Genomic DNA, 229280 nt, shown 5'->3' with positions numbered 1-229280 from the left:
AGGCACGTTATCGTGCGCTCCTAGTTGTGAACGGACATCATTGGGATCTACGTTGGCTAGAGCCACCCTTCCCTATTTTGCCCAAATACATTCTCGGACAACTGCTCGACCAGCTCACACCTCCAAGCTGGGTACCTTTCCCATGGCAGATACAACTGCTACGCTTCGCCATACATCTGCAAGTTGGCAAACTAACCGAGTATGGATTGCTCCAACCAGATCATAAAGCGTTACACATGCATCCAACTGTAAGCTCGGATTTCACAGCCTCATGATGGTTTCAAGAAACCATCATGAGGTAAGCAATTTCACGGGAGAATTCTCTAAGAAGCCCTGTAAAATGGCTTAATGTGTAAACCACAAGGAAATGCAGTAGCATTTCCTGCATGCTTTCGCGCTGAGAGGCTTACTACGGCGTTTTTTTCTTTAGTAGGTCGCGTAGAGCGGCAAAGCGATTTTGTGACCTTTGTAGCACCTCTGAAGACTCAAAGAGGCTGAGGCAGGTACGCATGTTCTGGCTACGTTCATACCACTCTTGCTGGGAATAGAGAAATGTCTGGCGTACTTTGTTAGAGACAGTGACATCAAGCAAGAGAACATAGCGTGTTTTCTCAACATCCACTGGCAGAATAAACTTCTTACAGAGAATCATACGTGGATCATTACAAAGTTGCTTATAGAGTTCTGTGACATCCTGCAAAGACATATGAGCCTGATCAGGTTGTAGTTGAATGTATAGTGGTGGTGCTTTTAGCACCTGAAGCGCTGAAGACTTAATCTCCCTTGCCTGATAGTTACCCTGACTATGACCTTCTTTTAAAGATGAGGCTGGCTGTTTGAGTGCCTCAATCAACTGACCGTATGACAGGGATGCATACAGATCTACGAGCTGGTGCACATCAGCTGGAATAGCAACGTGATACTCTTTGCTACGTGCCAGGAAGAAAGCTGGCGGATTGTGTAGCGAACCATCACGGAACTTACAACTTAAAGTCTTCATCAAGGCTGCTATGATGGCTTCCGGTTGTGAATACTGCTTGAGGTGAACAACATAAATTCCCCACTTGGAGCGATCCTCGCCCAGAATAGTTCCCAGAAACGCTGCTAAGGTTTGTAGACTTTTAACGTTAACGTTATTTAAGTTATTAGTAATTATTTTATTAACGTTAACGTTATTTAAGTCGTTTAAGTCTACCTGATTTTCGGTAATGGAGGCGACTTTTTGCGAAAAGTCGCCCCTTGTCGGATGAAAGTCGACTCTAATAGGCGACTCATGCTGCGAAAAGTCGCTCTTCTCATCAAGAGGGTTGACTTTTTGTGTGCTATGCAGAGAGGAAAAGTCACCTCTCTCAGCTAAAAAGTCGCCCTCTTTTTCCTGAATATGTGAAAAGTCTATACCCAAAGGGAGACTTTTTGACATGACTTCCTCTTGCTCCTCCAAGGAGTCTACCTCTAGTAAAGAAAAGTCTGTTTTCTCAGATATAGGTATGGAGAAAGAGTCTACCCTTTGTTGCTTAAAGTCTACTACATTTTGAGTGGATGAAGGAAAAGAGTCTACTCTCTGTTGCTTGGAGTCGATCATTAGATTCTCTGTTGTAGAGGGACGACTTTTTTTCTGTGGCAATGCAGGTTTCGCTGAGAGCGGAATCTTATAAGAAGGGTCTACCTTTTCTGACTTAGAGGGTCGATTTTTTAGTGTGCTTGCATTGCTCTTAAGTGACAATCGCTCGGAGGGCTGGTCCTCTGCTTGCCTGGACGACAGAATTGAATGTGTTGGGGGGGAAGACTTTTTTGTGCTGTGTCTACCGTTTCGAATTGTTTACTTGGCAGCACACGTTGAACGACGTGTGCAATTTGTACAAGGAGATTCTGTTGCTTTTTAGAGTCTACCCCTTCATGTTGGAAAAGTTGACGAATTTCTTGCAGCATGGGCTGTAGCTCGCCGGGAACTCCCATCTTATCGAAGAAGGTTTGTGGCGAGCTAAAATACAATAGAAAACGCGTCTTCACTTGCTGGGCACTCTGACGCACTTTAGGGCGATACTCAGCAATAAGATTGTCTAGCGCTGCAAGTGATTCTGGTGGAACATAGCTATCCAGTGGGAAGTAGAACTCTACCTGGCGTTGTCTTCTTCCCTTTACGAAGAAGCCAAGCGCACAAAAGAGTGCCACATATTTATGTGTTGTATCGTAGCTCCAGCCAATGAGCTTACTCAACACACGAATATTTTTGACGGTAATGACGGCGAAGCTCTCTTCCTGCGCGAAGGAAGGTAAAGTGAGCTGTTTAATTGTTGCATAGCGCAGAACTAATCCAAGGAACTCTATACCGTTCATTGGAGATGGAAATAGTTTCTCTATTGCCTCTAATGTCGCGGGGTGAATACATTCCCTTGCGACACCTACATCCTTATTTGCATCTTCTATTGTTGGCATTTCCCGGCTATATCGTTTTCGTCCATTCGACGCTATATACATACATCCCCTCACCTGGCAATTTTTTGCAGCGAATTTTCCGAGGGATGAGCCTGATATGCGCTTTCATCGACCTTGCCCTGGTCTCCCTAGGAGTCCCGTTCACTTGACAAAAGGCAGGCTGTGGCATATTCTAAGCATGTAACTGATACTTTCGTATTGGTTATATGTTTAGGGTGTTGGCCAGTTTTCCAGTGGTTGGCAAAAGGATCTGGATAACTGGCACTTTTTTGCCTCGGAAAATTCCTCCAGTTGTACAACATTAAGATCCTCCATCCACTTCGTTTCATAACAAAGTATCCTCCCCTTCTCCGCTTTTGTGTGACAACTGTATTCTTAGTATCAATGGTTCTAGAGCAGAATTCAATACACCTTTTTATTGCTGCACCTATATTTTTTGGGGTGAATTGGCTTCTAGAGCCAATTCACCCCTCTGTATTACGCACAATAACGTAGCGGTTCGCGCATGATAACGTAGCCCCCTCTCTCCAGACCTTTAGCCATTTTGGTTAAAAGCTCCTTCGAGGAACTCAAATAGCGGTTTGCGCCTAATAGCGTAGCCCCAAAACGCTAAAAATATCCCGCTGAATAACGTAGCGGGTAGAAAAACTAACAGTGCATGTGCTTATTTGATAGAAGAAAAGATGCGTACATACGAGAGCGCGCCTAATAACGTAGCCTATTCACGAAATCTTTTTGCAATAATAAGGCCTTTACAAGATAAGTAAGAGTAAATTTTGTATAAACTGGTGCCTCATCTCTATAGCGAAGCAATGTAAAATCTCTATTTGCTCTGGTAAACTGCTGATTTGAGCAATAAGTGAAGGTTTTAACGAGTAAAATTGAGCCTTATGGGTATGAGTGGTCTGTGTATCTTGCCAGTTATTGGCTGATTTTGCAGCTCTTCAGGCAAGCGAGCCCGGTATTTTGCCTGTTGATTTTTGCCATCAGGATAGGAGTGGAATTAGCTACGCGCGTGATAACGTAGCGGTATGCGCAAATGTGGATGACGAAGTTTTTAAAATTAAAGATGTGGCTATGAGGATGATGAACTACTTTTGTGTCAGATTATTGTGTTAGTAAGGAAACTTCTTTACTCAAAAGTTTGGGAGTATAGTCGCACTCCCTAGCAATAAATCGAATTGTGCAGAGAGTGCGACATCTAGAGGGTCAATTTGCCTCAGGCAAATAGTGGTTTTGGAGTGCCGAGGTCGCGGCTATCCTGATACGATATTGTAGCCATGTTGGTAACCACTTGCGTTTAGGCAGAGGAGGATTATCCGATACATAAATCCATTCTGATACTAATAAATCAGCTTGTAAGCGATCCATGGCTTTTTCGAAGCGTTTACGCGTTCGATCTGGATCACGTTGATTTACTGGAAGGCTTAATTCCTCTATAATTTTTCCCACCTCACGTTCAATGATGACCCCTCCCTTGGTTGAATTGATACGCATGTGGAAAGTGAAGTAGCGTGCCAGGCGTTTCTCCCACGTTTCGTGATAAGGATCGTAGCTGAGCACCTGTTGTAAAAGCCAGGCAACCTGTCGGTTTGCCCCTTGCAGAAATGGTTCCACCCAGCTACCCACTTGGTAGCGCCAGGCAATCGCTATACTATTTTGTGGTTGTTCCATGGGAGGTTTGCCGTTGATTTGCTGTAATTCATGTTGACGAATAATGTCAGTTACATTAATTAAGCGGCTTTCACGGGTATAAAGATATGTTTTTGGCTCTTTCTTTGAACGCGATTTACGCCCTGAATGCTCACGATCATCCTCAATCCACTGTTCGACACGTATCCAGGTATTGCTCATACGACTCATGCAAGCTGCCACATCTGCAAGATCCTCCTGACGATGACCTGCACGTCGGAGCTTCCCGTTTTCACGCTTCATGATGGGCGAAATTCCCCGATAATCGAGGATAAGTTTTCCCGTAATCCACACACCATCTTTTTCATCATGAGGTGCCGCAATCGCCTGGGCTAGCATCGCGATTAGCACATCCCCATCGATGTCAGAGAGCTGACGTACCTGAGACCACAGTGACTGAATAGTCGCATTATCGAGTTGAGTACTGGGATCGCTAGGACGGAACTCAACATGTGTAGTTCCATTTTCTTTGTTGTAGACAAATGTTGGGACACTTTTAATAGTATCCCAATCTTCTGCTCCAGCCTGGGCGTTACTATAAGCTGCGAGAACAGCCTGTACTGGCTGAGGCGCAGGAATGATCGTGCCCTTGCCAACCACATATGGGGTCTCCGGCAATGTTCGAATGAGAGATGTAGTTGAAGTGCGAGGTGAGAGGCCTTGATAGCTTTTCCAGTAAAGCTCTGCAAGTTTTTGTGCCAACTGGTGTAATTTCAAATAGCGTTCCTGGCGGACGGCCACCTGATAAGATTTGAGCAGGCGTGTCTTAAAACGTTTGTGGCTACGACTGGTACGAGCATCTACCTCAAGCTGTGTGATTTCTCGAAGCATTTGTTGCTGAATAGCTAGCCCCTCCTCGCCAAGAAACTGGAGGCGATATGGATGCCAGCCACCAGCGCTTGGATCGGCGACCAGGGCAACCTCTCCAAATTGGACTGAAGCAAGGGTGTCGCCTACCAGTAGTGGCATTGAAGGAGTGTCTGCGATATCTGCTGCAGAAGGCGAAATAGAGGAGGAGGCAGTTGCGCCTCGTAGATGCTCAGGCAGATAAAAGGCCAGAACAACCGGGGTAGTACTGGCGTAGACCATATCTTCTTGTTGAACCCAGGCTTCAACAGTATCGTCTGCATCTTTTTTGAGATAGCGGATTTCGGCTAACTGGCCAAGGAGAGTTAAAAAGAGGGTGTGTTGTTGTTCTGGATCAACGGGAACCCATTTATCGGCGCGTAACTGTTCAGCATCCTCTTCGACCGGAACGATAGGAGGATGCCAGTACCAGATTTCCTGATGTGTATCGGGATCGGTGCCCCATATCGTCCACATACCTGTTATCACATTAAAGCTCCTTCGCTAGTAGGGAGAAATCTTCTTATATTTGCTTCTTTACCTATCCTATGAGAGATCTGGTTGCCACTCCCCTCAGTGCTCAATAAATAGGATCAAGTTCCTTTTTATTCTACACATGGAAACAGTTATACTTACTCTTAAGGTTACCGGATTATTTTCTTTTTCTCGATAATCCTTTAGCTTTTAAATTGGAGTACTGTCTAGGCATCGTTAGGGAGAGCTATCAGCAACCGAGATTATATCGTTATGATATGTAATAGAAACAAGCGTAACTTATTTTGATAAAGTTAAGCTGACTCAAGCTACTGGTCGTATAGGTTGCGCAAAACAGAAAAAAGATGTTATTGTTTTGTCTCTCTATATCATATAATACCATTTTTCCTGAGGAAAATCTTCTCTTTAAGATTGTTTACTATATACGCGAAAAGTACTGACCGACTGACTGACTGAACCACTATTTCTTGTTCCAAATTATTAAGATCTTGTAATTTGGCTATGTAGTGAGGAAAATCCTCCTAAAAAGTTGTTACACAATGGTTTCGCGAAACCATTGTGTAACAACTTTTTAGGATTGGCTTTAAAAAAGTGGTTTAAGCATTGCAAGTCAAAATGGCTAATGGTATGATGGGACTGACAAAATTGGAGGTGGTGGAGATGACGAGGAAGAAGAGAAAAAAGGTCGGTAAGGCTTTTGGTTTTGAGATTGGCTTACGCAGTGGGAAGGATGCACGTATGAATGATCAGAGGCAGACGGAAGCAATTGTTTTAGCTGCTGTAAACGAAAAGGGAGGAGTTACTAAGACTACCTCAACGGCAAATCTAGCTGTAATGCTTTCCCGACTTGGTTTTCGTGTTCTGGCAATAGATAGTGATCCTCAGGGACATTTAACGTTTACTTTTGGCTATGAGCGTAACACACTAGAACATACTTTATATGATGTACTTCTAGGTAAGGTTGCGTTAAAAGATATTATTCTCCCTACGTGTATTGATTCGGAGTCACTTGCATTTTTTGATCCCGGAACAAATCAAGCGCGTGGAGAGGTTGTGCATGGACCAGATTTGATTCCTATCAATATGCGTGCAAGTGCCGCTGATGGAGAACTACGAGGCAAGCTCACCTGGCCAGTACTTCTGCGACGAGCTTTAGCTCCTGTAGCCAGTCAATATGACTACATCTTGATTGACACTAATCCTTCGCTTGGGGTTTTGACGGTTAATGCATTGTGTGCGTCACAGGTCCTTTTCATACCCCTGATTCCAGAGGTGTTATCTGTCCAGGGATTGGGAGATTTGCTCCAGGTGGTTCACCAGGTAAAGGACGATTCGCTTAATCCTAACCTGGTTATTGCAGGTGTCGTTTTCACAAAGGTGCAAAAATACAAAGGTCACCAGGAAATCATAGATACCCTACGAGGGGACCTTTCAAAGGAATTAGGTATTTCTTGTTTTGATTCATACTTGCGCCAGAGCGCTGTTTTTACTAACGCGGCGAACAGGCGCTCTGTTGTTGTAATCAGTGATCCATATAGTGAACATGCTAAGGATTATTGGCGTCTGCTGGAAGAACTCCTCCGGTCTGTAGGTGGACCAGCTCGCGAACCCGTTGAGCGGGTCGTACAGGCCATTCATGCAGACACATTGTAATTACACTGTTCAATCGAGCTTTCTCTGCTATTGAAACCGTTAAACGCTAGGAGGAACGTGTGCCAGGGAGATCTAAAAAATCAGCCTTAGATGTAGGTTACCTCAGGACAGCAACCGCCAATGGCCTTGCTTCAAGCATTTTTACTTCCAAGGTTCAGGAAGAAGAGCAGCGCTTGCTTCACGAAAAGCAGCCCCAACAAATCGATATCGATTTGTTGTTTGATAATCCTTTTCAGCCGCGCGTAGCCATGGAGGAAGAGAGCCTGCAGCAGCTTTCAGAGACTATTGCTAGCCACGGCTTCCAGGGCGTGTTGGTTGCGCGCCCTCACCCTCAACGTCCTGGCACTTATCAATTAACTGCTGGCCATCGACGGCGCGAAGCTGCTAAGCGAGCGGGCCTCAAGAAACTGCCGGTTATTGTTCATTCATGGTCTGATCAAGATATGGCTACTCTGGCCGCGACAGAGAATATTCAGCGCGAAGATCTCTCACCTTTGGAAGAGGGCAAGCTTTTCTTGATTATGATTGATCAAATGGGACTGACTCAGGTAGAGGTTGCAAGCGCGATTAAGAAAGATCGTGGTTATGTACGCAACCGTCTGCGCCTGGCAAAAGCACCGGCAGATATCCAGGCTTTTGTCGAGATGAAGACAGATAGTATGCGTGCTGTCATCTACCTGCTTGATATTGAAGATGTCACAGAGCGTGCTCAGATTATTGCGCAGCTGCTTAATAGAAAGCTTACGACTGAAGACCTTCCCGGATATATTGAAGAACTCAAGCGTCGAAAACGTGAAGGTCTGCTGGCTGAGGATGAGAGTGCTACAAGTGCTAATGTAAATGCTGTACTGGCAAGTGAAATAAGTGTCTCTGCTGAACAGAGTTCAGTATCGGCTTCTGCCAGAGAGCGCCTCAGTGAAAGTGATCAAGGTGAACCTTCTAAGGTTACCAACATGTCTCAAGAGCGTGTGCGTAAGACAAAGCTTAAGACGATTCTGCGCTACTTGAGCGACTACCAGAGGTTAGTGTCCGCCAGAAGTGATGATGAAGAAATCTTTGAAGAAGAGCACGATCTCTTGTTACAAATTCAGGATATGGTGCAGCAAATAGTCAGCTCTGTGAAGTAACTTTGCTTGAAGCAACTTAAAAAGGAGCAGACATACGCATTTCGCGTATGTCTGCTCCTTTTTAAGTTGCTTCAAGCAAGCATTTATGATGCTGAGTAGTGGGGAGGAGAGAAGACGTTGGCGACCCCATATCATGGGTGAAACTAATGCCGCCAGAATGCTCAGTGAAGTCATCTGGAAAATATATAGCATCCTCATAGCTATAACGTATCGCATAGAAATCAAGCACATTCTTTACTGTCCATGGGCTAAAGCGTATTTCTTAAAAAGTTGATCAATCGTCAGATCAAAGATGTTTAAGATGTGATATTCACCCTCATTGACTACCCATATTGGTTGTCCCTGGTAATCCAGCAGTTGCATACTACCATAGTAGCTGTAAATCGCATGGGCTAGTATTACAACGAGACTTTACCAGCGCAGTCCCTGTAACTGGGCAAGAAGGCGCTTGCGATGGGAGCAATAGGCGGCGTAGTTGTGGCGTTGTTGATAAGCAATCAACGCCAGGACTGCAGGCAGATCCAGCACGGGCTGGGGCAAGGCAACCTGCAAGAGCAAGCGCACCTGAGCAAGGCTGAGTGGCAGAGAAGGATGCGCATCCAGGTCAGGCACCTCAGCCGCTGTGGGCAAGGGACGCGTGGTCGTCGGGTGCAGGATCCCCCTCTCTCTGGTTCAGGCGCTGTCGCCAGCCAACCAGGAAATGATGAGCCAGAATGACCAGTGTCATGTGATAGTGCCACCCGCGCCAGAACCGCAGTTCATAGTGGTCCATGCCCAGTTCTCCCTTACATTCGGCAAAACAGGTCTCGATCGGCCAGCGCATCCCGCTCACCCGCACAAAGGTTGAGAGAGGCATTTCACGGGGAGCGTTACTCAGGTAAAATTTCCATTCCGGCTCTGAGTCCTCACCGCTGACTTTGCGCCGGATCACGGCCCAGACCTCTGGGCCAGGCAAACGATTGAGGGGCAACACCGCGCGTAGCACGAGAAAATCAGCGACCAGCGGGCCCTTGTATCCCTCCAGCAGACGAAAGCGCTGCTAGGCGGAAGAAGGCCACTGCTTGGCAAGATCCTCTAGCGGCACTTTGGCCGGACTCGCGGGGTGCAGTCGCTCTCGCTGTGGGACTGGTCTTTTGCGCGAGCGCGTCTGCGGGGGAACCCAGCTGCTCGGAAGCGAACGCGGGGTCTGCCCATCCGTTTCCAGCAGTGGCCAGACCTTGGTATCTCGCGGGGCCTCGGCCAAATACCACAACCCCGTCGCGTCCAGCCGTTGCAGGAAGGCTGGGGAGTCGCCATATCCCTCGTCGCAGACCACCCAGCGGGCTCTCAGCCGCTTAGAGGCCGTGATTCTCTCGACCAGCTCGGCTGCCAACTTATGCTTGGTCTGAAAGCGGATCTCGTCGGGAATCTGGCAGTCCTGCCACAGCACCTGGTGGTTCTCAGTAAACCAGGGCTCAGGCAGGTAGAGACGCCGGTCAAGGAGCGTCGCGCCCTTGCGGCTCGCATAGCCCAGAAAGACGCCCGCCTGGCAGTTATCCTTTTTTCCGGTGTTTCCGCACCACTGGGGCGCCACGCCTGCAGAATGCCGCCCGTGCTTGGGAAAGTCGGAGCCATCAATGATGAGGACACCATCCTCTTCGCCGAGCGTCTCATTCACCAGGCACTGATGTTCGGCCAACAGGGCGTCATCGCCCCACTTCCCCTCTCCAATGAATTGCTGGAGAGCGCGCACCTGCCATTCCGCATGCGGTCCCACTCCCAACAGGCGCAGGGCCATCGCTTCGATGTTTTTGCGGGGCACATCTGCCGTGAGCAGTCCGCGCAAATAGATCGCCGCCCACTCGCGCTGTTCGCGCCGGTAGAACAATGACGCAAAGTGCTGGTGGTAGTGAACCAGTTCTTCGGCCAGGGAAGCCCCCTCTTCCGAGGTCAAGTCCTGCACAGCCAGTTGGCCCAGAGGAGTCAGCTGGTCGGCGGTGACATCGAACACAAGAGACATCGAGCTTCACCTCCAGAAACAGACTTCCTTTCAGTATACCCCAATAAGTCTCGTTGTAATACTAGTGCTAGTTTCCGGTGCAAAACAGGCTGTTGAGACGACTCAGGATCAGGAATGTGAAGTGGAATTGGTGGTAAAATACATAAATGAGGTGAAAAACAAGTTCTAAAGGAGGGAAAGGGTATGCTCATTACACATGCTCCCTTCGATGAGGAGCTCGCTCAGGCACCTGAGGAGGTCACGAGGAGCGACGTTCTGTTCAAACGATTGGATGCGTTGCTCGACGATGAGGACCTGCTGGAACACGTCCGAGCGGACCTGGCACGACGCTATCGGTTGACCAGCCAGCACGGACGTCACTCCACGCCTGTGGAAGTGATCCTGAGGTTGTTTGTCCTCAAACAGCTCTTCAATTAGGGCTTTGAGCAAACGGAAAAGCAGGTTCGCAAGAGCCCACTGTTGCAGTGGTTTTGTCGGATTCCAGACTCGCGAGCCCCAGACGATACCACCCTTCTTCGTTGGGTACAACTCATCCAGCCTGAAACAAGGCAGGAGATCACTGAACGTGTGGTCGGAGTCTTCACGCCATCCAAGCGAGGCCGCAAGACGCAGACGAAGACTCCCAAGGAAGGATAAGTACAGGAGGTAGGCACGATGCTGATTGAGAGGTATGCCGAAGAAGATGTGTTTGCTCGGGTTCCTCAGGTGGCAGCTCAGACCGATCCCGTGCTCAGACAGCTGGATAGACTCCTCGACGACGATAGGCTCTTCAGCCAAGTAAAAGCGGATCTGGCGCGGCGGCACCCCCAAACGCTCGGGTGTGGTCGTCACTCGACGCCGGTGGAAGTCATCGTGCGCCTGCTCATCGTCAAACACCTCTATCAATGGAGCTTCCAGGAAACCGAGGACCGGGTCAATGATAGCTTGGTGCTACGCTGGTTCTCTCGCGTCTACTTTGAGCATGTTCCCGATGATACCACCTTGATTCGTTGGGCACACTTCATCCGTCCTGACACCATGCATGCGCTCAACGATCGAGTGGTTGAGCTTGCCGCTCAAGCAAAGGTGATCAAAGGGGGGAAACTGCGTCTGGATGGCACCTGTGTGCAGACCACCATCCATCATCCAACTGATAGCGGCCTCCGGGTCGATAGCGCCCGGGTGCTTTCCCGCTTCGTCGCGCGAGCTAAACCCCTGGTGGAAGGCACACTCGCTAAAACGGCAGAGGTCTGCCGCTCGCGAGTACGAAGAGTGCGTCAGGTGGCCCAAAAGCTCCATCAACTCGTGCGAAGAGCAGAGGCGGGGGAACAGCAGCAGGAATGGCAAGCTGACCAACTGAGAACCCTCTATCAGCAGTTGATCACCACAACGGAGCAGATGGTGCGGCAAGCCAAGCAGGTGAGAACGCACTTGATCCACCAAGCTGAGAAGCAGGCAGAGCGCCTGCTGGCTGAGGTTCAGCCTCTTCTCCCTCTGGTCGAACGTGTCATCATCCAGGCACGCACCAGGGTCTTGGAAGGCAAGCAGGTGGCGGCTAGCGACAAAGTGCTCAGCCTGTTCGAACCTCACACGCGTCTCATTCCGCGCCACAAAGGCGCTGCACCTGTAGAGTTTGGCCGACAGGTCGTGCTCGACGAGGTGGAGGGAGGAATCGTGACCCGGTTCCAGATCCTGGAGTCACCGCATGAGCATGGACAAGGGCTCCAGGCGTTGGATCATCATCATCGTCTCTTTGATCATCCCCCAAGGATGCTCACTGGAGATCATGGGGTTCATTCCGCGAACACCGAGATACAAGCTCTCACGGCAGGAGTCGAGGTGGTGGCTATCCCAGCAGTAGGGAAGGTTTCACCTCTGCGGCAAGCGGTAGAACGGACGCGACGATGGAAGCGGGCCTATCGATGGCGTACAGGAATCGAGGGCAGAATTGCCAGCTTGAGACGCGATTATGGATTGCGTAAATGTGCCTATCACGGGCAGGAGGGGATGGAGCAGTGGCTGGGCCTGGGCGTCATTGCCAGTAACCTGCGCCATATCGCCCAAGCGCAAGTCACCAAAGCTGCGAAGAAGCAGGCGGCTTCAAGGAGAGCATGATCTATCAATGAGACACAAAAGTAACCTATCACTTCAAAGACCGATAGGTTGCTACTAAGCAGCTTTTTAAGCCAATTTGTGTGTTTTGCACCGGAAACTAGTACTAGGGCGTGTTTGCAAACTCATAACCAAAGGGGAACGTGCAGATTGTGCCAAACAATGAACCGCATCCTTTATCATCAGCACGAACCACAGGATCCATGGGCGTTGCGGTCAAAATGCATCGTGTTTTCGCCGATTATGCCCCAAATGAAGAAACTCACGTTGCTCTGGTAGACGCTCTGGCTGAATGAACCCATGATGCGTCATCACCTGCGCAACTTTTTCTGTATCGTGAAGGATGGTCTCGTAGATCTTTTTATATTAGTCTTTGCGCTCGATTGCCTGGCTCGCGGCCTTGCTTTCAAAGAGTTCAATCAGACCCATATATTCCAGGTAGTTCATCTCAATATGCAGATAACATGAACCAACGCAGTTTTCGGGATACGGGATTGCATCTCATTTCTTCTCCTTCATACTCAATGCCAATCCGTTTCTGTCCCAAGTATATTCAGAAGAGACACAGCAATGCAAGCAAAAGCGCAGAGCCAGTCTGTTCGACGATTCGTGTCAAGTTGTTCGAAGATTGGTGTTTACCACCAAGTAATAAAGATTCCAGCCAGGTTGTCAATTTTGCCGCAATGGTTTCACGAAACCATTGCGGCAAAATTGACAACCTGGCTGGCTTATCTCCGGCGAAAATGTATGTTTTAAGCGTGTTTATCCTGCCTGGCGCTTCATAATGTAGTTGTATTTGAAGTAACCTATGGGAGATAATATAAATGTCATCTCCCAGTTATCAGGCTGGCCTATACAGTCGGTGTAACACAAGAGATGTTGCTTTTTCCATCTACTTATACGTGAGAAAAAAGTCGAGATGCTATTTCTTCTAGCAGAAAAAAACATCTCTTGATTATGTCTTAGTTAAGAAGGAGAATCTATAAATGTGTTATGACGATAATGCGCGTCCACCTATTCCTGATGGCGAACGTGGGACTGCTCAGGGTGATGATGTAGTTTTAAACTCTGCGGATGGCACCCGTTTTATGGCCTACTTTGCGCGTCCCGAGAAGCCAGGCAAGGGCCAGGTTATCATCTATCCTGATGTGCGAGGCCTACATCAGTTTTACAAAGAGCTGGCGCTACGTTTCGCGGAGGTTGGCATTTCGGCTATCGCTATCGACTATTTTGGTCGTACTGCTGGCATATCTTCACGCGACGAGTCGTTCGAGTTTATGCCTCATGTGCAGCAGGTAAAATTGGATACCTTTTTCCAGGATGTGCAGGCTGGATTAAACTATCTGCGCGAGAATGCTGATGCGCAGGGCGCAACCTTCCCAGTTGGCTTTTGCATGGGTGGCGCGCTCTCGCTGCAGTCTGCCACTCGTTCAGAATTCGGTTTTAAGGGCGTTATCGCCTTTTACGCAGGCCTTAAAAGAGCCTTTGGCGGTGGTGCTACTGCTTTGGAGCAGGCCGATAAAATTGTGTATCCAGTGCTAGGTCTCTTTGGTGGGGCTGATCAGGGGATTCCCGTTAGCGATGTGCGCGAGCTGGAGGCGAAGCTACAACAGAAGGGTATCGAGGAAAAGATTCTGGTGTACGAGGGCGCTCCCCATAGCTTCTTTGATCGCCGTGCCAGCGATTACGCCGAGGCTTCATCAGATGCCTGGAGACAGATGTTAAGTTTTATCGCCAGCTATAGCTAAATTGCGTTATAACTAACCTGCAAAGAAGGAGCGTCTAACTCATCTTATTTGAGTTAGACGCTCCTTCTTTGCTTGAGCGTTACGAATAATTAGGCTGCAAGTGAGATACGCACCACAACTGCGGTTATATTATCAGGTCCGCCTTGCTCATTTGCTCGCGCGATCAGACGTTGTGCGCTCTCCTCCGGGCTATATTGTTGCGCAATACTGCGCATTTCATCTTCGCCGATAAGAGCGTGAAGTCCATCGGTGCAAAGAACCAGAATATCACTATCCTGAGCCGGCTCAGATGTTGTATAAACCTCTACATCGGCTTGAGTACCCAGGCAACGGGTAATAACGTTGCGCTTGTCGTGATTTTTTGCCTCTTCGGGCGTTAATTTCCCCAGGAGTACCTGTTCCGCGACCCAGGAATGATCTTGCGCAAGTTGAAGCAAGCGATTACTACGAACAATGTAAGCTAGGCTGTCGCCAACGTTAGCAATGTAGATGAAGTTGTCTTTGAGGACTGCCGCCACGCAGGTCGTTCCCATTCCGTTCTTCCGAGCTTCTTGATCTTCATTACCCAACTGTTCATCATTGTGGCGACATATCTCACGATTGGCGACTTCAATTGCATGACACAACGCTACCTGTGGATCCTCACTGGTATCCTGATAATATGTCTCATGTATATACTTCACTGCGAGATTGCTGGCAACCTCTCCCTTCATATGTCCACCCATACCATCGGCGACAACGAAAAGTGCTCCTTTATGAGCCATAATATTCGGATCTTCTGGCACAATAGAGATCATCGTATCTTCATTTACTGCACGTTTGCGTCCAATGTCAGTAAGTGAGCCAACATTGAGGCTGATGGATGCGGACGCTAGCGCGTGGCGTTGTTCCAGACCAAGCAGGCGTTTGCAACGCACTATTAGAGAATGCATATGTTCTGATCCAGCACTCGCTATAGTGTCGTAAAAAATGGAACTCCAGAAGCGCGCTAGACTACCCCTGTAGTGTAGCTCATCCCTATAACAGTCGAGAAAGACCTGGCACATATGCCGACCATACTCTTGTCTGAACTGGCGTGGGTAGAGGTAGAGGAGCGCACTGTAGAGGCTCTCTCCAACGCGAGAAGGGTGTCTGGCTGGCGTTATGCTCATAAGATTCCTCCTGCTATACCTGGATTAGGAAGTAGCTGTTTGATGTGTGCCACACGAACAAGCTGCTCAAGCCGATATGCCTCAGCCTGGGCAGCACGACGCCCCATATCCGTTAGCCGATAATAACGTCGACGCTCATCATCCATATCTGGATCGGGCCGCTCTCCCGACTCTGCAATCAGCTCGTCTGCGAGCATGCGCTTGATCGAGCCATAAAGGGTACCAGGACCCATACGCATTTGCCCATTGGTTCGCGTCGCGACCTCTTGCATGATACTATAGCCGTGGCGTTCTTTGTCCGCCAGGGCCAGCAGAATATGAAAGACGGCTGGCGTGAGAGGTAACATTTCCTCTGGACTTTTTTGCGAGTGTTTCATGAAACCATCCATCTGCTTCTATCTGACCGCTTATAAACCCACTACTAATATGCTTACTTTTACTATATCATCCTTTGATGTATCTGTAATGGATATATAACATGATTTTATTGGCATTGTCAAGGGGTTATTTACTTCTCTGCTTAAAATAATTTTTTAAGCAGCAGAGAAACATCAGTGGGTCACATGTGATTTTACTAGTGCGTTTTCTCAATTACATAACAAAATAACGTGAGTGTTTGAATACTCACGTTATTAGCTCGAAAAGGTCTGGCAATATGTATTACATCAGGAGATCGATGGTTCAAACAGGTTTGATGAGATTAGTCTCAAATTCCTCTTCAATTTGAAAGCCGAGTTTCTGGTAGATATGCTGGGCTGCATCATTGCCAACGGTTACAAAGAGCACGAGTTCTTTCTCACCTTGAGCTAATAGCGTGTTGATATTTGGTAAATGCCCCGAAAAGTGAGCAGCTTTTGACCTCAAGGGTGAGCACTTGCCCCGAAGAGTGAGCAGCTCAACCATTGACTAACAGTAAATCCCCTCCCGAGGCGGTTTGTTCATCTTGAGAGTTGTAAATTCAGACAGTCAACGCGGAGGACATCTCGTGCAAACCCCGCATCATCCTGCATGAGAAACGGAGAAATCGGGAGAAGAAAATGTCGGCAGCCCATAGATTGGGTCCGCTTTACTCATTCCTTTCTGGGTGATGGGCCACAATCTGTATAGGATTTCCTTCTGGGTCAGCAACCCAAGCAACTCGAAGCGACTGAAGAAAATCGTGAGGTGCGCTAAGGCTGACGACTCCCTTCTCCGTCAGTGCCACATAGGCCTCATCTGTGTCGTCAGTCCAGACAACCAGTTCTGCACTGGGTGGGCCAGGATTCAATAACAGCCCATGATCGGCCAATGCCGCATCAATCGACGCAACTCCCAACGTAAATTGACCAAGGCGCATCTCAACATGGACGGGAATGCCATCCTTTGGTGTGCGGAACATCTCTGTGAAACCCAAGAGCTTAGTATAGAAGTGCACTGCTCTCACGACATCTCGGACGTAGAAGGTGAGCGCTGGATTATGGAAACTGAGACTTTTCTCACTGGAAGCCATATGAACGTGATCCTCCTCATTGCTGTCATTGAGTGCCACAAAAAACTCACATGAACGTGTCCTATCGCTGACATAATACCAAGCACGTTTATTTTAGGTCAAATATTCTATTTCCTTCTTCACAGAGGATTGACAGAGGGCTGCCAAAAGGGCAGAAATTTCTCGACTATTAGACCATTGAATTTACAACCGTCGAAGAGTGTGGATTGCTTCTGGAGTCATGTTTCCAGACAGTAATGGCTGAGCTGCTCACTTTTCAGGGCAAATGCTCACCCTTGAGGTCAAAAGCTGCTCACTTTTTGGCTCTGTCTCACATTTGGTGAATGATGAGGTTATATTATCGTTCCCTTCCATTGTTTGTGCTCAGGTTTTCGACGTTTAACGGCCTATTGAAGATCTTATCACCAAAAGCGAGACAGATCCCACGAGATACGCAACGAGCTACAAGCAAGCTAGCAGCATAACACAAAAAGAGGTCTCTACTTGAGAGAGAAGCTGTTGTTTCGTCTCAAGATGGGAGGTCTCTGTTGTCCATGATAGCGAACCCGTGTATTGAAATCCAGACCTCTGAAGAGCCTCGGCCAGCAGTACCACCCTGGTTTGGGGAAGTGACTATCATTGTGCAGTATCTCGTCACCAAGAGACTGCTCGACGCTTTTGCCCAGAAGGTGCGTCTGATCCGCGGTCGCTTTGGTCGCTATGAGCCCATCGATTTTCTGGCACTCTTGTTAGGCTATGCCATCAGTGGGGAGCGCACTTTAGAAGCTTTTTTTGGGCGGCTAGCTCCCTTTGGATCAGCATTCATGGCCCTCTTTGGACGCCGGTATTGTCCGCATCGGGCCAGCTTGAGTCGCTTTCTAGCTGCTGTGGACCGTCCTTGTCTCGAAGCCTTCCGTACCCTTTTCCAGCAGAGTTTCACTGATGGGTGGACCGGAGATTCCATCGGGGGGATCTTCGACCGACAAGGTCATCGTTTCATCGTCTTTGATGTGGATGCTACGCGTCAGGCAGCCCGGCAGCGTGCCCTGCCAACGGCTCCAGAACTGCCTTCTCCCCGTCGTCGCCTTGATGGAGTATGTGCCCCTGGCTACATGGGACGCAAACGCGGAGAGATTGTTCGGACGCGTACGACAGCGTTGCAAATGCACACGCGCCAATGGGTCGGGACGTACTCTGGCAAGGGCAATGGGAACTATCGGGGCGAACTGGCAAGCGCTCTTCAGGCGGTCATGACCTACCTGGAACAGTTCACTCTCCCTCCTGAGCTAGCCTTGATCCGCTTGGATGGGCAATATGGCGATGCCGCAGTCATCGCTCAAATCATGCGCACAGGTGCCCATCTGGTCACCCGAGGCAAAGGCTATCAGCTTTTGGAGCGCCCACAGATCCTGCAAGTGCTCGTTCATCCGCCAACTGCCAGCGTCACCAGGAAAAACACTGGCGAGGTTGTCGAGGTGTTTGAGGGAGGCTGGCTCGCCTTAGGAGAAGGGCTGCCTTCCGCTCGGATCATTGTAACTCGATATCTGGCTCCTTCTCCAGATTGCACCGTGAAAGTTGGCAAACGCGTGGGAGAATGGATCTATGAGCTCTTCATCACCACGCTTGCTGTCGAGAGCTTCCTGGTCCAGGATGTGGTGGAGTTGTATCACGGACGGGGTGCTTTTGAAACGATCTTCGCCGAGGAAGATCTGGAAGGTGATCCGGATCGGTGATGTTCGTATACCGAGTGCGGACAGGAACTCTGGCAGATCGCGTGCCAATGGATGTGGAATATCCGGCTGTCGCTCGGACATACCATGCAAGGAAAGGAACTGCGCGAGATGGAGTGGTCTCCGGCTAAGGAATGTCCCCCACAGGTTTCTTCGACCGATCAGCTCCCAGACGCCTACGGTCCCTGGCAATGGGCCAGAGACAGTGGTCGGGGCCAGATCCCAGCCAGTGCTTTCACACTGTACAATGAGGTCTCGCTCCGCTGCCCGACTGGGGCGACCCTCTGGTTGAGTGAAGTGCGTCAAGAAAATGCGTACACCCAACGGGCAGTGTATGTGGCTCAGTTGGATGATTGTCGGCTCTGTCCCCTGCGCGAGCAGTGTTTGGCGCGAGGAGCGAAAGGAAACCGGGCGCGTCGCGTCAGTGCTGTGCGTCACCTGCTCCCAGCACCTTCCTTGGTGGAACCTCAGACAGGCATCCTGGCTGCCACCCGTTGGGTTGATATTGCAGGTCGCGCACTTCGACGAACCTGGACGGCTCACTGGCGCGATCAATACGTTGAAATCCTCCCACTTGTTGAGTCCCCACAGCACATTCCTCCACCACCTCGCTCACCTCGTGCGGTCCGCTCGCATGATCGGTGGAGTTGGTCGGATCGGCTCGCGCGCAATGCCTGGTTCGGTCCACCGCACGTGCGCATTACCGTGGCTGGGGTTCCTGCTTTCCTGACCACACACCACTGAGGAGGAACAAGCTTCAGCAGAACAACTGACCGCGCTCTCCTTTCCCTCTGAATACCTCAGCAGGGCGAAGAAGCTCTGTGCCTTTTTCTGTTCTTCACCACGCGTTCTTTTCTCTCTCTATTGCTTGGCTGCTTACAACTCGTTTCGTATCTCGTGGGCACGGCGAAGAGAGATGGCGCTGCCTGAGCAGGCTTTCTTGCGAGACGTATTTATACTGATACTATCAACGACGTAAGAAAGGAGCTGATCGTGATGAGATTGAATGAGAAAGTACGGCAAGCATTGGCAGCGGGTCATCCCGCCCATCTCGTGACCCTGAACGAGGATGGCAGTCCTCAAGTCTCTGTCGTCTGGGTGGGCCTTGATGGTGATGAAATTGTCTGTGGGCACAAGAATCTCCACCAAAAATTGAAGAATATTCAGCGCGATGCCCGAGTCGCACTCTCAATGGAGACAGGTGGAAAAACGAATGGACTGGATAATTATCTGGTGATCAATGGTCGTGCCAGAATTACCGAGGGCGGTGCCCCCGAATTGCTGAACCGACTGGCCCAGATTTATATCGCTCCAGGCACGACGTACGCGCCTTCGGGAACGCCACAGGGCTATATTACCCGCATTACGGCTGAACGTATTCATGGCACTGGACCTTGGGGTGAGGAGTAGAAGCCCCGGCAAACTCGCCAGAGATTTTTGTTTCCAACGTTCAATGCCGGCAACCCAGATGGGGAGCGGCATTCCCTGGAAAGTTTGTCCCAATGTGCATGATTGGAGGCAAGTGTACAGGTTTCGAACTGCCCACGGGTTGTACATAGCTCTGCCTTATGAAACCACGAGAGCGAGGAAGGATGCTCTCAAGCCAGTTTATTGATGGGATAAAACTCGTTGCGCAACCCGTGGGCAGATCCACTTTTTGGGGCATTTACCAATACTCTTTTTGAGCAGAAAGGTTGCCATTCCTTTCCCTTTGGCATCGGGTTGAGTCATGAGAAAAGATAGCATTGGCTGTTTCTTTCCTGTTTGGTCATTTGTCCAATCAGTCAGCACTGACGCAGCCAGTATACGTTCCTGCTCCTCAATGAGAAAAGAGCATGTTGTCAATACAGGGCCATATTTCCCTGCAAATGTCCCCTCTATTTCTTTCTGGGTTTCGTCCGATGTCTCGCCTTCATCATCGATAGTGTTGCGATAGGCTTCATACAATAACTTCCCAAGAAGTGGAGCATCGTGCTGGGAAATAGGACGAGCGCTCAAGGTTGAAGCTTCTTGTTGCTCTGTGAGTGCCAGGCGCATCATCCAACGTTTCAGCCTTTGCGACATACTTTATTTGCTTCTCCGTTTCTCGATAGATACATGAAATTATCAATGGCTCTTAAGTCTATCCTGGAGTAGGGCACCATTTCCAATGAGATGGAAAATAGGCAGGAGTTGCGATGCGCGTCAAATGGGTGAAAGGATGATAATCTAGGCGAGGTGTGGCGGACCCTGTTGGATGCGCGTGCGTATCTCTTCAATGTTGGACGCTGACCAGCGCGATTCTAGCCACCAGGTCGCGCCAGCCTCGGCCCAGGGACGCACAATAGCTGCCGCCTGCTCTGCGTCATCTCCAGGTGTCTCTCCTTCCCAGATAATATCAAAAGGGGTTGTCTGCTTTCGCTGACCGGCGATATGCTCACGCATAGCACGTATATCTTCTGGCGTTACTGGACCATCTTGCTCCATTTTCGTTGGGAGCAGGCCATCATAACGCATGGCACGATTTATTGATTTTGCGCGCGGCCATGCCCCCACAACCCAGATGGGAATGCGCGGCTGCTGAACTGGCCCTGGACGAAAAGCCATCTCTTCGAGGTGATAGTGTTTACCCTGGTAGCTGAAAGGCTGAGCGCTCCACAAGCCAGTGATAATATCCAGGCTTTCATCGAGCAGTTCTGCGCGTCCCTTGCGATCCGTTACTTCCCCAACCTTGCCGAATCCTTTGTCGTCGATTGCTCCCAGTCCGACTGGTAAAACAAGACGTCCCTGTGAGAGGTGATCAAGGGTAACCGTTTCGCGGGCGACTTTCCAGGGACGGCGACGCGAGAGGGGAGTAATAATGGCTCCAGGCGCACACGCTTTGTACGCATGGCCATTGCTGCCATCACAATCCAGGGATCATACATCTCTGCCATTGACTCGATACAGATACCGTCCCAGTAAAACATTCCGTTCCAACCAGCCTCTTCTCCTAAATGGGCCAGTTCCGCGATGGTCTGTACATCTCCAATGGGAATGACGAAGCCGTAACGCATAATGCTACTCCTTTGCTGGTCTTCTTCTTATTAATCTGCAAAGAGTATATCGGGCTATTAATGTCATCCTCTGTCATATTCACAAAAGATACTGGCCTTCTGATCCATTTTATCTTTTTCCTATAAACGTACTTTGGGCTATATGTTTGGGATACGGTGGCTCTAAGTACAAGCTATCGCAAATTCACTCCGGGTTTGACGAGATGAAGAAAGAGAGGTAAATGGAACCAGTGATCGCCAAGTACGCAAATGGCGAGCGCGCTGGGTGCAGACACATTCGCTGGCCGACGCGCCTCGATCGGGGGTGCATCGGCGTTTTTCCCCTGCAGTTCGTGCACACGCAACCGCCATTGCTTGCAGTTTGCCGCAGACGCAAAGGGTTTCGCTGGCTCGGTGGAGTCGAGGCGAACTGGCACGCTTCCTTGTAGCGGCGCCTGAGTTGCCGAGAGCCTCGTCCAGCACGATTGGCCGCTGGTTCAAGAACGAACGCATGATCGCTTGTATGGAGTATGGAAGACAGCGAGTGAAGAGAGAGCCGAGCGCAAGCCGTGTGATAAAATGAGGCGCGATACCAAAACGGAGAAGGACGCTTCATGATTGACATCACACGCCTACCAACCATTTTGCATTTCCTCGAAACCATTGACCAGTTTAAGACGATTTATCGATTGAGCTATATTGGTGAACAGAGCAGGCATGAAAACGATGCTGAGCATACCTGGCATATGGCGATGTTCGCCTTGCTTTTGCACCAAGAATTAAGCATTGAGATCGATATTGAGCATACGCTCAAGCTGATTTTGACGCACGATTTGGTGGAAATCTACGCTGGTGATACGCCCGCCTATGATGCTGTTGGACACCTGGACAAGGAGAAGCGCGAGGAGCAGGCAGCCCAACCTTTATTTGCACAATTGCCAGAAGACATGCATATACAAATATATGGCTGGTGGAGAGAGTTCGAGGAGGGGAGAACACCTGAAGCCAGGTATGCACACGCCGTCGATAAATTACAAGCGTTCGCTCAGAATGTGTTTGCCCAGGGACGTACTTGGCATGAGAATGGCGTCACAGCAGAGAAGAGCCGCGCCTACAATCGCTCCGCACGCGAATTTGATCCAGCCTTGACCCAAGCATTCGAACTACTCTACCAGCGAGCAGCAGATAAGCAACTCTGGCCTGAACAAAGACAGTCTTAACTGCTTCTTGCTTCCGATGAAAAGCGCCTGTATTGTGAAGACGTCAACTCAGAACGCATTTGTGATAGTTTGTACTAAGGGCCGTAGCTTTGAGCTCTTATAGGCCCAATATAATGTCTAGATTTTAAGCGTGCTTTGCAGGAGAAGAAGCTAATCCCAGTCAGGCGAGAGAACAATCTTACCGGAGAGCGATTGTGTTTCATATATCCTGTGCGCGGCGGCTGCCTGTGAGAGCGGGAGTTTGAGCGCGGTTCTGCCCTTAAGTACGCCCCTGCCTAGCCAATAGTCAATCTGCGAGGCACAGGTGTGCAGCTCATCAATTGTGGCGTCTGTCACGGTAAAACCATAGAGCGTACAGTTTTTCATATAGAACGGACCCACCATGAGGGTGGTCTGGTGCAGAGGGCCAGACATAAAGATGATGCGCCCACGCTGCGCAATAGCGTTGAGCGCGCATTCTATATCCGGCTGGGGCGTGGCATCCCAGTATACATTGACGCCTTGAGGCGCGAAACGTTTGAGCGCCAGGTTCACATTTTGCGTCTTGTAGTTGATAACCAGGTCAGCCCCCAACTCTTCGCACCAGCGTGCCTTCTGTTCATTGCCTGATGTGACAATTATCTGCGCCCCCATGGCACGGGCCAGTTGAATAATCGCGGTTCCTACCGAGCCATCTCCGCCATTGACGAAGATACACTCTTTATCACGTATCTGAGCTTTGTTAAAGAGGCCAATGATGGCGGTAAGTCCTGAGTGTAGCACTGTAACGGACTCATGGAGGTCAACATTAGGTGGTAGGTGATAGAGCAGGCATTCATGGATACTGACGTACTCGGCAAAGGTTCCCTGGCGACCATCATAGCCCTGGTTATTGGCCCAGACGCGCTCGCCAGGATGAAAGAGCGAGACCTCTTCTCCCACTTCCACCACGATGCCTGTCACGTCACGCCCGATAATAAAGGGCTGTGGGAGTGGTGTCTGAAAAACTCCTCCTCGAATATAAATATCGACTGTGTTGACCGTTACGGCGGCGACTTTGACAAGAATATCGCGCGGCCCTGGTGTCGGGATAGGGAGATCACCATAAATGATCTTATCAGCACCTCCAGGTCGATCAATATATGCCGCCTTCATTGTCTTCTGGCTTGCCATGCGCTATTCCTTCCCATTCACTCTATTAGTTGCTGTACAGATACCCACTCTCTTTTTTTATTGTACCTGGATCGATTTTACTTTATTTCTTGTTGCATCGAACCTGCCTCATCTATATGCTCTTCGGTTGATATGATTTGTGGCCCTTCTATCTCTGTCTGTGAAGAGGCTTCTATCTTGATGATGTCCAATACCTGTGAATCTCCTGGCTGTATCTGTGTGTATGCCCCTCGCTTACGGAAGTCTTCCATTTGTTCACTGGTGACGCCTCGCACGTCGATGAACTGCGTTTTCACAAGGATTGCTTCGCTGAGGTTTGCATTCTCCAGATTAGCACCTTTGAGATTAGCGCCTGTGAGGTCTACGCCTAGAAGGGTGGCCCCTGACAGATTGGTCTCTATCAGGTTGGCCCAGCGTAATCTTGCATAGTCAAGGCGCGCCTTGTTGAGCTGTGCGCGCCATAGGTTCGCTCCCGTTAAATCGGCTTCAAGGAGGCTTGCGCGGTAGAGGTTGGCCTCGACGAGATTGACCCAGCGGAGGTTGGCTTCATCCAGGCGGGCCCGGCTCAGGTCAGCGCGCCAGAGATTGGTATCTTCCAGATTAGCCTTGCCCAGGTTTGCCGACCTCATCCAGGCTTTCTCCAGATTGGCTTCAGACAAATCGGCACGCTTAAGGCTGGCCTCGATGAGGTTTACCAGGATCAGCATGACCTGCTTTAAATGTGCCGAAGAGAGATCAGTACCACTGAGGTCGAGACTACGCATATCGCGATTCAAAATTCTGCTTGCGAGATTTACATCTCCCAGAAAACGCAAGACGCTCGCTCTCCGCGCTGGATCAAGCATGCGTAACACTGTGACTGTACGTGCATGAGCAATGGCCATGGCCTGGGAATTCGTTTCTAATTGTTTATCTAGCAATAGCTCTGACATGCGATCAAAATAGGTCTGTAGCGCTGCTTCACGCTGATTGTCCAATGCCAGTTCGTGCTCCTGAGCCTCTTTCTGGCGCGCTTCCTCGCGCTCACTCTGATTGTGTACGTGAGTGTATATTGTCCCGGCCAGCGCGACCACGAAAGGAACAATTAAGATACTAAGCCAGTCCCAGAGCTTCTTATCCGCTACGCCAATCCAATCCCAGCGATAGATATATCCCATGATTATGCAGAGGGTGGTTGCTAGCAATACCAGAATAAACACAGCTCCATACCACGCGCTCTGGTGACTAAACATTGCTTTTATCCGGTTACTAAGTTCTTCAATCCATAAACGCATTATTGGAGTAAGCCTCCGTATTTGTTATTTTGCAATTCTTATCTTTGCTCTCTACTAGAAAAGACGCTATTTGCATAAAGCTCCTAAAAATGGATATAATTGCCGAGATAATAGTCATGTTAAGCACTCTTGAGGGAAGTGGCATGACCGATTTCTCTTCTCGATTCTGGAGGACGAATGGCGACAGACATAGGGGGAGAAAATGAGCTATAAGGCTAATTCCAATCTATAAGTTAAGACATTTGCCTCAGAGCGCGGGAAAATGTCTTAACCCTTTCGTTGCTAGAAGTGGCGAATTAAGGGGATGAGAAGAAATCTTATTTTTGCTCCAGTTCTGCTTGTCAGCGTAACTCATCAGGTACTAGTATCTGGCCGAGAACAGGACTGACAAACTCTGTGGACAGGCATTCCATGTAAACTATGTCCCAGAACTTGCCGTTCATGAACTTGGCTTGATGGCGACGTCCGATTTCTTGGAAGCCAGCCTTTTTATAAGCTCCCTGTCCAGCGCGGTTATATTCCCAGGTTTCAAGCATAATATTGTGTAGACCCAGACCTGTGAAAGCGTAATCAAGCATCAATCGAACAGCCTCAGTACCATAGCCGCGCCCACGATACGTGGCTTCACCAATCTCGATGCCGAAAATCGGCAGTGCGGTCGCGATAATTGATGTTACATAAGTCTGTTCTACCGATAGGTTGCAATGTGTCATGGTCATAAATGGTGAAGTAGACGACTTTACGCTGGCGTTCCGCCGCGACGTCAGCCTCATAACTGGCCTGAATCTCTTCAAATGTGGAGGGGCGCGGAATGTGCAGCGTGCGCAACACCTCGAAATCGTTGATCCAGCGCTGGTAAAGCGGGATGAGCTCACGACGGATGGGTCCGAGTGCAACTTTTTCTCCGATAATGCTGAGAATTGGTTTCTCCTGCATGTGAGTCTGGTATTCTTTCGTATTTTCCATGCTATTGTTCTTAAAGACCTCACTTTCATAGCTGTATGCAGAGGTGATTAAATAGAGGTGCAACGCTACATTAATAGCATATATAAGCAAACAAGGGCAAATACAAGCGCACTGTACATGAGGGGAACGGGTCAAATACAAGCGCAAAGAATAAAAAGTATCAAGGTACTGTTTATAGTGCTATTATATTTCTTATAGTACTGGTAAGAGGATTTTCTTCCTATCGCTTTGTGATGTTATAACTGAAAGGATGGGTAAGAAGAACGTTCATACAAGGGGTACAGTATCGTGCTGTTGAGTAAGCTCCCACACTGGAAGTGTTTTAATGCAGGTCCTGAATACCAAGGGAGCAGCTAGGCGACTTGGATGCTCTAAAACCTGGCTACATAAATTGGCGGAGACAGCAGGCCCAGACTCACCAACGGCAGCACCAGCCTGGGCTCCTGTCTCCAGTGTTGGGCTTCTCTGTGATACGATAACAGACAATCTATAAATCTTGAAAGAGGAAGATATATGTCATCTATTGAGTTTGGCTTATTACTCCCCGCTCTACCTGGCAGAGGCATGACACGTGAAATCTACCTCAAACGGATTCGCGAGAGTCTGGATATTGTAACTGGGCATTTTCACTCGATCTGGTATGTCGATCATTTGCAATTCCAGGATGCCCCGGTTCTAGAGGGCTGGACGGCCCTGACCTACATGGCAGCGTGTTATCCCTCTTTTCACTTTGGGAATGTTGTGCTTGCTCAGTCGTTTCGCAATCCAGCCTTGCTGGCGAAAATGGCGGCAACTGCTCAGTATATGAGTGAAGGACGCTTCATCCTTGGTATCGGTACTGGTTGGCATCAGGAAGAGTACGATGCCTATGGTTTTCCTTATCCAACACCTGGCGTAAGAGTAGAGCAGTTGGAAGAGACGCTGACTATTCTTAAAGCGCTCTGGACCCAACCCCGAGCCACTGTGGAGGGGAAACATTATCGCGTTATCAATGCTGCGTGTGAGCCAAAGCCTGATCCATTGCCACGTATTATGGTTGGTGGAGAGCAGCCACGTATGCTCCGATTGATTGCGCGGCACGCCGACGAATGGAATATTTCACATGAAGATATCGCACACTATCGTGACCTGGTGAAAGAAAGCGAAAAGGCCTGCGCTGCTGTTGGCCGCGATCCAGCTACATTACGCAGAAGCTGGTTTGGCGGCTGTTTGTGTGTGCCTGAAGGAACCGATATGAGCAGCGTGGATATGTCGCATATCCCTTCCCCCAATTCTTTGATTGGCACACCCAAACAGATTATAGAGAAGCTCAAGCCATTTATTGATCTGGGTGTGGTATCTTTCCAGTTCAAAAATGAGGGATTTCCTGATACCAGGTCATTGCGTTTACTGGTTGAAGAAGTTTTGCCACGAATTAATGCTTAAGCTGGCCTGGACCAGTTTAATCCTGGGATTTACACCAGGGCAAAAGCTGGGCCGGGCATGATACTCTTTTTTTAACAAACCGCCTAGATGTATATGGCTTGATGGGAAGAGATGCGTTATACTGCTCTAGCGGGATAGAAATGTGGATAGAGAGTATAGAGTATCCACACTAGCCGATTGTATATATGTTAGCTGTGGGGAAGTATGCCGGTTGCATAGAAGAGGGAGATTGTCTATGGAGCTTACATTTTTAGGGGGTGCCTCGGAGGTTGGTGCGTCCTGCACGCTTCTTCAGGTAGCAGGCCGTACTCTGCTGGTTGATGGAGGGATGCGCCCCGCGGCTCGCGAAGGACAATCTCGCCTTCCTGATCTCTCCCTGTTAAATAAGCAGCCGCCTGAAGCGCTTATTATTACACATGCTCACATCGATCACACTGGTGCTCTGCCTCTCATTGCCTCGCTCTTGCCGCATATCCCGATCTATGCTACTGAAAGTACACGCGTCTTGACCGAGGTATTGCTTCGCGACTCTGTGCGTATTATGGAGCAGGAACATCTGCGCCCCGATGGCGAGACCCCACTCTATAATGCCGAGCAGGTTGATGCCTTTCTGGGGCGTATTCAGGTAATGGGTTTTCGCCAACCTTTCGCGCCTCTTGCAGATTCTCCTGGTATCACAGTACAGTTTATTCCTGCTGGCCATATTCTGGGCGCAGCCATGCTTTTCTTTGAGACGCCCGAGGGCACCCTCTTTCATACCGGTGATATCTCGTTGACCGATCAGCGCACCATCAAGGGCCTGGATATCAATGCCCTGCCCAAGGCCGATGTGATGATTACCGAGGGGACCTATGGCAATCGTTCTCACTCCAGCCGCAAGGAGGAGGAGCAGAAGTTGGCGGCAACTGTGCAGGCCGTGCTGGCGCGAGGAGGCCGCATTCTCTGTCCCGCCTTCGCCGTGGGGCGCGCGCAAGAGATTATTTTGATTCTGAAGGCCTATCGTGCCAGTGGTAAGATATCACCTGTTCCCATTTATCTGGATGGTATGGTGCGCTCGGTCTGTGACGTGTACCAGCAGCAGTCTCATGACCTGCAACCAACTCTCCAGCGCCACCTGATCAATGGCCGGCGCCCGCTCTTTGCGGATCCTCAATTGCATGTCTTTTCCGTGCGTTCATTTGAGCGCCGAGACCTCGTACAGCATACTAAACCCAAGATGGTTATCAGTAGTTCGGGTATGCTTTCTGGCGGTGCCTCTCCTCTGTATGCGCTGGACATCGCCGCACGTGAGCAAGATTGCCTGCTCTTTACCGGTTACCAGGATGAGGAGAGTCCTGGCTACGCGTTGCTCAACGCGAAGCAGGGCGACCGCATCCGTATTGGTGAGGAGTTTGTGACGCTTAATTGCCAGGTTGCGCGCTACAATCTCTCCGGTCACGCGGATGCCAACCAGATTCAGGCTGTCGTCAGTAAAGTACAGCCTGCGCGTCTCATACTAGTCCACGGCGACAGTGAGGCGCTCAAGGCTCTTTCACAGCGTTTCAAGCATCTCTCCGTCGCTATTCCTCACGTTGGTACTACCCTCTCCATCACACCCACTGCAAAGGTGCTGGCATCTTCTGCCACCTCGCAAAGAGCCATATATGCAGACGCCTTGTCACCAGGTACCACGCCTCTTCTCGCGGGAAGCGATCCTGGCCAGGACATGTCTTCTCCAACGCTACAGGCGCTCTGGGAGAAGGCTCATACTCATGGACCACTCCGCCCCTGGACCTCCGTGGAGCTGGGTCAGCACTATTACGGCCCAGACTATCGCCCAGCGCTCCGCCCTCTCATTGAGCAGGTGTTACGTGATGCCACCACACATTTCAAACTGGGCCGCCTGGGCGCGCAGACAACCTATCAGCCCCGCGCGTCTGAAGCCATACAGCGTCTCACGCCTCTTGTCGATCTTGTTCCGGGTGAAGTTGTACTTGTCCAGGGACAGAACTCCAGCCCACAAATCGCACTTGTGTTAAGCGCGCCCCAGGATGGCACTCTCTCGCTCGTTGCAGACCAGTGGAAGCAAGCCCAGAGACCCCTCAACGTTATCCAATTGCTACCAGGCGTAAGCCGCCCAGAATGGCTCATCTTAGCGCCGGGCGAGATAAAGCAGCAGCTTCAGGCCTGGCGTAAGCAGCTCGACAATTGCTGGATCGACCTGTTCACCCTCTGGGAGCGGGCCCAGGGCCAGCCCTTTACCTATGCTCAGCTCTGTACACAGGTCGCAGATGAAGACGAGCGGCTAGCCTGGGGCCTGGAGCTATTGGCGCATGGCCGCGAACTATTCAACCGCGAAGGAGAGAGCTGGCTTCCTCTGGAGCGCGAACAAGTAGCGAAGAATCCCGGCTTTTCTCAGCATCTCGCGCTCATTCGCGCCGGAGAGGGCGCTGCAGTCATGGTCAACGATCAGCCAGCTAGCTTGACTGGCAAAAGCTCATGGCGCCTCTTCGAGATCCAGTGGCAGGCCGGACCCACAGCGGGCCAACACCATAAAGTACGTTCAGCAAATATCCGATTCAAATAATAATAGCATAAATAGAGTAGATGCGTACGTAAAGTAGCGCTTTCTCTAAAGCACCTTTACCATCGTATAGTAATTCGTGCCCGGAGGATAATCTTCTACCACGCCGACGACTTTGTAGCCATGACGCTCATAGAAGGTGCGGCCCTGGAACTCGAAGGTAGTTAATAAGACTTTGCTCGCCCCATGTTCTTTTCCTATATTCTCAACTTGCGCCAGGATTGAACTGCCGAGGCCCTGGCCGCGAAGCGTATCCGGCAGCCAGAAACCTCTAAGTTCCAGCCAGTTCCAGTAGATTTCGGCTGTAGTGCCGCCTTGCCATTGGCCATCTTTATCTACAACCAAGATATGCACTGGTTTTACTGCTCCTTCAGACCTGGCCTGTTTATGCGCCGGCGATTGCTGGTTATTAAATTCTCTGATCTGCTCATGTAGGTAGGCTGCAAATGCTGGATTTGGCTCAGACAAGACCTTAATCTGATGGTCCATTGGGTACTTCCCTTCGAAATTGATGCACATCTCTTTGAAAGAGAGGAGAGCTGAGTTGTATTATATTTGCAGCGTCAAGCATTAAGGTGAAGTGGAAATTGTGTACGGTGGAAGGGATTGGAATGTGGGAAGACACACCAGGATGCAGCCAAATGAGCTACTGCTGCGTGAACGCCAGCGCAGAGGATGGACGCGTGAATATGTGGCGGGCCAGATCGGCATCGCTGATGCCAAGACAATTGGGCGCTGGGAGCGCGGAGTCGCCTTCCCCAGCGCCTTTTTCTTACAAAAGTTATGTGAGCTATATGCCAGGCTCCCCCAGGAGCTAGGACTTTTTCGTGACGACCCGCCTTTATATCCGTATCCCGCCTGTACGCATAGTTGCATGCATGCGTTCCCACAGATAATCTATGATCCGGGGCTCCCTCTACCGCAGAAGAATGTGCTTGAGCGCCAGGCCCTATTACGCTCTCTAAAAACCTGTCTCTGTGACCAGGAGCTGCCCGCCTGCGCGGCACTATATGGCCTTCCAGGCATAGGCAAGACCTCGCTGGCAGTAACCCTGGCTCGTGACCAGGAGATAACGGCTCACTTTTGTGATGGAACGCTGTGGGCATCTTTAGGACGTTCACCCGATCTCGTGGCCTTGCTACGCCATTGGGGGCGTGTCCTGGGAATTAATGAGGTTTTTCTGGAACGCGCGGAAAACCCGGAGACCCTGGCCATGCTGCTACGCGCCACCATTGGCCCGCGACGCCTTCTCCTTCTCCTTGATGATGCCTGGACGTTAGAAGATGCGCAAACGTTACAGGTTGGTGGCCCCCATTGCGCCTACCTGCTCACAACGCGTATACCCGCACTGGCTTATCACTTCGCCAATACTGCTTCCCTCCAGGTACCAGAGCTATCCCTGGAGGAGAGCCTGGACCTGTTGGCAAGCTTTATTCCCGATATCCGCGAGGAGCGCTATCAACCGTTGCGCTCGCTTGCCTCTGCGACAGGTGGTTTACCCCTGGCGCTATGCCTGATTGGTAGATACCTGCAAGCCCAGGCTAATGGTCGCCAGCCTCGCCGCCTCCAGCATGCTCTGGAATACCTGAGTCATGCCTCTGCGCGCCTGCAATTGCGTATGCCTTCGACCTTTGGTGAACCAGGCGCGACTTGGTCTTTGCGCGAATGTATTGAGCGGACGACGTCGCACCTGGATGTTTGTGCATTGCGCACCCTGGCTATGCTTGCCACCCTACCCATGAAGCCATTGAGCTTCTCTGAGGGGGCGGCCCTGGCAGCCTGTGCTGGCGTCGGCGATGGGGCGACGCTCGATCTACTAGTAGATACTGGACTGCTTGAGGTAAATGACCAGGGGCGCTACCTGCTCCATCCAGTGATCGCGGATTATACTAGAACCTATCACAAATCTTACGGTGGGTGATGTGGTGTGCTGTGGCCTGCGGCTGCCACAGCACACCACATCACCCACCCAAAAAACATCAGGCAGATTTGTCGTCCTTCTTGCGCTGCTCTGCCCGGTGCAGGGTGGTGGCGCTATTGATGAGTGCGATATGCGTAAGGGCCTGGGGGTAGTTCCCGAGTGAGAGTTTATTCACAGGGGATACTTCTTCGGAGAAGAGTCCCAGGGTACCAGCGCACGCCAGGACGCGTTCGAAGAGTTGGCGGGCTTCTTCGACACGCCCCTGGAGCGCGAGATTCTCAATCAGCCAGAAGGTACACATGGTGAAGGTTCCTTCGTCTCCGTTCAGACCGTCTTCGTTGCGATAGCGATAGGCAAAGCCCTGCTGGTCAGTAAGGAGTTCAAGTGTACGCTCGACGGTGCTGACCATGCGTGGATCATCGGGGGCGATAAAGCCTACCAGGGGCATGATCAGGTTTGAGGCATCGAGGGCGGTATCGCTGTAGCGCTGGGTGAAGCTCTGGAGGACCGGATTATAGCCATGCACCATGATATCTTCATGGATGTTCTGGCGTAGCTTCTTCCAGCGCTCCAGGTCTGCCGCCAGGTGGTATCGCTGAGCCATGCGTATGCCCCGGTCGAGCGCGACCCAGCACATTACCTTGGAGTGAACGAAGTGCGTGGGTTCGCCGCGTATCTCCCAGATGCCATTATCTGTGTCTTGCCAGTGCTGGCAGACATACTCGACCAGGATGCTCAAGAGCTGCCAGAGAGGACCATTGGGCTGCTCGCCATAACGCTCATAGTTGCTTGTGCTCCAGTAGAGACAGATGCAGTCCAGAACCTCGCCAAAGACATCGAGCTGTTTTTGCTTGACCGCCGCATTCCCAACACGTACTGGTTGTGAGCCGCGATAACCACTGAGGTGTGTGAGGAGCTTTTCTGGTAGTTCGCGCTCACCACGAATGCCGTACATGATCTGGAGGTCCTCACCGTCTGTATAGGAGAGATGGAGCAGCCAGCGTGTGAAGGCGCGTGTCTCTTCGGTAAAGCCAAGCATGTTGAGGGCATAGAGAGTGAAAGAGGAGTCGCGTAGCCAGGTGTAGCGGTAATCCCAGTTGCGTACACCGCCTATCTCTTCTGGCAGGGAGGTCGTGGGCGAGGCTACAAGCGCGCCTGTAGGTGCATAGCAGAGCATCTTTAGCGTGAGGGCACTGCGCCTCACCCATTCGGCATAGGGGCCGTCATACTCGCACGCTGCGATCCATTTGCGCCAGCACGAGAGGGTGTGTGATAGCTCCCAATCGAAGTTGCGCTGGAGAAGGTCCCAGGACACGAGGCGGTGTACCGCGCGCTGGCTACGCCCTACACCAAGCGCGAAGGTCAGCCGCTCGCCTTCATAGAGAGTGAAGTGCGCGATAATGGTCGCATGCCGTGCTTGTGGTCCATGCTCCATATGAATACTAAACGCATGTATGTCATGTATCCCGAGGATGGCCAGGCCGACATGTTGCTCGTGGCTGGTGCAGATGACACCGCTTTTCTCCTCAATGAGTTGGACGGTCGCTGGCGATATAGCATAGTTAGGCGTCGCTTTGAAGCGCATTGTGAGCTCCATATGCCCATCCTGGCAGCTAATAATACGTACCAGGGAGTGACAGGAGCCGTTTTCGTGCAACCAGGTATTGTTATTGAGGGTCCGATATGACCAGGCGCTCAGGTCCTCAACAGGCATAAAATCCGTAAGCGTGACGCGTCCCTGCTCGCCAGTAAAGGTTGTCTGCAAGACATTACTGTTAGGCAGGTAACGCTGTTTTCCTCCTAGCTTCCTGTCCGTAGGCGCAATCTGGAAGTACCCTCCCTGCTCGGCATCGAGCAGGCGACAGAAGACAGCGGGACTATCGAAATCTGGGAAGCAGCCCCAATCAATTGAGCCATCGGGGGCGACCAATGCCGCTGAGTGGCAGTCGCCGATGACGCCATAGGAATTGATCGGGTGATACTGGTGGTCTGATTGTGTCATATAACCCACATCCCCTCTATGCAATGGCCCTCGTATGCACAGCCATGATGGCAATGACGCTGCAACTTCGCAGCGCATCTTCATGAGATAAAAAAAGTATGGAATATTGTCAGACAAGACGAAAGGGCTTTTAGGGGGCTAATTGTAGGCTAATGCATTAAAAGTTCAGAGTGCGCTGTTGATCCTGGCGGTTGATTGGCGTACCTTGAGATGAGGGCTGACCAGGATCTTCAGGGGTTCTGTGGGGATATCTGTTCCCTGGATGTAGCGCAGCAACAATTCGGTAGCGGCACGAGCCATCTCCCGTTTGGGAATACTGATGGTTGTAAGAGCAGGGTGGGAGTGTGCGGCTTGACTGATATCATCTACTCCTACCACCGAGAGATCATGTGGTATCGATAAGTTCCGGTTTGCGATAGCTTCCATCGCGCCCAGGGCCATCCAGTCGTTGCCAGCAAAGATTGCAGTAGGTGGTTGAGGCAGCGCTAACAATGCTAAAGCAGCTTGATAGCCGCTCTCAAACGATGAATCGCCCTGGCGGATATATTCGGGCAAGACAGGGATGCCCGCTTCTGTAAGTGTGATCTCGAAGCCCTTGCGCCTTGTCAATTGTACGGGTTCTTCCACAATAGCCGCGATGCGACGATGACCGCATTCTAGAAGGTGTCGTGTTGCTAGTTCGCCTGCCAGACGAAAATCAATATCTACTATGGGCAAGGTCTGGGTAGATGCATCTTGATTCCATACACTCAGCACCACCTCCTTGCCACTATCCCTGAGGGAGAGGACATCGGCGATATCGGCGGCCATCCCCATCACGATGAAGCCGTCTACCCAACGGCTGGCCATGCGTTCCAGGTGGCGTTTGCCCTCTTCTGGAGAATTATGGGTCATACTCAAGAGCAATTGATAATCGTGCAGGTCCGCGACGTGCTCGATTTCTTCCACGACTTCGGCAAAAAAGGGATTTGAGAGGGTGGGTACGACCAATGCTAATGTCAATGTTTTACCCTGGGCTAATCCTCGCGCCACTAAATTTGGCCGATAGCCTAATTCTTTGATGGCTTGTAGAACACGTGCGCGTGTCTTATCGCTGACGGGCACGCGCTGCGTAAGCACATTAGATACGGTCGCCGTCGTTACTTTCGCCCGGCGGGCTACATCAGCAATTGTCGTCATTCCTTGTCGCATCCTCTCCCGTTTAAACGGTTAAATCCAATCATTGGATACCGAGCAGCTAGTATAGCACTTAAATTATACAGTGCGCTTTTGGCGACGTCAATTTGCGCTAGATCTGTATATTCGCGCAATGGTATTGCACATTCGCGCAAAGATTCTTGACAAAGCTGAATTTCATCATTATACTAACTTTAAAGCGATTAAATTTAATCGGCTGCATACTTCAGGTAAATCCACAGTTTCGTGGCAGGAAGCTACGATGAATCCCCACCATAAGGAGGTGAGGGCATTTCAGCTTAGCGCTGGAGCCCGTCAATTGTTCCAGGCATCTCTATCATCCCGGGTTTGCATGGGAAGCATGGAACAGATAGTATCCTATAACGCCATAATTTCATTTTGCCAGGCTCCTAATGCGCTGACGAAGGCGCTGTACTAAGATCTTATTCCGAAACCCAACCCCCATTCGGGGCATAGCGGCCGCGCTCAGGTTTTCGGAGAAGAAGTAAGTCGTACTGGTGGGGGCACCTTTGGCGCCTTGAAATCCCAACAAGCGGTTGAAGAAGCAACATATTACTATCGTAGCGCACTAGGATGTGAGTGAATCGATATCAGTAGGTAGGGGGATTCACTCTGCTCGGCGGACAGTGTTGTCATCTGTTACGAAAGGTTGGTTCCTAATGCGGTTTTCCAGATCTCCACTCAAATGGTTGTTCATGACGAACATCGCCCTCATCGCGGTTCTGGGCATGGCACTTTCTGCCTGTGGTGGCAGCGGCGGCAACTCGGCAAGTTCTTCCTCTAGCTGTGTTCCTGGCAGCAACACAAAGTTAGTCAAACCCTCGAGCACTGTTCATAAGGTCGCCTGGTCGCAGAATGCACTAGACGGCGCTTGGCGCTTTGCTGAAGAAGCTAGCATTGCGGATGCGGCCAAGGCTCATGGCTACCAGTTGTTGAAAACAAATGCGAACAACTCTGATGTTCAGCAGGTCCAGGATATTCAGAACCTGATTAATGATCATCCTGATGTGCTATTGGTTGACCCACACACCGAAGATGCGGAAGCGGCTCAAGTTGCTGCGGCCCGTAAAGCCTGCATTCCCGTAATTGTTGTGGATCGTGATGTCAATGAGCAACTGGCGTCTCCAGGTCGTGACTTTGCCACATTCGTAGGTGGCGACTTTAAGAAAGAGGGAGCGCTGGCGGCTGATGCATTGATCGAGGCTCTGGGTGGTCCGAGCGCGAAGGCGACCATCGTCGAACTGGATGGCACAACTGGCTCCTCCCCCGCTATTTTGCGTGGTGGTGGTTTTAATGGTGAACTGTCTACGAAGGCGCCTGGCATCAGAATCGTTGCTGAGCAGACTGCTGATTTTAACCGCGCGACAGGTCAGCAAGTCATGGCGACCTTGATCCAACAGTACCCCGATATCAAGGGTGTGTTCGCACATAACGACGAAATGGCCATCGGCGCGATCACTGCACTCAAGGCGGCAGGCAAACATCCCGGACAAGATATCAAGGTGGTTTCTATCGATGGAACGAAAGATGCTGTCAATCTCGTCGTTTCGGGTGAAGAGTATGCGGTCGTGGAATGCAACCCACGACTTGGTCCCCTGGTCTTCGACACCCTCGATAAGTTTGTCAAGGGCGATGATCTGCCCGCGTGGGTCGTGCAGCCGGATAGAGTCTTCAAGAAGGCAGATGGCACAGCGGCAGCTTACCTACCCAACGCGTTCTAAGCTTCTCTAAGCGCATTCGCGTTGATACTGGCGCTATCCACTATCACGGCAGCGCCAGTATCAACGATTTAAGAGGTAGGTCATGGAAGAAAATAATGTGCTTCTGCACATGGAGCACATCACCAAGCGTTTTACCGGCTCGGTTGCCCTCTCAGATGCCTCGATACGAGTGGCGCGTGGTGATGTGCACGCGCTGATCGGAGAGAATGGTGCGGGTAAATCCACGCTTATCAAGGTTCTCACGGGTGTATATCGCAGCGATGGAGGGACGATCCTCTTTGATGGGCAGCCTGTGGCTTTCCAATCACCACAACAGGCACAGCACCATGGCATCAGCACCATTTATCAAGAGGTCAATCTTGTTCCATATCGCAGCGTCACCGAGAATATTTTTTTGGGACGCGAACTCTTTCGCTGGGGATTGCTTGACTGGCGAAAAATGAACACCGAGGCCAGCACATTACTGAAGCGGTTGCATCTCTCGATCGATGCGACAAAGTCCCTCAATACCTATAACATTGCGACTCAGCAGATGGTGGCGATTGCGCGTGCCATCTCCTTCAAGAGCAAACTGGTGATCATGGATGAGCCCACATCCTCGCTCAATGATGATGAAGTTGCCACTCTGTTTGCTGTGATTCGGCAATTGAAAGCGGAGGGAGTTTCCATCATCTTCGTCAGCCATCGACTGGACGAATTATACGCGATTTGTGACAGCATCACTGTTTTGCGAGACGGTGTCACTGTGGATGCGCGGCCCATCGCAAGCATCAGCAAGCTTGAGTTAGTGTCCAAGATGCTCGGCAAAGATTTAGGTAGCGTGCAACAGAGTGGGCAGACCAGCTTTGATGCCAGCCGTCACCACGCCCAGCAGGAAGTGCTGCTGGATGCAGTCGGACTGCGCCAGGGTCGTAAGCTCCAAAATGCAAGTGTCAAGGTGCATGCGGGGGAGATTGTTGGCCTGGCGGGATTGCTCGGTTCCGGGCGGAGCGAAGTTGCTCGTACTGTGTTTGGAGCTGATCCCATCGAAGCCGGAAAGATCACCATCGACGGGAAAGAAGTTCATTTCCGCGCGCCTATAGACGCCATTCGTGCAGGCATCGGACTGTGTTCGGAAGACCGTAAGATTGATGGGATTATTCCAGATCTCTCCGTGCGCGAAAATCTCACGCTGGCGGCACTTCCTACGTTGACGCGATCTGGCATCGTTGATCGCAAGAAGCAAGAACAGATTGTTGATCGTTTCATTCAACGTTTAGGTGTCAAAACAGCGGGGCCAGAGCAAAAGATTCGCGAGCTATCGGGCGGCAATCAGCAGAAGGTCTTGCTGGCGCGCTGGCTCTGTTTAAACCCTCGTTTGCTTTTGCTTGACGAGCCGACACGTGGCATCGATGTGGGTGCCAAAAGTGAGATACAGAAGTTGGTCGAGGAATTGGCGGAGTCAGGTATGGGTGTCTTGCTTATCTCCTCTGAACTTGAAGAGATCATTGAAGGAAGCGATCACGTGGCGGTATTGCGTGATGGAGTAACCGTGGCCGAACTTTCTCGTGCGGATATCAGCCAGAATGTGATCATGGCCGCTATGGCGCATGGAGAGGAGCAATCTGGCACAGGAGAAGGCGCATGATTCGATTAGAGCAGCGTTTGACGATGCTAAAAGAGTTGAGGAGCCTACGTAATATTGGGCAGGATTATGGAGCATTAATTGCGCTGGTGGCGCTCATCATCTTCAATATTATCTTTACCAGGCAATTCAACTCGTGGATTTCGATCACCGATCTGCTGGTCCACGTGACGCCGACGTTGATTCTTGGGGTTGGCATGACCCTGGTGATTGCAACTGGAGGCATCGATATTTCGGTGGGCTCGATCATGGGGCTGACGGGGATACTCACGTATCTGATTTTCAGCGGGAAATTGTTTGGCATCCAGAACATTGTGCTGGGTACTGCCGTTGCGATGCCGATTGCGCTGGTGGTTGCCACATTGATCGGTGCATTCAACGGGCTACTTGTGACGCGTTTCAAGGTACAGCCTATTGTTGCCACGCTGATCACCCTGATTACGATACGTGGAGTTGCTGAGGTCACGGTCAATGGATTCCAGTTTGCGTTTTTAAGTGCGCCCATTGTGAGCTGGCTGAGTGGCAATCTGTTCGGCTTCCTTCCCAGGCAAGTGATCCTGATGGCCGTCATTGTTGCTATTTTTGCCTGGCTTATGCGTGCCACAGCCTTTAGCCGGTATCTGCTTGCGGCTGGTGGGAATCAATCGGCGGCGCGCCTGGCGGGTGTCCCTGTGAACCGGATTTTGATCATCGTCTACGCAATTAGTGGCCTGCTGGCCGGAATCGCCGGATTGGCGTATATCGCCTTTGATTCTGCGGCCAATCCAGTTACTGATGGTCTGGGTAAGGAACTTGATGCGATTGCGGCGGTTGCCGTGGGCGGCACTCGACTGACTGGCGGGCATGCAACCATCATGGGAACAGTGGTTGGAGCCATCTTCATTCAGCTTATTCGTCAGACACTGGTGGCGCTGAATGTGCCAAATGATATTGCCAGTATCATCATTGGTATGCTTATCGTGCTGGCAGTCTTCCTCCAGCGTCAGCGCAAAGCATAATAAGGGAGCAATTGTGTGCCACAGCGAGTGAGCACAGCTTATGAGTATGGAGGACTCACTTATGCCGAAGGTTTCATCACAGCCAGGCATCGCGGCACTGGCAGAGCCAAGCGAAGCAACCACGCGCGTTGGGATTAAAGAACGTTTGCCCAGAGTTGGTGATTTTGTGAGACAGCAAGGAGCGCTGATGGCGCTCATTATTGTCGTGACCTTTAGTTTCCTTCGCTATGACAATTTCAATACAATCACTATCTACAGCGTATTGAATTTCAATGCACAATTTGGACTTATCGCACTGGGAATGACGTTTGTGATCATGACTGGCGGCATTGATCTCTCTGTCGGCGGTATCGCGGCACTTGCCAGTGTGGTTGCAGCGCTTACCAGCTCGCATGGTTTCTTTTATGCACTGTTTGCGGCGGTTATTGCGGGTACGCTGGTGGGTATTGTGAATGGTATTGTCGTGGCGTGGATGCGCGTGCCACCGTTTATCGCCACACTTGCCACCTTGTATATCGTGCGTGGTGTGGCTTTGAGGCTTATCAATGATGCAGCCAGCGTCAACCTGGATCAGAAAAGCGATTTCATAACGGTTGCGGGAACAACGGTGGGGGACGGCTTTCTTAATCCACCGGTGCCGTTTCCTATCCCACTTCTGCTGGTGACCTTTCTCATCGGCATCCTGGTGCTGCGGTATACGCGCTTTGGCCGCTATGTGCTGGCCATTGGGGGCAATCCCGAAGCAGCGCAACTGATGGGGTTGCCGGTCAAGCGGACGCTTTTCTGGGTGTATACACTCAGTGGCGCGTTGGCCGGACTCGTCGGCGTATTGTTAGCCATCAATCTGAATGGTGGTTCAGCAACCGAAGGGAATGGTTGGGAACTGATTGCTATCGCGGCGGTGGTAGTTGGTGGCACATTGTTGACCGGCGGTGTTGGCTCAGTTTTCGGTACGCTGGTGGGTGTGCTTTTATTAGGCACAATTGTGGAGATCCTTCAGTTAGAGAATAATTACACACTGGATCATGGTGGAGGACTCTACCTCAATTCATTCTGGCAGAATGTCATTCGTGGTATATTTTTGCTTATTGTCGTCCTCTTGCAAAGCCGCCTTCAGCAGAAACGCGCCAGACAAAGTACCTAGACTTTCACCAAACCCGTGGCAGGATGCCCCCGTCTTGTAAGCGGGGGAGGAATGCCACGTTCCTTAGAAATTGAGAAAAAATTCCCTGATACCCCTTGACCTGGAGTTCACTTCAGGTTGTATAGTTCTTGCATGGAAACAGAATTCTCGATCCAACAGGTTGCGGAAAGAACAGGACTCTCCATCGATACCCTGCGCTATTATGAGCGTATTGGACTGCTTGAGCCGGTGAGACGTGCATCAAGCGGCCATCGTCGCTACATGCAAAAGGACATCGACTGGATTGGCCTGGTTATCAACTTACGCGAAACAGGGATGCCTCTCGCGCAGATTCACCACTTTGCCGAACTTCGCCGCCAGGGAGAAACCACGGCAACTGAGCGCCTGCGTATCCTTGAACAACACCAGTACGCTCTCTCGCAGCAAATGCAGAGGCTGGAGCAGCACATGACAGCATTGCAACACAAGATCGCTCATAAAAAAGCGTTCCTGGCTCAACGTGACGCTCTGCCTCATTCCACTTCTGCTTCTGAGCCGAGTGAATAGGAAATGACGACATCCCTTCAGGAACAAGAGAACAAATAGCATGAATGAGGGAAGAGGGATTTTCATGTTTCAAGCTACCGAAACGCATGTGATTACGACGGGATATGTTAACATCTCAGTAAATGAGGAATCTGGCTCATCCACGATGAGAGCCTATATGGCACGTCCCCAAGCTCCAGGCAGCTATTCTGGGGTGATCGTTGGCTTTGAACTTTTTGGAGTGACCAGTTATATCCGAAATGTTGTAGATCGGATTGCCCAACTCGGTTATGTAGTGCTGGCACCTGATTTTTATCACCGTTCTTTACCCGGCATAGAGCTGGAAGCGACTGTCGAGGGCCGCACTCGCGGCTTTGAATTGTTGCATCGGTTCACCCGCCAGCAAGCGATCAATGATGTGCGCGCCTCAATGATCTACCTACGCAATGAGGGGAAAAGCTCGAAGATCGGCATGGTGGGGTTAAGCGTTGGCGGACATATTGCCTACCTTGCTGCCACCCAATTCGACCTCAAGGCAACGGTGGCCTTTTATCCAGGCTGGCTCACCGCTCAGGATATTCCACTAAGCAGACCAACCTCCACGCTGTCTCTAACACCTGGAATAGCTGAACATGATGGATACCTGTTATTGCTTGTTGGTGAACAAGATAGCCTCATCCCGGCTTCGCAACGTGAAGCCATTGCCAGAGAATTGCGGGCGGCCAATGTCAGACATGAACTAGTAACCTACCCCGATACACCACACCGCTTCTTCTACGAAGAAGGAGATAGTTATCGCCAGGGTGCGGCAGGTGATGCCTGGCACCGCATTTGCGAAGTGCTCGCCACTGAACTGGCTTGAGCCGAGAGCTGAGTAAGATTTCCCTACGCTGGGGAATCTTACTCAGCCAACATTTCATCCTCCCTTGCGGATCGCGAGCGGGTTATGTACAACATTCTCTGCTGACAAGGAACGCGGCTCGTTCTCGCAACATACTGGAAAAGGTCAAAAGGCTCCCTTTCGTAAAAATGTGCAACATCTAGGTACTCACCCATCAAACAAATACCGACCAGCCTATGGACTTACTTCTCAGGTGTCTGTGGTGGCAAATCCTCGATTGGGAACAGGATCGGGCTGAGAAGGTGCTGCCTGCGGCCCGGCGCGGGTTCGTTTTTCAACTGTGGTACGATTGCCTTGCGCATCTCACTGATCAGTTCGTCACGCTCGTTTGGGTTGAGCCAAAGCGAATGTTGCCGGAATCCTACAGCGTCGGCTGTCGGGTCAGCGTGGTCTCGGTCGAGGTAGGCGTTGAACTCGCCAAGCAGGGCGGTCATCGCCGTGGCGAATGCGCGGCGATAATCTTCCAGTGAAGCCGACGCGGCCGCGTCGGCACTGATCACCGTACTCGGTCCTCGTAGCCGGTAGCGGCGTTCGACGGTGCCACCCACCTTCTGTTCACCTTCCACCTCGAGGATGCCTCCATCGACAAGGAGGCTGATCTGCCGGTACATGGTGGCCTTTGAGACATCGGGCATCCGAGCGCGCAGTTGAAAAGTCGTGAGGGCTCGCCCACCAGACATGGCGTGCACGATGCGAAGCCTCACTGGATGTAAGAGTAGTTCGATTGTATTCATGATACCATTGTCTCACATATGAGACTATTCTCAAAATTGAGAATATATGGTATCATTCTCAATATTGAGACTGCGATATGAAGCTGACATTGAAGAAATATCTAATTATGAGCTAACGTTCGCAAAAATGAGAGAGGAGACTACTAAGTTGACTACAATCGATGCAGCAGTGATCGCCATTACAGTCGTCGAGATGGCTCGGGATGGACGCTTCGCAGATATTGAGGAGTTGTTCGCGCCGCCGCTACGGGCGGTAGTATCTGCAGAGACGGTGCGTGTTGCCTGGTTAGCCGAGATAGGCAAAAGTGGCCCGGTTTCCACCATCGGGGAGCCCCTGCTCGATCAAATGGGAGAAGGGCTGGTCCGCGTGAGTGTCCCAGTCACGTGTGAGCATGGTGCGCTCACAATGGTTATGTCGGTCGACAACAAGGGTCTCCTGAACGGTTTACGACTTGCGCCCTCAGCCACGTCATGGACTCAGCCGACCTACGCGGACCCGGATAGCTTCGACGAGCGTGATGTCACGGTCGGCTCAGGCCCGCTTGCTGTATCAGGCACGCTGAGCCTGCCCCATGGACGCGGCCCACGACCAGGCGTTGTGCTGCTCAGCGGAGGAGGGCCATTCGACCGCGACGAAACCAGCGGGTCGAACAAGCCTCTCAAAGACCTCGCGTGGGGGCTGGCCAGTCGTGGTGTGGCGGTATTACGCTTCGACAAGGTGACCTACACCCATAGCCGCCAGGTGGCGAACACGCGCGATTTCACGATGACTGACGAGTATGTGCCGCATGCGGTTGCCGCCGTCCACCTGCTTCAGCAACAACCGACCGTGGACCCCACACGGGTCTTCGTCCTCGGTCACAGCATGGGCGGTAAGGTTGCCCCGCGTGTTGCCACCACCGAGGCGTCCGTTGCCGGTTTGATCATCCTGGCTGGTGATGCGCAACCAATGCAACACGCAGCCATCCGCGTGACTCGCTATCTCGCCCAACTTTATCCCGGCCCAGATATGGAAGCTATGGTCGAGACGGTTACACGACAGGCCGCGATGGTTGATAGCCCTCACCTGTCCCCGTCGACGCCGACCAGGGAATTACCCTTCGATCTGTCGGCCTCGTACTGGTTAGACCTGCGCAGCTACGATCCGATCATGACTGCGGCAACGCTGGACAAACCAATGCTCATTCTCCAGGGTGGCCGTGATTATCAAGTGACGGTCGAGGATGATCTCTCGCGATGGAAGGCAGGCCTCGATCATCGGCCTGATGTCACCATCCGGGTCTACGACGCTGACAATCATCTCTTCTTCTCTGGCACAGGCCCGTCCACGCCTGCGGAATACGAACCGGCGCAACACGTCGACCCAGCCGTCGTTGCCGACATCGCCGAGTGGTTGATGCCCACACACTGACCCAGGTGTGATTCACATTTTTGCGCTTCTATCACATAGACGCGACGTCAACGTCGCGTCTATGTGGCATCCTGGGGCGACCAGGCAGACGATGACGCATCAATGCCCCAAGCAACACGCTCTTTCTGCCTTTTTTACGTGATGAGAAGGGAACATTGACGCACGAAAGAAGCGTCTCGACTCCAGATGATGAATCTGCCCGACGTCAACGTGGGGCCTATGGGTTCGCGTGCAAAAAAATGAATCGCACACCACTGACCCCAATAGTTGATGGAACTGCCTCAATATGGTATATTTGCTTCTGATATTTCTAAAAGAGAGAGTAGAAACACATGTCATTCCTTAACCCGCAGCACAACAACGTCAACAAGGTGAAGAAGCACACCCTCTAATGTGAGTACCCTTGTGGACTGATAGATTATGAATCGACGAACGAAACCGGATCCGTCCCTGGATCACGGCAGGTTTACTTTGTTCCCCTTGCTCCCGTTTTCGTCGAATGTTACCGCTTAAACATGGCTTTCGCCTATCACCAGCCACGGGTGGTTCTCGCCCGTGGTCTTTGTTTCCATCATCCTCACGAATAAAGGCTCCCCCTGACGCATCACGCGCATTGTGATGCTCATGGATCACGGTTGAGTGCTACCCAGAGCAGTTGTTGCTGTGAAAGGAGCGCTCTATGCGCTATCAAACCTCGAATCTTTTGTCTTTGATGGAACAGGTATCCAGCCTCTTGCAGAGAGGAGACTCAGATGCCTAGAAGAACCGTCTTCAGACGTTTAGCACATATATCGCTGGACCAGGAGATGAGAGAACGGTATCTGATGACGTTTTCCTCTCGCTGGCTCTATCATCACATCCAGCACTTTCCCATGTTAACCTCTCAGACGCTGTTTGCCAATCAGCAGCCTCTGGAGCTAGAGATTGGCTGTGGATCTGGGGAATTCCTTTGCTCGCTTGCTCAGGCCAATCAGGCTTGCAATTTTCTTGGCATCGACATCTCGGAAACGGCTTTACTGCAGGCTACCCACCTGGCTTCAACGCTTGCTCTGGAGAATATGAAGTTTGTTGCAGCCAATGCACATCTTCTCTTCCCTCTTTTTGCACCCGACTCTTTACAGGCTGTGTACCTGCATTTTCCCGATCCCAACCGCAGGCGAAAATTTCGCAAGCGGCAACTCTTCACGCCAATGTTGTTAGATGTCATTTCACAAGCGTTATCCTCTGGTGGTCGATTCAGCGTGATGACGGATCACCGCGAGTACTTCCTAGAAATGCTCGAACTGATAGAGCGGGATGCTCGTTTTGAGAAAACACACGCCGAGCGTTACCTGTCTGGTTTCGATGCCCCGGTCCTTTCGCGCTACCAACGGCTTTGGGAGCGTCATGGGCTGGCAACGCTTCGCTTTGAAGTACGCAAGCGTTTGTAGGAACCGATGGTATCGTTTCAGATAGTTCAACGAATTCTTTGTAGGCATCCGATTGATCGACACAGGATGCCTACAAGGCTTTTATATACTCTTGGTCTGTCTCGTTGCTGGTGGTCTGCGCCTTCCATTCATACTCAGCGGCTCAAATCAGTTTTGTGAGTTGCGTCATAGCTTCATTGAGGTGCATTCGTCTTTCAATCGAGCGTTTGCCCACATTGCGTTCAAAGACGAGCAATCTGCGTTCACCGACTTTGATCGTGCTCTTGAGCTCGACCCTGCCCTTGCTACTGTCGTGGACAATTACATCCACATCAAATTCGAGCATGGAGACTTTGATCGCTTTGTGCAACTTCACCCTTCTCAGGCCCTTGCTTATCTCTCTCGGGGCTTGGCTTATTTCAGAAAAAGGGATTATCCTCGCGCTCTCGCCGATTTTGATCGTGCCATACAACTTGATCCTTCTGATGCAAAGCTCTATGTCATACGTGGCTTCGCTTACGTGCGCTTATAAGATTCGGAGCGTGCCATTGATGACTTTGATCACGCACTGGCCCTCAATCCCTCCATTGTCAACTCCTATGGCCGCTACATATATCCCAAATTAGAAGAAGATCAGCCAGACGCCGCTGGCCTCGATCGTGCTTTTGAACAGAATATTTCTGTCCTTACCTGGCCGTTCTATTTTCCTCAGTCTGAAGAATAAAGTATCTCGAGGGAGGGCGAGGATCACGCTTCTGCTATTCCATGTCTATGCTATACTAATAGACATCGTTTAAGCTCTCTTACCTACGCTTCCACGTACGTGTTGAAGGCTGCGGAAGAGGTTTAAAGACCTTGCAGAAGTGCAGAAGTCTCCATCTGGGAGGCTTCACCTTCATCTTGAGGGAGTGAGTTCTCTTGCGCGAAATCCCCCTGGATGCACCCGAGACCGACAAAGAGGGGCAGTTTCCTCCGTCGGCCTCTCCGAGCAACTCGGTGACCTCGCAAAGCGAGATCCTGACTGACCTCGGAGCGCCTGCTCCGCCGTGGCCGGCTTCCTAATGCAAGACCCCGCCTGAGGCGGGCTGAGGAGCGAGTGCGGTGTGGCCCCACGAGGGCCGCACCTGCACCCCCTCCGCGTCATACATTCTCTCATCAAAAGTGCACTCCACATCTATTAGCAGAAATGCATCTTTTGTATCACACCAAGGAGGCGATGGCAACCGTAGCGGAAGAAATCAGGACCTTTTCTCTGCTTGCTCCCCCTTAGCGGAACTTTGAGAGGTTTTTATGTCGGGATCTCTATAAATGTGTCTTGTGCCGCCAGGTGTTGCAATACTTCGAGAAAGAAGCCTGGCTCCCGCTCTTTAACGCGTTGGCTCAGGCTCTCCACGGTGTCTCCTGACAGGACGGGCACCTTACATTGAGCAATGGTCTCGCCGTGGTCATAGTGCTCGTCTATAAGGTGGACCGTAATACCAGTCTCGCGCTCGCCTGCCGCCAGCACGGCTTGATGAACATGATCTCCATACATTCCCTGACCTCCATATTTGGGCAGAAGGGCGGGATGAATATTGAAGATCCGCTGGTGGTAAGTCGCAAGCGTCTGTGGTCCCAGCTTTTTCATATATCCACTGAGGACCACAGACTGGACCCCGTGCGCCTGGAGGGCACGCTTGATAGCCTCATCTAGCAGTTCGGGAGTAGATTCCGTTTGGAGGCTGAGGTGATAAGCTGGCACGCCAGCCGTCCGGGCAAAGGCCAGTGCCGCAGACTTGCTATTATTGCTTATAACAACGCAAGCCTCGGCGTCCAGTTGGCCAGCCCGTATAGCCCGGTAAATGGCTTGAAAACTGCTGCCACCATGTGATGCGAGAAAGCCTAATTTTAGCCTCATGCCTTGATCCCGACCACTTTGTGTACCTCAATCCAGGCATCGTAGGTGGCCTGGCCGCCAGGAATGCCTGCGACCGCGTCGTTGGCCGCCAGGGGGATAACTGGCGCGCCGCTAGTGAGGCGGTTCACACCCGTCCAGCCATCTCGCATCCAGACTACGCCCGGCAGGACATCCTCGGTTATGTGCGCTCTGGCCTCGAAGCTGCCACGCTCATTATTCATAACAATCAGGCTACCAGTCTCGATCTCACGCGCCTGCGCGTCCTGGGGATGTATCCATAGCTCTGGTCCTGGATTGACCCTGGCCAGGGTTGGCAGGGCCTGTCCCTCATCGAAGAAGGCGTGGAAGGCGGTCAGCGTGCGGCCCTGGCAGAAGCGCAGGGGATAGGCCTCTCTCTGGGGCGCTGTATAAGTTGGTAGTGGCGGAAGGCCCGCTTCCTGTGCGCGCTCGCTCCAGAACTCGACTTTCTTCGATGGCGTATGGTACTGGTGATCCAGGTAGGCGATATGCTCAAGCCCACTTTTCTGCCAGTAACCGCCGCTCGCTCGTAGATCGTCTACTGTGAGCTTCTTGCCAGATGGTGTTTGCTGCTTAGCCAGGAGAGCATTGATATACTCCTCTTCGTTGGCCCAGGGAAAGAAGTTTTCTAGCTCTAGCCTGTCTGCGAGCTGGCGCAAGACAGTGATCAGGGAGCGGCACTCGCCCTCTGGCTCCAGGGCGCGTTCCATCAGGTACATATGTGTCGCCGTTTGCTTGAGACCTATATCCTCCAGCCAGGCCGTGCCGGGAAGAATCAGATCGGCATAGCGCCGGGCCGTCTCGTTCATAAAGAGGTCAAACGAGACGATACACTTGATCTTTTCTAATCCACGTGCTAACGCGTTATTGTCTGCGAAGGTGGAGAGCATATTGCTGCCAAGTACGAGCAGAACGTCGATCTTGCCATCCTGGAACGCCTCGCTAATCGTTGGCATGTGACTGGGAATGGGTGCGGGGTTTGGTCTGGCAACGATATCCTGCATGACATTCGCATTGCCATCGCTACGAGGGGAGGCGCCGTGGCGAGGTCCCAGACCGCCGCCCGCGAGACCCAGCTGACCCGTAAGGGCGGGGAGGCAGGCAATGGCCCGGCTGGCCTCCCAGCCATGCTGGTGCTTATACATGGAACTGCCACCCAGCACTATCATCGCTGGCGTCGTCGTGGCGTAACGCCGGGCTAACTGGCGAATGCGCTCTGGCTCAATTCCGGTCATCTCCGCCGCCCATTCTGGTGTGTATTGCTGGACGTGCGCGGCGAATTCTGGGAAGCCAAGGGTATGCTGATCAATAAAGGCCTGGTTGCTCAGGCCCTCTTGTAGGATAACATGGGCCATGGCAAGCGCCAGCGCGGCATCACTGCCCGGTTGTAACAGAATTACTTCGTCGGCGTGGCGCGAGATCTCTGTGCGTCGTGTATCGATGTGGACGACATACGCGCCGCGCTTGCGTGCCTCGATCAGGTGCGGTGCCGTGCCTGGCTGGCTGGAGAGGGTTGAGCCCCAGAAGAGAATAGTGCGCGAGTTCGCCGCCATATCCTCTTTCGTATGGGTTTCCAGCGTGCCGGTCAGCCCCAGTCCGTAGCCGCCCATGTTCCAGCAGACGATTCCCGTGTTCCAGTTCTGGTAACCAGCAAGGATTCCCAGGCGGCTGATCAGCGATGAGGCTATCCCGGTTGTGCCCACGCCATGACCGCGCCAGAGACCAACGCGCTCAGGTTGCGTCTGTTGTATGTTCTCAACAATTAGGTTGTATGCCTCGTCCCACGAGCACTCTTCCCACCTGTTCTCGCCTCGTGCTCCTACATGCCGCAGAGGGTGTAGCAAGCGTCTGGGATTGTCAAAAATCTCGCCCGCCGCTCTGCCACGAATGCAGAGGAAGCCCCGGCTATCCGGGTTATGGACATCGCCCTTGAGCGACACGAGTTTATTCTCTTCAACCTCGACGGTCATACCGCACTGGGTAGGTAGACAGTTCATTGGGCACATAGTTGTGACCTGGCGCCTGGCTGGCATTGGTTTCCCTCCATCTCTCTATAGCTTCTTATTACTCTTCCATACTATCAGATGCGTTGATGAATTGCCAGGTTCACTGCATGTGGGAGACCGTGCCGCTTGCCCCCATTCGGGGGCAAGCGCCCGCGCTGAAACCTCGCCAGGACCTTCGTGTGTCCATCCAGAAAACGACCCTGTGGGACAAAATCGGTCTGAAATGCGACAAGCGCATCATGTGACGAACAGTCTACTACCACTGTTGAACTAAGCAGGGTGGACAGGGGCGAGTATCTCGATGTGCTCCTGGCAATGCTCCGGAATATCTTTCGTGCGGTCGTACACATAATTGCCTGGCTGGTAGAACGTATCGTCGAATTTTCTGAGTTGTTCGAGATTACGCTGGTATGCCTGACGCAATATGTTACAGACGGTTTCTAGTGATTGGTTTCCAATCATCGTGACAATCATGGCGTTGATCGCATCGTTCATGATAGTTTGCCGGGTTTCTTCCTCGTTATCCAGGGGGGCCATGCCAGCGACAATATGCGGTAGCCACTCCGTTGACATGATCTCCCAACCTGCCAGGTGCGCGACGGTCTCGCGTGGTCCCCACGTGCCTTCTTTGGGTACGATACCACGCCGTGCCGCATCAGTAGCGGTCTCTATGACTTGCTCGTAGGCATTTGCGAACTTTTGTAGAAGTTGCTCTTTTGACAGGATTTCCTCTGACATGTTTTCCTCCTTCTTTTAGAACAGATTGCCTGCCGCCAGTTGTGCGTGGATAGGGTGGGATGAGCGAGTTGGGCCAGTAGTTTATTACGGCGAGTAACACTTCTTTACTAAACCAAGTATACCTTCTTAACCGGATAGTGTCCGACCTCATTGGCCTGATTCTGGCGGCAATGGGTATTCTAGTTCAAAGAGCCTGGCTGGCTTCCAAATGGGGATGATTTTAGCATTTTCTATGCTTTTTTCGTCATACATATTGAGAGATCGTTAATGTATTAAGAACCACATGGAGACTAAGAGGATAAGTATGCATTCTTCAAACGATGATCTGGACATCTATGTCAAGGACGTGGCGTTGCTGCCTTTAACGCTTCGCAGGCTCCCACTTCAGAGCTTCAAGATAGTCATGAAACCTGGAGTGCAGACCATACGTGAGGCGATAGATCAGGCGAACTGGTCGACGATCTGGGTACAATTGACCGTGCTTGTGCTGACCGCAAGCGTGGTGGAATATCTCTTCTACCTGGTAAGCGCCCTTCTCCAGCACTTGAGCGTGTTTGAATCGTTCTGGTCTTTTCAAAAACAGACTTCGGTTGCCTTGAATGTGCTGATGATGCCCCTCTTCGCGCTTGTAAGCATCGTGGTGCTCCACTGGATGGCACGTCTGCTTAGGGGACAGGGGGCTTTCCTCGTGATGCTCTACACAAACCTGCTCTTTCAGGTGCCGCTTCTGCTTCTCACGATCATTATTAGCTCCATCCTATTAAAAGGAGAAACATGGCTCATTATTGCTCGTAATACGGTGTTGTTCGCCATTCAACTTTACATTGCCGTGCTCCAAGTCTTCACCTTACGTGCTGTGCATGGACTGAGCCCGAGGCGGGCTGTGACCGGTGTGCTCCTGCTGATAGTCCTCTTCCTCCCGCTGGCGCTCTTGTTCGGCGTTATCATTCTCTAGTGATTCGAGTCAAGGGCATTGGAAAGCGGGAAAGGAGGTGAAAAGTGTATTTACTCATGGGTTGTGCAATGAGATGGCACTAAAATAGTTTCAGGTGCCTGTACTTTGCAAGGGGGCTTATCTTCTAGGATGAGTAAAAACGGCGAAAAGAATGGTTTTGAGGGAAAAAACTCCTAGCAACTTGTGCAATGAAGGTTGCGTTATTTAGAGTAGAGTATGCAAGCTCATCCAATGACTTGCAGCGATTACTGTGACACCAAGATCGTTGCATGGAAATGCAAGAAAAGAGCGGATTATATGGAGATTCGATCCCCTTCACTACTATATCGTGCCAAACGCCCGGGCTTGTTGCTCAAATTGGGGGTGCTGGCGAGCCTTTTCCTCTTATTGACTGGATTCTTCGTCTTTTATTTTACTCAACCCTCTGTAACGCAAAAAAACTCATTGCAAACATTGGTACATGCGAGTATTTCTCCGGTTCCAGCGGTGCAACCTTTTTCGTCTGTGGCTTTCGCCACGGCGAGTCCTCTGCTGGCGGGTTCGGGACAGGTCGTCGAAATTCCTGATACGCATATCCCTCTGATTGCGCATGGGAACGAGAAACTGCGCGAAGTGGCTCTGACCTTTGATGATGGTCCCTTCCCCAACTTCACGGCGAAGGTGCTGGATGTCCTCGAAAAGTATCATATCAAAGCCACCTTCTTCAGTGTTGGACGCCAGGTCACAGCCTTTCCCGATCTCACCCTGCGCGCCTATAAAGCGGGTTATGAGATCGAGAATCATACCTGGAATCACCCCGTCCTGACTGGTTTGAGTATGGAGAGCCAGTACTGGCAGTTGCAGAATACCAATGACGCCATTCAACGGGTGACACATCAGCGCCCTTTTGTGATGCGTCCTCCCTATGGCGAATACAACCAGACCTCTATTCAGGTAGCTACCAGCCTGAAACTAGTTACCGTAACCTGGAATGTCGACTCGCTTGATTGGTCGCGACCGGGCGTGAAGACGATTCTGCATAATGTGCTCGACCATGTGCAGAATGGATCCATTATTCTTATGCATGATGGTGGTGGTGACCGTTCCCAAACGCTTGAGGCTCTACCGACAATTATTCAAACCCTCCGTGATCGCGGCTACCATTTTGTTACCATCGGCCAGATGCTCGCGCGCCTCCCACATGAGCAAAAAAAGAAGTAACACAACAGTGAAGAGGATATAGGGGCAGGATGGCTTCGCCATCCTGCCCCTATATCCTCTTCACTGTTGTGTTACTGTCAGGTGTAATCAGGCGTGTGAAGGAGGGTACATATATGTAAATGCTAATGTTTAAAAAGGGAGAGATGGAGATGCTGAACAGGCAGAGTCCGTTACGCTTTTCGCTCTGGGTAGATGGGCGAACGACGCGGGGGCAACCAGTGACGACGACAACCTATCGGGAGCTGATAGAAGAAATTACCCTGGCTGAGCACCTGGGTTTCGCTGGTGTGTGGGATACTGAACATCATGGCTTCGATGATGGCTACCTGCCCGCGCCCTTCACCTTCCTGGCATACCTCGCGGCCCGCGTGCAGAAGATGAGCCTGGGTACTAATATCGTGCTGTTACCTCTCTGGCCCATCCGCCTGCTAGCTGAGGAGGCGGCGGTGCTGGATGTCTTATCTGAGGGGCGTTTTACGTTGGGCCTCGGCCTGGGTTATGTTCAGCATGAGTTTGCGACCTTTGGCGTTGATCGGCGGAAGCGCCGCAACCGTATGGAAGATGGCGTGCATTACCTGCGAGCCGCCTTCAAAGGTGAACCAGTACTCGATGGTTATCAGGGTCAGCCACTACCAGTAACCCCACAACCGGCCCAGGGCGAGCATTTTCCTATATACATGGGAGGAGCATCTGAACCAGCCCTGGAACGCGTTGCACGCCTGGCAGATGGCTTCCTTGCCGCAGTCAACTATAATCCCCTTGACGAGTTGAAGAGCCAGTGTGAGCTATTGCAAAAGCACCTAGAGCAGCATGGTCGCGATATACACAATTTTCCTATCGTGGCCAGTATGCATATGTGGGTGAGCGATGATCCCGAGCGCGATTGGGAGACCCTGCTCGCGCCCGCTTTAGCCTATCAGGCGGATGTCTATGCCCGTTATGGCACCGATGCCGAGCAACCCCGTCCACCCGCTACAGACCCTAAGAAGTTGTCGCGCCAGGGCCTTCTGGTCGACACCCCTGAGAATGTAGTCAAACGCATTCGCGAGATGCAGACACATACGCCCCTCACCGAACTCTGCTTCTGGTCGCATCCGCCGGGGGTACCTCATGACGCGATCATGGCGCACCTGGAACGCGTGGCACAACGCGTCCTACCCGCCTTCAAGTCTGCCTGAGAAGGTGTGCCTCATTCACGCGAGAAGGCTTTCTAGACCAACCCTTACCAGCCTGGAAAGCCTTCTCGTGCAAACGGCGCACAAAGCGATTTATGCATACGATAGCATGACCCTATGCCATAACCACCCTCCAACCACGGCTAGCAGGCTGAGTAGCGCGCCGGTGAGCAGGGCATCGGTAGGGCCATAGAGTGCGGAGAGCCAGCCCATCAGCAGATAACCCAGCGGGAGGCTGCCATCGAATATGAGCACCTGTACGCTCATGACGCGGCCACGCAGGTGGTCCGGGACCACTGTTTGTAGGGTGGTGATGGCCTGGGCGGCAAATGTACTCTCCGCGAAGCCTACACTGGCGATAAGTGCTATGGACAGAGGATAGAGTCGTGAGAGCGCAAAAGCTAGCTCCAGGATCGCGAAGATCAGCGTGCCAAGTAGCATGCGGCGCATGGTTGGTTTCTGGTTGCTCCAGGCAAGCCAGAGCGTCGCGAGTAGCGCCCCAATGCTGGAGGCGGCGGAGAGAGTGCCAAAGCCCGTTGCCCCCATATGCAGAATATCTGTAGCGAAGAGAGGTAGCACAACGTTAAAGTTTGAGCCGAAGAGCAATACCAGTCCCACCACCAGGAGTAGCAGCAATACTACAGGCGTCTCCCTGATATAGGTGAAACCTTCGCGCAGGCTCTGCCACATTGACTGTCGCGCGCCTGCTTCAGCAACCTGGCGCGCCTGGGCGTACAGCTTATCGTTGTCGATGAATGCTAGACCTATAAGCACCGCGAGGAAGCTAAGGGCATTGATGAGAAAGAGCACGCCGACAGCGCTTCCAGCAAGAATAATCCCAGCTAACCCGGGACCCACGATGCGAGCCAGCGTGGAGAGAGATGAGTTTAAGGCCACAGCGTTGGGCAGGTCCTCGCGCCCAACCAACTCAACGGCAAAGGCGCTGCTGGCAGGCCTATACAGGCAGTTCATGCATCCCAACAGTAGCGCCAGTAGATACAGATGCCAGACCTGGATGACTCCGCTGATTGTGAGCACCCAGAGGAGCAGCGCCTGGAGCATGGCCACAGCCTGGGTCATAAAGAGAACGTGCCGCTTGGGCCAGCGATCGGCTACGAACCCACCAAAGAGCGAGAAGAGTAGGATAGGCACAGCCTGTAAGGCTCCCACCAGTCCAAGTTGCCAGGCGCTATGAGTAATCTCCAGTACCAGCCAGGCCAGGCCGATGGTCTGCATTGAGCTACCCAGCAGCGAGATCACCTGTCCCGACCAATACAGGCGATAATTGCGATGCCTCAGCGAGGCAAAGGCGCGCCACAAGCCCTTTGGTCCTGCCTCTACTGGCGGCACTGTATTTTCAGTCATCATTGGCCCTGTCTCCCTTATGTATGTTTCTATGGGTAAATAAAATGAGATGCTGAGTATACAGGGCGCAGAACCCAAAAACATCGGCCAAAAGCCCGTTGCCGCTGACTTGACAACTATGCTACAATTAAAATGAGAAAAAATATCTTTTGCTTGAGATGTTGCTTTTGCTTTTCCATTATTTGTGAAATAGGTAGTATAAAGGGGTGTGGTGGTGATTGGCTAGCCAATCACCACCACACCCCTTTATAGTGCCTGCTTAGAGGGCGATGGTGAATTGGCGAAGCTCATAGCCTTTGATCATAGCGTGCCAGCTGACATTGGGGGCATGCACAATGTGTAGGGTATCGAAGGAGAACAGGCGCTGGAGCAGTACATCTGTCTCCTGGATGGCGATATAGGAGCCGGGGCAGCGGTGTCCGCCATCGCCGAAGCTCATCATGGCGGGCGAGAGACGCTCTCCACGCAGCTCGCGTACAGGGCAGATCGCGAGGGGATGATCGCCGACCATGGCTTCATCGGTATTGGCGTTATAGATGTGCAGGTCGATCAGGGCGTCCTGAGGAATGGTATAGCTGGTGCCTTCATGTTCAAGAGTGATCTCGGCAGTGGCGCGGCGATAGAGATGGCCAACAACTGGCTCTACGCGTAGAATCTCCTCCAGAATGGCATGGCGCTCTTTTTCCGAGGCTTCCATATAACGCTGGCGCAGCGCGGGCTGCTCCAGAAGATGCCAGGTCGCGACCGAGATGAATTCGCGAGTGGTAGCCATACCAGCCGCGGCATAGGTGACGCATTCGGTCAGGATCTCAACCTGGCTATAGTTTTGTGCGACCAGGTGTGAGATGACATCTTCCTGCGCCTTGCGTTTGCGTGCTTTAATGGCTGGTTGAACATCCAGGTAGTAGAAGGCCGCCATGCGCGTCTGGTTGCGCAAGAAGCTCAGTAGGACACGTGGTGTCCAGTTAAAGGTGAGCGGTTCGCTGCCAAAGAAAGCCTCCAGGCGTTTAGCCATCCCTGGCAGGCGACTATTGGTCAGGCCAACCACCTCAGCTGCCACGCGGACCGCCAGCTTCATGCTGAGCTGGCTGAGGTCCGCGCTCCGCTTCTGTTGTAGCTCGGCAATGATCTCGTCTACCAGCTTCTCCATGACCTGGTAATACTTATCGCTGACGACCTTAGGCGCGAAGAAGCGCGCTGTCTGCCTGCGCTGCTGATGGTGTGCCTGCCCCTCCAGATAGAGAATAGGCGTATTCGTCATATTGGGGATGCGTGTAATCAGCTCAGCATTGAAGCCTGCCTGGCGTGTATCACCGCTGCGCAGAATAGAACGCATACCCTCGAAATTACGAATATGCCATGTGCCCTCGGCATCGCGCTCTATAGCGGGTGCCCCATAGTCAGGCTCTTTGGCGGTCTTCTGCTGGTTCAGCAAATGATGCGGAAATGGACATACTGCTGTCGTGTCAGTATTTTGTGGTGCCTGCATCTCTGTGCCTATCTCCTTCTCTTCTTTCCTTCTATACATGTGAAAAAAACTACCTTGTCTCAGCCATATTTATGATATACTGTGAATCATAATATATACGATAACTCATAAAGCGGTAAAAGGTCAAGGAAATGAGAGAAGCGTCATTCTTCACGCCTGCGGCGCTCAGGTGTAAGGAGTGTGCATGACTACCCAGGATAGGCGTGTGAAGCGCACGCAACAATTATTAGTGAAGGCTCTGATCGCGCTAACGTTGGAGCGCGAATACGATAAAATTACTATTCGCGACATTACCGAACGCGCGGAGGTTGGTTACGCGACTTTCTTTCGCCATTATCCAGATAAAGACGCGCTCTTGCGTGATGTGCTGGATGCCGTGCTAAACGAATTGATGACCAGGCTTCCCGATCTCTCCGCGCACAGCGATGCCGCTATTGTGGGCACACTTCTCTTTCATTATGTGGAGGAGCACGAGGAGGTTATACGCGTGCTTTTACGCCAGAGTTCTTCCTCTCTAGTGCAAGAGGCGATTGCGCAGAGCGTGCAGAATATATTGCGGCAGAGAACGGCTCGTCCCGAAAGCCCCGTTCCTCTTGAAATTGCTGCCTACCATATCGTCACCTCGTCCATTTCTCTGATTCAATGGTGGCTTCAGCAGGGTCGTCCCTACTCTCCCGAACGCATGGGCATTATCTACCGCGAGCTTATCATCCAGCCAACCAGCAATGTCGCCTTCGCTTTAGACAATATAGAGGGATAAAAAATGTGGTACAACCGTTGGTTGTACCACATTTTTTATCCCTCTATATTGTCTAAGCTTTGCGCTTGAACTGGCGATAGCGCTCGATGAGGCGGTTGGTTGAGCTGTCGTGCTTGAGTTCAGGCTCTTTCTCCGCTTCAAGTTCGGGAATGATACGCTTGGCCAGGACCTTGCCCAGCTCGACGCCCCACTGGTCGAAGGAGTCGATGTTCCAGACTGTGCCCTGGACGAAGACCTTGTGCTCGTAGAGGGCGATAATCTTGCCCAGCGCCTCGGGGGTCAGGTGCTCCAGGAACAGCGTGTTCGATGGGCGGTTGCCCTCACAGACGCGGTGAGGCGTCTGGTAGTCGGGGCTGCCCTCGGCCTTGAGCTCTTCGGCGGTCTTGCCAAAGGCCAGAGCCTCGGCCTGCGCGATCATATTGGCGATCAGCAGGTCGTGGTGTGGTGGCAGTGGGTTGAGCGTCTGGTAGAAGCCGAGGAAGTCGCAGGGAATGAGCTTTGTCCCCTGGTGGATGAGCTGGTAGAAGGCATGCTGCCCGTTCGTACCCGGCTGACCCCAGATGATGGGACCCGTCTGGTAGTTTACTGGCTGACCCTCCTGGGTGACATGCTTGCCATTGCTCTCCATATCGAGCTGCTGTAGATATGCGCTCAACTTCTCCAGGTACTGGTCGTAGGGGAGGACCGCGACGGTCTGCGCGCCAAAGAAATTGTTGTACCAGATACCGATCAGGCCCAGCAGGGCTGGCAAGTTCTTCTCAAAGGGCGCGGTACGGAAGTGCTCGTCCATCTCGTGGAAGCCCGCGAGCATCTTACGGAAGTTCTCGGGTCCGATGGCGATCATGAGCGAGAGACCAATGGCTGAGTCATAGGAGTAGCGACCGCCGACCCAGTCCCAGAAGCCAAACATATTCGCCGTATCGATACCGAACTTCTTGACCTCCTCAGCATTGGTGGAGACGGCCACAAAGTGCTTGGCGACGGCGGCATCGTCCTTGAGAGTGCGCAGAGCCCAATCGCGAGCGGTGCGCGCATTGGTCATGGTCTCAATGGTCGTGAAGGTCTTTGAGGAGACGATGAAGAGCGTCTCCTCGGGATTGAGGGCCCGGGTAGCCTCGGCGAAGTGTGTACCATCGACATTAGAGACGAAGCGCACGGTCAGGTCGCGGTCGCTGTAGTGGCGCAGGGCCTGGTAGGCCATATCGGGACCGAGGTCCGAGCCGCCGATACCGATGTTGACGATATTGCGGATGCGCTTGCCCGTGTAGCCCTTCCATTCGCCGCTACGGACCTTGTTGGAGAAATCGGTCATCTTATCGAGGACTTCGTGGACCTCAGGGATCACGTTATGACCATCCACGTTAATGACCTGGTCTTTGGGGGCGCGCAGAGCCACGTGCAGCACGGCGCGCTGCTCGGTGACATTGATTTTCTCGCCGCTGAACATCGCGTTGATGCGCTCGCGCAGGCCAACCTCGTCCGCCAGTTTCAGCAAGAGGTCCAGCGTCTCCGATGTGATGCGGTTCTTTGAGTAATCGAGGTAAATGCCAGCAGCCTCGGTGCTCAAGCGCTCGCCGCGCTTAGGATCTTCGGCAAAGAGGTTGCGTAGATGTACATCTTTAATCTTCTGGTAGTGCTCCTCAAGCGCCTTCCAGCTTGAAAGCTGGGTGAGGGGCGTACGGCTTGTACCAGTAGTAGCCATGTTTTTAAAATCTCCTCCAGATCGCTTTGTGTGCTCAGTAGAGCAGCACGTATAGTACATGCTTATTATTGCACATTCTTAGTATACAGGTTGCTGCCCGACGAATTGGCGTATCCCTTCATATAGATGATTCGTTCTACTTTGCGTGACGTCTCGCGCCAGCGGCTCTATTCTTGAACTTATCAAGGAATAAAACGTATTCATTTTAAATCATTGTTCTCTGTCTCACTTTCTAAGGAGCATGACATGAGGGTACGGCATCTGTTCTGGCCCCTGGCACTGTTGGCTGGGGGAGTCATGGTGGTGCGGGGGCGGGCCACATATAAGGGGTGGTGGGAGAAGGAGCGCGCGCGTCTATTGACAGAGAGCCATGTAGTGCAGACGAAACTGGGTTCCATTGAATACCAGCACTTTGGCAAGGGCAATGTCGTACTCATCGCGCATGGTACGCCTGGCGGGTATGACCAGGCCCTGGCTTGCGCACGCGTCATGGCGAACATGGACCATGACTCCAATGCAAACTATACATATATCGCGCCCTCCAGGCCCGGCTATTTGCGCACCCCTATCGAGAGTGGACGCACGCCGGAGGAGCAGGCTGATCTCTTCGCCGCACTTCTCGATGAACTGGGTGAGGAGAAGGCTGCCATTATTGGCATCTCTGGCGGTGGGCCCAGCGCCATCCAGTTTGCCTTGCGCCATCCTCAGCGTTGCCAGGGCCTGATTATGTTGAGTGGGGTCGCGCAACACTATGATGAAGACGAGTTAAAGCAAGAGATGAGTCCCTTTGGGCGCTGGTATCGCGGCCTGTATGAGCGCCTGGTCATCTATGATCCCATGTACTATAGTTTGCTCAGATTGCTGCGCCTCATCCCCAATGGGGGCACACTGCGCCATCTGCTAAGCTCCTGCCTCTTCTTTGATATTCGTGCAATTGGATACACTAATGATATGCGGCAATTCGCGCGTATCACCACCTATCCTCTCGCCGAGATCCAGGCGCCAACCCTGGTCGTCCATGGTACAAGCGACGACGAGGTACCCTTTGAGCATGCACACGCGGTCGCAAGCCAGGTTCCCGGCGCACGTCTGCTTGCTTTACCGGGTGGCAAGCACCTGGCCTTCTACACACGTGCGCGCCAGGTCATGCCCAGAATTCAGGACTTTCTGAAAGATGCCAGCGTGATGCGAGGCTCTGCCAGCGTATAACTAAAAATAAGAGATGCGGTATGAGAGTCTCGGCTCTCATACCGCATCTCTTATTTTTAGTTATGCCTCAGTTTTTTGCGCCTGGTCAGACTGGAAAGAGAAATGGTTTGGATTGGGAGGTAAATGACCATGACGCGCTGGCTCTATTTGCTCTTACTGGCGGTTCCCGCTGTCTTTATCGCCGAGACGCAGCATGCCTCGGCTTTGCTGCTCTTTATATTGGCTGCGCTGGGACTGGTCCCGCTGGCTGGCTTGATTGGCCTGGCCACGGAGGTCCTGGCTGAACGCCTGGGGCATGGCATTGGTGGCCTGCTCAACGCGACCTTTGGCAATGCCGCAGAGATCATTATTGGCCTGGCGGCGTTGAGGGCTGGTTTGCCTGAGGTCGTGCGCGCCTCGTTGGCTGGTTCCATTATTGGTAACGCCCTGCTCGTGTTGGGGACCGCTATGCTCTTGGGAGGATGGCGCTATCGCCGCCAACTCTTTAGTGCGCGTGTGGCGGGCGAATACGCCTCGATGCTGGCCCTGGCCGTGATCGGCATGGGCATTCCCTCCCTACTAGCTACAGTTGGCGAGAGCACTCAACCTGGAAGTGCGGTTGTGCGCGGCAGCCAGCTACATCTCTTGAGCATCGGGGTCGCGCTTGTCCTGCTGGTGTGTTATGTGGCCTATATCGCCTACTCCGTCTTTGGCGTGCGTGCCATGCGCGAAGAGCCCGTCGCGGGAACAGAGACCGCTAAAGGGAAGGCCGGGATGGCTGTAGCGGCGCATGAACTGGCCTATGCCCAGGTGCCTATCGGCAAGGATGATCTAGTGGTACCACAAAGGACGCAGGGGCGTGGCTTCTTCGGCAGTATAAATACTCTCTGGTATCACTCGCTCTGGCTGCCCCTGCTGGTACTGGCGGGCGTGACGGCTGTGACGGCCTTTGTAAGCGAGATCCTGGTTGGCACCATTGAGCCACTGACGCACCAGGTGGGGTTGAACCCTTTCTTCGTCGGCCTGATCATTATCCCTATCGTAGGCAATGCCGCTGAGCACTTCTCCGCCATCACCTCTGCTATGCACGATCATATGGAGATCTCCCTGGCGATTACGGCTGGCTCCTCGATCCAGATCGCGCTGCTGGCGGCTCCCATCCTGGTTCTCGCGGGTACGCTGATGGGGTCGCCTCTCGATCTGAACTTTTCCATGCTGGAAGTCTCGCTCTTTGCCCTTGTGGCCTTCCTCTACGCCCTGATCAGCCTCGATGGCGAATCCACCTGGCTTGAGGGCCTGCTCCTCTGTGCCTTCTACCTCATCCTCGCCGTCGGCACCTTCTTCACTCCCAGCTAATAGATGCCGAAGTTACTTTGCCAGCGGAATCATTAACAGGCGCCTATGGGACCTGGGGCCGCGCTGCTGAATACCCTAGAGGAGATTGAGCCTGGTGGCCTGGGCGAGGGCCTGGGTGCGGCTGCCCACACCTAGCTTGCCGTAGATGTTGCGGGTATGGACTTTGACGGTGCCTACCGAGAGTACCAGGCGGCGGGCAATCTCGTTGTTGGAAAAGCCCTCGGCAATCAAGCCCAGGACCTCTACTTCACGCCCGCTCAGCGGTTCGAGGAGCGCCTGTTTGACGGTCTCGCGGGGGGCATCATCTTCTTCGCCCAGGATCGACTGGATCATCGTTTCCAGGCCGTGGCTACGACCGCGTTCACAGGCGGCTCGATACGCCTCCTCGCCCAGTCGTTGTTTCAGGTTGACACGCAGGCGTTTGAGTAGAGGCCAGCGATGGAGCCAGCCATTCGCCCAGGCGGGCTGATGAAAAGCCAGGCCCAGCAGTTCAACCGCTTTTTCTGGCATGCCCTCATTAGCGAGCGCGACGGCTTCGAGCGCCAGGCAGATGGTTGCGGGACCGGGATCGTCATGGCGCCCCCAGAATAAAGAGGCATAGCGTTGCCTGGCGGATGCATATTGGCCCCGCTCGCAGTCCACTATCGTTTGCCCCCAGCATATATCCAGATCGCCGTGACTGTTGAAGAATAGCTCCTGCGATGTCGTCTGACTTGCAGGAACTAGCACCGAGGTTTCTGTATATGTTTCATTCATTACACAGTACAGAAAGGCCAGGATGTCCGCTGCCGAGATTGAACCATCCTGGCTGTTGGTTTTCTCGGCCAGGTCACGCATATCCTCTGCGAGAGTTAAGGCTTCCTCCAGGTCGCCCTTCAAGAGGCTTGTCAGGGCTAGCTTGAACATCGCTTGCAGGATGCCTTTGACGCTGCCGATCTCACGCATCAACGCAAGAGCCTCACGCGCATAATGCTCATAGGCGATGTAATCTAGTTTTGCAAGCGCGACCTCGGTCAGGTTGAGGGAAATCCAGGCTATGCCATTGGAATCCCCGATCTCGCGCCTCAGCTTGAGGCTTTGCTTGAGGAGTTCCTGGCTCGAAATTTGCTCTTTATTAAAGATCTCTAGCGTATTACATGCTAACCAGGCCAGTGCCTCTGCCCGGTAAAAAGTATCGCCAAGTGCCTCAAATACAGTGGCAGATTCCCGAAAGAGCGCCACAGCTCTGGGATAGGCATAGTTTTCTTCATTCTCTACTTCATAAACGATATGAATACCTGAGACCAGTAAGCAGAAGCCAATTTCCGCCTGGTCCTGTCGCGCACGTGCCGTTGCCAGGCAGTTGTCGATCTGGGCGCGTAAACCTTCATCTATGCGCAGGTGACTCAGCAAGATCAGGCGTGCCAGTCGCGCCTGGATGCGGTAGCGCATGGCTAGCTGCTCTTGAGAGGGGGAGGATGGGAACTGCTCGACTGCTGTCCGTAGCAGTGCCATAATTTCGTGATATCGCCCGCGCATATCGGCGAACAAATGAAGGCTTTCGACGGCTCGGGAAAGGGTCACAAACTGCCTCTGCTGTATGGCCAGATGCCAGGCGTGACGCATATTCTCAAAGTCTGCTGCGATGGTGTCTAGCGCGGCGATTTGCTGTTGGGCTTTAATGTCGCGCTCAAGCCTGTGAAGTTGTCCGAGATAATAATCGATGTGCGCTTGCTGTATAGCCTCTGTCTGGCCTGCGGCCTCCAGTTGTTCCGCGCCGTACTGTCGCAGCAATTCATGGATATTATAGCGTCCCGCTGCATTCAAACGAATCATCGATTGATCAATCAGACCGGCCAGCGTATCGAGGGAGGCTCCGGCCACAATCTGTGCTGCCTCGCGTGTGAAGCCGCCGCGAAAGATGGATATCCTCTGGAAGACATCACGCTCGTGTTCCGTCATGAGTTGCCAGGAATGATCAAAGACAATGCGGATACTCCTGTGTCGCTCCGGCAGATTGCGCGAACGGGTCGCGAGCAAATTTAGGTTGTGTTGGATTTCCTGGGCGATATCGGCAGGTTGGAGCGTCTTCAGCCAACCGGCCGCTAGCTCGATAGCCAGCGGCATCCCTTCGACGAGGCGGCAGATGTCCACCACGCTCTTGCGGTCTTCAGCCAGGTCGAAGTCACCGCGTATGCGCCGCGCCCGGTCTAGAAACAACTGTATCGCGCTATACTCCCTAAGCGGCTCGCCCTCTGCTTGCCCGGGATAGGTCAGGCCTCCAATCTGTCGGACCCATTCTTCCTGCAAGTTAAGTGTCTCGCGAGAGGTAACGAGAATTTGCAGGTTGGTCGTGGCTGCCAGGATGTCGGAAATGAGGTCCACGCCGTCCAGGAGCCGCTCAACATCATCCAGCACCAGGAGGAGACGCTGCGCCTGCTTCTCGCGCAAATAGGCAAAAAACTGTTCGCGCGGGCTGCGCTGGTCCTGCTGAAAACGAAACGGCATAGCTTCGGCGATAGCCGTGAGCAGTTCATCGGCCTGGTTCAGTGCAGCGAGCGGCACAAAATAGACGCCATCGGAGAACAAAGCGCGTTTATGGGCGGCAACTTCCATTGCCAGGCGCGTCTTACCGATTCCACCCGGGCCAACGAGTGTCAATAAACGGCAGGATGGATTGTCCAACAGCGCGCTAATCTCGGCGATTTCCTGCTCGCGTCCGAGAAAAAGGGTGGGGGGAATTGCGAACGTGTACATGCTTGTTCTCCTGGTCTGGTCACAGATTGTCTTCCCCCTATTCTACTCTGCTTTCTTACTAAGCTCAAGCGATAAAACTTGACAGGAGAGGCTTCTTTTCCCTATACTAATTGATAGGGAACCGGTTCCACATCTGAAGATGAAGGGAAAGTATGGCAACGATTCGGGATATCGCGAAGGAGACTGGCCTGGGAGTCGGAACCATCTCGCGCGTTTTGAACAATACAGGATATGTAAGTCAGGAGACGCGTGATAAAGTCTTGGACGCGATTAAGAAGCTGCAATACGCTCCGAATGGGGTGGCGCGTGCCTTAGCCAAAAAGCGTACCATGATCATTGGTGTCGTCGTGCATGACCTGACAAACCCGTTTGTGCCTGGTATCGCGAGTGGTATCTCAGATGAAGCGCGCCGGCAGGGGTATACCATGATGTTGTTGGATACCCTGTGGCAGATGGAGCATGAACTCAACACGGTTGAGATGCTGCGCCAGCAACTGGTTGATGGCGTGATCCTGCTCTCTCCAGCGAATGCCAATGTATTGAAGCGTAAACTCTCTGAGGTGGGTCTGCCCCTGGTAGTGATTGACCATGGCGAGGCAATAGGTACTTCTGACATCACAGTCGATCACTATGGGGGAGCGATGGAGGCGCTGCAATGGGCCTTTGAGTGTGGGCATAGGCGTATTGGCTTTTTGGCGGGACCACCAGGGCTACGCTTCTCAGATTTACGTTTGCGCGCCTATCTGGATGCGATGAACTGGCAGCATATCGAGATTGATACCATTGATAGGCATCCACAATTGCCGATTGCCCAGGCCGACTTCCGCTTTGATAAGGGTATTAGTGCAACTGAAGCGCTCCTACAGCGCCATCCCGAGTTAACCTGCATCTTCGCGGCGAATGACCTCTCGGCTTTAGGTGCTTTGCACTACCTGGCCGAGCACAAAATCGCTGTCCCGGAGGAGGTCGCGGTTATCGGCTTTGATGATATTCCCACAGCCTCGCTCGTTCATCCACCTCTCACCACGATTCATCAGCCTATCTATGAGATGGGTTCTGCCAGTGCCCGCCTCCTGCTCGAACGCATTCAGGGAGTGAAGCCGCTTGAGCAGCCAGAACCACAGATCTTTGAACTGACACTTATAAAACGCAAATCCTGTTAATAACGAAAGGTTGTGACATGACACAGAGCGTTGTACCGGCAAGGGTGCGGGTCCCAAATTTTGTTGGACAGGGCAAGATTGATTTCATCGAAAAAGGTGTGCCGACACCAGGGGAGGGAGAGCTCCTGATTCAGGTTAAGGCCAATGCTATCTGCGGTACGGACCGTGAGCAGTTTTACGCCGGGTCCACTGTGACGCCAGGTCATGAAGCAAGCGGTGTTGTCATCGCGGCGGGACCAGGCACGCATACTCCTCTTGGGACCCCAGGCGTTATTTTCCTGATGGATTACTGTGGCTCCTGCCGCTCCTGCCACAAGAGCTTTACTAACCAGTGTTTAAATAAACGCGGCGATATGGGTTTTAACAGAGATGGCGGCTACGGCTCCTATGAACTTATTCATGAAAACATCTTCTTCCCCATAGACCCTGACCTTTCCTTTGCCGATGCTACCTTACTACTCGACATCATGGGGACCGGTGGTCATGCCATTAAGCGTGCGCGACTTGTCCATCCTGATATAGAGTCGTTAGTGGTCACCGGCGCTGGTCCTATCGGCCTGGCGGTGCTGACGATGGCGAAAGTCTTGCTGGGAGAGGATTTCCCCGTCTTGATCTCGGACGTGAGCGAATATCGCCTGGCCCTGGCGGAGCAGTTAGGTGGGAAGCCGATTCAGCTTAAAGAGACAACGCTTGCGGAAGGGGTCCGCAAGCATGGTATCTTAAGCGTTGACCTGGCCGTCGATAGCAGCGGCAAACAGGCTGCGCGCCAGGATGCCCTGGGAGTATTGGCACAGCGAGGTGTCCTGGTCTGTGTCGGTCATGGTGAGGACCTGCAACTTCATGTCTCCTCCGATCTTATTGCCACCGAGCGAGCTGTCATGGGTAGCGAATATTTTGCCTACCAGGAGCTTACGCACAACCTTGTGTTACTCCAGCAACATCGCTCCTACCTACGCCAGATTATTACGCATACCTTTCCTGTCAGCGAGATTCAGCAGGCCTTTGAACTCTTCTTTAGTGGGAAAACCGGAAAGGTTGTTATCGCGCAATGAGCAGAGAGAAACGGATAAAAGTCGCCCTGGCAGGCGCGGGTTCCTGGGGACTTCAACATGCGCGTGTCTTCTCCGAGAGGTCCGATGTCGATTTCTGCGCCATCTTTGGACGCTCCGAGGAGAAAACCCGTGCCCGCGCCGAAGCCTATGGCGTGCGTGCCTATAATGACCTGGATAAGTTGCTGGAGCAAGAGCAGCCTGACCTGGTAAGCGTCTGCCTCCCCAATCAGGAGCATTTCGCCACGACCCTGCGCATCATCCAGGCTGGCTTTCCACTGCTAGTAGAAAAACCGCTCGTCTTCGACCTGGGCGAAGCGGACATCTTGCTGAACGAAGCCGCTAAACACTCGCTCTTCTTCGCGATCAACTTTAACCATCGCTATGCACGCCCGGTGCAGATGGCTTACCAGGCCATTGCTGATGGGCGCCTGGGCGATATTTCATTCGCTACCTGGCGCTTTGGGGGCGAGGGACGCAGCGATCATCCACATGCCAACCTTATAGAGACCCAGTGCCACGGTTTTGACATGCTGGAATTTCTGTGTGGCCCGATAGCCTCGGTAGCGGCCCAGATGACCGACAAAACGGGTAGTGGGTATCGCACGCTTGTGCTGGCTCTGCGCTTCGCCAGTGGCGCCGTCGGCAGCCTCGTAGGATCATATGACACATCGTATGCCTATCCCGGCACGCACTTCGTCGAAGTTAATGGCGACAAAGGGCGTATCTTGATCGAGGATACAGTGCGCCGCTATACCTTCCAGGCCGCTGGTAACGAGACAGGGGAAATCTGGCAGGCGGGCTATTTTAACGATAGGGACCGCGAGTTTCACCGTACCTTCGACAAACATCTGGATGCCGTGCTGCAAGCCTTTAAACAGGGCCAGAGACCCCCTGTCCCGGCCGAAGTAGGCCGCCGCGCATTGGAACTGGCCCATGCGGCCATTCGCTCCTTCGAAACCGGCCAGCGCGTCTCAACTGCATAACCTTTTTGTGCTCTTTTCCCTCGGAAAACGCTCTCTCCGTTACCAGATGCACACGGGCCGCACGTCCGTTTAGGTCGGACGTGTTGCTTCGCCCAACCTCTTCACGATGTTGGGGTCACGGTGGTCGAAGAAGCTGCTGGTTTTGGTGTCCAGCGTCCTCATCGCCGCCATATCTTCCGGGCTCAGATCGAAATCGAAGATGGTGAAGTTTTCCACGATTCGTTCCTTACGGACTGATTTGGGAATTACCACGACCCCTCTTTGGGTCAGCCAGCGCAGAATGACTTGCGCCACGGTTTTCTGATACTTGCCTGCGATGGAACGCAGCAACTCGTTCTCGAAAATGTTGTGTTTGCCTTCGGCAAACGGTCCCCAGGATTCTATCTGAACATGGTTTTCCTGCAAGAAGGTCTGGGTTTCGATTTGCTGATTGAACGGATGGGTTTCAACCTGATTGACGGCAGGAACGACGTGGTGATGTACCATCAGGTCCATCAACCGGTCGGGTAAGAAGTTGCTGACCCCGATGGCGCGTATCCGGCCTTCCTGGTACAACTTCTCCATCGCGCGCCACGCGCCATACACATCCCCAAAGGGCTGGTGAATCAGGTAGAGATCCAGATACTCCAGTTGTAACCGCTGCAACGATCGCTCGAATGCTGGCCTGGTGCGTTCGTCCCCGGCATCCTGAATCCAGAGCTTGGTGGTGACGAACAGCTCTTCCCTTGGCACACCGCTCCGCTTGATGGCTTTGCCGACGGCCTCTTCATTGCCATAGGATGCCGCCGTATCAATCAGGCGATAGCCGGTGCGGATGGCGTCGTAAACGCTGCGTTCGCATTCTTCGGCGTCCTGCATCTGGAAGACGCCAAACCCCAAGAGGGGCATCTTTACCCCGTTATTGAGGGTGACTGATGGAATAGCTGACATTGGTAGTTCTCCTTTTTGCTTCTCCTCAAAGCTCCTGGCTGGTGGGCCGGAACAAGATTTCATTGATGTCCACGTCGTCGGGTTGGCTCATGGCAAAGGCGACGGCCCGCGCAAAGGAGTCAGCCGGAATGGCCATTTCTTCATAGAGTTTCTGAACGTTTTCAGCAATATCCGGCTCAGTGATGCTGTTGGGCAGTTCCGTGGTCACCGCGCCCGGCGAGATCACCGTCGTGCGGATGTGATAGGGTTTGACTTCCTGGCGCAGCCCTTCAGAGATCACCAGCACGGCTGTCTTGGTTGCCGCATAGACCGCGCTTCCAGGACGAACCTTATGACCAGCCACCGAGGAGACATTGATAATGTGGCCAGCTTTTTGCTGTTTCATATACGGCAGCGCTGCCGCAATGCCGTAGAGCACCCCCTTGATGTTCACGTCGATGGTTCGGTTCCAGTCGTCGACCTTGAGGCGCTCAAGGGGCGAATGTGGCATGAGTCCGGCGTTGTTGATCATGACATCAACGCGCCCATACGTCTGTACGGCTGCATCGACCAGGCGTTTCATCTGATCGGCGTCGGTGACATCGGTCTGGAGGGCTAGTGCCTTGCCCCCATCACCGTTCAGTTCGTTGGCCAGTGCCTGGATGCGCTCGGTGCGCCGCGCTCCCAGCACGACGGTAGCACCCCCGGCGGAGAGATGCCGGGCCGTCGCCTCGCCCAGGCCACTGCTCGCGCCAGTGATAACAACGACTTTTCCGATGATATTCTGGTTCTCGTTCATCATTTTCCTTCTCATCTGTTTCTCATGACCACTCGGTGGCCTTTAGTAGCGGTCTCCCAGGACCGTGATAGTGGACATGGCGTGGTCAATCTTCCGCAGATCGCCTTCGGTAAGCTCGACCTGGACCGCGCCGATGTTCTCTGGAGCACCTGGATGGGTGAAAATGGCTGTCAAGAACAGCCTTAAACGTATCGCTCTTGTCCATTCCCCCTGGCTCCTTGCACCGTGATCTGCGAGGCAGCACTCTCGATTTCACCGAGATCGTCGGACGTCAGTTCGATGGCAACGGCTGCAAGGTTCTCCTCCAGGCGAGAGAGCTTCGTGGTCCCTGGGATCGGCACGATCCACGGTTTCTGAGCCAGCAGCCAGGCCAGCGCGATCTGAGCAGGCGTTACCTGCTTCTGCGCCGCGATTCTGACTAGCAGATCGACCAGGGCCTGATTCGCTTTCATGGCTTGTGGGGTAAAGCGCGGGAAAATAGACCGAATGTCGGACCTCTCGAACGTCCTGGCAGGATCAATGGTTGCAGTGAGGAAGCCCTGCCCGAGTGGACTCCAGGGAACGAAGCCGATGCCAAGTTCTTCGCATGTTGGCAGTACCTCCGCTTCCGAGTCGCGCGCCCACAAGGAGTATTCGTTTTGGACAGCCGTAACTGACTGGACCGCGTGCGCTCGACGAATCGTCTGGGCTCCTGCCTCGGAAAGGCCGAAGTGCTTCACCTTCCCTGCCTCGATCAGTTCCTTCACCGTTGCGGCGACATCTTCAATGGGCACCTCTGGATCAACTCGATGCTGATAGAGCAGATCGATGGTCTCGACCCGGAGCCGCTTGAGTGACCCCTCGACACTCTGCTTGATCTGTTCTGGCTTACTTGAAAGGCCCAACTGTTCTCCGTTGGGACCAAAATGAAAGCCAAATTTCGTGGCGATCACTACCTGCTCATGAATGGGGGCAAGCGCTTCGCCCACGAGTTCTTCGTTTGTGAAGGGTCCATAGACCTGGGCCGTGTCGAAAAAGGTCATGCCTCGGTCCACGGCGGCCCGCATGAGAGCAATCATCTCCTGCCTGTCTCTGGGGGGACCATAGTTGATACTCATGCCCATACAACCGAGCCCGAGAGCCGAAACCTCCAGAGCACTGTTCCCAAGTGTGCGCTTCTGCATTCTTTTCCCTTTCATCTGGTTGTTGTCTTTTCTCATTGCTTCTGTCCACGTCTTCTGAACCCTTTACCCGGCGTGGTAGTGTTCGTCGCTGACCTTCTCCATCCAATCGGTGGTCTTTCCATCAAGCCGTTCGGCAATGGCGATATGGATCATAGCCGTGGTTAGTGCGGCACCGTGCCAATGTTTTTCACCTGGCTCAAACCAGATCACGTCCCCTGGGCGAATCTCCTGGATCGGCTCCCCCCAGCGTTGGACCCGACCGAGGCCAGCCGTAACGATCAGCGTCTGGCCGAGCGGATGACTGTGCCAAGCAGTCCGAGCGCCAGGCTCGAACGTGACACAGGCACCACCCACACGGGCTGGAGCGGGCGCCTCAAACGGGGAATCGATGCGGACCGTGCCAGTAAAATAGTCGGCTGGTCCTTTGCCAGAAGGGTGTGAGCCATTTCGTTTGATATCCATTGTTTCATTCCTCCACCATGCCTGCATATGCATACGGAGCGAGGCATGTTCGTTGTCCGGAAATAGTATAGACCCCCGGAAAGACAGGGTAATAGAAGAATCGTCGCAAATGATTGGCGAATTCTGCGCATCCTCTGCCCTCAACGTGGCCCGTGAGCAGAGGGGCCAATGAAGGCAATCATACCCGGGCTTTCCTGTGAGAGCCGCTCTCTCTCCTTGCCAGCTTATTGCTCGCCAAAAACGCGTTTGGCTACGGCAATGGCAGACATGGCCTTCGGCCAACCAGCATAGAACGCCAGATGGGTGATTACCTCTTTGAGTTCCGTCTCCGTCAGGCCATTGTCTTTTGCTCTCATGAGATGGCCAGAGAGTTGTTCGGTGTTTCCGCCTGCAATCAAAGCGGCAACCGTAATCAAGCTCCGTTCGCGTTTCGAGAGCTCCGTTCGCTCCCAGACGTCGCCAAAAAGCACGTCATCCGTGAGCGAAACCATTTTCGGCAAAAAGTTGCCAATGAGCTTCTGGACAGGCGTTTGTTCTTGAGATTCAGACATCTTTTTTCTCCTCATTCATTCATGCTGGTCCTACCTTCGCGGGACCATGACCTTCATGGCCGTGTGCTGATCCATGGCTGCGTTGTCCGAGGGAACGCCATGAGAGACCGTACACCATGCAGGTTCGCCACCTGCTCTGTTCTTGAACAAAAGTCCAGCATACCTGCAAAAGCAGAGCGCCATGTGCTCTGTCTGGGAATAGTATAGACGCACCAAAGCCCTGGGTGATAGAATGATTGTCGCAAATGATTGTCTGATTCTGCAAATCTTGCGGATGTGAGAGCGCGCAACAAGAGAAGAGGTCCCGATGAATACTATGATCCACAAGCCTGTAGAGCGCGAAGCCCAACGAATCCAGGCCAATCACGAGGAGCTGCTTGAGCGCGTTTCGCGGGTCATCCGCGAAGATGGGGCAATCCAGCCATTCTCAGGGCTGCATCTGGCCCGTGCCTCCAAGCCTTCGGGCCGTTGCATGGGGTTTCCACGCCATCCGTGTGCGTGATTGCTCAGGGTAGCAAAGAGGTTCTGCTCGGCGAGACCCGCTATCGCTATGATCCCTGGCATTACCTGCTGACCACCATCGCACTTCCCAGTATCAGCCAGGTTCTGGAAGCCTCAAAAGCCCAGCCCTACCTGAGCTTGCGCCTGGAACTCCCTCCTACCGTTGTGAGTTCGGTTCTGCTGGAGGCGAGGTATACCTCTTCGAGAAAGCAGGCGGATGCGAGAGCCATTGATGTCAGTTTGTTGGATGGAAATGTGTTGGACGCTGCCGTGCGGCTCGTCCGACTCCTGGATGCCCCTGCCGAAGCACCGGTCTTGCTGCCGTTGATTACACGGGAAATCGTCTATCGCCTTCTCATGGGTGAGCAGGGTGGTCGGCTCCGCCACCTGACGATGATGGGAGGATACACCTCCGACATTGCGAGAGCAGTCGCACGTATTCGCCAGGACTTCGACCAGCCACTGCACATCGAGGACCTCGCGCGGGAACTGGGGATGAGCGTCTCAGGGTTGCACCACCACTTTAAAGCCGTGACCGCAATGAGTCCCTTGCAATTCCAGAAACGGTTACGGCTCCAGGAAGCTCGTCGCCTGATGCTGGGCGAAGACCTCGATGCTCAACGAGCGGCCTATCGTGTCGGCTACCAGGACGCCTCCCACTTCAATCGCGAGTACAGAAGCCTCTTTGGAGTTTCTCCCATGCGCGACGTGCAACGGCTGCGAGGAGAAACGCTTGCTTTCTCTAGACAATGAGAGGCGGGCACGGTCGATACAGAGCATGATTTCCTTCGCGCAACGACCGCTCCCCCTGTTGTACTGACAGTGTTGGCCTGGTTCTCTTCATGATGTCCCCTTACAGAGCATAGAATACGCGCTTTTAGCGAGCATCATCGGAGAACAGACCAGTTGAGTGGTCCGTTGACAAAGCAAAAAGAGATGGCCGGTATACGGGTTTGCACGTATACAGACCATCCCTCAAGCGGAGGAGGAAGAGATCCATCGACATCATTGGCGATTTAAACGCTCTCCGCTTCTCACAGAAAAGATAAGTGTTTGCCAGGTGAGTCGAGAAATATGCCTCTGATGTCTCTGATGTCTCTAAAAAGTCAGCCAGAAAAGCAAGCAACCCATCTTGTCTCTACAGTATAAGAGCTCTTCCAACAAGAAGACACAGGCGAAAGATAAGAAATTTCCGACACGTATTTGTACACAATGCCCAATAGACATACACACTGATTAATCAAGAAGAATGAAAGAAACAGGACCCGACATCCGTCGGGTCCTGTTTCTTTCATTCTTCTTGATTATTTATAATGCTCTTCGTCCTGTCACGGCGTGCAAGATCGCGACAAGGATACAGGCACCAATCAGAGCAACGAGCAGGCTCCCCCAGAAACCAAAGGTTGCATCGGGCGCCAGCAGGCCAACAATGAAGCCACCGAGCAAAGCGCCTACTAGACCCAGGACGAGGTCACCGATAAGGCCATAGCCTTTGCCTGGCATAACCACGCCAGCCAGCCAACCGGCCACCAGGCCAATAACGATCCACGCAATAATACCGCCAGGGTTGAGTGCTGCAGCAAGAATCAAGTGCATACTTTTCACCTCTCGATATGGAAAATCTTAACAATATCTGATAGATGTATGTAAATGTTCATCTACCAATTAGTACACGATCCAGAAATAAAATCAGATGAGGACAAAAGGGAGAGATGAAGGCCCTAATTAATATACTTAAAAGAGTGCGCTTAACTATGATCCATTGAGAATAAAAAGCCTTGACTGAGCATGCTGAGGTTGGAAACGCATCTCTTTTTGGTTTTCAAACTCAACACTTCCTCTATACAGCCTATGATAGACTAGATAGAGGAAGATAAGACTCCGAAAGCATTGAACGACGGCATGTCCATTGCAACGGCGTATGGTTTTCTCTAGAAAAAGAAGGGAAGTCTTTTCATGGCAAACAAAGAACAGAAGAAAGTGCAGAAAGCTGCACCCAAATCAAATAAGCAAAAAAAAGAAGCCCAGCGCGAGAAGAAAGCTGCTAGCCGTACTCAAGCCTAGATGCTTCAAGCAAGAAGGTTCGCAAGCGGGAGTCAACCCCGCTTGCGAACCTTCTTTACAGGAATACCATTGGGTGAGCGCTGAAACCTTTCCTCAGCACTCACATCTTGCGACCCACCATCTGCTCCGGAAGATGAAGCGAATGTTTTGCCAGACCTTCAAGCAATTGCGCAAGACCGTTCACAATGCGCTCTTCACTCCAATCGAGTGTGTGGCGTTGATAGAGATAGAGATCTACCTGGATAACCGCCAGCAAAGACTCAGCAAGATAGTCACTATCCAAGTCAGCACTGCATGCGCCTACCTCAACAGCATTCTGCAAGTAGTATTTAACCCGTTCTTTATTCCATTGGTGCCCAGCACACTGATAAAAACTCCGACGTCCCTGAGTCTGATACGCTCTATACAAGGCTTGAAGATGTGCTGTGTGCTCTTCGATAAAGTACGCAAAACGCATGAGGAAGAGATAAACAAGCTGTAATGGTTGCGAATCCGCCTGCTCATATCCAAAGTTAGCAATCGCCTCTTCCTGAAAGCGCTCGAAATGGGGAGAAAGCAACGCTTCTAAAAGCTCCCCTTTATGGGCAAAATGGCGATAAAGCGTTCCCTGGCCAACGCCAGCCGCTTTGGCGATTTCCGTCATCGTGACAGCCTCAATATCTCGTTCGGAAAAGAGCGCCTCCGCTGTTTGTAGGATCTGCTGCCGGTTCTCCAGGGCATCACGGCGTTCTTCACGCCTCTGCTTCTGCTCCGTTACCTTCTCTCGTCGATGATTCACTCAAATCCTCCTTTGACCTCTTGACAAAACGGATTGCCGTCCGTATAATGCCCTCATAACGGATTGCCGTCCGTTTGTAGTATACCATAGGAGGGCGTTGCGAGCTAGTTGTTCGTATCTTCTGGTTCGTTGGCGACCTGATTGAGGGAAAAGGAGAGGTAGACTCTCCTGCGCTCCCATAAGAAAAAATCGGCGGACACAAATCTAAGGTCGTCTAACGACAGGCGCCTCAGTGAATATCTGAGAAGTTGTCATGTCGTAAAGAGAGGTTGTCATCATTATGAATATATACCGGCATTCTTCTTACTCTTTTTCTGCTCTCTTTGAAAATTGAGAAGAATGCTCATTTCACAAAACATTCTCAGAGGGAATAGAAAACAGCACCACACTCATGCATGTATGTAACTATTCGCTCTTCTTTATCGAAAGGATAACATTATGCGTTCACTTCAGGGAAAAGTTGCGTTAGTGACAGGTGGTAACAGCGGAATTGGCCTGGCAACTGCGAGAGAGTTTTACGCGCAAGGAGCAAAAGTTGTGCTTTCAGGGCGCAACCGCGAAACATTGGAAGCAGCCGCGAGAGAGTTGGGAGAGAACGTGCTGGCGGTTCCCTCAGATGTTTCGAAGCTCAGTGATATCGATCAGTTGATCGCTCAGGCACATGCGACATTTGGCGGATTGGATATCCTCTTTGTCAACGCGGGCATTGTCAGAAAGGGAGCGCTTGAGGAAGTGACAGAAGAAGACTTTGACACGGTGATCAACACCAATTTCAAAGGAGCCTATTTCACTATTCAGAAAGCTCTACCGATTCTCAACGAGAATGCATCGATAATCATCAATGGTTCCATCAACGCCCACATGGCGATACCTGGCAGTTCAGTCTATTCGGCAAGCAAAGCCGCGATCCACTCCCTCGCGCGATCCCTCTCTGCTGAGTTGATTGAGCGTGGCATTCGTGTCAACACCATTACCATTGGCCCTACCGAGACGCCAATCCTGGATGGACTACCACCAGAGGCATATGCGGCTTTTACGCAACAGATTGCGCGACGATCTCCAGTCAAGCGGTTGGGACATCCTGAAGAAATCGCGAAGGTGGCCCTGTTTCTTGCGTCCTCCGACTCCTCCTTCGTGGTAGGATCAGAGATCTATGCTGATGGCGGTATGCTCTTCAATACGCTCTAGTCCGCCTTCTACAGTTGATTAGAGAAAGAACGAGCTACAAAATGGTGAATTCACGTAGGGTCCATGCTTGCATGGATTTTCTCGGGTGAGCAGAGTCCATGCAAGCATGGACCCTACAAACTACGTGAATTCACCACTTTTGCTCTCTACCTACGCAAGTTGCAAGCGCAACACGGTCAACGAATGCGCCGGAAAGGTATAGCTCAGCGTTCGCACGGACCCAGGAGCCTCCAGTACACGCTCCTGCGCGGCAACCACCGCCTGTTCCGTGAAGGAGTTCAGGCTATCGACCTCAGGCCCGTTCACTTCATATGCTGTGAACTCAGTGATGGTGGCCTCTTCGGCCAGTTTGATTGTTGTCTCGTGTGCCCGCTCGCTATCGCGATTGACCACAGCCAGGGTGAGTACTTTGCCAGCCTCGTCACGTGTCGCGGTCACATCCAGTAGTTGAAAAGGTCCTAGATTGGCAAAGTGCTGTCCCCAGGGCGCTTGCTCCTGCTCAGTGGTCAAGGCCATCTGCTCACTATCGACATGCACATCCAGCGCAATCTCCTGCATTTGTTCAGCATACAGGCGTAGAGGATGATAAATTGTTTGCAAGAAGAGGCCTTCAGGGCTGGTAAAAATAGGCGCAATCACGTTCACAAGCTGGGCCAGGTTCGCCATCTTGACCACATCGCTATGCCGAATGAAGGTATTGAGATAGACACTAACAGCCAGAGCATCGGAGAGCGTATATTGCTCCTCCAGCCGACTCTCGGGTGTATGCTGGCGATACCAGACATTCCATTCATCGTATGCGATATAAATAGGATGCTTAATCTTCTGCGTGAAGCGCGCAGCTTCGATGAGGGCCTGGCTGCTCTTAATCGCCAAATCGGCGAGCGCAGGCGCAAATACATTGCTATAGTGGTTGGCGCTGCCGGTATACAGATGAATGCTATAGTAATCTATCCAGGGAGCCAATCCCTCGATCACAACGCGATCCCACGCGTGCCATCCCTGTTGGCCGCAACCCACCAGTTGAATACTCGGGTCGGTCCATTTCATGACCTTGGCAAACTCAATGGCCTTTTTGACATAATCCTCTGGACTGAGATGACCTATTTGCCAGTCGCCATACATCTCGTTCCCCAGGCCCCAGTATTTAACGTTGTATGGCTCCTCATGTCCATTCTGCCGCCGCAGGTTCGCCCAATAGGTATCACCGGTACCGTTACAGTACTCGACCCAGGCCCGCGCCTCATCCATTGTCCCCGAGCCCATATTGACGCACAGATAGGGTTCAACTCCCAGTACCCGACAGTACTCCATAAATTCATCGGTACCGAAGCGATTAGACTCCACCGAATGCCAGGCTAGCTCCAACTGGCGCGGCCGCTTCTCAACGGGACCAATACCATCAGTCCAGTGGTATCCGCTCACAAAGTTGCCACCAGGCCAGCGTAAGACGGGAGTCTGGAGACCACGTACCGCCGCCATGACATCTTTGCGGAACCCCTGCTCATCACTCAATAGAGAGCCTTCCTCATAGATGCCCCCATATATACAGCGTCCTAAATGCTCAACGAAACCTCCAAAGATCTTACGATCGACAGTACCAAGGCTGCGAGCCATATCAACATGTATCTTTGCCAAGAACTAGCTCCTTCTAGCACTATACGGTCACGGCTGCTTTGCAATCGTCTTTGCAACGTTGCAAATAACGTACTCTATCCCTTTACCTTTTGTCAATAGCTGCGCCATCGCAAGACGTGTTTCTGTTGACAATTGCACAGTTAAGGTGCTACTATTTGCGGCAGGGTTCTTCAATCTTATTACGAAACCCAACGTCACTCTCGTGACTAACGCTCCCCCATTCGGGGCAAGCGGTGGCACCCCCATTCGGGGGCACAGCGGCCGCGCGCTCAGGGTTTTCGGAGAAGAAATTCGCTGAAATTAAAGAATGGGATGCTCTTTGGCTGCCACATTAAAGGATGTTGCCCTCAAAGCTGGGGTTTCAATCCGCACCGTCTCAAATGTCGTCAATGATTACCCCTACGTCACTGCTGAAGTGCGTGAGCGCGTCAAGGCAGCCATCGAAGAGCTGCAATATCAGCCAAACCTCTCTGCCCGCTACTTACGTAAAGGCCATTCACAGCTTCTGGCCTTTGCTATTCCTGACATCAGCAATGTCTATTTCTCCGAGATCGCCAATGCGATTATCAGCGCAGCCGCGACACGCTCTTATACTGTGCTTATCGATCATACACAGGGGAAACGCGACAACGAGCGAGCCGTGCTCAAGGGCTTAACTCCTCATTTGATTGATGGGGTTATCCTGAGTCCCCTGGCCCTGGAGCCAGAAGATCTCCAGCCACGCGTAGGCTCGATCCCCGTGGTGCTGCTGGGTGATCGCATCTATGATGTGCCTTATGATCACGTTACCTACGATAATGTCTCTGCTGCTCGTACGGCAACCCAGCATCTCATTGCCACAGGTAGGCGACGCATTGCGGCTCTTGGGATGCAGGAGACAAACGCACACGAGACCGAAACCTCTCGCCTACGCCTGCGTGGCTATACTGAAGCACTCACACAGGCAGGCTTGCCCATCGATCCTCACCTGATTATTCGTGGCCTGCCTGTGTATAGCCGCAGCACTGGCGCGCGCGCCATGCGTTATTTGCTGTCGCTGGATGATCCCCCCGACGCAATTTTCTGCTTTAATGATCACCTGGCATTAGGCGTTTTGCGCGTGGTCTATGAGGCAGGCTATCGCGTGCCTGAAGATATCGCCGTTGTCGGCTTTGATGATATCGAAGATAGTCGCTATGCCGTCCCTGCGCTCACGACTATCGCGCCTGATAAAGAAAGGATTGGTGACCTGGCGGTTGCCTTCCTACTTGGTCGTATCCATGGCACACGCAATGGGCCACCTGAGCGCGTTGAAGTGCCTTGCCACCTGGTCATCCGCGAGAGTACCATGAAAGGCTAAACCTTTAGGTACTTCCTCCAAATTTTGGCTTGCCATCCATCATTTTCCCTCATCACTGCAAATGTGCGCGCAAACTATTGACAAGCATAAATTTTATATGTTATGTTTGCAACGTTGCAAATAAATTAACGAAGGTGTTGATCCTGATGCATCTCTTCCTAGTTTTCATTCATTAGCTTGATATATAGCCAGATAGCGCAGAAGGTAAAACTAGAAAGGACACACTGCTGTGAAATCATCCTTTCCTCGCCATCCTTTCTATGGATATGCACCTGCCTTTCCCCATCGCCAGCCTGGCGCGCACACACATTCTAGCTCTCTTGCATGGGTTATATATATTGCTCGACTAACGTTAACGCCTATCCTCCTGGTGCTCTAGCGCCGTGTAAGCATTTTGCACGGCATATGGAAGCCAGGGCTTTTTTTATATTCCATCAGTATCGTTTTATCATCGTCTGATGTAGGATCACATGTACGTCGTTGTGCAAGACCTCAGGAGGGAAATAGTTATGTTCTCAGAGCAGGATGGGCGGTTGCCGAGTGCGACAATGCCTACACCCGCGCAAGGCATGACTCGTCGCCACTTTTTGGAGCGCGCGGTCGCGTTAGGTATCGGAGGGAGTACCGCGCTTGCGGCGCTTAATGCCTGCGCGACTCCAGGCAGCGCAGGCGCCAGTCTCACCTTTTGGAACCTGTTCGGCGGTGGTGATGGTGTGCGTATGGAGCAGATGGAAGATAACTTCCGCAAGTCTCGTCCAGATGTCCAGTTGGAGGCGGTCACACTCTCATGGGGGGCGCCATACTATACCAAACTGGCGATGGCCGCGGCGGGGGGGCGTCCTCCCGATGTGGGTGTCTCGCATATGACGCGGGTACCACTCTATGCCGCAAATAATCTGCTCGATCCTTTTGATCTGGACGAGTTAGCGAAGGTAGGCATTACCGAAGATCGTTTCCTCCCCGATATCTGGAAGCGGGCGCAGTATAACGGCAAGCTGTACGCGATTCCACTGGATACCCATCCCTTTGTGATGTATTACAACGTGGATATTTGTGCAAAAGCTGGCTTGCTGAATGCTGATGGTACGCTCAAACCGTTGGAGGGGGCGGAGGCCGTCATGGATGCCTTTAAGCGTACCAGGCAAATCACCAATTATTTAGGCCTGGCGGTTGATACGCAGGATGTTACTCCCTGGCGTGTCTTCTATTCGCTCTATTCACAGCTCGGAGGCGAGGTACTATCAGCGGATGGACGTCAATTAACGATAGACAATGCTAAGGCCATCCAGGCGCTCCAATTCATGTCCGATCTCACGCAAAAAGAGAAGGTGGCATCCTCCACGCTAGATTATGCTGGCGCGGTTGCGGCCTTTGGTAGCGGGAAGGCCGCCTTTCACTGGAATGGCGAGTGGGAGGTCTCCACGTTCTTACCCCAGAAAGATCTGAAGTTTAACATGGTACCTCTCCCTAAAGTCTTTGATCTGAATCGCGCCCAGGCTGACTCACATGCGTTCATCCTTCCACACCAGATACAGGTTGATCCAGCGCAGCGCAAGGCTGCGCTAGAGTTTATCGCCTTTATGCTGAAAGACAGCCTGACTTGGGCTCAGGGAGGCCATATCCCCGCCTATCTGCCCATCACCGATAGCACAGAGTATAAACAGCTCCAACCACAGTCGAACTATGCCGACGCAGCCGCTCACGCGGTCGTTGATCCCATTGCCTGGTTCAGCGGCTCCGCCTCTGAATTGGAGACTCAGGCCGGGTCGGCCTTCCAATCTCTTCTGGCTGGACAATTCACACCACAACAAGCTCTGGACCAGTTTACGGGCGCAATCAATAAGCTACTGAAAATTACGCCGCCATTTTAATCGTGCGTGCATAGCTATCTCATGCGGCAGGAATCCCGCTGACACTGTAGTCAATGAGAGGAGAAACGATGTCGGACGTATCAATACAAAGAGACGTGAGCGTAGGAACGCCGAGCCAGCAGCAGATTGAGAGCAAAAAGGCTCAGCGCCGCCGTATCGACCTGGTGGGCTTTGGCTTTGTGCTTCCATTTCTACTCATCTATGTCGTTTTCTTAGTCTGGCCGGTCATTCTCGGCTTTCGGATGAGCTTCTTTAACTGGACCATCGGCGGCAAGGGGGTCTCCAATTTTCTGGGCCTGGCAAACTACCAGGAACTCATAGGTGATCCGGCCTTCTGGTCCTCGCTGTGGACAACCATTGTTTTTACCGTCATCAGCACACCGATCCTGGTGATTATCGCCTTGCTCCTGGCGTTACTGGTGAATCGCGCTATTCCGGCCCAATCGTTGTTCCGTACCATCTTCTTCGCGCCCTTCATTCTGCCGGTTTCGGTGGTCACACTGATCTGGGGCTGGCTCTACCAACCCGGCTTCGGCCTGATCAATGGAACCCTGACCTCCCTTGGACTAAAAGAGGTCCCATGGCTGACAGATACCCACGTGGCGATGATCGCTGTCGTCATTCTCACCACCTGGTGGACCGTCGGCTTTAACTTTGTGCTCTATCTCGCAGGCATGCAACAGATTCCCCAGGAGCTCCTGGAAGCCGCTAATATCGACGGAGCAGGCTCCTGGTCACGTATTCGCTGGATCACTATTCCGCTCCTCAATAGGTCGACCGTCTTGATCATTATCTTGCAGGTGATCGCCTCGTTACAGCTCTTTACGCAGACCTATCTGCTGACGGGCGGTGGTCCCAACTTTGCCACCCGCTCGATCATTCAATACATTTATGAAAACGGCTTCACCTCGTTTCGCATGGGCCTCGCCTCCGCGATGTCCTATGTCTTCTTTATTCTGGTATTACTGGTCTCGTTGGGGCAGTTTGCTCTGCTCAACCGTCAAAGGAGGGATGCCTGATGGCCATACAGAGTGTACAACCAGCGGTTAGCAAGGAAAATAGCACGACGAGGCAGCCCTATGATTATCGCCGCGCTAATAAGCTTGCCTACTGGGCATCTTTTGGACTCCTCGTTCTCTTAGCGCTTCTCTGGATTCTACCTCTTCTCTGGGCCATTGATACCTCCCTGAAACCAGAGACCGAAACGACAACGATTCCAATTACCTGGCTCTCTTCACATTTCACACTGGATGCCTTTACCAGTACGCTGGCAAACAGCCAGATGTGGCGCTGGTATTTCAATAGCACCTTGACCTCTGGCTTGATCAGTCTGCTGACGATCTTCCTGGCGAGCCTGGCGGCCTTTGCCTTCTCGCGCATCCCCTTCCGTGGGAATCGCATCGTGTTCTGGGTGATCCTGGCGGGTATTATGGTCCCGGGTCAGATCTTGATTGTGCCGCTATTTACCGAAATGCAGTCATTCGGACTGGTCGATACCTATTGGGGAATTATCCTGCCCCAGATCGCTTCGCCCGTGGCGGTCTTCATCCTTAAACAATACTTCGATGGCATTCCTGCTGAGTTCGAGGAGGCGGCTCTTCTCGATGGCGCCAGCCGCCTGAGCATCTACTGGCGCATATGGATGCCGCTTGCCAGGCCCGCCCTCGCCGCAGTTGCCATCTTTACCTTTGTGATCTCGTGGAACAACTTCCTCTGGCCGTTCATCATTATCTCCAACAACAATATGATGACTCTACCGGTAGGGTTGGCGACCGTTCAGACCTCATTTGGTATTCGCTACGCGCAGATTATGGCTACTGCTCTTCTGGGCGGTATCCCGGTCTTGATCGTTTTCCTCTGTTTTCAGAAACAGATTGTACAGGGCATTGCCGGTACCACTGGCTTGAAGGGTTAACATATCCTTCCCCACTAGAGGCCGCCTGTTCGCAAGCGGCCTCTTCTTCGTTGAGAAGCTTATCGGTGATGTGTAGGGTCCATGCTGGCATGGACTCTCGTGCCCGCAACGTCGCTTCGCTCGCAGTCCATGCCAGCATGGACCCTACAGGCTCTTTCGCTCACGAATTTGGTGAATTCAGCACTAAGCGAGGCTAGTAAAAAGGCGGTACAGGAGAATTTCTTCCTGTATCGCCTTTTTACTAGAAGTAAATCCATTTAGCAATTGACAAGGGTGAGATACTCATGAAAAACCCAGGAGCTTGCCATGAAACATCCCATCCCTGTCACGTTGACTGAGACAGATCGTGCCTCGCTGCAAACGTTCATCCATGCAGGCAAAGCCAATGCCAGAACGTTTACCCGAGCCCACGCCTTGCTCAAAGCGGCCGATGGCTGGACCGATCAGCAGATTTGCGAGACCTTCCAGATCAGCCGCAATACCTCCATTCGAGTTCGGCAATTGTATCTGCAAGGCGGACTCGAAGCGGTCTTGCAGGACAAGCGGCAGCAGCGCCGTCGTCAGGCTCTCACAGGAAGCCAAGCGGCTCATCTGATTGCCATTGCATGCAGTCCCACTCCTGATGGGCATGACCATTGGACGTTGCGATTGTTGGCTGGCAAGGTTGTCGAGCTGGGATTTGCCGAATCCATCTCGCCAGAAACCATTCGCCAGCTCCTGAAAAAAACGAACTTAAACCTTGGCAACACGAGCACTGGTGCATCCCAACAGTAGGAGCCGAGTTTGTCGCGACGATGGAAGATGTCCTCGACCTCTATGAGGAAGAGGACGATCCACACTCTCCCACTGTCTGCTTCGATGAGAAGTTGGTGGCTCCAGAGGCCGATGTGCGACCTTCTGTGCCAGCCAAACCAGGGCAAGTGGAACGCATCGATTATGAATACGAACGCTTGGGCACAGCCAACCTGTTTTTCTTTGTGGAGCCGCTTGCAGGCTGGCGTCACGTTGAGATGACCCAACAGAGGACCAGACGGGATTATGCTCATTGCATCCGCTGGCTCGTTGATGAGGCCTATCCGCACGCTGAGTACATTCGTCTGGTGCAGGATAATCTCAACACACATACCGCTGCGGCTCTCTATGAGACGTTTGAGCCCGCTGAGGCCAGACGCCTCTTGCAACGGATCGAATTCCATTACACGCCCAAACATGCTAGCTGGCTTAACATGGCTGAAATTGAGATTGGGATTTTTACCCGTGGCTGTCTTTCGCGTCGGGTGCAAAGTCTGTCTGAGCTACGTCAACGCATTGCGACTTTGGAGTCCGAGCGAAATGCTCAGCGTTGTACCATTTCCTGGCGCTTTACCTGCAACGATGCTCGTGACAAGCTTCATGATCTCTATCCTGTTATCAATAACAAACTGGACTGACTACTAGCTTCACTACTGTTGCCTATTCGTCCAAAAGCTCTTGACTTTTTGTGGGAAGCATAGCTATGATGAGCTTGGAACGTTTTGTGTCTAGAGGATGCGTGCAGGCATTCCTTTGCCAATGGAAACAAATAGCGCGTGCCTCGGGCGCGCCAGTATGAAGAGGAGAAAAAAAGTCCGTATGGACGGTGACCCTGGTAAACCTCCGCAAGCTATGGAGGTTATCATCTGTTCCATGGCAGACGCCTATCTGACCTGATAGCCACGATCTATCACCCTCCCGATATTTCCCCGCTATCACCTCACTATCGCGCTTGCCGTGGCCAATAATCCGGTAAGAAGCGAGAAGCGTGAGGTGGTACAGTCCTCAACGAATGTACCTCTACCTCTCCACAAGTAAGCGAGCGCTACTTATGTACACGCCTACGCGTTGCTCTATGCTTATGTACTATAGGTCCTTATGCGTTGCTCCGACGCATAGGTGTTTATATGTTGCCCAAACGCGTAGGCGCGTACGCAAGTAGCGCAGGAGGTGAAGACAATGGATATCCAGAAAGATTTGGTGGTGGCGGTTCCCCAGCCAAAGAAAGCAGGTAGAAAGACACTGAGGCGAGGGCGGGTGCGCAGGCCTTTCCGCTGGTTGCGCTACCTGGGCATGCTGGGGCCGGGGCTGGTCGCCGCGAGCGCGGGCAATGACGCGGGCGGCATCTATACTTATAGCAGCATGGGTGCTCAATTCGGCTATTCTATGATCTGGGTCATGGTGGTCCTGACCCTGGGCATGGCTGTTGTGCAGGAGATGTGCACGCGCATGGGGGCGGTCACCGGCAAGGGCCTCTCGGACCTCATTCGCGAGAACTTTCCCCTGCGTCTGACGGCGTTGATCATGCTGGCCTTTCTGCTTGCCAATAGTGGCGTGATCGTCTCTGAATTTATTGGCATCGCCGCTGCGCTCAATCTCTTTCATATTCCAGCCTGGATAAGCGCACCCTGCGCGGGCCTGCTCCTGTGGCTGCTGGTCGTGAAGGGGTCATATGCCCGGGTAGAGAAAGTCTTTCTAGCCCTGACCCTGGTCTTCCTGGCCTACTTCGTGGCCGCGTTTATGGCGCATCCCAATTTGGGACAGGTGCTCCACGGGACGCTGGTTCCCATGGTGCAGTTGAATAGCAGCTATCTCTTGATGCTGGTGACCGCGGTGGGAACCACGATCAGCCCCTATATGCAAATCTACGTCCAGAGCGCGGTAGTGGAGCGCGAAGTCAGTATGCGTGAGTATAACCATGAGCGCGTCGATGTTTATAGTTCTGCCATCTTCTCCAATGTCGTCGCCTCCGTGATCATTATCGCCACTGCCGCGACCCTCTTTGTCAATAGCAAGGGTAAGGGCATCATTCTTATGGATGCCGCCCAGGCCGCCACCGCGCTGGCACCCTTTCTGGGCAACTTCGCGACCAATATCTTCGCCCTGGGTCTGCTGGGCGCCTCCTTCCTCGCGGCAGGCGTGATTCCGCTCTCCACCTGCTACTCTATTACGGAGGCGCTGGGCCTGGAAAATGGGGTCAGCAAGCGCTGGCGCGAGGCGCCCGTGTTCTGGGGACTCTTTACGGCTTTGATTCTCATCAGCGTCGTAATCGCGATGCTTCCCAATCTGCCCGTGGTGCAGATCCTGCTCAACCTCTACCTGCTCAACGGCATGCTGCTGCCGATCATCCTCTTCTCGATCTTGCGCCTGGTTAACGATAAGCGCCTGATGGGGAGGCACACTAATGGCTGGTTCTTCAATATCCTGGCCTATGGCCTGACGATTACCGTTAGCCTACTGAGCATTGCCTATCTCATTGTCCAGGTGCTGAGCCTCTTTGGCATCACCCTGTTTTAAAAGTCATAAACCTGGGTAAGGTTGTGCTGGTCTCAGGTCAGCACAACCTTACCCAGGTTTAGTATTTATGCTTGACCCTTTAACAAATGGTTACGGAAATAAAGACGCGCCTTGATGGTGAATGCCGTCATCATATTCAGCCTTTTTCCTCTTGACTTCAAGTTCACTTGAACCAATATACTCCTTTGGAACCGAGAGAAACGTCATCGGCCAGTTTTTGAGCATCACCTCGTGGTTCGAGGAGAGAGCTTGAAAGATCTCGTCGAACGATGGCAAAGCACGACCGCAATTGTCATCGTTCGATGCATGAGAGGAGAATGATATGGCAGAACCGAACTTTAACGATTGGAATCGGCAGATCATCGAGGAATTTCGCACGCATGGGGGCAAGGTCGGAGGACCGTTTGAGGGTGTGACCTTGCTTTTGCTGACCACCACAGGCGCGAAAAGCGGGCAAAAACGCATCAACCCACTTACGTACCTTCTTGATGGCGAGCGCTTGTTTATCTTCGCCGCCAAAGGTGGCTCGCCGACGAACCCTGACTGGTACCACAACCTGGTCGCCCATCCACAGGTGACCGTCGAGCTTGGCACAGAGCGATTCGAGGCCACGGCAGTGCTTATTGAAGGTGGGGAGCGCGACCAGCTCTATGCCAAGGAGACGCAAGTCCATCCAGGCGCTGCCGAGTACGAGAAGAAGACGACCAGGAAGACCCCTGTCGTGGAGCTTGTTCGCCGCAATAGCTCATAGTAATGCAGTCTGTTCCTGCTCGTTCCAGGTGAAATTCTTGAGCAATCTCTTCTGAGGTGTGTTGAGAACAGCATTTCCCTCTTGACTTTCCAGTTAAGGGGAAAGTGTATGATTGTAACGAAGAGATCGGCACAGACATGGAGGGAGAAGCAGTGTTCAAGATTAGCGAGTTTTCCAGGCTCAGTCAGGTTTCGATGAAAACCCTGCGTTACTATGATCAGATTGGTCTGTTGAAACCAGCCTCTATTGATCCTTTTAACGGCTATCGCTACTACACGACCGAACAGTTATTCCGGCTCAATCGTATCCTTGCCTACAAGGATCTGGGGTTAACATTAGAGCAGATTGCGCAGGCACTTGATGTACAGATTCCACTCGCGGAGGTTCGTGGAATGCTCCGGCTCAAACAGGCTGAAATTCATGCCTTGATCGAGCAAGAATCCACACGCCTTGCTCGTATTGAGGCGCGCCTGCATCTGATTGAGCGCGAGGGAGAGACCCAGTCTGGACACGATGTGGCGCTCAAAAGCATCAAAGCACTGCGAGTAGCTTCATTACCAACGTGTGCTAACCTGTCCTCTTCCCACTTGCCTTTCTTCTTTGAGGAATTGAATCGTTCCTTGTCGCGTTCTGGTCTCTCCGAACCAGCGACGCTTCCCCATATGGTGTTGTGGCAGGATACCGGAGCATGTCGGGATGATCAGGACGACACCTTTGATGTGGAGGTCGCCTGTCCTCTTCCAGAGCAAGTATCGGTGGATGCGCATCTAACTATTCGCACGTTACCAGCTCTTCCACTGGTCGCAAGTCTCATGCATGAATGTCAGCCGCATGGGACGTGTACAGCGCTTCTTGATCTTGGAAGATGGATGGAGCAAAACGGCTATACCATCTCACTTTCGCAGCCGTGCCGTGAGGTGTATTTTGCCAAAGGCGAGAATCAGTTTTATGTTACCGAAGCACAGATCCCTGTTGAGAAAGGATAAATGCCAAATATGGTCTGGACACTCGATACTACTCACTCAGAAGTCACATTTTCGGTCAGGCACATGATGTTCAGCAAAGTTAGCGGAAGCTTCAATGTATTTCGAGCGACACTCGAAATCGATGAAATCCATCCAGAGAAGTCCTGGATAGAGGCCGAGGCTGAAACTGCCAGCATCGACACACGTGACGAGAAGCGTGATGCACACCTACGTTCACCTGATTTCTTTGATACTGAGCAGTATCCACTCCTCACATTCAAGAGCAAACAAGTTGAGTCCAGGGGCGATCGCCGTTACTCTATCCTGGGAGACCTCACGCTGCATGGGGTGACGAAAGAAGTGACGTTTGACGTCGAGTATGGCGGACAGATTCCCAAAGAACACAATCCCTTTGGGGACCGGCGTGCAGGCCTCACAGCCGTCACGACCATCAACCGTAAGGATTTTGGTCTCACTTGGAATTTAGCGTTGGAGACTGGCGGGATTATGGTTGGCGAAGATGTCAGGATCGAGATCAACTTGGAAGCAGTCGCAGAGGACTAAGCAGCTTCCGTCTTCTCACCTGGCGGCGATATGCCGATTGATATCAAATCCGTTTAGGTAGTATCCAAAGAAGGCCACCAATGGAAGGAGGTTCGACCCTGTATTGCTTCAGGATGAGCTTATAACCAACAACAGCGCTCGGCCTGGAGCTGTTCCTGCTCGTCAAGCGAAGTCAAGCCCCGGTTGGCGAGCAGTTTATTTGAGAGGGGCCACAAGCGTTCGGCTGGGTCCAGTTCTGGCGAATGAGATGGCAAGAATAGCAGGTTAGGACGGGAGCCGGGCGACAAATCGATCAAGCTGCTCCATATCGTAGAGCACAGGTCCATGACCGAAGCAGACGAGAGCTGGGCGTAATTGCGCCAGCTTACGAATGGAGCGGCGGTTCTCTTCACGATCCAGCGTAAAGACGGCTGGTGGCTCATACAGGCCAATTTTGCCCGTGATAGGATGGTTATTGCGCAACACGTCTCCTACAATCGCTACCCGGTCGGACTCGCGAAAGTACATCACATGACCAGGGGTATGTCCGGGCGTATGGATAACGCGAAATCCAGCTATTTCGTCACCATCATGTAAGCTCCGTTGGACGGAATACGCTGGCCCGGCGAACCCCAGTTGCATTATTTTTATGGCGGCAGTCCTTGGGAGCATAGGGGTACGTCCCTCCATGCTCGCGATGTCCGCTTCAGGACAGGCAAGGGGGATGTCTCTGGTTGCGCAGATCTGCTTGACGGCTCCCTGATGATCGGGATGGCAATGGGTCAGTGCCACCTGTGAAAGGGGAATGTTTGCCAGTTGTTTGAGTAGACTGGAAGCATCCCAGCGTGTGGCTGCGTCAATGAGCACATCCTCAACGAGATAGACATTGAAGAGGTTGGCTGGAAAACGATTGCTCAACTGCCAGACATGATGAGCGGTCATCTTCATCCCCAGCTCTGTTGTAGAAGCGATGATGGAATCCTTCCGTCGTAGTGAATGGTCGGATAGGTTCATGGTGCTTTTGCATCTCCTTCGAAAAGAAGCCGAAGCTCTTCCACCGCCTGCTCTAAGGGGTGTGTGCTACGCTCGGCTTGACAGAGTAAGAGCGCCCCTTCAATTACAGAGAGCACAAAGAGCGCTCTCGCAGAAGCCCGCGCTGGTTCGCAGCCCGAGGCAATCAGCAAGTGTTCGAGACGTACCTGCCAGTCATGGTAGACAGCACGGCAAGCATGCTGCATAGAATCGCTGGTGGCCGCCATCTCTAATGTGATGGTAGCTAGTGGACAGCCTTTTTGAAAATTAGATGTCTGGAGGCGTTCGCGAAAGAAGGAGGTGAGAAGAGAGAGCGCCATGCCCAAATCCGTGCCTTCCACAATGATGGCATCGAGCTCGTGAGTGAGTGCTTGCCCGGCTGCCGAAACCGCTTCTGCCGCCAACTCTTCTTTTCCCCCAGGAAAGTGATGATAGAGCGAGCCTTTCGGCGTACCGCTCTGATGGAGGATTTGATTCAAGCCTGTCGCATGATAGCCCTGTGCGTCCATCAATTCAACAGTAGTAGCAATGATGCGTGCCCGTGTTCCTTCTGTCTCCAAGAGATCCTCCTGTACCAACTGGTCTAGCTGCTCCTTCTATTGTACCGACCGGTCTAGCAGATGTCAAGCCCCGGATGGTGAAGCGAGCCAGCCCTGTTTTTCTTTATCCATCAATTTTTCTCTCGACTACTTGATCGGTGTCTAGTAGTTTGTCAATCTTCATTGAAAAGGTTTCAAGCCGCCTACGGCGGGAGGGGATTGAGACGCAGAGGGGCTGACGCCCCTCTGCACTCCCCACCTTTCCAATCAATGTTGACAGAGTACTAGGCATGGTGGGAAAGCGACGAGAAGACGTCCAGGTACCCACGAAGCAAGGAAACAAGATCTCCCTGCGCTTCTTGCTCCAGCCATTCCTCAAGAGCCACACGCAGCGCTGCCATGTAGATGGCTACCAGGAAGCGGATCTCCTGGCGGTTTGTAGCCGCTTCCTGGCGGGAGCACAGCGCGTCACAGAGGGCTGGCTCTGCTTTCATCAGGGCATAGATATAGATGGACGCGAGCGAGGGGATCTGCATAACCACGTGATAGAGGGTCAGAAAACTGACCCGCTGCTGCTGATGGAGGAGGGCCAGGTACTCAAAGGTCGCTTGCAGGGCTGCGTGGGGTGATTCCGTTGGCGCAGTGTGCTGTAGAAAGCGGAGACCTTCGCTCTGGATCGCATGCATGGGCTCCAAGAGCACGTCCTCTTTGGAGGCAAAATAGCGAAAAAAGGTGCGCGGTGACATCATCACCACATCAGCAATGTCCTGGATGGAGGTGCGCTCGTAGCCCTTTTGCTGAAAGAGTCGGAGCGCTGCCTCCTCAATGGTGGCTTGAGCCAGACGTTTCTTGCGTTCTCGCAAACTTATTGGCTGCGATTCGTTGTGTGGTGAAGATACCATGACATTCACTCCCTTTTTTCTCCTATTGACTTTTGTCATTGAGTGACATTATAATTCAAAAAGACACATGTGACAACTGAAGACAGTATACTTGCTGTGTCGATGCCTTGAGATGACGATTTTTGAGGGATGTGCCTCAGCGGTTTTCTCACCCCTGAAGCCATGTTCAGATAAGGAGCAAGAAGGTATGCGTTTTGAGCAACAGGTCGCCCTGGTGACCGGTGCCGCCTCTGGCATTGGTCGAGCGCTTGTCCAGCGCCTGGTGACTGAGGGAGCAGCCGTGGTCGCGGTTGACATTGTGGAAGCACCACTGCAAGCCCTGGTCACGGAACTGCGGGACCAGGGAGCAACGATTACCGGGTCTACCGCCAATGTGGCGTCAGAGAGTGACGTGGAAGCCATGCTGAACACCGCCACGTCCACCTTTGGGCGGCTCGATATCCTCTGCAATAATGCCGGGATTATGGACCTCATGACCCCTGCTGCCGAGGTCTCCCTGGACCTATGGGAGCGGGTTCTGGCCGTCAACCTGAATGGTCCCTTTCTGGCCTGCCGGAGAGCGATCCCTCTATTTCTCGAACAGGGTGGAGGCAGTATCGTCAATACCGCCTCGGAAGCAGGCTTACGTGGCGGAGCTGCTGGCACCTCCTACACCGTTGCCAAGCACGGAGTGGTGGGACTGACCAGGAGTATTGCCTTCCACTATGGAGAACGCGGTATTCGCTGCAATGCGGTCTGTCCTGGTGCCGTGGCGACCGCCATCGGTATCGGAAATGGTGTCCCAAGTGAAGCCGGTCTTGGTAGAGTGATGCCGTTTCTCAAGGCCAGCTCTCCCTCGCGGGTTTCTACCCCTGAAGAGCTCGCCGCCGCTATTGCCTTTCTGGCATCCAAAGATGCCAGTTTTATCAATGGCGCAATTCTCCCCGTTGATGGCGGCTGGTTCGCCGCCTGACCTCCCCATTTCTTGATCGCAGCCCGTTTGCTGTTCTTTCCACTGAAGGAAATCTTTCTGTGAAAGAAGCGCAATAGCAAAGGAAACAGGAAATGAGGAATCTCAACAGGATCGTGATTATCGGTGCGGGCGCCGCCGGGCTCACCACCGCAGAAACGTTACGGCGGCTCGGATTTCAGGGAACGATCATGATGGTGCATGCGGAGCACACTCTTCCGTATGATCGCCCCCCTTTATCCAAACAGGTGCTTGCTGGCACCTGGGCACCTGAGAAGGTGCATTTACGTTCACCAGTCGCGCTGGAGAAACTGGCGCTTGATTGGTTTCATGGCGTTGAGGCAACCCATCTGGATGTCGCAGAGCACTGCGTCGCCCTCTCTGATGGTCAGCGCCTGGAGTTTGATGCAGCGGTCATCGCAATGGGTCTGACGCCACGTTTCCTCTCCTCAGGGCATGATCTGCAAGGAGTCTTTGTCCTGAGGACCCTGGAGCAGACGCTCGCCTTGCGCCAGGCGCTCGTAGCAGGGACACGCCTCGTTGTTGTTGGTGGCGGCTTTCTGGGATTAGAAGCTGCGGCGACGGCACACCAGTTGGGCCTGGAGGTCGATGTGGTCGAGCCATTGCCTGTCTGCCTGGAGGGACCTCTCGGGAGAGCGATTGGTGAGCGGGTGATGCACTTACAAACAGCCCATGGGGTGCGTTTGCATAATGGTATTGGGGTGCGTCGCCTGATCGGCGACCAGGAGCAAGGGCATGGAGGCGCAGTCAGAGAGGTTGTGTTGGAGGATGGTTCGACGCTGCCAGCGGACGTAGTGCTGGTCGCGGTCGGGGCACAGCCCAATGTGAGCTGGCTTGAAGGAAGCGGCCTGACGCTGCAGAACGGCATTGTGTGCGACGCCTTCTGTCAAGCTGCTCCAGACATTTATGCCGCTGGAGATGTGGCCAACTGGTATCATCCGTACCTGCAGCGGCAGGTGCGCCTGGAACATCGGATGAATGCCACCGAACAGGGCCAGGCCGTCGCGAGAAACATTCTTGGCGAGCGGCAGCCTTTCGCGCCCGTGCCTTTCTTCTGGAGTGACCAATTTGACGTGAAGATCCAGATGTATGGAATCGCCTCCCGTGGCGCAGAACTGCGGATCGTTGAAGGGGCGCTGCACGAGGATCGTTTTGTCGCGGCCTATTATGAAGAAGGCCAACGCCTCGTCGCGGTTCTGGGCTGGAATAGCCCGAAGCAACTCCTGCCCTATCGACAACAGTTGTTGGCAGCATATACACCATCCCAGGAAACCAAGGCTTCTGGTGTTCTCTAGTGTAAGGAAAAGAGGGGAGTGCAGTGGAGCGTCAGCCCCTCTGCGTCCCATTCCTCGTAAAAAGGAAATACAAAGATGAAAGTAACAGCATTGACCAATCGATGTATTGCCAGTGGGGCCTGTGTCCTGGCCGCGAGCCAGGTATTTACCCAGCGCGAGAGCGATGGCGTCGTGGAACTGCTCCAGGAACGTCCTTCCCTGGATCAACTAAAGAAGGTGCAGCAGGCGGTCGCGGCGTGCCCTTCCCAGGTCTTTGTCGTGGAGGAGGAAGAGGACCTCTCCGAACTCACCCTGACCACAAACGATGAGGATATGTAGTGTCGGATGAGCGGAGCACGTTTGTTCTCGCACGCTTTCTTTTCTTGTCGAGAACACCCGAAAACGTCAACCTGCGAGCTGTCTGCGGCTGCTAGTAACTTCTGATCCGAAAACCCTGAGCGCGCTTGTCCCCGAATGGGGGAAGCGCTAGTCACGCCAGTGACGTTGGGTTTCGGAATAAGATCTAAGTACAGATTGGAAGAAACAGATGAGCAAAGAGCAATTGACACCCACCAATGAAGCCAGTCAAGAAGAGCTTCCCACGTATCCGTTTCCATTTGCCGATCATAGCCTACAACTTTCCGAGGAGTATGATCGGCAGCGGCAAAAGTGCCCAGTCGCCCGGGTTCATATGCCCTATGGGGGCGATGCGTTGATGCCCACCCGTTACGAGGAAATTGCGCAAGCCTTCGCCGACCCGAAATGCGGCGCGATCCGGACTTCAGATGGAGATGTTCCCCGGCTGGAAGCAGGCCACGTCACCGGGGTGGAGGATTCAGCGGCAGCGTCGATTTTTGCCGTCTCCGATGCGCGTCATAACAAACTGCGCCGCGTGATCGGCCCTGCCTTTACGGTTCCGGCGGCCAACAAGCTGCGTTCACGGGTGGCCGAGGTCACTCATGCGCTGGTGGATGCTATGGAGCGTAAAGGCCCACCTGCGGATCTGTTTGAGGACTATGCGATCCAGGTTCCGATGACGGTGCTGTGTGAAATGCTGGGGATTCCTCGGGAAGAGGAACACCTCTACCGCGAATCCGCACGGATGCTGGTTTCGACGACGGCAAGCGCACAAGAAAAACGAGCGCAGGGCATGAAACTGATGCAGCATCTCACGCCCATTATCCAAGAGGCGCAAACGAATCCGCGAGACAACATCCTTGGTCTGCTGGTCCGGGCCCGAGAGAAAGGGGACGAGGTGATGACGGAGACCGAAATGTATGGTTTTGCCATGGCAGTGATTGGGGCTGGCTTTGAAACGGTCAGCACGACCTTCACGAATTCGGCTTTCATTCTCCTGCAACAACCTGAACTGGTGGCACAGTTACGGACCCACCTTGAGCAGCCCGATCAGTTGGCCAGGGCGATCGAAGAGATCTTGCGTATCACTCCGATCGGACATGGCAGGCCACGCATCACCCGAGAGCCCGTCCAACTGGGTGAGACCACGATCCCTGCCGGGGAAGTGGTCTTCCTTGCAACGCATGCGGCCAACTACGATTCATCCGTGTTTCCCGACGCCCGCGAGATTCGTTTTGATCGAGACCTGCAGCCCATTCTGAGCTTTGGGCGCGGCATTCACGCTTGCCTGGGACAGCAGATCGCCCGCATGGAATTGCAGATTCTCTGGCAGACGCTACTTACCCGGCTCCCAAGCGTCCGCCTGGCCGTTGCGCCCTCGGAGGTTCCCTGGCGTGCGGATGAGGCGCTGACGTTTGGTCCTGAGCATCTGCCCGTAAGCTGGTAAGTCTCACGGACCCTTCCTGCCATGCAGAAACATCGTGTTGCTGCGTGGCAGGAGGCGTTGAGAAAGAAGCGTACGAACGAAAGGAAGATCGTTATGAATATCTCGGATCAGACCACACCAGGGGAAGCCGCATTCAATCCATTTAGCGGTGATAGCGCTGCACTGGTTGAGAACCCCTTTGCGTTGTTCGAGCTGCTGCGGTCAATGGGCGCCGTTGTACCTATACCGTTCCCCCTCCCGGGAATGGACCGCCAAGCCTGGGCGATCACGCGCATGGAAGAGGTGGTACAGGTCCTCAAAGATCATGCGCACTTTACCGTGGACCCCAGCTCCATCGGGGTTAACAGTCTTTTGGGGCGCAACACCGCCGAGACCTCCGACACGCCTACCTTCTTCACCTCCAAAACGATGCTCTCGGTCGATGAGCCCGATCATCGACGCTTACGCCTGCTGGTGTCCAAAGCCTTCACGCCCAGATATATAGAAAGCTTACGCCCCCGCGTGCAGGAGATAGCCGACGAATTGCTCGACCGCGTGCAAGATCAGGGTCAGATGGATCTCATCAAGGACTACGCCTATCCCTTGCCTATCAATGTCATTTCTGAGATGCTCGGAGTTCCTCACGCCGATCGGGCCCAGATCCGTGTCTGGTCGGAGGCGCTGGCGCGAGGTTTGGGTATTGGAAAGCGCGATCCGGAAGTCACAACTCACATGCGCGCATTTGGAGAATACGTCACGCGCCTGGTGGCCGACAAACGCCTGCAACCAGCGGATGACTTGATCAGCCATTTGATCGTCATCGAAGAGGAAGGGGATCGGCTCAGCGAGACGGAAATGATCTCGATGCTTACGCTGTTGATCTTTGCCGGCCATGAGACGACCTCGAACCTGATCGGCACCGGCACCTTGATGTTGCTAGATCATCCCGATCAGCTTGAGAGGCTCAAATCCGACCTCAGCCTGGTTCCTGCGGCGGTCGAAGAACTGCTGCGCTACAGCGGGCCAGCCAACATCGCAGGACCGCGCTTTGCCACCGAAGATATTGAGCTCGGCGGGCAGCAGATCAAGAAAGGCGATCTCATCATTCCCTTCCTGGGTTCTGCGAATCACGATGAGAGCCAGTTTACGCAGCCAGACGAGCTGGACATTGCGCGCACGATCAGTCGGCATCTTGCCTTTGGACAGGGCATCCATACCTGTTTGGGGGCACCGCTGGCCCGTATAGAAGGAGACATTGCCTTTACCACCCTGCTCAAGCGCATGCCCAACCTGCGGTTCAGCGTCCCCCGTGAGAGCGTCGCCTGGCACTACGCTCTGGTCTCACGGAGCGTGGCCTCCCTGCCCGTCGCTTTTTAGCTGAGAGAAAGATCTACTGGTATCGTGCGGAGGGCAGACACGATGGCGTGGCTGCTCTTTTCTCCCGGTTGGTATAAAATGAGTAGGAAAGGACCACGTGTATGACGATCCTCAGCCGTCTTATGAGCAGAATGGCTCACCTGCCACCAGCCGAAACCTATGATGTCCTGGTCGAGCACGATCTGAAGGTGCCCATGCCAGACGGCGTGGTGTTGCTGGCGGATCGCTACGCGCCGCGCGGGGCCGAGAACCTCCCGCTGCTTCTGGTTCGCAGCCCCTATGGGCGGCGCGGGATCTTTGGCACGGCATATGGCCAGCTGTTCGTCGAGCGTGGCTTCCAAGTGGTGATGCAGAGCATACGCGGCACGTTCGGTTCGGGCGGAACACTTAGCCCGTTCGACGAGCACGATGACGGCCTGACCACCGTAGCCTGGCTCAAACAGCAGTCCTGGTATCCCGGTTCATTCCTGACCACTGGGGGGAGTTATCTGGGCTTCGTGCAATGGGCCATCGCACGCGATGCCGGTTCGGATTTGAAGGGCATGGCCATCCAGGAAAGTGCTTCGGAGTTTCGCAGCCAGACCTATACCGGGGGAGCCTATGCCCTGGATACCACGCTCTCCTGGACCGACCTGGTCATGCATCAGGAGCACATGAACCTGCTCGGGTCACTCTTGTTTCCAGCAAGCCGCCGGTTACAACAGCTTTTCCAGCGCCTCCCCCTGCGTGACCTTGATAAGCTTGCTGAAGGCAAGCATGTGGCGTTTTTCAGGAATGGCTTGCACACAACGAGCCGGGCGATCCGTACTGGGAAGGGCGTTGTTTTGATCAAACCGTTCAGGATATCTCGGTGCCCGTGCATATGATGGCTGGCTGGTACGATATCTTTCTGCCCTGGCAACTGCGCGACTATCGCACCCTGCGCGAGCACGGCCAGCGTCCGTTCCTGACCATCGGCCCCTGGTCGCATACCTCGCCCGAACTCAGCCTCTTCTCGCATGCTGAGGTTATTCCCTGGTTGCGGGCCGTGGTCCGTGGAGAGGTCGAGCAATACCGGCCAGCGCCTGTGCGCGTCTTTGTCACCGGTGTGAACGAATGGCGAGAGCTTTCTGACTGGCCCCCACCAGGCGCGAGAGCGCAGCGCTTCCATCTCCAGCCTGTGCGCGGATTGGCTCCTGATCTGCCAGTTGCCTCGGAACCCGATCACTATCGCTACGATCCCGCCGATCCGACCCCCTCCGTGGCTGGCCCACTGCTCATGGGCAAAGCACAACCGACCGATAATCGTGCTTTGGAGACCCGTGCGGACGTGCTGACCTACACCTCCACACTGCTGGAGCAGGATCTGGAAGTCATTGGACCCGTGCAGGCCGATCTGTTCGTGCAATCCAGCCAGGAACATACCGACTTCTTTGTTCGCCTCTGCGACGTAGATCAGAAGGGTATATCGATCAACGTCTGCGATGCCCTGTTGCGTGTCACCCCGGGCAACCCGGCGCGGAGTCCAGATGGGACACTGCACCTGACCTTTGATCTCTGGCCGACCGCCCATCGCTTCCGCGCCGGTCATCGCTTGCGTGTGCAAGTATCGAGCGGTGCGCACCCACGCTACGCCCGCAACCCTGGAAGCGGCGAACCATTGGGCACCGCAACTAAGTTGCTGGTTGCCAACCAGTCGATCTATCACGATCCCAACCATCCCTCAGCTCTCATCCTCTCCGTTATCTCTTAAGAGAGCCCGGAGCAAAGGAGCGATGGAAAGCGCTTCCCTGGCCCATGCACAGTGGTGCGAATAAACGTTGCTGTAGCATAGGTGCCCGATTTATCGCGCGTAAGGCGATTTATCGCCTGAGTACAGGGCCGGGACCAAGTATATGGTCTTGCATCGCTTCACTGACCCACGGGTTGCGCAACGAATTACGTTTCATCAATAGACCCCGAAAAGGATCTCTTGACATTCTTCCTTCTCTGCTCTATACTTACGTTGTAAGCTTACAACGTAAGTATAGAGCAGAGAAGGAAGAACATGGCGAAATCTGGTGAGCCACTTACACGACAACGAGTGTTGGAAGCAGCCCTGCGCTTGATTGATCAAGAGGGCCTGGAAGGCTTTAGTATGCGCAAGCTTGGAGCATCGCTCGGGGTTGAGGCGATGTCACTCTACAATCATGTTGAGAGTAAGCGAGCCGTCTTTGATGGGGTGATCGAACTGCTCATTGTTCAGGCTCCATTACCTGTGCATCCTAATGCCACGCCACGTGAGGAATTATGGACAACTGCTCACGCCTTTCGGGACGTTCTTCGCGCTCATCCACGCGTGCTTCCGCTCGTCGCAACTAGTCCGCTGCGCACATCAGCCTCTCTCGTGATGTTAGACCGTCTTCTTGAAACATTTCATCAGGCACAGATCACCGGCGTTCAGTCTATCTATGCGCTCCAGTGCCTGGTTGGTTTTATTGTTGGACACACATTGATCGGCACAGGAACGCAAGCGGTCGAGGGTCTGGAGCCAGGGCCAAATGGTCCTATGGTCTGGCAACGCTTTCCGGCAGAACAATATCCCAGGCTCCACACGTTGTTGCCCGAGATTGTCCAGTGGAATGCTGATCAGGAGTTTGACTTTGGATTACAGGCGCTCTTCCAAGGTCTCTTTGGGTAAGAGAAAGGTCCACACGATATCATGAGCATAAAGGAAAAACACTACAAGATATCAAACGGAGAGGTACAACTCGCGGTCAGCGAGACAGGACAGGGACAAACGCTTCTGTTCTTCAACGGAGGGGGAGCAACACAAGTGAGTTGGAAGCGACTCATCCACGAACTTCGTGAACCATATCGGTTTGTCACCTTCGATTTTCGCAATCATGGCAAAACAACGCGCTCGTCTGATGTCTCTTTCAAGGGCTTCTTGAGCGATGCCGAGGTCATCATGGACCAGGTTGCTGGCGATCGACCGCTTGTGGTTGGCTGGTCCCTAGGGGCCGATCTGGCTGTCTGGTATGCGGCAGCTCATCCAGGAAGAGTGGCAGGGCTGTTTCTCATTGACGGTGCTGTCCCGGTCAATCTTGTGGCTGATCCTGAGGATATCAAGCGCCGCCTCGATACGCCCGCAATGAAGTTTGGGCCGCTCCTCCTGTCTCTGGTTGGCATGGGGTATCGACTCACACCTTCCGAGTATGCAGCCTTGACCATTGAGGTGAATACGCACCGCGAACAGCTCCTTTCGGCCTACGACCAGCTTGATTGTCCTGTCGAACTGGTCCTGGCAACGAAATCTGCTGGGGAGAAGGGAGCACGTGCTGAGCGCAACAATGCGCTGTGGCGGGCTGGCGGTGAACAACTCGCGCGCCTGTACCCAGCATATTCTCTCCAGTGGGTGGACAACACCCACCTCCTTCCGTTCAAAGAACCAACAACGCTCGCACGATCTCTCGACTCGTTTGCCCAACGCATTTGGCAAGACTAGAGTCGGATGGATCATAAGCGGCTTGGAGAGCAGCTTGCAGTCGATGCGCCTTTTAGGGTGGGGCAGGATTAGCGTCTATTCTAGTGTAGGTGGTTTATCGGTGGGCATATCTCTGAGGAGTTGTTGAGATGCTTTATGTTGTGCTTTTACTTTGTGTGCTCTGCCTGGGTGGCTTGCTCATTTCGCGCCGCGCCAGCGGTGGGCGGTCAGTCCAACGCAATACCGCACCCCGTAGCAATAGCCGAGACAGGCCGGTTTCTCATCCCGCGCGGCGCGTAACCTCCTCGCATGATAGGCCAAGAGACGCAGGCTCTCAGAGGGCGGCGCTTCCTGGGCTGGTGCGTGCTCTTGAGAAGCCGCACGCGCGTGTGGTCGCTCAGCTTACGCTGCCACCGCTCTGGCTGATCTCGCTGGTGCGCCAGCGCGCTATACAGCGTTACCAGGAGGAGATTGGCGTATCACCGGGAGAGGCCGAATGGGCAATACTAGAACTCGAAAGCAGTATTGAACGTTATATGGAAAGCACTATGCGCGCCAGTAATTCTCAAGGCGCATTCAGCGATGATATCACGCTCTCCGAGGTCGACCCTGTGGTTACACTTCTGTTGCTCCAGGCGGGATCTATTGGCGACGCCGTTGCCTACTTTAGTGCTGGCAGCGGCGCGTCACATGTGGAGGCGCTGGAGGCCATTGCCCACCTGCGCAAAGAAGTAGCAGGCGAGCAGGTAGACTGGCTCTATCAGCCACGCACGCCCGACACAGCGGTGATGCGCTTCCTCTTGAGCCGTGGGCAAATGCTCGTCGCGGCGCGCTACTACAATGACTGCATCGGCGCCTGGTACCCCATCTCATAGTTGCTCTGTGGCTGCTCGTCCCAGGATGCGGTCTCCTTGGGATGAGGGAGGTCATCTCGCGAAGGCTTGCCCCTGCTGGTCCCACGCTGCTGCTCCAGTTGTAATTGCAGGCGCAGCTCCTCATTGCGCAACTCCTGCATGCGTTGGCGTGCTCGCAGACTCACTTTGTATACTTCCAATAAAATACCGAACACAACACTCACAATTGTGATCATAAAAATCATGAGCGCAATCGATAAAAACAGATTTTGCGCCATGAAGGTCATAAAGTTCATATGCATCCTCCCGAAGATGATGAGCTTCCACCAAAAAAAAACTTGCCAGCTCAGCCTTTATTACGTAGGAGGGGCGGCAAAGTTGCATCTTTATTGGGCGGAGGGGGAGTGTGAACCAGAAGGTGGAGCCATTCCTCTTGAGCTTGCCAGAGGCTACGTTATCCTGCGTATAACTTCCCAATGAAGGGATTTCCTCTTGCATAAAGAGGCATTGAGTGGCAGTATGATAGACATGATCGCGCCGCGCTGCCAGGTCTCGCGGATGTTGCCTGCTGCGTTTACCCTACAGATCGCTTGAAAGGATGTGTATGACCACCTCGCATGTCTCTCATATTTTGGAATTGCCGCTCTTCCTCAACCATAACGCTAATGAACCCTTGCACCGCCAGTTGGTGACACAATTGCGCGAGGCCATCCTTCAAGGCAGCATCTCTGCGGGTACGCGCCTGCCCTCTACGCGTTCGCTGGCTCTGCTGTTACATGTCTCACGTACCGTTACTATCGCGGCCTATGATGAGTTGTTTGCCGAAGGGTATATCGAGGGACGGCATGGCTCGGGCACCTATGTCGTCGAAGATCTTTCGTTGCTTAAGCGCTCGCCTTTTCCCAGTCCTGCCGGGCCGCCGCGCTGGCTGCGCAGCGTGGAGCCGCTGCTTATACCGCGTCCCGTTGTGCCGCGAGAGGCGATAAATTTTCGTCCAGGTACGCCTGATATGCAGTTTTTTCCTGAGCGGACCTGGCGCGAGCTCTGGCGCCAGGTTGGACACGCCGTGCCGCCCAATACCTATGGCGAGCCCGCAGGTCTCCTCGAACTACGGACAGAGGTCGCCGTTTATTTAGGGCGCGCTCGTGGCATTGCCTGCCAGGCCGAGGATATCATTATTACCTCGGGAGCCACACAGGCCGTGAACCTCATTGTTCAGGCGACCCTGGTGCCGGGCGATACCGTCGCCCTGGAGGAACCCGGCTATCCCCTGGCACGTTTTGCTTTTCGTGCCAGCGGTCTACATATTGTTCCTATACCCGTAGATGACGATGGCCTGGATGTCAGCCAGCTGGCCAATGGAGAGGTCGCGCCCTACCTGGTTTATGTCACGCCCTCGCATCAGTATCCGCTTGGTTCGCGCCTCTCTTCGGTGAGGCGGGTCGCGCTCTTGCAGTGGGCCGAGGCCAATGATAGCCTGGTGATTGAGGATGATTATGATGGCGAGTTCCGCTTTCACGCGTCTCCCCTGCCGGCGCTGGCGAGCATGGATCGCGCCGGCAGGGTGGTCTACATTGGCACCTTCTCCAAGGTTTTGATGCCCGGGCTGCGAGTGGGCTACCTGGTTGCGACGGCTCCACTACGCGAGCGAATCGCCCGTTTGAAGCGCATGTTCGATTATCATGTCACCTGGCCCACACAGTATATGCTGGCCGCGATGCTGCGCGATGGGCATCTGGAGCGCCATATTCGGCGTATGCGCCTGCATTACGCCGAGAAGCGCAGACAGTTGGCGGAGATCTTTGCTCCCGTTGCATCCTGGGCGCGCCTCTGCGGCCTGGAAGCTGGAATGCATGTCTCCCTGGAGTTCCATCCCGCCCTGGATGCATACGAGATCGCCCGCGAAGCCTCGGCAAGAGATGTGTATGTCCCCACCCTCGATGAGTTCTATACAGGAACGCCCGACCGCAACGGCCTGCTCCTGGGCTATGGCAGCCTCGACGCGCAGCAAATCTATACCGGCGCGCAAACCCTCGTCGAGCTTATTAAAGATCGAACATAGGCGCCCGATTTATCGCGCGTGAGGCGATTTATCGCGTGAGTATAGGGCACGATCAGCTACATTGTCTGGCGCCGCTTGATATGGGGCAACGAAATGTTGTGTTTCATAAACACCACCCTGTTTTTGTGCGATAAATCGCCTTGTGCGCGATAAATCGGGCACCTATGAAGATTGTTTATGCTCCTCTTATACAGGAGGGCAAGTACCTACCTTGTTTGCCCTCCTGCATAGGTGTTATTTTAAATCGGAGGTGACCGCGTACCAGCTGTAGATGCCATTGCCAGTCACCTGGCCGGGATGGGTGTCGCTGATGTAGGTGTAGAGGAGATGCCCGTTGTAGGCAACCTGGTCGCCAGCTGAGATCTTCTGTATGCTAAACTGGCCTGGCAGGGTGGTCATGCTAATTTGTTTCTGCTGGCTATCTACCAGGAGGGGAGGCCACGCCTTCAGGCAACCACCTGTGCAGGCTGGTTTGCTGAGTGTGTCGGGTGTGTAATAGTAGAGCACGAAGCCGCGTGCATCGGTGAGGACTGTGCTGGACTTACCAGTCAGGGTGAGGTGGGTTGTTTTGATGGGTAAGAGCGGGTTGGCGGCAGGAAAGGATGTATTGTTGTTTGAAACGCTGCTTTTCGCTGTATTGCTATTGCTGGTCACATTCTCGCGCGTGCCTACTTTACACCCTGTGACCAGGAAAGGTAGCAGCAATAGTAGTGCCATAGTGAGTTGGAAGCCGAGACGATAAGCGCTTATAGACATCAAAAAACCTCCTTTGCCATTCAATCGTATGAGCGAAGCTAGCTGCTGCGAAGCGGCGTTCACGATTGTTTTTTATGGTATGCAGTCAGTTCTGATATCAATGCATGGGTATCTACCTCTAGCATACACAGGGCATATGATGTATGAGGGAGAGAAGGGGAGAAAACTTTACTAACACATAGAAATTAGCATGCTCTTCCATATATACTTATGTGTAAATATGTGGACAATGGCGAGTTTGAATGTTAAACTGATGAGGAATTAGGATTTTTTGGGGATACACCATAAGCACTATTTGGCAAGCAAACAAGTTTATTAAGCCGCTTCTGAAGTTATGGTAAATGCCTGATAGTCGTGTATTGCTGACCACAAAAAAGGTGTATCATTACGTTTGAATAGTTTTCTGTATATATGTGCGTGTGTGTAACAAATTAAATTTTTTCTCATATATCCGCGTGTAGGGAAACATGTGGTCAGTTGTGAAGCGGATGTTGAAAAGGACTACTTCGCTATGGGTGTCAGTCAGCCTTTTATAAGTACGCGAGATCGCCGCAGGCATGCTCAAGGGCCGAGCAAAAGGGTGCGCTTCTCGCTTCTCTTCCTTCTCTGTATGGGCATGTTGTCGGGGCTGCTTACGGCATGTGGAGGTGACGCTCATCTGCAACAGGATGCGCAGCAGCAACAGAAGTCTTTTGAGCAGGCATTGAGTCATGCTCAGAGTGTGGGCGTGCCCAACACACTATTGCAGCCGATTGAGAAGCAGCAGCAGGATCTCCAGTCTTCCTCTGCGCCCTGGAACTTTTTTGATGCCAGTATTGTCGATGATTACTATCGCAACCTCTCCCAGCGCTACGATGCACTCTCGATTCAGACTGAGGGCTTGATAGACTCCTCGACCGATCGCTATCGCCAGCAGGCTGTAAGCGACCTCGATCATCTTCAGAGTAGCCTCGCCAATAAGCAAAAAGAGAGCCTTCCTCTGGATACGCTGACAAAATTTTATCAGCAGAATATGAGTCAGGAACAGAAGGCGCAGTATCCCAAGGATTATCTCGCGATCAGCGCCAATGCGAAAGATGCGCTGGCGACGCTGAACCAGATGCCTACCACACTTCAGAAACTTCAGACACTCAAGGATATCATTGATCTGATGAAGGAGAGTAAGCAGGACTCAAGTACCCTCCAGAAGCAGTATGATGACAATTACAGCGAGATCTCGAAAGCGCTGAAGTCGCAGGAACTGACCCAGGTCGAGAAGAATGTTGATAAGCAGACGGAGCAGGCGGCGGGAAGTTTCCAGAAATTGATCCCGCAACTGGTCAAAAACAAGGTCGACCAGTATGATACTCAGGTGCAGCAGCTTAAGACCTATGGCGTTGATAACACACAGTACCAGAAGGTCTCCGATGATCTGCATACAAAAGGGGATAGCGTCAAAAATCTACAGGATTACCTGGCCTTTGCCAAGGTCTATAACAGCGATCTACAGGGGATGCAGAAAGACCTGACGATGGGCAAGGCCTCCTACGAGATCAAGCAGTTCCACCAGGAGGTCGCGAATTGGGGTGGCGCGCATGTTTATCACAACCCATATGATGGCAAGGATTACTGGCCGGATATGGGGTATATGACCAAGGGCATCGGCGAGGACCTGGATCGCGAGTTGAGCGCCGCCTCAAAGCTGGCGGATTACCAGCAGGTCCTGACAGATGTCGAGAATGAGGTCTTCCACCTGCAAATGTACGAGACCGACTTCAACGACAAGACGCCCTATACTCAGTCGCATGCTACAGATATCCAGCTACTCCAGCACTATAAACTAATGGGAACACAGGTGATCGTCGTCTCATTTGCTGAGCAGGCCCTGCGCCTATATGAGAACGGCGTCGTGGTCAGGTCCTTCCAGATCACAGCAGGTCGCCCAGAACTGCCCGCGGTACCAGGACTCTGGTCGGTGATGTGGCGCAAGACCAAGACCGTCTTTAAGTCACCTTATCCCAAGGGATCGCCCTACTACTACGCGGATACGCCCATTAACTACGCGATCATGTATCACGAGGGTGGGTACTTCCTGCACGACTCCTGGTGGCGCAATGATTATGGTCCAGGGACACAGTACTTCCATATTGATTCCAGTGGCAATACCAGCGCCAACTATGGCACACATGGCTGTGTCAATATGCCAACCGACCAGGCTGCCTGGCTCTATGATCACACCAGTTATAACACCTCAATTTTGATGTATTAGGCCATCTGAGAAAAATACTGGACCCGCCGCATTTGCGGCGGGTCCAGTATTTTTCTCAGATGATGTTACCAGGTCATATGGTTCAGGCTGGTATGAGGTGCTGGCTGGCCCATTTGGCGCGGGTGATTTCGTAGACATGCCGGGTCTCGCCATGTTCTCGCTGATGCATCCCTAGTTTTGTAAGTATTTGTGTCAGGGTCTGCTCCAGCGTCGGATTCTCCTCATGGGTGTGGGCGATGATACGTTCAATCCCCAGAACGCGGAAACCATAAGCCAGGCAGGCGGTCGTGGCCTCAGTGGCGAAGTCGTGCTCCCAATACTCTGAGGTGAGCGAATATGTCAGTTCTATCTCGTCCTTGGTACGTGTCAGACCACAGAGCCCCGCTGGTTGGTGTTTACCGCGCTCGAAGACACTCCAGCAGCCGAAGCCGTACTGGTCCCAATGGCGTAGTACGTTAGCGATGCACTGACGCGTCTCCTCCTGTGTGAGCACGTCTCCCGATGGCTGGTGAAGCTCATCCGCAAGCCAGCGTTGAAATAGCACCTCGCCATCCTGCTGCGTGGGGCGGCGCAGTACCAGGTGTTCGGTCTCAAGTTCAGTGGTCAGCGTGTACTGACTATGGTCTGAGGCCTGCTTTCCTTGCTTATGCACGTCTTCCTTCTGCCTTTCTGCTAATCGATACACTGCTTCTGCAAAACCAGTTTGTAGCTTCCCTTGTGGTATATAACGAACGAATGAACGAAGATTATTGATGAATTGAACATTTTGCGAGATTTGGAGATGAAAGAGAGAGGCTAAGCGGGCTTTTCAGGCTGATTAAGCAGGTAAACAGGTACACAAAAGTACATGATGAGACATTTGGGTATATGCATGCGATATGGGATGGCCCGACGCTACTAATGGAGTTTTAAAAATGAATCAGAGAATGTCTGCGGGCTGCGCTGCGTCGCCCCAGGTCCCATAGGCGCCCGATTTATCGCGCGCCTATGATGCGTGAAAATGTTTCGCCTGGTATTCTCAGATTATTTTTTTTAACAGCATTAGTAGCGTCGCCCCAATTCGCTGGCCGTGCGCGCGTTTTCTGAGAGCCACTTCTCCGCCAGGTGTTGCACACGTTGAGGAATTATATCGCCTAGTTGCGCCACAATATCGGCGATGGTTTGTGCGCGTAGCTCGTCGCGCCAGAGTTTTTCGGCACGTGCCATGGCGACATGGATGGTACAGGGGAGGCGATAGGCGGACGCTTCGATGGCGCAGGGACCCTGCTGGCGAATCTCTGTACAGCGGAAGGCCGGCTCTGGCCCGTCGATGGCTTCGACGACATCCAGAAGGGTAATCTCGGTGGCTGGGCGCGCCAGGCGGTAGCCTCCTCTGGGACCCGGCACCGATTCGATAATGCCTCCCCTGGTAAGGGCCTGAAGATGCTTGGAGAGGTAGGTCTCCGAGACGCCGTGATATTCGGCCAGGGCCTTCGTTGGCAGGGTGGCCTTTGTTGGCAGTCTTGCCAGCACGCTGGTGCAGTGCAGTCCCCACTCAACTCCTTCGCTTAGCTTCATAGATGCATCCTTTTTCATATAATGGTTATAATCAGACATTATATATCCTGGATGCAATTTGTCCAGATCTGTAAGCAGGCTTTTCGTGCCTACGGCGCTCACCGGGTAAGGGGATTGGGCCCTGGTTGGGCGAATGCCCAACCAGGGCCCAATCCCCTTACCCGGTGAGCCAAACTACGTTTCTCTGTAATCGCGCTCACCGGTTGCGGGATTGTAGAACACTTCCATAAGTCGCTTGCTGGTTGGATCAATGAAACGCTCGCCAGTGGGCTGCCAATGCCCCTGCGTTCGATCCACCCGAGTGCGATATCTTTTGCGCTCCAGGAGCATGGCGCAGATCAGAATGAAGCCGTTCACCGCGAGATACAAAACCAGCCAGAGCGTCACATGGACAATGAACAGCAATACAGCGGCACCAATTAAGTAGAGCAAACCATATACAATGATTCCTCTCCGCAGCATACTGCTCCCTACCTCTCTGGCTCGATTACCACTGCCGTGCCATAGGCCACGATTTCACTCATCGTGCTGCCAATCTCCGCGGAATCAAACTGCATTCGCACAACCGCGTTCGCACCCATAGCTGTGGCATTTTGGACCATGCGATCAATCGCGTGCCGGCGTGCATCCTCCAGGAGTGCGGTGTATTCCTTGATCTCGCCGCCTCCAAGGGAGCGTAGGCCCGCCATGATGTTCCCTCCCAGGCCTCGGCTGCGCACCACCACGCCAAAGACCTGTCCTTTGGTTTCCACAATCCTATGCTGGGTGATCCCTTCTGTCGTAACAATGAGCATGACTTTCTCCTTCAGTTATGGATGTGTGCAGGACACCTGCACACATCCATAAAAACAGTGTGTAAAAAACCTTGAAACGAACTCGCGCATTCACCTGGGAATGTTCTTTTAAGCCTGAGCTTTGCTTCTTTGATCCGCAACATCTACTCAAGCGTGAGCAGTCAGCCACTCTTGAATGCTAGCCAGCGTCTGCGGGTCCAGGCGGGTATCGGGGCCATTATAGCTCTCCGTTATCTCGGCAGGTACCAACTCCGACCGAGGCCGCAGTTCTTGCTTGAGGACGTGATTGGCGTTCTCTGGGAAGAGAAAGGTCACTTCCTCCCGTCCCGCAGCAGCCTGCTCAAGCTTCTCACCATCAGCCTGCCAGTCGATCTGGAGGTCCTTCTTCCCAATGATGACCAGCACCGGAACATTCACCTGCCTGAGCAGGGGAGCCGCATCGGCCGTCCAGAGCTCACGGGCAAAGGGCAGGTTGGCTGGGGTTTCTAGACTCTTCAGCAGCATTTGGACCCCCTCCGGTAGTGCTGGATCTGGCACGATGGGCTCTCCTGCCAGGAAGCGGGCAATGGCAGCATCGTAAAGCGCTAGCAATGCATCTCCATTTGGGACACGAGCTGCCTGCGCGGCCAATTGGGAGCGCCCAACCGTGCCAACGGGCTGTCCAGGAGGGCCGGTGAGCACGAGTCCCGCGAACGGAGTCTCAGGGTTGTGCAGTTGGTAGTTCAAGGCGTGAAGAGTTCCTTCGCTGTTGGCGAGCGCGAAGATCCGGTCGTGACGCACGTACGCCTGGCCTGCCATGACGTGTACCGCTCCGGCGAGTTCGTCGACATGGCTTTGCATGCTCAATTTGCCGATCAGTAGTGGCACATTCTCGCGTGCATGGGGGCCGGAAGCACGCTTGTCGTAGCGCAGTGAGGCGATCCCTGCCCGTGCTAATGCTTCCGCAAGTAGACGCGCGCTGCCATTGGTTCCTGGCAGGAGTGGGGAATTCCAGTCGCGGTCAGTTGGGCCACTGCCTGCCACCATCACCACCGCAGGAAACGGTCCGAGGCCAGATGGCTTGACCAAGGTGCCATACATAGTCGTCTCGCCCATCGGCCAGGTGACTTCCGAGCTCTCTCCATACAAATCCTGATCAGTCATTCTGCATATCCTTTCATGATCTCTTTTTTCTTTCCGGGGTTTGCCCACAGGTGCATAGTGCGGGTGCTCAGACAGTGGAACTCTGCGCTCCCTCTTGGCGTCTGATCACGAGGAAGGTCCAGGATACGTGTAAAAAACACGCATAAGCTTTTCAGTTCATATGATCCTCTTCCTGAGTGACTGACACACAACTCTGCTAATATGCTTGCTTGCGAAACAGCGGAATCGCCAGTGCCACAGGCACAATAGCCGCAATCAGGCAGATAAGCAACGCTTTCAGCGGGAACATCGTCCCCTGGTAGGCTGCAAAATTGGACCAGTAGAATGGCAGACTCCAGGCATTGAGCGTGGCATTTGGAATGAGACCCGGAATACTCAACAGCAGCGTGAGCAAGAGTGAAAAAATCAGGGGACGGAGCACATCATGAAACAGTACCGAGAAAAGCAGTGCCAGGCCCAGGACAAAGAGCATTCCCAGCCAGAGCAGAACCGTCGAGATCAGCACTCCGCCCACATTTTGCGGATGGCCCACAATTGCCGCCGCGATGAGAATGGCGATGCCGCTCAGCAACATCACCCCTAGCAGAATGAGCGCGCTGACCAGATACTTCGTCAGTAGCACACGATCACGACTCACCGGCTTACTCAACAGGAAGAAGATCGTTCCTTTGTTGACTTCACTGGCAATCAGGCTCGCTCCCAGGACCGCCGCCAGAATCGCCAGGATCTCTGGCCCGTTCTTCGAGAACCACTGTGACCAGACATACCCATCATAGCTGCCGGTTAGCTGTTGAATCGGCCCCTGCAATTGCGAAGGAATCTGCTGGGCTGCGTCGCCAGTCAACTGACCCGCCAGCACATTTTTGATGAGGTCGTATGTACTCGCAAGTGCCGCAGCGGCCAGGACCGCTACCACACTGCCGATGATGGCCTTCCAACGCGCCTCGATGAACTCCTTAACGACCATTGCTTTCCTCTTTCATGTATTTCAGGAAGAGATCTTCCAGATCGAGATCAACGATGTCCACATTGCGCAGCGCGTGGGACCGCGCCTGAATTGTCTGTGAGAGGGACTCCACATTACCATGTGTCAGCAACCTTACACTACGCCCCTCCTGCTCCAGGCTCATCACACCCGGCAGGCCGCGCAGTGCGGTGACTTCCGCTGCTGGTGGGCGTTCAACGTAGGTCAGCTTCAAGACCTTCTGTGTTTGCTTCAAATGGTCTAATTCATCGCACACAATCAGTTTCCCATCGCGGATAATGCCCACCCAGTCGGCTACCGCTTCTACGTCGGAGAGAATATGCGAAGAGAAAAAGATCGTCTTGCCCTGGGCGGCAATCTCTGCCACCAACTGGTTCAAAACCTGGTGGCGTGCCACCGGGTCCAGTCCCGCTGTTGGCTCGTCCAGAATCAGCAGATCAGGATTGCTGCCCATCAGCAGGCTGAGCGCCAGTTGCGATTTCATCCCCTTGGAAAATGCGCCAACCTTGCGGTTCATTGGCAGCCCGAACAGGCTCACATAGTGGTCCACCATCCCTTGATTCCACTGCCTGCTGACCGAGCGGCAGAAGGCGCAATGCTGCGGGATCGTTAGGGAATCGTACAGGCTGTTGACCTCGCTCATATAGCCCACGCGACCCCGCACCTCCAGGCTTTGCGAGACGGCGTCATAGCCCAACACGCGCACGCTGCCGCCATCCGGCTTGCGCAATCCCAGTATGGTTTTGATCGTCGTCGTCTTGCCTGCACCATTGGGACCGAGAAAGCCAAAGATGGCTCCTGCTGGCACGGTCATGCTCAACCCATTGACTGCTGAGCGCTCGCCATATTTCACCTCCAGGTTCTGGAGTTCAATAGCTGCTGGTGTCGTGCTTTCTGTTTCCAGCTGATTCATTGCTCCCACAGACGCGCTACTCCTTTTCAAAGAACTGCTGTTGACCAGGGATGGCTCCTGTCTGCTTGCCATCAGTGTTCTCCTCTTGTCTGTCTTGCTGTCCGCGATAGAAGCGGGTCAGCTCTCTCTCAAAACAGTCGCGCACCTCTTGCTCGCTGATGCCGAGATTTGCAGCATCACGCACCAGCTCACTTATCTGCTTAAAGAGCGCATCAAGCTGGTGCTGGCGCAGCGCGCCATTCAAGTTCGCGGTTACAAGCGTTCCTACCCCCTGGCGACTCTCAATTAACCCTAGCCTTGCCAACTCATCATAAGCCTTGACAATGGTATTTGGCGCAATAGTAAGTTCGCTTGCCATTTGGCGCACCGTGGGCAATTGATCGCCGGTCTGCAGGATGCCGATCTCTAGCGCATGCGTGATTTGTTGCACCAGCTGCACATAGATCGGCACACCGCTGCGAGGATTGACATCGAGCCAGTTTGGCATCCTTCATCTCCTCTGCTAAATTGTGTCAGAGATATGATACATTGAAACATTGGTACAGTCAAGGACACTGGCAGAGTTAGTAGCCGCGTACGCAAATAGCGGGCCAGTGGTATATACTGTATAGCAAGCTGGAGCTAGAGAGGGCGCCGGGCCGCGCAGGCTGGCGCGCCTAAGGGAAGGATATTTTTATGGCGAGAACGATTCAGGAAGTGCTTGATCTGATTATTGCGGCAGTGCCGGGGGCGCCGCAGGCAGGCTCGGTCGATGTATTGAAGAGTGGCGATCCAGCGTGGGAGGTAACGGGGATCGTAACGACCTTTACGGCCTCGATGGATGTGCTGCGCCAGGCGGTCGAGCTGGGCGCGAACCTGGTGATTACACATGAACCTACCTACTACAATCACTATGATAGTGACTGGCTGGCGGACGATCCCGTGGTGCAGGCCAAGCGCGCCTTTATTAAGGAGCATAAGTTGGCGATCTTCCGCTTTCACGATTACTGGCATATGCATAAGCCTGATGGCATTGTTACCGGCATGGTCAAGGTCCTGGGCTGGGAGGCCTATAAACAGGATGATGAATGGATGGTGGTGGTGATCCCTGGGATGACGGTCGGGAAACTGGCGGCCAGCCTGAAAGAGAAACTGGCGTTGCCAATTGCGCGCGTCGTGGGCGAGCCAGAACAGCCCTGTGAACGCATCGGACTGATTGTGGGCGCGATGGGAGGCGAGTTCCAGATCAAGGCCTTCGAGCGCTGGCAGCTGGACGCCGTTATTTGTGGCGAGACCTCTGAGTGGCAGACGTGCGAGTATGTGCGTGACGCCAATGCGCTGGGCTTCAACAAGGCTCTGCTCATCGCCGGACACGCCAAAAGCGAGGAAGAGGGCATGCACTATCTCGTCGAATGGCTCCAGCCCAAAATTCCTGAGCTTTCGATCACCTATATTGCCGTGGGCGACCCGGTCTCTATTTTCTGACCTCTTGCACCTGCGGCGCTCGCCATTTTTGCAACCCCAAGGGGGCGCATGGTATCTTCACTCACATAGGTGCCCCGTTTACGGCGCACAAGGCGATTTATCGCACGAGTACAGGGTTGCGACCATGCATACCACTTGGCAAACGCCGCCAGGTGATACCGCCATCTGGAGGCATTCCGGACTGTTATGGATAAATAACTGTTACGCTGTATTCGTGCGATAAATCGCCTTGCGCGCGATAAATCGGGCGCCTATGGTCGGGAAAAAGCGCGCATATAATGTTTGATATGTTGAGTAGTAGTAGTTGTGTACCTTGTGCCCTTCAGGGTAGCAAGTAGCGGGAAAGTGAGCTGTATGAGAGTAACTGTCTGTGAGTTGCCAGATGAGCGGCAGGCCTTTGCTCCCGCCTGGGAAGCGCTTGTAGCCTATGTCAAAGAGCAGAAGAGCGAACTGGTGCTGTTGCCGGAGTTGCCCTTCTCGGCCTGGTTCGGGCGCACACCTGAGTTTAAGGCTGATGTCTGGCAGCGGGCCGAGGCGGAGCATGAGGTGATGATGAGGCGCCTGCCAGAGTTGGCGCCTGCGATCGTCCTGGGAACGCATCTGCTGACCGAGGAGGGGCGACATCTCAATCGCGGTTTCTCCTGGTCGTCTGCTGATGGCTACAGGGGCATTCATGATAAATACTATTTTCCCGACGAAGAGGATTTCTATGAGCGGCGCTGGTTTGACCGCAGCCCACGTGATTTCACGGTGGCGCATGTGCAGCAGGACCTGGCGCTTGGCTTCCTGATCTGTACTGAGGTCATGTTCAATGAGTGGGCCAGGCACTATGGACGGCAGGACGCGAATATCATCGCCGTGCCCCGCGCCGCGACCAGGCATGAGCGCTGGGTGATCGCGCCCCAGATGGCCGCGATTGCCTCCGGCGCCTTTGTGCTCTCATCCAACCGCGTGGATGAACATCTGTTTAGTGGGCGCGGCCTGGTGATTGATCCCGATGGCAAGCTGCTGGCCGAGACGTCACGTGAAAAGCCATTTGTTACAGTCGACATCGACCTGGAGCAGAGCACCCAGGCGAAGCGAACCTACCCACGCGACGTCGTAGAGTAGGGGTGCGCTACTTACGTACGCACCTACTGCTCTTCTCCAACATTTTGTGGTAATATACTCCACAATATCGATATATATCATTCCAGGTACGAGGCCTGCATGTCCCCGAATGGGGGTTTAAGGAGATGCTCATGCCCGAAGAGCGCAAACTGGTTACCATTCTTTTCGCCGATGTTACTGGCTCGACCGCCCTGGCCGACTCCCTTGATCCCGAGGATGTGCGTGCCCTGATGAGCCGCTACTATGATCATGCGCGCCGTGTGATTACCCCGCGTGGCGGCACGCTGGAGAAGTTTATTGGCGACGCGGTGATGGCGATCTTTGGGTTGTATCAGGCGCATGAGGATGATGCTGAACGGGCCCTGGCCTCTGCCCTGGCGCTACGCGAGGCCGTCGCCAGCGATGAGATTCTCAGCCCCATCTTCCGCCTGCGTATCGGGGTGAATACCGGTGAGGTAGTTGCCACCAATAATCCTGACCGCCTGGATTTCCTCGTCACGGGCGATGCCGTGAACGTCTCGGCGCGCTTGCAGCAGGGTGCCAATCCAGGCGAGATTATTGTGAGCGAGCGTACGGCTAACGCGACACGCAAGGCCTTTCTCTTTGAAGAGCCGCGTCTGCTCCAGGCCAAGGGGAAGCCACAGCCATTGCAGATCTTCCCCTTGCAGTGCAAGCGGACCATGCGCCTGGTGGAGCGCCACCCCTTTGTGGGGCGTGTCCAGGATCTACGCCAACTAGAGATTTTAAAAGAGCGTGTACTGCAAGAGCGTAGCTCGCGAGTGGTTTCCATCGTTGGTCAGGCGGGCACAGGTAAGTCGCGTCTCCTGGAGGAATTTCTCACGCAGATCAAGCCTGAAGAGGGTCTGCGCGTCGCCTCCGCGCAGTGTCTCCCCTATGGCGAGACGCTGACCTACTGGCCCCTGCGCGGCCTGCTGACCCAGTTGCTGGGCCAATCTCCAACTCCGGAGCAGGTGCAGACCATCTATCAGCAAGGGGGCTATGAAAGCATAGACGCGGCCCGCCTGGCTGACTTGATCATGACCACCCTCGGTATGGAAGAGGATGGCGAGAAACGAGAGCGCAAGGCTCCTTCTGCGATTCCAGAAGGTTTACCTTCAATGCCAGAAGGCCTGAGGCTGAATTTGAGTGGTGCTGAGGCCAGGGATGTATTCGCGGGCTTTAGTAAGAGGCTTATAGGCAACTTCAAGCAGTCTAACGCCTTGAAGCGTATGGGCGACCTTAGAAACGGGACAAAACCTGGTAAGCAGACTATAGGTGATTCCGCCAAAAAAATCTTTAATCTGGACTCCTTGCTGGAGTTAGATGGGCTGGATGAACTGGTTAGCTTGACGAGTTCCCCTGGGCCAAAGGATGGCGAGCGCCTGGGAGCGCTTGGGGAGAAGCTGCGGGTGAGTGGCGGGGCCCTCAGGGACGCGATCAATGAGAGCGTCTATAGTACGCTACGCGAGGTTGTGCCCTCGCGCTTCCTGGCGACGGATCGTGAGAGTCTCTTTGCCGCATGGCGTCTGCTTATTGAACTGCTGGCCCGCCAGGCTCCCCGCGTCGTTGTCTTTGAAGATCTGCACTGGGTCAGTGACGCCCTCTTCGACCTGGTGGAACATATAGTACAGCTCGGGACCGCCGCCCCCATCTTGTTTGTAATCTTAAGTCGTCCAGAGCTGCTAGAGCGCCGGGTAAGCTGGCGTGATAATCGCTGGCAGATGACCGTCCTGACGCTGGAGCCATTGGCAGAGGCGGAGACGCAGGAGCTGCTTGAGCGGGTACAGGCTGATGTTCCGGATAGGATCAGGCGCCAGATTGCCGAGCGCTCAGGTGGCAACCCCTTCTTCACGCTTGAACTGTTGCGTGGGTATGCTGAGCGTGCGCAGCGGGGCGAGGTGGACGCTAACCTGGATTTACCCGATACCGTGCACGCGGCTATCCTGGCGCGTATCGACCTGCTGTCCCGCCAGGAGCGCTCCTTACTGCAAGCGGCCTCCGTCTCCAAGCGCGCCTTCAGCCGCCAGCTGCTCATGGCTCTTATGGATGAATATGAATTGGATGCGGCCCTGGATGGCTTGAAGAGCCGCAATATGCTTATGGCCCTCGACGAGGAGCGGTATACCTTCCAGCATGTGCTTATTCGTGATGTGGCCTATGGGACCCTGGCGCGTCCTGAACGCATTCGCCTGCACGGCAAGACCGCGCTCTGGCTCGAAGATCTTAGCGCCCAGCAACCCGGCGGGCGCGACGACTACATTGAACTAAGCGCCTATCATTACCGGAAGGCCGTGGAACTGGCGCGCCAGTCGGCGGTACCGCTGGCCCTGCCTTTCAAAACAGAGCGCGCGGCTCAGGCTTTCGAGCGCGCAGGCCTCTATGCGGGGCGCTCAGGCGTCTTCTCCGAGGCCAGTTGTTACCTGCAACTAGCCATCGATCTCGCGCCCTCCTCCCAACATGCGCGCCTGTACGAGATGCTAGGCGAGAGCGTCTCATATGGTGATATCTCATTTGAGGCCTATCAGAAAGCGCTCGCAAGCTGGCGTGCGGATACAGTGCGTCAGCCACAGGTGGGTGCGCGACTCATACGCAAGTTGCTTATGGAGGGTACGCGTAACTCGCTGGTATCCAGGTTCTCCATAGAGGAGAGAGAGGCGTTACAGCGGGAGGCCTTGACCCTGCTTGAAGGCACAAACGACGAGGACGAGCTATGGCGTATTCGCCTGACAGAATGCTTCAGCCCGCAGGTATGTTATAGCGAGAATAACCCCGGTGGGAATGACCCCGCCCGACTGAGCTTGATTAAAGAGAAGAGGAGCCTGGCTGAGCAGGCGGTGAACTATTTTGAGCGGCGTCGCTACTGGGAGGCGCTCAGCGAGGCGCTGGACGCGTATGGCGTACTCTCAATCTCCTCGCATGCTCTGCCGGAGGCCCTGGCTGCGATGGAGCGTCGGCTCACCATTCCAGATCTCCCAATCACCGAATGGGCGGACGCGGTCGGCTCTGTGGTTTGCTGTCTCTTCCTCATGGGCGACTATGCCTGCTGCATTACCAGCGTGCATGAGACATTCGCGAACCTGAAGCCGGGCCAGCCGGTGGCGCGTTTGGGTAAAGTCGTGAGCTATGGTCTGCTGGCTGCCTATCTCTCTGGCCGTTGGGAGGAAATGGAGAAATTGCTGCCCAGGCTGGACGAGATCCACGAACTGGTGCTCTATGATCCCTCCGCATCGGCGCAACTCGCGCGCGGCTATCATGCCATGCTGTTGATGGCGCTAGCCCGCGAGGATCAATCTCTAATCGATGCGCTAACTCAAAAATTACGCAAAGACACTCTATCGCTTGGATCGGCCTTTCTGAGCGTGATCGATGCCATCGTGGAGGATGATGTGCATAAACTGCCTCAGGAGAGGCCCGCTCAAGTGAGCGATATGCTCAGCGTGGCCCTGCTGCTCTTCGTGAACGAGCATGGATTCTCGCTCTCGGAGGAGATGCTGGGGCATGTCAGGGACATTGGAGATGGAGATCGCTGCCTCCGCGAGATCGCCCTCGCCCTCACCTCGAATGACCTGCCCCGCCTGGCGCACGCGATTGACGAGGCCGAGGCCCATAAGTTAGTCCATCATGCGGCGCGCATGCGCATCATCCTGGCTGCGCTCAGCCATGATCCCAGGCCCTTAGCCCTTGCTCGTCCCGTGCTAGAGCGCCTGGACGACCGCCAATTCCTGCGCCGCCTCGAAGAGGTCGCGCAGAGCATCAATGTCTGAAAAACACAAAATACTTGACAGCTTGCCAGCTTACCCCTTAAACTCAGCTTTCTGAGTAATTGTAGGGTCCATGCCAGCATGGACCCTACAATGAGGATGGCGGGCTGAGGGGGCAGGTGATGTAGAAGGTGGAACCCTGGCCCTCCTCGGAGTCGAAGCAGATAGAGCCGCCCATTAGTTCGATGAGTTCGTGGCAGAGGTAGAGCCCCAGGCCCATCCCTGGGATCTGGCGGGCGCGGGCGTTATCGGTGCGCATAAAGCGTCCAAAGACACGTCCGTGCTGCTGTTTGGGGATGCCAATGCCTTGATCCTGCACTTTACCGAGGATGCGTTGCCGCTCAGGTTCCTCTTTGAATGCGACCAGGATGGGGCCTCCCTCGGGGCTGTATTTGATGGCGTTATCGATGATGTTGCGCATGATCTGCTCCAGGCGTGAGGGGTCGACGTGTGCAAGCATGGTTTCGCTGCTGGCCTGAAATTCGATCTGGTGTTTATTGGTTGTAGCCTGGAGGCGTGCAGTCACCTGTTGGATGAGTGGCACAATATTTACCGACTGGAGATTGAGAACGAGTCGCCCGGCTTGTAGACGGGTGACATCGAGCAAATCTTCAGTTAGCGATGAGAGACTGTTTGTTGTCTCTGTTATAGCAGCTATGGCCTTTTGTTGGTGTGGTGTGAGGGCTGGTATATCCTCCGGTTTTATCTCTCTTTGTAAGAGATCCGCATAGCTGGCAAGGGTGTTCAGGGGTTTTTGTAGTTCGTGGGCGACGATTTCCACAAACTCATCTTTGAGATATTCGGCCTCCTTGATAGCAGTAATGTCTTGATACATGAGTAGTACGGCCCGCTCGGAGGCTGGTAACCCCATGTTCGCGGGAAGCTCGAATGGTTCCGCATAGATCAGGATGGGAAGCCGTTTTCCGTCATGGCGGCGCACAATTGATTGTAGAGCACGTACATGCTCCCCCTTCTTGAACGCCCGAAAAGTGGCCATCTCATCTGGCGCATATGGTTGTCCCTGGGCATTCAGGATGGTGATATCGTGTGTGCGAAGGAATTCAAGCAATGGTTGGAGAAATGGCCACTGCGTACCCCATACCTGATGGGCGGAACGATTCGCAAAAAGGAGGCGTGCATCTGCTCCTGTCACCAGGAAGACGCCGCAGGATAAGCTGTCAAGGATGCGAAGGAAGAGGGGATTACTGCCAGGCTTTTCTCCCTGGGAGTGCTGTTCCTGGCGCCGGTGCTCGGTAATATCATGGTTGACCTCCAGGATGGCCTGGGGCTTGCCCTGATCATCACGTATAAGCGCCTGGCGGCTCTCCACTACTATCGTGCGCCCATCACGGCTGGTATGTGTCAATTCACCTTCCCACGCTCCCTTTTGCTCAAGGGCTTCGTCGGTTGCAGCCTGGCTCTGGGGAAAGCGTGTTTCCAGCAGACTATGCGTGATTCGGCCCAGGGCTTCCTGCTCGCTCCAGCCATAGAGCTGCTCTGCTCCGCGATTCCAGAAGAGGATACGGCTGACTGGATCGCGTATAAGAATGGCATCGGCAGCTAGATTGACGAGATTGGTCAAGAGGCTCAGGTGTAAGGCCTGCGTCGCATGTTCCCGTTCCTCGGCCTTGTGGTCGGTCATATCATGAATGACGCATAGAGCATGGAGCTTATCATCAAGTATAAGCTGATGCAGGTTGATTTCTACCGGAAACTCAGTACCATCCTTCTTTTGTCCATACAACTCCAGACCCTCTGCTTTGGGATAATTTTGTGGAATGGCGAAGTACTGCTCTCGCTCATAAAGTGAGGCCTCGTGAAGGTGGGATGGAAAGAGAAACTCAAATGATGCTCCATACAGCTCTTTCTCTGCATATCCAAAAAGCTCCTCTGTATGTTTATTCGCCATAACAATCTTCCCTGCCTCGTCGAGTAACAGCAAGGCATCCAAAGAAATATCTAGAAGTACATGAAGATGGGCGCATGGAATCTGCCTGGGTGGAGATGAGGCAGAGAACTGCTGGCTAAAATCCTCTGTATCAGACATCGCAAAGCTTCTCTTTCTTAAGCCACATACTTCATATCCGAAAACCCTGAGCGCGAAGCGCTAGTCACGCCAGTGACGTTGGGTTTCGGAATAAGATCATATTGTGTATGGAATATCCTCTCTCTTCTATTTTAGTGGATAGGCAATGCGTATCTCGAAGCGCGTGATCAGGGTGAAATAGAAAAGTGACACATGCATCTCAGGTGATTTGCACTTTTTATTATCCTATAGGTAGATGGTTGATTTAATCATTTTATAGAGAGGAAACTGATATGAAGAGAGTCATCCTATTTGTGGCCCTTTGCATGTTCGCAGGCGTTCTAGCCTTTTCCCATATTTCTCATGCCTCTGCGCATGAGAATCGTTATGCCGTCAAAATGGGAGGTGGATTTGCTACTGGCAATGGGAACACCATTGATCCGCAACAGTATGGAATCAGCACTGACCCGCAAAACGCCGATCAGCAGCAGGGTGCGATGGATACCGATCAGCAGCAAGGCGCAACCAGCACTGATCAGCAACAGGGGGCGACCACTAGCGACCAGCAGCAGGATGCGACCAATACTGACCAGCAGCAGGATGCGACCAACGCTGACCAGCAGCAAGGCGCGACCACTAGTGACCAGCAGCAGGGCGCGACTAGCACCGATCAGCAGCAGAATGCGACAAACACTGATCAGCAGCAGAATGCGACTAGCACCGATCAGCAGCAGAATGCGACAAACACTGATCAGCAGCAGAATGCGACTAGCGACACGGATACCCAGAATCAGTAATTTGGGTAGATAGCCCTGGCGAAACAGCGTCGCAAGTGAGCCCATGCTTGCATGGGTCCTACAGGTAAATTGAGGCGCAGGGAAAAAAGAGCTTTCCGGCAAAACTTTGCCGGAAAGCTCTTTTTTCCTGGACAAATTGTATCTAATCATGGTATATTTAAGTCATGGAATATCCAGGATAAAATATATCCAAGATGAATAGTGACATGAATTTGAAGGAGGATTATATGACTCAGCGAATAGAATATACTAAAGCCGCGCCCGGAGCAGTGAAAGCGATGTATCAGCTTGAGCATTATGTGCGCAATTGTGGTATAGAGCATTCCCTTTTGGAACTGGTCAAGTTCCGCGCCTCGCAGATCAATGGATGCGCCTATTGTATGGATATGCACACGAAGGATGCGCGCGCGGCGGGGGAGAGCGAGCAGCGTCTCTATTTGCTCTCGGTCTGGCGCGAGACTTCATTCTATAGCGAGCGTGAGCAGGCGGCCCTGGAGTGGACCGAGGCCCTGACACTGCTGCCGAGCAATGATGTCCCCGATGAGCTTTATGAGCGCGTACATGCGCAGTTTAATGACGAGGAGTTGACCAACCTGACGCTGGCCATCGTCGCCATCAATGGATGGAACCGCTTCGGAGTTGGCTTCCGCTCCGAACCAGGAACTTACCAGCCCGCGCAGCAGCGCTAACGGGTTTTTGAAAAAAGAGAGTATCCAGGCTCGCAGGTCTTCCACCCGCGAGCCTGGATACTCTCTTTTTTTACAGTTTTTATGAGGATGTGGCCTGGTGCTGGTCCTGTTCGGTGTCTTGCTTGATACCCAGGCGGCGGCGGACCTCAAGCGCGCGAAGGACGGCATCGCGGCTCAAGATGCCCAGCAGGCGGCCATTCTCGACCACAGGGAGCTGGTTGATGTCGCGGTCATTGAGCAGGGTGATGACATCGCGCAGGTTCTGCCCTGGCGCGACAACGTGTAACTGGGAGACTGGCTTCATGACGAAGCCAACGGGGGTAGTGGCCCATTGTTCGCGTGGGATATGGCGAATATCGCTGAGCGTGATCAGGCCCGCGAACTGCTCGCCCTGTGTTATCAACGCCGAGCGCAGACCCTGCGGGAGGATATACTCATCGATGAGGCGCTGGAGCGAGATATTGGCGGGAATGAGGATTATATTATGGCTCATAACATCCTGAACGGTAATATTGTGGAAGGTATCTTCGAAGGTACTCTGGGCACGTGCCGCCTGGGAGGCGCTAAGCATAAACCAGCCGATAAAGGCGATCCAGATACCGCCAAAGCTGTTTCCGCTGAAGAAGAGGAAGATGCCCCAGATGATAAAGCTGATCGCGACCACCTGCCCGATAGCGGCGGCGATATTCGTGGCGCGATTGATATTGCCCGTAAATTTCCAGACAATAGCGCGTAGGATGCGCCCGCCATCCAACGGGTAGCCGGGAATCAGATTAAAGAGGCCGAGCAATAGGTTGGCTGCCCCCAGGTAGAGTAAGATGGCCGCGATAGGATTATCCGCGCCCCTGGTCAAGAGGGCCCAGAGCGCGTAACAGATCCCGCTTATGAGCAGGCTGGCCACAGGGCCGACGATTGCGACCTGGAAATCGGCCCCCGCGCTCCGTGGCTCGCGCTCGATATTAGAGACACCGCCAAAGATGAAGAGCGTAATGTTTTTCACAGGCAGGCCACGCGCTCGCGCGACAAACGAATGCGCCAGCTCATGCAGGAGCACGGAGACAAAGAGGAGCAGAGCCGAGACCAGGCCGAGCAGAAAATAAGTACTACTCGTAAAGCCCGGAAAAGATCGAGGAAACAGTCCGGTCGAGAGCGAGACGGTCAGGAGCAAGAGGATAATAATCCAGCTAAGGTTGATATGGATATCAATGCCCGCGATAGTAGCGATGCGAAATGAGCCAGGCATGACAGTACTCCTTGTGATATCACCAGGTACAGGTACTCTTACTCTGATCACGGAGAAAGCCAGAAGTTGGTTACCATTCCCTTGCTTTTGCAAGTAGCGGACAATTGAAAGGGAGCTTGAAGAAAGCATACTGGGGACGTAAGGGTGATATGGTAGTATAGAGCGTCCTGGCCCAGGACGCTCTATACTACCATATCACCCTTAAGCTGATTGCTGGTCGCTACATTCGATGATGTGTGAGGGTGGAAAGTCCTTTCCCGGCCTGGCGACAGATTGCAGGCGCAATTGGAGCGCAGAGGTGCCATAGGTGCCGGGGAAATGCAAGAGGAACTCCTGCTCATCTTTATAGCCAGAGGGAACGAGCTTGAGGATATCATCGCGGGAGGAATCGGAGGAGGTTAGCAGGACTGTGGCGCCGAAATATTGCCATAAGCGGTAGGCAAGCACGCGTGCCTGGCGTTCGTTGGTGCCTTCGACATCCAGGATAATGAGCGATGGCGGATCCTGCATGTCCTTGATCTCTTCTACGAGCTGTTCACTGGCCGCAAGATAGTTCTCTTCAGAGAGGGCCTCTAGCTCAAAGAAGGAGATCGGAGTGTGCTGGACGGGGAGATCGATGTCCGACTGGTAGGCTGTGTACCAGGCGCGTGCCCGTTGTCCAAGGTCCTGCAATTTCTCGGTGGAACAGAAAGCTACTGAACCAGGATGAACCAGATGCCCAAACCAGGATTTGCCAGTAGCGGAGCAGAGCGCCCAATCGAGCAGGAGCAGCGATCTACCAATGTGGAGCGGGCCTTGCATAACGGTAAGTTCTCCCCGAGGGAGGATGTGCTCAATCAACCAGGTGAGACCAGGAGTCGCGTTTTTCATATGTGCCCTCGATCTTGCCAGGGGTGGAGACCACCCAGTGAGTACGCCTTGCGTGGGATTACCAATGAGAGCGTTGGGAAGATCGCCCTCGTGTCTCCTTATTATTCATTATTTATGTCTATAAGTCAAAGGTTTGAATAAAGAATTGACACAATGTATACAAAATATGTAAATCCTGCCTTTTGCCTTTAGGGACGGGCTTGAAATTGGGATGCTCTATTGTATAGTTCTGCTTGCAGGCAGAGAAGGCTGTTGAGGCATACGGGGGAAAGAATATTTCATCTGGCGAATGCACCGTATCTGACGAAAAAAGGTGGTATGGATGCCAGCGGGCGAACACACTAGAAGTGCTCATAACGTATCCTGTATATAGGGTACGTTATGAGCACTTCTAGTGTGTTCCAGGGTCCAGGCATGCCTGGACCCTGGAACACAGCAAATGTATCTTAGTGGGTAAGAGTGTCAGTAACTTCGTCATCTAGTTGCAGGGGAGTTAAGACGCTATAGCGTTGTTGGTTGTCTTTGTAATCCTGTGGCGAGAGGCAACCCTGGCGCTGCCACTGGTTGTTTCCATCCTCGAAGGCCTGTATTTCAATAGCATGCAGGCGGGCAAGCGAGATGTTCTTGCCTGCGGCGAGATCACGGAGTTTCTTCCCTGCGCGTACCTGTTGCTTGACCTGGTCGAGGTTTATTTGAAGCTGGTTAGCTATCTCTTGTAAGATGCTATCCATAGGGAGACGAGGACCACAGGCAGTGTTTTTACCCTGCGAGTTGCTTGAAGATGCCTCATCTTGGGTCACATGGTTTGCAGGCTGTCGTATCGTTACCTGCCAGAGAATTATGCCTCCGCCTAGCAGGATAATAGCGCTCAGTCCGACGACAAGCAGCAGCTTGCCCCATGTATTGGACCTGGCTTGAGGTTTTTTATTGAGATCAATTTGTGGTGCTGGCATAGCGAAGTTGTTCCCTTCTTTATTCATAGCGCAGAGCTTCCGCTGGCGAGAGGTGTGCAGCCTGGCGAGCCGGGAAAATGGTTGCGAGAGATGCTACCAGGTAACAGGCCAGGAGTATCAACAGCAAGGGTAAGATGGGCAAGGGAAAGTTCTCGGAGTAGGCAGTAAAGACCTGGTAAGCGAGGCCACAGGCTAGCAGCGTCCCAAGCAGCAGACCCAGAGTGACAATGATGCTCGCTTCTAGCAAGAAGGAGCGTAGGATTAATCCACGCGAGAAGCCTAACGCACGCAACATACCAATCTGTTGTCGTCGCTCAACTACTGCGCGGCTGATGATAATGGCGATTGCCAGGATGCCAAAGATTAGTCCCAGGCCGAGATACCCTGTGATAGTTAGCGTTAATATAGCTGTGGCCGTATTGCCCTCGCTGGGATCGAGTACCTGAAAGGCCAGGCGTCGATTGCCCGAACTGAAGATGTGGTTCAGCACGCGTATGGCCTGGCTGTTTTGGGTTCCATCACGTTCTTGAAAGAGGTAGGTGTAGTACGTGATGTCGCCTTTACCTTTGACAGCCTGTCCAATCATAAGATCACGTGCTGTGCGCTGAGATACGAAGAGGGAGGGATAATAGGTGTCGGGTGCGAGGATGCCAATAATGATCACAGGATGATAATGCACGCCTTGAGGGACTGTGCGATCAGGAATATCAACCGTAAAGGGCTTAAAACCATTGCCTGTAGGTAGCCCTGACGCATCGGTGTCATAGCGCAACACCGCATATCCAGCCTGATTTTGTAGCGTGTCCCAGACCTGGCGGTCAGAGGTATAGGACTGGGCGCGTGCCAGAAAGGGAAGCTGGGTGCCAGCGAGGAAGGCGTCACTGGCCTCAGTTGGCATCAGACTCTTAAGAGTGGTATCGCCGTTGGGCAGATGCAGGCGTAGCGGCACGTTGAGGGCTACCTGATTGCCTTTGATAATGCCGAGCAGTGCGTGTAGGGATGCCATACGTTGAAACTGTTGCTGTAGTTCGGGCGCAGACTGAAATTGTTGCTCCAGTCCTGGCCTGGGATCTGTCATGCCAAGTTGGTAACCGCCTGTGATGGTATCTAGCTGATTGTGCTGAATGTCTACCAGATTGATGGTGGTAAAGAAAGTCACAAGCAACATGACCAGGCTCAGCAAGGAGATGGTCGTGCCAGTGCGGAAGCGGAATGTTAGCGGATAGGCCAGGCTTGTACGACTGATAGGCGCCAGGCTACGTACACGTCGTATAAGTGTTGAAAAAGCGTGAAGTAGGAGATCCACATTGGACATCGCCAGGATGACTGCTCCACTCACGAGTGTCAACGTGCTTAATAGCGTATCAAGCGTCAGGAATGGCTCATTGTCACCTGGAACGTCGATAAAGAAGCCCAGGAGAATGTTTTTATAGAGGCCGAAAGCCAGCCAGCTTAACCCCAGGAGCGTAAAGCCCAGGCGGCGCGCGAAGCTAGAAGGTACTTTGAGACATTGAAGGAGCCAGGCAATGAGCAGACAGGCTCCGGCACAGGCGAGGGTAATGCCGAGGTGTTGTAACCAGATCTGCTCCTGATGCATACCTTGCTGAAGCAGGTAAAGTCCTAGCGGAAGGCTAAGTACGCCGCGAGCAAAGAGTCCCCAGAGCAGTCTCCCTATGGCCTCGACTCGTCGCCCTATCTGGCGCGCCAGGGTTTCAGGGATGACCAAACCAGCTTCGTCGCGAGGTGGTAGCCATAGCGCGAGCACAAGTTGTGATAAACGAGCTGTAAGGGTAGGTGGCTCATCGAGATTGCGGATAGCCGCGACAATATTTGGGCTACTGATCCAGATAGCGCTAAGGAATATGGCCAGTAGCGCCACCAGTGTGCCCAGACAATAGGCCGTTCCAAGGTTCTGCCAGCTCACCCAGACGTGTAGCGCTATGGATGCGCCCCCTAATTGCGGAACCGTGGAGAGAAGTGCTAACAGAGCGGCGATAATACCCAGCCCCAACAGAATGCCGAGTAAGCCTCCTACCAGAGTATAGATACAGCCCTCAAGTAATAATAGCTGGATGAGGTGTCCACGCTGAAGCCCAAGCGCGCGACTGATACCCAGTTCAGAGCGTCGCTCAGCGGCCAGTAAGAGGAAGAGGAGCACCAGGAGAAGCAGCGCCGCGCCAACCAGGAGATCGCTGAGGAGGGGGATAGAGAAGTGGAGCTGCTGCGCGGCGCTTGTCTGGCGTAAGGCGAAGCTTAAAGGTACGCCGTAACGCTGCACCATATCCGGCTTGAGAGGATGAATTAGCACATCATTAAATTGTGTATCGAGGTCAAGGCCGCCGTTTACATCGAGAACGGGTACGCCGACGATATGGCTGAGAGTGCTCTGTATGGCCTGGCTACGTTCTCCGGCGGGCCCAATATCATCCATGCCCCCGCTGCCTACATTTTTCACGCAAATGGTATTCACAATAAAATCCTGGTGAAGCTGTTGGGCTGCCAATCCCTGCAAGGTAGCGAGCGGTAAGATGATCTCTCCTGCGGGGTTGTTGCTAGCCAGTTCACCGGAGGTAAAGGCCAGGTCGTTAGGCAGCAGGGCGCGTACACGAGCGCTTGTCGAGATGAATTTTCCCACGCCACTAAAGAAGAATTGGATTTGTAAGGTATCTCCTGGTTGTACATCAAAACTGCTAACCAGGGTCTTGCTCAGGTAGACCTCGTCTGGACGCAGGTCGGCGAAGTGGATATGCTGCCCATGGCTGTCGGTAAGTGGACCATAGACAGTGTCGAAGTCCGGGGGAATAGCGTAGGTGGACAGACTCCCCAGGGAGGTACCTGTACGGCTTGACCAGACATTTGAGCCACCAGCCCCATGCGCATAGAAAAGTGCTGAGACCGCCTGTACGTCGTGTTGCTGCCGTATCTGCGCCTGATAAGTAGCGATCTGCTGTTGCGTGAAGGTTCCAGTGATCGATTCATCAACGTTGCCCATCTGTGCCAGGCGATAGGGAGCCATTGAGGCGTTAAAACTGTCCTGGATGCCAAGCGCGGCCACGATGATGCCAGTTGCCAGTGCCAGACCGAATACCAGGAGCAGGGCTTGCCGGGGGCGGCGCAAGGCGTTGCACGCGCCCATCTTTAGCAAAAATGGTTTCAGGCTTCCTGATAGCAGGATACCGAGAAGACATGTACCGGTAATGAGTCCGAGCCAGGCGACGAGGATCGTAGGAGAGAGGTCATTGATAATATTATGCATGGCTTTCTCCACTCTGCTGAATTGCGGTTAAGGGAGATCCGGTTGCTGAAAGTGGCTGATCTTCCACAATAGAACCATCGCGCATCATAATCAGGCGTTGAGCCTGGCGAGCGACCTCAGGTGCATGCGTTACCCAGACAAAGGTCAGGTTGTAATCGCGATTGAGTGAGAGCATCAGATCGATAATCTCCTGGCTGGTCTGGCTGTCGAGCGCACCTGTTGGCTCATCGGCCCAGATGATAGAGGGAGCTGTGGCGAGGGCACGAGCGATGGCGAAGCGTTGACGTTGCCCTCCGCTCATCTCGGCCGGACGATGGGAGCGCCAGTCGCCCAGGCCAACCTGCTCAATGCTGAGCAGGGCCCGTTCACGAGCCTCTTTCGCCCGCACGCCGCTGGCGAGAAGGGGTAACTCAACATTCTCCAGCCCGGTGAGAATTGGTAGCAGGTTATAAGTTTGAAAGATGAAACCCATTTCGCGAGCGCGGAAGGCGGTAAGCTCGCGGTCTGAGAAACTACGAATATCCTTGCTCGCGATTTTGATGATGCCGGAAGAGACATTATCGAGCCCACTTAGGCAGTTGAGAAGTGTGGTTTTTCCGCATCCGCTTGGACCCATGATTGCCACAACCTCGCCTTGCCGAATGTGAAGGTTGATACCTTTCAAGGCCTGAACATGTAATTTTCCTGTAGCGTAATTTTTGCGCACATCAATGGCCTCAATAATATCTGATTTTTGCGCCTGCATTTCTGATATAAACATAAACTGCTGCTCCTGTTATGTGTAGCGCTTAATAGAGACTTTACACGATACTGGATCTGTTTAAACTGTACGCAACATTGAGGCGGAAGACATCGTATATCCATGCAAACCTCATTGATCAAACCTGTATTGCACAACTCTGCAATCAAGAATGCATGCTTTGACAGCTTGGCTTTCTAGTGAGCGATGCTATACTTGGGTAATATCACTCGCTTCGTCTGGTATAAGCTGTGGCATTTGCACATCGCAGTCTATACCCAGACGAAGCGACGTAGGCGCCGAGAACGCCCTATAAAATGGAGCGATGCGTAAGATGCAGCAGCGGAATATAGTTGTCAGTCAGAAACATCCTTTGCGCTGGCTTCTCCTGGTATGGGTAGGAGTTGTGTATGCTCAGAGTGTATTGATGTACCTGTCGGCTATGCAAGATTCTATGGGCGTGATGGGGAAAAATGGAGCGGCGGGACTCTACTCAGTCCTTGGAGACCTGGTGTTTGTCTCTTGCGGATTATTGTTACATGGCGCGCTGCATTGGATCGCGCTCTACGGGCATCTCAAGCAGCGTTACCTCTGGGTCTATTTTCTTGTCCAGGCGTTACTCGTAGAGAGTATGTTGGTAGTTACTGGCGCGCAGTTTGCGATCTCAACGCTCTTTCTCGCATTAACGCTTGAGGCAGTGAGCTTGCTTAAGTGGACGCGCCCGACGATTATCATCTCGGGTAGCTACCTTGTTTTATATACGCTTGCGACTCTTCCACAACAAGGTCTATTTACAACCAATTTCCAGAATTCCCTCGTCAAGTCCGCCAACTTCCTGGTCATTCTGATGTTTATCGTTGCCTGCCTTCTCCTCTACCGCCAACGCGCACAGGCTCACCAGCGTGATCAGGAGTTGCTCAGTGAGGTTGAACAGGCGCACCACGAACTGGAACATACCCATGCGCAGTTGGAGGAGGCGCATATACAGCTTGAGGATTACGCAGCCCAGGTACAAGACCTGACGTTGATTACGGAACGTCAGCGGCTGGCACGTGAGCTGCATGACACGCTCTCTCAAGGCCTGGTCGCCATTACTATGCAGTTGGAGACGACGAATGGTTTGCTCGCACGCGAGCAAGTTAGACAGGCACGCGATATTGTGCAGCAAGCGATGGCGCGTGCGCGTGCAACCCTTACGGAGGCTCGCAACGTCATTGACGATCTGCGCGCCGAAACCCCTGGTTCCCTTGATCTGCAAGAGGCTATCCAGCAGGAGGTCAAACGCTTTACTGAGTACACAAGCATTCCCTGTGAGTGTGATATCGAAGCCCTGACCATGGCTCCTCCTGCCTCGTATGAGCATATCCAGCGAATGATTAGCGAGGGACTTAGCAATATCGTGCGGCATGCCCAGGCGCATAACGTTTTTTTGAGTGCTGTGTGTGAGCGGCAACAGCTAATCATTATGTTACGCGATGACGGGGTTGGTTTTGCTCCTGCCCAGGCGCAGCAGCTACCTGGCCACTTCGGTTTGCTCGGACTACGTGAGCGCGCGCGCCTGATCGGGGCTCGCTTTGAGGTATGCAGTGATCCGGGTAAGGGAACGACCCTGCGTTTCTTTTGCCTGCTCTCCTTGGAGCAGCATCCGCAAGAACAGCGTGAAACGGTCTGGGAAGAGGTGCGTCATGAGTGAAGAATATACACGTATGAAAGCGAATGAGCATGAGCAGGGGCTAATCCGTGTCGTCGTTGTAGACGATCATCAGGTTGTGCGTGAAGGCTTGCGTATGATGCTAGAGATATTGGGCGAGGGCTTTGTCATGGTGGGGGAGGCGGCAGATGGAGCAAGCGCTCTTCGTATCGTCAAAGAGGCGCAACCCGATGTAGTGTTGATGGATTTGCGTATGCCAGGAATGGATGGGCTGGAGGCGATCACTCATTTGCGGGCGCAATGGCCGCATATCGCGATCGTTATTTTGACTACCTATAACGAGGACGATCTTATGTTACGCGGTCTACGTGCTGGCGCTTGCGGTTATCTGCTGAAAGACACCAGTAGTGAAACAATGTTTCAGGCCATACGGAGCGCGGCGCGTGGAGAAACGCTGCTTCAGCCGGGAATTGTGGCGCGCCTGCTTTCTCATGCTTCTCAGGAGCAGCGTCCCTCTCCAAGGGCCAGGAGTAGTGGCGAGGGTGAGCTAAGCGAGAGAGAGCTAGAAGTTTTGCGTAGAGTGGCGAGTGGCGAGCGCAGCAAAGAGATTGCAGCCCAACTTGGTATCAGCCTGCGCACGGTGGGGGCGCATCTCACCAGTATTTATACCAAGCTTGGGGTCGACTCACGTACCTCAGCCGTTGCGGTCGCGCTTGAACGAGGACTCCTGTCTCGTTAGCTTGCACCTGCGGTGCTTCGCATAACATAGGGGTGATAGCGTGATGATGGGCTGGCGAAACCAGCCCATCATCACGCTATCACCCCTATGTTATATCGCTAATCGGTCCAGGTCCAGTCGCGGATCTCGGGCATGTCTTCGAGGTGAGCGCGGACGTAGGTATGGTGCTTGGCAAGTAGGTCGTTACATTCAGCGATCAGGGCCGGAGTGAGTCCACGAACGCGCTGAGCGCGGCGCAACACCTCAATGCAGAGGTGGTAGCGGCTCATGCCGTTGAGCACCACCATGTCGAAGGGAGTCGTGGTTGTGCCTTCTTCGTTGAAGCCGCGTACGTGGAAGCGTTCCTCGTTAGCGCGACCATGCACGATTTCGTGAACGGCGCGTGGATAGCCGTGAAAGGCGAAGACGACCGGTTTGTCCTCGGTAAAATGCTCGACGAATTTGGCCTCCTCCATGCCGTGAGGATGGAGATAGGGGGGATAGAGCGTCATCAGGTCGACCACGTTGACCACGCGTACTTTTAGCTCTGGGATGTGCTGGCGTAGCCACCAGGCCGCCGCGACGGTCTCCAGGGTGGGAATATCGCCCGCGCAGGCCATGACCACGTCTGGCTCAACGTCCTGGTCGTTGCTGGCCCACTGCCAGGTCGAGAGGCCGCGTGTACAGTGGTCAATGGCATCTTGCATATTGAGCCATTGGAGTTGGGGCTGCTTATCGATCACAATCAGGTTGACATAGTTGCGGCTGCGCAGGCAGTGATCGGCCACCGAGAGGAGGCAGTTGGCATCGGGTGGCAGGTAGATACGCGCCACGGTTCCTTTCTTGGAGAGCACGGTATCGATCAGGCCGGGTCCCTGGTGGCTGAACCCGTTGTGGTCGTTGCGCCAGCAGGTTGAGGTCAGCAGGATATTGAGCGAGGAGATATCCGCGCGCCAGGGGAGCTTGATGCCCTCCTCCATCCACTTGGAGTGCTGGATGGTCATAGAGGCCGAGACCATGGCGAAGGCCTCATAGGTGGCGAAGATGCCATGGCGTCCGGTGAGGAGATAGCCCTCCAGCCAGCCCTGACAGAGATGCTCGCTTAAGACCTCCATCACGCGCCCATCGGGCGAGAGATTGTCATCATCGCTGATAATTGGCTCGACGAAGCAGCGATTCTCGACCTCAAACACATTGCTCAGGCGGTTGGAGTTGGTCTCGTCGGGACAGAAGAGGCGGAAGTTCTGCTGCTCTTTATTGGCGGAGAAGATGTCGCGCATCCACATGCCGAGCTGGCGCGTAGACTCATGCCGCTCCGTGGCGGGCTTCTTGACACCCAGGGCGTAATCGGTAAAGAGTGGGAGATGTAGATCCTGGAGCAGGAGACCACCATTGGCGTGAGGATTGGCGCCCATGCGGCGCGTGCCCTGTGGTGCTAGCTCCGCCAGTTCGGAGATAAACCTTCCATTCTCGTCAAAGATCTCGTCTGGCTGGTAGCTGCGCATCCACTCTTCGAGCATATGCAGATGCTCTGGATTGTTTTTGACCCCGTCGATGGGAACCTGGTGCGCGCGGTAGGTCCCCTCGATGCGTTTGCCATCAACCTCCTTTGGCCCGGTCCAGCCTTTGGGGGTACGCAGAATGATCGCGGGCCAGGGGGGCACGCCCTGGACGCCGTGTGAGCGGGCATGCTCCTGGCAGGCGCGAATCTTCTCATAGCAGGTATCAAGTAGCTCGGCGAAGGCGTGGTGCATCTGCATGGGGTCATCGCCCTCCAGGAAATGCACATCGTAGCCATAGCCAGAGATTAATCTGCGAATGCGCTCATCAGAGGCACGCCCCAACACTGTGGGACTGGAGATTTTATAGCCATTGAGGTGGAGGATGGGGAGGACCGCGCCATCACGGATAGGATTGAGATAGCTCAGACTCTTCCAGGCGCCCTCAAGCGGCGCGGTCTCCGCCTCGCCATCGCCGATCACCGCCGCCACAATTAGATCAGGATTATCGAAGGCCGCGCCAAAGGCATGCGAGAGCACATAGCCCAGCTCACCGCCCTCGTGAATGGAGCCAGGGGTAGGAACGCTGACGTGGCTGGGAATGCCGCCTGGAGTCGAGAACTGACGGAAGAGCCTGTGCATCCCATCGTGATCCTGTGTGATATGGGGATAGACCTCGCTATAGGTGCCCTCCAGGTAGACATTGGCCACGATAGCGGGTCCACCGTGGCCAGGTCCCGCCAGGTAGATCATATTGGCGTCGCGCTCCTTGATGAGGCGATTAAGGTGGACATAGATAAAGCTTAGACCGGGCGAAGTCCCCCAATGGCCCAGCAGGCGGGGTTTGATATGTTCGGGGCTAAGCGGCTCTCGTAAGAGAGGATTAGCCTGCAAATAGATCTGGCCGACAGTCAGATAGTTGGCCGCATTCCAGTAACGATGCATGCGTTCAAGCTGAGGCTGGTCGAGTTGCGCCATGACACTCTCCTTGATACAGAGAATTATGCTTTCTACTTTTATGATAGCTATATCCTTACAACACATGCGCCCTGAGCGCTGCGAGCCATTTCTAACACGTGTGGTTGCATGTATGCGTTACGCTTGGCATAAGCAAGCTATGTGCTATGTATATTATTCTATAACAATTTTTTAATGCTTGTACAGCAAATATATATGTCTAAATGCTAAATAACCACAAAGTTGATTGCTACATTTATGAATTTTTAATACTCATGTGAGTAAAATGTGAGATTGTGAAAATTAAAAGTGATAAATTTGTGATATGAAATGCTTAAGATAAGCACAGTACATAAAATATTCGCGAGACAAGATTTCCAAGAGGTTGGACGAACCATCATGCGCTGCCCGCAGCGTCGGTAGAGTGACAGCAGACACCTCTCACTCTCTTGCCCGCTATAGCAGTCCCGTTACCCGACCTGGATGGGTAGCGGGACTGTTTTTGGCCAGACTAGGAAGTGGCGCCGGAGGGGGAGGCGAGGAGGTAGCCGATGCCGACCTTGGTGAGCAGATAGCGTGGATGCGAGGGATCAGGCTCTAGCTTGCGGCGTAGGCGGTTGATATTGACCTGGAGCATATGGCTCTCGCCTATGTACTCGCTCCCCCAGACGTGTTCGAGTAGCTGGTCATGAGTGACGATGTGCCCCATGTTCTGTGCCATGTAGGCAAGCAGGCGGTATTCGATAGGTGTGAGGGAGAGCTCTTTTGTGCCCTTGATGATAAGATGCTGTGAATAGTCAATGGTCAATTCGCCGATGCTGGCTTGCATGCGTGTAGCCTGGCCTGGCTCGCTGGCGCTGAAGCGTGAGCGGCGTAGGACCGCGCGCACGCGTGCCAGGAGTTCCTCAATACTAAATGGTTTGGTCAGATAGTCATCGGCACCCAGGTCCAGCCCCTTGACCTTATCGCGATCCTGGCCACGGGCCGTAATGATGATAATGGGCACCATTGAGAACTCGCGAATATGCTTGCAGACTGTAAAGCCATCCACCCTGGGCATCATGACATCAAGTAAAATAAGGTCGGGAAGCTGTTTCTCTACGATGGCCAGGGCCTGTTCCCCGTCGCTGGCTGTGAGTACCTCGTAGTCTTCTAGCTCCAGGTTGCGCGAGACGAGCCGTAAAAGCTGTGAGTCGTCGTCAGCGGTGAGAATGACGGTTTTTTTCGCAGGCATATGTTTATGCTTCCTCTTCTCGTGGAGATATGTAGTGGTAGCCAGACAGAACACACGCATCTCTATCATGTGTGTATCTGCATGTATTGTGCCGGAAATGCCTCTATTTGTAAAGTGTTTATCTCAATAAAAAAGTGGAACGAGCATTCTTTCACGAGGTTTTAATACCTTTTATCTTGTTATTCACCTTAAATTCTATTATTATAGACTCATGAAAATAAGCTCTTATTTGAAAAACAATTTATGGTTGCAACGCTTTAGTGTGATGCTCGATGCCGCCTGGCATCGCTGGCATATGTTCCCTCTCTCGGGCATTATTACAGCGGTGATGGGGACGGCCCTGCTGACGAGCCTCTTATATATGTGTGATCTCTGGCTTATTTTTCTGCCCAACGCTGGCGTCTTATATTTCCCCTTAATTGCCGTGCTGGCATATTATTGGCCTGTGCGCTATACCTTTCTGGCTATCGCATTGCAGATCGTATGTGTCTATGTGGTCTTAATTGACCCGGTTGGCCTGGTGAAGCCGCTTGCACCCATGCTGGTCCAGCTAGCAATCTTCCTCCTGATGATGTCTTCAATCCTGGTACTCGTGCAGCTTGCGGTCAAACGACGCCAGAGTGCGGAACAGAGCGCCCGCAAGTTTGCCGCTCTCTATAAAGTAGGAACCGCGCTCTCTAGCGAGCTAGACGAGAAGAAGTTGCTGCACCTGATCGCTGAGACGGCCTGCCAGTTGACGGGAGCGGAGTTCGCGGCCTTTACCTTGCGCCCCCTGAATGAGTTTGGTCAGCCGATAACCCCTGTTGGCGGGAATGCGTTTTACCTGGCGGCGGTCGTGGGGGTTTCGTCTCAGCAAGAGCATTTTTTCCAGCATATGTCTTTCAAGGGCGAGGGGCTGCTCGCGCCCATTTTCTGGGAGGGGGTGCCGGTGCGCATAGCGGATGTTCTGGTGCATGGGCGTATGGCTGGTGTGCATCGCCACGATATGTCGCCCGAGTGGATTAAAGCGGGACGGCAGGCTGCTGTGGACTATGCGCAAGGGCGCGTTTCGAAGGAGAAGCTGCTCAGCGTAGGCGTGCCTAAGAACCATCCCGTGGTGCGGAGCTTTCTGGGTGTGCCCTTGCTAGATCGCTCATCTGTCGTGCGCGGAGGCTTGCTGCTGGGTCATGGTGCGCCGGATCATTTTACGGAGGAGGATGAGGCTCTGTTGCTTGGTCTGGGCACACAGGCAGCCATTGCCCTGGATAACGCGCGGCTCTATCACTCAGCCCATATTCATGTGCTGGAGACGGATGCCATCTTTGAGCATATCGCCGACGGGGTTATGTTGATGGATGTGCATGGGTGTATACTGCGCGAGAACCTGGCCGCGCGCCATATTCGCGAACTGCTTCAAGATGAGCAGAATCACAGACAAGAGATCACGGCTATGCTCGCGGGACCGATTCAGAGCGCGACGACGGAGAGACGCGACCTGAACTTTACGGTCATGGTCAATACCTCCAATAACGAGGTGCGCGAGTATATGGTCAATGTCTCGCCACTACATCTGCCCAAGGCCTCGATTGTTCCCATGCATCCCCGGTACCGTACGACGAAGGAGGAGCAGTCGTTAAAGGCCTCAGGCGCCGTCATTGTCTGGAATGATGTAACCGAGACACGCCGCTTGATGGCCTATGCCGAGGCTGAGCGGTTAAAGGATGAGTTTATCACTATCGCGGCCCATGAATTACGTACGCCCCTGGCGGTCCTGAAGGGCTTTGCTCAAACCTTGCTGGTGCAGACCGCGCGCGGCAAGGGGGCCGAACTGGCCGAATGGCAGGTGGAGGCGCTCCAGAACATTGACCAGGCCACATCGCGCATGGTAGACCTGGCTTCGGACCTGTTGGATGTTGCACGTCTCCAGACTGGCAGCTTGCAACTACATTTTGAGCCTGTGGACTTGATCGCGCTGCTGAAGCGCGTCGTCACGCGTCTGCAAGTCACCACCGAACGCCATACGCTGGCTCTACATATATTTACCGACCACTTTGTCGTCGATATCGACCAGCAGCGTATTGAGCAGGTGCTGACGAATATTATTGGCAATGCGATCAAGTATAGCCCCCTGGGCGGGGCCATTCAGATCGACGTGGATGCGCACCAGCAGAATACGGTGCTGGTAAGCGTCAAAGATACAGGCATTGGTATCCCTGAGCAGCAGCAGGGGCAGATCTTTGGTCGCTTTATGCGCGCGGACAATGCACTTAACGAGGGGATTGCCGGCACGGGTCTGGGCCTCTACCTCTGCCGAGAACTGGTGGAGCGCCATGGTGGGCATACCTGGTTTGAGTCGATGGAGGGAGAGGGTTCAACCTTCTACCTCTCTTTCCCCGTCTCCTCCTCGCAAAAGGTACTGGCGGACGGTGCGGGGGATGGCGCTGCTAATGGAGTTTTAATAATGAATCCGAGAATGTCTGCGGCCTACGCTGCGTCGCCCCAGGTTCCATAGGCGCCCGATAAATCGGGCGCCTATGATGGGTGAAAACATTTCGCCTGGTATTCTCAGATTATTTTTTACAGCATTAGCGGTGTCATGCCACCATTACTCTGTAGAGGGATAGGTTGTTTGAAGTGCCTCTTCAATTGATCCTGTGCTCTGGTAAGCTTGAATGAGTGTGTGGGCGGGCGTCTTCTTCTCGCGCAGGAGGGCGTAGAGGGGGCGCAGGTAGGTGTGATCGGAATCATCACATAGCGCCTTGCTCGCGGCCTCAAGGATGTTCCATGCTCCCTCTTCAATGCGCGCATCCACGAAGCCTTTGCGGGACGACGCCTGGTGTAGAGCCGTATCTGGCACTAGCAGTCGTTCTGGCAGGGTCTCATCCAGTAGCAGGCCCTTGAGGAGTGCCAGCAGAGCGGCGTAGAGTGCGAAATCGTCACAGCTATCACAGGCTTTGAACTCGATACGTCCCACCTCGGCTGGGAGGCGCGCGGGCTTGGTCAGCGAGGGCGAGCTTGCAATCAAGTCCTCAGAGCGTTCAAGAAAAACCATGGTGGCGGGCCGGATACCCGTACGAATGAAGGTGCGCACCGAAAGCCCTTCCCAGGCCTTTCCCTCGTAAAAGGGTGAGCTTGCGCTAAAAGGCACAATAAAGGGACTATAATAGGTCAGCTTCTTCCCCGCGTCAATGATCTCGGCGTTACTCATCCCCTGTAATGACAGGTTGAGGTCAGGACCATAGGTCACCATGGGGAGAAAGGCCGTGCGCTTCTCAGGCGAGAGCACGCGGCGCTGTTGCTCGTAGGCATTCAGAGGTGGATTGGGAGTGAAGGCGCGCTGATAGGGATGATAACTCACAAGCACCGGGGTAAAGCCCTCCATGTGCGCGGCCTGCCTCAGAAGGTCAAAGCTCTCCGTCAATTCCTGCACCGCGTCCCCGATGGATGAATGGATGGTTGTACGTATCTCGATGCCCTTGGGGGGACAGGCGGTGACCCTTCCCTCCAGGCTATAGCGCTCGAAGCCCTCGATATACCAGCGCTTGACCTTGATACCAGCATCCCCGATACGTAGCTGCGGATAATCCGCTTCATAACGTGGTAACTGCGCTACAATCCGATCAAACTCTTCAAAGGTGGTATTGGAATAATCGGCGAAAACTCCTTGCCGGTTGAGGAAGGCGACCTCATGCTCGATGCCAAATGCAAACATCTCTGCTCCTCAGGCTGAAGCTAGCATTACAAGATTTGCTTCTACAAGAACATCGACGGCTGGCAAAAGAAGCCACTGGCCTGGCTTCAGATGGGGTAATAGAATACGGCTTACTTGTTACATTTGGAAATAAGTATTATTGTGTATTATGCTCAAAAATAAACTTATCGGTAAAATAGTACAAGGCATAGAGCAATCAGTCAAGGGCATCGATCTCTCTGGGTGCAATTCACGTTTTTTTGCATCCCATAGGCGCCACATGTATGACTTTGCTGGCAAATTTTGTCAAGCTGCCCGAACAGGCTTGTGAGAACGCCCGTCTCTCAAGCCGCTGGATACCTTTCCACGCTCAGAACTTGTCCGGACAAAATTTGCCAGCAAAGTCATACATATGGCGCCTATGTTATTCCCCCGTTGGCGGCTCTAGTGGGGTTTTCACACTTACAGGTGTGCCGAAATTTGGTGTTCCGTCCGCGTTCCAGGTAAATTGTTGCGTGCGTGTCTCGCGTCCATCATAGGTGAAATCGGCGGTGGTTTTGGCATGATAGACCATCCAGGACTGGTTACCATCTGGCGAGGTCGTAAAGTGTGCTCTACCAGGGCCAAAGACGCCATTATCGCTACTATACTGGAAAACTGGTCCCTTCTTCTCCCAGGATTTTGCCTCTAAGGGATCCCCACCTTTATAGATCATAAGCCCCAGGCAATAGTTGTAGTTACCCGTGTCGCTACCCGAGTAGACAATAAAGGTCTTGCCATCGTGATAGAGGGCCTCGGGCCCCTCGGCGACTGGATAGTGCGAGTATGCCTGGTCTCCTTGCTCCCAGGGGTGGTCTGGATCGATGACTAAGCGAGGCTCACCACTCACCGTCAGGGCATCGCTCATAGGCGCGAGATAAACGGCGTTTGAGCCTTTTTCAAGCACGTACATAAGGTAGAGTTTATTGTCTAGCTCTAGCAAGGAGGAGTCGATAGCGGTGGTGTCATCGGTCCCTGCCAGTTGTCCCTTGTATGTGTATGGTCCAAGTGGATCACTGCCCTCGCTCTGTAAGACATAAATACGATGGGCCTCGTTTTTGTCCTGCATGGCTGCCGTAAAGTAGACAAACCAGTGCTTGCTTCCATGGTAGTCCAGCAGGAACATAGAGGGGGACCAGACCTGGAAAGCTGGCTCGCCCTGCTGCGGCGTCCAGATTGTCTGCGAGGTCTTGCCCACATCCTCCAGGCGCGGCGCGTGCCATATCTCAAGCGAGGTCCCGGTTCGTGTGCCAGTGAGATAATAGCTGCCTGCGTGTCTGACAATAAAAGGGTCAGCGATTGGCGCTATTGGATTGCGCAGAGATACATCTGATTTTAGCATAGATGAATCGGACGACGTGCAACCCACTACCAGCAACCAGAGCGAGAGCAGTGTAGCTGCCCAGGGGAGAAGCTTACTTCGTGTAGAGGTCATGCCGTCTCTTTTCCTTTCGTAATGATCAATAACTATGTCAGGCTATATTAGCCTCTTGCGCCTGAGCAACATCCAGGAAGGCATAAGCACGCACACGATCCTGCTCATCTAGCAGCTGTAGATGCAGCGTTCCACGCTTAGCATTCAGAGACATTGTCGTGTGCAGAACAAATGTTTCCGTTATGGTAAAGGGTTCAATACGCAAAGCCTGGCTCTGCTTCTGTTCTGAAGCCTCTCCCCACCACCAGGTGAGCTGGCCAGATAGCGCCTGCGCGCCCTGGTGCGAGAATTGTATCCCAAACTCCAGTTCACCGCCATCGGCAATGTAGTCCAGTCCGGGACGCTGAGGCAGGAAATCAAAGATAAAGGTGGTTTCTGCGTTTACCCACGCGGGGTCGCAACCGAGGGGCTTGAGGTGCCTGTCGGCATCGTAGAGACCACAGAGTTCATACTCTACGTCGTAGAGTTCGGTATAGATGTATCCGCTTATCGCGGCGTGGCGGCGCAACTCCTGCGTTTGCCAGCGGAAATACCAGCCTCGCTCCTCCGCGTTTCTTCCCGCTCCATACTCACCATTCAGTAGCGGCAGGCCATTGTGATCCTGGTCCGCTACGCTGAGCTGGGTCTCGTACCAGTGATCAACGCCTAGCTGATGGCCGAACCAGGTCGTGTTGTCGCCTGCCAGGGCCGCCGTGATATCGCGCCAGCGCTGGTTGTCTTCGTCATAGTAGTGCCAGTCCAGGACATCGGTTTTCACGTGATTCCAGCCTGAATCATCGATAATGGGACGGCTGTGGTCGCAAGCGGCCAGCAGATCATAGGCGCGAATGACGGCCTCTTGTTTCTCGTGATCCTCGGCGCTCCGCCAGTCCAGACCCCATTCTTCGTTATAAATACCCCAGAGAATAATGCTGGGATGATTGTAGTCGCGCTCAACCATGAGGGGGAGCTGAGTGTCAAAGGTTGCCGAGGCCTCCTCCGAGAAGCGCCCATAGCAGGGAGGCTCGGCCCAGACCAGCAAGCCCAGGCGGTCCGCCCAGTAGAGCCAGAGGGGATCTTCCAACTTGATGTGCTTACGAATGAGGTTAAAGCCAGCGTTTAACGCGATCTCAATATCCTGGCGTAAGGCCTGGTCGCTCGGTGCGGTATAGCCGCCCTCAGGCCAGTATCCCTGGTCGAGGGCGCCCCGCAGGTAGAGGCGCTCGCCATTGAGAAAGAGGTATTTTCCTTGTATCTCAATTTTGCGTAGCCCAGTATAGGCTCGTACCCGGTCGCGTCCTGCGGGACTCTCAAGCCGGAAAGTGACGTAATAGAGGAAGGGATCCGCTGGTGTCCAGAGCCTTGGTTGCGTAATTGGCAAATTGAGGGTTTGCGAGGCATTCCCTTCAACAGGAATACACTCTTCCTCCCTGTCCTCAAGCTGTACATACAGTAGGGTTTGTGCTGGCAATGCGCCATCTAGTTCAATATGGGCTTGAATGCTATCGAGCGAAGCGGATGCTGAGAGCTGAACGCGCTTAATATAGGTCGCGGGGCGCCCCTCCAGCCAGACCGTCTGCCAGATGCCGCTGCTGGCGGTAAACTGGCACTCATAGTAGTCATCATGGGGTTGGCTGCGCTGTTTGCCGTGAGGAATGGCCCGTTTATCCAGGGGGGCCTCAACGCGTACTATAAGCTCACCCTGACCATCCTGGAGCGCGTCGGTGATATCAAAGGCGAAGGGTGTGTAGCCTCCCGTATGCTCGCCAACGAACTGCCCATTCACCCATGCCCGGCAGTGATAGTGGACGGCCCCAAAGTGCAAGATGGTACGCTCGCCTTCCCATGCCTGGGAACGAGCGATATGGTGATGATACCAGCCAAGCGAGAGCCATTCGCGTTCCACGCCGGAGGCTTTGCTCTCCCAGGCGAATGGGACCTGGATCTGTTGGAGCCATTGCGCCGCTCCTGGCTGCTCCCAATGCGCTTTATCTCCCTCTCCCTCGGGATCGGGCCGGAATTTCCAGCCTCCATTGAGGCACAGCCAACTATGCGAACGATCAAAATCTGGGCGTGGATAAGCCTCACGCCTGCTATTAGTAACCATAGTGTTTTGTAACCTTTACCAAAAGAAAGTAAGTATCTAGCCTTTCACGCTGCCCGCCAGGATACCGCTGATAAACTGGCGCTGGAGCGCAATAAACAATACCAGTACAGGCACAGTTGCTATTGTGCTCGCGGCCATAATCATGCCCCAGGCGTCGTGTCCTGTTGTTCCAGGACTAGTGTTATTGATCTGGGTCGCCAGGTTTGAGAGCATAACCTGCAAGGTCTGCATGGTATCCGATTGGGTAATAATTACCGGCCAGACAAAGTCATTGTAGATGCCTAGGAAGGTCATGATTGCCAGAGCCGCGAGCGCGGGCCGCATCAAGGGAACCACAATCCGCCAGTACATACCAAAAGGTGTGCATCCATCGACTTTGGCTGCTTCCAGCAATTCATCTGGAATTTCCGCGATCTGTTGCCGCATCCAGAAGATCGCGAAGGCATTCACGAGGCCTGGGGCAATCAGGCCCTGATAGCTATCCACCCAGTTCAAGGCCCCCATTTCAAGTAAGAGCGGCAGAATCATGGCGATGACGGGGAGCATCATTGTGGAGAGCACAAAGTTAAAGAAAAAGCGTTTGCCGCGAAACTCAAACTTGGCAAAGGCAAAGCCTGCCAGGGGGCAGAGCAGCAAGGTTGCTCCACCCTGAATAAACAGGACGATTAGTGTATTCTGAAAGCCCACCCATATTGGCACAGCCGATAACAGAGCCATGTAATTGTTGAAGGATAGTGTATGAATATCCAGCCCCAGGGGAGTCGCGGCTATTTCGTTGCCCGGCTTCAAAGATGAGATAAACATCCATGCCAGGGGGAAGATCGTTATCAGGGCCGCGAGGCACAAAACAAGATAGGCTAGAATGCTACTTACGCGGAAGGTCCCACGCCGCCTGGAGGCTGAATCTGTCCTCGCTAGCGAAATGTTTGATGCAAGTGTTGCCATAGCGTTTACCTCTCATCTCCAGCACGTAAAAAGCGCAGCATTACCAGGGACAATATCACTAGAATTATCATCAGCAGGAACGAGTTCGCGGCGCCCGTGCCAAAATCTGAGTTAGTTATGTAGGAGTTTAGAAAGAAGCCTGCCGTGGTAGTCGAGTTATACGGTCCGCCATTCGTCAATATTTTTGGCTCGGCAAACATCTGCACTACGCCCAGGGTACTGAACACCACCAGGAACCCGACTGTGCGGCGTAAGAGGGGCAGCGTAATCGTAAAGAACTGGTGGATGGGGCCTGCCCCGTCAATCGCGGCGGCCTCATAATATTCGGCGGGGATAGCCTGAATGGCAGCCAGCATCGACAAAACCGCGAAGGCGCTTCCACACCACAGCACTAGCATAGCCAGGGTCGGTTTTGACCACATGCTGGTAGTTAGCCAACCAATGGTGGGCAGGTGCAGCCATACGAGCAAGGTATTGATTGCGCCGAAGTCCTGGTCAAAGAGCACCAGCCAGACCTGGACAATAGCCACCAGGGGGACCACGTAGGAGAGTAGCATCGAGGTACGAAAGAAACCACGGAAGCGCAATTTTGGCAGCGAGAGCAAGGCCGCGACCACGACCGCGCTCAACACACGCACCGGGATGATGAGCAGCCACAGGAGCGCGGAGTTAGCCAGCGAACCCCAGAAGTCACTATCTGTGAGCAGAAACAGGTAATTTGCCAGGCCAATAAAGCGCGGGTCCGCGTCCCCATGCCAGTGGGTAAAGCTGAGGACAAACGCGTAGAGCAACGGGAACAACGAGAACGCGAAAAAGAAGATGAAGAACGGCGCGATAAACAGATATGGTGAGAAGCTACCCCCTAGCCAATGGCGAATGCGCTGAATAGGTGCGCGTGAAGGCACAGATTCGGGGATAACTGTACGTGGCGGGGGCGTGACGACAGCCATAGCAACAACTCCTCTCTGAGGATGGAGAGAGAGCATAACGCTATGCACCCTCCCCTGACAAGTAATACACGCGGAATATGTCGGAACTACTGGCGGTCAACCAGCTTTGTCTGAATATCGGACGAAGACTTTTGGAGCACCTGTTGCGGGGTCATCTGTCCATCCAGCATACGCTGCACATTTGTGCCGAAGTAGGGTACCGCCTGGTTATACCAGGGAGCAATGTAGAAGTTTCCAGGGATATCTTTGACAGTTCCGGTGGCGACCTGCCAGAGATTCTGCCCACCCAGGCCATCCGAATTCTTATACAACTGCGTCTGTAAGGCAGGCAGGTATGATGGCAGCGAGGTATTGATGCCACCAGGATATATTTTGTTTGGCCCGTAAACCGCTGAGTAGCCTTCTTTACTGAAGACCAGGTGTTCGTAGAATAGCCATGCCAGGTGCGGATTCTTGGCCTTCTTCGGAATAATGAAGGAGCTACCACCCATGACCGCTCCGCGTGCGCCACCCTTCGTCCAGGCTGGCAGAGGCATCGCGCGCCACTTGCCTTTACTCTTCTTGAAGAGGAGGTCCGCGCCATATACCGCCCAGACCGCCCAGGGATAAAAGGCTACCTGGTCGGCATCGATCGCGGCAAGATCGCCTGGGCTAAAATACGCAGCCCGTGTGCCGAGATTCTCCGTATGCACGCGATTGAGGAAGTTCATGATATTGAGGTAGGCCTGAGAGTTGAGCTGCAACTTGCCGCTCGCGTCTACCATGCTGGCACCCTGTTGATTGGCAAACATCTCGACCCAGAGCTGAGTAAGTCCCGGATCCTGCTCCAGATGGATAGGTTTGCATTTAGGCCCGAACTTATCCTGTACCTTGTGCGCGGCCTCCAGCAGATCATCATAGGTCTGGATAGAATCCGGGCTGATACCCGCTGTCTGCAGCATGTCCTCTCGATAATACAACAGGCCTGGATCGAGATCCCAGGGAATGCCCACCACGCGATCATTATGCGTATTCACACGTAGTTTGAACGGCACGATATCTTTTGTATAGGGTTGGATCCAATCCGTGATGTCGTAGTAGTGCGAGGCCAACACGGGTAAATTGGTATCCTCATAGAACGAACCATCAGGCACATTCACCCCGGTATTCAGGGTTGTGGGCAACTTGGAATCGACATCGACCGATACGTGCTTGACTTTGATCTTGGGATACTTCTTGTTGAAGGTAGCGATGGTGGCGTCAAAGACCTGGAACAGATCGCCAGAGCGATCCCAGATAGTGATTGTGCCTTCGGTTGCAGTCGCGCTGCCAGTCGCGGTCCCACTGGCAGAGGGTGAATTACAGGCAGCCAGGCCGAAGCTTCCAGCGGCAGCCAGGGCTCCCATAGTCGCTGAGGTTTTGAGAAATGAGCGGCGAGAAATAGCTTGCATATCTGAGAGAGGGGCATCAGGGGTCAGAGAATCAAACTGCCTTGACATCCGTGTACTTTCCTTTCCTCTTCAAAAGAAGACCTGGAAAACGTTATGCAACGACGCATAAACTAACAACCATGTGTGTAGCAGGGACAATAAAGCATACAACAGCATCTGTAGTCATCATGACGACGGCGACAACGAAAGCTGCCATGCATAAAATAGAGTATGCTCGGAATTGGCAACCGGTAAATCCCTTTAGTTCTGCCAGTTCAACGTTGAACGAAGTATAACATACAAAATTTTTCCCTGTCAAGGAGGAAAGGGTGTGATTTATGGGCAGGGTCTGTGACGGGAGCGAATGCTCCCGTCACAGACCCTGCCCATAAATCACACCTTACTCTGAGTTATACGTTGACACTGTTGAGAAAAGCGGGTACTATCTCCAATAGCCGGACTATAAAAATAGTAAAATGATTATTTTAAAGGATTTCTCTCTTCGCAATGACGGTACATTTAAAGGATATCGCGGCCTATACTGGTGTCTCGATTAAGACGGTCTCGAATGTCGTCAATGGTAATTTTGAACATGTTGGACCAGAGACACGAGTGCTCGTGCTTGAAGCGATTAAAAAACTGAATTATAAGCCCAACGTGGCCGCGCGGCGCCTGCGCAACGCCCAGGTAAGTGTTCTGGCCTATGCTTTCCCAGATCTCTCCAACCCATATTTCGCGGACGTGGCGCGCGCGATAACTGTGACCGCGTCCGAAATGAATTACACTGTCCTGCTTGACTACACATTTGCCCAGCGCGATAAAGAACTGGCGATCCTTACCGGGATGAGTCCTCACATGCTTGACGGCGTCATTCTAGACTCGCACACGCTGGACGTAGAGAGTATCGCCCAGAATCAGTCTCAAGGCCCCATTGTATTGCTAGGTGAGAGATTATTTGGCGCGCCCTTCGACCACGTGCTTATTGACAATACGGAGGCCGCGTATGTTGCTACCGGGCATCTCATTGATCTAGGCAAGCGCCGCATCGCGGCAATCGGTGTCCAGCAGGCCCTTAACGAGGCGCCATCCCTGCGCTTACAGGGCTACAAAAAGGCGCTGGAAGAAGCCAGTATCCCCCTGGATACCTCTCTCCTGGTTACGGGAGGTTCCTGGCATCGCGCCGATGGCGCCCAGGCCATGCGCGACCTGCTCAACCGGGAGCGAGCCAGTCTACCCGATGCCGTGTTCTGCTTTAATGACCTTATGGCCCTGGGCGCGATGTCTGCTATTCACGAGGCTGGTTACCGCATCCCCGAAGATATCGCGGTCATTGGCATTGACGACATAGAAGATGGGCGCTATGCGACGCCCGCCCTCAGCACTATCGAACCAGATAAGCAGGAGATAGCCCGCCTCGCCGTGACCCTGCTCATCGAGAGAATCAAGGGCCAGCGCACCCAACCACCAGAATCCATTATGGTCCCCTTCCGCCTCCAGGCGCGCGCCAGTACGCTGGGGAGATAAGATAAGAGTGTGTAACGGCGGCCTGGCACAGCCAGACCGCCGTTACACACTCTTACTCATTTTTTGTGCTCTAGCAAGCAGCGCTAATGCTGCAAGTACTTGGCTACATTCTTTTGATGGTCCGCGTAAGTCGTGGCGCAGACCAGGTCGCCATTGGCGGGATTGGTGAGGAAGAAGTAGCAATCGGTCTTGGCGGGCGAAGCCGCGGCCTGGAGTGCGGCAAGGTTGGGGCTGCTGATAGGTGTGGGTGTCCATCCCTTGTGCCAATAGGTGTTGAAGGGATTATCTTGTTCCACCGTCTTGCCTGAGCCGTAGTCATTGAGGTCCCTCCAATACTTCCCATTGGCCGGTGGATGGTCGGTATCGTAGGCGTATTCCACGGTCGGGTCAGAGCTTAGGAGGCCGACTGTCTCATCATTGCTTGTATTCTTATCCAGATTCCAGTAGATACCGGCGATGGTTGGCATCTGTTTCGCGTTACTGGCCTCGCGTTGCACAATCGAGGCCAGAATAATCATCTCATATTCGCTCAACTGGTGCTGTTGCGCCTGGGCTACCAGGTTATTGTCCTTCTCAACCTTAATAAATTGATCCAGTATCATATCAATCATCTGCACCGTGTTATAGGTCACGGGCACGGTATATGTCTCTGGGAAAAGCAGGCCCTCCATGCTGGAGAGGTTATTCAAAATAGGATATTTTGCCTTGTCCGGGAACTTGTCGGGATGCTTGGTATAATTGAGAAAATCATCCTTGCTAAAATGTGGCAGTCCTATCGCCGCGGCACTATTGGCTATTTGCTCCAGGCGATAGCCATCCTGGATCAGGAAGCGCTTGCCGTCGGGTTGTCCATTCAGCAGTTTGGTGATAATCTGATCCGTGTTCATGCCGGGTGTGAGGGTATACGCGCCAGCCTGTAGCTTGACATCCAGGCCCTTGATCCGTGCCAGGAGGCGAAAGGCCAGGGCATTGCGTACCAGTCCCCGCGCCTGCAACTCATCGGCGATCTGCTGCGTGCTCTCGCCATCATTGATCACCAGAGAAATTTTGTCAGTCTTTGTGACGTCCGGCGGTGTGAGGAGCGTGTTAAGGGCCGACCAGCTTTCCCAAAGCGCCCCGAACATGATCAAGGTCACTAAAAATACGGCAATAAGAGGGCCATACCCGCGCTTTTTCATAAAATACAATCCTCATTTGTGGTTTATCTACATTCATGTTTTTGAATATAAATCATATTTAACACAACTGTTGTTAATACACAAGGGGATAAGAAGAAAGAGCGCCCCCATCCTGTACAGGATGGGGGCGCTCTTTCTTCTTTTATTCTCTATTCGTCGAGGCGCTCGCGGCGCTCCTCGCGGTCGAGGGTGCGGTCAACCTTCTGCTCGGCGTTGCCAGCGGTGGAACGAAGTGTGCCACCCGCCTCCTTGGCTTTGCCCTTGGCTTCCATCTCAGTGTTGCCAGTGGCCTCGCCGACCTTGCTCTGAATCTTGCCCGCGGTCTTGCCAAGCTTGCCTTTCAAGGTATCTTCTTTCCCCTTGGTACCAAGATCTTTATCCTTCTCTTCCATGGTGAAATTACTCCTTTTCAAGACTATCGTACACCGACCAGCGAGAAAGTCCTCGGTCGGGCTAGAACGTACAAGTAGCAAAAGCACTTACCAAAAGTGCTTACAAAGTACTTACTATATATACTAAACACTCCTTAGCCTACCAAAAGGTTACACATCAATTCCTCATCCTGGCAGCATTACTTATCCACGCATCCGCTCTTAAAAGTCATCCGTGTCAGTAAATAGTAGGGATGTGTGGTGAGCGCCGCAGGCATGAGAATTAAAAAAGGCAGGATGTGTTATGGCCTATAGAGCAGTTCGCATTCAACAAGATCCGTTGAACTTCTTTCTTGATGAGCGTAATGGCGGGCCCTTTCTTCGCGTCTCTGATGTTATTCTGCGCGAGAATAAGAATCCACGCGAGATCTTTGCCCACCTGATTCGGATGGCGACGGCCAGCAAGTGGAGTCACTCTTCTATCGTGTATCTCGTCCGTGAGCCTGACATGGGCTATCACAATACCTTTTTGATCGAGGCCAAAACTAAGGGGGTGCATATCGCGAGCTGGCGCAACGAGGTCGTGCCATACGACGAGTTCACCGTCAGTATCAAGCGTCCCAACCTGGATTGGTATATGGAGAACCCTTTGGAGCGGGCGTGGCACGCTTCCCACAGCCCAGAAGATACTCATGGTATCGAGTATCTACGCCATGTGCGTGGCATCGCCTTCGACCAGATCAATGGTCTCTACGATAAGACAACCGTCTATGAGCTGAGCGCGCTCTACGCCGCCCGCGCCGCCCGCCGCCATCTCTCAGTCCTACCACAGGCCGCCGATGCCGCGCAGAAGGTCGCTGATTTCTTCAAGCATGAGGACGAGGACGAGACCTCTCGGACATCTGTGTTACGCTTTATCTGTAGCGGCCTGGTGCAATATAGCTTCTTCGAGGCCCTGCGCCTGCGTATCGCGCGCGATATAGACATTCCCGCGCACCGCGAGGCCGCTGAGCACAATCTGCGCAATCTGCATAGAGTGATCTTCCGCGAGGATCCCGAGGGCATTGTTGCAGATTATATCCATAAAGTCCAATCTGGGCAGCTTGATATTCACCAGACCGCGCCAGGAGATGTGCTGGACCTGTTAAAGACCGCCACTCCCGCTGATTTCAATAATAGCCCCAACCTGGATTGGCGCTTCGTGACCCTTAAAGGGGTGATCTGGAAGATTGAGCCTGCCACCGATGACTATCTTTCCACCAATAAGGATGAGCAGGAGGTTCTGGACATGCTTAGCCCTGAGCACTTCTCCTCCTAGAGGTTGAAGGGGAAGGCCGCGCTCGGCGACATTTCCCTTCAGCCAGGAAGAGACACCACTCCGCTCACGGGTCGTCAGCGCGATCAGTTTCTTTCTGCTTCTGATTCATCACCATCGTTTGTGAGAGGTCGAACGTACGTGGCCACTAGTACGTGGCCACTAGGAAGAACGACTTCTTATCCTCCGCCAATCAGAGTATCGGCGCTGTTCCTCGGAATGCGCGTCGGTATGCCTGCGGGCTGATGCCAACGAGGTGCTTGAATTGGTCTCGGAAGGTGGTTGACGAGCCGAATCCGACGTGACTGGCGATCCACTCAACTGAGTGACCAGTAGTTTCCAGCAAGCATTGCGCCTTGCGCAACCGAGCGCGATTCAGCCATTGTAACGGGGTCGTGCCGGTCTGCTCACGGAAGCGCCGGCTGAGGGTTCGGGTACTTATCATGGCCTGGGCCGCGATGTCTTCAAGCTTGAGTTCCTGGTGTGCGTGCTCTTCCATCCACCGCAGCACCGGTTCAAGCGTCGCCCCATCTGGGGGAGGTGGCTCATGTACGATGAACTGTGCCTGTCCGCCGTCGCGCTCCAAAGGCATAACTGAAACCCTGGCGGCGTCGGCTGCCACAGCAGAACCATAATCTCGACGGATCATGTGCAGGCACAGATCAAGTCCTGCGGCTGCCCCGGCGGAGGTTAGGAACTGTCCGTTGTCGACGAAGAGGACATTGGCATCGACCTCCACTTTGGGATACCGTCGTGCTAACTCGCTCGCTGCGATCCAGTGGGTAGTTGCACGCAGACCATCCAGCAGTCCGGTAGCAGCCAGGATAAATGCTCCGCTGCAGATCGATGCGATCCGTATGCCACGTGCTGCCGCGTTGCGCAAAGCGACTAACACCTCATTGGGAATGGGTGTCGTCATGTCAGCCAGGCCGGGCAGGATAATCGTGTCTGCCTCGGTTAGCCTCTCAAGACCCCAGGGAGCGCGCAGCGTAAACGTGCCTGCATCGATCTCATTGGCGGGAGCGCAGATTCGTACCCGATAAGCAGCCTGCCCGTCTGGCAAAGAGGTGCGCCCGAACACCTCAATCGGAGTAGACAGATCGAATGCCACTACTCCGTCCAGGGCAAGAATTGCGACTGTATGCATGGCCCTACTATATCATCTTCCCTTCTTTCCTGCCAATCGCGAAGGATGCCTCCCCATCGGCTCGCACAGTCTGGCGAGAATCCGTTGATACCTGTCGATCTCGCCACTTTTCGGCGAGATAAGCCTGTCCTATAGTAGAGAAGACGACAGCCAGCCGTCATTGTTTGCGACGTTTATGAAAGGATCCCTTATGATATATGTACAAATCGTGCTATTTGACGGTTTTGATCCACTTGATGTCATCGCCCCGTATGAGGTACTGGGGGCGGGAGGTGTCGTAGCTGGTGGAGCACTGACAGTAGAACTGGTGTCGGCGGAAGGACCGCGCGAGGTTGTGAGCGGATCAGGCGGTCTCGCCCTGCGTGCTACGGGTACCCTCAACCCGGACAACGCCGATCTCATCATCATGCCAGGAGCAGCGGGACGGATTAGCGAACCCGAGAATGGGAGCAAGATCGACACTATTCCAGTTCTGCTAGCGCGAACGATGGAGACAAACCTCTCGGCCTTGATGAGAAAAGCCCTGGACAATCCCAAGGTCACTGTCGCGACAGTCTGTGGTGGTTCCCTTGCGCTGGCGATGGCAGGGCTCCTTGAGGACCGCCACGCGGTAACGCATCACATGGGTATGGATGCCCTCGGGGCCACTGGGGCCATCGCGGTTCATGCCCGCGTGGTCGATGATGGCGATCTGGTCACTGCTGGTGGGGTCACTTCTGGCCTGGACCTTGGGCTGTATCTGCTCGAACGTGAGCTTGGTCCTCGTATCGCTCGTGCAGTGGAGGAGCTTGTCGAGTACGAGCGACGTGGAACCACCTGGCACAACAGAGGACTCGAAGCAATTGCCATGTAGAGCGATCTCCCCGATCTCTCCAGGTAGCGCCCGCCTTACTCAACAGGTTTGGGCAATGAATGAGAGGATATCACATGTCTCTTACAGGTAGCTGGAATATCAATATAGCAACGCCGATTGGCACGCAATCCGCCACACTTGAGCTCACCGAGAACGAGGGGGTCGTCGAAGGGATGGCGAAAGGCGACGCAGAAACCACGCCACTGATCACCCCGGCCCTCAATGGTAATCGTCTCACCTGGAAGCAGTCAATTACCAAACCGATGCGTTTGAACCTCACGTTCGACGTGACCATCGACGGCGACACCCTCACTGGCACGTCAAAGGCCGGAATGCTGCCCTCTTCCAAAGTCACTGGCATGCGAGTCATTGAAAGTGGACAGCAAATATGACCTCGATACAGCAAACCAAGCATATCCGTCGCCGCTTACGCATCGTGCGCGTATTTGCACTGATCGATCTTGTGCTCCTGCTCGCGCTTGTGTCTGCGGCGCTTACTGGGCAGCGCGAGATGGTCCAGATTCTTGGACCCCTGCATGGCATCAATTTCCTGCTCTTGCTTGTCATCGTGGGAGTGGGAGCGATCGATGGCGTCTGGGAATGGTGGTTTCCCGTAGCGGTCTTGCTGACCGCAGGACCGCCAGGAGCATTAGTTGGTGAATGGATCATAAATCGACGCGTGAGAACACAGAAGGCTCTGATCCACGATGCTGTCTCAGACAAGACAGCCGTAGTAGCGGCTGAAAGGGAGACCAGCACGTCTAGTGTACCTTTCCCATCAACAAAAGTGCATGTGCGGGATGAACGAAAGGAGCCGGTATGACAACAATCGTCTCATGGCTGATACGTTACGGACATGTCTTAGGCGCGGCAATATGGGTGGGCGGCTACGCACTCCTGGCCTTTTTCATCATACCGCTTCTAGGAAAAGAGCCGAACGAGACACTCAAACGGCTGGCTCTGACGACCACACGAGTTCTTACCTATACAGGAACACTCACAATGGGCTTTGGTCTCATTCTCATCACGAGAACGCGTGGCTTTGCCAATCTCTTTGGAAGTGCATGGGGAAGCCTGATCATCGCGGGCTTTGTGATCGCGATTATACTTCTCGGTATCGGCGATGGCGCGTTACGTCCTGCGATCCGATCGATTAACAAAACGGAAAATGTCCCGGCCCGCCGCTGGGCTCTTGCAGGATTTATCTTGACCGTACTGGCTGTCGGAGTGATGACTGGCGCGACGTTTGTCGGGTAAGAGAGAGGAAGAAGGTAGCAGTGAACGACCTGGCTGCTGCCGCCTTCACCTTACCTTTGTCGCTGGAGTGCAAAAAGGGAAGGTTCGATGGCTATGAAGCGGATCGCCATGTCAAAGGGGCACGAAACATCATGCACCGCTAGCGGTGCATGATGTTTCGTGCCCCACACACTGTACTAGAGGGCCAGGGCCTCGTGGTGGGCTGTAAGCGACTCGGAGATCTGGGCGTCGGGTTGAGCGTGGACGGAGATGCTTGCCAGGCGTGGCTGGGCGTGGAACAGGTTGTGGCGCACATTCTCGACCACCTGGTTGCTTTCACGCAACGAGAGATTTTCGTTGACGAGGATCTGCATCTCGGCGGAGAGCTTATGTCCAAGCCAGCGTGCGCGAATATGCCGGACCTGCTGGACACCAGGCGTCTCACGAGCCACGCGTTCAAGTTTGTCAACGATGGCGGGATCGACCGCGTCCATCAGGCGGTGCCACATGGTGCGCGCCGTGTCTTTGACGATGAAGAGGATGGCGACGGTGATGAGAAGGCCGATAATGGGGTCCGCCAGGGGGAGACCGAGGAGGCTACCAAGCGCGCCAAAGAGCACAGCCAGGGAGGTCATACCATCGACGCGAGCGTGCTGACCATCGGCCACCAGCGCGGCAGAGCCGATCTCTTTCCCGACGCGGATGCGAAAGATCGCTACCCCCTCATTGCCCAGGAAACCAATGATGGAGGCCACCATGACCCACCAGACGTTGCGCAGTGGTTCTGGGTGGAGCAGCTTGATGATGCTCTCATAACCCGCCACAAGGGAGCTTAAGAAGATCATCAGCACAATGACGACGCCCGCCAGGTCTTCCGCGCGCCCAAAGCCATAGGTATAGCGCCGGGTCGCCAGCTTTTTTCCCAGCACGAAGGCGATACCCAGGGGGATGGCAGTCAGGGCATCCGAGAAGTTATGGATGGTGTCCGCCAGGAGGCCCACGCTACCGCTAATGAGGACGATAATGAGCTGGAAGAGAGCGGTCACCCCCAGGCCCAGCAGAGAGATTTTCAGTGCCCAGAGGCCACGGTCGCTGGTTTCAAGAGCGGTATCGACATTGACCTCGCCATGGCTATGTCCATGGAGGAAGGGAATTGCGTCGACAAGCCAGCCCAGCGGACCATGGCTATGTCCATGGTCATGATGGTCGTGATTATGGTGCGCACATGTATGATCGTGCTGATGATCATGCTTATGACTATGATTGTCATGGTCATGCTCATGTGACTCATGTGCATGGTCGTGCTGGTCGTGATTGTGCGTATGCTCTGGGGAATGGGAGTGCTCATGATGCTCATGGGCGGCGCTGGAATGTGCCATAGGTATTGTTCCTCCTGATAAGAAGTTAGTCCTCGTGTGAATGAATAATGTAGGGATGATCGGGGAGACCGCGTTGGACATGATCGACGTGATAGTTGGCCTCCTGGAAGAGCGCGGCCACATGCTGGTCATCCACTGAATAATAGATCGTTGTGCCATCGCGTCGGGATTTGACCAGGCGGCGATCACGCAGAAAGCGCAGGTGATGTGAGACACCCGATTCCGAGACGCCTACGACGATAGCCAGGTCACGCACACACAGCGTCTGGCGCGTCAGGGCATAGAGGATGCGCGCCCGCGTTGGATCGGCCAGGGCCTGAAACGTCTCCACGATCAAGAGGAGATTGATCTCGGGCAGGGCCTGCTGCTGTGCGGCCACGACGGCCTCGGCGTCAATAGGTGAACGTCCAGTCTCTTTTGCCATGGGTCTCTCGCTTCTCTCCCTTATCCCTTATCTGCTTATCTGAGTAACTACTCAGATAATAAAATATTATGCATCAGCTGTCAAGAGAAAAAATCAAATAGAACGCTGAAGGGCCTGGGCAGTTGCCCAGGCCCTTCAGCGTTCTATTTGATTGAGAAAGAGGGCTTAGGCGCCAATGGGTACAGGAGTGCTTTCGGCCTGTTTCGGTGCAGGCTGCGGGGGTTGGGTACGCCTGGAGCGGCGGACAACGAAGAGCAGCCATATGAGGGCTGTCAGGAGGCCAATGAGCGAGAGGGTCGCGCCGACGCGTAGGGAGAGCGGCTCATAGGTATAGCGCACGCGGTGAGTACCGGGACCTACTTTGAGCGCGGGTAGTATACCATCGATCTGCTGGATGGGTACGGACTGACCATCCAGCGAGGCGACCCAGCCGGGATAGGCGGGGGTGCCAATCACGAAGTAAGCAGGCTTATCCGTGGAGAAGGTAAAGGTGTCTGGCTCAGGTGCCGCGTTTACAATATGGATGGGCGTTTTAAGCGGCTGAAGTGAGTTCAGCGTTGGTAAGTGACCGGTGGAATCGGGGTTGACAAGGTAGGCATAACCCGCGTCGGCAGTGTTTTTGTAGAGGAAGGTATTATCAACCTTCCCGACCTGCACCAGGTGTGGATCGGAGAGCGGTCGGCGCGAGAGCACCACGCTTACATCCATCAAGCCAAGCAGCCTGGCATCTGGTTCGACGGTAGGGGAGTCATACGCAGGGATCGTAAATTGATAGCCATAAAAGGTATAGCCGCCCGCTTTCTGCATATAGGAGACGTAGGAATTGATCAAAAGCGGATTCCAACCATCGGCGAAGCGGGTCTGAGTCTGGACTGCGTCTAATTGTGGAAGGTTGCGCTGTGTACCATATATGCGCCCGCTGCCAGCCAGGTGCGTCGCGGTCTGCGTTAGCGTAGATGGCCTAGTAACGGCGCCGACATCGTTAGAGCGTGCATATCCACTGTCTGTAGTGACCAGCGTAAGCGCGACGATGAGGACTGCCAGGAGACCCGTTGCGACAGAGGCGTAGGAGGAGAGGCGTCGTATTCGATGTAGGAGCGCGTCGATACCGATCCCAGCGAGCAAGGCAAAGAGGAAGAGTCCTATAAACCAGATACGCGCCAGTCCACGGAAGCGGTCAAAACTGGGCAGGATATGGGCGGCAAGTAGATAGAGAGGTGAGGCATTACCCATCGCGAGCCCGGCGATGAGCACGAGACCCAGGAGCAGAGGCCAGGCTTTACGCCAGCGTGTGATGGCTGCGAGCAGTGCCAGGGCAAGAACGACCAGTCCGGGCGTGAGCATACCTTCCCAGGGCAGGTCAGGCCGGGCCTGCTGATTCAATAGCTCATGGAGAAAAACTTCCAGGGGATAGGTATCACCCGAACTTACTGAGGTCTGGCGGGTTGAGTGCATTGTAAACTCTAGCAGTGGCAAGAGATGGATTGAGGCGATCAGCGCGCCAATGACGCCAGCCACGGCTAAACCAGCCAGGGAGGCGAGGAACGCCTGGCGCCCCTCCAGGCACCAGCGCTTGACCAGGAGCCACGCGGCCTGGCCTGCCAGCATCAACATGCCATAGTAAGCCATCTGGGGATGTCCAGCCAGCAAGGTCATGGCGATGCAGATTCCCAGCAGCGCGCCCCAGCGGCGAGGCTCGCGTACAGTCGCCCAGCAGGAGAGGGCCAGCCAGGGGAACCAGGTCACGGTCTGAAAGATCGTCAGGTGGCCCGCGCCCAGGTGACTGATCAGTCGTGGCGTCGCCATATAGCCAATCGCGGCCACCAGCGCGGCGAGATGCGACAAGCCAAACGTACGACGTGCAAGCAGTAATGTACCCAGGCCAGCGAATAGCAGATGACCCAGGATAAGCACGAGATAGTAGTCACGCAGAGGGAGAAAGTGAACCAGGTGGGTTGGGGGATAGAAGAGCGCCGCCAGCGGATCGGAGGTTAGCGGCTGACCACCCCCAAAATAGGGATTCCAGAGTGGCAACTGATGATATTGAGCGAAGGTGCGCTGAATCAGGAGTGCGGTAGGCCAGTGACTGATCATAAGGTCACTCTCCTGCCTGGCCGCTGGCAGTTGATTAGAGGTAAAGGGCGCCGGCAGCAGGAGCGCGACCGCGACGATACCGAGTATTGCTAGCTGACCAACTACGCGCAGCCAGGCTGTCAACTTTGCTTTAGAGTATTGGAGTCTTTTGAAGTATTGGAGTCTTAAGGGTGGATTCTTAATCATCTATTCACCTTATCTCATCTAAAACAGTATAAGTTTTAGACGATTTTAAGTACATGCGGTAACGTTATGTATGCGCAGATCGCTTGACTTCTTGCACCATAAGCCCCTACCTCCATACCTCCTATGCTCTTGACTTCTTTGGCCCGGCTTATTATACTTGACTTATTAGATCAAGTAAGTTTTATTTGAATGCCAGTGTAGAAATCGGGATTGTTGTTGGAAGGAAAGAAGTATGCCTACCCCATTGAAGTTGATGTGCGTGCTGGCGCACCCGGATGATGAGTCAATTGCCCTGGGGGCACGCTAGCGAAGTATGCCGCGGAGGGTGTGGAGATCTCCCTGGTGGTTGCCACACGCGGTGAGCGTGGCTGGTTCAGGGATTGGAGCGAGTATCCAGGCCAGGAGGGTCTGGGGCGTATACGTGAGGAGGAACTGCGAGCCGCCTGTCGCGCACTAGGGATAGCGCGCCTGGACTTTCTAAACTATATCGACGGCGACCTGGACCAGGCAGATGGGGATGAAGCCGTGGCGAAGATCACGGCGCTGATGCGCCAGGTGCGACCCGACGTGGTTGTGACCTTTGGCCCGGATGGACTGTATGGGCATCCCGACCATATTGCCATCTCGCAGTTTACGACGGCCGCCGTGCTGTGCGCAGCCGACCAGGGCTATGGACAGGGCTGGCACCTGGGTCCTCATCGCGTAGCAAAGCTCTATTATCGCGTCTCCACCCAGGATTGGTTCGCGCACTACACCCCTATATTTGGCGATATGATCATGCATATCGACGGGCAGGAGCGCACCTGCCTCTCCTGGATGAAGTGGGCCGTAACGACACGCCTGGATACCAGTGCCTACTGGCGCCAGGCCTGGAACGCCGTTCGCAGTCACATCACGCAGATTCCGCCCCTGGAGAAACTGCCCAGACTCTCGGTTGAGGACCATAAGCGGCTATGGGGTCCGCAGGAGTTCTACCGCGCCTTCAGCCTGGTCAATAGCGGGCGAAGCGTGGAGCAGGACCTCTTTGAGGGGGTGCGGCGCGCATCCACGGCCAGCCTGCCCACCTATCAAGTATTTCAAATAAGTGGAGTATGATACCGTAGCCGCGTACGCCAGTAGCGGGCTACGGTATCATACTCCACTTATTTGAGAACTTCTTCTTTTTCGTCGTCGCTATGGCGTACCTCGCGCAAGTCTTCGGGACTGTCGAGCAGGTCGATGAAGAGCACGCCGTCCAGGTGATCAATCTCATGTTGGAGTGCCCAGGCGTAGTAGCCTTCGGCCAGGACCTTCATCGGCTTGCCATTCAGGTCCTGGCCTTTGACGATGACCTTATTGGCACGGCGCACATTCACGCCGTAGTAGCCTGGAATGCTCAGGCAACCATCCAGGCCGGTCTGCTCGCCCTCGGTCTTGATAATCTCCGGGTTCGCCATGGCGACCTTGTAGTATTTCTCAGTCTTGGGATCTTCAAGTTCCACGACAAAGAGGCGCAGCGAGAGGCCAATCTGGGGCGCGGCGAGACCCGCGCCGTCATTGGCATGCATCGTCTCAAACATATCCTTAACGAGCTTGCGCAGCGAGGCATCGAAGCGGTGGATGCGTTTGGCCTTCTGGCGCAGAATGGGGTCGCCCAGCATAACAATATTGCGTAGTGGCATGATTTTATTTTTCCCTCAATTTAGAATGTGTTTAACCAACGGCTATATGTGTCTCTTCTTCGCTGGCGCTTTCCCAGGTGAGCAGGTCATTGATTGTGACCGGGAAGAAGCGGTTGAAGTAGGTAAGCAGGCGATCCAGCGTCGTGTAGTCCACTCTCTGGCTACGCCCTGTATGCAGCGCTACCAGGACACTGAGCGAGACGCCGCTCTCTTCCGCCATGCGGCGCAGACTGATTGGACTGGTGTTCTGCATGGCGCGCTCAACGTTCAGGCGCGCGAGCAGGACTCGCAATTGACATGATATTGGCACGCGTCATTCTCCCTAATTTTTTATCGCTACCGTTTATACAAGCATAAGTATCAAACAGGGTTTGTATTGCTATCTCTACTATAGGTCATGTGTTTTGATATGTCAATACATTGTAGTGGCTTCTTTGTGCAAGACTCTTCGCACCTGCGGCGCTCAGGTGAAAATGTATGGGCACGGAGGCGTGGGCGTCCGCCCACGCCTCCGTGCCCATACATTTTCACCTTGTTGTAGGGTCCAAGCTAGCTTGGATTAATGAATTAGAACAAAAATTCTAAAAATGCCTGGAAATTAGAAAATTTGGTCTAAAAAAGTATAGACAGCCCATCTTTTTCTTGCTACAATCTCTACCAGGATTACGGTTATATTGGCCTTCGCGTTAGACACACGTTTATTGGAGTAGCGCGCTTTTTTAGCGCTGTTAATGTTGAAGCATAGAATAAGTTATACTGTCGGGTAAGGGGCCACTCTGCGGTCGGATACCACGGCGTGGTTGCATGAAAGGAGCAGTTGATGTCGATGCCGATAACTGGCGCCGAGGAGCAGGAGGCGGAGATGCGCCATACCCCCAGGAGTCTGGTGCGGTATCGCTCGTCCGATAAACAAGGCGCCTCTCATGCGAACGTGAAGAATGGGGCGCGTAAAGGTACGCAAGCTCCGATCCAGCGGGCCTCGCGTGTGCGCACAACCGAAGGTTATCCACCCCAGGTCACGGCTAAGCTGCCTGAGTCCGAGATAATGGATGCGCCGCGTGGGAGACGAGGGCAGGCCGCGCATCCCCTAGTCTATCTTGGCCTGGGTATGCTGGGTATGCTTGTGCTCTGGATATGTCTGAGTCTGCTTCTCGGCTGGGGCCAGGGCCTGCTTGATGATATGCGGTATGGGCGACCTCGCACATTCCAGATGGATATGCGCGTGGGGCACAATGAGCAGGCGGGCCAACCCAGCCACTTTATTGCCCTTAATCTGAATCGGCGTATCCAGGTTATTGAAATTTCGGGTGGAGATCCCGCGCACACCCATGTTTATACCGGGCCGCAGTTATATGGCGCGCAAGATGACCTCGTGCCCGTAACGTTGCGCTTTGTAGACGTCAATGGAGATCATCGCCCTGATATGATCGTGTCTTTTCAGGGGACGCAAATCGCCTACATTAACGAGCAAGACCAGTTCCGCCCCGCAACCCCTGCCGAGCAGCCCCAGATAGAGCGCTTCTTGCAGAGCCATTGATAAAGCGTATTGAATAAATTAGTTGTGGTTTGTCAGGCCAGATGAAGGCGGATGCGGTGCCAGGCATTGTTGGCGTAACCTTTGAAGTTCCAGAGCTGGCGGGCATCGGCGGGCTGTGTATGCCCGGTAGCGTCCCAGGCGCGGGCGAATAGCTGGTGTGGGCCGGGTGGAAGGTCAAGTGTTGTTTCCCAGAAGCACCAGGCCCAGGGATCGTTTCGCTCCGTAATCGTGGCGACGGTCCAGGTCTTGCCCTTGTCAGCCGAGATCTCGACCCGTTGGATGGGCGATCCCTCGCCTGTAAAGGCATACCCCAGAATGCGCACCGGTCCCGCCTCTAGCATCTGCCCATCCTGGGGTATGCAGATGACCGCGTTCAGGGGAAGTGTCTCCAGCATCTTACCCTGGCTGGTATCTGTCGGGGCCTGGGTGACGTTGGGTGGAAAGAGCTTATAGGCGCGGGCCTGGAAATAGTTATGCGAAGGCTCGTCTTGCAGGGTAATCGTCCCAAGCCATTTGACGCTGCGCGCGCCGATATAGCCAGGAATGATGACGCGTACCGGGAAGCCATGCATAGGCGTGAGTGGCTCTCCATTCATCTCAAAGGCCAGGATGACCTCGGGCGCCTGGGCCTTCTCAAGCGCGATAGAGCTGCCAAAGCCAACGGCCTTGCCCTCTTCCCACACCTCGTCGAGACCGCTGAAGGAGACGTAACGCGCCGCGGGCGCTATTCCGGTGGCCTGAAGCACATCGCGGAGGGCGACACCACGCCAGTTGGCATTACTGATAGGCTCGGCGCCCCAGGGAATCTCGTTGGGGATTGTATGCAAGGCCATAAGCTCGTTGCGCCGGCTTCCCGTGCATTGCAGGGTGGCCATGATTGTCTGAGAGGGAAAGCGGGATTGCAGCTCTTCCAGGCTGAATTCCAGGGGAGACCTGACCATACCTCCGACTCGGAAGCGGTAGGTTGCGGGATCGATAGTGGGTATAGATCCGTGATTGCGGGCGAAGAAGAGCGTCTGAGGCGTCACAAAGGAGCGGCGCAAAATGGGTAGGGGAGTGCCTGCATTCAAGGGCTGCTCCTGATAGACAATAGTAAGCGCGTGCGCGGAAGAATTACTCATACTGCCACCTCCGATCATAAACGTTTTGTGCCAGAGATAGCAAGCGTAGCTCGCTTGCTATCTCTATCACGCTTAATAATATGATGGGGTGACGCAGTATCATTGTGACCAGGGAGGTAGCTGCGCCCTGGCGTACGCGGCTACCTCCCTGGTTGCTGCGCGATATGCATTGCTCAAAGAGCATATTTACCAGTTGTTTGTGCTTGCTTGTTTAAGTGGAAGCGAGACTGTGAAGGTTGAACCTTTGCCTACGGTACTCTCGACCGAGATTCGGCCCTGGTGGGCGCGCACAATCCAATCGACGATGGCGAGGCCCAGGCCACTGCCGCGCTTGTGGGCGGCATCGCGACTGCGGGCGGCATCGGCGCGGTAGAAGCGCTCGAAGATATGAGGGAGGTGTTCAGATGCGATGCCCCGGCCTGTATCGCGCACGACGAGTAGCCCTTGAGCGCCCTCTTGCTTGACGGTCACGCTAACGCAGCCGTGGGGTGATGTATAGGCGATGGCGTTATCGACCAGGTTCATGACAACCTGGATCAGGCGGGCTTCGTCGCCCTGGACTTCGACGGGCGCCAGGTCCTGAGCCTGGAGGGTGATGTCGCGCTCCTGGGCTAATTCGGTGGCGGTGGAGATGACTGCGTCGACAACCTGGTCCAGATGGACGGACTCATAGATGAGATGAGCCTCTTCCTCGTCGGAACGTGCCAGGGCCAGGAGATTCCTAATCAGGTCGCCCAGGCGCAGGGTCTCTGTATTGACCTGCTGGATGACCTCCACATACTCCTGTGTGCTGAGTGGTTGGAGCAGGGCGACGTCGGTTTTGCTTTGAATGGCAGCGATAGGCGTGCGTAGCTCGTGTGAGGCGTCGGCGACAAAGCGCTTCTGGCGAGTAAAGGCATCTTCCAGGCGAGCGATCATAGCGTTGAGGGTGACCCCCAGGAAATAGACCTCGTCGCGCGCGCGCGGAAGAGGGACACGCTGGCTAAGATCACCGGAATTGATGGCGCGGGCCGTCGAGGTCAATTGGTGGATAGGCGCGAAGGCGCGCGCGGCCAGCCAGTAGCTACCCAGGCCGCTGATAGCCAGCAAGAAGGGTGTGAGTAGTAGCAGGACATAGGCGGTGTTGCGCAGTACGCTATGCAACTGGTTTAGAGACTCGCCAACCTGGATGATGGCGTAGGGGCGGCCATGATCTGTGAGGACCTGGCTATACAGGCGCAGCTCAACCTTGTCGCCTTTCTGCTCTCTTAGCTTTAGCGTCTGCTGCATGATCTGCTGGGTACCAAATTGAGCGGAGGTGAGGGTGGGCAGAGCGTAGAGGCGAAAGCCCGGCGACTCACGTACAACGCGCCCATTACTATCAAGGATGCGGACCAGTAAGCCATTAGTGATATCGGCGGGAATACTGCGAGGATCGGAGTGCGTGGCCTCCAGGCTCGGGATATTGCCAGTACGGTCGCTAATGGTCAGGTGGTTATTCTGTTCGCTGATTTCGCTGGTGAGCAGGCCAGCCTGGAGTGAGAGTGTAGTATCGAAGCTGCCCTCAAGCGAGCTTTCCAGGTATTTGTAGACGATAGCTCCCGCGCAGAGGATAATCAGGGCGAGCACGGCGGTATACCAGAAGGTGAGTTGGAGCCGCGTCCCCATGGGCCAGAGGTGAGAGCGCAGGCGCTGCAAGGTTTTCATATAGTTTTCCCTTTGAGCTGGTAGCCGACGCCACGAATCGCCTGAATGACATCGGGTTCGCCCGATGCGCAGAGCTTGTTGCGGAGATAGCGGATATACACGTCGATGATATTCGATTGGTAGGGGGCCTCGCCATCCCAGACGTGGTCCGCGATGGTTTCCCGGCTGAGCACCTGGCGTGGGTGATGAAGGAGAAACTCTAGCAGGGCGTATTCGCGGCTGGAGAGGGTAAGCTGGCGTGAGCCACGCCAGGCCTCGCGCGTCTGGGTGTCCAGGGTTAGGTCCTCGAACTGGAGCGTTGCCGAGGTAGCGCTCTTTTCGCGGCGCAACAGCGCGCGTACACGGGCCTCCAACTCGCGGAAGACAAAGGGCTTGACGAGATAATCATCGCCGCCCAGGTCGAGTCCACGCACGCGGTCATCGATCTCGCCACGAGCGGTAAGAAAGAGAATGGGGAGGGTACGATGAGCGCTGCGCAGGCGACGGCACACCTCAAAGCCATCCAGCGATGGGAGCATCACATCGAGGATCAGCAGATCGTAAGGCGTCGCCAGTGCGGACGCCAGCGCGTCCTCGCCATCAGTCGCCAGGTCGGTGACATAGTGAAAGCGCTCCAGGCCCCGCTGAATGTCTGGCCCTAAGCTAGGATGATCTTCCGCGACAAGAATGCGCATACCTTTTCTCCTTCTCGCTACTGGCGTACGCGGCTACTGGGGCTGCGCCCTGGCGTACGCGGCTACTTTGTTTTCCTAAATATACCTATACATTCCTCAATCCCAAAAGCGGAAGGGGAGACAAGATCAGAAAAGAAATTGCTGTGTGCAGCGGCAGATGCCGCTGCACACAGCAATTTCTTTTCTGATCTTATTTAATAACCAGGGTGAAGAGGACCAGGGAGACCGCGCCGACTGCGATACAGTAGTAGCCGAAGGGATCGAGGCGCCCGGTCTGGAAGTAGCGCATCAGGAATTTGGTGCTCAGGAAGGCCATGATACCGGAGAGGACCATGCCCAGGAGGATCATGCCCATTGTCGCGGTTGGCACATGGAAGAGCTGTGGCACTTCGAGCAGGGCGGCGGCACCGATGAGAGGTGTGCCCAGCAGGAAGGAGAAGTGCGCCGCATCCTCGTGGCTTAGTTTCGCGCCGAGGGCCGCAACCATGGTCGCGCCCGAGCGTGAAATGCCGGGGATCAGGGCCAACGACTGAGCGAAGCCGATCAGGATGGCTTCCCACCATTTGAGTGATTTGAGCGGGCGGGAGAGAATTTCCTGCTCTTTGGCTGGCATGTCCTGGAGCTTCTTCAGATTACGACGACGCCACCACTCACCGATGAAGAGCAGGATGCCATTCACGATGAGGAAGGTTGCCGCGATGATAGGTGAGGCAAAGAGTGATTTGAGCGGTTTCTCTAGAAAAACGCCCAGTAGGGCAGCAGGGATACAGCCAATAATAATGAGCCAGCTTACCCAGCCTTCGGTTCCTACCTGTACATTTGCCTCTTTAATACTGGTAAAGAGGGTTTTGCAGACCTGGAGCCAGTCGCGCCAGAAATAGATAACCAGCGCGATACTGGTCCCCAGGTGGAGCGCGGTGATAAAGGGAAGAAAACGCTCATCATGGACCAGGTCTCCCCAGTTGAGCAGACCAGGGACAATCACGGTGTGACCCAGGCTACTAATGGGAAAGAGTTCTGTAAATCCTTGTAGAAGAGACAGGAGAATGGCCTGCCAGAGCGTCAGGTTCATGCCTTACAAATCCTTTTCTTTCTTAAGAGACGTTAAAGCTGTTTCTATGCCTGCTCCGGCTTTACGCCCTTATTGGGACGCGGACGCGAGACGAGGGCGACGAGCGCGCCAACAATAGCCAGGCCCAGGAAGGCCACAAAATGCGTGGGGTGCGAGGCGGTCGAGTCATGAGTAACCAGGATGTGATCGTAACCAGGAATGATATAATAGATGCTGCACAGGAGCGCGATGATGGCAACGATGATGCCGCCGATGAAGAGGAACTTGCGATTATTCATTGGGATCTACCTTCTTTCTTTTTTTGTAGAGATTATATATAAATTGTATATGTTGCTGTGCTATCGCGCTTGCGGCGCTCGTTCTGGGTGTGGTGCTGCGCTCGCTACTGGCGTACGCGGCTGCTGTGGCGTACGTGGCTACTGTACCACACCATATTACCTAAAATCTCTACTTATTGCGAGTGTACGAAGTAAAAATGAGAAAATGATGAGAAGGAAGCGGGGTTTCCTAAAAGTACCGCTTACTGCTTATCCGATGGTGGCATAGATATAGAGACGCTCAAGTATTATTCATCACGCAATCGCGAGCAGTTTGTTATCTGTTGGGTGGAGTATCGTTGAGATAACGCCTCCCAAGGAGGGAAACACGCACATGCTTGAGCAATTGGCCGCATTGTATACACATGCTCTCAAGGAAGGAATAATACCCTATGCCTCTTGATCCACAAGTCGCCCTCTACTTGCAAAAGCTGGCAGAAATAAGCACTGAAGCAGGGCCAGAACTTTCGCTCGCAGAACAGCGTCATCAGTCTGAACTGGCCGCTCTTGAGCAGGCAGGGGAACCTGAAATCGTCGCCATTATCGCAGACTGCGTGATTTCTGGTCCTGATCGCGATTATCGCGGATATCCACGGGAATAAATGGGCGCTGGAAGCGGTTTTGGAGGATATTGAGCGGAGAGGAATCAGGCATATGCCCACCTGGGGGATACGATTCTGGGGCCGCTTGACCCTGTGGGGACGGCGCGTTTATTGATGGAGCGCGGGATTGAAGGAGTGAGTGGCAACGATGATAGAGTGCTATTAAACCCGCCTCAGCAGCCATCAGCATTGGAAGGCAGCTGCCAGGGCGGCGATCCGCAATGGGCGGGCAGATTGGGCCGCGTGGCTGCTGAGTGGGCGTGGTCGCTGAAACGCGGCTGGCTTGCCTGGCGTGTGAGAGAAGGCAGCTTGACTGTATTTACTTTTGTTGAAAATGGGGAGCATATATAGTATGAAGAAACGTAAATTGGGTCGTTCATCGCTTGAGGTTGTGCCGCTCTGCCTGGGTGGCAATGTCTTTGGCTGGACGATAGATGAGGCCGTCTCTTTCAATGTACTGGATGCCTATGTCGCCGCGGGCGGCAATTTTATTGATAGCGCCGATGTCTACTCGCGCTGGGTACCTGGTAATCAGGGTGGAGAGTCTGAAACCATTCTGGGCAAGTGGATGAAGCAGCGCAGTAACCGCGAGCAGGTGATCATCGCGACCAAGGTGGGCTCTGAAATGGGGCCGGAGCAGAAGGGACTCTCGCGCAAGTATATAATGCAGGCGGTTGAGGCCTCGCTCAAGCGTTTGCAGACAGACTATATCGATCTCTACCAGTCACACAGGGATGATTCCGAGACTGATCCTGAAGAGACGATGGCGGCCTATGCCGAACTGGTGCAGCAGGGAAAGGTTCGGGCGCTGGGGGCCTCAAACTTCACGGCTGAGCGCCTGCGGCTCTCGCTCCAGGCGAGTCAGCAGCATGGCAATCCACGTTATGAGAGCCTGCAACCGCTCTACAACCTCTATGATCGTGCCGATTTTGAGCGTGACCTGGAGCCTCTCTGCCTTCAAGAGCAGATTGGTGTCATTCCCTACTATGGCCTGGCGAGCGGCTTCCTGACGGGTAAATATCGCTCAGATAGGGATCTGCCTCAGAGTTCAAGGGCGCAGGGAGTCAAGCAGAGCTACATGAATGAGCGCGGTGAGCGCATCCTGGCAGCTCTCGACAAGGTTGCGGCGATGTACCATGCCACGCAGGCCCAGGTCGCACTGGCCTGGCTGATCGCTCGTCCCAGCATGACGGCCCCCATTGCTAGCGCTACCTCAGTGGAGCAGGTCAATGACCTCATGAAGGCGATTGATCTCAAGCTCGACGAGGCCGCGATTAAGACCCTGGACCAGGCAAGCTCCTGGCAGTAAACGCACAATAAATGTAGGATCCATGCAAGCTTGGAGAGCAATCTCTGGCGCGAGATGGCTTCCCAAGTCGGTAGGGGCCAGCTTCAGCGCGTCCGAAGGCGATTCATCGCACTTCGGCGTTAGCCAAAAACATCCCAATGATGGCATGTTTTGTGATCTATTACCTTTTAGATGGAAAAAATAAGGCTTACATCGAACTGCCATAAATGGCGTTCGGACGCGCCCCTACCAGTAATTGCGGCCTTTTTTGCAGCAGTTTCAGAGGAATGAATCACACCCTTGGGCTGCTTGCATGCACGCTTAACCCCTTCAAGACGGTCGATACATTGGCGCATACTCAAAGGGCCATTGATAAAGGCGATGTCCCGATGCCCCTGCTCCAGAAGATGCTGATAATGCCTGTTTGTTTACTGCTGAAGAGAAACATAGCACCAGCTATAGTATGCCATTATGCAAAGCTGACTGCCAGGATTGTAGAGTCTATAGTTGATGTGAAAAACGATAAAACGCAATTTATGCCAGCTTTACCCTTGACAAAACTATTGTATGTTGATTATACTTGTTTTATTGAAACGTTTCAATGCAATGTTTGTCGGGACATTTTTCTTTCACCTTATTTGCAAAACATACACTTCGAACTTCTAATTGGCTGAGGCTACTTACAAAGGGGAGGTTGTATGAAACCTTCTGAGCTCATTGTTGAACTCATAGGCGTAGCCAGGCAGTTTGGAGCGATTCAGGCTCTCAAAGGCGTTGACCTGGCGCTCTATCCAGGGGAGGTGCATGCCCTGGTCGGAGAGAACGGAGCAGGCAAGAGTACACTCGTAAAGATGCTTGCTGGCGTTTACCGGCCCGACATGGGTATGCTCAAGATGGATGGAGAAGTTATCGAGCTGCGGAACCCCGCCCAGGCGCAGGCCCTGGGTATCGCTGTTATCCACCAGGAACCAAGCCTCTTTCCCGATCTCGACGTGGCTGAGAATATCTTTATGGGCCGCCACCCGCGCGACCGTTTTGGACGCGTGGACTGGCGACACATGTACGCTGAGGTTGACCGGCTGCTAAACAGGCTTAATGTCCAGTTGAGCGTACGAACTCTCGTACAGGGCCTCTCGGTCGCGGATCAGCAACTTGTGGAGATCGCCAAGGCGCTCTCACTGGATACACGCGTCCTGGTGATGGATGAGCCTACAGCGGCGCTTTCACCCCACGAGGTGCAGGAGCTTTTCAAGATCGTGCGACAGTTGCGCGAGCAGGGGGTGGCGATTCTCTTTGTCAGTCATCGCCTGGAAGAGATCGCAGAACTGGCGGATCGTGTGACGGTTCTGCGGGATGGCGAGCATGTCGTTACCGCGCCCGCCAGAGAATTGAGCACAGAAGACCTGATCCGGCATATGGTGGGTCGCGAACTGGGGGCGCTCTTTCCCAAAAGCGAGGCTGAGATTGGCGAGGTCGTACTCGAAGTACGTAATCTCACGCGTGCCAGTGTCTTCCGCGATGTAAGCTTTACCCTCAGGCGTGGCGAGATTCTGGGCTTTGCGGGCCTGGTGGGTGCGGGCCGTACCGAGGTCGCACGTGTCCTCTTTGGCATTGACCGAGCTGATAGCGGCACGATCCTGCTCCGAGGTCGCGTGATTAAGATCTCCTCCTCCAAGGCGGCCATGCGTCATGGAATTGCCTATGTACCCGAGGATCGGCACCAGCATGGGTTGGTACTGGATTTCAGCATCGCCAGGAATGTGACGTTGCCGCTACTCGATCAGCTCTCCAGGCTGGGCCTGGTTGATCAACGCCGAGAGATGGAGCTGGCGAAGAGCTATGCCGAGCAACTGCATGTGCGTGCCGCGGGCCTCAATCAACTGGCCAAAGCCCTCTCGGGCGGCAATCAGCAGAAGGTGGTCCTTGGCAAGTGGCTGGCGACCGAGCCAGAGATTCTGATTCTTGATGAGCCGACGCGTGGTATTGATATCGGCGCCAAGGCCGAGGTGCATCGCATCATTTCGGAACTTGCGGGACGCGGATTGGCGATTATTTTGATCTCTAGTGAGCTGCCAGAGGTTTTGGCGATGTCTGATCGCGTGCTGGTTATGCACGAGGGGCATGTCAGCCAGGTCTTCACACGTGCCGAGGCAAATCAGGAGAAGGTTATGTTTGCTGCAACGGGGCAGGTGGCTGTATGAGCACAACAAGTACCAAACTGGAGAAGCCGCGCGCGCCAGTGCGGGCCAGTAGTAGCCGTTTTGTGAACCTGGTGAGCCGGATGCGCGAGCTTGGCCTGCTGGCGGTTCTGCTGCTGATCGTGATTGTAGTAAGTGTCCAGGTGCCGCGCTTTCTAGGGTTGGACAACCTGGAGCAGATCCTGCTTTCAATCGCGATCCTGGCTATTGTAGCTGTTGGCGAAACCATAGTGGTGCTCACGCGTAACGTAGATCTTTCGGTTGGCTCCATTGTTGGTCTGACGGCTTATATCGCCGCGAACACACTCAAGAATAGTCCGAGCACCAATATCGTACTCATAGCCTTATTGGGCTGTATCGTTGGCCTGGCGCTGGGAGCAGTGAACGGCCTGATAGTGGGCTGGGGGCGTGTACCAGCTATTGTCGCTACCCTGGGTACGCTCTACGTCTTTCGCGGCCTTGACTTCATGATGGCAGGTGGCAACGAAGTCACAGCCTACCAGGTGCCGGATAGCTATCTCGCCCTGGCAACGACAAAGATTCTGGGTGTGCCAGCGCTAATCATCTTTGCCGTGGTCGTGGCTCTGATCTTCACCTTCCTCCTACGCTACAGCCGCTCTGGTCGCCAGCTTTACGCCATTGGGAGCAATCCCGAGGCTGCCTCGCTGGTCGGTATTCGCAGTAACTGGCTGATCTTCGGCACTTTTGTGCTCTCGGGTTTGCTGTGTGGCCTGGCGGGCGTGCTCTGGGGAGCGCGTTTTGCCACGGTCGATGCGCGCGCCGCTTCGGGGCTGGAGTTACAGGTGGTCGCGGCGGTCGTGGTAGGAGGCGTGAATATCTTTGGTGGCTCGGGCACGATCCTGGGCGTCATTCTGGGCGCCATTATTCTGGGTACCATCGATAACTCCCTGACGCTGCTCAAGCTCTCTCAGTTCTGGCTCCAGGCTATCGACGGGGCCGCGATCCTGGCGGCGGTTACCCTGGACGCCTTTATCACGCGTTGGATACGGCGCAGATTGCTTGCACGGAGGCAGAGATGAACTGGCTACGGAAAAATGTTGGCTCATGGGAGGCCCTGTTGCTAGTCCTGTTAGTGCTGGTAATGATCCTTGGTAGCTCGCTTTCACCATACTTCCTGAGCTTCTCTAACTTTTCGCTGATGGCCAGCGACGTGATGGAGAAGGCCATCATGGCCCTGGCTATGACGCTCATCATCGTAGTGGGCGAGATTGATCTCTCGGTGGCCTCGATTCTGGGCCTGGCAAGCGTGGTCCTGGGTGTCTGCGTACGCGCAGGATTGCCCATTGGCCTGGGCATGCTGCTGGTGCTGGTGCTGGGGGCGTGCGCGGGCCTGCTCAATGGAGTGGCGGTGACACGCCTGGGTCTGCCCTCGCTGGTGGTGACTCTGGGTACACTGGGGCTGTATCGCGGCCTGGCCTATGTGGTGCTTGGCGATCAGGCCGTAAGCGATTTTTCCGTGGTCTTTACCAACTTCGGCTTTGGCGTGGTTCCAGGTACCTTGATTCCCTGGACGGTGCTGGTCTTTATCGTGCTCGCGTTGGTCTTTGTGGTCCTCCTGCATTGGAGCAGCTTTGGGCGCCGCATTTCTGCGGTTGGCAATAATAAGGAGGCAGCACGCTTCTCAGGCATTCGCGTGGACCGCCTGAAACTGACGCTCTTTGTCATCTCAGGAGCCATCGCGGCGCTGGCTGGCATCCTCTTCACCGCGCGTTTCGCGAGCGCGCGGGCCGATAACGCGGTCGGCTTTGAGTTGGATGTAGTGACAATTGTGCTCCTGGGTGGTGTCAATATCTGTGGTGGTCGCGGGAGTCTGGTGGGCGTAATCCTCTCGCTCATCATTATAGCGATGCTACATAACGCCCTGGGACTCGCCAATATCAGTGGCGATATCCAGAACACTGTGATCGGCGTGTTATTGATCTTCTCAGTGCTTGGGCCAAATTTGGCACAACGCATCCAGGCTACCATAACCCGCAGGCGTCTCAAAGGTGCTACTGGCGCACGTGCGCCAGTAGCACCGAGCCACTAACTTTTTTACGCTTAACGTGTGTCACGAAGGAGGACAGTCAATGAAGCTGTTTCGCACACTTGGCCTCGGATTCATGGTTGGTATTTTGTTGCTTCTAGCGGCCTGTGGCGGTTCGTCGGATGGCAACGCGGGCGCTACTGGCGGGAACGGGACTTCACTAAACGTCGCGTTCTTACCGAAAGCCATCAACAATCCCTATTTCGACACCGCTGCCAATGGTGGCAAAGACGCGGCGGGTGAACTGAAAGGAACTTTCAAGCAGGTCGGCCCATCGAATGCCAGCGCTTCGGAGCAGGTGACGTACATTAACACGTTGACACAGCAGCATGTGAGCGCTATTGTTGTCTCCGCGAACGATCCAAACGCCCTGGCTCCCTCGCTCAAGCGGGCCATTCAGCAGGGCATCAAGGTCGTTAGCTATGACTCGGATGTTGCGCCCGATGCGCGTCAGGTCTTTATTAATCAGGCGAACTCTGAGGATATCGGGCGCATCGAGGTGCAGACGCTGGCCAAGCAGCTCAACTACACCGGCGATATCGCGATTCTCTCAGCGGCCAGTACCGCGACCAATCAGAATACCTGGATTCAGTTTATGAAGGACGAGCTGAGCAAGCCGGATTATAAGAATATGAAGCTTGTAAAGGTAGCGTACGGAAACGATGATGACCAGAAGAGCTTCAACGAGACCCTGGGCCTGCTGCAAGCCTATCCCAATCTCAAGGGTATTATCTCACCGACGACTGTTGGTATCGCCGCAGCCGCGCGTGCCGTCGAATCCGTAAATAAGGGTGGAAAGGTCCTGATCACAGGTCTGGGGACGCCTAACCAGATGCGTAAGTATGTTAAGGATGGCACCTGTCCCTCCTTCGCCCTGTGGGATCCCGGTCAGCTTGGCTACCTGGCTTACTACGCAGCAAGCGCCCTAGTACAGGGTAAGATCAAGGGCCAGCAAGGCGAGAGCTTTGACGCTGGCAAGCTTGGGAAGAAGACTATTGGCGCGAACAACGTAGTCCTGCTTGGCCCGCCAACCGTCTTCGACAAGGACAACATCGACAAGTTTAATTTCTAGTAAAAGCGCTACATACGTACGCGCCTACGCTGGGCGCTCGCATCCTGTCTGGGCATAGACACAAAACCGCCGCCCATGGAGGTGCGTGGGAACTGGGGAGCTATCATAAAAGATGGCTCCCCAGATTTATTAGAGGAAGAAAGTGCGAGATTGATTACTCTCAAGACAATTTCTTCATCCCGTTAGACTTTTGGGATTTGCAGCAAAGTCGGAATCAGGTGATCTTCGAGTATGGCGAATACGTCTATGTTCTTGAGGGTGATATTGACGATTATATAGATGGATACCACTGCTGGTTTAGAGTGAGAATAGAACGCTATATAGATGAGTGGGAGGCTGCTCTTAAGGCTGCCCGTCACATAATAAAGCAGAAGTACTCTGACCGACGCTGCTAAAGCACGCGTCTACATATAAGCACATGATATGTAGACGCGTGCTTTAGCAGCGTCGTGCCACCATACACTGCCCGGAATAATTAGCGAGATGAATCGACTCTCGATGTCGTTGGTAAAAGTGTAAGCAAAATTTGCTACATAGTGGCGTTGATATATAAATACTTTGATATAGATGAGGATATAGCGCATTGACAATTTTTGAGCATATAGATGAAATGGATCGGCGCAAATTTCTCGCGCTAGGTGCAGGCGGTTTATCCGCGTTGCTGGCGGCCTGCCAGAGTGGAGGCTCGGGTATTGTGAGCGCCGCTACGGCAACGCCTAAGGCGACGGCGAGCCCGACGAAGCCTCCGACGCTGACTGATGCTGATTGGGTGAACCTGGGGAAGCGCCTCAAGGGAGAGCTGGTGCGGCCTGGAGACAGCAAATATGATGTCGCGCACCAGTTGTTTAATCCGCGCTTCGATAATATCAAGCCAGCCGGTATCGCGTATTGTGCCTCGTCCGAGGACGTGAAGGCCTGCCTGAACTTTGCCAGACGTTTTAACCTGCCCTTCACGCCTCGCTCGGGCGGGCATTCCTACGCGGGCTACTCCACAACCACTGGTTTGGTTGTGGATATGACGAAGCTGGGCGATGTCAATGTGGATACGGGCGCGGGGACCGCGACTATTGGCGGAGGCGCGCGCTTGATCGATGTCTATTCCGCGCTTACTGATCAGGGGGTGATTATTCCCGCAGGCTCCTGCCCCTCGGTGGGCATCGCGGGTTTAACTATGGGCGGGGGTATTGGTGTTCTGGGTCGGAAGTATGGTTTGACCTCTGATAACCTCCTGGGAGCGCAGGTAGTGCTGGCCAATGGGCGGGTCGTTACCTGCAATGAGAGCCAGGAGCCAGACCTCTTCTGGGCCTTGCGTGGCGGTGGCGGCGGCAACTTTGGTGTTGTGACCTCCTTTACCTTCAAGGTACACCAGCTCTCCTCTGTGACGCTCTTTACGCTGGGTTGGGCGTGGAACAACGCTGGGGATGTTGTGAATGCCTGGCAAAACTGGGCACCCCAGGCTCCCGACGAACTCTGGTCTAACTGTCTGCTGCTAGCGACTAAAGATGGCCCGCTGGTGCGCGTAAATGGCGTGTATGTGGGAGACCAGGGCGCGGCCAACGCGCAGCTCCAGCAACTGATTGATCGCCTGGGGATCGCGCCGACGAGCCGCTATGTATGGCAATCTGGCGTGCGCGATGCCATGCTCTACGAGGCTGGTTGCTATGGCAAGAGCGTGGAGCAGTGTCGCCTGCCCAGCATGGGGCCTCAGGGCCAGGTACAGCGCGAGATCGATCTCTCCAAGGCCGACTACTTCACCAACGCGCTTCCGCGAGCGGGCATTAATGCCCTGGTCAACGCGATTAATACTCGCCAGGCCAACGGGAACTTCACGGGCGGAGGCATTGGCATTGATGCGCATGGTGGCGCGATCAACCGCGTCGCCGGCGATGCCACGGCCTTCTCGCATCGCAATGCTCTCTTCTCGGCTCAATATACCGCGACCTGGGAGCCAGGCGACTCGGACAGCCTGGTCGCGGCCAACCGCTCCTGGCTTAGCTCCACCTGGCAGGCCATGCGCTCCTATGCCACCGGCACCTCGTACCAGAACTATATCGATCCCGACCTGCCCAACTGGCAGCAGGCCTACTATGGCTCCAACTTGGCGCGCCTCAAACGCATCAAGGCCACCTATGATCCCGGCAACTTCTTCCACTTCGCCCAGAGCATTCCACTGGCGTAGAGAATTAGTGTTATAGGTATGTTGGCATGGGTGGCGGGCAAATCCCGCCACCCATGCCAACATACCTATTTTTTTGAGCGCCTTCGCGCCTGCGGCGCTCAGGGGTAAGGGTGTGTGAATGGAAAACCCTGATATAGAAAGCAAGCCGCTTGCTTTCTATATCAGGGTTTGCTATAATGAAAACAAGAACGCATATACACGTTTCTATTTTGATAGTCGAAAAAGATGTAGGCACTATGTATGGGTCAGAGAGTTCCACGGCAGGCGAGAAGCCGGGCCAAATATAACGCAATACTTCAGGCCGCGCTTGAATTGTTTGGTGAGCGTGGCTATACCGAGACGACTATAGACGCAATTGTGGAGCGGAGCGGTGTAAGCGTGGGCGTGTTTTATAGTTACTTCGCCTCAAAGCAACAGTTGCTCCTGGCCCTGTTTCGTCAGGAGATGGAGGCGGACGATGACGGCCTTTTTGTGCTTCCCCAGCGCTTGCTAACCCTGTCCGAGACCGAGGCTTACATCTGGAAAATTCTCTACCAGAGAAGTGGTTTGCTGCGTGCGCGCCAGGAACTTTTACTGTTAGATCCTGAGTTCGCGCAGCATGAGCGCGCCTATCAGCAGCGCAGGCACGAGCGTTTGACGTGGGACCTGGAGCAGTTGCGCCAGGCAGGCTACATTCGCGAGGATATTCGCTGCTCGACCTGCGCCTGGATGCTGCTGGCGATTGTTTCGCGCCTGACGGATATGCTCGACGAGAAGAGCGAGCAGGAGATGGCGGTCGAGGTGCAGGCCGCCGCCCTTATGATCTATCACCTGCTCCATCCCGACATATAAGTCCAATTTCCATAGACACCCGATTTATCGCGCGTAAGGCGATTTATCGCAGTAATATTAAATTACGTGCAATTTATGGAGAACGGAGCATGTTCTCCATGTGATATGGTTGATAGCCATCCGGTATTCGTGCGATAAATCGCCTTGCGCGCCGTAAACGGGGCGCCTATGGTTTGAAAGGCCCTTACAAGAGGAGGAAATATAGATGCGAATCGTTGTTGATCTTAATCGTTGCCAGGGATATGCCCAATGCTGCTTCCTCGCGCCAGAGGCCTTCAAGCTCATTGGTGATGAGGCACTTATGTATAATGCCAATCCCGACGAGGCCCTGCGTGAGAAGATTCTGCGGGCTGCCGCTGCTTGTCCCGTCCAGGCCATTTTAATAGAGAAGGTAGAGCGGTCAAAAGGTCGTCATGAGGACAAGCAGAAAGAGCAAGCGCTCGTTAGGGAGGGAGCGTAGTATGACGCAGGTTGAAGAGAGCTTTAAGAAGAATGGCCATATTGTGATTGTGGGCGCCTCTCTGGCGGGTCTGCGGGCCGCCGAGATCTTGCGCAAGGAGGGCTTCATTGGCAAGCTGACGACGATTGGCGACGAGCCATATGAGCCATATGATCGGCCCCCGCTCTCCAAACAGGTCTTGAGTGGCTGGATACCGGCAGACCACACTACCCTCCCACGTTTGCAGCCCCTGGATGATGTGGAGTGGCGGTTGGGTGTGGCCGCGACCGGGCTGGATATAGCAAATAAGCAGGTACAGCTCGCCGATGGAGAGACAGTGGATTTTGATCGCCTACTGATCGCGACGGGGACGCGTGCGCGCCCCTGGTTTAAGGCCAACGAGGCAGCGCTGAAGGGTGTTGCAGTCCTGCGCACACGTGATGACGCCCAGCACTTACGCCAGCTTTTGGACCAGAAGCCGCGCCGCGTGCTGATCATCGGCGCGGGCTTCACCGGCTCCGAGATCGCTTCGGTCTGCATGGACCTGGGTTTATCTGTCACGGTCGCCGAGCGGGGAGAGTCGCCGTTGATCGGTGCGCTGGGCGGTGAGATTGGTTCTGTGGCGGCCCAACTGCAACGTCAGCGCGGAGTAGACCTGCGCTGCAATACAATGGTTTCCTCACTGGAGGGAGACGCGAGTGGACGCCTGCGCGGGGCGCATTTCTCCGATGGTAGTTCGCTGGATGTAGATGTGGCGATAGTCGCCCTGGGCGCGGTCCGCAATATCGAGTGGCTGCAAGATTCAGGGCTGGCTGTGGGGAAGATGGGCGTGACCTGTGATGCTGATTGCCGAGTCCTGGATAGCGATGGACGCGTCATTGGCGATGTCTTTGTGGCGGGCGATGTTGCGAGCTTCCCTCATCCTTTGTATAGCGACCAGCTTGTCGCGCTAGAGCACTGGGGGAATGCCGTAGCCCAGGCTGAGGTTGCCGCGCATAATATGCTCAGCTCCCAGGCCGAGTGTCGTCCCTACCTGACCATTCCCGCCTTCTGGTCCCTGCAATTCGGCGTCAATATCAAGTGCGTGGGTCTGCCACCCTTTGCCGACGAAGTAGTAATCATGCAGGGGTCAGTAGAGAAGCGCCAGTTCGTGGCTGCCTACGGTTACCAGGGCCGGACGGTGGCGGCGGTCAGCTTTGATCATGGAAGATGGCTCCCCTTTTATGAGAAGCAGATCGCGGCCGCCGCGCCCTTCCCGCCAGAGTCGCCCTCCTTCGACATACCTACCACGCTCCAGCCAGTACCTGCCCGCTTTCCGCGTGTGCTCATATAGAGTTTTGGTATATGGGTTGTGATGCATGCTGGCAGCCTACGGCTGCCAGCATGCATCACAACCCATATACCAGGCGAGCGCCGCAGGCGCGAGAAGTCACGTGATGGAATTGCGTGTCGGATTAGGTAAATAGAAAGACAGAAAAAGAATGATAACAGAAGCAAGCTTGTTTCAGCAGATAAACGACTATGCCAATCGTGCTAATCCCTATCCACTCTATGCTGAATTGCGTAAGACGCCTGTCCTGCGCGAACCGGATGGTAGCTATCTCGTCAGTAGCTATCGTTTGATCACTGCGCTGCTGCATGATCCACGCCTGAGTTCGGATGTGCGCAAACGCTCGCCGGAAGATCCCAAGGCCAAGGCCGCGCTAGCCAATCCCTATCCCGTTCCCTTCCTGCGCTTGGACCCACCCGATCATGACCGCCTGCGCCGGATGGTATCGCGCCAGTTTGGTCCGCCGCATACGCCAGACATGATCGATAACATGAAAGGTGAGCTAGTGCAGATCGTAAATGACCTGATTGATGGCTTTGAGGGCAAAACGCGCGTCGATATCGTCGATGACTTTGCCTATCCCTTCCCCGTGACGGTAATCTGCAAGCTGCTTGGCGTACCCCAGGAGGACGAGGCCCGCTTCCATATTTGGGCGGAAGCTATCGTGGCCTCGCTTGATCCGCAGCCCAAGGCGAGCGGGCATGATGGGCCCATGAATGTCCAGGAGGCTTTAAAAGAGATCGCCCAGTACATGAGCGAGCTGATAGATGCCCGGCGCAAGCAGCCAGGCGAGGACATGCTCTCCCGGCTTATCAACGATGACGGACCTGAGGGTCAGCTCACACCCATGGATCTCGTAACAACCTCGGTTCTGCTGCTGATCGCTGGTCATGAGACCACTGTCAACTTGTTGACCAACGGTGTGCTGACCCTCTTGCGCTATCCCGATGTGCTTGGGCGCCTGCGCAAAGAGCCTGAGCTGGCTGTGTCGCTAGTGGAAGAACTGCTGCGCTATGAGCCACCCGTGCAGTTTAACTCGCAGCGTACTGCTATTGCTGACATAACAGTCGATGGGGTAACGGTTCCTAAAGGCTCGCCCGTCTATCTCATGCTGGCCGCTGGCAGCCGCGATCCTGAGCGCTTCCCTGACCCCGAGCGCTTCATTCCTGACCGCGAAGATAACCAGCACCTGGGCTTTGGCAGTGGCATCCACTACTGCTTTGGTGCACCCCTGGCGCGCCTCGAGGTCCAGATCGCGCTCAATATCCTGTTCGGACGCGTCATCAATCCCCGCCTCGTGCTTGATCCGCCTCCCTATCGCCAGAATGCCGTCCTGCGTGGCCCCCGTCACCTACTGATTGACATCGATGGTGTGAAGCCTGGCTCACGTCAGTAGTAGTGCGGGTTTAGGCGCTTGTTACATGACTCGTTGATTAAGCGTGAAACGGCGAGAGGGTATGTGCATATAAACGCATCTATGCCAACTGGACAATGTGCTTTCATACATGCAGCCGGGAATACGACGCTTGATAGATAGTTTCATTTCAGGGAGATGGATATGAAACACGACGAGTTTATCCGCGAAGTACAGGAACGAGCACATTTGTTGTCGCGAGACGAGGCCGAGCGAGCCTCCCGCGCCACTTTACAAATGCTGGGGGAGCGGCTGGGAGGCGGCGAGGCGAAGGACCTGGCTTCGCAGTTGCCTCCACAGGAGGCGCAGTATACACTTTCGGGGCAAGCAGGCATGGGATATGATATGACCGCGGACGAGTTCTGCCAGCATGTGGGCGACATCGAAGGCGTCAATGCGGAGCAGGCGGCGGGAGATGTCCAGGCCGTCTTTAGCACTCTCCAGGATGCCCTCACCGAAGGGCAGTTAGAGCAATTCGCCACCAGCTTTCCAGGGACTATAATTCCCTCTGGGGCGAGCGGTAAGGTAAAAATGCAACAGAAAAGGGTCCAGGCTCGCCTGGACCCTTTTCTGTTGCATCCAAATGTTCCTCTCGTGTCATTCTATGCTATGATTAAAGGATTGAGGAAGGAGACGAGATGGAAACTACCTTGAAGGAGGCGAAGAGCATCCTGACGCCGCAGCGCAAGGGCTTCCTGGCGGGCGGACCATACCCCTTCACGCATGCCCTCTCGGCTTATGTGGGGTGTGGCTTTGGTCGGACCACCTGTGGTATGTATTGCTATGCTCAATTCCTGCCCAACTGGTCTTTTGGTAGTAACGGAGCGGCATGGGGCGACGCGGTACAGGTAAAGACGAACGCCGCTACCTTGCTGGAGCGAGAACTCAAGCGTATGTCACCCGAGGCGCGCGAGCGCCTGCGCATTTTTATGAGCAGCACCACCGATCCCTACCAACCACTTGAGCGGACATATGAGGTAACGCGCCAGTGCCTGGAGGTCTTCGCGGGCTTTCCCGACCTGGACCTGCTGGTAATTCAGACGCGTTCGCCCCTGGCGGAGCGTGACCTGCCCCTGCTAACGCGTATCCCCTATGCCTGGCTCTCCGTCACCATCGAGACAGACGACCAGGCGTATTTAAAGCAGCTAAGAGGAGGCCCCGCGCTGGAGAAGCGTTGGGAGCTTGTGCGGGAGGCGAGTCAGCATGGTGTGTCTACCCAGATCACCGTCAGCCCCTGCCTCCCCTATTCCAGTGTAGAACAGTTTGGTGAGCGCCTGCTCACCAGCGAAGCGCGGCGTGTCATTGTGGATACCGTCGTAGATGGAGATGGCTCTGGAGGCAGGCGTACCGCGCATAGCCCCTTTGCCCAGGCGGAGTCTGGCTGGTCTGAGACGAGCGCGGCCCACCAGCTCTACGCATATCTAAGCGCGCGAGCCGCTGAGCGTGAGATAGAGCTAGGCTGGAGCAACGCTGGCTTCTGCGGTATCGCGCCGTGGGAGCTGCGCAGTTTCTACCTTGACAGGTGAAATTGCAAACAGCTATAATCGTTATAGCAGATAGTTATTATTGGCTACGGACCCAGAAGCGAGTATTTTTGGAGGTACCCATCGATGGCGAATGATTCGCTGACCCCTTCCTTGAGTTCTACCCGGCAGTATGCTGCGTTGATCCGCGAGAACATTGCGCGTGTTATTGTTGGTAAATCAGAGATCGTTGATCTTTTGCTTGTCGCGCTGCTCAGCAATGGACATGTGCTCCTTGAAGATGTACCCGGCATGGGGAAAACAGTTCTGGCAAAATCGCTGGCACGTTCGCTCAATGCGGCTTTCCAGCGTATCCAGGGAACACCTGATTTGCTCCCTACTGACATTATTGGTGTCAGCTACTTTGACCAGAAGCAGAACGAGTTTACTTTTCGCGCGGGACCACTCTTCTCACAAATCCTCCTGGTAGACGAAATTAACCGTACGACCCCGCGCACCCAGGCGGCTCTCCTTGAGGCGATGGCCGAACGCCAGGTCACGGTCGAGCGCGAGAGCAGGCGCCTCCCCCAGCCGTTCCTGGTCATTGCGACGCAGAATCCGGTCGAGCTTGAGGGAACCTTTCCGCTGCCAGAAGCTCAGCTTGACCGCTTCTTCCTGTGGGTTCAGATGGGCTATCCCAGTGAGGAGGAAGAACAGGCCATTCTCCATCGCTTTAAGCTGGAAGAGCCACTGGACACGTTACAGGCCGTGGTGAGTGGGGAGGAGTTTCTTGCTTTGCAACAGGCCATTCGCCAGGTGCAATGGCAACCCGTCGTTGAGCGTTATCTCCTGGCGCTGGTCCGTAGCACGCGCTCGCACAAGGACATCCAGTTGGGCGTGAGTCCACGCGGCACACTGGCGCTCTATCGTGCCTGCGAGGCCTATGCCGCGATCCAGGGGCGCGATTTTGTCGTGCCGGACGATGTTAAGTACCTGGCCCCCTTTGTTCTGGGCCACCGTCTCATGACCACGCATCGCAACCGTATGCGTGGCAGGCGCAACGCGGAAATTATTGCCGAGATCATCCAGGCGACACCTGTTCCCACCGAGGAAATCTCTTCGGTGCTTGCCCCGAGGTAGCCAGGCGATGAATATACAGGACGCTTACGAAGCTAATTTTTATCGGGAGATCCTTAAACAGCGCCGCTCCTGGTATCTTGTGGCCTGCATTCTTTTTGTTGTGAGCGGGCTCAGCCGTCAGCCGCTTCCACTGCAAGCGGGCGTTTTCACGCTCGTGATCGCGATTGTCCCGGACCTCTACTTTCGCTACGCGCTGAGGCACCTGCTTGTCCGCCAGCGTGTAGACAGGAAGAAGCTTTTCCTGGGGGAACAAGTCACGCTGACGATGAGCATCGAGAACCGCAAGTGGTTGCCTCTCCCCTGGGTACAGATGGATAATACTATCTCTCCCCCACTTGTGATCTTGAAGAAGGTAGAGACCAGATTACAGGCTGTCCCGCGCGAAACGTTCACCAGTTCATGGCTGCTGTGGTCCTATCAGCGTGTGACGCAGCGTTTTACGATGAGCGCTTATGTGCGCGGCTGCCATATTTTTGGGCCGCTCAAGCTGCGCTGCAGTGATCCCCTGGGTTGGCTGGAACGCGAGCTTCTTCTGCCTGCCAGCGAAGAAGTAGTAGTCTATCCGCTGATCGCCCCACTGGAGAGCCTGGGCCTTCCCTCAAAGTTCCTGATGGGTGATTATATCGGGCCACGTCAACTGCTTGAAGATCCGCTCTGGTTTGCCGGTATTCGCGCCTATCAGCCGGGCGACGATTTGCGCCGCATCGATTGGAAAGCGACCGCACGCACAGGTGAGCTATGCAGCAGAATCTACGAGTCGACTACCCGGCGCCAGCTCTTACTCTTGCTGGATACCCGCGCCTATTCACCTCAACTCCAGGGACCCGATAGCGCTCTTCAGGAGTTTTGTATCTCAATGGCTGCCTCACTGGCGATGTGGGGACTCGAGGAGGGGTATAAGGTGGGCCTGCTCGCCAACTGCGCACTGGCAACGCCCAGCCATGCACTCAGCTCTGTAGTCAATACTGACCAGGAAGGAGATGCAGAGACGACAGATATGTCCAACGCGGTAGACTACTCTGTGCCAGGGGTGAGCGTTCCCTTTGGCCTGAACTATGAGCAAGCTGAGGACCTCTTGACTATGCTTGCATGTTTGACTCCTGATCAACACATGCCTATGGAGTATGTGCTTGAAAACGGGTATGAAATGTTTGCGCGGGGTACCACTATCCTGCTGATCAGCGCTACCCAAACGCTCAGTGAAGACACGCTTGAATTGCTTCAGGAACAGCAGAGGCATGAGTGCGCGGTCCATCTCGTGTTGGTCGGGGAGCCAGAGGAACGACGAGAGCTTCCAGGAATTGAGGATTTTTCCTGCTACTATCCTGGAGGAAAGGAGAAATGGCATGAAGTTACCCACGCGATCAACGATGCGCAGGGAACGCTCGTCGGTAGGAGCGCAGTTCACCTCCAATTGGATTGAGGTTCTTGCAATCCCGGTTGCTTCAGCCATCATGGAGGCGCTGCCCATCGCCCTGGCGCTCCAGGTCCTGGTCGAGAAGATTTTCTTTGCTTCCGACGCTCAACTTGAGCTTAACGTTGCCAGTGTGGCACTCGTATTGCTTGGTCTGCACTGGTGGATGCTGTGGCGACGTACAAAAGCTGCAGCAACCAATGTGTCAAGAATACCTGTTCAGCTCATGCATATACTGAGCGTACTGGTCGCCTTTGCGTTCCTGCTGTGGACGAATCCCGCCTTTGCCGAGGACTCGGGTGGTTGGACGATCATGCTGTTCCTGACCGCCGTGGTCTGGTACCGCAGTTATTCCCGTACGCGGCCCGACGAGGAGACGAATCAGCTTGTGTGGGGCTTAAAGTTTGGCTTCCTGCTCCTACTCGGTGTAATGGTTTTTGCTCTCGCCGAACAGTCCATGGGATTTCCGGCCCTGAACCGCACTTTGATGACCGATCTCCCCATTTTCTTCCTCTCAGGCCTGCTGGCTCTCTCATTTAAACGCCTCAGCATCCTTAAGCAAGAGCAAGCACGGCAGAGCAAGGGCCAAGGCAGTTTTAAGACAGGAAGGTGGATTACGGGTCTGGCGCTCACCTGGGTGGCCGTTATTATTGGCGGTATTGCCTTTGAAGCCCTTCCGCCCGAGGTGTTAGCCAGCGTGGTCAATGTAATTCTGGGCCTGTTTATCTCGCTTCTGAGCCTGCTGGCTTATCTCTTTAGCCTGCTCAATTTTGGGAAGGCTTCACAGGGGCCATCTCTACCAGACCTATCCAAACGCCAACTTCAGCCACCATCTTCCATCCCGGTATTGCATACCCCTCCGCCAACTACTCTTGCCTTGCCTCTTACCCTGATCGGATTTGTCTGCGGCATTCTCCTGGTTGTCATACTTATGCTGGTCATACTCAAAAGGAGGGTGCACGAGGCAAATGCAGGGGAAGGAAACGAGGTGCGCGAAAATCTCGATAAGGAGAAAATTCAAAAAGAGCGGCGGAAGGAGCGCAATCAGCGGACCAAGCTTGAGGCGCTAGATTCCTCATCCGCACGTGCGCGCTACCGTGAACTCCTCACAGCCATGGCGACGCAAGGGCTGCCACGCCGTGCTGACGAGACGCCCGCTGAATATCAGGCCCGCCTGTTGACTCTCACTCAGGTCTTGCCTGAAGCGGAGGAGCAGGAAACGCCAGCGGATCAGGACATTCTTGTGGCCTTAACCCAGGACTATACCCGCGAGCGCTATGGCGCGAAGCCGCTAACCCCTGAACGCCGGGACTACCTACGCCAATGGCTGCCATCATTGCTGCGACGCCTGGTAAAAAAGGCCGGTAGGGACCCCCACGATGAATCGGGGGGCTAGCGTGTCCATAGGCGTCAATTGAAGAAATTCTGCTTGATCCTCACGCTATACCGGGACGGCAGCCCCAAATCATAAGTGCCTGATTTATCGCGCACAAGGCGATTTATCGCAGTAATGCAGAAGAACGGGTGTCTTTTTGCCGTGTTGGATTCTCTCGTGGAAGCGTCGGCACGTCATAAAACTCCATACACGACAAAATACACCTTTCAATCAAGAAAATCTGCTATGCCGTATCATTGCGACAAATCGCCTCGCGCGATAAATCAGGCACTTACGTGAATTGATTTCCTCCACATAGCAAATCGAAGCCCCTTTCCTCTCTGTCATTCACAAGCCCTGCCTTCAGAAGAACAATCATTGACAGCTTAAATTTATCAAGTTGCCAAGTTGCCAAGTTGCCAAGTTGCCAAGTTGCCAAGTTACCAAGTTACCAATTTAGAAATAGAAGGAGCTGCGCATGATTGCTCAGTTAAAAGCAGTTCATGGAATGAACTATTGTGTGGAGGTTAGCCATTGCCTGACCGAAATGCCGCCGAAAGAGGGACAACACTAATGCGCTTTAGTCTTTTCTCATTGCTCGACGTGTATGACACCGAGGCGCGCACCTCTGTTGCGATCTACCAGCAGACTTTGGAGCAGATTGTCCTCGCCGATGAACTGGGCTTCGACTCTTATTGGATCGGGGAGCATCATGGATATCTTACACCGGATCAACTGCTGGCCTGCCCTAATCCTGCGATCTTGCTCGCTGCTGCTGCGAAGCTGACACAACGGATCGGCCTGAATACTGCCGTCGCCAACCTCTCCCTGCGTCATCCGCTCCAACTCGCCGAGGATTACGCTCTGGTTGATCTGCTCAGCCAGGGACGCCTGGGCCTGGGCATTGGGCGCGGAAGTTTCGCGCACGAATATGCTGCCATGGGACAGGACGCGGCTGAGAGCTTTGGCCGTTTTGAGGAGAGTTGGGAAATCATTCAGCGACTCTGGCGTGGAGAACAGGTGACGTTTCAGGGTCGCTATTTTCAGCTTGAGAATGCAAAGCTCAACGTCACGCCAGTGCAACAGCCTGTCCCACGCCACTGGTTCTCCGCCATCAAGGGGGATTCATTTGCCATGCGGGGTCGAGCAACTCAACCAGTGATCAGCCTGCCCCACATTAGCGCGAAGAGCTTTGCTGACGCTCAGAAGCTGGTCGAGGACCATCGCAGCCATTATTTGGCAGCAGGCGGCGATAACGAGCACTATGAGTTACCGCTGATCCTCTACACGTTTGTGGCCCCCACAAGCACGGAAGCCCTCCATATAGCTGTTGATGCGCTGCGCCGTTATATGGAGCATCAGCATCCCGGTAGTCATGAACAGATAATGCATGTTATTCATCATCTAATGGATCAAAATCTCCTCTGGTTTGGCACGCCCAGCGATCTGATCGAGGTGATTGCACAATTCCAGGCACACATCGATCCTCGTCATGTCGTGTTCTGGTCGGACTTTGGCGGCCTGCCACCAGCACTTGTCTCGCGCTCAATGCGGCTCATTGCCCAGGAAGTCCTGCCTCATTTCACCGGACAAACGAACTGAACTCTTGTTGAAACTGTACAGACAGACACACGAGCAAGGGCGGCCAGATACTCATATTGGTATCTGGCCGCCCTTGCTCGTGCTTGTCTCTTTAGTTCAAGAAGTCTTTGAGCTGACGGCTGTTGTAGGATTGGCGTAGCTTGCGGAGCGCTTTGGCTTCGATCTGGCGTACGCGTTCGCGGGAGAGATGTAGGTTCTCGCCGATCTCGGCCAGGGTGTGCTCTTTGCCATCCAGGAAGCCAAAGTGGTACTGGATGATGTGACGCTCACGCTCGTTCAGCTCGTCGAGCACATGCGCGATCTGCTCCCTGAGGATGTTGCGCGTAGTGATGTCGGCTGGCGAGGCTGTGACCTGGTCCTCGACGAAGTCGCCCAGGGAGCTATCGCCATCGTCACCAACAGGCGACTCCAGGCTGATGGGTTGCTTGCCTGCCTCCAGGATATCGTAGACGGTATCTATGCTGATATGCATGCGCTCCGCGATCTCCTCGGCGCTTGGCTCGCGTCCCAGTTCTTGAAAGAGCTGAGAGCTGGTGCGGTGCAGGCGGTTGACGGCCTCGTGAAAGTGGACCGGCAGGCGGATGGTGCGGGCCTGGTTCGCGATGGCGCGATTGATGGCCTGACGAATCCACCAGGTGGCGTAAGTGCTGAACTTAAAGCCTCTGCTATAATCAAACTTTTCGACGGCGAGCATCAGGCCCGCGTTCCCCTCTTGAATGAGGTCTGCTAAAGCCATGCCACGTCCCATGTACTTGCGTGCAATGCTTACGACCAGGCGCAAGTTGGCTTCAGTCAGGCGGTCGCGCGCATTCTGAGCCGAGTCTATGATCGCACGCTCTGGTGGGACCTTGAGCAGGCGTGCGCGCTCCTGTTCTAGTTTGCCTCGCTCGATCTGCTGCGCCAGTTGCACCTCTTGTTCGCTGGTTAGCAGGGGAACGCGACCCATCTCGCGCAGGTAGGTCTCAAGGGTATCTCCAGGCTCGCCCGCGGCCTCTATAAGGGCGGCGGGATGACTAGACTTCGCTGTATATGTAGGAACAGGCTCTTCCTCTTGCAGAGGCTCCTCTGTTGTGTCTTCAGCCTCTTCCTGTTCTTCGTCCTCATCCAAAGCGTCCTCCTCGTGAAGGAGTTCGGCCTCGTCCAGGTCGAAATCGTGCTCCTCCTCACCTGGTTTCGTCCTAAAAGGAGACTCCTGAAGAGGGAGTAAACGTGTCATATTCTTCTCATGATCTTGAAGTAACATTGCCATAGGCGGGTCTCCATATTGATAAACGCACAATAAAATAAGGCAATGTGTGCGCGTGCATTTCGCTCAGTGTATTACGGCTTAGCTATTGCTAGTTTAGCTATTGATTATAGGTTGGTCGGTCTTCATCTAAATATCGGCAGGAATAGCGGAGTCCTTAAGTACATATCGTTCGTAAGTGCACCTCGTACCAGGAAGACAGGTCGGGCGCGATACAATCTCGACACAATTTCTAAATGTCTGTAGCATAAGCAGGTGGAAGGATAGGTGCTTTTAGCATTTACATAAGCATTTGCATAGTAGAAAACACCTGTGGGGTTAAATTTATTCCACCTCTAGACAACAATGACGCCCTCTCTCCGCCGATGGGTAAGTTTTCTCCTATATATTATACTATGAACTTCAATTTTTATTCCTTTAGCGTTACCTTAGTACTTATTTTTCCATGTGTTTATGCTTTATTAGAGATAGATGTTTGCTTGGTTTGAGAATGGTAAGTGGGGGAATGTGTGGGGACACCCCACGCCCCGGCAGGAGGGAGACCCTCCTGCACCTCCCCTGGATGTGGTGAACACACCTGTTTGAAAGGAGTGGAGGATTGATGATACAAGGTAAGCGCTGGCTTTCTTCAGGAAAGTCCCTGGTTGTGCTCTGCCTGGCCCTTTTGCTGGGGGCACTCTCCTTCGGTGGGTATACGCCTCTTGCCAGGGCGGTAGCGCGTGTTGAGCCTACACTCGTGACCTACTTTTATCCCTCCTCAACGGCAGAGGCCACCGCGTCGGGTTATTGTTGGATTGGCTCGCTGGCTGCCTCGCGCAGTGATGCCTGGCGGTGTGCTACCGGCAATATCATCTATGATCCATGCTTTGAACCAGTCGCGTCCAAGTCTGGAAGCCTGGTCATCTGCAATCCCAATCCCGCTACGGGGCAGAAAGGTATTCGGGTAAATCTGAATCAGCCTCTGCCTCGGGCGGAAGCTTTTAAAGGACCAGACACTCAGGCCTGGCTGCTTGTGCTTGCCAATGGCTCATTCTGCTCCTTCCTCACAGGTGCCACCGGCCTGGTAAATAATCAGCGCATCGATTATGGCTGCTCCGATGGCTCAGTCGTGATTGGTCTTCCGCAAGCAGGAAAGGTCTGGATGGCAAAAAATCAGGCTTCTGGGAGCAAAACGCTCAAAGATGTGCCTATAAAAGAGGCATGGCTATGAAAGGATGTGATCTATGTCAGGCACCTGGCAGGCGCCTCGTCGCCCATCGCGTAGCTGGCTTCAGGTCTTTTTTCTCGGTTTTCTACTATTCGTTTTAACTGTGGTAGTTATGGCCTTGACGAGTAACTCAAACCTTTATCCCACCGTGATCGTGATCGGTAACTTTCTCATTCCGGTCGTCTTTGTCGCTTTTTTGTACGATCATCAGCACATCACATCGCTTTCGCCAGAGCAAATAGCCAAAAGCTTCTGCCTGGGTGGTGTGCTTGGGGTGCTGGGCGCGTCGATACTTGAGGCGCTATTGCTTCCACCGCAGACCAGCCCTGATCAGGAGCTCTCATTTCGCAGTGGCTTATTGATTGGTCTCATTGAAGAGGGATGTAAAATCCTGGCTGTGATCTTCATTGCGCGTAAGATGCGCCACGACTCGCCCATTGATGGCTTGCTGCTTGGCGCGGCTGTGGGCATGGGCTTCGCGGCCCTGGAGAGCACGGGCTATGCCTTCAATGCCTTTATCTACAGCCATGGACGCTTTAGCGCGTCTATCGTAGAGACGATCCTGCGTGGCCTGATCGCGCCCTTTGGGCATGGCACGTGGACCGCCATCCTGAGCGCCGTCCTCTTCCATGAGAGCGCGCCCCACCGTTTTCGTATCACAATTCCCGTCATCCTGGTCTTTGCCTTCGTCGTGGTGCTGCATGGGGCCTGGGATGGCCTGCCCCATTCGCTCTACTTCGTGGTCCCCCCAGGTTTCCCCATCTCGGTCGCGACCCTCATTATCAGCATCCTCGGCATCGGCGCACTCGTAGTCGTCTACAAGCACGCCGGGAAAGAACGCCTGCCCGAGCAGAAGTAGCCCTTCGCGCCTGCGGCGCTCAGGGGGAAAGGGGGTCTGAGTGGAAAAAGGCGAAGCCTTTTTCCACTCAGACCCCCTTTCCCCTGATGAGCGTAGCAAACCGAGGCGAGAAGCAGAAGAGAATGAAATAGCCCTGTTCAATGTGGCACCTATCTTATGAGCTTTATTGCCATGGTGTGTATAATAAGTAGCTGTAGTCTTATAAATTAAGTATTTTTGTTATTATAAGCACAGGTATATTGAAGGGATTCATTGCGTATGCAGCAAGCTATAGAGCAGAATTCGCAGCAGGAATCGCAGGCATCTTCTAGCGTGGGTAAGAGTGGCTGGGCGAGGCGTAGAGAGGAGCGCGAGGCGGCCAGACTTGCCAGGCAGCTAGCTAAGACAGCCAGGAAAGACCAGGCGGCATCCCTCAACGCGTTTGATGTGACACGGACAGAGCCTGGAAGCTTCTATGAGCAGGCCATTGAATGGACGCATCGTGCCGACAAAATTATCAACCTGGTGCTCGGGTATCTGCTGGCAATCGCTTCGGTCCTGGGCTTTATGGATGTACTCTCAAATGGTGAGGTCCTGGGCCATGTACCTTTCCTCTTCTATATCTGGCTTCTCATCATGGGCCTGGGCGTTGACTTCCAGATTCTGCTGGTGATCGGGCGCGTTCCCGACCTGGCGCGTATGGTTGGGCATCCGGTGGGCAAATGGGTGCTTGTGACCTTTAATATTGTTTTCCTGGCCTTCCTTGCTTACGTCTCAATCGTCATTGGGGCTGTCTTTACACAACATCGCGATGTGCCGGGAACCATAGCGCAAGCCATGCAAATGTTGGGCATCAACTCAACCAGTTTTGTCTATGAACGCGCGGCCCTGGCGACCTGCCTGCTGATCCTGATGGCTATTGACCGCACGATGGAGCGCTGGCGGATGCAGATCGCGGTGGGGAATCGGCAGCAGCAGCTTGAGAAGCAGCAGGCACAGGTCAGCGAGGTGGAGACATCGGTAGAGAGCGTCCAGCCTGCGCAAAACGCGCAGGCCAGCGAGCTCACACAGGTGGTCCAGGCCATGCAGGAGATGAACGCGCAGAACCTGGCAGCCATGCAGGCCATGAACAACGAGATGCTCAATCGCTTCTCCCAGGTCACCGTTGAACTGGTACGCGAGACAATTGAGCGTACCGTCGCCACCGTTGCCCTCCCCTCTGCGGAGTCGCCTGCCCTGCCCGCTGGCAAGGCCAAAGACGAGGCCACAAGTGAGTCGCGCCCCTCCTTGAACGAGCAGAACCTCTTTGAAGATGAGTCTGGGCGCACAACAGAGGCTCTGAGCGCGATTGATTTCAAGTTTCGTGGTGCCCAACCATTTACGCCAGATTACGGCAAGCTTATCGCGGACATGTACCAGGAGAATCCTGATCTGAAAGTGGCAGATATCGTTGATGAGTTGAGGTGTGCCCGCAGCACTGCTACCAAGTGGCTCAAACGCGTCAAGGACGAGGCATAGGATTCAAAGAGGGATGACGCTGTGGTGGGACGATGCTGCTAAAGCACGCGTCGGTCGGGACCATACAATTTAAGGGAAGAGGCATAGATGAATACTAAAATGCGGCGCTATCTGAAGGTTGGAGGTGTACGCCTCTGTTGTGTGGACTTTGGCGGGGATGGTCCGCCAGTATTGCTTCTGCATGGCCTCGCGGGACGGGGGCTGGAATGGCGGGAGAGCGCGAGCTGGCTAAGAGAGCACTATCACGTCTACGCCCTGGATCAGCGCGGGCATGGTATGAGCGACAAGGGCTTAAACGACTACTCACGGGATGCCTATGTCAAGGATGTGATAAGCGTTATTGAACAGCTCCAGGTTCAGCCGGTGTTGCTCATTGGGCAGTCCATGGGTGGGCAGAATGCTTATCTTGTGGCCTCTCGTCGGCCAGATCTTGTGTGTGGTTTGATTGTGGTTGAAGCCACGGTCAGCCCCGATCCCGATAAGCCTGATGTGCAAGGGAAGATTCGCAAGTGGCTGCATAGCTGGCCCCTCCCCTTCCCCTCGCTGGCCGATGCCAGAGCATACTTTGGTGGTGACACTCTCTATGCTCAGACCTGGCTGGAGATCCTTGAGGAGCGCAGTGATGGCTTCTGGCCTCAGTTCCACTTCGAGGATATGATCAGCTCAGTGGCCGACCAGGGGGGACACGATTATACGGATGAGTGGCTGCGCATCCAATGTCCTGCTCTGCTTGTGGGTGGTGAAAAGAGCTTCCTTCCGCAAGAGAAGCTATGTGCCATGGCTCAACAGCTCCCTCATGCACGCTATGTCCAGATCGCTAACGCGGACCATGATCTTCACCTGAGTCAACCTCAGGTCTGGCGGCAGGAAGCCGAAGCATTTCTGCGCAACCTGGATCATATCCGTTAGCCAATTCGTGTACCAGTATGGTGAAGTATTCACTAAATTGAGGGGAGGTGCAGGAGGGAAACCCTCCTGCTGGGGCGTGGGGTGTCCCCACAAATTCCCTTCCTTATAAAAATGAGGAGCGAAAGCGATGGCTGAGATACAAACCTATGATGCGATTGTGATTGGCGCAGGCCAGGGAGGCGGTCCGCTGGCCTCGGCCCTGGAACAGAGCGGGAAGAAGGTCGCCATGGTCGAGCGTGAACATGTGGGTGGCACCTGTGTCAATGAAGGCTGTACGCCAACGAAAACCATGGTTGCCAGCGCCCGCGTGGCCTACCTGGCACGTCGAGGCGCCGACTATGGTGTCTCAACGGGTCCCATAAACATCGATATGGAGGTCGTGCGCAAGCGCAAGCGCGATATCGTAGATAGCTTTCGCTCAGGTAGCGAGAAGCGCCTGGTCTCCTCCGGCGTGGACCTGCTCATGGGCGAGGGCGAGTTCACAGGGCCGAAGCGCCTGCGCGTCACCCTCAACGATGGCGATGTGCGCGAGATTGAGGCCGAGACCATTATCATCAATACCGGCCTGCGGCCAGCGATTCCGCCCCTGGAGGGCATAGAGACCATTCCCACGCTCAATTCGACCAGCATCATGGAGCTGGATACTGTGCCTGAGCATCTGCTGATCATTGGTGGTGGCTATATCGGTCTGGAGTTTGGGCAGATGTTCCGCCGCTTTGGCAGCCAGGTCACGCTGATACAGCGCGGCGCGCGGCTTCTCTCGCGAGAAGATAAGGATGTCGCCGAAGAGGTGGCAAAGATCTTGCGCGAGGATGGTGTCGAGGTCTTCTTGCAGACGAAGCTCAAGCGTGTCGCGAAGGACGCCAACGGCAAGATCCATCTCACAGTCGAGACGCCCGAGGGCGAGCGCACCCTGGTAGGCTCGCACCTCCTGCTGGCCCCTGGCCGCGTTCCCAACACAGATAAGCTCAATCTTGCAGCCACGGATGTCGAGGCTAATGAGCATGGCCTGATCCAGGTCAATGACAAACTGGAGACTAATGTCTCGGGCATCTACGCCATTGGCGATGTCAAGGGCGGCCCGGCCTTTACCCACATTTCCTATGACGACTTCCGCATCCTGCGCACCAACCTGATCGAGAATGGTAACGCCAGCATCAAGGATCGCCTGCTGCCCTATACCGTCTTTATTGACCCACAACTGGGGCGTGTCGGCCTGAGCGAAGAGGAGGCACGCAAGCAGGGGCTTGATATCCGCGTGGCGAAGATGCCCATGAGCTACGTCGCCCGCGCACTGGAGACCGACGAGTCGCGTGGCTTTATGAAGGCCATCGTCGACCCCCAGACGAAGCAAATCCTGGGTGCGGCCGTGTTGGGCCTTGAGGGTGGCGAGGTCATGGCCATGCTGCAAATCGCCATGATGGGCAAACTGCCCTATACAGCCCTGCGCGATGGCATCTTCTCCCACCCCAATCTCTCTGAGGCTCTCAACAACCTCTTCTCCACACTGGATCAATAGAACAGGCAATATCGGTGCCACGCCGTGCCTCCGAATGGGGGGGTACGGCGCGCCGATTTATCCCATGAAACGAGATGCGACCTCAAACGCGCCCACTTTCCTGGGCAATAAACCAAAAAGGGAGATGCATCATAGCATCTCCCTTTTCCTACAAGCCTTCAAGTTTCCTGGTAGAGCCACATTAAGTGGTGAAGACTTCATTGTTTAAGCTCATTTCCCTTAAGTTCTTTGGGCTCTTCATCGGATAATGTGGTTCTACCGCTCTTGCAATATAGTTGTTATTACCGAGCTTTCAAGATTCCCTACGCGAAGTACTCGGTCGTTTTGTCGCATGGGAGGCGGAGGGAGATGCGTTGCTGTTGGGAGAATGTGTCAATGTATTGCTGTCTGTTCTCTTCGCCTTCGACGTAACGGTTCACTAGACGCTTTAAATCGCGCTGAATAAGTGCCTGATCCTCGAGGACCTGAATGGTGCCTTGAATGGTTACATAGCGAGGTCCGTCCTCAACGCAGACTGCGATGCGGGGATCTCGGCGAATATTCCTCGCTTTCTGAAGATGGATCTGGGTATTCATGATGATGTTGTCGTCCTCATCGAGGATGTACCACATTGTTGTCAGTTGCGGGCTACCATCTTTGTTAAGGGTGCTGAGTACCGCAAAATGCTTTTCGTTGAGAAACGCCCGTGCTCTATCAGATAGCCTGGTTGCCATCATAAATGTCCTTTCTTTATCGAGAACGTGAAACATGAGATCTTTACTAGTTCCGGTTGAGCCAGTAACAGCAACACCAATCCTTTATGTTGAAGAATATAAACTATGCCATTAGTGTTATAGTCAAGGGGGAAATAAAGAGTTCTTTTCAAGGGGAAGGAATTTGCTACATGCGCATTGGTGAACTATCGCGTTTAACAGGCGCGAGCATGCGTTCTCTACGCCATTATGAGTCGCGTGGACTGATTAAGGCAGCTCGCCTGGAGAATGGGTATCGCGATTACGACGAGAGTGTAATTGAACAGATTCGGGCCATTCAATTATATCTGGGACTGGGTCTCAACACCGATGAAATTGGGAGGCTTTTTACCTGCGAGAGTTTGGGCAAGCGGAGAGATGTAGACGTAAAACCGGGTGAATGTGGAAAAAATGTGCTGAATCTCTACACAAAGAAAATCCAGGCAATTGATGCTGAAATGCAGGCTCTCGCTAACATTAAGTCCCGCCTGATGGTGAGGGTGAACCTGATTCAGGGTGAAATAGCCACTATTGTCGAGAGTTGAGGGAAACGCAGCCGCCCAGCAGGAGGGGACTGGTAGGTTGGTGCCAGCCGTGTGATGATCTCAGCCCCATCTTGCATAGGCGGCGTAGCGTCTATGCAAGATGGGCTTCCTCTTGATTCTTCTATTACATATTGATGGGAAGAAGCCCGATATTCCGTATTCCTGCGATAAATCGCCTTACACGCGATAAATCGGGCGCCTATGGAAGTGAGGAGTGATTGTTTGGTGTTTTGGTGAGCCATTCGTGGGCCAGGCTGATGATGGCGATGAGCAGGATGGAGCAGGAGCAGAGCGCGATTCCACTGGCTAGATACTGGTGGCTGGCGAAGAGGGGCGTGGCAAGCGCGGAACCAAGCATCAGGCCAATCCCGGCGATGAGGCGGCGCAGGCTGTACATCTTTCCCATGTCTGTGGAGGGAAAGTCGGTCTGTATGATGTTCACCAGAATCAGGTCACCCATTGGGCTGCCGAAGGCCGCGATGGCGGCGCCTAGCATGGCCAGAATGGGGGTCGTTGCTACGCCGATAAGCAGGAAGCCCAGTCCTAGAATGATTTGCCCAACGTACATCCAGCGCAGGTCGCGTGTGCGCGAGAGGTGATTTGTGAGGAAGAGGCTCAGCACATTGCCGACGCCGTATGCCCCCACGACCAGGCCATAGGTGCCAGCATTGGCGCCCGGCATGCGCGCGATCAGCAGGGGTACCCCTATGAGAAAGATGGCCGCCCAGGAAATATTGCTCAGGCCAAGGCTACCAAGCGCCCAGGCCAGCGGGCGATGGGCGCGTAACTGGACTAGCCCGCTCCGCATATCGCTAAAGATATGCCCCCTGGCTTCTGGCTTCTGCTCGCTTGTTTTCGCTTTTCTGGCGGGGAAGTGCCTGGCAAGCAGAAGAATACTGAAGGCTGAGAGGGTAAAGCTGATGGCGTCCAGGGTGAAGAAATGGGCTAGCGGGATGAGCAGAAGTAGTAGGCCAGTGAGACCCGGACCCAGGACGCGCGCCATCCTCTGCGTGCCATCCATCAGGGTATTGGCGGCATAGAGTTGTTTGCCATCACGCGTCAGGAGGGGCAGACTGGCGATAAGCGTGGGATCAAAGAGCGTGCCCAGCGCCTCAAGGCCGATACTCAGCAGGATGAGCTGCCAGATCTGAAGCATGCCGCTGACCGCCAGGAGCGCAAGCGCACCTGCTAGCAGTGCTCGGAGCAGGTCGGTATAGATCATGGTCTCGCGTCGTGGCCAACGGTCCGCCAGGGTTCCACTGGGCAGGCTAAACAGGAGGACCGTCAACGATCCCAGCGCGCTCACGACTCCGGCTGTGCTGCCCAGGAGGCGGGTCGTAATCCAGATAAGCGCCACGCTAAAACATTGATCGCCAATCGCCGAAAGCATCTGCCCACCCCAGAGAATAGCCAGGTGCGGCGTACGTAAAACCTTCAAGAAATCCATCGTGTTCGTTCTCTTTCCATTGCTGTTGCTGTTGTCCCTGGCCAGGGTTGCATCGCTGGATGCATCGTGTATGCATAAGAGTAATCGATAATGGCCTATGAGGCAATATAATAGCTGATATAATCATTATTGAATTTATTTATGGGAGGAGGGCAATGGAGATCAATCAGTTGCAGGCGTTTGACATGGTGACGCGCCAGGGGAGCTTTAGCAAGGCCGCGCGGGCGCTCGATATCTCGCAACCAGCGATCAGCCTGCGTATTCGGGCATTGGAGGAGGCCGTGGGAGGCGTACTCTTTGTGCGTGGTGGTACCCGACTGGAACTGACGGAACTGGGAACAAGCTTTCTCCCCTATGCAAGGCAGGCCCTGAGTGCCCTGGCGACAGGAACCGAGATTGTGCGCCAGACAAAGCAAGGTGCCAGGGGAAGGGTCTCGCTGGCGACCTTGCCCGCCATGACCACGGGTTTCGTCTCCTCCGCCATAGCTCGCTTTAACGCCAGCTATCCGCAGGTCGACCTCAATATTCACACGAACCACAGCGATCAAATTCTGGAGATGTTGTACGATGACCTGGTCAAGCTTGGCCTGTTGAACTGGCCACTCTTTAGTCCGATCAGTCTGACGCCTCTTCTGCACTTTCGCGAGCCTTTAGTTGTCGTAGCCCATCCCGCCCATCCACTGGCGCAACGAGAGAGCCTCACATCGCTGGACGTAGTACGTGAGGGGAATCCTTACTGGCAGGTCGATTGGGAAACGGAGACGCAAAGCTGGCATACACATCTGATAGGCGCGGAGCAGGCTTTGACCTCGCTGCCTATTCATACCGCCCATGACCTGGTTGTGCATGGCATTGGCGTAGCGCTCCTGGCGCGCCCCCTCGTCACGGATGACCTGGCTGTCGGACGCCTCGTAGAGCTTCCTGTGCAGGACCTTCCCGCCTTCGCGCGCGAGAGTGCCCTGGTGTGTCTGAGTCGCGAGAGGCAGCACCTCTCAAACGCGACCCGGAATTTCATCGACGTTTTGCGCGAAGAGGGACGCATGTTTCTATACCCTGAATGACCCTGGCGAAACACCATAGGAGATGAGCATGTTTACAATTCTTACTCCCCCTGCTTTTGAGCGTGTGAAGCCTCTCTTTGCCGATATGGCGTACCACCTCGCCATTATGACTGTCCTGGCGGGAAAGACACCGGGGCAGGTGTTTGTTGATGACCCTGAGGCGCCCCAAACCGCGCTGCTTCTGCCTACTAATCCTCATCGTATCTATCTCGCGGGCCGAGCAGAGCATCCAGACCTGCAACAGACCATCCAGGCTATTATAGCGCAACAATATCACAAATTATCTCCAGGTGCGGATGGCTATGGAGCCCTGCTGTACTATCCTCCTGGAGGCGAGAGCTGGCAGGCTCTTCTCGATACTGTTCTCCAGGGGCAGAAGACCTTTATGGGTCAGCGAGAGTTCCACCGCTTGAAGTTGCCACATACTATTGTAAGTTCTCCCCTTCCCGAGGGCTTTATGCTGCGCCGCCTCGATGATAAACTTCTGCAAGAACTGGAGCCAACAAATAGAGCGCATGTCCTTGAGGAGATCTGTTCAGAAAGCCCCTCACTTGAACACTTTCTTACGTATAACTTTGGTCTCTGCGCACAGCATGAACACATGCTCTCTGGCTGGTGCCTGGCCGAGTATCGCGACCAGGAGCGCTGCGAACTGGGCATTGAGACGCTGGAGGACTACCAGCGCCAGGGGATCGCGACCGCTCTGGCTCAGGCCGTCATTGAGCAAGCTTTTGTAGAGGGCGCGACCGAGATTGGCTGGCATTGTTGGGCCAGAAACACTCCCTCGGTCGCCACCGCCAAAAAACTAGGTTTCGAGAAGGCCTTCGATTACCCTGTGTACTATTGTCAGTACCGCCAGGAAGCATAGTGGAAGAAAACACCTGTAATTTCCGTTTTTGGGTGGCACAAAAAGAATAGCTTAGAACGTAGTAGAAGGTGTACGGGGTTAAAAGAGGAGGATGGAAGAGGATGGCTCGCACGCTCACCACCACACTTACCACAGCAGTAGGAGATACCACGCGCGTTCCCGTGATCGCGGCGACGTGTGAGGATCATATCGCGCGCTACAACCAGCTCGCAGCCGCCAACACGGCGCAGTCGCAAAGCTTTTTTAACGCCTGCATCGCCAACGATGGCTCGATCATTCGCGTGTGGGTGGTAGCGGGCAGCTCTCCGGCGACCTTCCAGTATCAGCGCATCACTAACCCTGCGACATCTAGCCAGTGGACGACCTGGACAACTTTTGGCGGGGCGAGCGCGACCATCGCGCTCAACGGTGCCTGCTGCGTCTCCAACAATGGTGGCACGCTGCGTGCCTTCGCCCAGCAAAGCACTAGCCCGAATTCGCTCTGGACCTGGAGTTCGACCGATAACGGCGTGACGTGGAGCGCGAGCCCCAGCGTGGTCTATACACCTGTGTCAACTGGCGCGCTGATGAGGGGCCTGGGCAGTGGGGGCAATAGCGACATCTTTTTGCAGTACGATGTCGTTGGCGGTAAGTCAATGGGGATGTGTACCTTTAATGGTACGTCCTGGTCGGCTATTGCGGTTTGGCCGGGCGGAATTGTATCAGGCCTGGCCGGAGTTGCTGTGTATTGGGATTCCTCAGCCTTACTCTATCGCCTGGTCTATTCGACGGCGACCGAGATCTACAGCTTCAATGTGAATAGCACAGGTACAACCTGGAGCGGACAAAACTATCTCGTTGCCGCAAGCGCTAACGGCCTCATCCATCAATCGCCCTTTCTGCTCAGGGAGCCAAATGGGGTGTATACCGTGACCTATGTTGACTATGATCCGGGCACGATCACAGGCGCAACCTTCTTCTATCCAAGGGTACGCCAGAGCATAGACTTTATACACTGGAGCAATGGATACATCTTTCAAGATGCCAACCTGGCGGCTAATCTGGGCATCATTCCGCTCTATCGCTCCACGGATACTACCGTCTATATGGTGGCACAGAATCGAACCTATATGCGCAGCGATTATAGCCAGGCCAACACAGCGCGCTACCTCGACATCTCGGCGGCTATTCTTTCGTATAAGCGCACCGAGCACGAGAGCAAGCCTGCCACGATTGAGCTAGAGCTGGACAATACAGGTGGCGCGTTCAACAGCAAAGTCGGCAGCTTGACGACATTTGCCCCCATCAATATCGGTTCTAGCCTGATCGTGAATGAGGGGTATAAGACAGGCGCGGCCCACACAACGCCCGAGATAGTGAAGACCGCAACTTTCAGGATGAAGAAGGTGACGTTTGAGCGGGGGCCGAGCACACACCTCATCAAGATTGTGGGGGTCGATGCCTCGTACTTGCTCGATACGATCAATCATTTTCAGATCCAGTATGCAGCTCAGACCGTGGCCTATCTCATTACGGAGATCTGCGCCAGGGCCGTACTGTTTACGGTTGTGGTGCCGGGTAGCTCGACGTTTACGCAGACGGTTCCCATCTTCATCTTGCAGGCCAATCGCACGCTACGCGCCACGCTGAACGAGGTGTGTCAGACCTATAACCTCCGCTACTTCATAGACCAGGATGAGAAGGTGCAGCTCCGCGAGTTCAATGTGGGCGTATCAGCCATAGGTTGAGGTGTTGAGTTTGGGCACCGACGACGAGCCAGCGAACCACGTCATAGTAACCGGCGCCGCGACCACCAACACCACGACGGCCAAGGTGAGCACGGGCGAGGCCTACGACATGACGGCCGAGAAGCTGATCGGGTTCGAGCGTATCAAGCATGTCGTTGATTTGAAGCTGACCACGCCTGCACAATGTGCCCTACGCGCGTCGTCGATACTCTACCAGGAGCAACGCGCCACCGTCGCGCACCACATCAATGTGCCGCTCAACCCAGCACTACAGTTGCACGATCCCCTGACGCTGACAGACTACGCCGCGCCCAGAGGCACCGGCCAGAGCGGCAAGTTTCGCATCAACTCCATGCAGGCAGAGTACAGCGCCCAGGCCGCGAAGTTTGAGCATGTCATCAGCCTGGAGGGCGCATAGATGTCTATTGTATTCGCATGTTTTCCCACGTCCATGCTGGCGTAAAAACGGTGCTTGTAAACCGCGCACTTACCCTGTTTCGCCAGCATGGACGTGGGGCGCACCGACGCATTGAACGCAGCCGCCCCTGCAGGGGCGGCGAGCCTTAATTTTATGTATACAAAAGGAGGTAGCCCTATGCTATTAAGCGATGTTGAGAATGCTTGCCGCTTAGACCTCTTTGATCCGGCGGGTGCGAGTCAGCGCTGGAGCAATGCGGATCTGGACCGCGCCATTGATAAGGCTGTGGAGCGCTATACCCAGTATTATCCCAATATTGCCGTGGTCGATATGCAGGCTCAGCCCTTTCAACGTACCTATCCCTATCCGGCCTCCTGGAATCCTGCCTATCCCGTGCTCTGGCTGGAGCGTATCCTCTATCCCTTGCAGGTCTATGGTAGCGCCTTCGCATCTCCTACTGCTGGCCCAGGCCTCTCCCTCACTTCAGGTACCAACCTGGGCCTGGGTGTCTACAAGTATGCAGTTAGCTTGCTCACTCAGGGGGGCGAGACAACGCCCGGTCCCCTGGTTCAAATTACGACTACGAGCAGCAACCAGGCCGTAAACCTGGCCAGTATTCCCCTGGGGCCGCTCGCCCAGGTCCTCCCCGCCGTGGGCAGCAATACCGTCATCGGGCGCAACATCTACCGCACGCTCGTGGGCGGTTCTACACTCTACCTGCTCGCCACGCTCGCCGATAACACTACCACAAGCTACCTCGATACCGCCAGCGATGCCAGCCTGGCGAACATGCCTCAACCACCTCTCGTCAATACCTCGGGCATCATGCTCTGGCCGCCCATAGAGCGCGCCTTCGCCGAGTATAGCAATCTCTATGATAGCTCGACGGCCCTGGCGGCAGGTGGCAACCTGGGAAGCATGGGCGCGGTCGGCAGTCGCCAGGGCGCTACAGGCACCAGTGCGCCCACCTTTACCCTCAAGCTCGATAATAGTGAGCTACCAAAGGATAACACTCTGACCATGCGCGTCTTCTATGCCACCCGCCACCAATTGGATAGCCTGGGGAGTACTATTCCCGAGATTCACCGCGACATCATTGTGCTAGGTGCCTGTGCCTATGCCCTGGAAGCCTACCAGACACCGACCAACGACAATTTCGCCTTCCAGGATGGCAGTGTTCGCGATCACCTGGATGACACAGCTATTCCCGGCGCCTGGCTGCGGGTCTCCCAGAACAAGATGACACAATTCCAGCAACGCCTGGAGGTGATCAAGCGCCAGCGTGACTATGCCTCCTCCGCCATCGCCCAATGGGGCCAGGTCCAGCGCTACTGGTGGAGGATATAGTTAGTGTGATGTGTCTGTCATGCATGTGGGCAACCGGAGGTTGCCCACATGCATGACAGACACATCACACCCATAAGGAGAGAGATATATGCCACAAATCGGCCTGGATTGCGAGATTATTCTCGATAATACCGGTTACTTTGTTAAGCCGGGGAGCTATATTATGCGCCAGCCACGTAATCGCAAGATTACTGTGCGCGCCGATGGCACCAATGCCTATGTCGATATCGGACCAGGCAAGCGCGTATGGGAGCTGACTATCCTCTGCCTCAACGAGCTCAAGCGCTATGATGGCGCGAATGTATCATTGACGGGGCAACAGTATCGCGACGCCCTGCGCGCCAGCTTTCTCGCCAGCAGCGGCACAACTATTAATTTTGTCGAGCCAATCGGCTCCAGCAGTATCGCGGTCCACTTTGATGCCTATCAGGAGCGCATCCTCAATCTCCACAGCCAGGTCATTGCCCCGGCCACTGGCGGCTCTCCTGGCGCCTCCTAAGAGGTCTCGATAACCCTGGTCGAGGCATAAACAAAAATGTGAGATAGCTCGCAGACTTCCTAACAAGCGTTCGCTATTATGCTGGTGTGGCAAACAGGCAAGCAGAAAAAAGATGAGCCACCTTGATGTACCGAGTATATTCTAATTTAGAAACGCTGTAATACTTATAGCTCTGGAGAAAACTCTATTATGCGTCTAAAGAATTCTATCCTTATCATGTTCTTACTGCTTCTGCTGGCGGCAATGCTGACGGCGTGTGGCTCTACATCCGCGTCAGCATCAGCCGGGAACGCTCCGACTGTGACCGCCACCAGTGCCAGCACTCCGGATGTGACAGTAACTAGCGCCGCTCCGACTGCCACGACAGCGACCGGTGATAGCACGCCTGCCGCGACCCCTACCAGTACATCTAGTACTTCTTCGCCTAATGTCGTTATCGCGGTGAGGGATATCCCCAGCACTCAGGCTGTCGGCTCTACCTTTACTGTGCTGACCACCACGCAGGGTATGACCGTCTATGCGCACCTGTTGCAAGGGGCAAGTGGTTTTAGCTGTGATGGTACATGCGCGCAAACCTGGAAGCCGCTCCTCTTCAAGGGTACGGGGACGCCAACTAGCACTACCAAGCTTCCCGGCAAGCTGAGTGTAGGTACCGACGCTAATGGAAACCGTGTTGTACTCTACCAGGGATACTACCTCTTCACCAACGTGAACGATAAGGCTCCCGGCGACGCTAAAGGCATAGGTGCCGACAACTCTCCCTGGCAGCCCGCCATCCCCAACATGCCCACCGGTCTATAAGCATATCCATATACCTGTAATATCCATGCAGCGTATTCTCGCCACTGCGTGGTTCGCCTGGGCGAGGGTATGTGATGGCGGCACCATGCCGCCATCACATACCCTCGCCCAGGCACTTCTATGGTCGGGTTATACTGGAGGTATAGAAGAGTATGCGAGGAGTGTGCCTATGGACGTTATGGACTACCTGCGTCGTTTCACCCCCAGTGAACTGGTAATCTCTGGCGGATGGCAGCCGACGTTGGAGACGTTGCAGGTGTTACACGAGGCGCATCTTATCGCGATCCCATTTGAGAATCTAGATATCCACTGCGGCCAATCTCTATGCCTGGACGAGGCGGCGATCTTTAAGAAGATCGTACTCATGAGGCGCGGGGGCATCTGTTATGAGTTGAATGGCCTCTTTGCCGCCCTACTACGCAGGCTGGGCTTTCATGTCTCGCTAATCTCCGCTGGCGTCACGCGCGATCATGTACACTTTGGTCCCGAGTTCGATCACCTGGCTTTACTGGTGCATCTCGCGGATGGCGACTGGCTGGCGGATGTTGGCTTTAGCAGCTCTTTCAGGCATCCCTTAAAGTTTGAGGCCGAAGTTGTCCAGGTCTTTCACGATCATAGCTATCGCCTGCACCGCGAGGACGCGTACTGGATCGTGCAGCGAGCCAGGAACAGCGCCTGGGAGTCGCTCTACCGTTTCCAACTCCAGCCACACGAGATGCACCATTTTGCTGAGAGGTGCCGCTATCAAGAGACCTCGCCAGAGTCTTATTTCACGCAGAATCTCCTCTTCACGCGGGCGACAGAGACCGGGCGCATCACGCTCTGCGACCGCAAACTCGTCATCGCCTCAAGCGCTGAACGTTCCCTTTGCGAGATCCAGACGGAGGAAGAGTACCGGGCCGTGCTAACCCGCCATTTCGGCATTACACTTCTGCCGGAGACACGCCTCCGTTTTTACACCTCAGCCTGATCCTCCCTGGTGCGTTCGGCATAGCCCATGAGCGTGAGCGCGTATTGGCGCACCATCTCGCGCAACTCGGGTGGGTGATGAATGACGAAGGGAAGGCCCATGCCAGCAAGCAAGCGCGCCATCCAGGGCAGATCTCCCACTTCGCTACGCACAAGAACCCCCTGGTTGACCTCTGTAAAATGCCCCTTTGAAAGCCGGCTTTGGCGTTGTGCCTCCTCCAATGTCGTCTCCAGCCAGACCTCAACCTGCCATACGCGAGGGACGGAGGCCAGGGCGCTCTGAACGGCGGAGAGCGTCTCAAAGCTCTCTGGGCGCCGAAATGGCTCGCTCGTCGTCTCAATCTTAACGATACGGTCCAGGCGAAAGAGGCGCTGAGCCTGGCGCAGGTGGCAGTAGCCAATGGTATACCAGAAGCCTTCATGCGCGACCACGCCATAAGGATCAAATAGACGCTCAGTTACCTCTGAGCCGGGGGTGTGGTAGCTCAGACGAACGCTGCGCTCACTCTGGACAGCGGTACTCAGCATCATCACAGCCACAATTGAAGGCGCGGCATGTGCAGAACTGTTCTCGAAGACCACCGTCTCTCCAACCGCCTGGATGCGCTCACGTGTCGATATGGGCAGGACGCGCTCGATCTTTGCCAGCGTCCCTTCAAACGCGGGCGAGGTCTGCGCAAGGCCGTTCTCGCGAGCCATCATCAGGCTCAATGTCAGGGCCAGGGCCTCATCCTCGGTGAAAATAAGTGGCGGAAGTTTGTAGCCGGGCCTGAGCCGATAGGCCCCATAGCGACCCCGCTCAGCCTCCACAGGAATACCCAGGTCGCTTAGCGTCTCAATATAATCCCGAACCGTGCGGATATTGACTTCCAGCCTGTGTGCCAGCTCGTTCCCGGTCATGCGCCCATGCGCTTGCAACAATTCCAGGACCGTCAAGACCCGCGCCGTTGGACGATAGACCACTTTCTTCTCTCCTATCTAAAATCAGCTTTAATTAGGGTCAATATTACCACCTTTAAGCTCTATACTGCAAAAAGTAGGGTCCATGCCGGCATGGACCCTACAAGAAACGGGCAACGCTCACTAGTAGCCGCGTACGCAAGTAGCGAGCCAGAACAGAAAGAAAACATGCACATGACACACGAGCATACCCAGAATTTTGGCCACGATTTCGATGCGCTTATTGGCAGTTGGAAGGTGGTGAACAGGCGCAAGGCGGGAAACTACTTTCTTGCGAATCAAGCTCTTGGGGAAGAGGCGGTGTGGGAGGAATTCCAGGGCTGTGATCACTTCGAGAAGCAGCTTGATGGGCGGGCGATTGTTGAGCATTGGGAAGCCACACTTCCCTCGGGCGAGCGTGCTCTAGGATTGAGCATCAAGGCCTTTGAACCTACAACCCAACAATGGTCAATTATCTGGATCGATAATCGTAATCCTCTCGACTACAGGCCATTGTATGGCACATTTGAGAATGAGATCGGCACCTTCTTCCAGGTCATCGAGACCCCCGATGGCCAGCCACTCCACGTACGCTACATCTGGGACGAATTTACGGCGACCACCGCGCGCTGGCAGCAGGCCTTCTCCTTCGATGGAGGCGAACACTGGGAAACAAACTGGATCATGAATTTCACCAGGGAGGCGTAGGGTCTCTACCTAACATGAAAAGCGAGGCGAATATCTCGGTAGGGACCCGGTTTACCGCGTCCGAATGCCATTCATGGCAGTGCGGCGCAAGCCGGTTTTTGTTTTGAAACGCAACATTCTCAAGAGGAAGCGTTTTGGGCTGCGCCTACAGGCGATTAATCGCCTTTGGACGCGATAAATCGGGTCCCTACCAGATTTTAGAGCAGTTTCGTGCGATGGGTTGCCTTATTCGTCAAAGGGCACCCTCTGGAAGGATTTAGAGAAATGTCAGATACAAACACTCAGATAAACAAAGAACAGGATGTTTCACAAACGCCAGGGCAAGCCGGAGAGGCATATAGCGGCATCATCGAGCTACGGCAATATACGCTCAAACCTGGCCGGCGCGATGAGCTGATTGCCTTGTTTGAGGAGCATTTTATCGAGGGGCAGGAGCAGGCTGGCGCGCACGTTCTGGGTCAGTTTCGCCGGCGCAACAGGCCAGATCAATTCGTCTGGCTGCGTGGCTTTACCGATATGGAGGCACGTCGCCTGGCTCTCCAGAACTTCTATTACGGTCCGATCTGGCGAGAGCATCGAGATGCCGCCAACGATACAATGATCGACTCGGATAACGTTTTGTTGTTCAAACCAGCCAGTCGTACAGGAGAATTCCATCTTGAACTGAACAACCGCCCTGGGAAAGACGTGCCAGAGGCGGCGGGAGGAATTATTATCGCGACTCTCTACACATTCGCTACCCCGGTTGAAGCTAAATTCGTCGAGCTTTTCGAAAAAGGGGTGGCCCCTGTACAGCGTGTGGCTGGCGCAGCTATTTCAGGGTATTTCGTTACTGAAGCAAGCGAGAATACCTTTCCGGCACTGCCAGTACGTGAAGGTGAGCACATCTTTGCCTGGTTCGCCTCCTTCGCCGATGAAGCGGCATATGAGAGTTATCTCTCCGCGCTCTCCGAAAGCGATGCCTGGACCGCGGCCCTTACTCCTACCCTGCAAGAATGGCTGGCAAGGCCACAAGAAGTACTGGAATTATTACCGGCCCGGCGCTCTCTCATGCGCCATCATTCCTCTGCCCATAACATATAGAGGAGTATAGTAAATACAAGAGCTATTCCTATTTAGTGATTTGCTGTGGATGTGTGGCATGGTCGAATGCCCATGCCACACATCCACAGCAAATCACTGCTTTCTTGACAGCTTTGTTTCATATATTATACAATTGTCTCATGCAAGAAACGAAAAGAGTAGGAGAAAGCAATCATGGGAAGCATGTTAGATACACAGCAACTGGCGGTCCTTTTGAAGGAGAGGCGTGGTGATCGGGGCTGCGTGATATCGCGCAGGAGATCGGCAATGTCAGCCCGGCGACCCTCTCGCGCATCGAGAACGGCAAGATGCTAGATGTAGAGACCTTCCTGCGGCTCTGCGACTGGCTTGAGGTTAATCCCCAGCACTTCATCAAAGAGGCCCAGCGGGACATGCTGAACAGCCAGGCGCTACGTTATCGCATCGAGGGTGGACAGAGGCTAGAGGGTTCAGTAGTGGTGCAGGGCGCGAAGAACGCCGCGCTTCCCATTATTGCCGCCTCGCTCCTGGTCTCCAAGGGCCAGACTATCCTGCGCAATGTACCCCTGATCCGCGATGTCTACGCTGCCATTGAGCTGGCGCGCTCCCTGGGCGTCAAAATGACCCTCCACGAGGAGGACCAGGTACTGGTAGTCGATGCCTCCAACTTGAATGTGAGCACCCTCGCCGAGCGCCTGACGAGTAGTTTCCGTGCCTCCGTGCTCTTCCTGGCGCCCGTGCTCCAGCGCGTGGGGAATGTTGCGATTGAGACCGTGGGTGGTTGTAGCCTGGGCAAGCGCAGCCTGGACTTCCACTATCGCGGCTTCGCGCGCCTGGGGGCCACTGTAAGCGAGCAAGGCGAGAATATCGACGTGAGCCGCGAGGGACCCTTGCAGGGTAACTATCTCTACCTGGATACTCCCAGCCACACTGGAACCGAGAACCTGATGGTCGCGGCCTGTATGGCGCAGGGAACCACCATCATTGAGAATGCCGCGCTCGAACCCGAGATCGCCGACGTCGCCAACTTCCTCAACATGATGGGCGCGCGCATCTCCGGCATTGGCACAGGTGTGCTCCAGATCGAAGGCGTCTCCGAGCTCTCCGGCGTAGAATACACCATCATGCCGGACCGCATCGACGCTGGCACCTTCGCCATGCTGGCGGCGGCCACCCAGGGCGATATCGAGCTGATTGGCGCGCAACTGCGCCACTTCGGCGTGGCCCGCGCCAAGTTAGAGCAGATGGGCGTCGAGTTGCAGCAGGAAGGTCCCGTTATTCGCGTGCGTCGCCCTTCCACTCTGCGCCCGATCAATATTACCACCTGGCCCTATCCCGGTTTTGCCACCGACCTGCAACCGCAGATGATGGCCCTTGCTTGCTGTGCCTCGGGCACCTCCTATATTCGCGAGACCGTCTTCAACAAGCGCTTCGCCGCCGCCCAGGAGCTCAATCGCATGGGCGCGCAGATTGGCCTGGACGGCGAGGCGGCGGTCGTCAAGGGCCCCACCGCCTTTGTAGGCGCGACCGTTGAGGCCCTCGACCTGCGGGCAGGTATGGCCCTGGTCCTCGCCGGAGCCGTCGCCGAGGGCGAGACCATCATCGAGAATGCCAGCATGATTGAGCGCGGCTGTAGCGCCGTCATCCGCCGCTTCACCCAGCTCGGCCTCACCATCTCCGAAGAGCGCGAAAAGGCCGGCGTGCTCCTCTAAGAATGCAAGTAGCATGCGACCAGGGACATTAATCGTTCCTGGTCGTCTTTTCTTTGAGCACGGTATTATCTGTTCATGGTACGGTGTTTCTGGTAAATGAGGTGAAGAGTGTGCCAGACCCAATTTTCGCCCACAAAGGAAAGTGTAAATCACTTTCCTCTTCTAGTTATCCTGTCTGCTTCCTGATGCCTTCTCTTCCCTTTGGATACTGGCGGCCAGTACCTGGATACGGCATTCTTCTTGAATGTCCTACAAGATGAATCCCTGCCGACACTCCTCCATACTGTTCCCAGGCTTGTTGTAAGGGTGGCAAGAGCAGGTCAACCTGATTGGGAAAGGTACTCTGGTCGGGTGCGATCTCTGCGCTGGCCCTGTATCCCGGACGGTCAAGGGCGATGACTGCGTAGTCCAGGCCTGCTGCCGTTTCAAGAAAAGTAGCTTCGTCTGTGACAGAAACATCAAACATCCCTGCACTTAGGCCTCCACCATGAAGAGCGACAAGCAAGGCTCGTGGCGTTTGCTCAGTTGGGGCTGCATACAACCCAGAAAGGCTTATGTTATCAACCTGTATCTGTAATGGTTGCTTCACAATTTGTGTATTCAGCATTCATTTTTCTCCAAATGTTCAATGTGTCCGAATATCTGCTCTCTCGTGTATTGAACATTGCCAGGATCATGAGATCCTGGCAATGTTCAAACTCCATCTGTTTCCTTCGGCACATAACTGGTGCATCCGCTAAACCAAGGGGAGGTGCAGGAGGGTCTCCCTCCTGCTGGGGAGTGGGGAACACCCCACTCCCCTCCCCACTTGGTGGATGAACCAATAAAGATCTTTGCAGTCTCTACTCAGGAAGCTTGGCCGCCAGGATATCAACCCTCTCCATGACCAGTGATCCTTCAACAAACAGTTCGGAAGCTACCGCCTGCAACGGCGCCACATTGGCGTTGAAGTGAGCTTGTCTCCCTTCTTCGTCTGGAAAAGCGTCGAAGACAGCGTACTTCGAGGGTCCCACGCGGGCCGCGAACCAGGCGGTCGTTGCTGGCTCCTTCTGCACTACTGCCAACGCTGCTTTGAGCTCGCGCTCGACATCCGCCTCTTTTCCTGGTTTTGTCTCGAATTGAATGAGAAATCCTACAGTAACCATATGTTCTCTCCTTTTTCTTTTTTCATCAGCACCTTTCCTGAAAATTGATACATGTACCAATTCACCTTTCCGGGTGCCTGCGACGCACACACATGAGCCAGTTTGCCAGACGTTCAGCATTCTGGCTCATGCATGGGCGAAACGCTTATTGGCCCTCCTCAAGAGAACCTCTGCCAAGCAGCCATGCGCATCGGGTGCTTTCTGTTTCCAGGAAATAGTATATGGGGGAAAGGGTGTTATACCAAGTGTAAAACTACGCTGAATTGGCGAGAGATCGAGGCATCTGTCAAAGACAGACCTCTGCCACGGCTTCGGAATAGGAGAGAGGCATGATGAACAGCGAACCCGGTTCTTCTCACAGATTGGATGTCCTACGTGATGTTCTTCACCAGATTGAAACCTTGCGGATCAAAAGACAGCAGGAGGCGAGGAAGCGTCCCCATCCACTTCTCAAACGCTTTACCCAACAAGAGTTAGCCAATGAAGCCTGTCCCACCTACAGAAATTTGTTGGAGGGGCGTTCGCGCCGGGTGCCAAGCCAAAAGACGATCATGCGGATTGCACAGTATCTCGAATGTAGTGCGAAAGAGCGCAACGACTTGCTCTTAGCCGCCCGTTATCTTCCCGAAAGTCTCGAATTGGAGGGGGGCGCGCTCAAGCAAGCGCTAGAGCAGGCCCAACACGTGATGGGAATGTTGCCTTACCCGGCAATCATTGTGACCCACACCCTCTCGGTCCATGCGGCCAACGACGCCTTCCAGAGGGTGTTTGAGATCCCACCACTCGAAGCTCTCCAGGAGCCACAACGCCATCTCTTCCATTTCCTGTTTCATCCCAACTTCCCTATGCGCGTACGTTCGACGTTCAATGATCAGGCCAGGAATGTCTGGCAAGCCCAGGCATCCCTCGGCATTCACCTCTTTAAGCACAGTAATATCCTGTACCAATTTGAGCCCTGGTATCAGGAACTGATTGAACGCTTCTCTACGCTCGCGGATTTTCGCGCGTACTGGGAACGAGATGGAAAGCCGCTTCTCCAACGAGATACTCCGTCAAAAATAGTGCTCAGCCGGCATGCCGAAACGTCCGAACTACTTCCGATACAACTTCGGCACATCCACATCTCAGTCTGTAGCCACAGGTATCCCTGTATTGCTGCGTTTCTTCCCCTGGATGAGGCAGCGCGTGTGGTTTTTGCTTCCCTTGACAGTACAAAAGAATCAAGTGAGCATCCTTTTTCCTTGTCCAGTACCCAATATTTAGGTTCTCCCGCAGAAATGAAGCTGATGGCGAACCCCCTGAGATAAACCGAATAGGTAATGAGGAGCATGGTTTGGTATGATAGGCAACATCTACTCAGCCGAACTGAAAGAAGAGAAGAGGAGAGCAACCAATGTCACTCAAGCCACAAGCGATCAGCCCGGCGCCAGAAGAAACGGCCCGTATTGTCCGCACAGCCTATCCGAATCAGTTGTCTCGAACCTGAAACAAGTATCTACTCTACCATATCGGATGCAAACTGGCGTAGAATGGCTCGATGTTCCTGGTGAGGAGCCTGATGTAATGCGGCAACCAGCTCGCGTAACCGTGGCGTCATGATGATGAGATATCGGGTCGGACCCGCAGCCTCATAATAGGTATGAGGGACGCCCGCTGGCACGAACACAGTTGTCCCGGCGGGAGCCTCAATGGTTTTGTCAGCGAAGCGGAACGTCAGGGTTCCCTCCAGGATATGCCAGGCCTCGTCGTCAGAATAATGGACGTGCAAATAGTCCGGACCACTCCCGCTCCATTCATGAAGGTCAAAGGATTGTCCTGTGGCACTGATAGGAGCCTGGCTCTCTGTTCGCGCTTGTTTCCCTGGAACGATAATGGGTTGAGCCATAGTATTAATGTTCCTCCTCTTGTCCTGTCTCTTCTCTTTTATACCATGAAAAACTCATTTATGATACACATTTAATATTTTGATGACTGTATTCGCTGATCAAAGAAACCGATCAACGAGCATTTGAAATTTCAAGCAGGTTGCCATCAGGATCACGAAAATAGAGAGATATGAGGGACTTTGTGGTACCAGTTCGCTCTACTGGCCCTAGAAGGAGAGGAACATTCCATGCTTCAAGGTGCGCGATCACTTGCTCTAATGGTATCGATGTCAGGAAACAAAGGTCGGCAGAACCAGGCGTTGGAAATTGAGCCTTCGGATCGATTTCTTTCCCCTTTGGGTGAAGGTTGATTTTCTGACTCCCGAATTGAAGCGCCTTTCGTCCTTCGGCAAAAGTGATCACGCGCATTCCCAGGATGTTCGAGTAGAATTGACACGTTGCCTCAATATCCTGTACGGTGAGGACGAGATGATCTAAAGAATCAACCTGCATAGCTACCTCCTATTCTCTTCATTTTACAACTTTTTGAGCAGCGAGGCTGACACCATGGGTAAAACTGTCTCGATGTGGCAAATGCTCTATCCAGTGCAGGCAGGCGGATTATCCTATAATATACAGGTTATAGGTTATAAATGAGCATGAGCTAGAGAGGCGCCCAAGAAGTTGATGCCTACAAATAGCGTTTTGGGGACTTAGCTAGATATCCACTGGCAGATGCCCGCCCTATTGCTGCGTGCGTTACGCATTCTAATGTGTGATATAATCCCTTGTGCGAGGGGGCGGCGCTGCTGAAGCACGCGTCTACATATGATGGTACGAAAATTTCCGTATCATCATATGTAGACGCGTGCTTCAGCAGCGTTGGTCTACTAAATACTATGAGGAGGGAACCTGTATGCCCAGGCGCGCGTCTTACCATGTACTCTGGTCGCCAGAGGAAAGGGCGTATGTGTTGCGCGATGCTGGAGGGCAGCAGGTGCCGCTGGCGGGTGAGGAGTCCTGGTCAAAGGGATTGGCTGAACTCGCTTCGTTCGCCTTTATCAGTCGCCTGGGGCCGCACTGCACGGTGCGCAGGGAGAAGATGCAGCGGGGTGATAGCTACTGGTACGCTTATCGCTCGCTTAATGGGCACACAAGCAAGCGCTATATTGGTCGCCACGCGGAGTTAACGCCCGCCAGGCTGGAGCAGGTCGCGGAGTTTTCTCCCCAGGTAGCCATGCCCAAGGTAGGTGTGGAGAATAGCCCTCAGATTAATGTACCTGTCAGCCAGGTGTCCTCGGGTTCGGTATCCACGGTCTCCTCGCTGCTGGATAGCAAGTTGCAGCCTCCGCGCCTCCCCGCCTTTCCCGTTGAGCGCTCGCGTCTATTCGCGCTTCTCGATGCGGGTTGGGGAGAGAAGGTAACGCTGGTGTGTGCCCCGGCGGGCTTTGGCAAATCGATCCTGGTGCGACAATGGCTGAATGCGCGTCACGCGCAGACGCCCGTGGCCTGGCTTTCGCTAGAAGATGGTGATAACGACCCGGTGCGCTTCTGGCGCTATATGATTATGGCCTGCCAGCGCCTTGCGCCGGATCTGGGAACAGAGTCCCTGGCGTTGCTCTCAGCCGTGCCTCCTTCTCCCTTCGCGACGCCCTCTTTTGAGGCTATCATGACTACGCTGTTGAATGAGCTGGCTCAACTGGCTGAGGAGAGCCTGCTGGTACTCGATGACTATCATGTGGTCACGGAGGCGCGCGTCCATACGACGTTGACCTCTTTTATCGAACATCTTCCCCCTAAGGTACATATCCTACTGCTGTCACGGAGCGCGCCACCTCTGCCGCTTATACGCTGGCGTGCCAGGGGTGAACTCTCTGACCTCTACACAAACGATCTGCGTTTCTCGCGGGAGGAGATGGCGGATTTTCTGCGCCAGGCTCTGCCATATGCCTGCTCGGCTGAGGCCCTGCACCACCTGGAAAAGCACCTGGAGGGGTGGGTCGCCGGACTGCGCCTGCTCTCGCTGGCCGTGCGTGGCAAGCGGACGCCGCAGGAGGTCGAGCAATATATTCTGCGCCTTACGGGCGAGCAGCGCTCTTTTCAAGACTACTTTGTGCAAGAAATTTTGGCTTCACAGCCAGAGCCGCTCCAGTCTCTACTCCTGCGCACGAGCATTCTGAGCCGCGTGAGTGGCTCGCTCTGCGCGGCGCTGACCGAGCGCGAGGAGAGCGCCGAATTGCTAGAAGTCCTGGCGCGTGCGGGCCTCTTTCTAGAAGAGCTTGAGGGAGGGGAGGGCGAGCGCTGGTACCGCTATTATCCTCTCTTCGCCGAGGCGATGCAGGCCGAGGCGCGCACCTGCCTGGGCGAGGAGACGCTACGAGACCTGGCGCGGAAGGCCAGCCTCTGGTTTGAGCAGCACCAGATGCCTATCGAGGCGGTCGAAGCGGCGCTACGCGCACATGATATCACGCGCTCCGCTGATCTTATTGAGCAGCTGGTCGAGAGCATCCATCCCCAACGACCGAGGGAACATTTTATTATCAACGAGTTCCACACCCTTTGTCGCTGGTTGGCTCAGCTTCCTGAAGATATGCTGCGCAAGCATCCCATGCTCTGTTTTAGTTATGCCAATGCTCTGCTCTACACCTTTGTGCTGGATGAGATACCGTTGACGGAGGAGAAGGGCTGGCTCCTTATGAAGAGCCTGGACATGGCTCAGGAGGGTTGGCAGCGCGAAGGGAACATGCCGCGCCTGGGAGAGGTTCTGAGCTATCGCGCGATACTTGCCAGGCAGTATGGTGCGATCAACGAGGCTATAGAACTGGCGCAAGAGGCGCTCACTTATCTTCCTGAAGATTCCTCTATGTGGCGCCCCATCAGCTTGAGCGTCATTGGTACACACCTGTATCTCTCGGGGCAGCTCAATGGCGCGCGAGACTTCTTTCAGCCTCGTCCTACGCCAGCTGTGCTACCACCAAGGCGTTCCTTTACGCGACCAGGCGTTATTATCTATAGCCGCATCTGCCGCGAGCAGGTCGTGCTGCACCAGGCGGGGGCACACCTGCGGCCCCTCCTGGCACAGGCGCGTGAAGATGAGGATCGCGACGATATCTCTGATGCCTTGCTGGAGCTAGCGCACCTCTCCTATGCCTGGAATAGGCTCGACGAGGCGGAGCAACAGGCGCAGGAGGCCCTGGTCCTGGCAAAGCAGATCCAGGTGGAAGAGACAATTGTCTATGCCTCGCTCCTTCTAGTAGATATCCGGCAGGCACGTGGCGACAACGGGGGCGCGTTGCAGCTATTGAGCGAGCTTCAGGCTGGGATACAGCCTGGCCTCACGCCTCTGCATACCCAGCTCTATCGCCAGGTCCAGGCGGTCCAGGCCTATTTACATCTTGTAGTTGGCGACCTGGTAGCGGTTGAGCGCTGGCTGAAGGATCGGGAACAGAACGAAGAGCCTTTCCCACCCCTCTTTGCAGAGAAAGAAGAGCTACTTATTACTCGCTACGAGCTTGTGCAGGGCCAGTATGAGGAAGTTCTATTGCGCCTGGTTGCTCTCTCGCTGCAAGCCCAGGGCGCGGGGCGTATCGACAGAGCATTAAAGATGAAGCTTCTTATGGCGCGGGCGCATGCAGGATTGCACCAGGTGCGTGAAGCCAGGAGACTCGTGCAGGAGGTCGTACTCCAGGCCGCCCCCGAAAACTACCTCCGCCTCTTCCTGGACGAGGGTGAAGAACTGGTCCCGCTCCTGCGTTCCTTGCTGCCAGAGCTTCAGGGCGAGACCCCACTCCGTTTCGTGCGCGAACTCCTACAAATGCTGACCCGGGGCAGCTCCGCTGTGGAGCTAAGCGAGGCGTTAAGCTCACAGGAGGCGCGTGTGTTGCGCCTGCTCGTGGCTGGCCGCTCCAACCCGGAGATTGCCAACGAACTCGTCGTCTCCATCAACACTGTCAAGACTCAGCTCCAGAGTATCTACCGCAAGCTCAATGTCAGCAATCGCGTCGAGGCCAGCGAGGCTGCCCGGCAATTGAAGCTGGTTTAAATATGCGAAATACCGAGTAGCCGCGTACGCCAGTAGCGAACCCGCTACTGGCGTACGCGGCTACTCGGTATTCCCTAACATTCAAGCCCTCCCGCAATAATCATCCTCCCGTTCACCCGCCCGGGCGATGCCCCCTTGCCCCCTAACGATCTATACTTGCAACATCAACGGAGCGCAAACACAAAGCTTCTCATAGAAAGCGAGCAAAACCATGAATAACAATAACACAACCCTCCGGGTTCCAGTCTTGATCGTGGGCGGTGGCATCGTGGGACTCTCCGCGTCGCTGTTCCTGTTGCAGCAGGATATTCCCTTCCTCCTGGTGGAGCGCCATAGTGGCACCTCGATCCATCCTCGCGCGCGTGGAGTCAATAACCGCACGATGGAGCTGTATCGAACCCTGGGCCTGGAGGAGGCGGTACGCGAGGCGGGCGCCTCACTGGCGCCCGCCATGGGTATCTTGAATGGTTCAACCCTGGTCGAGGCCCTGGACGGCTTTCAGGCGCCTAAGGCTCGCGCTGCCTTTGGTGGCATGGTTGGCTCACTGGGCGAGGTCAGCCCTACCGCAGGCACACGCGTCACCCAGGACGAGCTTGAGCCGGTTCTGCTGGCGAGTGCCCGCCAGCGGGGAGGCGATCTGCGCTTCTTCACAGAGCTAACCTCCTTTACGCAGAATGAGGAGGGAGTCACGGCCACGATCCGCGACCGCTCGACCGGGCAAGAGAGCACTGTGCAGGCCGATTATATGATCGCTGCGGATGGGGCCAATAGCCCAATTCGTCAGAAGCTTGGTTGCTCAGTAAGTGGGAAAGGCTCGCTGGGACACCTGATCAACGTTCTATTCAAGGCAGACCTGCGTGAGCTGGTGCATGAGCGCGAGTTTAGCCTCTGCACCATCAATAATCCCCTGGTGCATGGCCTCTTTACCTCGATCAACCTGTCGGACGCCTGGGTCTTCCACATTGGCTATGATCCAGGCCAGGGCATGAGTGCCGAGCAGTTTACGCCCGAGCGCTGCAAGGAGCTGGTGCGTATTGCCCTGGGGCTACCAGATATCGAGATTGAGGTCAAGAGCATCATGCCCTGGGAATCGGCCATGCGCGTAATGGACAATTTTCAGCATGGGCGTGTCTTCTTCGCCGGGGATGCCGCGCACCAGATGCCTCCCTGGGGTGGGCAAGGCGCCAATAGCGGCATCGCCGATGTCAATAACCTGATCTGGAAGCTAGGACTTGTTCTCAAAGGGGTGGCTGACCCCGACCTGCTCGTGAGCTATAATGCTGAGCGCCACCCGGTCGACTACCTCGCGGCGGCGGAGTCGGCCGCGGCAGCTGATGATTCCGGCCTGATGTCCATGAATAAGCAGGGGGTGCCCGGTGACATCGCCAATCGCTTCACTCGTATCCTGGGCTACTACAGCTATGGCGAGCCTTCTCAGGCTATCATTCCCGACCAGGCACCCATCAGCAGCGACCTGGACCTGGACGGGCGACCCGGCACGCGTGTCCCTCACCTCTGGGTAGAGCGCCAGGGCCAGGCCATCTCGACGCTTGACCTCTGTGGCACAGGCTTTGTGCTCCTGGCTGGCCCCGAGGGTTACAAATGGCACGAGGCGGCTCAGGAGATCGCGCAAGACCTGAATCTCGATATCCAGACCTACCGTATAGGCGCGGATGGCGACCTCCTCGATGCCGAGAATCGCTGGCCCGCCCTGGCTGGCATCTCGCCCAGCGGCGCGCTCCTGGTCCGCCCCGACGGCTACATCGCCTGGCGTGCCCAGGAGCAGAGCGGCGAACTTAAGCAGGTGTGCAGGGCGCTACTTGCCGGGCGCGATGGCGAGGACGCGTAGAGGACTGCCGGAGCCGTTGACGATCTTGAGTGGGGCGGCGAGCACGATGGCGCCCGTGGGTGGGAGCTGGTCCAGGTTGATGAGGCTGGTCAGGCCAAACCTGCCTGCACCATGCAGGAAGGTATGTGAGGGGAAGGGGGGATCGAAGCCTCCCGCCTGGCCCGCGTCGGTGCCGACCGTCTCCACGCCCAGGCCGAGGATGCCGCGCTCCTGAATGAGGAACTGGATACAGTTCTTGTGTACCCCAGGCGAGTGCGCGCCGTCCTCGCGCTCGTTGAGGAAGGCCTCACGCCCGTGGCGATGGCTCCAGCCGGTATGGTAGAGGAGCCAGGAGCCTGTGGGGATGCGCCCATGTTGCTCTTCCCAGCGCTGTACATCTTCAATGCTGAGCAAGAAATCGGGGCTCTGGCTGACCTGCCTGGTAGCATCAATGACACAGGCTGGCGCGACAAAGTTGCGTGGCTCAATGGTATCGGTCGTGTTATTGGGGAGGTCCTTGCCTGTGATCCAGTGGACCGGGGCATCGAAGTGCGTTCCAGTATGCTCGCCCAGGTTGAGGATGTTCCAGTACCAGGCGGGGCCGCGCTCGTCATAGCGCGAAATCTCGGCGAGGGTCAGGCCGGGCGAGGGCGCGAACTGGGGCGGCAGATCAATGACAGGGGTATCGGGCCCAGTGGCGTAGTGAGATCAATAACGCGCAGGCGACCACTGGCTAGTTCCTGTACTAGTTGCAGTAAAATAGCGTTGTCGGGAGTTGCCATAATTGTAACCTCCATCTGTGTGAATGTTTGAGCGGAACGGATCCAGAAGCCCGTAGGGACCAGCTTCAGCGCGCCCGAAGGCGATTCATCGCACTTCGGCGTTAGCCCAAAACGTTTTTGCTTCGACCTGTCTTGGGATAGTTTACCTTGCGATCTGGCAACAATCAGGCTAGCGCCGCACTGCTATAAATGGCGTTCGGACGCGCTAAAGCTGGTCCCTACCAACCTCTGGAGTCATTTAGCGCCCTGGCTGGCGCAGGGTCTCCAGGTAGCGCTTGAACTGGAAGCGGTTCTCCAGCAGGGGCAGGTCCATGGCGAAGGTCTTGGGGCCGATGGCCTCGACTTTAGAGACGCAGGTGGTAAGGGTGTGGCTGGCCAGGGCCTCGCGCACACAGGCATGAAGCTCCTCGGGCGTGTTGGCGCGTGCGACCCTGGGAATGCCGGAGGCCTGCGCGATACCCGCGAGGTCTGTATGGACCGCCGTCGCTGTGGGGAAGCCGCCGACCGATAGCAGGCTCTCGTTATCGAAGACGATATGGAGCAGGTTGCCTGGTTGATAGCGAGCCATCGTGCTCAGAGTCCCCAGGTTCATCAGGAGCGAGCCATCGCCATCCAGTACCACCACCGGGTGTTCTGGTAGGGAGAGCGCGATGCCCAGACCCATCGAGGAGGCCAGCCCCATAGCGTGCTCCAGGTAGAAGAAGTTGTGGCGATGACCAAGCGAGTAGAGCTCGGCGGCGACCGCGCCCATGATCGTGACGACTATGCAGCGCTCCAACTCGGGATAAATTGCTTTAAGCGCGTCGATGCGTAACATGGCTAATCCTCCCACATAAGCTCGCGCGAGAGCAGGACAGCGACCGGGTGCAGCGAAGCCAGGGCGAGGGTCTGAGCCTCTTTGATACAGCGCGGCACATCCTCGGGATGACGCAGTTGGGTAGTGGGGATATTCAGGGCGCGCAAGAGCGGCTCGGTAGCCAGCCCGCCCTGGGTCTGCCAGGGATCACGCTCACCGAAGGATCCTCTGTAACTGATAAGCATCAAAAGCGGGATCTTGTACAACTGAGCAAGGGAGACGATGGGATTGATGGCGGCGAAGAAGCCGTGATTCTGCATCAGGAGCGCCGAATTGACGCCCGCTATGTGCGCGCCGGCGGAGATGCCAATCGCCTCCTCCTCCTTGGCGACGCGTACCAGCGTCACTTCGGGGTCATCATCGGCCATCTGAATGAGGTGTACGAGCCAGGTTTCGGGCAGGGCCGAAATAATTTTGACATCGCAGGCTTTAAGCGCGTCATAGATCAGCCTGGAATGAGTCACCGAGACAGGCATACCTTCCCTCCAGGATGAGGCACATAGCGAGAAATAACAACAGTTCTCTCCAATTATACACGACCTTGAATAGCAAGGGCGGGGGCGGCCCATGGGTGAAATCGTATATCATCCATGCGTCGCCCCCGCACCTTTCGTGGCGCTTAGACGGCGTGCCGCCTCCGTCAACGACGATCCTATTGAGCCGCCTCGCGTCGTGAGTTTAGATGATTGGGCATGGCGCCATGGACACCGATATGGCGCAATCATTTGCGACCTTGAATGACATCGCCGACTCGATGTCCTACCTGATCGGGATGCAGCCCAGGTGTCCGCCTGGCTCAAACAGTATCCTTCAATTGAAATTGTCAGCCGTGTATGAATCCAGGATGATGTGAGCGCTTTCCTTGTGCCTAGGAAGGCGCTCACATCATCCCGATTGCCTCAGATCTAGAGACCCATGACAGTCGTCAGCGAAGTATTAGCAGTGGTAGAGAGCATGCCAGGTCGTTGGTCCAACAATGCCATCGATAGAACCAGCAGCAGGATAATCCCATTCTTGGAAAGCCATTATAGCGTCTTTTGTACGTTGACCGAAAATCCCATCTTCCGCAATAGGAAGAATACCCTTACCACGGACTAAGCTTCTAAGGTTTGTATGGTTATAGAACCAATTCACGGATTGTTGCGCGAGCTTCACAGCTGATCCTCTATCACCTTTTTGGACTGTTCTTGGACAATTTGGTCCATCAGGCGGAATGCTTGCATAAGATACAACATGCGCCGTTGTCCCTGTTGGCGTGGTATGAGGATTCATGCCCAGGGTTGCTGCATGTGCTGAAGGTGCAGAGGTAAAGGCACTCAATGAGAACAGTGCCGCCAGAAGAAGTGCACCGCACACCACCATTTTCAATGCTTTTCGCATGGTATTTTCTCCTTGACTGTGAAACATCAGATTGGTTAAACGATCTCTTACAATCGAAAGTATAGAAGAAAAGATGACCATTTCCCAGGACAGGCACCGGACACTTTCCGATCAGTTTATCCTCTACGATCATTTTGACGTGTTTACTTTATTTGTATTGTTATGCGTGAAGTGAAGAGCAATAGCGCGAGAGAAGTTTTTTTATTTTGTAATAAGCCAGACTGCGATTGAAATAGAGGTGTAAATGCCAACGTTGTTCCTCAGGATATCGACCAGGCCAAACTCCTCGTAGACCTCTATGAGCAGGCGGTCCTCCACGCGGCGTTTGCCTATGCGCGCTCCTTCGCAGCTCAGCCGAGCGCTTCGTAAATGCAAAGAAAGAGTCGGATCGTGTCTCTTGTGGCTTAGTAGTCCATAAGCGCGCCACAGGAGATATTCACGGTGGAGGCGGTCATGGTGCGAGCCTGGTCTGAAGCTACGAAGGCTGCCACGTTGCCCACGTCTGCGAGTTGTGCCGTTCTCTATTAGCAAGGTCGCCTGCTCTAGCCCGGAGATGATCTCGTCCCGTCCAGGGGCTGTGTTGGGGAGGGACTCGGGTACGCCTCCCGTTTTCAAATTTTTTTGCTTTGCATATATATCAAGCTTACTCACTCACATCGGGAAAAACTTCTCCTATCTTGCTCTTATTCGAGGAGGCGAGGTTGTGCCAGAGGTAGTGGGTGGCGTAGGCGCGCCAGGGACGCCAGGCCTCGGCATGGGCCGCGATATGCTTGGGGCTGGCGGGCAGGTTATGTTGCTCGAAGGCGCGGCGCAGGCCCAGGTCGGTGACGGGGAAGGCGTCGGGATCGCCCAGGGCTCGCATGGCAATGTAACTGGCGGTCCAGGGGCCAACGCCGGGAAGGCCCTGGAGGCGAGCAACGGTCTCTGCGCGGTCGGCGCCACGGTCGAGGACGATCTCGCCCGCGTCTACGCTACGCGCCAGCTCCTTGATGGCTTTTATGCGTGAGGTGGTGATGCCCAGGCCATCAAGGCTGCCTTCTATAAGCTGGGCGGGCGTGGGGAAGTAGTGTGTGAGCGTGCCATCTGGCTGGGCGAGCGGCTCACCGGTGGCGCGGGCTACGCGGGCCGCTAGCGTGCGTGCGCCTGCGACCGAGACCTGCTGCCCAAGAATGGCGCGTACCGCCAGCTCAAAGCCATCGAAGGCGCCGGGAATTCTCAGGCCGGGCAGGGCAACGACGAGTGGCGCGAGCAGGGGATCTGCTTCTAGCATTTGCATGATGGCGTTGGGATCAGCGTCCAGGTCGAAGAGGTTGCGACAGCGCTGGACGATGGTGCTTACATCATTAAGATTGTCCAGCGAGAGGCGTACCGCGACCGCGTGTATGGCGGGCTGGGGCTCCAGTTCGAGGAGGCCCTGAGAGCGTGCAAGGTGGATGGTGCGGCGGTAGACACCATTGACGATCTCTTCGACACCTGGTAGGGCGCGCCTCTCCAGGTAGGTCAGCAGCGGACCAAAGGCGTAGGGTGGGCGATATTGCAGGCGGAGTGCCAGTTTGCCTGCGCCATTCCCCTCTGAGATCTGGCGGCGGCGAAACTCCGAGGGCGCGCAGCCAAAAAGCTGTTGCATAGTTTCATTGAACTGGCGGATGCTGGCGAATCCCGAGCTAAAGGCGATCTCGGTCAGGGGCAGGTCGGTCTGGTCTATGAGCAGGCGCGCGACCTGGGCACGGCGACTGCGTGCCAGGGCCAGCGGACCCACTCCGACCTCGGCGGTCAGCTCGCGATGAATATGGCGCTCGCTAACAGCCAGGCGCTGCGCCAGCCCGGATACGCCCTCGCTATCCACCAGGCCAGCGGCGATCAAGCGCAAGGCCCGCGCCACGAGATCGGCGCGCACATTCCAGTCCGAGGATCCGGGGCTGGACTCTGGATGACAGCGGCGGCAGGCGCGAAAGCCCGCCGCCTCCGCGGCCGCTGCGGAGGAGAAGAAGCGTATGTTGCGGGCCTGAGGTGTACGCGCCGGGCAGATGGGACGGCAATAGATGCCCGTCGAGGTCACCGCCGTATAGAAGCGCCCGTCGAAGCGGGGATCGCGGCTACAGACCGCGCGGTAACAGAGATCGAAGTCGGTATGCAGACTGGTGGAGGCTTCCATAGCATATTTTCCTTTGGCATGATGAGACTACGACACACGCGGAACACCTGGGCCTGGTTCCTTTGTGTGACTATCATACGCCACCAGGGAGGTTCTGGCTAGCGGTTTTCGGACATGAACATTAAAGATGAGTAAAGTTGGCGGGCAGATGCTCACCAACTTTGCTCATCACATACCGGGTGTGCCAGATAAGTGCTCGTTTATACTTTTTTCTTTAAAACGACAAAATAATAGCGCTCATCTCAATTGGTATGTTCAATATATCTCAAAGTGGCCCTTGCAAGCAGACCATCTTCTGACTAAGATAGCTGGACAAATTGTAAGAGAGAGCGTAACTGCTCGATGCCATTTACCATCAATTGTCAGTTCCGCAATTAGTATTGGAAAGGCCAGAGAGACAAGTTATGAATACGCGCAAATCTACCTTTGAGATTACCAGGGCAACAATAGAACATGTAGCACTCATTACACCGCTCTTCGACGCATATCGCCAGTTTTATCAGCAAGCAACAGACTTAGTAGCCGCGCAAAACTTTCTCACTGCGCGACTGCAGGAAAACAGTTCAGTGATCTTCCTCGCCCTGTCCCTCAAAAGTGACGAAAATGGAGTACGGCAGGCGTATGGATTTACGCAACTGTACCCCTCCTTCTCCTCGGTCTCACTGAAACCTCTGTGGATATTAAACGATCTTTTTGTCATACTGGAAGCAAGACGTTCTGGCGTCGGCAAGGCCCTCTTAGACCGTGCAAGAGAATTTGCCGTAGAAACCCAGGCCAGAGGCTTAACCTTAACAACAGCCGTCAATAATAGCAGTGCGCAAACTCTCTACGAGGTTGCAGGATGGCAGAGAGACGAAGAGTTCTATTCATATAATCTGTATCTATAGCGAAGAAGTTGAGTTGGGGGTCAACAAGGCACATAATTCACCCAGGGAGCCGATACTGTAATCCGGTGGTGTCTCCATTAGTTCAGCGGGCCATTCGCGCTGATGGTGTAACCAGGCGGTATGCATCCTCACCCGTCGTGCGCCCCAGATATCTTTCTGTGGATGGTCGCCAATGAAGAGAATATCGTCTGGTTCATAGCCCAGGCAGGCTGCGGCAGCCAGAAAAATGGCGGAATCAGGCTTTTCGCATCCAAAACGTTCGGAGATGAAGATGCAGGAGGTCAATTTATCGAGACCTAGAACGCGTATCCTGTGGAGTTGACGGGATATCGCCCCATTGGTAATAATGCCAAAAGGCAAGCCAGCACCTTTCAGAGCAGTGAGAAGGCGCTGTGTCTCCTCCTCCAGGCGTATGTGGTCGAGAAACTGATGATTGTAGGTCTCAATCAACTGGTCTACGCTCTTTTGGAGTATCGGGTGGTGGGCCTCCTTTATTTTGCGGAAGAGCATTTCGCGAGGACTGTACCCCCATTCGTCCAGGTCAATGATGTGCTCGACAGCCTCCTGGCAACGTTGGTCATCCTCCGCCAGCCCGAGGTCATTGTGTACAAACTCCTGCGCCCACCTGCGGAAAGCTGCATTTCTGCTGTACAGGGTATCGTCGAGGTCGAAGAGAAGCGCACGTATGGTGTTCGGCATTCTGGTCCTTTCTGCTAGAATTGTTGTGTTTTTCAAAAGTATAGCATAAGGCACCTTCAAATAAGAAGATCGAAAAGCTCGCAGAGAGCATTCGGAACGAGTTAGAGATACTCAGTCACAGAGGCAAGCCCATGCTAGAATTTGCCCTTGATATGAAATACGATCGTATTTTATACTAGACACATGAGTCATCGCGAAAATTCCAAAGAGCTCATTTTAGAGCGCGCGGTTCAAATGGCATCCGTGCAAGGCTTGAATGGGTTAACAATTGGGCGGCTGGCGGAGGCGCTCTCCCTCTCGAAGGGAGGGGTCTGTGCTCATTTCCCATCAAAAATCAATCTGCAAGTAGCGGCTGTTGGGAGGGCTGCACAGATCTTCCAACAGGTCGTGACCGTGCCCGCGCTTGAAAAAGCATCTGGCTTGCCGCAACTCCAGGCTCTCAGTGATGCCTGGTTTGAGTATCTTGTGGCAAGAACCTTTGAAGGAGGATGCTTTTTTACCAACGCGCTGCTTGAGGTAGACGATCTGGAGAACAATGAAGTCCGCGAAGCGGTCAGGCGGCAATACAATCGCTTCATCGAGCTGGTTGAGCGGTGCGCTCGTGATGCTGTGGCGCGGGGCCACTTCCGATCGGATCTGGAGATCCATCAATTCGCCTTTGAGTTCCTTGGCATCCAGTTCTCAACGCTGGCATGGCGAGGATTAGGGCGCGACACAGAGATGATAGCTATAGCAAAGAAGGCGATGGTTGATCTGTTTCAACGATCTGCGAGCTAATTTTTTTGCCTTGAAATAAATACGAACGTTCGTATTTAGAAGGAGAACATCTGCTATGAAACACCAGTGGACAGTGGGTATTCTGCTGTTTGAGCACGTCGATCTGACAGATATAGCCGGACCTTATGAAGTTTTTTATAACGCAGGCTATACCATGCATGACCTCCGAAAAACGCTATCAGGACAGGATACTCCTGAGAATCACCCATTTGTTGTCAGAACGGTTTCCCAGAGCGGGCAACAACTCAAAGCCAGTAATGGGCTTCGCCTTGAGCCTGATTATTCGTTTGAACAGTCCCCTGCTTTTGACATCGTGGTCGTCCCTGGCGGGAATCTTGGCATCATTGCTCATGTGCGTGCCCAGGATGAGATTATCCAGTGGATCGCCCGTTCGGCCTCTCAGAGCACCCTTATGACCTCTGTCTGCTCGGGAGCCTTTTTACTCGCCCAGACAGGACTCCTCAATGGGAAGCGAGCCACAACCCATTGGGCCGCGCTCGATCTCTTTGAACAGCAGTTTCCTCAGATCCAGGTCCAACGCACAGGAAAGTTTGTGGATGAAGGAACCATTATCACATCGGCAGGGGTAACGGCGGGTTTCAATATGGCGTTGCATGTGGTTGAGCGTCTCTTAGGAGAAGAAATGGCTCAAGCAGTCGCCAGAGGCATTGATTTCCAAACATCTTTGCCCCACGAATGAGAGAGGATACATGGAGGAAAGGGAGGGACTGTCTCCCCGTCTGATTCATCATTGCTGAACAGGAGAAATCAGGGTATGCGGAAGAATCTGCACGTGGCAGATTTAGATGATCTGCTTGAACAGCCTTTAAATGGGGTCTTAGCCACGTATCGCTCTCAGGGTGAAGTATTGCTCTCTCCCGTCTGGTATGAATGGCTGGATGGAGGATTTAATGTGGTCGTTCAGGCCCATGATGCCAAGCACCGTAATTTGCAGTCTGACCCCGAGCGAGTATCGTCGTTGCCGAGAATGGAGGTCGCAACCGCGGAATTGAAGTGCGGGGTATTGCGTATGTCACAAGTGATGGTATAGAAGAGGTGTATAAGAGAATATTGCAGCGCTATGTGCTGCCGGAGTATGTTGCACCCTTTTTGCAGGAACTGGCGAGAGCACCACATGTGCATATCCGTTTGGAGCCGGGAACACTGCGTGCCTGGGATTTTGCCGACCTCGCCAACTTTGTTCGATGATCTTCATCGTGATTTTTTGCAAAAACCAAAATGCTTAAGGAAAGGGGAAGAAGTGTGGAAGAAGTTAAAGGCTCAATGTTGCTCGCCTCCCACCGTTCTTCCCCATCTGAGTTGTTAATCATCTAAAAAGGGAGCGCAGATGACCATCGCGTTTTTCATCACTACCCTGATTGTTGTTGCATCACCAGGAACCGGAGCAGTTTATACCATCACTGCCGGGCTTTCGCGTGGTGCTCGTGCCAGCATCGTAGCGGCCTTTGCCTGTACGCTCGGCATCGTGCCGCACTTGGCTGCAGCACTACTCGGGCTTGGGGCTATCCTGCATACCAGTGCCCTTGCATTCAATGCGGTCAAATACGTTGGCGTAGCCTACCTGCTCTTTATGGCGTGGCGTTCACTGCAGGAAAAAGGTGCATTGCAGGTTGATCGCAAAGAGGTCAAGCGGTCTCACCTACGCATTATCGTTGAAGGCATTCTCATCAATATCCTCAACCCCAAACTCTCTATCTTTTTTGTGGCGTTCCTGCCCCAGTTTGTCAATGCGCAGGAAACACAGCCGCTTTTGCGCATGATAGAGTTATCGGGGGTATTTATGCTGGTGACGTTTGTGATCTTCTCAGCTTACGGCATTTTTGCCTCTGCCATGCGCGATCATGTGCTTACGCGTCCACGCGTTATGCTCTGGCTGCGACGCAGTTTTGCTGCTGCCTTTGGCGCACTAGCGGTCAAGCTGGTATTCACGGAAAGATAATTCACTCCAGTTTTTGACATTTCTCAGAATACGCGTGAATAGCGTGATCGGAAAGAAAACTTGCCGTACTCTCACATACCTTACCCTGAGTGTGTGCTACACTGGGAAGAAAAAAGGAGCGATGTATGGGTAATATTGATGTTCAAGCGTTCCTGGAAGAACTGTATGCGCAGGGGCAGGCGAACGATGCCCACGTGCAAGAGCGCGGCCAGAAGATGCTCAATCTGGAGCCAGAGACGGCTCAGTTCCTCCATATCTTATTGCGTAGCACGCGGCGCAAGCATATTCTGGAAATTGGCACCTCGAATGGCTATAGTACGACCTGGCTGGCCTGGGCGGCCTCAGAGCATGGCGGTCACGTGGTGAGCATTGATCGCGATCCGCATAAGCATGAACTGGCAGACGCCAACCTGCGCCAGGCTGGCCTGCGCGAGCTTGTCGACCTCAAGTGTGGCGATGCCACAGAGATTATCGCCAACCTATCCGGCCCACTGGATTGTGTTTTCTTCGATGCCGACCGCTATAGCGCGCCCGCGCAGGTCGGGCTGCTGCTCCCCAAACTGGCTCCCGATGTCTTCCTCCTGGCCGATAATGTCATTTCGCATCCCGACGAGATTACTGGCTACTTGAAGACCCTCGATGAACTCCCACAGTTTGAGAAGCTGGTTATTCCCATTGGCAAGGGCCTGAGCGTAGCGTACAGGTCGGCCTGAAGACTACTCCCACGAACGAAAGTGCCTGTAGGGTCCATGCTGGCATGACTCTGAGCGAAGCGATTTCCCCCACGGTTGGGTATCGGCCTGCGGGCCTCGGAGTCCATGCCAGCATGGATCCTACAATGTGCGTGTCCGAAAACCGCCAGCGAGGGTCCAGGGTATGCGCTATCATAACCGTAGTTCTTGTTGCGAAAGGATGGGAAACGACTTATGAAGCGCTTACATGTGGATAGTTTGGAATCGCCGGTTGGTACGATTGTGCTGGTGGAGGATGAGGGGCGGCTCTGTTCGCTGGACTACGCGGACTATGAGCAGCGTATGCTACTGCTGCTGGAGCGGAGGTATGGGCCGGTGAGCCTGGAGCCACAGGCGGATCCTTGTGGCTTTAGCAGCCGGGTGCGCCGTTACCTGGAGGGCGATTATCATAGCCTGGATGAGATACCTGTAAATACGGGCGGGACGCCTTTCCAGCAGGAGGTCTGGCAGGCACTGCGCTCTATCCCGCCAGGGCAGACGCTGAGCTATGGTGCACTGGCGAGCAAGCTAGGGAGGCCAACGGCGTCCCGGGCGGTGGGACGCACCAATGGGTTGAACCCGGTGGCAATCGTCTTGCCATGTCACCGCGTCGTCGGGGCGGACGCCTCTCTCACCGGGTACGCGGGTGGGCTGGAACGGAAACGCTGGCTGTTAAACCACGAATCACAAACCTCATAGGCGATCCATAAACGCGTCAGGCGCCCTGGACATCTTGCTCGGAGGGTTTCTGGACGAGGATGGGAAGCTGATAGAAAGCGGCCCCAGCCAGGGAGCGCTCGCTCATATCAAAGGTCTCAAAGCTGAGTTTATGCGCGCCATCAAAGGCGAACTCGCCCACAAAGTGGAAGCCGGCTTTGCTAATGCCGCGCCTGGAGGCTTCATTACCAGGGGCATAGCCAATCCAGAAGCGTTCCACCTGGGCGGGTTCCTGGCGCATAATGCCCTGTAAGAGATGGGGATAGATGCCGAGTCCACGCCATTCGGGAAGTGTCCTGAAGTCCCACAGGTAGCGCTCATTGGCGTGAATGGGGAAGAAGAGTTGAAATTCGAGAATGTAGCCTTCACGTGTCGCGACCCAGCCATAGGAGGTGGGTGTCTCTTCCATGTAGGCGATGTAGAAGAGATTCTCCTCGCCGAGGCGCTTTTTAACCTCCTGCGTAGAAAGCTCAGTTATCCCAGTGATGAGAGAGGTATCTGTGCTGGTGCGCGCAGAAAAGGATGGTAAAGGGGGGAGTTGTGGAAGGTTATCTCCACGCCACCAGGTTCCCAAAGGCATAGTGAAACACTCCTTGAGATCATAATCTCTACTTTATTTAGAATTGTAAAGATCACTGAACTATTAATTACATATACTATACATGTGTTAGGATACAACAAAAAGTGATCTTGAGCAAAAGAAAGGGAGGGTGTGCATGGCAAACGGCTCTGCCGTTTGCCATGCACACCCTCCCTTTCTTATATTGATGCCTGGCGATACTTACGCATGACGCGGGTGACCTCGTCGAGGGGGAGGCCATAGACGGTGCGGCCCTTATAGCCGACCATGGTGTCGGCGGCGGTGAGAGCGTTAAGGATGGATTCCTCGGTGGCCTCGGCGACGGCCTCGATAATGGGGTCCATGTGGTCATGGGGCAGCATCTGGAGGTCGATGGGAGTCTGTGAGCCGACCGGGAGGTGGTTGCCCGTGGCGAAGGCGATAAAGATATCGCCGCTGCCATTGCTACCCACGCCACCCACACGCGCCAGTCCCACGGTTGCGCGGCGTGCTAGGCGCTGGCACTGTACCGGGATGAGTGGGGCATCGGTGGCAACAACGACGATGATAGACCCTCCCTTGGGCGGCTCGATCCAGGGACTGGCGATCTGTGAGAAGTCGAGCTCGCGGCCCACGGGAACGCCGCCGATGGAGAGCAGGTTGCGACTGCCATAGTTGGCCTGTACCAGGACACCCACAGTATAACTGGCATGAGCATATTTGATGATGCGCGAGGAGGTGCCAATGCCACCCTTGAACTCGTGGCAGATCATGCCCGTGCCCCCGCCGACGTTTCCCTCGGCGACCACGCCTGTACGGGCGGCCTTGAGGGCGCGGAAGGTATGCTCGCGCGTCACATGAAAGGCCTCGATATCATTGAGCCAGCCATCCCAGGTCTCGCCTACCACGGGCAGGCTCCCTGACCAGGACGAGGCGATGGAGGGCGGAACCTCAAAGCTAGAGGCTATCTCAAGCGGATAGGCGCAGAGGGCGTCGCGCACCACGCCGACCGAGTTGGTATTGGTGATCGCGATAGGAGTATGAATCAGCCCGGCCTCGGCGACCCAGGGCAGGCCCGTCATCTCGCCGCAGCCATTGAAGCTGAAGTAGCCCGCGAAGGCGTGATCGCTCCAGATGGCCCCCTCGCGTGGCACAATCGTGGTCACACCCGTACGGGCAGTGCGGCCCTCGTCGGAAATAATGGTCTCATGCCCCACCAGAACGCCCGGTACATCGGTAATGGCGTTATAGGTGCCCGTGGGATAGTTGCCAATCGTAATGCCCAGGTCACGCAGACGCGCTTGTGTCATATATGTATACTCCTGTATTGGGATGGTAAGGGTATATGCTGGCAGAGCTGATGGAGCCTGCCCTGCTAGCACACAAAGGTACCCAAAGAATATCACACAAAGGTACCCAAAAGACATATAGGGTGTGAGAGCGAGCAGGCAGAGCCTGCTCGCTCTCACACCCTATATGTCTTTTAAATTTCCGTGGCGCCCGTGGCCTGAGGCGAAGCGCTGGGCGCCACGTAGGGCCTCGCCCGAGTTGAGTACCTCCTGGCCCCGTCTAGCCTCGTTTTGCAGGGCGGTGGGCATCTCCATGCCCCATTGTTCATAGGCCGAGAGGCGGTCGGAGCGCAGGCAGTGTTGTGGCAAGCGGGCCAGTTCACGCGCGAGTTCGAGCGCGTGCGCAAGAGCCTGCCCGTTGGGGACGAGGCGATTTACCAGGCCTATGGCGAGGGCTTCCTGCGCGGGGACGCTGCGCCCGGTCAGGATCAGGTCGAGTGCGCGACCCTGGCCGATCAGGCGGGGCAGGCGAATGGTGCCGCCATCGATGAGTGGGATACCCCAGCGGCGGTTATAGACGCCAAAGGTCGCGTTCTCGGCGGCCACGCGCAAGTCGCACCAGAGGGCGATCTCCAGCCCACCTGCGACGGCATAGCCCTCAACGGCTGCGATCACTGGCTTACTGAGCTGCATATGCGTCACACCCAGGGGCGCATCGCCACCTTGCAGCAGGTCCGGCATGTCACTCTGCTGTGAGACGCTGGCCAGGTCGAAGCCAGAGCAGAAGGTTCCCTGCGCGCCCGTCAGGACCGCGACGGAGAGCGTATCATCCTCGTCAAAGGCGCGAAAGATCTCGGCCAGGCGGCGCGCTGTAGCGGAATTGATGGCGTTGCGGACCTGGGGACGGTTCAGCGTCACGATCAGGACATCCCCCTGGTGTTCGCTGAGCACAAGCTCTGACGGCGGTGTCGATGACATAATGTACACTCCTTCGAGATAGAAAAATATGGTGGCCCTACTCATTCATGGTCTAAGAGTATCTTAAAGGTAGAGGGTAATGCAAAGAT

Annotated in this window: 204 protein-coding genes and 8 pseudogenes; 116 read left to right on the top strand and 96 right to left on the bottom strand. The window is 54.2% G+C overall.

The window, feature by feature from the left end; translation table 11 throughout:
- Positions 1 to 409 precede the first annotated feature (409 nt).
- The 3 genes from JMJ04_RS27210 to JMJ04_RS27200 all read right to left on the bottom strand — a co-directional run bounded on the left by JMJ04_RS27210 (position 410) and on the right by JMJ04_RS27200 (position 5463).
- Entirely contained in the window at positions 410 to 1420 is a 1011-nt protein-coding gene (locus JMJ04_RS27210) for a hypothetical protein (RefSeq protein ID WP_201373553.1), read from the bottom strand.
- 272 nt (positions 1421 to 1692) lie between these two features.
- Positions 1693 to 2436: a hypothetical protein gene (locus tag JMJ04_RS27205; RefSeq protein WP_201373552.1), complete on the bottom strand. Its 744-nt coding sequence runs from the start codon at positions 2434 to 2436 to the stop codon at positions 1693 to 1695.
- 1209 nt (positions 2437 to 3645) lie between these two features.
- Positions 3646 to 5463 carry a hypothetical protein gene (locus JMJ04_RS27200; RefSeq protein WP_201373551.1) on the bottom strand — a complete coding sequence of 606 codons (1818 nt, stop codon included), beginning with the start codon at positions 5461 to 5463 and terminating at the stop codon, positions 3646 to 3648.
- Positions 5464 to 6084: 621 nt separating this feature from the next.
- On the opposite strand from JMJ04_RS27200, the gene JMJ04_RS27195 reads away from it, so the two are divergent.
- A complete protein-coding gene (locus JMJ04_RS27195) occupies positions 6085 to 7122 on the top strand; it encodes a ParA family protein (RefSeq protein WP_201373550.1) in 1038 nt (345 codons plus the stop codon).
- 59 nt (positions 7123 to 7181) lie between these two features.
- Positions 7182 to 8249, top strand: coding sequence for a ParB/RepB/Spo0J family partition protein (locus tag JMJ04_RS27190; protein ID WP_201373549.1), 1068 nt, complete (start codon positions 7182 to 7184; stop codon positions 8247 to 8249).
- Positions 8250 to 8338: 89 nt separating this feature from the next.
- On the opposite strand, the pseudogene JMJ04_RS48910 reads toward JMJ04_RS27190, so the two are convergent.
- The 4 genes and pseudogenes from JMJ04_RS48910 to JMJ04_RS27170 all read right to left on the bottom strand — a co-directional run.
- Positions 8339 to 8648, bottom strand: a pseudogene (locus JMJ04_RS48910) (glycoside hydrolase family 52 protein); the annotation flags it as partial.
- A 12-nt stretch (positions 8649 to 8660) separates the two neighbouring features.
- A complete protein-coding gene (locus JMJ04_RS27175; RefSeq protein WP_236038431.1) occupies positions 8661 to 8879 on the bottom strand; it encodes a hypothetical protein in 219 nt (72 codons plus the stop codon).
- Positions 8863 to 9234: a hypothetical protein gene (locus JMJ04_RS46915; protein WP_236038430.1), complete on the bottom strand. Its 372-nt coding sequence runs from the start codon at positions 9232 to 9234 to the stop codon at positions 8863 to 8865. Before JMJ04_RS46915 ends, JMJ04_RS27175 begins: the two co-directional genes overlap by 17 nt.
- Before the next feature lie 54 nt (positions 9235 to 9288).
- Positions 9289 to 10248 carry an IS701 family transposase gene (locus JMJ04_RS27170; protein WP_236038429.1) on the bottom strand — a complete coding sequence of 320 codons (960 nt, stop codon included), beginning with the start codon at positions 10246 to 10248 and terminating at the stop codon, positions 9289 to 9291.
- Positions 10249 to 10431: 183 nt separating this feature from the next.
- Here JMJ04_RS27170 and JMJ04_RS27165 point away from each other — a divergent pair, with 183 nt between their 5' ends.
- From JMJ04_RS27165 to JMJ04_RS27150, 3 genes are all read left to right on the top strand, one after another.
- Positions 10432 to 10665 (top strand): transposase, encoded by a 234-nt coding sequence (locus JMJ04_RS27165; RefSeq protein ID WP_201373546.1) that lies wholly within the window; start codon positions 10432 to 10434, stop codon positions 10663 to 10665.
- 237 nt (positions 10666 to 10902) lie between these two features.
- The gene (locus JMJ04_RS27155) at positions 10903 to 12342 is read left to right on the top strand and encodes an ISNCY family transposase (RefSeq protein ID WP_201373544.1); all 1440 of its coding nucleotides are present in this window, start codon (positions 10903 to 10905) and stop codon (positions 12340 to 12342) included.
- Between the two features lie 983 nt (positions 12343 to 13325).
- Entirely contained in the window at positions 13326 to 14087 is a 762-nt protein-coding gene (locus JMJ04_RS27150) for a dienelactone hydrolase family protein (RefSeq protein ID WP_201373543.1), read from the top strand.
- Positions 14088 to 14176: 89 nt separating this feature from the next.
- Here JMJ04_RS27150 and JMJ04_RS27145 read toward each other — a convergent pair whose 3' ends face one another.
- From JMJ04_RS27145 to JMJ04_RS27130, 4 genes are all read right to left on the bottom strand, one after another.
- Complete coding sequence (locus JMJ04_RS27145; protein WP_201373542.1) at positions 14177 to 15019, bottom strand: Stp1/IreP family PP2C-type Ser/Thr phosphatase; 843 nt, start codon at positions 15017 to 15019, stop codon at positions 14177 to 14179.
- Positions 15020 to 15234: 215 nt separating this feature from the next.
- Positions 15235 to 15615: a PadR family transcriptional regulator gene (locus tag JMJ04_RS27140; protein ID WP_201373541.1), complete on the bottom strand. Its 381-nt coding sequence runs from the start codon at positions 15613 to 15615 to the stop codon at positions 15235 to 15237.
- A gap of 304 nt (positions 15616 to 15919) precedes the next feature.
- Positions 15920 to 16141: a GNAT family N-acetyltransferase gene (locus JMJ04_RS27135; protein WP_201373540.1), complete on the bottom strand. Its 222-nt coding sequence runs from the start codon at positions 16139 to 16141 to the stop codon at positions 15920 to 15922.
- Between the two features lie 163 nt (positions 16142 to 16304).
- The gene (locus JMJ04_RS27130; RefSeq protein ID WP_201373539.1) at positions 16305 to 16727 is read right to left on the bottom strand and encodes a VOC family protein; all 423 of its coding nucleotides are present in this window, start codon (positions 16725 to 16727) and stop codon (positions 16305 to 16307) included.
- Between the two features lie 533 nt (positions 16728 to 17260).
- Between JMJ04_RS27130 and JMJ04_RS27125 the strand changes: the two genes are divergently transcribed.
- The 3 genes from JMJ04_RS27125 to JMJ04_RS27115 all read left to right on the top strand — a co-directional run bounded on the left by JMJ04_RS27125 (position 17261) and on the right by JMJ04_RS27115 (position 19846).
- Positions 17261 to 18439 carry a hypothetical protein gene (locus JMJ04_RS27125; RefSeq protein ID WP_236038428.1) on the top strand — a complete coding sequence of 393 codons (1179 nt, stop codon included), beginning with the start codon at positions 17261 to 17263 and terminating at the stop codon, positions 18437 to 18439.
- Positions 18440 to 18547: 108 nt separating this feature from the next.
- Positions 18548 to 19180: a transposase gene (locus tag JMJ04_RS27120; protein WP_201373538.1), complete on the top strand. Its 633-nt coding sequence runs from the start codon at positions 18548 to 18550 to the stop codon at positions 19178 to 19180.
- A gap of 252 nt (positions 19181 to 19432) precedes the next feature.
- Positions 19433 to 19846, top strand: coding sequence for a PPOX class F420-dependent oxidoreductase (locus tag JMJ04_RS27115; RefSeq protein ID WP_201374499.1), 414 nt, complete (start codon positions 19433 to 19435; stop codon positions 19844 to 19846).
- A gap of 198 nt (positions 19847 to 20044) precedes the next feature.
- Here the strand turns inward: JMJ04_RS27115 and JMJ04_RS27110 are convergent, their stop codons facing one another.
- On the bottom strand, positions 20045 to 20476 hold the full coding sequence (locus JMJ04_RS27110; RefSeq protein WP_201373537.1) for a hypothetical protein: 432 nt from the start codon (positions 20474 to 20476) through the stop codon (positions 20045 to 20047).
- A gap of 168 nt (positions 20477 to 20644) precedes the next feature.
- Positions 20645 to 21274: an LLM class flavin-dependent oxidoreductase gene (locus JMJ04_RS27105; protein ID WP_236038617.1), complete on the bottom strand. Its 630-nt coding sequence runs from the start codon at positions 21272 to 21274 to the stop codon at positions 20645 to 20647.
- 462 nt (positions 21275 to 21736) lie between these two features.
- Here JMJ04_RS27105 and JMJ04_RS48900 point away from each other — a divergent pair, with 462 nt between their 5' ends.
- Together JMJ04_RS48900 and JMJ04_RS27090 are read left to right on the top strand one after the other, a co-directional pair.
- Positions 21737 to 22033: a helix-turn-helix domain-containing protein gene (locus JMJ04_RS48900; RefSeq protein ID WP_201373535.1), complete on the top strand. Its 297-nt coding sequence runs from the start codon at positions 21737 to 21739 to the stop codon at positions 22031 to 22033.
- A 31-nt stretch (positions 22034 to 22064) separates the two neighbouring features.
- The gene (locus JMJ04_RS27090; protein ID WP_201373534.1) at positions 22065 to 22670 is read left to right on the top strand and encodes an HD domain-containing protein; all 606 of its coding nucleotides are present in this window, start codon (positions 22065 to 22067) and stop codon (positions 22668 to 22670) included.
- Positions 22671 to 22820: 150 nt separating this feature from the next.
- Here JMJ04_RS27090 and JMJ04_RS27085 read toward each other — a convergent pair whose 3' ends face one another.
- From JMJ04_RS27085 to JMJ04_RS46900, 4 genes are all read right to left on the bottom strand, one after another.
- Positions 22821 to 23822: an NADPH:quinone reductase gene (locus JMJ04_RS27085; protein ID WP_201373533.1), complete on the bottom strand. Its 1002-nt coding sequence runs from the start codon at positions 23820 to 23822 to the stop codon at positions 22821 to 22823.
- Positions 23823 to 23899: 77 nt separating this feature from the next.
- On the bottom strand, positions 23900 to 25021 hold the full coding sequence (locus JMJ04_RS27080) for a pentapeptide repeat-containing protein (protein ID WP_236038426.1): 1122 nt from the start codon (positions 25019 to 25021) through the stop codon (positions 23900 to 23902).
- Positions 25022 to 25437: 416 nt separating this feature from the next.
- Positions 25438 to 25809: a GNAT family N-acetyltransferase gene (locus tag JMJ04_RS46905; RefSeq protein ID WP_236038425.1), complete on the bottom strand. Its 372-nt coding sequence runs from the start codon at positions 25807 to 25809 to the stop codon at positions 25438 to 25440.
- On the bottom strand, positions 25721 to 26032 hold the full coding sequence (locus JMJ04_RS46900) for a hypothetical protein (protein WP_236038424.1): 312 nt from the start codon (positions 26030 to 26032) through the stop codon (positions 25721 to 25723). Before JMJ04_RS46900 ends, JMJ04_RS46905 begins: the two co-directional genes overlap by 89 nt.
- 543 nt (positions 26033 to 26575) lie before the next feature.
- On the opposite strand from JMJ04_RS46900, the gene JMJ04_RS27070 reads away from it, so the two are divergent.
- Positions 26576 to 27487 (top strand): LLM class flavin-dependent oxidoreductase, encoded by a 912-nt coding sequence (locus JMJ04_RS27070; RefSeq protein WP_201373531.1) that lies wholly within the window; start codon positions 26576 to 26578, stop codon positions 27485 to 27487.
- Positions 27488 to 27722: 235 nt separating this feature from the next.
- The gene (locus tag JMJ04_RS27065) at positions 27723 to 30053 is read left to right on the top strand and encodes an MBL fold metallo-hydrolase (RefSeq protein ID WP_201373530.1); all 2331 of its coding nucleotides are present in this window, start codon (positions 27723 to 27725) and stop codon (positions 30051 to 30053) included.
- Between the two features lie 45 nt (positions 30054 to 30098).
- On the opposite strand, the gene JMJ04_RS27060 is transcribed toward JMJ04_RS27065, so the two are convergent.
- A complete protein-coding gene (locus tag JMJ04_RS27060) occupies positions 30099 to 30539 on the bottom strand; it encodes a GNAT family N-acetyltransferase (RefSeq protein ID WP_201373529.1) in 441 nt (146 codons plus the stop codon).
- A gap of 124 nt (positions 30540 to 30663) precedes the next feature.
- Here JMJ04_RS27060 and JMJ04_RS27055 point away from each other — a divergent pair, with 124 nt between their 5' ends.
- The gene (locus JMJ04_RS27055) at positions 30664 to 31971 is read left to right on the top strand and encodes a helix-turn-helix domain-containing protein (protein WP_201373528.1); all 1308 of its coding nucleotides are present in this window, start codon (positions 30664 to 30666) and stop codon (positions 31969 to 31971) included.
- Between the two features lie 58 nt (positions 31972 to 32029).
- Here the strand turns inward: JMJ04_RS27055 and JMJ04_RS27050 are convergent, their stop codons facing one another.
- Both JMJ04_RS27050 and JMJ04_RS27045 read right to left on the bottom strand, forming a co-directional pair.
- Positions 32030 to 33973, bottom strand: a complete 1944-nt coding sequence (locus JMJ04_RS27050; protein WP_201373527.1) for a glycoside hydrolase family 15 protein — start codon at positions 33971 to 33973, stop codon at positions 32030 to 32032.
- Between the two features lie 165 nt (positions 33974 to 34138).
- Positions 34139 to 35152, bottom strand: coding sequence for a LacI family DNA-binding transcriptional regulator (locus tag JMJ04_RS27045; protein ID WP_201373526.1), 1014 nt, complete (start codon positions 35150 to 35152; stop codon positions 34139 to 34141).
- A gap of 713 nt (positions 35153 to 35865) precedes the next feature.
- Here JMJ04_RS27045 and JMJ04_RS27040 point away from each other — a divergent pair.
- From JMJ04_RS27040 to JMJ04_RS27015, 6 genes are all read left to right on the top strand, one after another.
- Positions 35866 to 36891 carry an ABC transporter substrate-binding protein gene (locus JMJ04_RS27040; RefSeq protein WP_201373525.1) on the top strand — a complete coding sequence of 342 codons (1026 nt, stop codon included), beginning with the start codon at positions 35866 to 35868 and terminating at the stop codon, positions 36889 to 36891.
- Positions 36892 to 36973: 82 nt separating this feature from the next.
- Positions 36974 to 38518 (top strand): sugar ABC transporter ATP-binding protein, encoded by a 1545-nt coding sequence (locus tag JMJ04_RS27035; protein ID WP_201373524.1) that lies wholly within the window; start codon positions 36974 to 36976, stop codon positions 38516 to 38518.
- On the top strand, positions 38515 to 39513 hold the full coding sequence (locus JMJ04_RS27030) for an ABC transporter permease (RefSeq protein WP_201373523.1): 999 nt from the start codon (positions 38515 to 38517) through the stop codon (positions 39511 to 39513). Before JMJ04_RS27035 ends, JMJ04_RS27030 begins: the two co-directional genes overlap by 4 nt.
- A gap of 61 nt (positions 39514 to 39574) precedes the next feature.
- Complete coding sequence (locus tag JMJ04_RS27025; RefSeq protein WP_201373522.1) at positions 39575 to 40657, top strand: ABC transporter permease; 1083 nt, start codon at positions 39575 to 39577, stop codon at positions 40655 to 40657.
- Between the two features lie 132 nt (positions 40658 to 40789).
- Complete coding sequence (locus tag JMJ04_RS27020) at positions 40790 to 41203, top strand: MerR family transcriptional regulator (protein WP_201373521.1); 414 nt, start codon at positions 40790 to 40792, stop codon at positions 41201 to 41203.
- Between the two features lie 64 nt (positions 41204 to 41267).
- Entirely contained in the window at positions 41268 to 42044 is a 777-nt protein-coding gene (locus tag JMJ04_RS27015) for a dienelactone hydrolase family protein (protein WP_201373520.1), read from the top strand.
- Between the two features lie 221 nt (positions 42045 to 42265).
- On the opposite strand, the gene JMJ04_RS27010 is transcribed toward JMJ04_RS27015, so the two are convergent.
- The gene (locus JMJ04_RS27010; RefSeq protein WP_201373519.1) at positions 42266 to 42817 is read right to left on the bottom strand and encodes a helix-turn-helix domain-containing protein; all 552 of its coding nucleotides are present in this window, start codon (positions 42815 to 42817) and stop codon (positions 42266 to 42268) included.
- 127 nt (positions 42818 to 42944) lie between these two features.
- On the opposite strand from JMJ04_RS27010, the gene JMJ04_RS27005 reads away from it, so the two are divergent.
- The 3 genes from JMJ04_RS27005 to JMJ04_RS26995 all read left to right on the top strand — a co-directional run bounded on the left by JMJ04_RS27005 (position 42945) and on the right by JMJ04_RS26995 (position 46169).
- Positions 42945 to 44228 (top strand): alpha/beta hydrolase family protein, encoded by a 1284-nt coding sequence (locus JMJ04_RS27005; RefSeq protein ID WP_420799510.1) that lies wholly within the window; start codon positions 42945 to 42947, stop codon positions 44226 to 44228.
- A 752-nt stretch (positions 44229 to 44980) separates the two neighbouring features.
- On the top strand, positions 44981 to 45658 hold the full coding sequence (gene trmB / locus JMJ04_RS27000; protein ID WP_201373518.1) for a tRNA (guanosine(46)-N7)-methyltransferase TrmB: 678 nt from the start codon (positions 44981 to 44983) through the stop codon (positions 45656 to 45658).
- A 52-nt stretch (positions 45659 to 45710) separates the two neighbouring features.
- On the top strand, positions 45711 to 46169 hold the full coding sequence (locus JMJ04_RS26995; protein ID WP_201373517.1) for a tetratricopeptide repeat protein: 459 nt from the start codon (positions 45711 to 45713) through the stop codon (positions 46167 to 46169).
- Positions 46170 to 46925: 756 nt separating this feature from the next.
- On the opposite strand, the gene purN is transcribed toward JMJ04_RS26995, so the two are convergent.
- From purN to JMJ04_RS26980, 3 genes are all read right to left on the bottom strand, one after another.
- A complete protein-coding gene (gene purN, locus JMJ04_RS26990) occupies positions 46926 to 47534 on the bottom strand; it encodes a phosphoribosylglycinamide formyltransferase (protein WP_201373516.1) in 609 nt (202 codons plus the stop codon).
- Positions 47531 to 49585 carry a molybdopterin-containing oxidoreductase family protein gene (locus JMJ04_RS26985; protein ID WP_201373515.1) on the bottom strand — a complete coding sequence of 685 codons (2055 nt, stop codon included), beginning with the start codon at positions 49583 to 49585 and terminating at the stop codon, positions 47531 to 47533. Before JMJ04_RS26985 ends, purN begins: the two co-directional genes overlap by 4 nt.
- Positions 49586 to 49828: 243 nt before the next feature.
- A complete protein-coding gene (locus tag JMJ04_RS26980) occupies positions 49829 to 50296 on the bottom strand; it encodes a ClbS/DfsB family four-helix bundle protein (RefSeq protein WP_201373514.1) in 468 nt (155 codons plus the stop codon).
- Between the two features lie 304 nt (positions 50297 to 50600).
- Between JMJ04_RS26980 and JMJ04_RS26975 the strand changes: the two genes are divergently transcribed.
- From JMJ04_RS26975 to JMJ04_RS26965, 3 genes are all read left to right on the top strand, one after another.
- Positions 50601 to 51251, top strand: coding sequence for a YIP1 family protein (locus JMJ04_RS26975; protein ID WP_201373513.1), 651 nt, complete (start codon positions 50601 to 50603; stop codon positions 51249 to 51251).
- A gap of 297 nt (positions 51252 to 51548) precedes the next feature.
- Entirely contained in the window at positions 51549 to 52451 is a 903-nt protein-coding gene (locus JMJ04_RS26970; protein WP_201373512.1) for a polysaccharide deacetylase family protein, read from the top strand.
- Positions 52452 to 52600: 149 nt separating this feature from the next.
- Positions 52601 to 53629 carry an LLM class flavin-dependent oxidoreductase gene (locus JMJ04_RS26965; RefSeq protein ID WP_201373511.1) on the top strand — a complete coding sequence of 343 codons (1029 nt, stop codon included), beginning with the start codon at positions 52601 to 52603 and terminating at the stop codon, positions 53627 to 53629.
- Positions 53630 to 53719: 90 nt separating this feature from the next.
- Here the strand turns inward: JMJ04_RS26965 and JMJ04_RS26960 are convergent, their stop codons facing one another.
- Both JMJ04_RS26960 and JMJ04_RS26955 read right to left on the bottom strand, forming a co-directional pair.
- Positions 53720 to 54994 (bottom strand): MFS transporter, encoded by a 1275-nt coding sequence (locus tag JMJ04_RS26960; RefSeq protein WP_236038422.1) that lies wholly within the window; start codon positions 54992 to 54994, stop codon positions 53720 to 53722.
- Positions 54995 to 55250: 256 nt separating this feature from the next.
- A complete protein-coding gene (locus tag JMJ04_RS26955; protein ID WP_201373510.1) occupies positions 55251 to 56480 on the bottom strand; it encodes a cytochrome P450 in 1230 nt (409 codons plus the stop codon).
- A gap of 184 nt (positions 56481 to 56664) precedes the next feature.
- Here JMJ04_RS26955 and JMJ04_RS26950 point away from each other — a divergent pair, with 184 nt between their 5' ends.
- Entirely contained in the window at positions 56665 to 57240 is a 576-nt protein-coding gene (locus JMJ04_RS26950; protein ID WP_201373509.1) for a TetR/AcrR family transcriptional regulator, read from the top strand.
- A 52-nt stretch (positions 57241 to 57292) separates the two neighbouring features.
- Here JMJ04_RS26950 and pgi read toward each other — a convergent pair whose 3' ends face one another.
- The gene (gene pgi / locus JMJ04_RS26945; RefSeq protein ID WP_201373508.1) at positions 57293 to 58942 is read right to left on the bottom strand and encodes a glucose-6-phosphate isomerase; all 1650 of its coding nucleotides are present in this window, start codon (positions 58940 to 58942) and stop codon (positions 57293 to 57295) included.
- 246 nt (positions 58943 to 59188) lie between these two features.
- On the opposite strand from pgi, the gene JMJ04_RS26940 reads away from it, so the two are divergent.
- Both JMJ04_RS26940 and cax read left to right on the top strand, forming a co-directional pair.
- Complete coding sequence (locus JMJ04_RS26940; protein ID WP_201373507.1) at positions 59189 to 60151, top strand: alpha/beta fold hydrolase; 963 nt, start codon at positions 59189 to 59191, stop codon at positions 60149 to 60151.
- Positions 60152 to 60280: 129 nt separating this feature from the next.
- Entirely contained in the window at positions 60281 to 61486 is a 1206-nt protein-coding gene (gene cax, locus JMJ04_RS26935) for a calcium/proton exchanger (protein ID WP_201373506.1), read from the top strand.
- A 75-nt stretch (positions 61487 to 61561) separates the two neighbouring features.
- Here cax and JMJ04_RS48430 read toward each other — a convergent pair whose 3' ends face one another.
- Positions 61562 to 64222 (bottom strand): LuxR C-terminal-related transcriptional regulator, encoded by a 2661-nt coding sequence (locus tag JMJ04_RS48430; RefSeq protein WP_201373505.1) that lies wholly within the window; start codon positions 64220 to 64222, stop codon positions 61562 to 61564.
- A 152-nt stretch (positions 64223 to 64374) separates the two neighbouring features.
- Between JMJ04_RS48430 and JMJ04_RS26925 the strand changes: the two genes are divergently transcribed.
- From JMJ04_RS26925 to JMJ04_RS26915, 3 genes are read left to right on the top strand one after another with little or no spacing between them, the layout of a single operon-like run.
- Positions 64375 to 65385 (top strand): LacI family DNA-binding transcriptional regulator, encoded by a 1011-nt coding sequence (locus tag JMJ04_RS26925; protein WP_201373504.1) that lies wholly within the window; start codon positions 64375 to 64377, stop codon positions 65383 to 65385.
- 17 nt (positions 65386 to 65402) lie between these two features.
- Positions 65403 to 66437 carry an alcohol dehydrogenase catalytic domain-containing protein gene (locus JMJ04_RS26920; protein ID WP_201373503.1) on the top strand — a complete coding sequence of 345 codons (1035 nt, stop codon included), beginning with the start codon at positions 65403 to 65405 and terminating at the stop codon, positions 66435 to 66437.
- Positions 66434 to 67420 carry a Gfo/Idh/MocA family protein gene (locus JMJ04_RS26915; protein WP_201373502.1) on the top strand — a complete coding sequence of 329 codons (987 nt, stop codon included), beginning with the start codon at positions 66434 to 66436 and terminating at the stop codon, positions 67418 to 67420. Before JMJ04_RS26920 ends, JMJ04_RS26915 begins: the two co-directional genes overlap by 4 nt.
- A gap of 69 nt (positions 67421 to 67489) precedes the next feature.
- On the opposite strand, the gene JMJ04_RS26910 is transcribed toward JMJ04_RS26915, so the two are convergent.
- The 6 genes from JMJ04_RS26910 to JMJ04_RS26890 form a co-directional block, all read right to left on the bottom strand.
- The gene (locus tag JMJ04_RS26910) at positions 67490 to 68350 is read right to left on the bottom strand and encodes an aldo/keto reductase (protein WP_201373501.1); all 861 of its coding nucleotides are present in this window, start codon (positions 68348 to 68350) and stop codon (positions 67490 to 67492) included.
- A gap of 25 nt (positions 68351 to 68375) precedes the next feature.
- Positions 68376 to 69131, bottom strand: a complete 756-nt coding sequence (locus JMJ04_RS26905) for an SDR family oxidoreductase (RefSeq protein WP_236038421.1) — start codon at positions 69129 to 69131, stop codon at positions 68376 to 68378.
- Positions 69132 to 69170: 39 nt separating this feature from the next.
- On the bottom strand, positions 69171 to 69302 hold the full coding sequence (locus JMJ04_RS48130) for a hypothetical protein (RefSeq protein ID WP_268887376.1): 132 nt from the start codon (positions 69300 to 69302) through the stop codon (positions 69171 to 69173).
- 8 nt (positions 69303 to 69310) lie between these two features.
- Positions 69311 to 70291, bottom strand: a complete 981-nt coding sequence (locus JMJ04_RS26900) for an aldo/keto reductase (protein ID WP_201373500.1) — start codon at positions 70289 to 70291, stop codon at positions 69311 to 69313.
- 63 nt (positions 70292 to 70354) lie between these two features.
- On the bottom strand, positions 70355 to 70753 hold the full coding sequence (locus tag JMJ04_RS26895) for a (R)-mandelonitrile lyase (RefSeq protein WP_201373499.1): 399 nt from the start codon (positions 70751 to 70753) through the stop codon (positions 70355 to 70357).
- Positions 70754 to 70977: 224 nt separating this feature from the next.
- A complete protein-coding gene (locus tag JMJ04_RS26890; RefSeq protein ID WP_201373498.1) occupies positions 70978 to 71304 on the bottom strand; it encodes a carboxymuconolactone decarboxylase family protein in 327 nt (108 codons plus the stop codon).
- Positions 71305 to 71611: 307 nt separating this feature from the next.
- On the opposite strand from JMJ04_RS26890, the pseudogene JMJ04_RS26885 reads away from it, so the two are divergent.
- Positions 71612 to 72558 (top strand): annotated as a pseudogene (locus JMJ04_RS26885) (AraC family transcriptional regulator).
- Between the two features lie 555 nt (positions 72559 to 73113).
- On the opposite strand, the gene JMJ04_RS26880 reads toward JMJ04_RS26885, so the two are convergent.
- Positions 73114 to 73401, bottom strand: coding sequence for a GlsB/YeaQ/YmgE family stress response membrane protein (locus tag JMJ04_RS26880; protein ID WP_201373497.1), 288 nt, complete (start codon positions 73399 to 73401; stop codon positions 73114 to 73116).
- A 568-nt stretch (positions 73402 to 73969) separates the two neighbouring features.
- Complete coding sequence (locus JMJ04_RS26875) at positions 73970 to 74647, bottom strand: TetR/AcrR family transcriptional regulator (protein ID WP_201373496.1); 678 nt, start codon at positions 74645 to 74647, stop codon at positions 73970 to 73972.
- Between the two features lie 438 nt (positions 74648 to 75085).
- On the opposite strand from JMJ04_RS26875, the gene JMJ04_RS26870 reads away from it, so the two are divergent.
- The gene (locus tag JMJ04_RS26870; protein WP_201373495.1) at positions 75086 to 75835 is read left to right on the top strand and encodes an SDR family oxidoreductase; all 750 of its coding nucleotides are present in this window, start codon (positions 75086 to 75088) and stop codon (positions 75833 to 75835) included.
- Between the two features lie 150 nt (positions 75836 to 75985).
- On the opposite strand, the gene JMJ04_RS26865 is transcribed toward JMJ04_RS26870, so the two are convergent.
- Positions 75986 to 77473 (bottom strand): alpha-N-arabinofuranosidase, encoded by a 1488-nt coding sequence (locus JMJ04_RS26865; RefSeq protein WP_201373494.1) that lies wholly within the window; start codon positions 77471 to 77473, stop codon positions 75986 to 75988.
- A 319-nt stretch (positions 77474 to 77792) separates the two neighbouring features.
- On the opposite strand from JMJ04_RS26865, the gene JMJ04_RS26860 reads away from it, so the two are divergent.
- From JMJ04_RS26860 to JMJ04_RS26815, 9 genes are all read left to right on the top strand, one after another.
- A complete protein-coding gene (locus JMJ04_RS26860) occupies positions 77793 to 78812 on the top strand; it encodes a LacI family DNA-binding transcriptional regulator (RefSeq protein ID WP_236038415.1) in 1020 nt (339 codons plus the stop codon).
- 509 nt (positions 78813 to 79321) lie between these two features.
- Entirely contained in the window at positions 79322 to 80683 is a 1362-nt protein-coding gene (locus JMJ04_RS26855; protein ID WP_201373492.1) for an ABC transporter substrate-binding protein, read from the top strand.
- 68 nt (positions 80684 to 80751) lie between these two features.
- Positions 80752 to 81702 carry a carbohydrate ABC transporter permease gene (locus JMJ04_RS26850; RefSeq protein ID WP_201373491.1) on the top strand — a complete coding sequence of 317 codons (951 nt, stop codon included), beginning with the start codon at positions 80752 to 80754 and terminating at the stop codon, positions 81700 to 81702.
- Complete coding sequence (locus JMJ04_RS26845; RefSeq protein ID WP_201373490.1) at positions 81702 to 82598, top strand: carbohydrate ABC transporter permease; 897 nt, start codon at positions 81702 to 81704, stop codon at positions 82596 to 82598. The genes JMJ04_RS26850 and JMJ04_RS26845 overlap by 1 nt, the downstream gene beginning before the upstream one ends.
- Before the next feature lie 306 nt (positions 82599 to 82904).
- Positions 82905 to 84028 (top strand): IS630 family transposase gene (locus JMJ04_RS26835; protein ID WP_420799508.1). Its coding sequence is split into 2 segments (ribosomal slippage): positions 82905 to 83319 and positions 83319 to 84028, totalling 1125 coding nucleotides; the frame shifts between segments, so codons are not numbered across the junction.
- 541 nt (positions 84029 to 84569) lie between these two features.
- A complete protein-coding gene (locus JMJ04_RS26830; protein WP_201373489.1) occupies positions 84570 to 85907 on the top strand; it encodes an Nramp family divalent metal transporter in 1338 nt (445 codons plus the stop codon).
- A 322-nt stretch (positions 85908 to 86229) separates the two neighbouring features.
- Positions 86230 to 86658: a nitroreductase/quinone reductase family protein gene (locus JMJ04_RS26825; RefSeq protein ID WP_201373488.1), complete on the top strand. Its 429-nt coding sequence runs from the start codon at positions 86230 to 86232 to the stop codon at positions 86656 to 86658.
- A gap of 137 nt (positions 86659 to 86795) precedes the next feature.
- Positions 86796 to 87644, top strand: coding sequence for a MerR family transcriptional regulator (locus JMJ04_RS26820; protein WP_201373487.1), 849 nt, complete (start codon positions 86796 to 86798; stop codon positions 87642 to 87644).
- 9 nt (positions 87645 to 87653) lie between these two features.
- Positions 87654 to 88187, top strand: a complete 534-nt coding sequence (locus tag JMJ04_RS26815; RefSeq protein ID WP_201373486.1) for a YceI family protein — start codon at positions 87654 to 87656, stop codon at positions 88185 to 88187.
- Between the two features lie 119 nt (positions 88188 to 88306).
- On the opposite strand, the pseudogene JMJ04_RS26810 reads toward JMJ04_RS26815, so the two are convergent.
- The 4 genes and pseudogenes from JMJ04_RS26810 to JMJ04_RS26795 all read right to left on the bottom strand — a co-directional run.
- Positions 88307 to 88453 (bottom strand): annotated as a pseudogene (locus JMJ04_RS26810) (IS630 family transposase); the annotation flags it as partial.
- Positions 88452 to 89108 carry an MBL fold metallo-hydrolase gene (locus tag JMJ04_RS26805; protein WP_236038613.1) on the bottom strand — a complete coding sequence of 219 codons (657 nt, stop codon included), beginning with the start codon at positions 89106 to 89108 and terminating at the stop codon, positions 88452 to 88454. The pseudogene JMJ04_RS26810 and the gene JMJ04_RS26805, both read right to left, overlap by 2 nt.
- A 68-nt stretch (positions 89109 to 89176) precedes the next feature.
- The gene (locus tag JMJ04_RS26800) at positions 89177 to 89758 is read right to left on the bottom strand and encodes a TetR/AcrR family transcriptional regulator (protein ID WP_201373483.1); all 582 of its coding nucleotides are present in this window, start codon (positions 89756 to 89758) and stop codon (positions 89177 to 89179) included.
- Positions 89759 to 90021: 263 nt separating this feature from the next.
- On the bottom strand, positions 90022 to 90639 hold the full coding sequence (locus JMJ04_RS26795; protein ID WP_201373482.1) for a TetR/AcrR family transcriptional regulator: 618 nt from the start codon (positions 90637 to 90639) through the stop codon (positions 90022 to 90024).
- 187 nt (positions 90640 to 90826) lie between these two features.
- On the opposite strand from JMJ04_RS26795, the gene JMJ04_RS26790 reads away from it, so the two are divergent.
- The 9 genes and pseudogenes from JMJ04_RS26790 to JMJ04_RS26745 all read left to right on the top strand — a co-directional run bounded on the left by JMJ04_RS26790 (position 90827) and on the right by JMJ04_RS26745 (position 100363).
- Positions 90827 to 91591, top strand: coding sequence for an SDR family NAD(P)-dependent oxidoreductase (locus tag JMJ04_RS26790; RefSeq protein ID WP_201373481.1), 765 nt, complete (start codon positions 90827 to 90829; stop codon positions 91589 to 91591).
- Positions 91592 to 91683: 92 nt separating this feature from the next.
- Positions 91684 to 92904 carry an NAD(P)/FAD-dependent oxidoreductase gene (locus JMJ04_RS26785; protein ID WP_201373480.1) on the top strand — a complete coding sequence of 407 codons (1221 nt, stop codon included), beginning with the start codon at positions 91684 to 91686 and terminating at the stop codon, positions 92902 to 92904.
- 75 nt (positions 92905 to 92979) lie between these two features.
- A complete protein-coding gene (locus JMJ04_RS26780; protein WP_201373479.1) occupies positions 92980 to 93222 on the top strand; it encodes a ferredoxin in 243 nt (80 codons plus the stop codon).
- Positions 93223 to 93445: 223 nt separating this feature from the next.
- Positions 93446 to 94687, top strand: a complete 1242-nt coding sequence (locus tag JMJ04_RS26775; RefSeq protein WP_236038413.1) for a cytochrome P450 — start codon at positions 93446 to 93448, stop codon at positions 94685 to 94687.
- Positions 94688 to 94780: 93 nt separating this feature from the next.
- Positions 94781 to 96043, top strand: a complete 1263-nt coding sequence (locus JMJ04_RS26770) for a cytochrome P450 family protein (RefSeq protein WP_201373477.1) — start codon at positions 94781 to 94783, stop codon at positions 96041 to 96043.
- A 101-nt stretch (positions 96044 to 96144) separates the two neighbouring features.
- A pseudogene (locus JMJ04_RS48895) lies at positions 96145 to 97775 on the top strand (CocE/NonD family hydrolase).
- A gap of 294 nt (positions 97776 to 98069) precedes the next feature.
- Positions 98070 to 98702 carry a TetR/AcrR family transcriptional regulator gene (locus tag JMJ04_RS26755; protein WP_201373475.1) on the top strand — a complete coding sequence of 211 codons (633 nt, stop codon included), beginning with the start codon at positions 98070 to 98072 and terminating at the stop codon, positions 98700 to 98702.
- Positions 98703 to 98723: 21 nt separating this feature from the next.
- A complete protein-coding gene (locus JMJ04_RS26750; protein ID WP_201373474.1) occupies positions 98724 to 99509 on the top strand; it encodes an alpha/beta fold hydrolase in 786 nt (261 codons plus the stop codon).
- A 128-nt stretch (positions 99510 to 99637) separates the two neighbouring features.
- Positions 99638 to 100363: a hypothetical protein gene (locus JMJ04_RS26745; RefSeq protein WP_201373473.1), complete on the top strand. Its 726-nt coding sequence runs from the start codon at positions 99638 to 99640 to the stop codon at positions 100361 to 100363.
- Here the strand turns inward: JMJ04_RS26745 and JMJ04_RS26740 are convergent.
- Complete coding sequence (locus JMJ04_RS26740; protein WP_201373472.1) at positions 100324 to 100638, bottom strand: hypothetical protein; 315 nt, start codon at positions 100636 to 100638, stop codon at positions 100324 to 100326. The genes JMJ04_RS26745 and JMJ04_RS26740 overlap by 40 nt on opposite strands.
- A gap of 308 nt (positions 100639 to 100946) precedes the next feature.
- On the opposite strand from JMJ04_RS26740, the gene pdxR reads away from it, so the two are divergent.
- Positions 100947 to 102404, top strand: a complete 1458-nt coding sequence (gene pdxR, locus JMJ04_RS26735; RefSeq protein WP_201373471.1) for a MocR-like pyridoxine biosynthesis transcription factor PdxR — start codon at positions 100947 to 100949, stop codon at positions 102402 to 102404.
- A 234-nt stretch (positions 102405 to 102638) separates the two neighbouring features.
- Here the strand turns inward: pdxR and JMJ04_RS26730 are convergent, their stop codons facing one another.
- Positions 102639 to 103160, bottom strand: coding sequence for a COG4315 family predicted lipoprotein (locus JMJ04_RS26730; RefSeq protein WP_201374494.1), 522 nt, complete (start codon positions 103158 to 103160; stop codon positions 102639 to 102641).
- A 469-nt stretch (positions 103161 to 103629) separates the two neighbouring features.
- Here JMJ04_RS26730 and JMJ04_RS26725 point away from each other — a divergent pair, with 469 nt between their 5' ends.
- A complete protein-coding gene (locus JMJ04_RS26725) occupies positions 103630 to 105408 on the top strand; it encodes a L,D-transpeptidase family protein (RefSeq protein ID WP_201373470.1) in 1779 nt (592 codons plus the stop codon).
- An 82-nt stretch (positions 105409 to 105490) separates the two neighbouring features.
- On the opposite strand, the gene JMJ04_RS26720 is transcribed toward JMJ04_RS26725, so the two are convergent.
- The 8 genes from JMJ04_RS26720 to JMJ04_RS26685 all read right to left on the bottom strand — a co-directional run bounded on the left by JMJ04_RS26720 (position 105491) and on the right by JMJ04_RS26685 (position 111287).
- Positions 105491 to 106060 carry a GNAT family N-acetyltransferase gene (locus JMJ04_RS26720; RefSeq protein ID WP_201373469.1) on the bottom strand — a complete coding sequence of 190 codons (570 nt, stop codon included), beginning with the start codon at positions 106058 to 106060 and terminating at the stop codon, positions 105491 to 105493.
- 389 nt (positions 106061 to 106449) lie between these two features.
- On the bottom strand, positions 106450 to 106965 hold the full coding sequence (locus JMJ04_RS26715; protein ID WP_201373468.1) for an RrF2 family transcriptional regulator: 516 nt from the start codon (positions 106963 to 106965) through the stop codon (positions 106450 to 106452).
- Positions 106966 to 107139: 174 nt separating this feature from the next.
- Complete coding sequence (locus JMJ04_RS26710) at positions 107140 to 107427, bottom strand: hypothetical protein (protein WP_201373467.1); 288 nt, start codon at positions 107425 to 107427, stop codon at positions 107140 to 107142.
- A gap of 8 nt (positions 107428 to 107435) precedes the next feature.
- Entirely contained in the window at positions 107436 to 107759 is a 324-nt protein-coding gene (locus JMJ04_RS26705) for a heavy metal-binding domain-containing protein (RefSeq protein ID WP_201373466.1), read from the bottom strand.
- A 147-nt stretch (positions 107760 to 107906) separates the two neighbouring features.
- Positions 107907 to 108902: an alpha/beta hydrolase family protein gene (locus tag JMJ04_RS26700; RefSeq protein WP_201373465.1), complete on the bottom strand. Its 996-nt coding sequence runs from the start codon at positions 108900 to 108902 to the stop codon at positions 107907 to 107909.
- Between the two features lie 196 nt (positions 108903 to 109098).
- Positions 109099 to 109869 (bottom strand): ABC transporter permease, encoded by a 771-nt coding sequence (locus tag JMJ04_RS26695; RefSeq protein WP_201373464.1) that lies wholly within the window; start codon positions 109867 to 109869, stop codon positions 109099 to 109101.
- Positions 109859 to 110872 carry an ABC transporter ATP-binding protein gene (locus JMJ04_RS26690; protein WP_201373463.1) on the bottom strand — a complete coding sequence of 338 codons (1014 nt, stop codon included), beginning with the start codon at positions 110870 to 110872 and terminating at the stop codon, positions 109859 to 109861. The genes JMJ04_RS26695 and JMJ04_RS26690 overlap by 11 nt, the downstream gene beginning before the upstream one ends.
- Complete coding sequence (locus JMJ04_RS26685) at positions 110817 to 111287, bottom strand: GntR family transcriptional regulator (protein ID WP_201373462.1); 471 nt, start codon at positions 111285 to 111287, stop codon at positions 110817 to 110819. The genes JMJ04_RS26690 and JMJ04_RS26685 overlap by 56 nt, the downstream gene beginning before the upstream one ends.
- A 188-nt stretch (positions 111288 to 111475) precedes the next feature.
- Between JMJ04_RS26685 and JMJ04_RS26680 the strand changes: the two genes are divergently transcribed.
- From JMJ04_RS26680 to JMJ04_RS26670, 3 genes are all read left to right on the top strand, one after another.
- Entirely contained in the window at positions 111476 to 112264 is a 789-nt protein-coding gene (locus JMJ04_RS26680; protein WP_201373461.1) for a Nif3-like dinuclear metal center hexameric protein, read from the top strand.
- Positions 112265 to 112618: 354 nt separating this feature from the next.
- A complete protein-coding gene (locus JMJ04_RS26675) occupies positions 112619 to 113374 on the top strand; it encodes a carbon-nitrogen hydrolase family protein (RefSeq protein WP_201373460.1) in 756 nt (251 codons plus the stop codon).
- A gap of 131 nt (positions 113375 to 113505) precedes the next feature.
- A complete protein-coding gene (locus tag JMJ04_RS26670; RefSeq protein ID WP_201373459.1) occupies positions 113506 to 117138 on the top strand; it encodes an adenylate/guanylate cyclase domain-containing protein in 3633 nt (1210 codons plus the stop codon).
- Positions 117139 to 117223: 85 nt separating this feature from the next.
- On the opposite strand, the gene JMJ04_RS26665 is transcribed toward JMJ04_RS26670, so the two are convergent.
- Entirely contained in the window at positions 117224 to 119182 is a 1959-nt protein-coding gene (locus tag JMJ04_RS26665; RefSeq protein ID WP_201373458.1) for a PAS domain S-box protein, read from the bottom strand.
- 272 nt (positions 119183 to 119454) lie between these two features.
- Here JMJ04_RS26665 and JMJ04_RS26660 point away from each other — a divergent pair, with 272 nt between their 5' ends.
- Positions 119455 to 119958, top strand: a complete 504-nt coding sequence (locus JMJ04_RS26660) for a hypothetical protein (RefSeq protein ID WP_201373457.1) — start codon at positions 119455 to 119457, stop codon at positions 119956 to 119958.
- 227 nt (positions 119959 to 120185) lie between these two features.
- Positions 120186 to 120647: a carboxymuconolactone decarboxylase family protein gene (locus tag JMJ04_RS26655; protein ID WP_201373456.1), complete on the top strand. Its 462-nt coding sequence runs from the start codon at positions 120186 to 120188 to the stop codon at positions 120645 to 120647.
- Between the two features lie 79 nt (positions 120648 to 120726).
- Here JMJ04_RS26655 and JMJ04_RS26650 read toward each other — a convergent pair whose 3' ends face one another.
- The 5 genes from JMJ04_RS26650 to JMJ04_RS26630 form a co-directional block, all read right to left on the bottom strand.
- Complete coding sequence (locus tag JMJ04_RS26650; protein ID WP_201373455.1) at positions 120727 to 121890, bottom strand: site-2 protease family protein; 1164 nt, start codon at positions 121888 to 121890, stop codon at positions 120727 to 120729.
- Between the two features lie 201 nt (positions 121891 to 122091).
- Positions 122092 to 122760 carry an AAA family ATPase gene (locus JMJ04_RS26645; RefSeq protein WP_201373454.1) on the bottom strand — a complete coding sequence of 223 codons (669 nt, stop codon included), beginning with the start codon at positions 122758 to 122760 and terminating at the stop codon, positions 122092 to 122094.
- Positions 122761 to 123206: 446 nt separating this feature from the next.
- Complete coding sequence (locus JMJ04_RS26640) at positions 123207 to 123713, bottom strand: hypothetical protein (protein WP_201373453.1); 507 nt, start codon at positions 123711 to 123713, stop codon at positions 123207 to 123209.
- 19 nt (positions 123714 to 123732) lie between these two features.
- Complete coding sequence (locus tag JMJ04_RS26635) at positions 123733 to 126969, bottom strand: ABC transporter permease (protein ID WP_201373452.1); 3237 nt, start codon at positions 126967 to 126969, stop codon at positions 123733 to 123735.
- Positions 126962 to 127729: an ABC transporter ATP-binding protein gene (locus JMJ04_RS26630; RefSeq protein WP_201373451.1), complete on the bottom strand. Its 768-nt coding sequence runs from the start codon at positions 127727 to 127729 to the stop codon at positions 126962 to 126964. Before JMJ04_RS26630 ends, JMJ04_RS26635 begins: the two co-directional genes overlap by 8 nt.
- Positions 127730 to 128042: 313 nt before the next feature.
- Between JMJ04_RS26630 and JMJ04_RS26625 the strand changes: the two genes are divergently transcribed.
- Together JMJ04_RS26625 and JMJ04_RS26620 are read left to right on the top strand one after the other, a co-directional pair.
- Positions 128043 to 129401 carry a sensor histidine kinase gene (locus JMJ04_RS26625; RefSeq protein WP_201373450.1) on the top strand — a complete coding sequence of 453 codons (1359 nt, stop codon included), beginning with the start codon at positions 128043 to 128045 and terminating at the stop codon, positions 129399 to 129401.
- Entirely contained in the window at positions 129394 to 130098 is a 705-nt protein-coding gene (locus JMJ04_RS26620) for a response regulator (RefSeq protein WP_201373449.1), read from the top strand. Before JMJ04_RS26625 ends, JMJ04_RS26620 begins: the two co-directional genes overlap by 8 nt.
- Positions 130099 to 130196: 98 nt before the next feature.
- On the opposite strand, the gene JMJ04_RS26615 is transcribed toward JMJ04_RS26620, so the two are convergent.
- Positions 130197 to 132554, bottom strand: a complete 2358-nt coding sequence (locus JMJ04_RS26615) for a phosphoketolase family protein (RefSeq protein ID WP_201373448.1) — start codon at positions 132552 to 132554, stop codon at positions 130197 to 130199.
- A 490-nt stretch (positions 132555 to 133044) separates the two neighbouring features.
- Positions 133045 to 133767 (bottom strand): response regulator transcription factor, encoded by a 723-nt coding sequence (locus JMJ04_RS26610; RefSeq protein ID WP_201373447.1) that lies wholly within the window; start codon positions 133765 to 133767, stop codon positions 133045 to 133047.
- Between the two features lie 229 nt (positions 133768 to 133996).
- Here JMJ04_RS26610 and JMJ04_RS26605 point away from each other — a divergent pair, with 229 nt between their 5' ends.
- The gene (locus tag JMJ04_RS26605; protein WP_201373446.1) at positions 133997 to 136258 is read left to right on the top strand and encodes an ATP-binding protein; all 2262 of its coding nucleotides are present in this window, start codon (positions 133997 to 133999) and stop codon (positions 136256 to 136258) included.
- Between the two features lie 93 nt (positions 136259 to 136351).
- On the opposite strand, the gene JMJ04_RS26600 is transcribed toward JMJ04_RS26605, so the two are convergent.
- The 6 genes from JMJ04_RS26600 to JMJ04_RS26575 form a co-directional block, all read right to left on the bottom strand.
- Positions 136352 to 137458 (bottom strand): glutamate-cysteine ligase family protein, encoded by a 1107-nt coding sequence (locus JMJ04_RS26600; RefSeq protein WP_201373445.1) that lies wholly within the window; start codon positions 137456 to 137458, stop codon positions 136352 to 136354.
- Positions 137459 to 137861: 403 nt separating this feature from the next.
- Positions 137862 to 138911, bottom strand: coding sequence for a glycoside hydrolase family 43 protein (locus JMJ04_RS26595; RefSeq protein WP_201373444.1), 1050 nt, complete (start codon positions 138909 to 138911; stop codon positions 137862 to 137864).
- Positions 138912 to 138948: 37 nt separating this feature from the next.
- Positions 138949 to 140997: a glycoside hydrolase family 2 protein gene (locus tag JMJ04_RS26590; RefSeq protein WP_201373443.1), complete on the bottom strand. Its 2049-nt coding sequence runs from the start codon at positions 140995 to 140997 to the stop codon at positions 138949 to 138951.
- A 36-nt stretch (positions 140998 to 141033) separates the two neighbouring features.
- The gene (locus JMJ04_RS26585) at positions 141034 to 141942 is read right to left on the bottom strand and encodes a carbohydrate ABC transporter permease (RefSeq protein ID WP_201373442.1); all 909 of its coding nucleotides are present in this window, start codon (positions 141940 to 141942) and stop codon (positions 141034 to 141036) included.
- 5 nt (positions 141943 to 141947) lie between these two features.
- The gene (locus JMJ04_RS26580) at positions 141948 to 142892 is read right to left on the bottom strand and encodes a carbohydrate ABC transporter permease (RefSeq protein WP_201373441.1); all 945 of its coding nucleotides are present in this window, start codon (positions 142890 to 142892) and stop codon (positions 141948 to 141950) included.
- 86 nt (positions 142893 to 142978) lie between these two features.
- Positions 142979 to 144370 carry a substrate-binding domain-containing protein gene (locus JMJ04_RS26575; protein WP_201373440.1) on the bottom strand — a complete coding sequence of 464 codons (1392 nt, stop codon included), beginning with the start codon at positions 144368 to 144370 and terminating at the stop codon, positions 142979 to 142981.
- Positions 144371 to 144808: 438 nt separating this feature from the next.
- On the opposite strand from JMJ04_RS26575, the gene JMJ04_RS26570 reads away from it, so the two are divergent.
- Positions 144809 to 145825: a LacI family DNA-binding transcriptional regulator gene (locus JMJ04_RS26570; protein ID WP_201373439.1), complete on the top strand. Its 1017-nt coding sequence runs from the start codon at positions 144809 to 144811 to the stop codon at positions 145823 to 145825.
- Between the two features lie 83 nt (positions 145826 to 145908).
- Here JMJ04_RS26570 and mltG read toward each other — a convergent pair whose 3' ends face one another.
- Both mltG and JMJ04_RS26560 read right to left on the bottom strand, forming a co-directional pair.
- Positions 145909 to 147003, bottom strand: coding sequence for an endolytic transglycosylase MltG (mltG, locus tag JMJ04_RS26565; protein ID WP_201373438.1), 1095 nt, complete (start codon positions 147001 to 147003; stop codon positions 145909 to 145911).
- A 149-nt stretch (positions 147004 to 147152) separates the two neighbouring features.
- The gene (locus JMJ04_RS26560; protein ID WP_201373437.1) at positions 147153 to 147395 is read right to left on the bottom strand and encodes a CsbD family protein; all 243 of its coding nucleotides are present in this window, start codon (positions 147393 to 147395) and stop codon (positions 147153 to 147155) included.
- Between the two features lie 283 nt (positions 147396 to 147678).
- Here JMJ04_RS26560 and JMJ04_RS26555 point away from each other — a divergent pair, with 283 nt between their 5' ends.
- Positions 147679 to 148692: a hypothetical protein gene (locus JMJ04_RS26555; protein WP_201373436.1), complete on the top strand. Its 1014-nt coding sequence runs from the start codon at positions 147679 to 147681 to the stop codon at positions 148690 to 148692.
- 190 nt (positions 148693 to 148882) lie between these two features.
- Here the strand turns inward: JMJ04_RS26555 and JMJ04_RS26550 are convergent, their stop codons facing one another.
- The gene (locus JMJ04_RS26550) at positions 148883 to 149836 is read right to left on the bottom strand and encodes a GlxA family transcriptional regulator (RefSeq protein WP_201373435.1); all 954 of its coding nucleotides are present in this window, start codon (positions 149834 to 149836) and stop codon (positions 148883 to 148885) included.
- Positions 149837 to 150029: 193 nt separating this feature from the next.
- Here JMJ04_RS26550 and JMJ04_RS26545 point away from each other — a divergent pair, with 193 nt between their 5' ends.
- From JMJ04_RS26545 to JMJ04_RS26530, 4 genes are all read left to right on the top strand, one after another.
- Positions 150030 to 150689 carry a DJ-1/PfpI family protein gene (locus JMJ04_RS26545; protein WP_420799527.1) on the top strand — a complete coding sequence of 220 codons (660 nt, stop codon included), beginning with the start codon at positions 150030 to 150032 and terminating at the stop codon, positions 150687 to 150689.
- Positions 150690 to 150763: 74 nt separating this feature from the next.
- Positions 150764 to 151081 carry a hypothetical protein gene (locus JMJ04_RS26540; RefSeq protein WP_201373433.1) on the top strand — a complete coding sequence of 106 codons (318 nt, stop codon included), beginning with the start codon at positions 150764 to 150766 and terminating at the stop codon, positions 151079 to 151081.
- Positions 151078 to 151512: a DUF3817 domain-containing protein gene (locus JMJ04_RS26535; RefSeq protein ID WP_201373432.1), complete on the top strand. Its 435-nt coding sequence runs from the start codon at positions 151078 to 151080 to the stop codon at positions 151510 to 151512. The genes JMJ04_RS26540 and JMJ04_RS26535 overlap by 4 nt, the downstream gene beginning before the upstream one ends.
- A complete protein-coding gene (locus JMJ04_RS26530; RefSeq protein ID WP_201373431.1) occupies positions 151509 to 151946 on the top strand; it encodes a hypothetical protein in 438 nt (145 codons plus the stop codon). Before JMJ04_RS26535 ends, JMJ04_RS26530 begins: the two co-directional genes overlap by 4 nt.
- A gap of 176 nt (positions 151947 to 152122) precedes the next feature.
- Here the strand turns inward: JMJ04_RS26530 and JMJ04_RS26525 are convergent, their stop codons facing one another.
- The 3 genes from JMJ04_RS26525 to JMJ04_RS26515 all read right to left on the bottom strand — a co-directional run bounded on the left by JMJ04_RS26525 (position 152123) and on the right by JMJ04_RS26515 (position 156008).
- The gene (locus tag JMJ04_RS26525) at positions 152123 to 153304 is read right to left on the bottom strand and encodes a cation diffusion facilitator family transporter (protein ID WP_201373430.1); all 1182 of its coding nucleotides are present in this window, start codon (positions 153302 to 153304) and stop codon (positions 152123 to 152125) included.
- Positions 153305 to 153329: 25 nt separating this feature from the next.
- Positions 153330 to 153728 (bottom strand): ArsR/SmtB family transcription factor, encoded by a 399-nt coding sequence (locus JMJ04_RS26520; protein WP_201373429.1) that lies wholly within the window; start codon positions 153726 to 153728, stop codon positions 153330 to 153332.
- Between the two features lie 165 nt (positions 153729 to 153893).
- Positions 153894 to 156008 (bottom strand): glycosyltransferase family protein, encoded by a 2115-nt coding sequence (locus JMJ04_RS26515; protein WP_201373428.1) that lies wholly within the window; start codon positions 156006 to 156008, stop codon positions 153894 to 153896.
- A 306-nt stretch (positions 156009 to 156314) separates the two neighbouring features.
- Here JMJ04_RS26515 and JMJ04_RS26510 point away from each other — a divergent pair.
- Positions 156315 to 157103 (top strand): annotated as a pseudogene (locus JMJ04_RS26510) (PIG-L deacetylase family protein); the annotation flags it as partial.
- A gap of 47 nt (positions 157104 to 157150) precedes the next feature.
- Here the strand turns inward: JMJ04_RS26510 and def are convergent.
- Together def and JMJ04_RS26500 are read right to left on the bottom strand one after the other, a co-directional pair.
- Positions 157151 to 157669 carry a peptide deformylase gene (def, locus tag JMJ04_RS26505; RefSeq protein WP_201373426.1) on the bottom strand — a complete coding sequence of 173 codons (519 nt, stop codon included), beginning with the start codon at positions 157667 to 157669 and terminating at the stop codon, positions 157151 to 157153.
- A gap of 31 nt (positions 157670 to 157700) precedes the next feature.
- Positions 157701 to 157979 carry a helix-turn-helix domain-containing protein gene (locus JMJ04_RS26500; RefSeq protein ID WP_201373425.1) on the bottom strand — a complete coding sequence of 93 codons (279 nt, stop codon included), beginning with the start codon at positions 157977 to 157979 and terminating at the stop codon, positions 157701 to 157703.
- Positions 157980 to 158489: 510 nt separating this feature from the next.
- Between JMJ04_RS26500 and JMJ04_RS26495 the strand changes: the two genes are divergently transcribed.
- Positions 158490 to 159206 carry a hypothetical protein gene (locus tag JMJ04_RS26495; protein ID WP_201373424.1) on the top strand — a complete coding sequence of 239 codons (717 nt, stop codon included), beginning with the start codon at positions 158490 to 158492 and terminating at the stop codon, positions 159204 to 159206.
- Between the two features lie 32 nt (positions 159207 to 159238).
- Here the strand turns inward: JMJ04_RS26495 and JMJ04_RS26490 are convergent, their stop codons facing one another.
- The 5 genes from JMJ04_RS26490 to JMJ04_RS26470 form a co-directional block, all read right to left on the bottom strand.
- Positions 159239 to 160327, bottom strand: a complete 1089-nt coding sequence (locus tag JMJ04_RS26490) for a sulfite oxidase (RefSeq protein ID WP_201373423.1) — start codon at positions 160325 to 160327, stop codon at positions 159239 to 159241.
- Between the two features lie 186 nt (positions 160328 to 160513).
- On the bottom strand, positions 160514 to 162013 hold the full coding sequence (locus JMJ04_RS26485; protein ID WP_201373422.1) for a sensor histidine kinase: 1500 nt from the start codon (positions 162011 to 162013) through the stop codon (positions 160514 to 160516).
- On the bottom strand, positions 162010 to 162687 hold the full coding sequence (locus JMJ04_RS26480) for a response regulator transcription factor (protein WP_201373421.1): 678 nt from the start codon (positions 162685 to 162687) through the stop codon (positions 162010 to 162012). The genes JMJ04_RS26485 and JMJ04_RS26480 overlap by 4 nt, the downstream gene beginning before the upstream one ends.
- Positions 162688 to 162877: 190 nt before the next feature.
- Complete coding sequence (locus tag JMJ04_RS26475; protein ID WP_201373420.1) at positions 162878 to 163759, bottom strand: undecaprenyl-diphosphate phosphatase; 882 nt, start codon at positions 163757 to 163759, stop codon at positions 162878 to 162880.
- A 44-nt stretch (positions 163760 to 163803) separates the two neighbouring features.
- Positions 163804 to 164037 (bottom strand): hypothetical protein, encoded by a 234-nt coding sequence (locus JMJ04_RS26470; protein WP_201373419.1) that lies wholly within the window; start codon positions 164035 to 164037, stop codon positions 163804 to 163806.
- Between the two features lie 431 nt (positions 164038 to 164468).
- Between JMJ04_RS26470 and JMJ04_RS26465 the strand changes: the two genes are divergently transcribed.
- From JMJ04_RS26465 to JMJ04_RS26385, 17 genes and pseudogenes are all read left to right on the top strand, one after another.
- Positions 164469 to 164678, top strand: a complete 210-nt coding sequence (locus tag JMJ04_RS26465) for a hypothetical protein (RefSeq protein WP_201373418.1) — start codon at positions 164469 to 164471, stop codon at positions 164676 to 164678.
- 352 nt (positions 164679 to 165030) lie between these two features.
- A complete protein-coding gene (locus JMJ04_RS26460) occupies positions 165031 to 165987 on the top strand; it encodes an aldo/keto reductase (protein WP_201373417.1) in 957 nt (318 codons plus the stop codon).
- 677 nt (positions 165988 to 166664) lie between these two features.
- Positions 166665 to 168167, top strand: a complete 1503-nt coding sequence (locus JMJ04_RS26455; RefSeq protein WP_201373416.1) for a sugar ABC transporter ATP-binding protein — start codon at positions 166665 to 166667, stop codon at positions 168165 to 168167.
- Positions 168164 to 169204, top strand: coding sequence for an ABC transporter permease (locus JMJ04_RS26450; protein ID WP_201373415.1), 1041 nt, complete (start codon positions 168164 to 168166; stop codon positions 169202 to 169204). The genes JMJ04_RS26455 and JMJ04_RS26450 overlap by 4 nt, the downstream gene beginning before the upstream one ends.
- Complete coding sequence (locus JMJ04_RS26445) at positions 169201 to 170214, top strand: ABC transporter permease (RefSeq protein ID WP_201373414.1); 1014 nt, start codon at positions 169201 to 169203, stop codon at positions 170212 to 170214. The genes JMJ04_RS26450 and JMJ04_RS26445 overlap by 4 nt, the downstream gene beginning before the upstream one ends.
- Before the next feature lie 40 nt (positions 170215 to 170254).
- The gene (rhaS, locus tag JMJ04_RS26440) at positions 170255 to 171283 is read left to right on the top strand and encodes a rhamnose ABC transporter substrate-binding protein (protein ID WP_201373413.1); all 1029 of its coding nucleotides are present in this window, start codon (positions 170255 to 170257) and stop codon (positions 171281 to 171283) included.
- Positions 171284 to 171866: 583 nt separating this feature from the next.
- Positions 171867 to 173462 (top strand): FAD-binding oxidoreductase, encoded by a 1596-nt coding sequence (locus JMJ04_RS26435; RefSeq protein ID WP_201373412.1) that lies wholly within the window; start codon positions 171867 to 171869, stop codon positions 173460 to 173462.
- A gap of 240 nt (positions 173463 to 173702) precedes the next feature.
- Complete coding sequence (locus tag JMJ04_RS26430; RefSeq protein WP_201373411.1) at positions 173703 to 174293, top strand: TetR/AcrR family transcriptional regulator; 591 nt, start codon at positions 173703 to 173705, stop codon at positions 174291 to 174293.
- 205 nt (positions 174294 to 174498) lie between these two features.
- Positions 174499 to 174618 (top strand): annotated as a pseudogene (locus JMJ04_RS48890) (ferredoxin); the annotation flags it as partial.
- Between the two features lie 136 nt (positions 174619 to 174754).
- A complete protein-coding gene (locus JMJ04_RS26420; protein WP_201373409.1) occupies positions 174755 to 176065 on the top strand; it encodes an NAD(P)/FAD-dependent oxidoreductase in 1311 nt (436 codons plus the stop codon).
- A 151-nt stretch (positions 176066 to 176216) separates the two neighbouring features.
- Complete coding sequence (locus JMJ04_RS26415; protein WP_201374493.1) at positions 176217 to 177458, top strand: cytochrome P450; 1242 nt, start codon at positions 176217 to 176219, stop codon at positions 177456 to 177458.
- Positions 177459 to 177620: 162 nt separating this feature from the next.
- Positions 177621 to 178130 (top strand): DUF2267 domain-containing protein, encoded by a 510-nt coding sequence (locus JMJ04_RS26410; RefSeq protein WP_201373408.1) that lies wholly within the window; start codon positions 177621 to 177623, stop codon positions 178128 to 178130.
- On the top strand, positions 178115 to 179002 hold the full coding sequence (locus JMJ04_RS26405) for an SPL family radical SAM protein (RefSeq protein ID WP_201373407.1): 888 nt from the start codon (positions 178115 to 178117) through the stop codon (positions 179000 to 179002). The genes JMJ04_RS26410 and JMJ04_RS26405 overlap by 16 nt, the downstream gene beginning before the upstream one ends.
- A gap of 84 nt (positions 179003 to 179086) precedes the next feature.
- Entirely contained in the window at positions 179087 to 180079 is a 993-nt protein-coding gene (locus tag JMJ04_RS26400) for an AAA family ATPase (protein ID WP_201373406.1), read from the top strand.
- A gap of 7 nt (positions 180080 to 180086) precedes the next feature.
- A pseudogene (locus JMJ04_RS48885) lies at positions 180087 to 180938 on the top strand (DUF58 domain-containing protein); the annotation flags it as partial.
- A 487-nt stretch (positions 180939 to 181425) separates the two neighbouring features.
- A complete protein-coding gene (locus JMJ04_RS26390) occupies positions 181426 to 182889 on the top strand; it encodes a DUF4129 domain-containing protein (RefSeq protein ID WP_201373404.1) in 1464 nt (487 codons plus the stop codon).
- 552 nt (positions 182890 to 183441) lie between these two features.
- A complete protein-coding gene (locus JMJ04_RS26385) occupies positions 183442 to 184470 on the top strand; it encodes an LLM class flavin-dependent oxidoreductase (protein WP_201373403.1) in 1029 nt (342 codons plus the stop codon).
- A gap of 91 nt (positions 184471 to 184561) precedes the next feature.
- On the opposite strand, the gene JMJ04_RS26380 is transcribed toward JMJ04_RS26385, so the two are convergent.
- Positions 184562 to 185719 carry a sigma-70 family RNA polymerase sigma factor gene (locus JMJ04_RS26380; RefSeq protein WP_201373402.1) on the bottom strand — a complete coding sequence of 386 codons (1158 nt, stop codon included), beginning with the start codon at positions 185717 to 185719 and terminating at the stop codon, positions 184562 to 184564.
- 598 nt (positions 185720 to 186317) lie between these two features.
- On the opposite strand from JMJ04_RS26380, the gene JMJ04_RS26375 reads away from it, so the two are divergent.
- The 5 genes from JMJ04_RS26375 to JMJ04_RS26355 all read left to right on the top strand — a co-directional run bounded on the left by JMJ04_RS26375 (position 186318) and on the right by JMJ04_RS26355 (position 191707).
- Complete coding sequence (locus tag JMJ04_RS26375) at positions 186318 to 186926, top strand: hypothetical protein (protein ID WP_201373401.1); 609 nt, start codon at positions 186318 to 186320, stop codon at positions 186924 to 186926.
- 13 nt (positions 186927 to 186939) lie between these two features.
- The gene (locus JMJ04_RS26370; protein ID WP_201373400.1) at positions 186940 to 187782 is read left to right on the top strand and encodes a PrsW family intramembrane metalloprotease; all 843 of its coding nucleotides are present in this window, start codon (positions 186940 to 186942) and stop codon (positions 187780 to 187782) included.
- Positions 187783 to 188040: 258 nt separating this feature from the next.
- Positions 188041 to 189279: a hypothetical protein gene (locus JMJ04_RS26365; protein WP_201373399.1), complete on the top strand. Its 1239-nt coding sequence runs from the start codon at positions 188041 to 188043 to the stop codon at positions 189277 to 189279.
- Between the two features lie 87 nt (positions 189280 to 189366).
- The gene (locus tag JMJ04_RS26360; RefSeq protein ID WP_201373398.1) at positions 189367 to 190188 is read left to right on the top strand and encodes an alpha/beta fold hydrolase; all 822 of its coding nucleotides are present in this window, start codon (positions 189367 to 189369) and stop codon (positions 190186 to 190188) included.
- 127 nt (positions 190189 to 190315) lie between these two features.
- A complete protein-coding gene (locus tag JMJ04_RS26355) occupies positions 190316 to 191707 on the top strand; it encodes a mercuric reductase (RefSeq protein WP_201373397.1) in 1392 nt (463 codons plus the stop codon).
- 302 nt (positions 191708 to 192009) lie between these two features.
- Here the strand turns inward: JMJ04_RS26355 and JMJ04_RS26350 are convergent, their stop codons facing one another.
- Positions 192010 to 192423, bottom strand: a complete 414-nt coding sequence (locus tag JMJ04_RS26350) for a PPOX class F420-dependent oxidoreductase (RefSeq protein WP_201373396.1) — start codon at positions 192421 to 192423, stop codon at positions 192010 to 192012.
- 167 nt (positions 192424 to 192590) lie between these two features.
- Here JMJ04_RS26350 and JMJ04_RS26345 point away from each other — a divergent pair, with 167 nt between their 5' ends.
- Positions 192591 to 192983 (top strand): MerR family transcriptional regulator, encoded by a 393-nt coding sequence (locus JMJ04_RS26345; RefSeq protein ID WP_201373395.1) that lies wholly within the window; start codon positions 192591 to 192593, stop codon positions 192981 to 192983.
- 199 nt (positions 192984 to 193182) lie between these two features.
- Here the strand turns inward: JMJ04_RS26345 and JMJ04_RS26340 are convergent, their stop codons facing one another.
- Complete coding sequence (locus JMJ04_RS26340; RefSeq protein ID WP_201373394.1) at positions 193183 to 194430, bottom strand: MFS transporter; 1248 nt, start codon at positions 194428 to 194430, stop codon at positions 193183 to 193185.
- Between the two features lie 155 nt (positions 194431 to 194585).
- Between JMJ04_RS26340 and JMJ04_RS26335 the strand changes: the two genes are divergently transcribed.
- The 8 genes from JMJ04_RS26335 to JMJ04_RS26300 all read left to right on the top strand — a co-directional run bounded on the left by JMJ04_RS26335 (position 194586) and on the right by JMJ04_RS26300 (position 202121).
- On the top strand, positions 194586 to 195491 hold the full coding sequence (locus tag JMJ04_RS26335) for a LysR family transcriptional regulator (protein ID WP_201373393.1): 906 nt from the start codon (positions 194586 to 194588) through the stop codon (positions 195489 to 195491).
- 28 nt (positions 195492 to 195519) lie between these two features.
- A complete protein-coding gene (locus JMJ04_RS26330) occupies positions 195520 to 196359 on the top strand; it encodes a GNAT family N-acetyltransferase (RefSeq protein WP_201373392.1) in 840 nt (279 codons plus the stop codon).
- A gap of 101 nt (positions 196360 to 196460) precedes the next feature.
- Entirely contained in the window at positions 196461 to 198086 is a 1626-nt protein-coding gene (locus JMJ04_RS26325) for a hypothetical protein (protein WP_201373391.1), read from the top strand.
- A 109-nt stretch (positions 198087 to 198195) separates the two neighbouring features.
- Positions 198196 to 198504 carry a hypothetical protein gene (locus tag JMJ04_RS26320; RefSeq protein WP_201373390.1) on the top strand — a complete coding sequence of 103 codons (309 nt, stop codon included), beginning with the start codon at positions 198196 to 198198 and terminating at the stop codon, positions 198502 to 198504.
- A gap of 177 nt (positions 198505 to 198681) precedes the next feature.
- Complete coding sequence (locus JMJ04_RS26315; RefSeq protein WP_201373389.1) at positions 198682 to 199851, top strand: hypothetical protein; 1170 nt, start codon at positions 198682 to 198684, stop codon at positions 199849 to 199851.
- A gap of 88 nt (positions 199852 to 199939) precedes the next feature.
- The gene (locus tag JMJ04_RS26310; RefSeq protein ID WP_201373388.1) at positions 199940 to 200350 is read left to right on the top strand and encodes a hypothetical protein; all 411 of its coding nucleotides are present in this window, start codon (positions 199940 to 199942) and stop codon (positions 200348 to 200350) included.
- 216 nt (positions 200351 to 200566) lie between these two features.
- Positions 200567 to 201151, top strand: coding sequence for a COG4315 family predicted lipoprotein (locus JMJ04_RS26305; RefSeq protein ID WP_236038407.1), 585 nt, complete (start codon positions 200567 to 200569; stop codon positions 201149 to 201151).
- Positions 201152 to 201320: 169 nt separating this feature from the next.
- Positions 201321 to 202121, top strand: coding sequence for an arylamine N-acetyltransferase family protein (locus JMJ04_RS26300; protein WP_201373386.1), 801 nt, complete (start codon positions 201321 to 201323; stop codon positions 202119 to 202121).
- Here JMJ04_RS26300 and JMJ04_RS26295 read toward each other — a convergent pair.
- The gene (locus JMJ04_RS26295) at positions 202106 to 203083 is read right to left on the bottom strand and encodes a helix-turn-helix transcriptional regulator (protein ID WP_201373385.1); all 978 of its coding nucleotides are present in this window, start codon (positions 203081 to 203083) and stop codon (positions 202106 to 202108) included. The two genes, JMJ04_RS26300 and JMJ04_RS26295, sit on opposite strands and share 16 nt — an antisense overlap.
- Positions 203084 to 203254: 171 nt before the next feature.
- Between JMJ04_RS26295 and JMJ04_RS26290 the strand changes: the two genes are divergently transcribed.
- The 4 genes and pseudogenes from JMJ04_RS26290 to murA all read left to right on the top strand — a co-directional run bounded on the left by JMJ04_RS26290 (position 203255) and on the right by murA (position 206541).
- Positions 203255 to 203767, top strand: a complete 513-nt coding sequence (locus tag JMJ04_RS26290; protein ID WP_201373384.1) for a DUF1579 domain-containing protein — start codon at positions 203255 to 203257, stop codon at positions 203765 to 203767.
- 264 nt (positions 203768 to 204031) lie between these two features.
- Positions 204032 to 204850 carry an NIPSNAP family protein gene (locus tag JMJ04_RS26285; RefSeq protein ID WP_201373383.1) on the top strand — a complete coding sequence of 273 codons (819 nt, stop codon included), beginning with the start codon at positions 204032 to 204034 and terminating at the stop codon, positions 204848 to 204850.
- A gap of 239 nt (positions 204851 to 205089) precedes the next feature.
- Positions 205090 to 205158: pseudogene (locus tag JMJ04_RS48880) on the top strand (helix-turn-helix domain-containing protein); the annotation flags it as partial.
- A gap of 84 nt (positions 205159 to 205242) precedes the next feature.
- On the top strand, positions 205243 to 206541 hold the full coding sequence (gene murA / locus JMJ04_RS26280) for a UDP-N-acetylglucosamine 1-carboxyvinyltransferase (RefSeq protein ID WP_420799526.1): 1299 nt from the start codon (positions 205243 to 205245) through the stop codon (positions 206539 to 206541).
- 166 nt (positions 206542 to 206707) lie between these two features.
- Here the strand turns inward: murA and JMJ04_RS26275 are convergent, their stop codons facing one another.
- A complete protein-coding gene (locus JMJ04_RS26275) occupies positions 206708 to 207148 on the bottom strand; it encodes an alpha/beta fold hydrolase (protein WP_201373381.1) in 441 nt (146 codons plus the stop codon).
- A 235-nt stretch (positions 207149 to 207383) separates the two neighbouring features.
- Complete coding sequence (locus JMJ04_RS26270; RefSeq protein WP_201373380.1) at positions 207384 to 207686, bottom strand: putative quinol monooxygenase; 303 nt, start codon at positions 207684 to 207686, stop codon at positions 207384 to 207386.
- A gap of 329 nt (positions 207687 to 208015) precedes the next feature.
- On the opposite strand from JMJ04_RS26270, the gene JMJ04_RS26265 reads away from it, so the two are divergent.
- Positions 208016 to 208993, top strand: a complete 978-nt coding sequence (locus tag JMJ04_RS26265; protein WP_201373379.1) for an MmyB family transcriptional regulator — start codon at positions 208016 to 208018, stop codon at positions 208991 to 208993.
- Between the two features lie 188 nt (positions 208994 to 209181).
- Here JMJ04_RS26265 and JMJ04_RS26260 read toward each other — a convergent pair whose 3' ends face one another.
- Together JMJ04_RS26260 and JMJ04_RS26255 are read right to left on the bottom strand one after the other, a co-directional pair.
- A complete protein-coding gene (locus JMJ04_RS26260) occupies positions 209182 to 209571 on the bottom strand; it encodes a cupin domain-containing protein (protein ID WP_201373378.1) in 390 nt (129 codons plus the stop codon).
- Between the two features lie 112 nt (positions 209572 to 209683).
- Positions 209684 to 210064 (bottom strand): VOC family protein, encoded by a 381-nt coding sequence (locus tag JMJ04_RS26255; protein WP_201373377.1) that lies wholly within the window; start codon positions 210062 to 210064, stop codon positions 209684 to 209686.
- Positions 210065 to 210467: 403 nt separating this feature from the next.
- Here JMJ04_RS26255 and JMJ04_RS26250 point away from each other — a divergent pair, with 403 nt between their 5' ends.
- Positions 210468 to 213593, top strand: coding sequence for a winged helix-turn-helix domain-containing protein (locus tag JMJ04_RS26250; protein WP_201373376.1), 3126 nt, complete (start codon positions 210468 to 210470; stop codon positions 213591 to 213593).
- Positions 213594 to 213804: 211 nt separating this feature from the next.
- Positions 213805 to 215442 carry an FAD-dependent monooxygenase gene (locus JMJ04_RS26245; protein WP_201373375.1) on the top strand — a complete coding sequence of 546 codons (1638 nt, stop codon included), beginning with the start codon at positions 213805 to 213807 and terminating at the stop codon, positions 215440 to 215442.
- On the opposite strand, the gene JMJ04_RS26240 is transcribed toward JMJ04_RS26245, so the two are convergent.
- The 3 genes from JMJ04_RS26240 to JMJ04_RS26230 form a co-directional block, all read right to left on the bottom strand.
- Positions 215410 to 215994 (bottom strand): cyclase family protein, encoded by a 585-nt coding sequence (locus tag JMJ04_RS26240; RefSeq protein WP_236038607.1) that lies wholly within the window; start codon positions 215992 to 215994, stop codon positions 215410 to 215412. The two genes, JMJ04_RS26245 and JMJ04_RS26240, sit on opposite strands and share 33 nt — an antisense overlap.
- Before the next feature lie 447 nt (positions 215995 to 216441).
- A complete protein-coding gene (locus JMJ04_RS26235; RefSeq protein ID WP_201373374.1) occupies positions 216442 to 217020 on the bottom strand; it encodes a thiamine pyrophosphate-dependent enzyme in 579 nt (192 codons plus the stop codon).
- A gap of 2 nt (positions 217021 to 217022) precedes the next feature.
- Positions 217023 to 217535, bottom strand: coding sequence for a thiamine pyrophosphate-binding protein (locus JMJ04_RS26230; protein ID WP_201373373.1), 513 nt, complete (start codon positions 217533 to 217535; stop codon positions 217023 to 217025).
- Between the two features lie 236 nt (positions 217536 to 217771).
- On the opposite strand from JMJ04_RS26230, the gene JMJ04_RS26225 reads away from it, so the two are divergent.
- Entirely contained in the window at positions 217772 to 217912 is a 141-nt protein-coding gene (locus tag JMJ04_RS26225) for a hypothetical protein (RefSeq protein WP_201373372.1), read from the top strand.
- Positions 217913 to 217995: 83 nt separating this feature from the next.
- Here the strand turns inward: JMJ04_RS26225 and JMJ04_RS26220 are convergent, their stop codons facing one another.
- The 3 genes from JMJ04_RS26220 to JMJ04_RS26210 all read right to left on the bottom strand — a co-directional run bounded on the left by JMJ04_RS26220 (position 217996) and on the right by JMJ04_RS26210 (position 220594).
- Positions 217996 to 218439: a peptidoglycan-binding domain-containing protein gene (locus tag JMJ04_RS26220; protein WP_201373371.1), complete on the bottom strand. Its 444-nt coding sequence runs from the start codon at positions 218437 to 218439 to the stop codon at positions 217996 to 217998.
- 201 nt (positions 218440 to 218640) lie between these two features.
- Positions 218641 to 219054, bottom strand: a complete 414-nt coding sequence (locus JMJ04_RS26215; protein ID WP_201373370.1) for a hypothetical protein — start codon at positions 219052 to 219054, stop codon at positions 218641 to 218643.
- 28 nt (positions 219055 to 219082) lie between these two features.
- Entirely contained in the window at positions 219083 to 220594 is a 1512-nt protein-coding gene (locus tag JMJ04_RS26210; RefSeq protein ID WP_201373369.1) for a DNA-3-methyladenine glycosylase 2, read from the bottom strand.
- 404 nt (positions 220595 to 220998) lie between these two features.
- Here JMJ04_RS26210 and JMJ04_RS26205 point away from each other — a divergent pair, with 404 nt between their 5' ends.
- Positions 220999 to 221481 (top strand): GNAT family N-acetyltransferase, encoded by a 483-nt coding sequence (locus JMJ04_RS26205; RefSeq protein WP_201373368.1) that lies wholly within the window; start codon positions 220999 to 221001, stop codon positions 221479 to 221481.
- On the opposite strand, the gene JMJ04_RS26200 is transcribed toward JMJ04_RS26205, so the two are convergent.
- On the bottom strand, positions 221476 to 222180 hold the full coding sequence (locus JMJ04_RS26200) for an HAD family hydrolase (RefSeq protein WP_201373367.1): 705 nt from the start codon (positions 222178 to 222180) through the stop codon (positions 221476 to 221478). The genes JMJ04_RS26205 and JMJ04_RS26200 overlap by 6 nt on opposite strands.
- Before the next feature lie 183 nt (positions 222181 to 222363).
- Between JMJ04_RS26200 and JMJ04_RS26195 the strand changes: the two genes are divergently transcribed.
- From JMJ04_RS26195 to JMJ04_RS26165, 7 genes are all read left to right on the top strand, one after another.
- Positions 222364 to 222957 carry a TetR/AcrR family transcriptional regulator gene (locus JMJ04_RS26195; RefSeq protein WP_268887375.1) on the top strand — a complete coding sequence of 198 codons (594 nt, stop codon included), beginning with the start codon at positions 222364 to 222366 and terminating at the stop codon, positions 222955 to 222957.
- A gap of 55 nt (positions 222958 to 223012) precedes the next feature.
- The gene (locus JMJ04_RS26190; protein WP_201373365.1) at positions 223013 to 223657 is read left to right on the top strand and encodes a DJ-1/PfpI family protein; all 645 of its coding nucleotides are present in this window, start codon (positions 223013 to 223015) and stop codon (positions 223655 to 223657) included.
- Between the two features lie 75 nt (positions 223658 to 223732).
- A complete protein-coding gene (locus JMJ04_RS26185; protein WP_201373364.1) occupies positions 223733 to 224008 on the top strand; it encodes a pyridoxamine 5'-phosphate oxidase family protein in 276 nt (91 codons plus the stop codon).
- 5 nt (positions 224009 to 224013) lie between these two features.
- A complete protein-coding gene (locus JMJ04_RS26180) occupies positions 224014 to 224166 on the top strand; it encodes a hypothetical protein (protein WP_201373363.1) in 153 nt (50 codons plus the stop codon).
- Between the two features lie 139 nt (positions 224167 to 224305).
- Complete coding sequence (locus JMJ04_RS26175; RefSeq protein ID WP_201373362.1) at positions 224306 to 224917, top strand: LysE family translocator; 612 nt, start codon at positions 224306 to 224308, stop codon at positions 224915 to 224917.
- A 125-nt stretch (positions 224918 to 225042) separates the two neighbouring features.
- Positions 225043 to 225630 (top strand): O-methyltransferase, encoded by a 588-nt coding sequence (locus JMJ04_RS26170; RefSeq protein ID WP_201373361.1) that lies wholly within the window; start codon positions 225043 to 225045, stop codon positions 225628 to 225630.
- A 213-nt stretch (positions 225631 to 225843) separates the two neighbouring features.
- On the top strand, positions 225844 to 226347 hold the full coding sequence (locus tag JMJ04_RS26165) for a methylated-DNA--[protein]-cysteine S-methyltransferase (RefSeq protein ID WP_201373360.1): 504 nt from the start codon (positions 225844 to 225846) through the stop codon (positions 226345 to 226347).
- Positions 226348 to 226363: 16 nt separating this feature from the next.
- Here the strand turns inward: JMJ04_RS26165 and JMJ04_RS26160 are convergent, their stop codons facing one another.
- The 3 genes from JMJ04_RS26160 to JMJ04_RS26150 form a co-directional block, all read right to left on the bottom strand.
- Positions 226364 to 226945, bottom strand: a complete 582-nt coding sequence (locus tag JMJ04_RS26160; RefSeq protein ID WP_201373359.1) for a GNAT family N-acetyltransferase — start codon at positions 226943 to 226945, stop codon at positions 226364 to 226366.
- Positions 226946 to 227124: 179 nt separating this feature from the next.
- Complete coding sequence (locus JMJ04_RS26155) at positions 227125 to 228234, bottom strand: DmpA family aminopeptidase (protein WP_201373358.1); 1110 nt, start codon at positions 228232 to 228234, stop codon at positions 227125 to 227127.
- 162 nt (positions 228235 to 228396) lie between these two features.
- A complete protein-coding gene (locus JMJ04_RS26150) occupies positions 228397 to 229191 on the bottom strand; it encodes a crotonase/enoyl-CoA hydratase family protein (RefSeq protein WP_201373357.1) in 795 nt (264 codons plus the stop codon).
- Between the last annotated feature and the right edge of the window lie 89 nt (positions 229192 to 229280).

Origin of the sequence: Ktedonobacter robiniae (assembly GCF_016587375.1) — a bacterium.
Taxonomy (GTDB): domain Bacteria; phylum Chloroflexota; class Ktedonobacteria; order Ktedonobacterales; family Ktedonobacteraceae; genus Ktedonobacter; species Ktedonobacter robiniae.
Note: the sequence above shows the minus strand (reverse complement) of the source record. Positions and strands in the feature narration are given on the sequence as shown.

What these genes read in the sequence shown, in the direction of transcription:
- JMJ04_RS27210 (WP_201373553.1), bottom strand. Translation starts at nt 1,420, where the DNA reads ATGTCAAAAAGTCTCCCTTTGGGTATAGACTTTTCACATATTCAGGAA.
- JMJ04_RS27205 (WP_201373552.1), bottom strand. Translation starts at nt 2,436, where the DNA reads ATGCCAACAATAGAAGATGCAAATAAGGATGTAGGTGTCGCAAGGGAA.
- JMJ04_RS27195 (WP_201373550.1), top strand. Translation starts at nt 6,085, where the DNA reads ATGGCTAATGGTATGATGGGACTGACAAAATTGGAGGTGGTGGAGATG.
- JMJ04_RS27170 (WP_236038429.1), bottom strand. Translation starts at nt 10,248, where the DNA reads ATGTCTCTTGTGTTCGATGTCACCGCCGACCAGCTGACTCCTCTGGGC.
- JMJ04_RS27165 (WP_201373546.1), top strand. Translation starts at nt 10,432, where the DNA reads ATGCTCATTACACATGCTCCCTTCGATGAGGAGCTCGCTCAGGCACCT.
- JMJ04_RS27155 (WP_201373544.1), top strand. Translation starts at nt 10,903, where the DNA reads ATGCTGATTGAGAGGTATGCCGAAGAAGATGTGTTTGCTCGGGTTCCT.
- JMJ04_RS27150 (WP_201373543.1), top strand. Translation starts at nt 13,326, where the DNA reads ATGTGTTATGACGATAATGCGCGTCCACCTATTCCTGATGGCGAACGT.
- JMJ04_RS27145 (WP_201373542.1), bottom strand. Translation starts at nt 15,019, where the DNA reads ATGCATTCTCTAATAGTGCGTTGCAAACGCCTGCTTGGTCTGGAACAA.
- JMJ04_RS27140 (WP_201373541.1), bottom strand. Translation starts at nt 15,615, where the DNA reads ATGAAACACTCGCAAAAAAGTCCAGAGGAAATGTTACCTCTCACGCCA.
- JMJ04_RS27135 (WP_201373540.1), bottom strand. Translation starts at nt 16,141, where the DNA reads ATGGTTGAGCTGCTCACTCTTCGGGGCAAGTGCTCACCCTTGAGGTCA.
- JMJ04_RS27130 (WP_201373539.1), bottom strand. Translation starts at nt 16,727, where the DNA reads ATGGCTTCCAGTGAGAAAAGTCTCAGTTTCCATAATCCAGCGCTCACC.
- JMJ04_RS27125 (WP_236038428.1), top strand. Translation starts at nt 17,261, where the DNA reads ATGATAGCGAACCCGTGTATTGAAATCCAGACCTCTGAAGAGCCTCGG.
- JMJ04_RS27120 (WP_201373538.1), top strand. Translation starts at nt 18,548, where the DNA reads ATGGAGTGGTCTCCGGCTAAGGAATGTCCCCCACAGGTTTCTTCGACC.
- JMJ04_RS27115 (WP_201374499.1), top strand. Translation starts at nt 19,433, where the DNA reads ATGAGATTGAATGAGAAAGTACGGCAAGCATTGGCAGCGGGTCATCCC.
- JMJ04_RS27110 (WP_201373537.1), bottom strand. Translation starts at nt 20,476, where the DNA reads ATGATGCGCCTGGCACTCACAGAGCAACAAGAAGCTTCAACCTTGAGC.
- JMJ04_RS27090 (WP_201373534.1), top strand. Translation starts at nt 22,065, where the DNA reads ATGATTGACATCACACGCCTACCAACCATTTTGCATTTCCTCGAAACC.
- JMJ04_RS27085 (WP_201373533.1), bottom strand. Translation starts at nt 23,822, where the DNA reads ATGGCAAGCCAGAAGACAATGAAGGCGGCATATATTGATCGACCTGGA.
- JMJ04_RS46905 (WP_236038425.1), bottom strand. Translation starts at nt 25,809, where the DNA reads ATGACACATTGCAACCTATCGGTAGAACAGACTTATGTAACATCAATT.
- JMJ04_RS46900 (WP_236038424.1), bottom strand. Translation starts at nt 26,032, where the DNA reads ATGCAGGAGAAACCAATTCTCAGCATTATCGGAGAAAAAGTTGCACTC.
- JMJ04_RS27070 (WP_201373531.1), top strand. Translation starts at nt 26,576, where the DNA reads ATGTCATCTATTGAGTTTGGCTTATTACTCCCCGCTCTACCTGGCAGA.
- JMJ04_RS27065 (WP_201373530.1), top strand. Translation starts at nt 27,723, where the DNA reads ATGGAGCTTACATTTTTAGGGGGTGCCTCGGAGGTTGGTGCGTCCTGC.
- JMJ04_RS27060 (WP_201373529.1), bottom strand. Translation starts at nt 30,539, where the DNA reads ATGGACCATCAGATTAAGGTCTTGTCTGAGCCAAATCCAGCATTTGCA.
- JMJ04_RS27050 (WP_201373527.1), bottom strand. Translation starts at nt 33,973, where the DNA reads ATGACACAATCAGACCACCAGTATCACCCGATCAATTCCTATGGCGTC.
- JMJ04_RS27045 (WP_201373526.1), bottom strand. Translation starts at nt 35,152, where the DNA reads ATGACGACAATTGCTGATGTAGCCCGCCGGGCGAAAGTAACGACGGCG.
- JMJ04_RS27040 (WP_201373525.1), top strand. Translation starts at nt 35,866, where the DNA reads ATGACGAACATCGCCCTCATCGCGGTTCTGGGCATGGCACTTTCTGCC.
- JMJ04_RS27035 (WP_201373524.1), top strand. Translation starts at nt 36,974, where the DNA reads ATGGAAGAAAATAATGTGCTTCTGCACATGGAGCACATCACCAAGCGT.
- JMJ04_RS27030 (WP_201373523.1), top strand. Translation starts at nt 38,515, where the DNA reads ATGATTCGATTAGAGCAGCGTTTGACGATGCTAAAAGAGTTGAGGAGC.
- JMJ04_RS27025 (WP_201373522.1), top strand. Translation starts at nt 39,575, where the DNA reads ATGCCGAAGGTTTCATCACAGCCAGGCATCGCGGCACTGGCAGAGCCA.
- JMJ04_RS27020 (WP_201373521.1), top strand. Translation starts at nt 40,790, where the DNA reads ATGGAAACAGAATTCTCGATCCAACAGGTTGCGGAAAGAACAGGACTC.
- JMJ04_RS27015 (WP_201373520.1), top strand. Translation starts at nt 41,268, where the DNA reads ATGTTTCAAGCTACCGAAACGCATGTGATTACGACGGGATATGTTAAC.
- JMJ04_RS27010 (WP_201373519.1), bottom strand. Translation starts at nt 42,817, where the DNA reads ATGAATACAATCGAACTACTCTTACATCCAGTGAGGCTTCGCATCGTG.
- JMJ04_RS27005 (WP_420799510.1), top strand. Translation starts at nt 42,945, where the DNA reads ATGAGAGAGGAGACTACTAAGTTGACTACAATCGATGCAGCAGTGATC.
- trmB (WP_201373518.1), top strand. Translation starts at nt 44,981, where the DNA reads ATGCCTAGAAGAACCGTCTTCAGACGTTTAGCACATATATCGCTGGAC.
- purN (WP_201373516.1), bottom strand. Translation starts at nt 47,534, where the DNA reads ATGAGGCTAAAATTAGGCTTTCTCGCATCACATGGTGGCAGCAGTTTT.
- JMJ04_RS26985 (WP_201373515.1), bottom strand. Translation starts at nt 49,585, where the DNA reads ATGCCAGCCAGGCGCCAGGTCACAACTATGTGCCCAATGAACTGTCTA.
- JMJ04_RS26980 (WP_201373514.1), bottom strand. Translation starts at nt 50,296, where the DNA reads ATGTCAGAGGAAATCCTGTCAAAAGAGCAACTTCTACAAAAGTTCGCA.
- JMJ04_RS26975 (WP_201373513.1), top strand. Translation starts at nt 50,601, where the DNA reads ATGCATTCTTCAAACGATGATCTGGACATCTATGTCAAGGACGTGGCG.
- JMJ04_RS26970 (WP_201373512.1), top strand. Translation starts at nt 51,549, where the DNA reads ATGGAGATTCGATCCCCTTCACTACTATATCGTGCCAAACGCCCGGGC.
- JMJ04_RS26965 (WP_201373511.1), top strand. Translation starts at nt 52,601, where the DNA reads ATGCTGAACAGGCAGAGTCCGTTACGCTTTTCGCTCTGGGTAGATGGG.
- JMJ04_RS26960 (WP_236038422.1), bottom strand. Translation starts at nt 54,994, where the DNA reads ATGATGACTGAAAATACAGTGCCGCCAGTAGAGGCAGGACCAAAGGGC.
- JMJ04_RS26955 (WP_201373510.1), bottom strand. Translation starts at nt 56,480, where the DNA reads ATGCAGGCACCACAAAATACTGACACGACAGCAGTATGTCCATTTCCG.
- JMJ04_RS26950 (WP_201373509.1), top strand. Translation starts at nt 56,665, where the DNA reads ATGACTACCCAGGATAGGCGTGTGAAGCGCACGCAACAATTATTAGTG.
- pgi (WP_201373508.1), bottom strand. Translation starts at nt 58,942, where the DNA reads ATGGCTACTACTGGTACAAGCCGTACGCCCCTCACCCAGCTTTCAAGC.
- JMJ04_RS26940 (WP_201373507.1), top strand. Translation starts at nt 59,189, where the DNA reads ATGAGGGTACGGCATCTGTTCTGGCCCCTGGCACTGTTGGCTGGGGGA.
- cax (WP_201373506.1), top strand. Translation starts at nt 60,281, where the DNA reads ATGACGCGCTGGCTCTATTTGCTCTTACTGGCGGTTCCCGCTGTCTTT.
- JMJ04_RS48430 (WP_201373505.1), bottom strand. Translation starts at nt 64,222, where the DNA reads ATGTACACGTTCGCAATTCCCCCCACCCTTTTTCTCGGACGCGAGCAG.
- JMJ04_RS26925 (WP_201373504.1), top strand. Translation starts at nt 64,375, where the DNA reads ATGGCAACGATTCGGGATATCGCGAAGGAGACTGGCCTGGGAGTCGGA.
- JMJ04_RS26920 (WP_201373503.1), top strand. Translation starts at nt 65,403, where the DNA reads ATGACACAGAGCGTTGTACCGGCAAGGGTGCGGGTCCCAAATTTTGTT.
- JMJ04_RS26915 (WP_201373502.1), top strand. Translation starts at nt 66,434, where the DNA reads ATGAGCAGAGAGAAACGGATAAAAGTCGCCCTGGCAGGCGCGGGTTCC.
- JMJ04_RS26910 (WP_201373501.1), bottom strand. Translation starts at nt 68,350, where the DNA reads ATGTCAGCTATTCCATCAGTCACCCTCAATAACGGGGTAAAGATGCCC.
- JMJ04_RS26905 (WP_236038421.1), bottom strand. Translation starts at nt 69,131, where the DNA reads ATGATGAACGAGAACCAGAATATCATCGGAAAAGTCGTTGTTATCACT.
- JMJ04_RS26900 (WP_201373500.1), bottom strand. Translation starts at nt 70,291, where the DNA reads ATGCAGAAGCGCACACTTGGGAACAGTGCTCTGGAGGTTTCGGCTCTC.
- JMJ04_RS26895 (WP_201373499.1), bottom strand. Translation starts at nt 70,753, where the DNA reads ATGGATATCAAACGAAATGGCTCACACCCTTCTGGCAAAGGACCAGCC.
- JMJ04_RS26890 (WP_201373498.1), bottom strand. Translation starts at nt 71,304, where the DNA reads ATGTCTGAATCTCAAGAACAAACGCCTGTCCAGAAGCTCATTGGCAAC.
- JMJ04_RS26880 (WP_201373497.1), bottom strand. Translation starts at nt 73,401, where the DNA reads ATGCACTTGATTCTTGCTGCAGCACTCAACCCTGGCGGTATTATTGCG.
- JMJ04_RS26870 (WP_201373495.1), top strand. Translation starts at nt 75,086, where the DNA reads ATGCGTTCACTTCAGGGAAAAGTTGCGTTAGTGACAGGTGGTAACAGC.
- JMJ04_RS26855 (WP_201373492.1), top strand. Translation starts at nt 79,322, where the DNA reads ATGTTCTCAGAGCAGGATGGGCGGTTGCCGAGTGCGACAATGCCTACA.
- JMJ04_RS26850 (WP_201373491.1), top strand. Translation starts at nt 80,752, where the DNA reads ATGTCGGACGTATCAATACAAAGAGACGTGAGCGTAGGAACGCCGAGC.
- JMJ04_RS26845 (WP_201373490.1), top strand. Translation starts at nt 81,702, where the DNA reads ATGGCCATACAGAGTGTACAACCAGCGGTTAGCAAGGAAAATAGCACG.
- JMJ04_RS26830 (WP_201373489.1), top strand. Translation starts at nt 84,570, where the DNA reads ATGGATATCCAGAAAGATTTGGTGGTGGCGGTTCCCCAGCCAAAGAAA.
- JMJ04_RS26825 (WP_201373488.1), top strand. Translation starts at nt 86,230, where the DNA reads ATGGCAGAACCGAACTTTAACGATTGGAATCGGCAGATCATCGAGGAA.
- JMJ04_RS26820 (WP_201373487.1), top strand. Translation starts at nt 86,796, where the DNA reads ATGGAGGGAGAAGCAGTGTTCAAGATTAGCGAGTTTTCCAGGCTCAGT.
- JMJ04_RS26815 (WP_201373486.1), top strand. Translation starts at nt 87,654, where the DNA reads ATGGTCTGGACACTCGATACTACTCACTCAGAAGTCACATTTTCGGTC.
- JMJ04_RS26805 (WP_236038613.1), bottom strand. Translation starts at nt 89,108, where the DNA reads ATGACCGCTCATCATGTCTGGCAGTTGAGCAATCGTTTTCCAGCCAAC.
- JMJ04_RS26795 (WP_201373482.1), bottom strand. Translation starts at nt 90,639, where the DNA reads ATGGTATCTTCACCACACAACGAATCGCAGCCAATAAGTTTGCGAGAA.
- JMJ04_RS26790 (WP_201373481.1), top strand. Translation starts at nt 90,827, where the DNA reads ATGCGTTTTGAGCAACAGGTCGCCCTGGTGACCGGTGCCGCCTCTGGC.
- JMJ04_RS26785 (WP_201373480.1), top strand. Translation starts at nt 91,684, where the DNA reads ATGAGGAATCTCAACAGGATCGTGATTATCGGTGCGGGCGCCGCCGGG.
- JMJ04_RS26780 (WP_201373479.1), top strand. Translation starts at nt 92,980, where the DNA reads ATGAAAGTAACAGCATTGACCAATCGATGTATTGCCAGTGGGGCCTGT.
- JMJ04_RS26770 (WP_201373477.1), top strand. Translation starts at nt 94,781, where the DNA reads ATGAATATCTCGGATCAGACCACACCAGGGGAAGCCGCATTCAATCCA.
- JMJ04_RS26755 (WP_201373475.1), top strand. Translation starts at nt 98,070, where the DNA reads ATGGCGAAATCTGGTGAGCCACTTACACGACAACGAGTGTTGGAAGCA.
- JMJ04_RS26750 (WP_201373474.1), top strand. Translation starts at nt 98,724, where the DNA reads ATGAGCATAAAGGAAAAACACTACAAGATATCAAACGGAGAGGTACAA.
- JMJ04_RS26745 (WP_201373473.1), top strand. Translation starts at nt 99,638, where the DNA reads ATGCTTTATGTTGTGCTTTTACTTTGTGTGCTCTGCCTGGGTGGCTTG.
- JMJ04_RS26740 (WP_201373472.1), bottom strand. Translation starts at nt 100,638, where the DNA reads ATGAACTTTATGACCTTCATGGCGCAAAATCTGTTTTTATCGATTGCG.
- pdxR (WP_201373471.1), top strand. Translation starts at nt 100,947, where the DNA reads ATGACCACCTCGCATGTCTCTCATATTTTGGAATTGCCGCTCTTCCTC.
- JMJ04_RS26730 (WP_201374494.1), bottom strand. Translation starts at nt 103,160, where the DNA reads ATGTCTATAAGCGCTTATCGTCTCGGCTTCCAACTCACTATGGCACTA.
- JMJ04_RS26715 (WP_201373468.1), bottom strand. Translation starts at nt 106,965, where the DNA reads ATGAAGCTAAGCGAAGGAGTTGAGTGGGGACTGCACTGCACCAGCGTG.
- JMJ04_RS26710 (WP_201373467.1), bottom strand. Translation starts at nt 107,427, where the DNA reads ATGCTGCGGAGAGGAATCATTGTATATGGTTTGCTCTACTTAATTGGT.
- JMJ04_RS26705 (WP_201373466.1), bottom strand. Translation starts at nt 107,759, where the DNA reads ATGCTCATTGTTACGACAGAAGGGATCACCCAGCATAGGATTGTGGAA.
- JMJ04_RS26700 (WP_201373465.1), bottom strand. Translation starts at nt 108,902, where the DNA reads ATGACTGATCAGGATTTGTATGGAGAGAGCTCGGAAGTCACCTGGCCG.
- JMJ04_RS26695 (WP_201373464.1), bottom strand. Translation starts at nt 109,869, where the DNA reads ATGGTCGTTAAGGAGTTCATCGAGGCGCGTTGGAAGGCCATCATCGGC.
- JMJ04_RS26690 (WP_201373463.1), bottom strand. Translation starts at nt 110,872, where the DNA reads ATGGCAAGCAGACAGGAGCCATCCCTGGTCAACAGCAGTTCTTTGAAA.
- JMJ04_RS26685 (WP_201373462.1), bottom strand. Translation starts at nt 111,287, where the DNA reads ATGCCAAACTGGCTCGATGTCAATCCTCGCAGCGGTGTGCCGATCTAT.
- JMJ04_RS26680 (WP_201373461.1), top strand. Translation starts at nt 111,476, where the DNA reads ATGGCGAGAACGATTCAGGAAGTGCTTGATCTGATTATTGCGGCAGTG.
- JMJ04_RS26675 (WP_201373460.1), top strand. Translation starts at nt 112,619, where the DNA reads ATGAGAGTAACTGTCTGTGAGTTGCCAGATGAGCGGCAGGCCTTTGCT.
- JMJ04_RS26670 (WP_201373459.1), top strand. Translation starts at nt 113,506, where the DNA reads ATGCCCGAAGAGCGCAAACTGGTTACCATTCTTTTCGCCGATGTTACT.
- JMJ04_RS26665 (WP_201373458.1), bottom strand. Translation starts at nt 119,182, where the DNA reads ATGTCTGATACAGAGGATTTTAGCCAGCAGTTCTCTGCCTCATCTCCA.
- JMJ04_RS26660 (WP_201373457.1), top strand. Translation starts at nt 119,455, where the DNA reads ATGAAGAGAGTCATCCTATTTGTGGCCCTTTGCATGTTCGCAGGCGTT.
- JMJ04_RS26655 (WP_201373456.1), top strand. Translation starts at nt 120,186, where the DNA reads ATGACTCAGCGAATAGAATATACTAAAGCCGCGCCCGGAGCAGTGAAA.
- JMJ04_RS26650 (WP_201373455.1), bottom strand. Translation starts at nt 121,890, where the DNA reads ATGCCTGGCTCATTTCGCATCGCTACTATCGCGGGCATTGATATCCAT.
- JMJ04_RS26645 (WP_201373454.1), bottom strand. Translation starts at nt 122,760, where the DNA reads ATGAAAAACGCGACTCCTGGTCTCACCTGGTTGATTGAGCACATCCTC.
- JMJ04_RS26640 (WP_201373453.1), bottom strand. Translation starts at nt 123,713, where the DNA reads ATGCCAGCACCACAAATTGATCTCAATAAAAAACCTCAAGCCAGGTCC.
- JMJ04_RS26635 (WP_201373452.1), bottom strand. Translation starts at nt 126,969, where the DNA reads ATGCATAATATTATCAATGACCTCTCTCCTACGATCCTCGTCGCCTGG.
- JMJ04_RS26630 (WP_201373451.1), bottom strand. Translation starts at nt 127,729, where the DNA reads ATGTTTATATCAGAAATGCAGGCGCAAAAATCAGATATTATTGAGGCC.
- JMJ04_RS26625 (WP_201373450.1), top strand. Translation starts at nt 128,043, where the DNA reads ATGCAGCAGCGGAATATAGTTGTCAGTCAGAAACATCCTTTGCGCTGG.
- JMJ04_RS26620 (WP_201373449.1), top strand. Translation starts at nt 129,394, where the DNA reads ATGAGTGAAGAATATACACGTATGAAAGCGAATGAGCATGAGCAGGGG.
- JMJ04_RS26615 (WP_201373448.1), bottom strand. Translation starts at nt 132,554, where the DNA reads ATGGCGCAACTCGACCAGCCTCAGCTTGAACGCATGCATCGTTACTGG.
- JMJ04_RS26610 (WP_201373447.1), bottom strand. Translation starts at nt 133,767, where the DNA reads ATGCCTGCGAAAAAAACCGTCATTCTCACCGCTGACGACGACTCACAG.
- JMJ04_RS26600 (WP_201373445.1), bottom strand. Translation starts at nt 137,458, where the DNA reads ATGTTTGCATTTGGCATCGAGCATGAGGTCGCCTTCCTCAACCGGCAA.
- JMJ04_RS26595 (WP_201373444.1), bottom strand. Translation starts at nt 138,911, where the DNA reads ATGACCTCTACACGAAGTAAGCTTCTCCCCTGGGCAGCTACACTGCTC.
- JMJ04_RS26590 (WP_201373443.1), bottom strand. Translation starts at nt 140,997, where the DNA reads ATGGTTACTAATAGCAGGCGTGAGGCTTATCCACGCCCAGATTTTGAT.
- JMJ04_RS26585 (WP_201373442.1), bottom strand. Translation starts at nt 141,942, where the DNA reads ATGGCAACACTTGCATCAAACATTTCGCTAGCGAGGACAGATTCAGCC.
- JMJ04_RS26580 (WP_201373441.1), bottom strand. Translation starts at nt 142,892, where the DNA reads ATGGCTGTCGTCACGCCCCCGCCACGTACAGTTATCCCCGAATCTGTG.
- JMJ04_RS26575 (WP_201373440.1), bottom strand. Translation starts at nt 144,370, where the DNA reads ATGTCAAGGCAGTTTGATTCTCTGACCCCTGATGCCCCTCTCTCAGAT.
- JMJ04_RS26570 (WP_201373439.1), top strand. Translation starts at nt 144,809, where the DNA reads ATGACGGTACATTTAAAGGATATCGCGGCCTATACTGGTGTCTCGATT.
- mltG (WP_201373438.1), bottom strand. Translation starts at nt 147,003, where the DNA reads ATGAAAAAGCGCGGGTATGGCCCTCTTATTGCCGTATTTTTAGTGACC.
- JMJ04_RS26560 (WP_201373437.1), bottom strand. Translation starts at nt 147,395, where the DNA reads ATGGAAGAGAAGGATAAAGATCTTGGTACCAAGGGGAAAGAAGATACC.
- JMJ04_RS26555 (WP_201373436.1), top strand. Translation starts at nt 147,679, where the DNA reads ATGGCCTATAGAGCAGTTCGCATTCAACAAGATCCGTTGAACTTCTTT.
- JMJ04_RS26550 (WP_201373435.1), bottom strand. Translation starts at nt 149,836, where the DNA reads ATGCATACAGTCGCAATTCTTGCCCTGGACGGAGTAGTGGCATTCGAT.
- JMJ04_RS26540 (WP_201373433.1), top strand. Translation starts at nt 150,764, where the DNA reads ATGTCTCTTACAGGTAGCTGGAATATCAATATAGCAACGCCGATTGGC.
- JMJ04_RS26535 (WP_201373432.1), top strand. Translation starts at nt 151,078, where the DNA reads ATGACCTCGATACAGCAAACCAAGCATATCCGTCGCCGCTTACGCATC.
- JMJ04_RS26530 (WP_201373431.1), top strand. Translation starts at nt 151,509, where the DNA reads ATGACAACAATCGTCTCATGGCTGATACGTTACGGACATGTCTTAGGC.
- JMJ04_RS26525 (WP_201373430.1), bottom strand. Translation starts at nt 153,304, where the DNA reads ATGGCACATTCCAGCGCCGCCCATGAGCATCATGAGCACTCCCATTCC.
- JMJ04_RS26520 (WP_201373429.1), bottom strand. Translation starts at nt 153,728, where the DNA reads ATGGCAAAAGAGACTGGACGTTCACCTATTGACGCCGAGGCCGTCGTG.
- JMJ04_RS26515 (WP_201373428.1), bottom strand. Translation starts at nt 156,008, where the DNA reads ATGATTAAGAATCCACCCTTAAGACTCCAATACTTCAAAAGACTCCAA.
- def (WP_201373426.1), bottom strand. Translation starts at nt 157,669, where the DNA reads ATGCCACTACGCAATATTGTTATGCTGGGCGACCCCATTCTGCGCCAG.
- JMJ04_RS26495 (WP_201373424.1), top strand. Translation starts at nt 158,490, where the DNA reads ATGTCGATGCCGATAACTGGCGCCGAGGAGCAGGAGGCGGAGATGCGC.
- JMJ04_RS26490 (WP_201373423.1), bottom strand. Translation starts at nt 160,327, where the DNA reads ATGAGTAATTCTTCCGCGCACGCGCTTACTATTGTCTATCAGGAGCAG.
- JMJ04_RS26485 (WP_201373422.1), bottom strand. Translation starts at nt 162,013, where the DNA reads ATGAAAACCTTGCAGCGCCTGCGCTCTCACCTCTGGCCCATGGGGACG.
- JMJ04_RS26480 (WP_201373421.1), bottom strand. Translation starts at nt 162,687, where the DNA reads ATGCGCATTCTTGTCGCGGAAGATCATCCTAGCTTAGGGCCAGACATT.
- JMJ04_RS26475 (WP_201373420.1), bottom strand. Translation starts at nt 163,759, where the DNA reads ATGAACCTGACGCTCTGGCAGGCCATTCTCCTGTCTCTTCTACAAGGA.
- JMJ04_RS26470 (WP_201373419.1), bottom strand. Translation starts at nt 164,037, where the DNA reads ATGAATAATCGCAAGTTCCTCTTCATCGGCGGCATCATCGTTGCCATC.
- JMJ04_RS26465 (WP_201373418.1), top strand. Translation starts at nt 164,469, where the DNA reads ATGCCTCTTGATCCACAAGTCGCCCTCTACTTGCAAAAGCTGGCAGAA.
- JMJ04_RS26460 (WP_201373417.1), top strand. Translation starts at nt 165,031, where the DNA reads ATGAAGAAACGTAAATTGGGTCGTTCATCGCTTGAGGTTGTGCCGCTC.
- JMJ04_RS26455 (WP_201373416.1), top strand. Translation starts at nt 166,665, where the DNA reads ATGAAACCTTCTGAGCTCATTGTTGAACTCATAGGCGTAGCCAGGCAG.
- JMJ04_RS26450 (WP_201373415.1), top strand. Translation starts at nt 168,164, where the DNA reads ATGAGCACAACAAGTACCAAACTGGAGAAGCCGCGCGCGCCAGTGCGG.
- JMJ04_RS26445 (WP_201373414.1), top strand. Translation starts at nt 169,201, where the DNA reads ATGAACTGGCTACGGAAAAATGTTGGCTCATGGGAGGCCCTGTTGCTA.
- rhaS (WP_201373413.1), top strand. Translation starts at nt 170,255, where the DNA reads ATGAAGCTGTTTCGCACACTTGGCCTCGGATTCATGGTTGGTATTTTG.
- JMJ04_RS26430 (WP_201373411.1), top strand. Translation starts at nt 173,703, where the DNA reads ATGGGTCAGAGAGTTCCACGGCAGGCGAGAAGCCGGGCCAAATATAAC.
- JMJ04_RS26420 (WP_201373409.1), top strand. Translation starts at nt 174,755, where the DNA reads ATGACGCAGGTTGAAGAGAGCTTTAAGAAGAATGGCCATATTGTGATT.
- JMJ04_RS26410 (WP_201373408.1), top strand. Translation starts at nt 177,621, where the DNA reads ATGAAACACGACGAGTTTATCCGCGAAGTACAGGAACGAGCACATTTG.
- JMJ04_RS26405 (WP_201373407.1), top strand. Translation starts at nt 178,115, where the DNA reads ATGGAAACTACCTTGAAGGAGGCGAAGAGCATCCTGACGCCGCAGCGC.
- JMJ04_RS26400 (WP_201373406.1), top strand. Translation starts at nt 179,087, where the DNA reads ATGGCGAATGATTCGCTGACCCCTTCCTTGAGTTCTACCCGGCAGTAT.
- JMJ04_RS26390 (WP_201373404.1), top strand. Translation starts at nt 181,426, where the DNA reads ATGAAGTTACCCACGCGATCAACGATGCGCAGGGAACGCTCGTCGGTA.
- JMJ04_RS26385 (WP_201373403.1), top strand. Translation starts at nt 183,442, where the DNA reads ATGCGCTTTAGTCTTTTCTCATTGCTCGACGTGTATGACACCGAGGCG.
- JMJ04_RS26380 (WP_201373402.1), bottom strand. Translation starts at nt 185,719, where the DNA reads ATGGCAATGTTACTTCAAGATCATGAGAAGAATATGACACGTTTACTC.
- JMJ04_RS26375 (WP_201373401.1), top strand. Translation starts at nt 186,318, where the DNA reads ATGATACAAGGTAAGCGCTGGCTTTCTTCAGGAAAGTCCCTGGTTGTG.
- JMJ04_RS26370 (WP_201373400.1), top strand. Translation starts at nt 186,940, where the DNA reads ATGTCAGGCACCTGGCAGGCGCCTCGTCGCCCATCGCGTAGCTGGCTT.
- JMJ04_RS26365 (WP_201373399.1), top strand. Translation starts at nt 188,041, where the DNA reads ATGCAGCAAGCTATAGAGCAGAATTCGCAGCAGGAATCGCAGGCATCT.
- JMJ04_RS26360 (WP_201373398.1), top strand. Translation starts at nt 189,367, where the DNA reads ATGAATACTAAAATGCGGCGCTATCTGAAGGTTGGAGGTGTACGCCTC.
- JMJ04_RS26355 (WP_201373397.1), top strand. Translation starts at nt 190,316, where the DNA reads ATGGCTGAGATACAAACCTATGATGCGATTGTGATTGGCGCAGGCCAG.
- JMJ04_RS26350 (WP_201373396.1), bottom strand. Translation starts at nt 192,423, where the DNA reads ATGATGGCAACCAGGCTATCTGATAGAGCACGGGCGTTTCTCAACGAA.
- JMJ04_RS26345 (WP_201373395.1), top strand. Translation starts at nt 192,591, where the DNA reads ATGCGCATTGGTGAACTATCGCGTTTAACAGGCGCGAGCATGCGTTCT.
- JMJ04_RS26340 (WP_201373394.1), bottom strand. Translation starts at nt 194,430, where the DNA reads ATGGATTTCTTGAAGGTTTTACGTACGCCGCACCTGGCTATTCTCTGG.
- JMJ04_RS26335 (WP_201373393.1), top strand. Translation starts at nt 194,586, where the DNA reads ATGGAGATCAATCAGTTGCAGGCGTTTGACATGGTGACGCGCCAGGGG.
- JMJ04_RS26330 (WP_201373392.1), top strand. Translation starts at nt 195,520, where the DNA reads ATGTTTACAATTCTTACTCCCCCTGCTTTTGAGCGTGTGAAGCCTCTC.
- JMJ04_RS26325 (WP_201373391.1), top strand. Translation starts at nt 196,461, where the DNA reads ATGGCTCGCACGCTCACCACCACACTTACCACAGCAGTAGGAGATACC.
- JMJ04_RS26320 (WP_201373390.1), top strand. Translation starts at nt 198,196, where the DNA reads ATGACGGCCGAGAAGCTGATCGGGTTCGAGCGTATCAAGCATGTCGTT.
- JMJ04_RS26315 (WP_201373389.1), top strand. Translation starts at nt 198,682, where the DNA reads ATGCTATTAAGCGATGTTGAGAATGCTTGCCGCTTAGACCTCTTTGAT.
- JMJ04_RS26310 (WP_201373388.1), top strand. Translation starts at nt 199,940, where the DNA reads ATGCCACAAATCGGCCTGGATTGCGAGATTATTCTCGATAATACCGGT.
- JMJ04_RS26305 (WP_236038407.1), top strand. Translation starts at nt 200,567, where the DNA reads ATGTTCTTACTGCTTCTGCTGGCGGCAATGCTGACGGCGTGTGGCTCT.
- JMJ04_RS26300 (WP_201373386.1), top strand. Translation starts at nt 201,321, where the DNA reads ATGGACGTTATGGACTACCTGCGTCGTTTCACCCCCAGTGAACTGGTA.
- JMJ04_RS26290 (WP_201373384.1), top strand. Translation starts at nt 203,255, where the DNA reads ATGACACACGAGCATACCCAGAATTTTGGCCACGATTTCGATGCGCTT.
- JMJ04_RS26285 (WP_201373383.1), top strand. Translation starts at nt 204,032, where the DNA reads ATGTCAGATACAAACACTCAGATAAACAAAGAACAGGATGTTTCACAA.
- murA (WP_420799526.1), top strand. Translation starts at nt 205,243, where the DNA reads ATGCTGAACAGCCAGGCGCTACGTTATCGCATCGAGGGTGGACAGAGG.
- JMJ04_RS26275 (WP_201373381.1), bottom strand. Translation starts at nt 207,148, where the DNA reads ATGCTGAATACACAAATTGTGAAGCAACCATTACAGATACAGGTTGAT.
- JMJ04_RS26270 (WP_201373380.1), bottom strand. Translation starts at nt 207,686, where the DNA reads ATGGTTACTGTAGGATTTCTCATTCAATTCGAGACAAAACCAGGAAAA.
- JMJ04_RS26265 (WP_201373379.1), top strand. Translation starts at nt 208,016, where the DNA reads ATGATGAACAGCGAACCCGGTTCTTCTCACAGATTGGATGTCCTACGT.
- JMJ04_RS26260 (WP_201373378.1), bottom strand. Translation starts at nt 209,571, where the DNA reads ATGGCTCAACCCATTATCGTTCCAGGGAAACAAGCGCGAACAGAGAGC.
- JMJ04_RS26255 (WP_201373377.1), bottom strand. Translation starts at nt 210,064, where the DNA reads ATGCAGGTTGATTCTTTAGATCATCTCGTCCTCACCGTACAGGATATT.
- JMJ04_RS26250 (WP_201373376.1), top strand. Translation starts at nt 210,468, where the DNA reads ATGCCCAGGCGCGCGTCTTACCATGTACTCTGGTCGCCAGAGGAAAGG.
- JMJ04_RS26245 (WP_201373375.1), top strand. Translation starts at nt 213,805, where the DNA reads ATGAATAACAATAACACAACCCTCCGGGTTCCAGTCTTGATCGTGGGC.
- JMJ04_RS26235 (WP_201373374.1), bottom strand. Translation starts at nt 217,020, where the DNA reads ATGTTACGCATCGACGCGCTTAAAGCAATTTATCCCGAGTTGGAGCGC.
- JMJ04_RS26230 (WP_201373373.1), bottom strand. Translation starts at nt 217,535, where the DNA reads ATGCCTGTCTCGGTGACTCATTCCAGGCTGATCTATGACGCGCTTAAA.
- JMJ04_RS26225 (WP_201373372.1), top strand. Translation starts at nt 217,772, where the DNA reads ATGGCGCAATCATTTGCGACCTTGAATGACATCGCCGACTCGATGTCC.
- JMJ04_RS26220 (WP_201373371.1), bottom strand. Translation starts at nt 218,439, where the DNA reads ATGCGAAAAGCATTGAAAATGGTGGTGTGCGGTGCACTTCTTCTGGCG.
- JMJ04_RS26210 (WP_201373369.1), bottom strand. Translation starts at nt 220,594, where the DNA reads ATGGAAGCCTCCACCAGTCTGCATACCGACTTCGATCTCTGTTACCGC.
- JMJ04_RS26205 (WP_201373368.1), top strand. Translation starts at nt 220,999, where the DNA reads ATGAATACGCGCAAATCTACCTTTGAGATTACCAGGGCAACAATAGAA.
- JMJ04_RS26200 (WP_201373367.1), bottom strand. Translation starts at nt 222,180, where the DNA reads ATGCCGAACACCATACGTGCGCTTCTCTTCGACCTCGACGATACCCTG.
- JMJ04_RS26195 (WP_268887375.1), top strand. Translation starts at nt 222,364, where the DNA reads ATGAGTCATCGCGAAAATTCCAAAGAGCTCATTTTAGAGCGCGCGGTT.
- JMJ04_RS26190 (WP_201373365.1), top strand. Translation starts at nt 223,013, where the DNA reads ATGAAACACCAGTGGACAGTGGGTATTCTGCTGTTTGAGCACGTCGAT.
- JMJ04_RS26185 (WP_201373364.1), top strand. Translation starts at nt 223,733, where the DNA reads ATGCGGAAGAATCTGCACGTGGCAGATTTAGATGATCTGCTTGAACAG.
- JMJ04_RS26175 (WP_201373362.1), top strand. Translation starts at nt 224,306, where the DNA reads ATGACCATCGCGTTTTTCATCACTACCCTGATTGTTGTTGCATCACCA.
- JMJ04_RS26170 (WP_201373361.1), top strand. Translation starts at nt 225,043, where the DNA reads ATGGGTAATATTGATGTTCAAGCGTTCCTGGAAGAACTGTATGCGCAG.
- JMJ04_RS26165 (WP_201373360.1), top strand. Translation starts at nt 225,844, where the DNA reads ATGAAGCGCTTACATGTGGATAGTTTGGAATCGCCGGTTGGTACGATT.
- JMJ04_RS26160 (WP_201373359.1), bottom strand. Translation starts at nt 226,945, where the DNA reads ATGCCTTTGGGAACCTGGTGGCGTGGAGATAACCTTCCACAACTCCCC.
- JMJ04_RS26155 (WP_201373358.1), bottom strand. Translation starts at nt 228,234, where the DNA reads ATGACACAAGCGCGTCTGCGTGACCTGGGCATTACGATTGGCAACTAT.
- JMJ04_RS26150 (WP_201373357.1), bottom strand. Translation starts at nt 229,191, where the DNA reads ATGTCATCGACACCGCCGTCAGAGCTTGTGCTCAGCGAACACCAGGGG.